General features: G+C 67.8%; 222 protein-coding genes, 2 tRNA genes and 3 pseudogenes (2 of these 227 cut by a window edge). 107 read left to right on the top strand and 120 right to left on the bottom strand.

Annotation, left to right across the window (positions count from 1 at the left end):
* The 9 genes from carB to hrcA form a co-directional block, all read right to left on the bottom strand.
* On the bottom strand, positions 1-3,163 hold the 5' portion of the coding sequence (gene carB / locus BP05_RS02615) for a carbamoyl-phosphate synthase large subunit (protein WP_496360143.1). It extends 89 nt beyond the left edge of the window; the window shows 3,163 of its 3,252 coding nt (coding positions 1-3,163); its start codon is at positions 3,161-3,163; the stop codon falls past the left edge of the window.
* Between the two features lie 7 nt (positions 3,164-3,170).
* Entirely contained in the window at positions 3,171-3,614 is a 444-nt protein-coding gene (locus BP05_RS02610) for a DUF6973 domain-containing protein (RefSeq protein WP_496360141.1), read from the bottom strand.
* On the bottom strand, positions 3,611-4,735 hold the full coding sequence (gene carA, locus BP05_RS02605) for a glutamine-hydrolyzing carbamoyl-phosphate synthase small subunit (protein ID WP_496360139.1): 1,125 nt from the start codon (positions 4,733-4,735) through the stop codon (positions 3,611-3,613). The genes BP05_RS02610 and carA overlap by 4 nt, the downstream gene beginning before the upstream one ends.
* Positions 4,736-4,951: 216 nt before the next feature.
* Positions 4,952-7,165 (bottom strand): DUF1631 family protein, encoded by a 2,214-nt coding sequence (locus BP05_RS02600; RefSeq protein WP_496360137.1) that lies wholly within the window; start codon positions 7,163-7,165, stop codon positions 4,952-4,954.
* 152 nt (positions 7,166-7,317) lie between these two features.
* Positions 7,318-8,028, bottom strand: coding sequence for a 4-hydroxy-tetrahydrodipicolinate reductase (gene dapB / locus BP05_RS02595; RefSeq protein ID WP_496360135.1), 711 nt, complete (start codon positions 8,026-8,028; stop codon positions 7,318-7,320).
* Positions 8,029-8,132: 104 nt separating this feature from the next.
* Positions 8,133-9,266 (bottom strand): molecular chaperone DnaJ, encoded by a 1,134-nt coding sequence (gene dnaJ, locus BP05_RS02590; RefSeq protein ID WP_496360133.1) that lies wholly within the window; start codon positions 9,264-9,266, stop codon positions 8,133-8,135.
* Between the two features lie 90 nt (positions 9,267-9,356).
* Positions 9,357-11,276: a molecular chaperone DnaK gene (gene dnaK, locus BP05_RS02585; RefSeq protein ID WP_496360131.1), complete on the bottom strand. Its 1,920-nt coding sequence runs from the start codon at positions 11,274-11,276 to the stop codon at positions 9,357-9,359.
* A 167-nt stretch (positions 11,277-11,443) separates the two neighbouring features.
* On the bottom strand, positions 11,444-11,950 hold the full coding sequence (gene grpE / locus BP05_RS02580) for a nucleotide exchange factor GrpE (RefSeq protein WP_496360129.1): 507 nt from the start codon (positions 11,948-11,950) through the stop codon (positions 11,444-11,446).
* 112 nt (positions 11,951-12,062) lie between these two features.
* The gene (gene hrcA, locus BP05_RS02575; RefSeq protein WP_496360127.1) at positions 12,063-13,118 is read right to left on the bottom strand and encodes a heat-inducible transcriptional repressor HrcA; all 1,056 of its coding nucleotides are present in this window, start codon (positions 13,116-13,118) and stop codon (positions 12,063-12,065) included.
* Between the two features lie 139 nt (positions 13,119-13,257).
* On the opposite strand from hrcA, the gene recN reads away from it, so the two are divergent.
* Together recN and BP05_RS02565 are read left to right on the top strand one after the other, a co-directional pair.
* A complete protein-coding gene (gene recN, locus BP05_RS02570) occupies positions 13,258-14,934 on the top strand; it encodes a DNA repair protein RecN (RefSeq protein WP_496360125.1) in 1,677 nt (558 codons plus the stop codon).
* Between the two features lie 47 nt (positions 14,935-14,981).
* The gene (locus BP05_RS02565) at positions 14,982-16,187 is read left to right on the top strand and encodes a BaiN/RdsA family NAD(P)/FAD-dependent oxidoreductase (RefSeq protein WP_496360123.1); all 1,206 of its coding nucleotides are present in this window, start codon (positions 14,982-14,984) and stop codon (positions 16,185-16,187) included.
* Here the strand turns inward: BP05_RS02565 and BP05_RS02560 are convergent, their stop codons facing one another.
* From BP05_RS02560 to BP05_RS02550, 3 genes are read right to left on the bottom strand one after another with little or no spacing between them, the layout of a single operon-like run.
* Positions 16,188-16,679 carry a hypothetical protein gene (locus tag BP05_RS02560; RefSeq protein ID WP_496360121.1) on the bottom strand — a complete coding sequence of 164 codons (492 nt, stop codon included), beginning with the start codon at positions 16,677-16,679 and terminating at the stop codon, positions 16,188-16,190. It lies immediately after the preceding gene.
* Complete coding sequence (locus BP05_RS02555; RefSeq protein ID WP_496360120.1) at positions 16,679-17,281, bottom strand: HD domain-containing protein; 603 nt, start codon at positions 17,279-17,281, stop codon at positions 16,679-16,681. The genes BP05_RS02560 and BP05_RS02555 overlap by 1 nt, the downstream gene beginning before the upstream one ends.
* Positions 17,282-17,321: 40 nt before the next feature.
* Entirely contained in the window at positions 17,322-17,894 is a 573-nt protein-coding gene (locus tag BP05_RS02550) for a YbhB/YbcL family Raf kinase inhibitor-like protein (RefSeq protein ID WP_496360118.1), read from the bottom strand.
* Between the two features lie 90 nt (positions 17,895-17,984).
* Here BP05_RS02550 and dbpA point away from each other — a divergent pair, with 90 nt between their 5' ends.
* Positions 17,985-19,361 carry an ATP-dependent RNA helicase DbpA gene (gene dbpA, locus BP05_RS02545; protein ID WP_496360116.1) on the top strand — a complete coding sequence of 459 codons (1,377 nt, stop codon included), beginning with the start codon at positions 17,985-17,987 and terminating at the stop codon, positions 19,359-19,361.
* Here dbpA and BP05_RS02540 read toward each other — a convergent pair.
* From BP05_RS02540 to BP05_RS02530, 3 genes are all read right to left on the bottom strand, one after another.
* Entirely contained in the window at positions 19,358-20,134 is a 777-nt protein-coding gene (locus BP05_RS02540) for a fused MFS/spermidine synthase (protein ID WP_496360114.1), read from the bottom strand. The two genes, dbpA and BP05_RS02540, sit on opposite strands and share 4 nt — an antisense overlap.
* Before the next feature lie 11 nt (positions 20,135-20,145).
* On the bottom strand, positions 20,146-20,409 hold the full coding sequence (locus tag BP05_RS02535) for a DksA/TraR family C4-type zinc finger protein (protein ID WP_496360112.1): 264 nt from the start codon (positions 20,407-20,409) through the stop codon (positions 20,146-20,148).
* Between the two features lie 70 nt (positions 20,410-20,479).
* Complete coding sequence (locus tag BP05_RS02530; protein WP_496360110.1) at positions 20,480-21,091, bottom strand: GIY-YIG nuclease family protein; 612 nt, start codon at positions 21,089-21,091, stop codon at positions 20,480-20,482.
* Positions 21,092-21,361: 270 nt separating this feature from the next.
* Here BP05_RS02530 and BP05_RS02525 point away from each other — a divergent pair, with 270 nt between their 5' ends.
* The 3 genes from BP05_RS02525 to BP05_RS02515 all read left to right on the top strand — a co-directional run bounded on the left by BP05_RS02525 (position 21,362) and on the right by BP05_RS02515 (position 23,979).
* Positions 21,362-22,474, top strand: a complete 1,113-nt coding sequence (locus BP05_RS02525) for a hypothetical protein (RefSeq protein ID WP_496360108.1) — start codon at positions 21,362-21,364, stop codon at positions 22,472-22,474.
* Positions 22,475-22,590: 116 nt separating this feature from the next.
* Positions 22,591-23,664, top strand: a complete 1,074-nt coding sequence (locus BP05_RS02520; protein WP_496360106.1) for a tetratricopeptide repeat protein — start codon at positions 22,591-22,593, stop codon at positions 23,662-23,664.
* A complete protein-coding gene (locus BP05_RS02515; RefSeq protein WP_496360104.1) occupies positions 23,665-23,979 on the top strand; it encodes a hypothetical protein in 315 nt (104 codons plus the stop codon).
* A 59-nt stretch (positions 23,980-24,038) separates the two neighbouring features.
* Here the strand turns inward: BP05_RS02515 and BP05_RS02510 are convergent, their stop codons facing one another.
* The 6 genes from BP05_RS02510 to BP05_RS02485 all read right to left on the bottom strand — a co-directional run bounded on the left by BP05_RS02510 (position 24,039) and on the right by BP05_RS02485 (position 28,371).
* Positions 24,039-24,512 (bottom strand): PaaI family thioesterase, encoded by a 474-nt coding sequence (locus tag BP05_RS02510; protein ID WP_496360102.1) that lies wholly within the window; start codon positions 24,510-24,512, stop codon positions 24,039-24,041.
* 72 nt (positions 24,513-24,584) lie between these two features.
* A complete protein-coding gene (locus tag BP05_RS02505) occupies positions 24,585-24,989 on the bottom strand; it encodes a hypothetical protein (RefSeq protein ID WP_496360101.1) in 405 nt (134 codons plus the stop codon).
* A gap of 24 nt (positions 24,990-25,013) precedes the next feature.
* Positions 25,014-25,391: a YciI family protein gene (locus BP05_RS02500; protein WP_496360099.1), complete on the bottom strand. Its 378-nt coding sequence runs from the start codon at positions 25,389-25,391 to the stop codon at positions 25,014-25,016.
* 143 nt (positions 25,392-25,534) lie between these two features.
* Positions 25,535-26,947, bottom strand: coding sequence for a pyridoxal phosphate-dependent decarboxylase family protein (locus tag BP05_RS02495; RefSeq protein ID WP_496360097.1), 1,413 nt, complete (start codon positions 26,945-26,947; stop codon positions 25,535-25,537).
* Between the two features lie 7 nt (positions 26,948-26,954).
* Complete coding sequence (locus BP05_RS02490) at positions 26,955-27,815, bottom strand: CHAD domain-containing protein (RefSeq protein ID WP_496360095.1); 861 nt, start codon at positions 27,813-27,815, stop codon at positions 26,955-26,957.
* Positions 27,816-27,924: 109 nt separating this feature from the next.
* Positions 27,925-28,371 carry an EF-hand domain-containing protein gene (locus BP05_RS02485; protein WP_496360093.1) on the bottom strand — a complete coding sequence of 149 codons (447 nt, stop codon included), beginning with the start codon at positions 28,369-28,371 and terminating at the stop codon, positions 27,925-27,927.
* 247 nt (positions 28,372-28,618) lie between these two features.
* Between BP05_RS02485 and phaZ7 the strand changes: the two genes are divergently transcribed.
* Entirely contained in the window at positions 28,619-29,776 is a 1,158-nt protein-coding gene (gene phaZ7, locus BP05_RS02480; protein ID WP_496360091.1) for an extracellular native short-chain-length polyhydroxyalkanoate depolymerase PhaZ7, read from the top strand.
* A 435-nt stretch (positions 29,777-30,211) separates the two neighbouring features.
* Here phaZ7 and BP05_RS02475 read toward each other — a convergent pair whose 3' ends face one another.
* The gene (locus BP05_RS02475; protein WP_496360089.1) at positions 30,212-31,351 is read right to left on the bottom strand and encodes an alpha/beta hydrolase; all 1,140 of its coding nucleotides are present in this window, start codon (positions 31,349-31,351) and stop codon (positions 30,212-30,214) included.
* A 205-nt stretch (positions 31,352-31,556) separates the two neighbouring features.
* Between BP05_RS02475 and BP05_RS02470 the strand changes: the two genes are divergently transcribed.
* Positions 31,557-32,099, top strand: coding sequence for a peroxiredoxin (locus BP05_RS02470; protein WP_496360087.1), 543 nt, complete (start codon positions 31,557-31,559; stop codon positions 32,097-32,099).
* Between the two features lie 105 nt (positions 32,100-32,204).
* Positions 32,205-32,867, top strand: a complete 663-nt coding sequence (locus BP05_RS02465; protein ID WP_496360085.1) for a glutathione S-transferase family protein — start codon at positions 32,205-32,207, stop codon at positions 32,865-32,867.
* Between the two features lie 76 nt (positions 32,868-32,943).
* Here BP05_RS02465 and BP05_RS02460 read toward each other — a convergent pair whose 3' ends face one another.
* Positions 32,944-35,001 (bottom strand): M13 family metallopeptidase, encoded by a 2,058-nt coding sequence (locus BP05_RS02460; RefSeq protein ID WP_496360083.1) that lies wholly within the window; start codon positions 34,999-35,001, stop codon positions 32,944-32,946.
* Positions 35,002-35,206: 205 nt separating this feature from the next.
* Between BP05_RS02460 and BP05_RS02455 the strand changes: the two genes are divergently transcribed.
* Positions 35,207-35,419, top strand: coding sequence for a hypothetical protein (locus BP05_RS02455; protein ID WP_496360081.1), 213 nt, complete (start codon positions 35,207-35,209; stop codon positions 35,417-35,419).
* Positions 35,420-35,479: 60 nt separating this feature from the next.
* Here BP05_RS02455 and BP05_RS02450 read toward each other — a convergent pair whose 3' ends face one another.
* Together BP05_RS02450 and BP05_RS02445 are read right to left on the bottom strand one after the other, a co-directional pair.
* Positions 35,480-37,333: a M56 family metallopeptidase gene (locus BP05_RS02450; RefSeq protein WP_496360079.1), complete on the bottom strand. Its 1,854-nt coding sequence runs from the start codon at positions 37,331-37,333 to the stop codon at positions 35,480-35,482.
* The gene (locus tag BP05_RS02445; RefSeq protein ID WP_496360077.1) at positions 37,326-37,724 is read right to left on the bottom strand and encodes a BlaI/MecI/CopY family transcriptional regulator; all 399 of its coding nucleotides are present in this window, start codon (positions 37,722-37,724) and stop codon (positions 37,326-37,328) included. The genes BP05_RS02450 and BP05_RS02445 overlap by 8 nt, the downstream gene beginning before the upstream one ends.
* Before the next feature lie 201 nt (positions 37,725-37,925).
* On the opposite strand from BP05_RS02445, the gene BP05_RS02440 reads away from it, so the two are divergent.
* From BP05_RS02440 to BP05_RS02420, 5 genes are all read left to right on the top strand, one after another.
* On the top strand, positions 37,926-38,396 hold the full coding sequence (locus tag BP05_RS02440; protein WP_496360075.1) for a VOC family protein: 471 nt from the start codon (positions 37,926-37,928) through the stop codon (positions 38,394-38,396).
* 260 nt (positions 38,397-38,656) lie between these two features.
* A complete protein-coding gene (locus BP05_RS02435; protein ID WP_496360073.1) occupies positions 38,657-38,962 on the top strand; it encodes a PilZ domain-containing protein in 306 nt (101 codons plus the stop codon).
* Positions 38,963-39,070: 108 nt separating this feature from the next.
* On the top strand, positions 39,071-39,928 hold the full coding sequence (locus BP05_RS02430; RefSeq protein ID WP_496360071.1) for an NAD-dependent protein deacetylase: 858 nt from the start codon (positions 39,071-39,073) through the stop codon (positions 39,926-39,928).
* Between the two features lie 103 nt (positions 39,929-40,031).
* Complete coding sequence (locus BP05_RS02425; RefSeq protein ID WP_496360070.1) at positions 40,032-41,405, top strand: MBL fold metallo-hydrolase RNA specificity domain-containing protein; 1,374 nt, start codon at positions 40,032-40,034, stop codon at positions 41,403-41,405.
* Between the two features lie 139 nt (positions 41,406-41,544).
* Positions 41,545-41,805, top strand: a complete 261-nt coding sequence (locus tag BP05_RS02420) for a hypothetical protein (protein WP_496360069.1) — start codon at positions 41,545-41,547, stop codon at positions 41,803-41,805.
* Here the strand turns inward: BP05_RS02420 and BP05_RS02415 are convergent.
* Entirely contained in the window at positions 41,762-42,691 is a 930-nt protein-coding gene (locus tag BP05_RS02415; protein ID WP_496360067.1) for an alpha/beta hydrolase, read from the bottom strand. The two genes, BP05_RS02420 and BP05_RS02415, sit on opposite strands and share 44 nt — an antisense overlap.
* 51 nt (positions 42,692-42,742) lie before the next feature.
* Between BP05_RS02415 and BP05_RS02410 the strand changes: the two genes are divergently transcribed.
* The gene (locus BP05_RS02410; protein WP_496360065.1) at positions 42,743-43,348 is read left to right on the top strand and encodes a PspC domain-containing protein; all 606 of its coding nucleotides are present in this window, start codon (positions 42,743-42,745) and stop codon (positions 43,346-43,348) included.
* Positions 43,349-43,360: 12 nt separating this feature from the next.
* Here the strand turns inward: BP05_RS02410 and BP05_RS02405 are convergent, their stop codons facing one another.
* From BP05_RS02405 to BP05_RS02390, 4 genes are all read right to left on the bottom strand, one after another.
* The gene (locus tag BP05_RS02405; protein WP_496360063.1) at positions 43,361-44,263 is read right to left on the bottom strand and encodes a dienelactone hydrolase family protein; all 903 of its coding nucleotides are present in this window, start codon (positions 44,261-44,263) and stop codon (positions 43,361-43,363) included.
* Positions 44,264-44,386: 123 nt separating this feature from the next.
* A complete protein-coding gene (locus tag BP05_RS02400; protein ID WP_496360061.1) occupies positions 44,387-45,061 on the bottom strand; it encodes an aquaporin in 675 nt (224 codons plus the stop codon).
* Positions 45,058-45,441: an arsenate reductase ArsC gene (locus tag BP05_RS02395; protein ID WP_496360059.1), complete on the bottom strand. Its 384-nt coding sequence runs from the start codon at positions 45,439-45,441 to the stop codon at positions 45,058-45,060. The genes BP05_RS02400 and BP05_RS02395 overlap by 4 nt, the downstream gene beginning before the upstream one ends.
* 176 nt (positions 45,442-45,617) lie before the next feature.
* Entirely contained in the window at positions 45,618-45,956 is a 339-nt protein-coding gene (locus BP05_RS02390) for an ArsR/SmtB family transcription factor (RefSeq protein WP_496360057.1), read from the bottom strand.
* A gap of 395 nt (positions 45,957-46,351) precedes the next feature.
* Between BP05_RS02390 and BP05_RS02385 the strand changes: the two genes are divergently transcribed.
* The gene (locus BP05_RS02385; RefSeq protein WP_496360055.1) at positions 46,352-46,561 is read left to right on the top strand and encodes a cold-shock protein; all 210 of its coding nucleotides are present in this window, start codon (positions 46,352-46,354) and stop codon (positions 46,559-46,561) included.
* A gap of 95 nt (positions 46,562-46,656) precedes the next feature.
* Here the strand turns inward: BP05_RS02385 and BP05_RS02380 are convergent, their stop codons facing one another.
* The 5 genes from BP05_RS02380 to BP05_RS02360 form a co-directional block, all read right to left on the bottom strand.
* On the bottom strand, positions 46,657-47,577 hold the full coding sequence (locus BP05_RS02380) for a M14 family metallopeptidase (protein ID WP_496360053.1): 921 nt from the start codon (positions 47,575-47,577) through the stop codon (positions 46,657-46,659).
* A gap of 67 nt (positions 47,578-47,644) precedes the next feature.
* Positions 47,645-48,241 carry a YceI family protein gene (locus BP05_RS02375; RefSeq protein ID WP_496360051.1) on the bottom strand — a complete coding sequence of 199 codons (597 nt, stop codon included), beginning with the start codon at positions 48,239-48,241 and terminating at the stop codon, positions 47,645-47,647.
* Between the two features lie 126 nt (positions 48,242-48,367).
* The gene (locus BP05_RS02370) at positions 48,368-49,720 is read right to left on the bottom strand and encodes an aspartate aminotransferase family protein (RefSeq protein WP_496360049.1); all 1,353 of its coding nucleotides are present in this window, start codon (positions 49,718-49,720) and stop codon (positions 48,368-48,370) included.
* Positions 49,721-49,774: 54 nt separating this feature from the next.
* Complete coding sequence (locus tag BP05_RS02365; protein WP_496360047.1) at positions 49,775-50,194, bottom strand: VOC family protein; 420 nt, start codon at positions 50,192-50,194, stop codon at positions 49,775-49,777.
* Positions 50,191-50,952, bottom strand: a complete 762-nt coding sequence (locus BP05_RS02360; protein WP_496360045.1) for an iron-containing redox enzyme family protein — start codon at positions 50,950-50,952, stop codon at positions 50,191-50,193. Before BP05_RS02360 ends, BP05_RS02365 begins: the two co-directional genes overlap by 4 nt.
* A gap of 319 nt (positions 50,953-51,271) precedes the next feature.
* Here BP05_RS02360 and BP05_RS02355 point away from each other — a divergent pair, with 319 nt between their 5' ends.
* The 8 genes from BP05_RS02355 (at position 51,272) to BP05_RS02320 (ending at position 55,507) form a co-directional block, all read left to right on the top strand.
* Positions 51,272-52,102 carry a hypothetical protein gene (locus tag BP05_RS02355; RefSeq protein WP_496360043.1) on the top strand — a complete coding sequence of 277 codons (831 nt, stop codon included), beginning with the start codon at positions 51,272-51,274 and terminating at the stop codon, positions 52,100-52,102.
* 63 nt (positions 52,103-52,165) lie between these two features.
* The gene (locus BP05_RS02350) at positions 52,166-53,008 is read left to right on the top strand and encodes a class I SAM-dependent methyltransferase (RefSeq protein WP_496360041.1); all 843 of its coding nucleotides are present in this window, start codon (positions 52,166-52,168) and stop codon (positions 53,006-53,008) included.
* A 135-nt stretch (positions 53,009-53,143) separates the two neighbouring features.
* On the top strand, positions 53,144-53,296 hold the full coding sequence (locus BP05_RS02345) for a hypothetical protein (RefSeq protein ID WP_496360040.1): 153 nt from the start codon (positions 53,144-53,146) through the stop codon (positions 53,294-53,296).
* Positions 53,293-53,769 (top strand): YaiI/YqxD family protein, encoded by a 477-nt coding sequence (locus BP05_RS02340; RefSeq protein WP_496360038.1) that lies wholly within the window; start codon positions 53,293-53,295, stop codon positions 53,767-53,769. Before BP05_RS02345 ends, BP05_RS02340 begins: the two co-directional genes overlap by 4 nt.
* Positions 53,770-53,991: 222 nt before the next feature.
* Positions 53,992-54,666, top strand: a complete 675-nt coding sequence (locus BP05_RS02335; RefSeq protein WP_496360036.1) for a class I SAM-dependent methyltransferase — start codon at positions 53,992-53,994, stop codon at positions 54,664-54,666.
* Positions 54,663-54,977 (top strand): YkgJ family cysteine cluster protein, encoded by a 315-nt coding sequence (locus tag BP05_RS02330; RefSeq protein ID WP_496360034.1) that lies wholly within the window; start codon positions 54,663-54,665, stop codon positions 54,975-54,977. Before BP05_RS02335 ends, BP05_RS02330 begins: the two co-directional genes overlap by 4 nt.
* 11 nt (positions 54,978-54,988) lie before the next feature.
* A complete protein-coding gene (locus BP05_RS02325) occupies positions 54,989-55,222 on the top strand; it encodes a hypothetical protein (protein ID WP_496360032.1) in 234 nt (77 codons plus the stop codon).
* 24 nt (positions 55,223-55,246) lie between these two features.
* Positions 55,247-55,507, top strand: coding sequence for a hypothetical protein (locus tag BP05_RS02320; RefSeq protein ID WP_496360030.1), 261 nt, complete (start codon positions 55,247-55,249; stop codon positions 55,505-55,507).
* 41 nt (positions 55,508-55,548) lie between these two features.
* Here BP05_RS02320 and BP05_RS02315 read toward each other — a convergent pair whose 3' ends face one another.
* Entirely contained in the window at positions 55,549-56,079 is a 531-nt protein-coding gene (locus tag BP05_RS02315; RefSeq protein WP_496360028.1) for a hypothetical protein, read from the bottom strand.
* A 141-nt stretch (positions 56,080-56,220) separates the two neighbouring features.
* Here BP05_RS02315 and BP05_RS02310 point away from each other — a divergent pair, with 141 nt between their 5' ends.
* Both BP05_RS02310 and BP05_RS02305 read left to right on the top strand, forming a co-directional pair.
* Positions 56,221-56,880, top strand: coding sequence for a DUF2975 domain-containing protein (locus BP05_RS02310; RefSeq protein ID WP_496360026.1), 660 nt, complete (start codon positions 56,221-56,223; stop codon positions 56,878-56,880).
* A gap of 1 nt (position 56,881) precedes the next feature.
* Positions 56,882-57,103 carry a helix-turn-helix domain-containing protein gene (locus BP05_RS02305; protein ID WP_496360024.1) on the top strand — a complete coding sequence of 74 codons (222 nt, stop codon included), beginning with the start codon at positions 56,882-56,884 and terminating at the stop codon, positions 57,101-57,103.
* A 73-nt stretch (positions 57,104-57,176) separates the two neighbouring features.
* On the opposite strand, the gene BP05_RS02300 is transcribed toward BP05_RS02305, so the two are convergent.
* On the bottom strand, positions 57,177-57,665 hold the full coding sequence (locus tag BP05_RS02300; protein ID WP_496360022.1) for a BON domain-containing protein: 489 nt from the start codon (positions 57,663-57,665) through the stop codon (positions 57,177-57,179).
* A gap of 276 nt (positions 57,666-57,941) precedes the next feature.
* On the opposite strand from BP05_RS02300, the gene BP05_RS02295 reads away from it, so the two are divergent.
* The 4 genes from BP05_RS02295 to BP05_RS02280 all read left to right on the top strand — a co-directional run bounded on the left by BP05_RS02295 (position 57,942) and on the right by BP05_RS02280 (position 60,610).
* The gene (locus tag BP05_RS02295; protein WP_496360020.1) at positions 57,942-58,118 is read left to right on the top strand and encodes a hypothetical protein; all 177 of its coding nucleotides are present in this window, start codon (positions 57,942-57,944) and stop codon (positions 58,116-58,118) included.
* Positions 58,119-58,355: 237 nt separating this feature from the next.
* Positions 58,356-58,769, top strand: a complete 414-nt coding sequence (locus BP05_RS02290) for a DUF2231 domain-containing protein (RefSeq protein ID WP_496360018.1) — start codon at positions 58,356-58,358, stop codon at positions 58,767-58,769.
* The gene (locus BP05_RS02285) at positions 58,766-60,067 is read left to right on the top strand and encodes a PQQ-dependent sugar dehydrogenase (RefSeq protein ID WP_496360016.1); all 1,302 of its coding nucleotides are present in this window, start codon (positions 58,766-58,768) and stop codon (positions 60,065-60,067) included. The genes BP05_RS02290 and BP05_RS02285 overlap by 4 nt, the downstream gene beginning before the upstream one ends.
* A gap of 18 nt (positions 60,068-60,085) precedes the next feature.
* Entirely contained in the window at positions 60,086-60,610 is a 525-nt protein-coding gene (locus tag BP05_RS02280) for a hypothetical protein (protein WP_496360014.1), read from the top strand.
* Between the two features lie 29 nt (positions 60,611-60,639).
* On the opposite strand, the gene BP05_RS02275 is transcribed toward BP05_RS02280, so the two are convergent.
* Positions 60,640-60,993 (bottom strand): hypothetical protein, encoded by a 354-nt coding sequence (locus BP05_RS02275; RefSeq protein ID WP_496360012.1) that lies wholly within the window; start codon positions 60,991-60,993, stop codon positions 60,640-60,642.
* A gap of 329 nt (positions 60,994-61,322) precedes the next feature.
* Positions 61,323-61,808 (bottom strand): VOC family protein, encoded by a 486-nt coding sequence (locus BP05_RS02270; RefSeq protein WP_496360010.1) that lies wholly within the window; start codon positions 61,806-61,808, stop codon positions 61,323-61,325.
* A gap of 349 nt (positions 61,809-62,157) precedes the next feature.
* Here BP05_RS02270 and BP05_RS02265 point away from each other — a divergent pair, with 349 nt between their 5' ends.
* On the top strand, positions 62,158-63,177 hold the full coding sequence (locus tag BP05_RS02265) for a TIGR00266 family protein (protein ID WP_496360009.1): 1,020 nt from the start codon (positions 62,158-62,160) through the stop codon (positions 63,175-63,177).
* 93 nt (positions 63,178-63,270) lie between these two features.
* On the opposite strand, the gene BP05_RS02260 is transcribed toward BP05_RS02265, so the two are convergent.
* Positions 63,271-63,636: a VOC family protein gene (locus BP05_RS02260; protein WP_496360007.1), complete on the bottom strand. Its 366-nt coding sequence runs from the start codon at positions 63,634-63,636 to the stop codon at positions 63,271-63,273.
* A 221-nt stretch (positions 63,637-63,857) separates the two neighbouring features.
* Here BP05_RS02260 and BP05_RS02255 point away from each other — a divergent pair, with 221 nt between their 5' ends.
* The gene (locus BP05_RS02255) at positions 63,858-64,286 is read left to right on the top strand and encodes a GFA family protein (protein WP_496360005.1); all 429 of its coding nucleotides are present in this window, start codon (positions 63,858-63,860) and stop codon (positions 64,284-64,286) included.
* 39 nt (positions 64,287-64,325) lie between these two features.
* On the opposite strand, the gene BP05_RS02250 is transcribed toward BP05_RS02255, so the two are convergent.
* The 4 genes from BP05_RS02250 to BP05_RS02235 form a co-directional block, all read right to left on the bottom strand.
* Positions 64,326-66,347 carry a M13 family metallopeptidase gene (locus tag BP05_RS02250; RefSeq protein WP_496360003.1) on the bottom strand — a complete coding sequence of 674 codons (2,022 nt, stop codon included), beginning with the start codon at positions 66,345-66,347 and terminating at the stop codon, positions 64,326-64,328.
* A gap of 162 nt (positions 66,348-66,509) precedes the next feature.
* Positions 66,510-68,042: a cytochrome c oxidase assembly factor Coa1 family protein gene (locus BP05_RS02245; RefSeq protein ID WP_496360001.1), complete on the bottom strand. Its 1,533-nt coding sequence runs from the start codon at positions 68,040-68,042 to the stop codon at positions 66,510-66,512.
* Positions 68,042-68,431, bottom strand: a complete 390-nt coding sequence (locus BP05_RS02240; protein WP_496359999.1) for a BlaI/MecI/CopY family transcriptional regulator — start codon at positions 68,429-68,431, stop codon at positions 68,042-68,044. The genes BP05_RS02245 and BP05_RS02240 overlap by 1 nt, the downstream gene beginning before the upstream one ends.
* Positions 68,432-68,507: 76 nt before the next feature.
* On the bottom strand, positions 68,508-69,056 hold the full coding sequence (locus BP05_RS02235) for a YdeI/OmpD-associated family protein (protein ID WP_496359997.1): 549 nt from the start codon (positions 69,054-69,056) through the stop codon (positions 68,508-68,510).
* A 141-nt stretch (positions 69,057-69,197) separates the two neighbouring features.
* Between BP05_RS02235 and BP05_RS02230 the strand changes: the two genes are divergently transcribed.
* The 4 genes from BP05_RS02230 to BP05_RS02215 all read left to right on the top strand — a co-directional run bounded on the left by BP05_RS02230 (position 69,198) and on the right by BP05_RS02215 (position 72,270).
* A complete protein-coding gene (locus BP05_RS02230) occupies positions 69,198-70,133 on the top strand; it encodes a hypothetical protein (RefSeq protein ID WP_496359995.1) in 936 nt (311 codons plus the stop codon).
* A gap of 119 nt (positions 70,134-70,252) precedes the next feature.
* Positions 70,253-70,675 (top strand): ester cyclase, encoded by a 423-nt coding sequence (locus tag BP05_RS02225; RefSeq protein WP_496359993.1) that lies wholly within the window; start codon positions 70,253-70,255, stop codon positions 70,673-70,675.
* A gap of 7 nt (positions 70,676-70,682) precedes the next feature.
* Complete coding sequence (locus tag BP05_RS02220) at positions 70,683-71,294, top strand: TetR/AcrR family transcriptional regulator (RefSeq protein WP_496359991.1); 612 nt, start codon at positions 70,683-70,685, stop codon at positions 71,292-71,294.
* 19 nt (positions 71,295-71,313) lie between these two features.
* Positions 71,314-72,270 (top strand): GNAT family N-acetyltransferase, encoded by a 957-nt coding sequence (locus BP05_RS02215; protein ID WP_496359989.1) that lies wholly within the window; start codon positions 71,314-71,316, stop codon positions 72,268-72,270.
* Between the two features lie 21 nt (positions 72,271-72,291).
* Here the strand turns inward: BP05_RS02215 and BP05_RS02210 are convergent, their stop codons facing one another.
* From BP05_RS02210 to BP05_RS02200, 3 genes are all read right to left on the bottom strand, one after another.
* Positions 72,292-72,849 (bottom strand): DUF3228 family protein, encoded by a 558-nt coding sequence (locus BP05_RS02210; RefSeq protein ID WP_496359987.1) that lies wholly within the window; start codon positions 72,847-72,849, stop codon positions 72,292-72,294.
* Between the two features lie 76 nt (positions 72,850-72,925).
* Positions 72,926-73,843, bottom strand: a complete 918-nt coding sequence (locus BP05_RS02205) for an NAD(P)/FAD-dependent oxidoreductase (RefSeq protein WP_496359985.1) — start codon at positions 73,841-73,843, stop codon at positions 72,926-72,928.
* Between the two features lie 215 nt (positions 73,844-74,058).
* A complete protein-coding gene (locus BP05_RS02200; protein ID WP_496360617.1) occupies positions 74,059-74,826 on the bottom strand; it encodes a DUF72 domain-containing protein in 768 nt (255 codons plus the stop codon).
* A gap of 156 nt (positions 74,827-74,982) precedes the next feature.
* On the opposite strand from BP05_RS02200, the pseudogene BP05_RS02195 reads away from it, so the two are divergent.
* The 3 genes and pseudogenes from BP05_RS02195 to BP05_RS02185 form a co-directional block, all read left to right on the top strand.
* Positions 74,983-75,480 (top strand): annotated as a pseudogene (locus BP05_RS02195) (serine hydrolase domain-containing protein); the annotation flags it as partial.
* Positions 75,481-75,527: 47 nt separating this feature from the next.
* Complete coding sequence (locus BP05_RS02190) at positions 75,528-76,178, top strand: serine hydrolase domain-containing protein (RefSeq protein ID WP_496359983.1); 651 nt, start codon at positions 75,528-75,530, stop codon at positions 76,176-76,178.
* A gap of 178 nt (positions 76,179-76,356) precedes the next feature.
* Entirely contained in the window at positions 76,357-76,608 is a 252-nt protein-coding gene (locus BP05_RS02185) for a hypothetical protein (RefSeq protein WP_496359981.1), read from the top strand.
* A 100-nt stretch (positions 76,609-76,708) separates the two neighbouring features.
* Here the strand turns inward: BP05_RS02185 and BP05_RS02180 are convergent, their stop codons facing one another.
* On the bottom strand, positions 76,709-77,932 hold the full coding sequence (locus tag BP05_RS02180; protein WP_496359979.1) for a S1 family peptidase: 1,224 nt from the start codon (positions 77,930-77,932) through the stop codon (positions 76,709-76,711).
* 319 nt (positions 77,933-78,251) lie between these two features.
* On the opposite strand from BP05_RS02180, the gene BP05_RS02175 reads away from it, so the two are divergent.
* Positions 78,252-79,877, top strand: a complete 1,626-nt coding sequence (locus tag BP05_RS02175; protein WP_496359977.1) for a pyrroloquinoline quinone-dependent dehydrogenase — start codon at positions 78,252-78,254, stop codon at positions 79,875-79,877.
* A gap of 379 nt (positions 79,878-80,256) precedes the next feature.
* Positions 80,257-80,991, top strand: a complete 735-nt coding sequence (locus BP05_RS02170; RefSeq protein WP_496359975.1) for a response regulator transcription factor — start codon at positions 80,257-80,259, stop codon at positions 80,989-80,991.
* Between the two features lie 89 nt (positions 80,992-81,080).
* Here the strand turns inward: BP05_RS02170 and BP05_RS02165 are convergent, their stop codons facing one another.
* Entirely contained in the window at positions 81,081-81,494 is a 414-nt protein-coding gene (locus tag BP05_RS02165; protein ID WP_496359973.1) for a hypothetical protein, read from the bottom strand.
* 141 nt (positions 81,495-81,635) lie between these two features.
* Positions 81,636-82,655, bottom strand: a complete 1,020-nt coding sequence (locus BP05_RS02160) for a lysyl oxidase family protein (RefSeq protein WP_496359971.1) — start codon at positions 82,653-82,655, stop codon at positions 81,636-81,638.
* Positions 82,656-83,239: 584 nt separating this feature from the next.
* On the opposite strand from BP05_RS02160, the pseudogene azu reads away from it, so the two are divergent.
* A pseudogene (azu, locus tag BP05_RS02155) lies at positions 83,240-83,641 on the top strand (azurin); the annotation flags it as partial.
* Between the two features lie 188 nt (positions 83,642-83,829).
* Here azu and BP05_RS02150 read toward each other — a convergent pair.
* Complete coding sequence (locus BP05_RS02150; RefSeq protein ID WP_496359969.1) at positions 83,830-85,221, bottom strand: S8 family peptidase; 1,392 nt, start codon at positions 85,219-85,221, stop codon at positions 83,830-83,832.
* 486 nt (positions 85,222-85,707) lie between these two features.
* Entirely contained in the window at positions 85,708-86,721 is a 1,014-nt protein-coding gene (locus BP05_RS02145; protein ID WP_496359967.1) for a YihY/virulence factor BrkB family protein, read from the bottom strand.
* A 208-nt stretch (positions 86,722-86,929) separates the two neighbouring features.
* Between BP05_RS02145 and BP05_RS02140 the strand changes: the two genes are divergently transcribed.
* Positions 86,930-87,328 (top strand): group III truncated hemoglobin, encoded by a 399-nt coding sequence (locus BP05_RS02140; protein WP_496359965.1) that lies wholly within the window; start codon positions 86,930-86,932, stop codon positions 87,326-87,328.
* 63 nt (positions 87,329-87,391) lie between these two features.
* On the opposite strand, the gene BP05_RS02135 is transcribed toward BP05_RS02140, so the two are convergent.
* From BP05_RS02135 to BP05_RS02120, 4 genes are all read right to left on the bottom strand, one after another.
* Positions 87,392-89,590, bottom strand: a complete 2,199-nt coding sequence (locus BP05_RS02135; protein ID WP_496359963.1) for a putative bifunctional diguanylate cyclase/phosphodiesterase — start codon at positions 89,588-89,590, stop codon at positions 87,392-87,394.
* 482 nt (positions 89,591-90,072) lie between these two features.
* The gene (locus tag BP05_RS02130; protein ID WP_496359961.1) at positions 90,073-91,191 is read right to left on the bottom strand and encodes a serine hydrolase domain-containing protein; all 1,119 of its coding nucleotides are present in this window, start codon (positions 91,189-91,191) and stop codon (positions 90,073-90,075) included.
* 221 nt (positions 91,192-91,412) lie between these two features.
* Complete coding sequence (locus tag BP05_RS02125; RefSeq protein WP_496359959.1) at positions 91,413-92,045, bottom strand: glycerol-3-phosphate acyltransferase; 633 nt, start codon at positions 92,043-92,045, stop codon at positions 91,413-91,415.
* Complete coding sequence (locus BP05_RS02120; RefSeq protein ID WP_496359957.1) at positions 92,042-93,886, bottom strand: DegV family protein; 1,845 nt, start codon at positions 93,884-93,886, stop codon at positions 92,042-92,044. Before BP05_RS02120 ends, BP05_RS02125 begins: the two co-directional genes overlap by 4 nt.
* Before the next feature lie 237 nt (positions 93,887-94,123).
* Between BP05_RS02120 and BP05_RS02115 the strand changes: the two genes are divergently transcribed.
* Both BP05_RS02115 and BP05_RS02110 read left to right on the top strand, forming a co-directional pair.
* A complete protein-coding gene (locus BP05_RS02115) occupies positions 94,124-95,029 on the top strand; it encodes a hypothetical protein (protein ID WP_496359955.1) in 906 nt (301 codons plus the stop codon).
* 65 nt (positions 95,030-95,094) lie between these two features.
* Positions 95,095-95,739, top strand: a complete 645-nt coding sequence (locus BP05_RS02110) for a hypothetical protein (protein ID WP_496359953.1) — start codon at positions 95,095-95,097, stop codon at positions 95,737-95,739.
* Positions 95,740-95,835: 96 nt separating this feature from the next.
* Here the strand turns inward: BP05_RS02110 and BP05_RS02105 are convergent, their stop codons facing one another.
* From BP05_RS02105 to BP05_RS02090, 4 genes are all read right to left on the bottom strand, one after another.
* Positions 95,836-96,459 carry a trimeric intracellular cation channel family protein gene (locus tag BP05_RS02105; RefSeq protein ID WP_496359951.1) on the bottom strand — a complete coding sequence of 208 codons (624 nt, stop codon included), beginning with the start codon at positions 96,457-96,459 and terminating at the stop codon, positions 95,836-95,838.
* Between the two features lie 37 nt (positions 96,460-96,496).
* Positions 96,497-97,180 carry an alpha/beta hydrolase gene (locus BP05_RS02100; RefSeq protein ID WP_496359949.1) on the bottom strand — a complete coding sequence of 228 codons (684 nt, stop codon included), beginning with the start codon at positions 97,178-97,180 and terminating at the stop codon, positions 96,497-96,499.
* A complete protein-coding gene (locus BP05_RS02095; RefSeq protein ID WP_496359947.1) occupies positions 97,177-97,980 on the bottom strand; it encodes a dioxygenase family protein in 804 nt (267 codons plus the stop codon). Before BP05_RS02095 ends, BP05_RS02100 begins: the two co-directional genes overlap by 4 nt.
* A 67-nt stretch (positions 97,981-98,047) precedes the next feature.
* A complete protein-coding gene (locus tag BP05_RS02090; protein ID WP_496359945.1) occupies positions 98,048-98,446 on the bottom strand; it encodes a DoxX family protein in 399 nt (132 codons plus the stop codon).
* 113 nt (positions 98,447-98,559) lie between these two features.
* Between BP05_RS02090 and BP05_RS02085 the strand changes: the two genes are divergently transcribed.
* Positions 98,560-99,453 (top strand): LysR family transcriptional regulator, encoded by an 894-nt coding sequence (locus BP05_RS02085; RefSeq protein WP_496359943.1) that lies wholly within the window; start codon positions 98,560-98,562, stop codon positions 99,451-99,453.
* Positions 99,454-99,620: 167 nt separating this feature from the next.
* Here BP05_RS02085 and BP05_RS02080 read toward each other — a convergent pair whose 3' ends face one another.
* The 3 genes from BP05_RS02080 to BP05_RS02070 all read right to left on the bottom strand — a co-directional run bounded on the left by BP05_RS02080 (position 99,621) and on the right by BP05_RS02070 (position 103,449).
* Positions 99,621-100,532, bottom strand: coding sequence for a hypothetical protein (locus tag BP05_RS02080; RefSeq protein WP_496359941.1), 912 nt, complete (start codon positions 100,530-100,532; stop codon positions 99,621-99,623).
* A 2-nt stretch (positions 100,533-100,534) separates the two neighbouring features.
* On the bottom strand, positions 100,535-102,640 hold the full coding sequence (locus BP05_RS02075) for a hypothetical protein (RefSeq protein ID WP_496359939.1): 2,106 nt from the start codon (positions 102,638-102,640) through the stop codon (positions 100,535-100,537).
* A 275-nt stretch (positions 102,641-102,915) separates the two neighbouring features.
* On the bottom strand, positions 102,916-103,449 hold the full coding sequence (locus tag BP05_RS02070) for a hypothetical protein (protein WP_496359937.1): 534 nt from the start codon (positions 103,447-103,449) through the stop codon (positions 102,916-102,918).
* Positions 103,450-103,830: 381 nt separating this feature from the next.
* Here BP05_RS02070 and BP05_RS02065 point away from each other — a divergent pair, with 381 nt between their 5' ends.
* Positions 103,831-104,661 carry an alpha/beta fold hydrolase gene (locus tag BP05_RS02065; RefSeq protein ID WP_496360615.1) on the top strand — a complete coding sequence of 277 codons (831 nt, stop codon included), beginning with the start codon at positions 103,831-103,833 and terminating at the stop codon, positions 104,659-104,661.
* A gap of 22 nt (positions 104,662-104,683) precedes the next feature.
* Here the strand turns inward: BP05_RS02065 and BP05_RS02060 are convergent, their stop codons facing one another.
* Positions 104,684-105,250 (bottom strand): helix-turn-helix transcriptional regulator, encoded by a 567-nt coding sequence (locus BP05_RS02060; protein WP_496359935.1) that lies wholly within the window; start codon positions 105,248-105,250, stop codon positions 104,684-104,686.
* Positions 105,243-106,004 carry a cytochrome b/b6 domain-containing protein gene (locus tag BP05_RS02055; RefSeq protein ID WP_496359933.1) on the bottom strand — a complete coding sequence of 254 codons (762 nt, stop codon included), beginning with the start codon at positions 106,002-106,004 and terminating at the stop codon, positions 105,243-105,245. The genes BP05_RS02060 and BP05_RS02055 overlap by 8 nt, the downstream gene beginning before the upstream one ends.
* Positions 106,005-106,380: 376 nt before the next feature.
* On the opposite strand from BP05_RS02055, the gene BP05_RS02050 reads away from it, so the two are divergent.
* Positions 106,381-107,346 carry an alpha/beta fold hydrolase gene (locus tag BP05_RS02050; protein WP_496359931.1) on the top strand — a complete coding sequence of 322 codons (966 nt, stop codon included), beginning with the start codon at positions 106,381-106,383 and terminating at the stop codon, positions 107,344-107,346.
* Positions 107,343-107,801, top strand: coding sequence for a cupin domain-containing protein (locus BP05_RS02045; RefSeq protein WP_496359929.1), 459 nt, complete (start codon positions 107,343-107,345; stop codon positions 107,799-107,801). The genes BP05_RS02050 and BP05_RS02045 overlap by 4 nt, the downstream gene beginning before the upstream one ends.
* Before the next feature lie 58 nt (positions 107,802-107,859).
* On the opposite strand, the gene BP05_RS02040 is transcribed toward BP05_RS02045, so the two are convergent.
* On the bottom strand, positions 107,860-108,303 hold the full coding sequence (locus tag BP05_RS02040) for a hypothetical protein (protein ID WP_496359927.1): 444 nt from the start codon (positions 108,301-108,303) through the stop codon (positions 107,860-107,862).
* A gap of 219 nt (positions 108,304-108,522) precedes the next feature.
* Positions 108,523-109,410, bottom strand: a complete 888-nt coding sequence (locus BP05_RS02035) for a MerR family transcriptional regulator (protein ID WP_496359925.1) — start codon at positions 109,408-109,410, stop codon at positions 108,523-108,525.
* A 107-nt stretch (positions 109,411-109,517) separates the two neighbouring features.
* Between BP05_RS02035 and BP05_RS02030 the strand changes: the two genes are divergently transcribed.
* Both BP05_RS02030 and BP05_RS02025 read left to right on the top strand, forming a co-directional pair.
* Positions 109,518-110,066, top strand: coding sequence for a fasciclin domain-containing protein (locus BP05_RS02030; RefSeq protein WP_496360613.1), 549 nt, complete (start codon positions 109,518-109,520; stop codon positions 110,064-110,066).
* A gap of 30 nt (positions 110,067-110,096) precedes the next feature.
* A complete protein-coding gene (locus tag BP05_RS02025; protein WP_496359923.1) occupies positions 110,097-110,318 on the top strand; it encodes a DUF378 domain-containing protein in 222 nt (73 codons plus the stop codon).
* 136 nt (positions 110,319-110,454) lie between these two features.
* On the opposite strand, the gene BP05_RS02020 is transcribed toward BP05_RS02025, so the two are convergent.
* From BP05_RS02020 to BP05_RS02010, 3 genes are all read right to left on the bottom strand, one after another.
* Positions 110,455-111,168, bottom strand: coding sequence for a DUF5666 domain-containing protein (locus BP05_RS02020; protein ID WP_496359921.1), 714 nt, complete (start codon positions 111,166-111,168; stop codon positions 110,455-110,457).
* A 285-nt stretch (positions 111,169-111,453) separates the two neighbouring features.
* On the bottom strand, positions 111,454-112,653 hold the full coding sequence (locus tag BP05_RS02015) for a low temperature requirement protein A (RefSeq protein ID WP_496360611.1): 1,200 nt from the start codon (positions 112,651-112,653) through the stop codon (positions 111,454-111,456).
* A 162-nt stretch (positions 112,654-112,815) separates the two neighbouring features.
* A complete protein-coding gene (locus BP05_RS02010; protein ID WP_496359919.1) occupies positions 112,816-113,652 on the bottom strand; it encodes an oxidoreductase in 837 nt (278 codons plus the stop codon).
* Positions 113,653-113,767: 115 nt separating this feature from the next.
* Between BP05_RS02010 and BP05_RS02005 the strand changes: the two genes are divergently transcribed.
* Positions 113,768-114,670, top strand: a complete 903-nt coding sequence (locus BP05_RS02005; RefSeq protein ID WP_496359917.1) for a LysR family transcriptional regulator — start codon at positions 113,768-113,770, stop codon at positions 114,668-114,670.
* A 15-nt stretch (positions 114,671-114,685) separates the two neighbouring features.
* Here BP05_RS02005 and BP05_RS02000 read toward each other — a convergent pair whose 3' ends face one another.
* The 4 genes from BP05_RS02000 to BP05_RS01985 form a co-directional block, all read right to left on the bottom strand.
* Positions 114,686-115,333 carry a hypothetical protein gene (locus BP05_RS02000; protein WP_496359915.1) on the bottom strand — a complete coding sequence of 216 codons (648 nt, stop codon included), beginning with the start codon at positions 115,331-115,333 and terminating at the stop codon, positions 114,686-114,688.
* Positions 115,323-117,503 carry a xanthine dehydrogenase family protein molybdopterin-binding subunit gene (locus tag BP05_RS01995; RefSeq protein ID WP_496359913.1) on the bottom strand — a complete coding sequence of 727 codons (2,181 nt, stop codon included), beginning with the start codon at positions 117,501-117,503 and terminating at the stop codon, positions 115,323-115,325. Before BP05_RS01995 ends, BP05_RS02000 begins: the two co-directional genes overlap by 11 nt.
* Positions 117,500-117,982 carry a (2Fe-2S)-binding protein gene (locus BP05_RS01990; protein ID WP_496359911.1) on the bottom strand — a complete coding sequence of 161 codons (483 nt, stop codon included), beginning with the start codon at positions 117,980-117,982 and terminating at the stop codon, positions 117,500-117,502. Before BP05_RS01990 ends, BP05_RS01995 begins: the two co-directional genes overlap by 4 nt.
* Positions 117,983-118,343: 361 nt before the next feature.
* Positions 118,344-118,778: a helix-turn-helix domain-containing protein gene (locus BP05_RS01985; RefSeq protein ID WP_496359909.1), complete on the bottom strand. Its 435-nt coding sequence runs from the start codon at positions 118,776-118,778 to the stop codon at positions 118,344-118,346.
* A gap of 76 nt (positions 118,779-118,854) precedes the next feature.
* Between BP05_RS01985 and BP05_RS01980 the strand changes: the two genes are divergently transcribed.
* Both BP05_RS01980 and BP05_RS01975 read left to right on the top strand, forming a co-directional pair.
* Positions 118,855-119,346 carry a DUF2938 domain-containing protein gene (locus BP05_RS01980; RefSeq protein ID WP_496359907.1) on the top strand — a complete coding sequence of 164 codons (492 nt, stop codon included), beginning with the start codon at positions 118,855-118,857 and terminating at the stop codon, positions 119,344-119,346.
* A gap of 62 nt (positions 119,347-119,408) precedes the next feature.
* Positions 119,409-119,633 carry a DUF2798 domain-containing protein gene (locus BP05_RS01975; protein ID WP_496359905.1) on the top strand — a complete coding sequence of 75 codons (225 nt, stop codon included), beginning with the start codon at positions 119,409-119,411 and terminating at the stop codon, positions 119,631-119,633.
* Between the two features lie 120 nt (positions 119,634-119,753).
* On the opposite strand, the gene BP05_RS01970 is transcribed toward BP05_RS01975, so the two are convergent.
* Positions 119,754-120,038, bottom strand: coding sequence for a hypothetical protein (locus tag BP05_RS01970; protein WP_496359903.1), 285 nt, complete (start codon positions 120,036-120,038; stop codon positions 119,754-119,756).
* A gap of 292 nt (positions 120,039-120,330) precedes the next feature.
* On the opposite strand from BP05_RS01970, the gene BP05_RS01965 reads away from it, so the two are divergent.
* Complete coding sequence (locus BP05_RS01965; protein ID WP_496359901.1) at positions 120,331-120,717, top strand: nuclear transport factor 2 family protein; 387 nt, start codon at positions 120,331-120,333, stop codon at positions 120,715-120,717.
* Between the two features lie 132 nt (positions 120,718-120,849).
* Here the strand turns inward: BP05_RS01965 and BP05_RS01960 are convergent, their stop codons facing one another.
* Positions 120,850-121,056: a hypothetical protein gene (locus BP05_RS01960; RefSeq protein ID WP_496359899.1), complete on the bottom strand. Its 207-nt coding sequence runs from the start codon at positions 121,054-121,056 to the stop codon at positions 120,850-120,852.
* 143 nt (positions 121,057-121,199) lie between these two features.
* A complete protein-coding gene (locus BP05_RS01955; RefSeq protein WP_496359898.1) occupies positions 121,200-121,664 on the bottom strand; it encodes a hypothetical protein in 465 nt (154 codons plus the stop codon).
* A 169-nt stretch (positions 121,665-121,833) separates the two neighbouring features.
* Between BP05_RS01955 and BP05_RS01950 the strand changes: the two genes are divergently transcribed.
* The 3 genes from BP05_RS01950 (at position 121,834) to BP05_RS01940 (ending at position 125,882) form a co-directional block, all read left to right on the top strand.
* Positions 121,834-122,028 (top strand): hypothetical protein, encoded by a 195-nt coding sequence (locus BP05_RS01950; RefSeq protein WP_496359896.1) that lies wholly within the window; start codon positions 121,834-121,836, stop codon positions 122,026-122,028.
* A gap of 48 nt (positions 122,029-122,076) precedes the next feature.
* Positions 122,077-122,691, top strand: coding sequence for a hypothetical protein (locus BP05_RS01945; RefSeq protein ID WP_496359894.1), 615 nt, complete (start codon positions 122,077-122,079; stop codon positions 122,689-122,691).
* Between the two features lie 443 nt (positions 122,692-123,134).
* Positions 123,135-125,882: a KAP family NTPase gene (locus BP05_RS01940; RefSeq protein WP_496359892.1), complete on the top strand. Its 2,748-nt coding sequence runs from the start codon at positions 123,135-123,137 to the stop codon at positions 125,880-125,882.
* Here the strand turns inward: BP05_RS01940 and BP05_RS01935 are convergent.
* Positions 125,879-126,223, bottom strand: a pseudogene (locus BP05_RS01935) (excinuclease ABC subunit A); the annotation flags it as partial. The gene BP05_RS01940 and the pseudogene BP05_RS01935 overlap by 4 nt on opposite strands.
* A 150-nt stretch (positions 126,224-126,373) precedes the next feature.
* Between BP05_RS01935 and BP05_RS01930 the strand changes: the two are divergent.
* The gene (locus BP05_RS01930) at positions 126,374-127,390 is read left to right on the top strand and encodes a hypothetical protein (protein ID WP_496359890.1); all 1,017 of its coding nucleotides are present in this window, start codon (positions 126,374-126,376) and stop codon (positions 127,388-127,390) included.
* 146 nt (positions 127,391-127,536) lie between these two features.
* On the opposite strand, the gene BP05_RS01925 is transcribed toward BP05_RS01930, so the two are convergent.
* The 3 genes from BP05_RS01925 to BP05_RS01915 form a co-directional block, all read right to left on the bottom strand.
* Positions 127,537-130,194, bottom strand: a complete 2,658-nt coding sequence (locus tag BP05_RS01925) for an excinuclease ABC subunit UvrA (protein ID WP_496359888.1) — start codon at positions 130,192-130,194, stop codon at positions 127,537-127,539.
* Between the two features lie 275 nt (positions 130,195-130,469).
* A complete protein-coding gene (locus BP05_RS01920) occupies positions 130,470-131,063 on the bottom strand; it encodes a DUF6151 family protein (protein WP_496359886.1) in 594 nt (197 codons plus the stop codon).
* A gap of 47 nt (positions 131,064-131,110) precedes the next feature.
* Positions 131,111-131,701 (bottom strand): hypothetical protein, encoded by a 591-nt coding sequence (locus tag BP05_RS01915; RefSeq protein WP_496359884.1) that lies wholly within the window; start codon positions 131,699-131,701, stop codon positions 131,111-131,113.
* A gap of 318 nt (positions 131,702-132,019) precedes the next feature.
* Between BP05_RS01915 and BP05_RS01910 the strand changes: the two genes are divergently transcribed.
* Positions 132,020-137,029, top strand: a complete 5,010-nt coding sequence (locus BP05_RS01910) for a beta strand repeat-containing protein (protein ID WP_496359882.1) — start codon at positions 132,020-132,022, stop codon at positions 137,027-137,029.
* A 160-nt stretch (positions 137,030-137,189) separates the two neighbouring features.
* On the opposite strand, the gene BP05_RS01905 is transcribed toward BP05_RS01910, so the two are convergent.
* Entirely contained in the window at positions 137,190-137,801 is a 612-nt protein-coding gene (locus tag BP05_RS01905) for a hypothetical protein (RefSeq protein ID WP_496359880.1), read from the bottom strand.
* A gap of 134 nt (positions 137,802-137,935) precedes the next feature.
* Between BP05_RS01905 and BP05_RS01900 the strand changes: the two genes are divergently transcribed.
* From BP05_RS01900 to BP05_RS01890, 3 genes are all read left to right on the top strand, one after another.
* Entirely contained in the window at positions 137,936-138,496 is a 561-nt protein-coding gene (locus BP05_RS01900) for a GAF domain-containing protein (protein WP_496359878.1), read from the top strand.
* A gap of 67 nt (positions 138,497-138,563) precedes the next feature.
* Positions 138,564-139,286, top strand: a complete 723-nt coding sequence (locus tag BP05_RS01895; protein WP_496359876.1) for an rRNA pseudouridine synthase — start codon at positions 138,564-138,566, stop codon at positions 139,284-139,286.
* Positions 139,287-139,460: 174 nt separating this feature from the next.
* Positions 139,461-141,398: an outer membrane protein assembly factor BamB family protein gene (locus BP05_RS01890; RefSeq protein ID WP_496359874.1), complete on the top strand. Its 1,938-nt coding sequence runs from the start codon at positions 139,461-139,463 to the stop codon at positions 141,396-141,398.
* 155 nt (positions 141,399-141,553) lie between these two features.
* Here the strand turns inward: BP05_RS01890 and BP05_RS01885 are convergent, their stop codons facing one another.
* Positions 141,554-142,024, bottom strand: coding sequence for a YehS family protein (locus BP05_RS01885; RefSeq protein WP_496359872.1), 471 nt, complete (start codon positions 142,022-142,024; stop codon positions 141,554-141,556).
* Between the two features lie 479 nt (positions 142,025-142,503).
* Between BP05_RS01885 and BP05_RS01880 the strand changes: the two genes are divergently transcribed.
* The gene (locus BP05_RS01880) at positions 142,504-143,877 is read left to right on the top strand and encodes an NRAMP family divalent metal transporter (protein ID WP_496359870.1); all 1,374 of its coding nucleotides are present in this window, start codon (positions 142,504-142,506) and stop codon (positions 143,875-143,877) included.
* Between the two features lie 211 nt (positions 143,878-144,088).
* Here BP05_RS01880 and BP05_RS01875 read toward each other — a convergent pair whose 3' ends face one another.
* Positions 144,089-144,949, bottom strand: a complete 861-nt coding sequence (locus BP05_RS01875) for a PA4780 family RIO1-like protein kinase (protein WP_496359868.1) — start codon at positions 144,947-144,949, stop codon at positions 144,089-144,091.
* 290 nt (positions 144,950-145,239) lie between these two features.
* Between BP05_RS01875 and BP05_RS01870 the strand changes: the two genes are divergently transcribed.
* Both BP05_RS01870 and BP05_RS01865 read left to right on the top strand, forming a co-directional pair.
* Positions 145,240-145,380 (top strand): hypothetical protein, encoded by a 141-nt coding sequence (locus BP05_RS01870; protein WP_496359866.1) that lies wholly within the window; start codon positions 145,240-145,242, stop codon positions 145,378-145,380.
* Complete coding sequence (locus BP05_RS01865) at positions 145,377-145,643, top strand: DUF6522 family protein (protein WP_496359864.1); 267 nt, start codon at positions 145,377-145,379, stop codon at positions 145,641-145,643. Before BP05_RS01870 ends, BP05_RS01865 begins: the two co-directional genes overlap by 4 nt.
* A gap of 419 nt (positions 145,644-146,062) precedes the next feature.
* On the opposite strand, the gene BP05_RS01860 is transcribed toward BP05_RS01865, so the two are convergent.
* Positions 146,063-149,599: a methylmalonyl-CoA mutase family protein gene (locus BP05_RS01860; RefSeq protein WP_496359862.1), complete on the bottom strand. Its 3,537-nt coding sequence runs from the start codon at positions 149,597-149,599 to the stop codon at positions 146,063-146,065.
* A gap of 102 nt (positions 149,600-149,701) precedes the next feature.
* Between BP05_RS01860 and BP05_RS01855 the strand changes: the two genes are divergently transcribed.
* The 10 genes from BP05_RS01855 (at position 149,702) to BP05_RS01810 (ending at position 160,674) form a co-directional block, all read left to right on the top strand.
* Positions 149,702-151,258, top strand: a complete 1,557-nt coding sequence (locus BP05_RS01855) for a phospholipase D family protein (protein ID WP_496359860.1) — start codon at positions 149,702-149,704, stop codon at positions 151,256-151,258.
* 39 nt (positions 151,259-151,297) lie between these two features.
* On the top strand, positions 151,298-152,560 hold the full coding sequence (locus BP05_RS01850) for a 2OG-Fe(II) oxygenase (protein ID WP_496359858.1): 1,263 nt from the start codon (positions 151,298-151,300) through the stop codon (positions 152,558-152,560).
* A gap of 230 nt (positions 152,561-152,790) precedes the next feature.
* Positions 152,791-153,894, top strand: coding sequence for a Glu/Leu/Phe/Val dehydrogenase dimerization domain-containing protein (locus BP05_RS01845; RefSeq protein WP_496359856.1), 1,104 nt, complete (start codon positions 152,791-152,793; stop codon positions 153,892-153,894).
* A gap of 253 nt (positions 153,895-154,147) precedes the next feature.
* The gene (locus BP05_RS01840; protein WP_496359854.1) at positions 154,148-155,305 is read left to right on the top strand and encodes an isovaleryl-CoA dehydrogenase; all 1,158 of its coding nucleotides are present in this window, start codon (positions 154,148-154,150) and stop codon (positions 155,303-155,305) included.
* 258 nt (positions 155,306-155,563) lie between these two features.
* Positions 155,564-156,739, top strand: coding sequence for a thiolase family protein (locus BP05_RS01835; protein WP_496359852.1), 1,176 nt, complete (start codon positions 155,564-155,566; stop codon positions 156,737-156,739).
* A gap of 211 nt (positions 156,740-156,950) precedes the next feature.
* The gene (locus BP05_RS01830) at positions 156,951-157,304 is read left to right on the top strand and encodes a hypothetical protein (protein ID WP_496359850.1); all 354 of its coding nucleotides are present in this window, start codon (positions 156,951-156,953) and stop codon (positions 157,302-157,304) included.
* 180 nt (positions 157,305-157,484) lie between these two features.
* Positions 157,485-157,841 (top strand): hypothetical protein, encoded by a 357-nt coding sequence (locus BP05_RS01825; RefSeq protein ID WP_496359848.1) that lies wholly within the window; start codon positions 157,485-157,487, stop codon positions 157,839-157,841.
* Positions 157,842-158,003: 162 nt separating this feature from the next.
* On the top strand, positions 158,004-159,614 hold the full coding sequence (locus tag BP05_RS01820; RefSeq protein ID WP_496359846.1) for a carboxyl transferase domain-containing protein: 1,611 nt from the start codon (positions 158,004-158,006) through the stop codon (positions 159,612-159,614).
* A gap of 182 nt (positions 159,615-159,796) precedes the next feature.
* Positions 159,797-160,315, top strand: a complete 519-nt coding sequence (locus BP05_RS01815) for a bactofilin family protein (RefSeq protein WP_496359844.1) — start codon at positions 159,797-159,799, stop codon at positions 160,313-160,315.
* Positions 160,312-160,674 carry a hypothetical protein gene (locus BP05_RS01810; RefSeq protein WP_496359842.1) on the top strand — a complete coding sequence of 121 codons (363 nt, stop codon included), beginning with the start codon at positions 160,312-160,314 and terminating at the stop codon, positions 160,672-160,674. The genes BP05_RS01815 and BP05_RS01810 overlap by 4 nt, the downstream gene beginning before the upstream one ends.
* A 28-nt stretch (positions 160,675-160,702) precedes the next feature.
* On the opposite strand, the gene BP05_RS01805 is transcribed toward BP05_RS01810, so the two are convergent.
* Genes BP05_RS01805 through BP05_RS01795 form a run of 3 tightly spaced genes read right to left on the bottom strand, consistent with a single transcriptional unit; the run spans position 160,703 to position 163,070 of the window.
* The gene (locus BP05_RS01805) at positions 160,703-160,948 is read right to left on the bottom strand and encodes a DUF6587 family protein (RefSeq protein ID WP_496359840.1); all 246 of its coding nucleotides are present in this window, start codon (positions 160,946-160,948) and stop codon (positions 160,703-160,705) included.
* Entirely contained in the window at positions 160,948-162,813 is a 1,866-nt protein-coding gene (feoB, locus tag BP05_RS01800; RefSeq protein ID WP_496359838.1) for a ferrous iron transport protein B, read from the bottom strand. Before feoB ends, BP05_RS01805 begins: the two co-directional genes overlap by 1 nt.
* Entirely contained in the window at positions 162,810-163,070 is a 261-nt protein-coding gene (locus tag BP05_RS01795; protein ID WP_496359836.1) for a FeoA family protein, read from the bottom strand. The genes feoB and BP05_RS01795 overlap by 4 nt, the downstream gene beginning before the upstream one ends.
* Positions 163,071-163,213: 143 nt before the next feature.
* On the opposite strand from BP05_RS01795, the gene BP05_RS01790 reads away from it, so the two are divergent.
* The 10 genes from BP05_RS01790 to yeiP all read left to right on the top strand — a co-directional run bounded on the left by BP05_RS01790 (position 163,214) and on the right by yeiP (position 173,436).
* Complete coding sequence (locus BP05_RS01790; protein ID WP_496359834.1) at positions 163,214-163,996, top strand: enoyl-CoA hydratase-related protein; 783 nt, start codon at positions 163,214-163,216, stop codon at positions 163,994-163,996.
* Positions 163,997-164,015: 19 nt separating this feature from the next.
* The gene (locus BP05_RS01785; RefSeq protein WP_496359832.1) at positions 164,016-164,414 is read left to right on the top strand and encodes a VOC family protein; all 399 of its coding nucleotides are present in this window, start codon (positions 164,016-164,018) and stop codon (positions 164,412-164,414) included.
* 7 nt (positions 164,415-164,421) lie between these two features.
* On the top strand, positions 164,422-166,431 hold the full coding sequence (locus tag BP05_RS01780) for an acetyl/propionyl/methylcrotonyl-CoA carboxylase subunit alpha (protein WP_496359830.1): 2,010 nt from the start codon (positions 164,422-164,424) through the stop codon (positions 166,429-166,431).
* A 7-nt stretch (positions 166,432-166,438) separates the two neighbouring features.
* On the top strand, positions 166,439-167,332 hold the full coding sequence (locus tag BP05_RS01775; protein ID WP_496360610.1) for a hydroxymethylglutaryl-CoA lyase: 894 nt from the start codon (positions 166,439-166,441) through the stop codon (positions 167,330-167,332).
* A gap of 10 nt (positions 167,333-167,342) precedes the next feature.
* Entirely contained in the window at positions 167,343-169,913 is a 2,571-nt protein-coding gene (locus BP05_RS01770) for a sensor domain-containing protein (protein WP_496359829.1), read from the top strand.
* A complete protein-coding gene (locus BP05_RS01765) occupies positions 169,913-170,401 on the top strand; it encodes a GNAT family N-acetyltransferase (RefSeq protein WP_496359828.1) in 489 nt (162 codons plus the stop codon). Before BP05_RS01770 ends, BP05_RS01765 begins: the two co-directional genes overlap by 1 nt.
* Positions 170,401-171,702, top strand: coding sequence for an amidohydrolase family protein (locus BP05_RS01760; protein ID WP_496359826.1), 1,302 nt, complete (start codon positions 170,401-170,403; stop codon positions 171,700-171,702). Before BP05_RS01765 ends, BP05_RS01760 begins: the two co-directional genes overlap by 1 nt.
* Before the next feature lie 99 nt (positions 171,703-171,801).
* Positions 171,802-172,572, top strand: a complete 771-nt coding sequence (locus BP05_RS01755) for an SDR family NAD(P)-dependent oxidoreductase (protein WP_496359824.1) — start codon at positions 171,802-171,804, stop codon at positions 172,570-172,572.
* A gap of 2 nt (positions 172,573-172,574) precedes the next feature.
* Positions 172,575-172,865: a hypothetical protein gene (locus BP05_RS01750; RefSeq protein ID WP_496359822.1), complete on the top strand. Its 291-nt coding sequence runs from the start codon at positions 172,575-172,577 to the stop codon at positions 172,863-172,865.
* A 4-nt stretch (positions 172,866-172,869) separates the two neighbouring features.
* Entirely contained in the window at positions 172,870-173,436 is a 567-nt protein-coding gene (yeiP, locus tag BP05_RS01745; RefSeq protein WP_496359820.1) for an elongation factor P-like protein YeiP, read from the top strand.
* Positions 173,437-173,517: 81 nt separating this feature from the next.
* Here the strand turns inward: yeiP and BP05_RS01740 are convergent, their stop codons facing one another.
* Entirely contained in the window at positions 173,518-174,099 is a 582-nt protein-coding gene (locus BP05_RS01740; protein WP_496359818.1) for an NUDIX hydrolase, read from the bottom strand.
* 150 nt (positions 174,100-174,249) lie between these two features.
* Between BP05_RS01740 and BP05_RS01735 the strand changes: the two genes are divergently transcribed.
* The 4 genes from BP05_RS01735 (at position 174,250) to mtnC (ending at position 177,836) form a co-directional block, all read left to right on the top strand.
* On the top strand, positions 174,250-175,767 hold the full coding sequence (locus BP05_RS01735; protein ID WP_496359816.1) for an amino acid permease: 1,518 nt from the start codon (positions 174,250-174,252) through the stop codon (positions 175,765-175,767).
* 100 nt (positions 175,768-175,867) lie between these two features.
* Complete coding sequence (locus BP05_RS01730; protein WP_496359814.1) at positions 175,868-176,506, top strand: methylthioribulose 1-phosphate dehydratase; 639 nt, start codon at positions 175,868-175,870, stop codon at positions 176,504-176,506.
* Between the two features lie 62 nt (positions 176,507-176,568).
* Positions 176,569-177,126, top strand: coding sequence for a 1,2-dihydroxy-3-keto-5-methylthiopentene dioxygenase (locus BP05_RS01725; RefSeq protein WP_496359812.1), 558 nt, complete (start codon positions 176,569-176,571; stop codon positions 177,124-177,126).
* An 8-nt stretch (positions 177,127-177,134) separates the two neighbouring features.
* Positions 177,135-177,836, top strand: coding sequence for an acireductone synthase (mtnC, locus tag BP05_RS01720; RefSeq protein WP_496359810.1), 702 nt, complete (start codon positions 177,135-177,137; stop codon positions 177,834-177,836).
* 8 nt (positions 177,837-177,844) lie between these two features.
* On the opposite strand, the gene BP05_RS01715 is transcribed toward mtnC, so the two are convergent.
* The 11 genes from BP05_RS01715 to BP05_RS01665 are packed head-to-tail and all read right to left on the bottom strand — an operon-like array spanning position 177,845 to position 187,510.
* Positions 177,845-178,432, bottom strand: coding sequence for a YdeI/OmpD-associated family protein (locus BP05_RS01715; protein WP_496359808.1), 588 nt, complete (start codon positions 178,430-178,432; stop codon positions 177,845-177,847).
* On the bottom strand, positions 178,429-180,030 hold the full coding sequence (locus tag BP05_RS01710; RefSeq protein WP_496359806.1) for a calcineurin-like phosphoesterase C-terminal domain-containing protein: 1,602 nt from the start codon (positions 180,028-180,030) through the stop codon (positions 178,429-178,431). The genes BP05_RS01715 and BP05_RS01710 overlap by 4 nt, the downstream gene beginning before the upstream one ends.
* Positions 180,031-180,056: 26 nt before the next feature.
* Positions 180,057-180,722, bottom strand: a complete 666-nt coding sequence (hisIE, locus tag BP05_RS01705) for a bifunctional phosphoribosyl-AMP cyclohydrolase/phosphoribosyl-ATP diphosphatase HisIE (protein ID WP_496359804.1) — start codon at positions 180,720-180,722, stop codon at positions 180,057-180,059.
* Entirely contained in the window at positions 180,712-181,488 is a 777-nt protein-coding gene (gene hisF / locus BP05_RS01700; RefSeq protein ID WP_496359802.1) for an imidazole glycerol phosphate synthase subunit HisF, read from the bottom strand. The genes hisIE and hisF overlap by 11 nt, the downstream gene beginning before the upstream one ends.
* Positions 181,482-182,228 (bottom strand): 1-(5-phosphoribosyl)-5-[(5-phosphoribosylamino)methylideneamino]imidazole-4-carboxamide isomerase, encoded by a 747-nt coding sequence (hisA, locus tag BP05_RS01695; protein WP_496359800.1) that lies wholly within the window; start codon positions 182,226-182,228, stop codon positions 181,482-181,484. Before hisA ends, hisF begins: the two co-directional genes overlap by 7 nt.
* Positions 182,225-182,824, bottom strand: coding sequence for an imidazole glycerol phosphate synthase subunit HisH (gene hisH / locus BP05_RS01690; RefSeq protein WP_496359798.1), 600 nt, complete (start codon positions 182,822-182,824; stop codon positions 182,225-182,227). The genes hisA and hisH overlap by 4 nt, the downstream gene beginning before the upstream one ends.
* Positions 182,824-183,897, bottom strand: coding sequence for a bifunctional histidinol-phosphatase/imidazoleglycerol-phosphate dehydratase HisB (hisB, locus tag BP05_RS01685; protein WP_496359796.1), 1,074 nt, complete (start codon positions 183,895-183,897; stop codon positions 182,824-182,826). The genes hisH and hisB overlap by 1 nt, the downstream gene beginning before the upstream one ends.
* Positions 183,894-184,985, bottom strand: a complete 1,092-nt coding sequence (gene hisC, locus BP05_RS01680; protein WP_496359794.1) for a histidinol-phosphate transaminase — start codon at positions 184,983-184,985, stop codon at positions 183,894-183,896. Before hisC ends, hisB begins: the two co-directional genes overlap by 4 nt.
* A complete protein-coding gene (hisD, locus tag BP05_RS01675; protein WP_496359792.1) occupies positions 184,982-186,283 on the bottom strand; it encodes a histidinol dehydrogenase in 1,302 nt (433 codons plus the stop codon). Before hisD ends, hisC begins: the two co-directional genes overlap by 4 nt.
* Positions 186,280-187,194, bottom strand: coding sequence for an ATP phosphoribosyltransferase (hisG, locus tag BP05_RS01670; protein ID WP_496359790.1), 915 nt, complete (start codon positions 187,192-187,194; stop codon positions 186,280-186,282). Before hisG ends, hisD begins: the two co-directional genes overlap by 4 nt.
* A 10-nt stretch (positions 187,195-187,204) precedes the next feature.
* Positions 187,205-187,510, bottom strand: a complete 306-nt coding sequence (locus BP05_RS01665; protein ID WP_496359788.1) for a YerC/YecD family TrpR-related protein — start codon at positions 187,508-187,510, stop codon at positions 187,205-187,207.
* A gap of 140 nt (positions 187,511-187,650) precedes the next feature.
* On the opposite strand from BP05_RS01665, the gene BP05_RS01660 reads away from it, so the two are divergent.
* Positions 187,651-189,492 carry a sensor domain-containing diguanylate cyclase gene (locus BP05_RS01660; protein ID WP_496359786.1) on the top strand — a complete coding sequence of 614 codons (1,842 nt, stop codon included), beginning with the start codon at positions 187,651-187,653 and terminating at the stop codon, positions 189,490-189,492.
* A 17-nt stretch (positions 189,493-189,509) separates the two neighbouring features.
* Here BP05_RS01660 and BP05_RS01655 read toward each other — a convergent pair whose 3' ends face one another.
* Together BP05_RS01655 and hisS are read right to left on the bottom strand one after the other, a co-directional pair.
* Complete coding sequence (locus tag BP05_RS01655; protein ID WP_496359784.1) at positions 189,510-191,396, bottom strand: HAL/PAL/TAL family ammonia-lyase; 1,887 nt, start codon at positions 191,394-191,396, stop codon at positions 189,510-189,512.
* A complete protein-coding gene (hisS, locus tag BP05_RS01650; RefSeq protein WP_496359782.1) occupies positions 191,393-192,793 on the bottom strand; it encodes a histidine--tRNA ligase in 1,401 nt (466 codons plus the stop codon). The genes BP05_RS01655 and hisS overlap by 4 nt, the downstream gene beginning before the upstream one ends.
* A gap of 173 nt (positions 192,794-192,966) precedes the next feature.
* On the opposite strand from hisS, the gene BP05_RS01645 reads away from it, so the two are divergent.
* Positions 192,967-193,043, top strand: a tRNA-Pro gene (locus BP05_RS01645).
* Between the two features lie 94 nt (positions 193,044-193,137).
* Here the strand turns inward: BP05_RS01645 and argH are convergent.
* The 8 genes from argH to BP05_RS01605 form a co-directional block, all read right to left on the bottom strand.
* Positions 193,138-194,427: an argininosuccinate lyase gene (gene argH / locus BP05_RS01640; RefSeq protein ID WP_496359780.1), complete on the bottom strand. Its 1,290-nt coding sequence runs from the start codon at positions 194,425-194,427 to the stop codon at positions 193,138-193,140.
* 4 nt (positions 194,428-194,431) lie between these two features.
* A complete protein-coding gene (gene argC / locus BP05_RS01635) occupies positions 194,432-195,418 on the bottom strand; it encodes an N-acetyl-gamma-glutamyl-phosphate reductase (RefSeq protein ID WP_496359778.1) in 987 nt (328 codons plus the stop codon).
* Entirely contained in the window at positions 195,411-196,028 is a 618-nt protein-coding gene (locus tag BP05_RS01630; RefSeq protein WP_496359776.1) for a GNAT family N-acetyltransferase, read from the bottom strand. Before BP05_RS01630 ends, argC begins: the two co-directional genes overlap by 8 nt.
* 1 nt (position 196,029) lies before the next feature.
* Positions 196,030-197,337, bottom strand: coding sequence for an acetylglutamate kinase (locus BP05_RS01625; RefSeq protein ID WP_496360608.1), 1,308 nt, complete (start codon positions 197,335-197,337; stop codon positions 196,030-196,032).
* Between the two features lie 62 nt (positions 197,338-197,399).
* Entirely contained in the window at positions 197,400-198,494 is a 1,095-nt protein-coding gene (locus BP05_RS01620) for an acetylornithine deacetylase (protein WP_496359774.1), read from the bottom strand.
* A 31-nt stretch (positions 198,495-198,525) separates the two neighbouring features.
* Positions 198,526-199,722, bottom strand: coding sequence for an argininosuccinate synthase (locus tag BP05_RS01615; RefSeq protein WP_496359772.1), 1,197 nt, complete (start codon positions 199,720-199,722; stop codon positions 198,526-198,528).
* Positions 199,723-199,785: 63 nt separating this feature from the next.
* The gene (locus BP05_RS01610) at positions 199,786-200,817 is read right to left on the bottom strand and encodes an N-acetylornithine carbamoyltransferase (RefSeq protein ID WP_496359770.1); all 1,032 of its coding nucleotides are present in this window, start codon (positions 200,815-200,817) and stop codon (positions 199,786-199,788) included.
* Between the two features lie 293 nt (positions 200,818-201,110).
* Positions 201,111-201,548, bottom strand: a complete 438-nt coding sequence (locus tag BP05_RS01605) for a hypothetical protein (protein WP_496360606.1) — start codon at positions 201,546-201,548, stop codon at positions 201,111-201,113.
* Between the two features lie 113 nt (positions 201,549-201,661).
* Here BP05_RS01605 and cysS point away from each other — a divergent pair, with 113 nt between their 5' ends.
* From cysS to BP05_RS01585, 4 genes are all read left to right on the top strand, one after another.
* On the top strand, positions 201,662-203,029 hold the full coding sequence (gene cysS / locus BP05_RS01600) for a cysteine--tRNA ligase (protein ID WP_496359768.1): 1,368 nt from the start codon (positions 201,662-201,664) through the stop codon (positions 203,027-203,029).
* A 121-nt stretch (positions 203,030-203,150) separates the two neighbouring features.
* Positions 203,151-203,588 carry a SufE family protein gene (locus BP05_RS01595; RefSeq protein WP_496359766.1) on the top strand — a complete coding sequence of 146 codons (438 nt, stop codon included), beginning with the start codon at positions 203,151-203,153 and terminating at the stop codon, positions 203,586-203,588.
* Positions 203,589-203,598: 10 nt separating this feature from the next.
* A complete protein-coding gene (locus tag BP05_RS01590) occupies positions 203,599-204,867 on the top strand; it encodes an MFS transporter (protein ID WP_496359764.1) in 1,269 nt (422 codons plus the stop codon).
* Positions 204,868-204,931: 64 nt separating this feature from the next.
* Positions 204,932-205,573, top strand: coding sequence for a CDGSH iron-sulfur domain-containing protein (locus BP05_RS01585; protein WP_496359762.1), 642 nt, complete (start codon positions 204,932-204,934; stop codon positions 205,571-205,573).
* Positions 205,574-205,635: 62 nt separating this feature from the next.
* On the opposite strand, the gene dksA is transcribed toward BP05_RS01585, so the two are convergent.
* Positions 205,636-206,688 (bottom strand): RNA polymerase-binding protein DksA, encoded by a 1,053-nt coding sequence (dksA, locus tag BP05_RS01580; protein ID WP_496359760.1) that lies wholly within the window; start codon positions 206,686-206,688, stop codon positions 205,636-205,638.
* A gap of 323 nt (positions 206,689-207,011) precedes the next feature.
* Here dksA and yidD point away from each other — a divergent pair, with 323 nt between their 5' ends.
* Genes yidD through BP05_RS01565 form a run of 3 tightly spaced genes read left to right on the top strand, consistent with a single transcriptional unit; the run spans position 207,012 to position 209,406 of the window.
* Complete coding sequence (yidD, locus tag BP05_RS01575; RefSeq protein WP_496360604.1) at positions 207,012-207,233, top strand: membrane protein insertion efficiency factor YidD; 222 nt, start codon at positions 207,012-207,014, stop codon at positions 207,231-207,233.
* Complete coding sequence (locus BP05_RS01570) at positions 207,218-208,549, top strand: dihydroorotase (RefSeq protein ID WP_496359758.1); 1,332 nt, start codon at positions 207,218-207,220, stop codon at positions 208,547-208,549. The genes yidD and BP05_RS01570 overlap by 16 nt, the downstream gene beginning before the upstream one ends.
* Positions 208,546-209,406, top strand: coding sequence for a M23 family metallopeptidase (locus BP05_RS01565; RefSeq protein ID WP_496359756.1), 861 nt, complete (start codon positions 208,546-208,548; stop codon positions 209,404-209,406). Before BP05_RS01570 ends, BP05_RS01565 begins: the two co-directional genes overlap by 4 nt.
* Positions 209,407-209,496: 90 nt before the next feature.
* On the opposite strand, the gene folE2 is transcribed toward BP05_RS01565, so the two are convergent.
* The 6 genes from folE2 to efp form a co-directional block, all read right to left on the bottom strand.
* Positions 209,497-210,420, bottom strand: coding sequence for a GTP cyclohydrolase FolE2 (gene folE2, locus BP05_RS01560; protein WP_496359754.1), 924 nt, complete (start codon positions 210,418-210,420; stop codon positions 209,497-209,499).
* 125 nt (positions 210,421-210,545) lie between these two features.
* The gene (locus BP05_RS01555; protein ID WP_496359752.1) at positions 210,546-211,241 is read right to left on the bottom strand and encodes a phytoene/squalene synthase family protein; all 696 of its coding nucleotides are present in this window, start codon (positions 211,239-211,241) and stop codon (positions 210,546-210,548) included.
* Between the two features lie 9 nt (positions 211,242-211,250).
* On the bottom strand, positions 211,251-211,925 hold the full coding sequence (locus BP05_RS01550) for a phosphoglycolate phosphatase (RefSeq protein ID WP_496359750.1): 675 nt from the start codon (positions 211,923-211,925) through the stop codon (positions 211,251-211,253).
* On the bottom strand, positions 211,922-212,641 hold the full coding sequence (gene ubiG, locus BP05_RS01545; protein ID WP_496359748.1) for a bifunctional 2-polyprenyl-6-hydroxyphenol methylase/3-demethylubiquinol 3-O-methyltransferase UbiG: 720 nt from the start codon (positions 212,639-212,641) through the stop codon (positions 211,922-211,924). Before ubiG ends, BP05_RS01550 begins: the two co-directional genes overlap by 4 nt.
* A gap of 45 nt (positions 212,642-212,686) precedes the next feature.
* Positions 212,687-214,024, bottom strand: coding sequence for a TRZ/ATZ family hydrolase (locus BP05_RS01540; protein WP_496359746.1), 1,338 nt, complete (start codon positions 214,022-214,024; stop codon positions 212,687-212,689).
* 93 nt (positions 214,025-214,117) lie between these two features.
* Positions 214,118-214,684: an elongation factor P gene (gene efp, locus BP05_RS01535; RefSeq protein WP_496359744.1), complete on the bottom strand. Its 567-nt coding sequence runs from the start codon at positions 214,682-214,684 to the stop codon at positions 214,118-214,120.
* A 147-nt stretch (positions 214,685-214,831) separates the two neighbouring features.
* Here efp and epmB point away from each other — a divergent pair, with 147 nt between their 5' ends.
* Both epmB and BP05_RS01525 read left to right on the top strand, forming a co-directional pair.
* Positions 214,832-215,866 carry an EF-P beta-lysylation protein EpmB gene (epmB, locus tag BP05_RS01530; RefSeq protein WP_496359742.1) on the top strand — a complete coding sequence of 345 codons (1,035 nt, stop codon included), beginning with the start codon at positions 214,832-214,834 and terminating at the stop codon, positions 215,864-215,866.
* Between the two features lie 210 nt (positions 215,867-216,076).
* Entirely contained in the window at positions 216,077-218,161 is a 2,085-nt protein-coding gene (locus BP05_RS01525; RefSeq protein ID WP_496359740.1) for an EAL domain-containing response regulator, read from the top strand.
* A gap of 67 nt (positions 218,162-218,228) precedes the next feature.
* Here the strand turns inward: BP05_RS01525 and htpX are convergent, their stop codons facing one another.
* Positions 218,229-219,110, bottom strand: a complete 882-nt coding sequence (htpX, locus tag BP05_RS01520) for a protease HtpX (RefSeq protein ID WP_496359738.1) — start codon at positions 219,108-219,110, stop codon at positions 218,229-218,231.
* Between the two features lie 117 nt (positions 219,111-219,227).
* Between htpX and gluQRS the strand changes: the two genes are divergently transcribed.
* The 3 genes from gluQRS to phaR all read left to right on the top strand — a co-directional run bounded on the left by gluQRS (position 219,228) and on the right by phaR (position 221,552).
* Positions 219,228-220,133 carry a tRNA glutamyl-Q(34) synthetase GluQRS gene (gene gluQRS / locus BP05_RS01515; protein WP_496360602.1) on the top strand — a complete coding sequence of 302 codons (906 nt, stop codon included), beginning with the start codon at positions 219,228-219,230 and terminating at the stop codon, positions 220,131-220,133.
* Positions 220,134-220,172: 39 nt separating this feature from the next.
* On the top strand, positions 220,173-220,913 hold the full coding sequence (phbB, locus tag BP05_RS01510) for an acetoacetyl-CoA reductase (protein WP_496359736.1): 741 nt from the start codon (positions 220,173-220,175) through the stop codon (positions 220,911-220,913).
* A 153-nt stretch (positions 220,914-221,066) separates the two neighbouring features.
* Positions 221,067-221,552: a polyhydroxyalkanoate synthesis repressor PhaR gene (phaR, locus tag BP05_RS01505; RefSeq protein WP_496359735.1), complete on the top strand. Its 486-nt coding sequence runs from the start codon at positions 221,067-221,069 to the stop codon at positions 221,550-221,552.
* A gap of 63 nt (positions 221,553-221,615) precedes the next feature.
* On the opposite strand, the gene BP05_RS01500 is transcribed toward phaR, so the two are convergent.
* The gene (locus BP05_RS01500) at positions 221,616-222,545 is read right to left on the bottom strand and encodes a M48 family metallopeptidase (RefSeq protein WP_496359733.1); all 930 of its coding nucleotides are present in this window, start codon (positions 222,543-222,545) and stop codon (positions 221,616-221,618) included.
* A gap of 54 nt (positions 222,546-222,599) precedes the next feature.
* Positions 222,600-224,417 carry an SUMF1/EgtB/PvdO family nonheme iron enzyme gene (locus tag BP05_RS01495; protein ID WP_496360600.1) on the bottom strand — a complete coding sequence of 606 codons (1,818 nt, stop codon included), beginning with the start codon at positions 224,415-224,417 and terminating at the stop codon, positions 222,600-222,602.
* Between the two features lie 249 nt (positions 224,418-224,666).
* Here BP05_RS01495 and rnd point away from each other — a divergent pair, with 249 nt between their 5' ends.
* Together rnd and BP05_RS01485 are read left to right on the top strand one after the other, a co-directional pair.
* A complete protein-coding gene (gene rnd, locus BP05_RS01490; protein ID WP_496359731.1) occupies positions 224,667-225,767 on the top strand; it encodes a ribonuclease D in 1,101 nt (366 codons plus the stop codon).
* A gap of 39 nt (positions 225,768-225,806) precedes the next feature.
* Positions 225,807-225,829, top strand: a tRNA-Ala gene (locus BP05_RS01485); it runs 53 nt beyond the window's last position.

Raw genomic sequence — 225,829 nt, 5'->3', positions numbered from 1 at the left:
GCGCACCCGACACGGTCGTCGAGTAGGTCACGCGCTGCTGCAGCGCCTCGCGACGGATCGAGAACGAATCGTTGATCGCCTGGCGTCCTTCCGTGGTGTTGATGATGTAGACCACCTCGCCGTTCTTGATCAGGTCGACGATGTGCGGGCGGCCTTCCAGCACCTTGTTGATGCGCTCGCATTCCAGGCCATTGGCAACCAGGAAGGCATGCGTGCCGGACGTGGCCACCAGCGAATAGCCGCGCTTGACCAGGTCCTGCGCCACCTGCAACACGCGCTGCTTGTCCGGATCGCGCACCGAGATGAAGACCTTGCCTCTCGCCGGCAGTGCCCTGATGCCACCCGCCTCCTGCGCGCGCGCCATCGCCGCGCCGAAATTGCGGCCCACGCCCATCACCTCGCCGGTGGAGCGCATCTCCGGCCCGAGAATCGGATCGACGCCCTGGAACTTGGCGAACGGGAAGATCGCTTCCTTGACCGAGTAGTACTCCGGGATGATCTCCTTGACCGCGCCCTGCTCCGCCAGCGTCTGGCCGACCATGCAACGCGCCGCGATCTTGGCCAGCGGCATGCCGGTGGCCTTGGACACGAACGGGACGGTGCGCGAGGCGCGCGGGTTCACCTCGATCAGGTAGACGGTGTCCCGGCCCTGTTCGTCGAAGGTGACAGCGAACTGGGTGTTCATCAGGCCGACGACGTTCAGCGCCTTTGCCAGTGCCACCACTTGAGCTCGCAGCTTGTCCTGCACTTCGGCGGAGAGCGAATACGGCGGCAGCGAGCACGACGAGTCGCCCGAATGCACGCCCGCCTCTTCGATGTGCTCCATGACGCCGCCGACCAGCACGTTGCCGTCCTTGTCGGCGATGACGTCGACGTCGCATTCCACGGCATTGTCCAGGAAGCGGTCGAGCAGCACCGGTGAATCGTTCGAAACCTTCACCGCGTCGCGGATGTAGCGGGTCAGGTCGGCATCGGTGTGCACGATTTCCATCGCGCGGCCGCCGAGCACGTAACTGGGCCGCACCACCAGGGGATAGCCGATCTGCGACGCGAGCAGCAGGGCCTCCTCGGGATTACGCGCGGTGCGGTTGAGCGGCTGGGCCAGTCCCAGGTCCTGCACCAGCTTCTGGAAGCGCTCGCGGTCCTCGGCCAGGTCGATCGAATCCGGCGAGGTGCCGATGACCGGCACGCCGTTGGCTTCGAGCGCGCGCGCCAGCTTCAGAGGGGTCTGCCCGCCGTACTGCACGATCACGCCCTCGGGCTTCTCGAGATCGCAGATCTCCAGCACGTCTTCCAGCGTCAGCGGCTCGAAGTAAAGGCGGTCGGAGGTGTCGTAGTCGGTCGACACGGTCTCCGGGTTGCAATTGACCATGATCGTTTCATAGCCGTCCTCGCGCAGGGCAAGCGCGGCATGCACGCAGCAGTAGTCGAACTCGATGCCCTGGCCGATGCGGTTGGGGCCGCCGCCGAGCACGACGATCTTCCTGCGGTCGGTCGGCTGCGCCTCGCACTCGTCCTCGTAGGTCGAGTACAGATAGGCGGTGCTGGTGGCGAACTCCGCGGCACACGAGTCCACCCGCTTGTACACCGGGCGCACCTTGAGCGCGCGGCGCAGCGTGCGCACGGCGGTCTCGTCGGTTCCGGTCAACTGGGCCAGGCGCGCATCGGAGAAGCCCATGCGCTTGAGGGCGCGCATGCGCTTGGCATCGAGCGAACCCAGGCCGCCGCTGGCAACTTCCTTCTCGGTGGCGATGATCTCCTCGATCTGGTCGAGGAACCACGGATCGACGAAGGACAACGCGTGCACGTCCTCCACGCTCATGCCGGCACGGAAGGCGTCGCCGATATGGAACATGCGTTCCGGACCCGGCTCCTTCAGTTCGCGCCTGAGGATGGTGAGGCCTTCCTCGCTGGCGAGGTTCAAGCCAGTCGGGTCGAGACCCACCTTGCCGGTTTCCAGGCCACGCAGCGCCTTCTGCAGCGATTCCTGGAAGGTGCGGCCCATCGCCATCACCTCGCCCACCGACTTCATCTGGGTGGTCAGTCGGGCATCGGCCTGCGGGAACTTCTCGAACGCGAAGCGCGGGATCTTGGTGACGACGTAGTCGATCGTCGGTTCGAACGACGCCGGGGTCTTGCCGCCGGTGATCTCGTTCTTCAACTCGTCCAGGGTGTAGCCCACGGCGAGCTTGGCGGCGACCTTCGCGATCGGGAAGCCCGTCGCCTTGGAAGCCAGCGCCGAGGAGCGCGACACGCGCGGGTTCATCTCGATGACCACCACGCGGCCATTGGTCGCATTGATGCCGAACTGGACGTTGGAGCCGCCGGTATCGACGCCGATCTTGCGCAACACCGCGATCGAGGCGTCGCGCAGGCGCTGGTACTCCTTGTCGGTCAGGGTCTGCGCCGGGGCGACGGTGATCGAGTCGCCGGTGTGCACGCCCATCGCGTCGAAGTTCTCGATCGAGCAGACGATGATGCAGTTGTCCGCCCGGTCGCGGACCACTTCCATCTCGAACTCCTTCCAGCCCAGCACCGATTCCTCCACCAGGATCTCGTGCACCGGCGAAAGCTCGAGGCCGCGCTTGGCGATCTCCTCGAACTCCTCCTTGTTGTAGGCGATGCCGCCGCCGGTGCCGCCGAGGGTGAAGCTCGGACGGATGATGGTCGGATAGCCGACCTTCGCCTGGATCTCGACGGCCTGCTCGAAGGTCCTGGCGACTTCGGCCTTGGGGCATTCCAGGCCGATGTCCTTCATTGCGATGCGGAACAGTTCGCGATCCTCGGCCATGCGGATGGCTTCACGCGACGCGCCGATCAGCTCGACGTTGTACTTTTCCAGCACCCCGTTGTCGGCGAGGTCCAGCGCGCAGTTCAGCGCGGTCTGGCCGCCCATCGTCGGCAGCAACGCATCGGGCTTTTCCTTGGCGATGATCTTCTCGACCGTCTGCCAGTTGATCGGCTCGATGTACACGGCGTCGGCCATGTTCGGGTCGGTCATGATCGTCGCGGGATTGCTGTTGACCAGCACCACGCGGTAACCCTCGTCGCGCAGGGCCTTGCATGCCTGGGCGCCGGAGTAGTCGAACTCGCAGGCCTGGCCGATCACGATCGGACCGGCGCCGATGATCATTACGGTCTTGATGTCGGTGCGCTTGGGCATGGCTTCCTCAGTAAAGTCGGTCCTGCCATGCGCTTGGCGCACGCCAGGTAATCTGGTCGGGCGATCGGGCATCGATCGCGCCGCTCTTCACCGCAGCAAGCACCGCTCGCTGCATTGCGTCCCAGCTCGGGGCATTCGCGCCGATGCGCGCGCCGAGCCGGTTGTTATGCGCGTCCATCGCTCGGGCCGGGGGGCCTCTCCCGTCGTGCTCCATCACGACCGTCACCCAATCCACGCAACGAGGCGACAGGGTGTAGGCGACGATGGCGCTCGCCAGGGTGTGGCGGTAGGCGTCGGCCGGGCCATTGCGCCCGCCCGGCAGGTCGGCCTTGAACCACTGCGAATACGTGGCGCCCAGAACGAAAGCCGGATACGCGCCCAGCAGAGCCGCAGCAACGAACAAGCGGCGCCACAGGCGCTTGCGGGTCGAACTGGCAGTTCCCTGCCTCACTTCGCCTGTTGCATCGAAGCGACGAAGCGATCGAACAGCGGCCCCACGTCGTGGGGTCCCGGGCTCGCTTCGGGATGTCCCTGGAAGCTGAAGGCCGGCGCATCGGTGAGCTCGATGCCCTGGTTGCTGCCGTCGAACAGCGAACGATGGGTCACCCGCACGTTTGCCGGCAGCGTCGATTCGTCAACTGCGAAACCGTGGTTCTGCGAGGTGATCATCACGCGTCCGCCGTCCAGGTCCTGCACCGGGTGATTCGCGCCGTGGTGGCCGAACTTCATCTTCACCGTCTTCGCGCCGGTGGCCAGTCCGAGCAACTGGTGGCCAAGGCAGATGCCGAAGGTCGGGATCTTGCGGTCGACGAATTCCCGGATCGCCGCGATGGCGTAGTCGCAAGGCTCGGGATCGCCGGGACCGTTGGAGAGGAACACGCCATCGGGGTTCATCGCCAGCACGTCGGCGGCGGGCGTCTGCGCGGGCACGACGCTCACCTGGCAGCCGCGCTCGGCGAGCATGCGCAGGATGTTGTGCTTGACGCCAAAATCGTAGGCGACCACGTGGAACTTCGGATCCGCGTGGACGAACACGTTGTTGTCGAGGTCGAGCTGGCCGTCGCTCCATTCGTAGGCGGTCGGCGTGGTCACGACCTTCGCCAGGTCCATGCCCTTCAGGCCGGGGAACTTGCGCGCTGCATCCAGCGCTTTCTCCACATCGATCTCGCCGGCCATCACCGCGCCGTTCTGCGCACCGGTGTCGCGCAGCAGGCGCGTGAGCTTGCGGGTGTCGATGTCGGAAATCGCGACGATGCCGCGCGTGGCCAGCCACTCCGGCATCGACACCTGGCTGCGCCAGTTGCTCGGGCGACGCGGCACGTTGCGGACGATCAGGCCGGACGCCCACACCTGGCGTGCTTCGTCGTCCTGGTCGGTCATGCCGGTGTTGCCCACGTGCGGATACGTGAGCGTGACGATCTGGCGGGCGTAGGAAGGATCCGTGAGGATTTCCTGGTAGCCGGTGATGGCGGTGTTGAACACCACCTCGCCGACCGAAAGGCCGGGCGCGCCTGCGGAAATGCCCTCGAAGATCGTTCCGTCTTCGAGTGCAAGGATTGCGGGTTGGGTCACGGGGATCGCCTTGGCAGCTTGGGGGACTGATCCCGCGGCTGACAGCCCTGGCTGAGCGGATCGCGTTGGCGAAATCGCAAAACTCAGGTTGCAGCAAACCGCGGACTCGGGTCAGGACCGGTCCGACGGGCAGGGTTCAGGCGAGCGGGAATTGTAGCGGCGCGGACATGATTACGCCAGCGCGAATTTCGCGCTGCGACGCCACGTGAACCGGGTTCAGGCCGTGGCGCTTTCGGACGCCGGTCCGGCCGCTGCGGCGCTGCCGTCCGGCACGACAGTCGCCTTGAGCTTGCCCATCACGTGGTGCATGGCGTCATCGAAGGCGGTATCGGCCTCGCGCAGCTGCACTCGACCAAGCCGTGCCATCGCCGCCAGTTCCTCCGCGGATGCCACCAGTACGCGGATGCCGCGCCGGTTCACGAACAGCAGGCGCGCCGAGATGGGACTGACCCAGGACACCTTGGCCGGTTCGACCCGCCCGCTTTCGCTGGTCAGCTGAACCCAGGTGCCTACCTCGAGCGCCCGCATGCGCTCGGCCTCGGCGGGGTCGAAATCGAGGCCATCTTTCCCGGCAACGAGCTGGATGGCGTCCGCGGCCGGCGGCTCGGGCGCGACCGGAACCGGCGAGGCCGGAAGCTGTTCGGCGATCTCGACCACGCTCTCGCCAGCGGAAACGCGCCGGAGCGTACGCACGAGCGCGGCGAGCACCTCGTCCGCGGCCTGGCCGTGAATGCCGGAGCTTTCAAGTATCGAACCGAGCACCGGGCGCGGCAGTTCCGGCAAGCGGTCGTACGGGACACCCAGTTCGGCGTGGTCGAAGCTGACCAGGAGCGAGGTCACCGCATTGATTGCGTCGTTGTAGCGGGGTGAATCCTTGCCTTCGCGCAGCACCACCTGGGTGAGGTGGTGCGCCGTGTACTGGTTGATGAAGACGTCCAGCGCCGGCGGCAGCTCGCGCGTGTCGCGGCTTATGGCCAAATCCACGGATACGCCTTCGCGCGCCTGTTCGAGCCGCTCCTTGCCGCGCTGGGCTTCCGCGGTGCGTCGCTCCGTCACCTCGACGCGCTTGCGATGCTGCTCCAGGAACGATCGCAGTTCCTGTTCCAGCGTCTCGAAGATCGCGATGTCTTCGTTGAACTCGGCAACTAGGCGGTTGATCGTGCCGTCGACCCGCGCCATGAGCTCGCGCTCCTGCGGGCTCTCGCCGCGGTTGCCCTCGCTGGCTTCCGCCACGACATTGAGCAGGCGACGCGCGGGGTGCGCCTTGTACAGGAACAGGCGGCGATCCTTGACCGCGACCTTGATGTACGGGACCAGCAAACGGTTGATCTTGCCGCGGACGTCCGCTTCGAAATGACGCTCATCGAGCAACACGTCGAACAGCATCCCGACCAGGTCGACCGCATCCTCGTCCACGTTCGAAAGCGTCAGGTTGTCACCGCCCATACCCAGGCGCTTGGCACTGGACAGCACATCGCGGCGCAACTGTTCGGCGAGCGGGATGCGCGAATCGCCCGAACCGCCGTCCTGGAGCCTGGGTGGCTCGCGCTGCAGCAGCGAGAGCACCGTCATCATGTCGTTGGTGCTCATGCTCGGGCCGGCTTCGGTTACCCGTGTCGGATGCATGGCCTGTCGCCAGCTCTGCAGCAGGCCCAGCAGGCTGGAAAACATCGCCTGATCGCCGGGACCGGTCATCCCGAACTGCGTGGCGACGGCGTTCGCGACGGCGACCGTGGCCGGGTCGGCAGCCGGCGCATCGGCGGGCTGGTTCGGATGCGGCAACGGCTCGGCCCGCTTGGTCGGCTTGATGTGCGGCAGGATTCCCGCGGCCACCATTCCCGAATTCAACCGGTCGTACAGCGGCGCCAGCGCCGTGGAAAGTTCGCGTTCGAAGAACTTGTAGAGGACGATCCGCACACTCGTGCTGACGTCCAGCGCGATCAGCGCGTTGCCGAGGGACTCGGCCAGGAACTTGGGACCGATAGGATTCTCGCGCGCCGTGAGCATCGGCCGTTCGGTCAGCGCGGCCAGGCGCTTGTCCAGCAGCTCCAACGCCGGGGCGTGGTAGCGGGTAAGGCCGTCGACCACCTGCTCGGTGGCCAATTGCTCCTCGAGGGCCTCGTCCGTCACGAGGCTCAGGGATGCGGCATCGACCGCGCGCAACGCCATGGGCGCTTCCTGCAGTTTGCGGAAGCCGCCGGCGATGGACTGATCGAAACGCTGCGCGATCTGGGTACGCGCCCGGCGGAGGTCGCGCAGCGCGGTGAGTTCGGCGCCCGCGCCGTTGCTGCTGCTATCGAACAGGTAGTCGTCGGCGCGGCGCAGGATGCGTTCGAGCGCCTGGCCCAATTGTTCTTGGCTGATGCGCTGCATTGCGGCCAACAGCAGCTGTGGATCTCGGCTTCCTGCCGGGAATGAATCTCCCTGCATCGTCATGCATTTTCCCCCGGTTCAGCCGACATCCTATCGACCCAGTTAGACGGCATGGTGACGCAGTTCAAGAAGCTCTCTTCCGCCGCCTGTCGGCGGACAGGCGCAAGATCCGGAATGTGCCATCGGTCACACTCCGCCTGCTGCCACCGTCAGTCCAGCAGGTCTCGCAGCCGGTACTCGCCGGGGGTCCGCCCGGCCAGCCGCGAAGCCGCGTGCAGTGCGCCCCGCGCGAAGATATCGCGGTTGGTGGCGCGATGGACCAACTCGATCCGCTCGCCCAGCGAGGTGAACTGGACCAGGTGCTCGCCGACGATGTCGCCAGCGCGCAGCGAGGCGTAGCGCGGCCGTGCCCCGCCCCGCTCGGCTGACGCGCCCAGCGCGAGCGCGGTCCCGGACGGCGCGTCCTGCTTGTGGACGTGGTGCGATTCGACGATGTCGCAGTCCCAGCCCGCCAATGCCGCCGCGGCCCGCTCGACCAGGTCATTCAACACGGCAACGCCCAGGCTGAAATTCGCGGACCACAGGATCGCAATGCTGGACGCAGCCGAATGCAGGGCTTCCTGTTGCCCCGGCGAGAGGCCGGTCGTTCCCGACACCAGTGCGGCGCCGCGGGAACGGCAGGCATCCAGAATGCCGTCGAAGCCTTCGGGCAGGCTGAAGTCGATGGCGACGTCGAAGGCCGGCACGCCGCCCAGTTCACCCGAGGCGAACCGCGGCACGCCGTCGATCACGCGGGATTCGACCCGGCGGGACACGGCGGCCACGACCTGGAGATCCGGGCGTTCGCCGGCGAGCCGGAGCAGCGCCTGGCCCATTCGACCCGAGGCGCCATGGATGAGGATGCGGAGAGGTCCATTCATGCGCGCAGGCTAGCGCGTCGCGCGTTTCCTGCCCAGCCGACATCGGCAGGCGCCGGCCGAATCCCGCCGCCACTGACGGTCGGTGCTTCAGCGGAAGGCGGCGGTCAGGAAGTCATCCGATCCCAGAAGCCTTTCACGCCATCGATGAAGGTCGACGAGCGCGGCGAGTGCTTGCGCGCGCCGTCACCGACGAAGGTCGCCTCGAACTTCTCCAGCAGCTCGCGCTGCTCGAGGGTCAGGTTTACCGGTGTCTCCACTACCACCCGGCAGTACAGGTCACCGGGCGCGCGACTGCGCACCGATTTCACGCCGCGGTCGCGCAGGCGGAACTGCTTGCCGGTCTGGGTTTCGGCGGGAATGCGCAGCTCCACCTCGCCGTCGAGGGTGGGCACGCGCACGATGTCGCCGAGGGCCGCTTGCGAGATACGGATCGGCACGTCGCAATGCAGGTCGTCGCCATCGCGCTCGAAGATCTCGTGCGGACGGACGCGAACCTCGACGTAGAGATCGCCTGGAGGCGCGCCCGCCGGTCCGGCCTCGCCCTCGCCCGCCAGGCGGATGCGGTCGCCACTGTCCACACCCGCGGGAATCTTGACCTGCAGGCGCTTGGTGCGCTCGATGCGGCCCTGCCCGTGGCAGTCGCCGCAGGGGCTTGTGATGATCTTGCCGCGACCGCCGCAATGCGGGCAGGTCTGCTGCATCGAGAAGATGCCGCGCTGGAACCTCACCTGGCCGCGACCGTGGCACGTACCGCAGTTCTCCAGCTTGCCGTCGGACGAACCCGTGCCCTTGCACGTATCGCATTCGTCCAGCGTGGGAATCTCGATTTCCTTGTCGACGCCGCCGACCGCCTCTTCCAGCGACAGCTCCATCACGTAGCCAATGTCGGCACCGCGGCGCGGACCGCGCGCGCCAGCGCCTCCGCCGAAGATGTTGCCGAAGATGTCACCGAAGATGTCGCCCATGTCGGCGTACGCACCCGCGCCCGCGCCACCGCCACCGCCCATGCCGTGTTCGAATGCGGCATGGCCATGCTGGTCGTACATGCGGCGCTTGGAGGCATCGGACAGCACCTCGTAGGCCTCCTTGCACTCCTTGAACGAAGCCTCGGCGGCGTGGTCGCCCGGATTCCGGTCCGGGTGGTATTTCATCGCGCAGCGCCGATAGGCCTTCTTCAGGTCTTCTTCGCTGGCGTCGCGGGCCACGCCCAGTACTTCGTAGTAGTCGCGCTTGCTCATCGGTGCTGCCGTCGTTCCCCAGTGCTTCCAAACATCGACGGGCAGGCCCCGGCCTGCCCGTCGCTTTGATCATCGCCTACCGCATCGGCCTCAGGACTTCTTGTCGTCCTTGACCTCGGTGAACTCGGCGTCGACAACATCGTCCGACGACGAACCACCCGGGGCGCCGGCGCCCATGTCCGGGCCGGCCTGGCCGGCGGAAGCGGCCGCGAACAGCGACTGCGCGGCTTCTTCCAGCACCTTCGACTTGGCGTCGATCTGGCCCTTGTCGTCGCCGCGCATGGCGGTTTCGAGTTCGGCGATCGCGCCCTCGGCGCGCCCGATCACGTCGCCCGGCACCTTTTCGCCGTGCTCCTTGATCGCGCTGCGCGCGGCGTGGATGAGGCCATCGGCGTGGTTGCGGGCCTGCACCAGCTCGTGGAACTTCTTGTCCTCTTCGCGATGCGCTTCGGCGTCCTGCACCATCTTCGCGATTTCGTCCTCGGACAGGCCCGAGCCGGCCTTGATCTCGACCTTCTGCTCCTTGCCGGTCTTCTTGTCCTTGGCGGTCACGTGCACGATGCCGTTGGCGTCGATGTCGAACGACACCTCGACCTGCGGCATGCCGCGCGGGGCCGGCTCGATGCCGGAGAGGTCGAAGCGGGCCAGCGACTTGTTGTAGCGGGCCTGCTCGCGCTCACCCTGGAGCACGTGCACGGTCACGGCGGACTGGTTGTCCTCGGCAGTGGAGAACACCTGCGAGGCCTTGGTCGGCACCGTGGTGTTCTTCTCGATGATCTTGGTGAACACGCCACCCAGGGTCTCGATGCCCAGCGACAGCGGCGTCACGTCCAGCAGCAGCACGTCCTTGACGTCGCCTTGCAGCACGCCGCCCTGGATCGCCGCGCCGACAGCGACGGCCTCGTCCGGGTTGACGTCCTTGCGCGGTTCCTTGCCGAAGAAATCGGTGACGGCCTGCTGCACCTTCGGCATGCGGGTCTGGCCGCCGACCAGGATCACTTCGCTGATCTCGCTGGCGCGCAGGCCGGCGTCGTTCAGCGCGATGCGGCACGGCTCGATGGTCTTCTTGACCAGGTCGTCGACGAGGGCTTCCAGCTTGGCGCGGGTCAGCTTGATGTTCAGGTGCTTGGGACCGGAGGCATCCGCGGTGACGTAGGGCAGGTTCACTTCCGTCTGCTGGGCCGAGGACAGCTCGATCTTGGCGCGCTCGGCCGCGTCCTTCAGGCGCTGCAGGGCCAGCGGGTCCTTGCGCAGGTCGATGCCCTGGTCCTTGTTGAATTCGTCGACGAGGTAGTCGATGACGCGCTTGTCGAAGTCTTCGCCGCCAAGGAAGGTGTCACCGTTGGTCGAAAGCACTTCGACCTGCATTTCCCCGTCGACCGAGGCGATCTCGATGATCGACACGTCGAAGGTGCCGCCGCCGAGGTCGTACACGGCCACCTTGCGGTCGCCGCCCTTCTTGTCCATGCCGTAGGCTAGCGCGGCCGCGGTCGGTTCGTTGATGATGCGCTTGACGTCGAGGCCCGCGATCTTGCCCGCGTCCTTGGTCGCCTGGCGCTGGCTGTCGTTGAAGTACGCCGGGACGGTGATGACGGCTTCGGTGACGGTTTCGCCCAGGTAGGCTTCGGCCGTCTTCTTCATCTTGGCCAGCACCTCGGCCGAGATCTGCTGCGGCGCCATCTTCTTGCCGTCGGCGGTTTCCACCCACGCGTCGCCGTTTTCATGCTGGGTGATCTTGTACGGGACGAGGCCGATGTCCTTCTGCACCTCGGCGTCGGTGAACTTGCGGCCGATCAGGCGCTTCACCGCGTAGAAGGTGTTCTTCGGATTGGTCACGGCCTGGCGCTTGGCCGAAGCGCCTACCAGGACTTCGCCGTCCTTGGTGAACGCCACGATCGACGGCGTGGTGCGGTCGCCTTCGGCGTTCTCGATGACGCGGGCCTTGCCGCCTTCCATGACCGCAACGCACGAGTTAGTCGTGCCCAGGTCGATGCCGATGATCTTTGCCATTGGTGTTTCCTCGCGGATCTGACTTTTGTGGTGTTGGCGGCATGGGCCGCCCGATGTGCGCTATCTGGGGCTGCAGGGCTACCAGTTCAAGCGCTGGAAACAGCTCGTGTCTCGATGCCATGGCGGGCTGCGGCCCTGTCGCAGACTGGCCGTCCCCGCGGCGCCGCTCAGTCGTGCTTGCTGACGGTCACCAGCGCCGGACGCAGCAGGCGCTCGTTCAGCAGCCATCCCTTCTGGTAGACCTGCACCACGTGGCCGGGCGCGTGGCCGTCACCCTCGACCATGCTCATGGCCTGGTGGTGTTCCGGATTGAAGGGCTGACCGGCCGGGTCCACCGCGACCAGGCCGTTGTCCGTGGCGACCTTGAGCAGCTGCCGCAGCGTGAGCTCCATGCCGTCGCGCAGGTGCTGCGCCGTATCGGCCTTCACCGCCAGGCCCGCCTCGAGGCTGTCGATCACCGGCAGCAGGTCGCCGAGCAGGCGCTCGTTGGCGAACTTGCGCGCCATCTCGATGTCCCGCGCCAGCCGCTTGCGCTGGTTGTCGAGTTCGGCGCGTTCGCGCAGCGCGTCCTCGCGCAGCCGCGCCACCTCGGTCCTCAACGCCTCCAGTTCCGCCGCCTGGGGGTTGGGGTCGTTGAGGTTCTTGTCGGTGCTGTCGTTGGCGGTCTCTTGCATTGGTTCGGTCGTCATCGTGGCCGTGGCTCTGCCTTGCGCGAAGTGCGCACTGGGCTGCAATGGGGCCACGGCCGCGCCGATTCAAGCGCGCCTTCACGCGGGAGGGACGGGATCAGGCGTGGCGGTCGGGCTGGATTGCCGCACCCAGCGCCTCGGCGGCGGCCTGGACGACGGGGATCACGCGGTCGTAGGCCATGCGGCTGGGGCCGATCACGCCGAGCACGCCCAGGACCTGGCCCCCGGCCGCGTACGGGGCGGTGACGAGCGACATGCCCTCCAGGGGGGCCAGGCCGGTTTCCTCGCCGATGAAGATGCGCACTCCCGGTGCGCGCACGGTGCGCTCGAGCAACTGCAGGATCTCGCGCTTGCGGGCAAAGGCTTCGAACAGCTCGCGCAGGCGGTCCAGGTCGGAGAGTTCCTGCACGCCCATCAAGCGGGTCTGCCCCGCAAGCACCATGTCGTCATTGCTGGGCGCGAGGGCCTGCTCGGCCAACTCCACCGACTGCGCCAGCAGCATCTCCATCTCGTCGCGCGCGTTGTGCAGTTCGCGCAGCAGGTGGGCGCGGATGTCCGTGAGGGTGCGTCCGGCGAAATGCGCGTTGAGGTAGTTGGCAACCCGTTCGAGCTCGCCAGAGTCGTAGGGGCGCCGGGTCTGGATGATCCGGTTCTGCACCTCGTTGTCGGCAAATATCAGGATCGCAAGCACGCGCTGCGCATCCAACGGGACGAACTCGATGCGGCGGAAGGCGAACTGCTCGCGCCGCGGCACGCTCACGACGCCGACGAAGTGGGTCATCGCCGACAGCAGCTCCGATGCGCTGCCCAGCAATGCCTGGGTGCCGGAGCCGGCCGGCAGTTCGCTGCGCAGCCGGGCCATCTCGCCTTCCGGCAAGGGCCGGACCTGCAGCAGCGAATCCACGAACAGGCGATAGCCCTGCGCGGTCGGAATGCGTCCGGCCGAGGTATGCGGCGCGCTCAGCAGGCCGATCTCTTCCAGGTCGGCAAGGATGTTGCGGATCGTCGCGGCGCTGACGTCGAGGCCGGCATGCCGGGCCAGGGTCTGCGAGCCCACCGGTTCCCCGCTCTGGATGTAGCGCCCGATCAGCGTTCGCAGCAGGTGCCGCGCGCGCGGGTCGAGGCTGGCGAGGTCGGCGGGGTGTCGGCTCATGCCCGGGATATAAAGCCGCACCGGGGCCGGCGCAAGCCGCCGGAGCCACCAGTTTCGGTTTGTGAGACGCAGCGCGGCTAGAAGGAGCGACCGGCCGCCCCCTGCGAATTCCGCAATCACCCCCGCTTACAATCCGCCCATGCTCTCCCAACTCGTCATCAAGGATTTCGCCGTCGTCCGCAGCGCCGAGCTGGATTTCGGCCGCGGGCTCACCGTCATTTCAGGCGAGACCGGCGCGGGCAAGTCGCTGCTGGTCGACGCGCTCGGACTCTTGTCCGGCCTGCGCGCCGACAGCGGCGTGGTCCGGCACGGCGCCGAACGGGCGGAGCTCACCGCCGTGTTCGCCCTCGACGACGCATCGCCGGCCCTCGCCTGGCTGCACGAGAACGACCTCGACGAGGGCAGTGGCGACCGCAGTTGCCAGATCCGCCGCGTGATCCGCGCCGATGGCGGGTCGCGCGCCTGGATCAATGGGCGACCGGCGACCGTCACCCAGCTCACCGAGCTGGCCGGATTGCTGGTTGAGATCCATGGGCAGCACGAGCACCAGGCGCTGCTCGCCCGCTCCAGCCAGCTGGCCCTGCTCGACGCGTACGGGCGCAACGATCGCGAGCTGTCCGAGGTCGCGGCTGCCGCCAGGCGCTGGAGCGAGCTGCTGCGCGAGCGCGACATCCTGCTTGCCCAGGGCGACGTCTCCGATCGCATCGGCTGGCTGGAGCACCAGTTCGCCGAACTCGACCGCGAGACTCTCGACGCCGATTCGTTGGCGAAACTGCAGGTCGACCACCGTCGCCATGCCCACGCCGCGGGCCTGATCGCCGCCTGCGACGGCGCGGTCGCGCAGCTGGGCGGGGACGAGGGACCGTCGCTGACCCGGGCCCTGCACCATGTGCGCGGCGAGCTGCAGCGGGTAGCCGAGCACGAGCCGCGCCTCAACGACGTCGACGCCATGCTCGACAACGCCGCGATCCAGGTCGACGAGGCGCTGGCCCTGCTGGACCGGGTGCGCAGCGACCTCGACGTCGATCCCGATGCGTTCGCCCAGCTGGAACGCCGGCTCGGCCGCATCCACGAACTTTCGCGCAAGCATCGCGTCCCGGCCGAGCAGCTCGCCGCCCAGCGCGATGCGATCGCCGAGGAACTTGATCGCCTGCGCGGCGCCGACGAACGCCTGCAGCGCCTCGACGACGAGATCGCCCAAGCACGAGCCCTGTGGCGCAAGGCAGCCGATGCCCTGGGCGCCAGGCGCCGCGATGCCGCCGGTGCGCTGTCGCGGGACACGACCGCGCTGATCGACGAACTGGGCATGGGCGGCGGCCGCTTCGAAGTCGCGCTCGAGCCGCTCGAGGCCGAACGTCCGGACCCGCAGGGCAACGAGCGGGCCGAATTCCTGGTCGCCGCGAACCTCGGCCAGCCGGCCAGGCCCCTGCGCAAGGTCGCGTCCGGCGGCGAACTGTCGCGCATCTCGTTGGCGATCGAGGTCGCGGCGCTGGGCCTGGACGCCGTGCCGACGATGGTGTTCGACGAAGTCGATTCGGGCATCGGCGGCGGCGTGGCCGAGATCGTCGGCCAGAAGCTGCGGGCGCTGGGCGCGTCCCGGCAGGTCCTCTGCGTCACCCACCTGCCCCAGGTGGCGGCCCAAGGCCACGCGCATTACCGGGTCAGCAAGGCGGCGAGCGAAGGCGTCACCCAGAGCGCCGTGCAGTCGCTGGACGCGAAGCAGCGCGAGGAAGAACTCGCACGCATGCTGGGTGGCGTGGAGATGACGCGCGAAGCCCGCGCGGCGGCGAAGCGCCTGTTGGCCGACGTCGAATAGATCCAAGGGACGACGGGCGCCGAAGCTGCCCCGTCCGCACTGACTCCATGCCCACGCACCCACCTGCTTCCGCCGCTGCCGTCGACGTCCTCATCATCGGCGGCGGTGCGGCAGGCCTCATGTGCGCGCTCACCGCCGGCCGACTCGGCAAGCGGGTGCTCCTGGTCGAGCACGCCAAGCGCGTGGGCAAGAAGATCCTGATGTCCGGCGGCGGGCGCTGCAATTTCACCAATACCGGCGCCTCGCCCGCGAACTACCTGTCGGCGAATCCGCACTTCTGCAAGTCGGCCCTCGCCCGCTACACACCCGCGCACTTCGTCGAGATGGTCGAGCGCCACGGCATCGCCTACCACGAGAAGGAACTCGGGCAGCTGTTCTGCGACGAATCGTCCAAGCTGATCGTGAAGATGCTGCTGGACGAATGCGCGGACGCCGGCGTGCGCATCGAAATCTCCTGCAGCATCGAGCGCGTGGTCCATGGTGACAGCGGCAGTTTCCACCTGCACAGCACGCGCGGCGTGTTCACCGCCCCGGCGCTGGTGGTGGCCAGTGGCGGGCTGTCGATCCCGAGCATGGGCGCGACCGGTTTCGGCTACGAGCTGGCACGCCAGTTCGGACACGACGTGATGCCCACGCGCGCCGGCCTGGTGCCGCTCACCCTCAGCGGCAAGCACCAGGAACGGCTGCAGGACCTGAGCGGCGTGGCGTTCCCGGTGGAGGCGCGTTGCAACCGCAAGTCGTTCTCCAATTACCTGCTCGTCACCCATCGCGGCGTGAGCGGGCCCGCGATCCTGCAGATCTCCTCGTTCTGGCAACCGGGCGACGACCTGCGCCTGGACCTGCTGCCGGGCATGGATGCGTTCGACACGCTGCAGCGCCTGCGCCACGAACGCGCATCGGCCGAACTCAAGACCGTGCTGGGCGACCTGCTGCCCAAGCGCTTCGCCCAGCGCCTGTGCGAACACTGGTTGCCGAACCGGCCGATGAAGCAGTTCAACGAACCGCAGCTGCGGGAAATGGCCAGCGTGCTCGCATCGTTCCCGCTGGTCGCCAGCGGCACCGAGGGCTACCGCACCGCGGAGGTCACGCTCGGCGGCGTCGACACCGACGGATTGTCCTCGTCCACGATGCAGTCCAAGCACGTACCGGGCCTGTACTTCATCGGCGAGGTGGTCGACGTGACCGGCTGGCTGGGCGGCTACAACTTCCAGTGGGCGTGGGCCTCGGCGCATGCGGCGGCAGAGGCGGCGTGACTACCGGGCCGGCGACCGCGCGGGCACCCGCGTAACCAGGGACCTGCACGCCGGCGCATCGCAATCGAGGTATTTCACTTGATTGCCGCGCTTCAACACCACCTGGCCGGCGGCGTTGATGGTGAACTGCCACGTTCGCCCCTCCCTGCGCACAAGTCCACCGACCCTGCAGGGCGAGGTGCCGCGCTGGCGCTGCCGATAGGCCCGTGCATCGACCTCGCGACTCAGGGCGATCAAGGCTTCCGCCTGCGGACCTGTCCATGTCCACTGCCGGCAGGTGGCGGCGTCACCCTCTTGGGCGGAGGCCGCTGGATCGACTTCCGCACTGGACAGGGCGGTCACGATGACGCCCTCTACCATCGGCGCGCGCGGGGCCTCGGCCGTGGGCGGCGAGGACTCGGCGGCGGGGCGGCACGACGGGAGGAGGATCAGGAACGCGAGGGAAACCCATGCCCCCACGCGCAGCCTTCCAACCAGGATCGAGGCGCCCATCAGCGCTTCTCCGTCACTGCTCGCCGCAAGTTGATCCGCGCCTGCGCATCCAGGCGCTGGTGGAACCAGTCGCTGAGGAAGATCCGCTCCTTGCCCAGCAGGGCCTTGAGGAAGCGGCGCCGGTTGAGCTTGAACAACCAGCCCGGTACCTGCCCGCGGTATTCGGCGGCGATGCCGCGGTCGTAGGCGGCGAAGGCCGCGGGATCGGCGGCGAGGATCGCCATGTCGCAATCCAGGAACAGCGATGCGTCGCGATCCACGTCCTGCGGCGCGAGCGCACCGTGGCGTGCCGTGAGGTTGATCAGCTCGGCCACGCGTGCGGCATCGATGCCGCGATCGGGCAGCCAGCGCGCGATGTGCTCGATCGCGAGCTGCGCCGAACGCGCCTCGTTGTCCTTGCGCCCCGCCTCGTAGATCGCGTCGTGGTAGAGCACGGCCAGGCGCACTTCCTCGGGCTGGTTCCAGCCCGGGCCGTGCGCGACTTCCTGGTAATGGCGCAGCACTTCCTGCACGTGCGCATAGTTGTGGTACGCGCGCGGCGGCTCGGCGTACGCCGCCTGCACGGCATCCAACAGGTCCTGGGGAAGCGGCAGCGGCGTCATCCGGTTCGAGGGTAGCGACGATGCCGCGAGGATACGGGAGCTAGCGCTTCTGGTAGGTGCCAACCAGCTCCGCCTGCGCGACCACGTGGCCTTCCATCGCCTTGAGCAGCGCGGCCTTGTCGGGCTGGTGCAGGTCCGGCAGCGCGATGTCCAGGGCGTAGAGCTTGTGGAAGTAGCGATGGCGCCCCTTCGGCGGACAGGGACCGCCGTAGCCTGTGCGCTGCCAGTCGTTCCTGCCTTCGCGCGTGCCCGCCGGCAACTGCGCGGTGTTCGTGCCTTCCGGCAAGCCGGTGGCCGTCGCCGGCAGGTTGTAGAGCACCCAATGCACCCAGGTACGCTGCGGCGCGGCCGGATCCGGCGCGTCCGGATCGTCGACGATCAGCGCCAGGCTGCGTGCCTGTTCCGGGACGCCGGTCCATTGCAGGGCCGGTGACACATCGCCGCCCTGGCAGGTGTGGCGCGCGGGCATGGCCGCGTTGGCGGCAAACGCCGGTGAGCTCAGCTGCATCGACATGGCATGCGTCCTCGTCTGGCTGCAGGCCGAACTGGCGCCCGCAAGCGCCAGGCCCAGGATCAGGGCGCGGCCGACGGTGGCAGGGAATACCGCGTTCATTGCGATGTCCCGGATGCGACGCGCGCAGTCTAGGACCGCGCAAAGAAAGGCCGCGCGAAGCCCGGGCGGCGCGGGTGCGTATCATGGCGCATGACTGAATTTACCGACTTGCCGCTCAATCCCGCCCTGTTCCAGGGCCTGGACGCGCTCGGCCACGTGCAGATGACCCCGGTGCAGGCGCAGAGCCTGCCGGCACTGATCGAAGGCCGCGACCTCATCGCCCAGGCCCCTACGGGCAGCGGCAAGACCGCCGCGTTCGGCCTCGCCCTGCTCCATCGCATCGACGTCGCCCAGGTGCGGTTGCAGGCGCTGGTGCTCTGCCCGACGCGTGAGCTCGCCGACCAGGTGAGCAAGCACATCCGCAAGCTGGCCACCGGCATTCCCAACGTCAAGCTCCTGACGCTGACCGGTGGCGTCGCCCTGGGGCCGCAACTGGCGTCGCTCGCCCAGCATGCGCCGCACGTCGTGGTCGGCACGCCGGGGCGGGTGCAGGAACTGCTGCGCAAGCGCGCACTGGACCTGCGCGATGTCAGCGTGCTCGTGCTCGACGAGGCCGACCGCATGCTCGACATGGGCTTCGAGGAGCCGATCCGCGAAATCGTCGGCAAGACGCCCTCGTCCCGGCAGACGTTGTTGTTCTCGGCGACCTACCCGGACGCGATCCGCGCGATCGCCGGGAACATCATGCGCGACCCCCTCGAGGTCACCGTCGAGGGCGCGCAGCAGCAGGCGGCGATCGACCAGCGCTTCTTCGACGTCGACCCCGCGCAGAAGCCCGCGGCCCTGGCCGGCCTGCTGATGCAGTACGGCTCGGAATCGGCCGTGGTGTTCTGCAACATGAAACGGGACATCGATGAAGTGGCGGCGTCTCTTGCCCACCTGGGGTATTCCGCGCTGGCCCTGCACGGCGACATGGAACAGCGCGACCGCGACGAAGTGCTGGTGCGCTTCGCCAACCGCAGCTGCAACGTGCTGGTGGCCAGCGATGTCGCCGCGCGCGGCCTGGACATCCACGACCTAGGCGCGGTGATCAACTACGACGTACCCAACGATGCCGATACCTACGTGCACCGTATCGGCCGCACGGGCCGCGCGGGCCGCACGGGCATTGCCCTGACGCTGTGCACGCCGCGCGAGTTGCCGCGTTCGACCGCGCTGGCGCAGCAACTGGGCATCACCATCCGCTGGGAGCGCCCGACGCTGGCGACCCTGCGCCCGCGTTCGGCCCCGGCGGCCTCGAGCGTGACCCTGCGCATCGATGCCGGCCGCACCGACAAGCTGCGCCCGGGCGACATCGTCGGCGCGATCACCGGCGACGCCGGGCTGCCGGTCGACGCAATCGGCAAGATCGATGTCTTCGCCACCCGCAGTTACGTCGCGATCAAGCGCAACCAGGCCGACAAGGCGCTGGCGCGCTTGCAGGCGGGAAAGATCAAGGGACGCAAGTTCCGCGTCAGCCGGATCTAACGCGTGGCGAGCGCAGCGCGCACGGTGGCGAACACCGGCGCCAGGTCGCGCTGCGCCAGCGCCGAGAGCGCGGCATCCCCATTGCCCCAGCCCCGGCCGGTCCATGCGAACGCCACGCGATTGCTCTGCCGTGGCTCCTCGATCACCAACACGTTCGATGCGCCGAATGCGCGCTGCAGGCGCTGCACGTGCGCCACGGCATCGTGGGAGTAGAGGTTGGCGGCCATGGCGCCGCCCTCGCCCAAGGCCGCCCGGCAATCGTCGTAGAAGCCCTGGGTCGACAAGGCTGCGGGGATGCCGGTCTCGTCGTAGCCGTCGACCAGCAGCAGGTCATAGCGGCCGCGGCGCTCGTGCAGGAACCGGGCTCCGTCGTCGAGGAACACCTGGAAGCGCGCATCGTCGTCGGGCACGTGGAAGCGGCGGCGCAGGGCCAGAACGTGCGGGTTGTTCTCGACCACCTCGATCCGCGCCTCGGGCAGATGGCGATAGCAATACTTGGCCTGCGATCCGCCGCCGAGACCGACCATGCCGATGCGGCGCGGCCGCGGCGTGAACACCAGCGCGCCAAGCATGGTGCGGGTGTAGTCGATCAGCAGCCGGTCGGGGTCGCGCGTGACCATCTGGCTCTGCGAAACGCCGCGCACGAACTGCAGTTCCGTGGTCTTGCCGCGTTTGCGGACCAGCGGCTTGCGCAGGTGCGGCGGGACATCGGTACGCCGCGCACCGAGCAAGGCCGCCAGCCATGCACGCCAGCCGGTCGGGCCCGATTCCATCGATGGCATCCCTAGCGCAGCTGGCTGTCCTTGCTGCCGCGGCGGTTGTAGCCGCTGAATCCGGCCTCCTCGTCGCGTGCCTGCTGGCACGGGACGCACAGGCGCACGCCGGGCACGGCCTTGCGGCGCGCCTCGGGGATTTCGGTGTCGCATTCCTCGCAATGCGTCAGGCCAGGCCCGCTGGGCAACTGGCTGCGCGCGCGCTTGATCGCGTCCTTGATGGTCGCGTCGATCTGGTCCTGCACGGCGCCATCGCCTGCCCAGCCGGTTGCCATGGAAATTTCTCCACGAGTCGCTCGCCGGCAAGGATAAGCGCTGGGGCGTGAATCATCGCGAAAAAGCCCGTCAGAGCAGGCCGCCGCCGGCCTCGTACCAGCGCCACGCGGAAGGCGGCAAGTGCTCTTCCAGTGGGATGCCCAGCGCGGGGTATGCGTCGAGCACATCGCGCACGATCCGTTGGGCCGGCGTCGTACCCGCACGCAGTTCCAGTTCGTCCACCGACAGTGCGGACTCCGTCCACGCGTACAGCAGGTCGCTCCGCGCCTGCAGGGCGTCGCGCAACCAAGCCAGCGCCGGCACGTGGACCCGATGGCCCTGCCGCTCCAGGTCGCTGACGGCGCGCTCCAGCTGCGCGCTGGCACCGCGATACCACTCGCCGTGGCCACCGGCCTCCCTGGCCACCGTCAGCGGCACCGGCGCATTCCAGTCCGCCAGCTGGTGCTTGAGCGCCAGTTCGATCGCGCGCGCCTCGCGCACCGTGTCCGCCTCCACCAGCGCAATCCGCTCGGGTGCGAAGAACTCGAACCAGCGTCGATGCAGCGACTGGAAACGCCGCAGCGGGTCGCGCGAATGGCCGAGCTTGAGCAGATCCTCATGCGCGCATGGCGCGACGTACACGAAGCAGCGGGCGCGGCTGAGCGTGCGAACGGAAGCGGGATCGCGCGGATCGACGGGCACGCCCCAGCGTACGCGATGCGAACTGGCCCGATTGACCCGGCCATAACATGGATAGAGGTACCTTCGCCCCGCTGGAACGGCGTTACGGACCGAGGACCGTCGCATCGATCCGGCACGGAAGGCTCAGCCGCGGGAATTCATCTCTCGTCGCCGCTGGGCCTTCTTGTTTGCGCGGGGCCGGGTTTGCTGTTGCGCGAGGGTGAAAGGCGCGTCAACGCATTCCTCACGGCGGCCGGTTTCCACTGGGCCATCGCGATCGCGGAGCCCCGCATGCCAGCCGCCCTGCACGTCCGCGCCGGCGCCCTGGTCGCGCACCGCCTGCTGGACGTCGCCAACGAGATCGACCTTGCCCGCGCGGAGGCGCTGTGGCTCGCCCATCAGGGGCGCGAAAGCCGCCGCACGCGCCTGGCGACCGTGGCCGCGAACGAGCTCACCTTCGGCGTTCCGCCGAGCCTGCTGACGATGCCACCGGTCGAAGTGGAACTGGATGGCGCCATGGTCGAGGCGCAGCTGAGCGTACGCGTCTACGACTTCGGCGCGATCGTGATCGCCCTGCAGATCCCGGTCGCCGACATGACCTGGTCGGAATTCTCGTTGCGCTTCAACGCGCTCGACCGTGCCACCGGCGACGGCGCCGGGGTCTGGCGCGACGCACTGCGCACGGTGCTGGGCATCATCGGCCCGGCGCTGCATCGACCCGCCACCCAGCATCTTGAGGAGGATTACCTCTTCGCGATCGTGCATGACTTCGCCGCGCCGATGAGCGGCACCGAGATCCGCGCGCAGGCCAACCTCGCCGCCCTGCTGTCGGGCGAGACCCGGGCGTTGTCCACGCAGGAGGCCGCGGCGATCACCGAGCAGGCGTATTCGTATTTCGAGGACGACCTGGTGGTGCTCACCTGGGACCGCGCTTTCCTGTACGAGCCGCGCCGCGGCTCGGACGTCGTGGACATCATCGAGATCGCCAATGCGCAGCTGCTGGAGATGCGCTACTACGACGAACTGCTCGACGCCGAGCTGGTCACCATGTACGACCTGGTCGCCAATGCCCGCGGCGGCCTCTCGCTGCTGGCGTCGCGGCGCGCTGCCCGCCTCGCGCGCAGCCTGTACGGGCTGGTCGCGGAGGTTACCGAGCTCACCGAGCGTGTGGAGAATTCGCTGCAGGTGACCGAGGACGTCTACCTCGCCCGGATCTACGGCGCCGCTCTGGACCTGTTCCGCGTGCCCCGGCTGAGCGATGCGGTCGACCGCAAGCTTTCGATCATCCGCGACACCTACACCGCGCTGTACGACGAGGCGTCCAGCCGGCGCGCGGAGCTGCTGGAACTGGCGATCGTGGTGCTGATCGTGTTCGAGATCGTGCTGGCCCTGGCCCGTCCCTGAGGGCGCGCGCAGCCGCCAACAAAAGGAAAAGCGCCCGCGCACACCGGCGTGCAACCCCGGGTTTACACTGCCTGCGAGCCGACTTGCCCGCCCTTTGCGCAGGAGGAAGGTCCGCCATGTACGCCCTGTTTCTCGCGGCAACGCTTGCGTTCGCGAATCCGGGCAGCGGGACGGGCGCCGTGGTCCCCGAAACGGCTCCATCGGAAATCATGGCCATGCCGCCGGAGATGCGGCAGCGCCTGCATGCGGACGTTCTCTCCAGGCCCGCGACCCAGCAGCAGCGGCTGGAGCAGCTGTTGCATTTCATGCTCGACGAGGACGCGCTCGGCATCGTGTACGAGGAGTCGGCGACTTATTCGGTCGCGCAGACGTACGCGAAACGCCGCGCCAATTGCCTGTCCCTGACCCTCCTGTTCCTCGCGATCGCGCGCGAAGCCGGGCTGGAGGCGCAGCCCCAGGAGATCCAGGACACCCTCGCCTGGCGTCGGGACGAGACCACGATCTACCGCAACAGCCACGTCAACGCCCGCGTGCACGTGAACAACCGGCACCTTACGGTCGACGCTTCGGGCGACACGCTGATCAGCATGGATCAACCGACCGTCATCAGCGAACGACGGTTGCTCGCGCACTACTTCAACAACCTGTCCATGGACCGGCTCGCGCACGGCGATCCGGTCGCGGGGCTCGAGCTGATGGATGCCGCGCTGGCGCAGGATTCCACTTACGCGCCGCTATGGAGCAACGCCGGGGTGCTGCACGTGCACCTTGGCGACACCGAGGGCGCCAGACACGCTTACCAGAAGGCACTGGAGATCGACCCAGACGAGGACAGCGCACTGTTCAACATGATCAGCCTGAGCCATCGGGTCGGCGACGCGAGGAGCGAAAGTGCTTACCGGGCGCGGCTGTACAAGGTGCAGAACCGCGATCCACTGCACCAGTTCATGCTGGCGATCGATGCGGAAGCACGTGGCGATTACGCGCAGGCGATAGCGCGTTACCAACGGGCGATACGACTGCATCCGGGCGAGCACCGGATGTATTCGGCGCTGGCCGGCGCTTATCTCAAGGCCGGCGACACCAGGCGCGCCACGCGCGCGCTGATGCGTGCGCAGGCGCTCAGCGACGGCGCGGTGCGCGCCGCGTATCGCGCCCAGTTGAAGGAACTGAAGCGCACCTCGAATTGAGTGGGTACAGCGGGATCAGCCGCGCTGGCGCGCGACGCGCAGGCTGCGCACGACCCCGGCAACAATGACGCCGGCAAACAGGGGCAGCGGTTCGAAGTGTCCGGTCGCAGCCGCGGTAACAGCACCGCACACGCCGGCAAGAACAAGGACGAGAAGGAGATCAAGGCGCAACACAGGAATTTCCGTAGCGAACTGGCGGGGCAAAAACCGGTCGCAGGAGGCCATGCGCGGGAGGCGATTTCGATCGCCCGGGCGCATTCGATGTCCGTTGCGGACCCCTGCTTGCCGGCGAGTCTAGGGATGATCGCCGCGTGAAGCATGAACGCACGGCCCGGTTTGCTACGTTCGTCTCGGCAAGGCGTCAATTCCCGTATTCAGGGGACGATGCCGGGCGCGTCCGGGAGGAATTTCGGCACGCCCAGCCGCAGGCCTTTTCCCGGCAGCGCCATCAGGGTCGACGTCCCGTGCGCGACCAGTTCGCCGGCGGCATCGAGCACGCTGGCCTCGGTGTAGCTCAGCTGCTTGCCCGCGCGCAGGCAGCGGCCCTCGGCGCGCAGGCGGCCACTCGTCACCGCCTTGAGGTAGTTGAGCTTGAGGTCGACGTTCACCAGCCCCGCGTCTTCGGGCAGGCGCAGGAACCCCGCCCAGAACGTGGCCGTGTCGATCAGCGTCGCCAACACGCCGCCGTGCACGATCCCGAAGGGCTGCAGGTGGCGTTCGCCGAGCTCAAGTCCGATGCGGCAGCTGTCGAATTCCAGCGCGTCGATGGTCATGCCGATCAGGTGCGGATATGGCGCGGTGCGCACGCTGTCGCGGATGGCCTGCAGGTAGGCGGGATTGGGTGTCATGGCCAGCAACGGAACCGGGAGGTGGGCAGCCTAGCAGCCCACCCCGGCCGGTCCCGGTAGCGCCGCTGCGGCTCACGCCGCGGGCTTGAGGCAGTTGACCATCCAGCCCTTGCCGTAGCGGTCGGTCAGCAGGCCGAAGCGTTGCGCCCAGAACGCTCTTGCAGCGGCATCTGCACGCTGCCGCCCTCGCCCGGTGCGGCGTAAATGCGCTCGGCCTCGGCCGGCCTTATCCAGCGCGATGTTCACGAGCCGCGGTTGGACGCACTGCGCGGCGGCCCATCGGCGCCCATCAGCACCGCGCCCTGGCTCTCCAGCTGCGAATGCATGATCCGCCCGTGGGTCTCGGGCGGCATGCCCGCGGCCATGGGCGATTCGCCGTGTCATGCGCCTGGTGACCTGGCCGTCGAAGACGCGGGCGTAGAAGTCGAATGCATCGCGGCAGTCGCCGTCGAAATCGAGGTAGGGAAAGAACTGCATGGCGGCTCCTGGATCGGTGGAGCATCACGCGGTGGCGCAGCGCAGGTTCTCGAAATCGGGTTCCTCGAGCTGGCGGACCTCGCATTCCAGGTCCCACTCGGTTCCGTGCACGTGCAGGAAACGCCGGGTCAGCTCGATCGCCTCTTCCAGCGAATCGGCCTTGAGGATGGCGTAGCCGCCGACCACTTCCTTGCTTTCGGCGAACGGGCCGTCGACGACGCTGGTCTTGCCGTTGCGCAGCTTGACCCGGACGCTTTCGGACGTCGGACGCAGCCCGGCGGTATCGAGCAGCACGCCGGCCCTGGTCATTTCCTCGATCAGGCGGCCCATGTCCGCCATCAGTTGCTCGCTGGGCTGCCGGCCGCTGTTCTCGTTGACGCGGACCATGGAAAGAAAGCGCATGAGGGTGCTCCTTGTGGTGGATTGGGACGGGCCGGTTGGCCCGCTCTCACCCATGGCGACGAACGGGGGCGTCGCCAATCGACAGCGCGACGAAAGAAATCTGCCCGCGCCCGGACGACCGGGCCTGCGGCCGTGCCGTGCTGCTAGCGGCGCCCGCGCAACGTGCGATAGACGCGCAGGATGGCGTCCGCGCTGCGCGCGGCATCCGCCTCGGTGGTAGCCCAGTTCGACACCGAGATGCGCATCGCCCCCAGGCCGTGCCAGGTCGTGCCGCTGAGCCAGCACGTGCCCTCGTCCTGCACGCCAGCCACGACGGCCCGGGTCAGGTCGTCGTTGTCGCCAAAGCGCACCAGGACCTGATTCAGCACCACGTCGTTGAGGACTCGTACGCCCTCCTCCAGGGCCAGCACCGCGGCCATCTGCCGCGCATGCGAGCAGCAGCGCTGCACCAGCGCGGCGACGCCTTCGCGACCGAGCGTGCGCAGGGTCGCGTACACGGGTACGCCGCGGGCACGGCGCGAGAACTCGGGCACCCAGTCGACGGCATCGCGTTCGAGTCCGCCGGTCTGGATCAGGTACGCCGCCACGGACGTCATCGCGGTGCGGTGGTCCTCGGCGCTGCGCACGATGGCGACGCCGCAGTCGTAGGGCACGTTGAGCCACTTGTGCGCGTCGGTGGCCCACGAATCGGCCAGGTCGATGCCATCGGCGACCGCGCGTAGCGACTCGCTGGCACGTGCCCACAGGCCGAAGGCGCCGTCGACGTGCAACCAGCCGCCGCGTGCGTGCACGATCCCGGCGATCTCGCGCATGGGATCGAATGCGCCGGTATTGACGTTGCCGGCCTGCGCGCAAACGATCACCGGGCCTTCCAGCCGCGCCAAGGTCTCGCGCAGCCGCCCGGGCAGCATGCGCCCCTGCGCATCGGACTCGACGCGCAGCAGCGAACGCGTGCCGAAGCCCAGGTAGCGCATCGCCACGTCGATGGTGATGTGCGATTCGGCCGACGTGACCACGTGGACGCGCGGCGCGCCATACAGGCCGTCCGCTTCGACGTCCCAGCCCGCCCGGCGCAACACGCCATGGCGCGCGGCGGCGAGGCAGGTGAAGTTCGCCATCTGGCAGCCGGTGACGAAACCGACGCCGGATTCGCGCGGCAGGTCGAACAGCTCCAGCAGCCACTGCGCGGCCACCTCTTCGGTCGCCGCCGCCAGCGGCGAGATCACATGGATGCCCGCGTTCTGGTCCCATGCCGACACCATCCAGTCCGCGGCCAGCGCCACCGGATACGAGCCGCCGATCACGAAGCCGAAATAGCGGGGCGACGCGCAGGCCGAGGTCCCCTGCGCCGCCTGCGCCGCCAGCAGGTCGAGCACGGCGCAGCCGTCCTCGCCACGTACGGGAAGTGGCACGCCCAGGCGCGCCATCAGGGCATCGCGTCCGAGCCGCGCGCCGACATGGCGCTCCGGCAATTCGCCCAGGTAGGCGGTGGCGTGCGCGCGCGCGCGTTCGAGGCAACGCGCGAATTCGTCGGTATCGAAGCGGTCCTGGCTCATGTCGTTCTCAGTGCGGGAGTGGATCGGAACGGCGTGCCCCGCGCCCGCGGCGCAGCGCCACCACCGAGACTATGCGCCGCCGTTGCCGTGCCAGCACCTTCCTGGCGAACCTGCGCAGCAACGGCCGGTCGGGCATGCTGAAGCAGGAGTCGCGGCCGCAGCACCGTCGCAACAGGTCCAGTTCTCCGGCAATGCCCAGTTGTACGGCCAGGCAGTGCTCGAAGCGGAGGTCGTGCGGCATGGCCAGTCCGGACATGCTGCAGGCGCGACCTTCGTGCACCAGGCGGCGGACGCGGCGGCGCCAGCGATGCCAGCACGCGTCGCTGTCGGACTTGCATGCGCGCTGCCCGGCCGCGTCCGCACGCGATCGGGCGCGCGCCAGCGCGCGTTCGCAATCCGGGCGCGTGACCGCTTCCCACGGCAGGCTGCGCAACGCGGCGCGGAGTACGGCGAGCGTCTCTCCCGCGGCTGCCAGGTCACCCGCGCAACGTCCCCTCACCTTGCCCGCCTCGACGCGCGCAGCGCGCCGGGCGCGCCGCAGCATTCGCCGGTCTGCCTCGCCGTGCGAGCGCATCGCAAGCCGCTCCAGCACTTCCACCAGCGCATGCGCATCACGCAGTGCGGACAGGCCACGGTTGAGCCGGCGCAACTCGCGATCCACCAGGCGCGCGCCGGCGCCCAGCGCTCCCCGGCCCAACGCCACGGCCGCGCGTGCGCGACGGATGGATTTGCGCGCCTCGTGGACTCCTGCGTGCGCGCGGCCGCCTTGCGCTTCCAGCCACGCCGCGGCGATGCCGAGCTCATGATCGGCGTAGGCACGCAGCGCAGCACCGGGCGACGCGATTGGCAGGAAGGCAGGCGGGATCACGCCGTAGTTAACGCGGCCGCCGGCAGGCAGCAGGCCATCGCTTCGTCAGTGCGCTCCAGGCAAAAGGCCCGCCATCGCTGGCGGGCCTTTGCGGTAGTGCTCGCGGAGATCAACCGCCCGGCGGCATGGTGCCGCGCTGCTGGTCGATCTCGGATTGCGACAGCATGCCGTTGCCATCCTTGTCGGCCGTGGAGAAGTCCTGCAGGAGCGGACTGGTGGCAGGCAACTCGTCGCGGGACAGGCCGCCGTCCTTGTTCTTGTCCAGGTCGTCGAACGGTGTCGTGGCGTCGGCCGTGGTCATCGGCGCAGGCGGCGCGGTCGTGGTGGGCGCCGGCGGCGTGGTCGCCGGTTGCGCGCCGGTGGTGTCGGTCGCCGCGGTGTTGGTGCCCGCGGCATTGCCGGCGGGTGCTGGCGCCGTCGCAGGCTCGCTGGGCGTCGGCTGGGCCGGTTCGGTGCCATAAGCGGTATCGGCGGTGCGCTCCGTCCGGCTGCATCCGCCAGTGAATGCCGCGGCGGCCAGCGCCACGGCGAGCAGGGAAAGTTTGCGCGTATCCATGGGTGTTCCTATTCGTGTGCGGCGTCGTTTGCCACGCGCGCAAGCTCGCAACCGTCGCGTAAACGAGCAGTGAGCCTTCCGGACCAAATCCGTGAGCCGGCGCTTTCACGTTCGTGACCCCGCGCGACCGCTCGTCGGCGACGTGCCTGTATTGGCCTTTGGTGCAATACCCAGGTGCGACAGGCGCACCCAGCATCCGCCGCGATCGGCTTTTCGTCGTCGTCGAACTGCACCCTGGGGAGGGCTTATGTTCCGCAACACGCTGAAGTGCGCTGCCGTTCCACTGTCTGCCGGCCTTTCGGGCCTGCTCCTGGCCATCCTGCTTCCCGCCCTGGGGACCGTGGCGCTGCTGGTGCCGGCGAGCGCGCAGGCGCTCGATTGCGGCGGCAACAACGGTTACACCTGCCAAGGCGCGGCCGCGCAATACGCGGGCGGGTTCGCTCCCGGCGTGGGCAACGGCGGCTTTGGCGGCGGCAACTGCACCGCCACGCGCACGCCGGTAGTGTTCATTCCCGGCAATGGCGACAGCGCCATCAGCTTCGACATGCCGCCCGGCGTGGTGAGTGGTTACACGACGCCGGCGAACTCGATGTACGACGAACTCAAGGCACGCGGGTACAACGACTGCGAACTGTTCGGCATCACCTACCTCGACGCCGACGAGCGCGCCACCCCGCAGTTCAACTACCACGAGCCCGCGAAGTACCAGATTCTCAAGACCTTCATCGACAGGGTGAAGGCCTACACCGGCCGCAGCCAGGTGGACATCGTCGCGCACTCGCTGGGTTCGTCGATGGCGCTGGCGACGCTGAAGTACTACGGCTACCAGGGCAGCGTGCGCCGCTTCGTCAACATCGGCGGCGGCCTGCGCGGGTTGCAGACCTGCCTGTACACGGGCTACCAGTCGCCGTATGCGCCGACGTGCAACGCGGAAGCCTACGTCTACCCGTACGACTACTACACCTTCGGCCTGTATCCCAGCAGCGGCGTGGTGTATTACGGCTACAACCGCTGGACCGGTAGCGGCTCCAACAGCCTGCGCGCGATGCCCGCGCTCTTCAGCACCATCTCCTTCTACACCGTCACCGCCGGCCTGTACGACCAGGTGCACTGCTTCACCACCAGCTACTCGACCGGTTGCAGCAGCGGCGCGCTGTTCAACGCGGCGGCCAACGTCAAGGCGCAGGTGGACATCGGCTTCGGCAGCAGCGCGTACGGCTACGACTGGGACTGGGCGGACGGCAGCCCGTACAACGCCGGCGGCGGCGACACCAGCAGCGGCGTCGGCCATTTCCGCTCCAAGAGCAATGCCGGCCGCATCGTCTACAACATGCTGGCCACTACCTGCTCCACCGGCTGCGCAAACGGATATGCGGGCGTGAACGGACCGGCGGTAAACCGATAAGAGAGTCGGGGCGACGCGGAGGCCTGACGGGGTCGTTCCCGTCAAGCCGGCCTTGCGGCGGGCCCGTTTCCAGTTCGGGAAACGGACCATCGAGCCGGGCCTCAAGCCACCCGCACGAGCCTTCGCAGCTGCTGCACATACTCGCGACGACGCGGGCTGTACCACCTTCCTGCTCCAATCCGGAACTCGCCTGCCAGCAAGGAAATCCACGATGAAGAAGTTCGTAGCCGTCTATACCGGCTCGGAATCCTCCCTCGCCGAGTGGAAGGACCTGGACCCCGCGCAGCGCGCCGCGAAGGAGCAGGCCGGCGTGGACGCCTGGCAACGATGGGCGACCACTCACGCGGATGCCATCGTCGACAACGGCACGCCACTGGGCAGGACCAAGCGGGTCACCGCCAAGGGCATCGCCGACGTGCGGAACAACATGGCGGCCTACACGATCGTGCAGGCCGAATCCCACGAAGAGGCCGCGTCGCTGTTCGTCGACCACCCGCACTTCTCGATTTTTCCGGGCGACGGCGTGGAAGTGATGGAGTGCCTGCCGCTGCCGGGGCAGTAAGAGCGTGGCACGCTGGCCAGGAAGGCGCGCGTACGCGCGAGCGCGGTGCGCGACTCCGGCAGGGACAGGTCGAACTGGTATTCGTGTCCCAGGGCCGGCGCGTGCGATGGCGGGTAGAACAGCGCGTCAACCCGCACGCCCTCGCGTCGCAGGGCGTCCGCCAGCGCGAGCGACTGCGGCGCCAGTGGATCGCCATTGCCAGCGCTGATGAAGGCCGGCGGAAAATCCGGCGTGACGTTCGGCACGACCGCGAAGGATTGCAGCGTGGCCCGTGGTAGCTGCGGTGAACCCAGGTAGGACCACATCACGGTCTTCAGGAACCACGACGACGATGCGCGCGCCGCCATCAGCCGGCCATCGTGCGGCCCGCAGAACAGCACGACGCCACGCAGCTGCGCCCGCGTGATGCCCGGATGCAGGCCACTCCTTGCGGCGTAGTCCGGCGAGGAGATCAGCGCTGCCGTCTGCGCGGCCAGCTGCGCGCCGGCGGAGTCGCCACCGAGAATGAAGCGGCTGCCATCCAGGCCGAGCGTCTGCGCGTTGGCGGACAGGAACGCCAGCGCCCGGTTCACTTCCCGCACCGGTTCGGGGTAACGCGCACCCGGCGCCAGCGAATAGTCGATCGCCGCGACCGCGTATCCGTCCCCCGCCAGGATGCGCGCGTAGTTGGCGACCTCCCCGCGATGACCAGCGACGAAGCCGCCGCCGTGGATCCACACGATCACCGGCAACGGGCGACCATCGCGGCCAGCGGGACGATGGATGTCCATCAGCGCGTCCGGTCGCGCCGGGTCGTAGCGGATTGCCGTATCGGTGCGGATGCCAGGCGGCACGTGCGCGGCCAGCGCAGCATTGGTGGCGGCCCCGCCACGTTCGAAGACCCAGCGGATCGCCAGCGCCGATGGCCAGGGGCTGGCCTTGAACGCGACGACCGCCACGATCGCCAGGATCGCGACGATTCCAAGGGTGGCCTTCAGCATGCGCCGCCCGCGACGCGGTTGCGAAGTGGTCATGGCCTGCACCAGTGGGATGCTTGCGCGATGCTACCGCGCACCCCGAACTCGCGCCCGCGGCGCGCCTGGTCCTCCAGCCGCGTCCATTCGACCGCGGGCGCATGGATGAACTTGAATGCGGTTCATCGCCCTGGCGGCCCGAGCATCCGACGTCGTGCGCTGCACGCTTTTGGCGTATAAGGCACCCGTCACCCCGGAGCCGCCCATGAAATCGATCAAGTTTGCCGTTCTCGGCGCCATCGTCGCCGCCGCATTCGCCGCACCGTCGCTCGCCGCGCTGAAGACCGGGGCCAAGGCGCCCGATTTCAGCGCGCCGGCCTACCTCGCCGGCAAGCCATTCACCTTCAAGCTCGCCGATGCCCTTAAGAAGGGTCCCGTCGTCGTCTACTTCTTCCCGGCCGCGCACACGCCCGGCTGCAACATCGAGGCCCGCCAGTTCTCCCAGGCCATCGACCGGTTCAAGGCCAGCGGCGCGACGGTGATCGGTGTCACCGCCGGCAACGTCGCCGAGCTTGCCGACTTCTCGAAGGAAACCGAACACTGCGGCGGCAAGTTCCCGGTCGCCGCCGATCCGGGCGCGAAGATCGCCAGGCAGTACGACGCGATCCTCGACAAGAAGCCGGAGTGGTCCAGTCGCACGTCCTACGTCATCGCGCGCAACGGAACGATCGCGCACGTGTACTCCGACCTGAACCCGAACAGGCACGTGCAGGAGACCCTGGACGCGGTCAAGGCGTTGAAGAAGTAACCGGGACCACGCGTCTTCATCGCTGCGATCGCCAGGGCGGCCGATCGGTGTCGATCGGCCGCCTTTTCGTTCGTCGTCCCAGCAAGCCCATCGCCTGACCTCCCCATGCCCTCGACCCGTCCCCGCCTGTACGCCCACCCGTTCTCGTCCTACAGCCAGAAGGTTCTGGTCGCGCTGTACGAGAACGCCATTGAATTCGAGTACCGCAATCTCGACGACGGGGCGGCCATGGCCGAGCTGGCCGCGCTGTGGCCGATGCGCCGGTTCCCGGTGCTCGTCGACGGCGACCGCACCGTGATCGAGGCGAGCTGCGTGATCGAGTACCTCCAGGTGCACCATCCCGGCCCAGTCAGGCTGATCCCCGACGATGCGGATGCGGCACTGGAAGCGCGCATGCTCGACCGCTTCTTCGACAACTATGTCTCCACGCCACAGCAGAAGTTCGTGGCGGACCGGCTGCGCCCGGAGGCGAGGCGCGATCCCCATGGCGTCGAGGAAGCCCGGGCGATGCTCGAAACCGCCTACGCCTGGCTGGAGCCACGCATGGCGACGCGCGAATGGGCCGCGGGAGCGGCATTCACCCTCGCCGACTGCGCGGCCGCGCCGTTCCTGTTCTATGCCGACTGGACGCACCCGATCGATCCGCGGTACGTGCACGTGCGCGGCTATCGCGAACGCCTGCTCGCACGCCCCTCGTTCAAGCGCGCCGTGGATGAGGCGCGGCCGTACCGGCACTATTTCCCGCTGGGCGCGCCGGACCGCGATTGAGCCGTCCCAAGTTGCGCAGCGCCTGAAAACAACAAGGCCCGCGTGATGCGGGCCTTGTCGTGTAGCGGGTTGCGGCTTACCAGATCCGCACGCGCTGCTCCGGCGGCAGGTACATCGCGTCGCCGGGCTTGACGTCGAACGCCGTGTACCAGGGATCGAAGTTGCGCAGCGGCCCATTGGCGCGGTACTGCGACGGCGAGTGCGGGTTGGTCTTGATCAGGTTGACCAGCGCCTCGTCGCGGTACTTGCCCTTCCAGATCTGGCCCCAGGACAGGAAGAAGCGCTGGTCGCCCGTCAGGCCGTCGATCACCGGCGCCGGCTTGCCGCCCAGGCTCAGCTGGTAGGCGGTGTACGCCATCGAGATGCCGCCCAGGTCGCCGATGTTCTCGCCCATCGTCAGCGAACCGTTGACGCAGGTGCCTTCCAGCGGGCAGAAGCCGTCGTATTGGGCGCCCAGCGCCTTGGTCTTCGCCTCGAAGCCGCTGCGATCCGCATCCGTCCACCAGTTGCGCTGGATGCCGGCGAAGTCCGACTTGCTGCCCTGGTCGTCGAAGCCGTGGCCCATTTCGTGCCCGATCACCGCGCCGATGCCGCCGTAGTTCACCGCCGGATCCGCGTTGAGGTCGAAGAACGGCGCCTGCAGGATGGCCGCCGGGAACACGATCTCGTTGAAGGTCGAGTTGTAGTACGCATTGACCGTCTGCGGCGTCATGCCCCACTCGTCGCGGTCGGTCCTGGTGCCGATGCGGCGGTTCTCGTCGTTGCGGCCGTAGCGGCGCATCTGCATCACGTTGGCCATCAGGTCGCCGGGGACGATGACGACGCTGGAGTAGTCGCGCCACTTGTCCGGATAGCCGACCTTGGGACGGAACGACGCGAGCTTGCGGTAGGCCTCGGCCTTGGTCGCATCACCCATCCACTGGATCTTCTCGATGTTGGCGCGCAGCGCCTTGCGCAGGTTCTCGACCAGCTGCTGCATCGCGGCCTTGGCTTCGGGCGAGAAGTGGCGTTCGACGTAGAGCTTGCCGAGCGCATCGCCGAGCCCATCCATGCCGCCGACCATGGCGACGCCGCGCTTCCAGTCGTCGCGTTGCGCCTTCTGTCCGTTCAGCACGGTGCCGTTGAACGCGAACGCCGCTTCGTCGATTTCGCGGCTCAGGAGCGGCGCGTTGTTGCGGACGGCGTGGAACGCCAGGTAATCGCGCCACACCGACAGCGGCGTCTTGGCGATCACGTCGAGCACCGGCTGCACCGCGCTCGGGGTGACGACGTTGACGCGGTCCAGGGCGGGCATGCCCTGCGCCTTCACCAGCGCCGCCCAGTCGAAGCCGGGGTATTGCTTCTGCAGTTCGGCGAACGTCACCACGTTGTAGGTCTTGTCGCGGTTGCGCAGCTGGGCGCGCTCCCACATGGGCTTGGCCAGCTCGGTTTCGAGCGCGAGGATGGCTTCGGCGCGCGGCTTGGCGTCCTTCACCCCGGCGAAGCCGAGCATGCGTGCGATGTGTTCGACGTACTGGGCGCGGATGCCGGCGAAGCGGGCCTCCTGGTTGAGGTAGTAGTCGCGGTCCGGCAGGCCGAGGCCGCCGACGCCAAGGCCGACGAGGTAGTGGTCGGGATCCTTGCGATCGAGGCTGACGCCCAACCCCACCGGGGCGCTGGTGCCGTCCAGGTCGGTGTTGCCGAAGGCGGCGATCAGCGCGTCCTTCGACTTGATCTTCGCGATGCGGTCGAGCACCGGCTTCAGCGGCTTGATGCCGGCGGCATCGCGCGCGGCGCGGTCCATGTAGCTGGCGTAGTAGTCGCGCACCTTCTGCGCTTCGCTGCCGGCGGCGAGGTCCTTGCGCTGCTGCAGTTCCTCGATGATCGCGTGCACCTGCTCCTCGGAGCGGTCGCGCAGCTCGTTGAAGGAGCCGTAGGAGGTCTCATAGTCCTTCAGCTGGTAGGTATCGAGCCAATGGCCGTTGACGTACCGGTTGAAATCGTTGCCCGGCTTCACCGACGTATCGCGTGAAGTCAGGTCCACGCCGAAGGCGCCCAGCTGGGGCTTGGTATCCAGATCGGCGGCCCGGACCAGCGGGACGGCGGTTAGCGCGACGGCAAGCGCCACGCCGAGGGTGAGCGGTGAGCGTTTCATGCAGGTTCCCCGTGAAAAGTCCGGGCAGCCTATCCAATCGCAAGCCCGCGGTCGTAGGCCGATGGTTGGGGCTGGCGTGGTGTGCCGGCCGTGGATCCTTGCCCGATCGGGCCGATCCTGACGCATTCAGCCACGACGCCCGCCGCGTCGTTGCACCCGCCGGGTGAAAGGCGTAGTGATGTGATCCCAGTCGAGGGGACACGCCATGAACGCGTATCAGATCCCGCACGTGGACCATATCCTGCTGAACGCCGTGCTGAGGGTCGCGCACGAGGAATGCGCGCACGGCGATTGGGACGAGATCGAACCGGCGCTGGCGGCCACGTGGGAGAGGATGCGCAGTCCGGCCGCGCCGGCCTGGGAAGACGTCGCCGATCGTGTGCGTAGCTGCTGCCAGAAGGACGGCATGCTGCAATAGGCGCCCGCGCGCGCCAAAAGAGAACGACGGGTTGCCCCGCCGTTCCTGTCCCGGGATCCCTCAGCGGCGCGAAGGCGCGGGCTCGGCCAATCCCCTGGCTACGGCGTCGTCGATCAGTTGCAGTGTTTCGCGCTCGGCCCGCTCGCTGAGCCGGTCCATCTGCTCGCCCAATGCCTCCATCTGCTTGCCCAGCGCTTCCATCGGCTTGCTGGCTTCCTCCATCTGCCGACCGAGTTCCTCCATCGGCTTCATCTGCTGTTCCATGCGCTCGCTTTGAGCCTCCAGCACGGCCGATTGCGCATCCATCTGCCTGGAGAGCGCGTCCTGCTGGTCGGAGAGCGCGTCCATCTCCTGCGACAGCCGTTGCTGCTCTTGCTCGCCGGCATGGACCATCGCCGCGGCCAGCTTGGCCTGTTTGGCACCCAGCGCGGCCTGCTGCTGGGCGAGCGCTTCCATGCGCTTGCTCGCCGCCTCCATGGCGGGGTCGGTCCCGCGGTCCGACACCTGATCCATCCTCGCGTCGAGCGCTTCCATCTTGCGGTCGTGCACTTCCATCTGCGCATCCAGCGCTTCCATGCGCTCGTCGAGCTTGTCCGTGTCCGCCCATGCCTGCGCGGCGCGGTCCACGATGGCCGGATCCACCACTACGTAGGCCTGGTTGCCCTTGCGGAACCAGACGAAATCGCGGTCCAGGCCTTGTCGCACAGCCTTGATGTCGTCGATCTCATCGGTGGATCCGGACATGATGAAGCCCTCGCGCCCCTTGCGAACGATGGCGAAAGGCCTGTCGCTGCCGTGCCCGACCTTCGCGCGGTTGCCGTGCTTGGTGCTGGTGGCCGGGGCGGCGTTCGTCGCGACCGTCGCCGCTTCCGGACGGATCTGCGCCTGGGCATAAAACGCCAGGCAAGCAGCGGCCAGGCCGACGAGCGGAAACGCGATGCGCCCGCCGCTCCGGCGGAGCCCCGGACGGACGAGTTGTTCGATGCGGATCATGAGGTGACCTCCAAGGGCGGAAAGGGCCGGCGCCGGCAGGTCGTCGTGCGCGGAGTCCTGCGTGGAGCCGGCGGAAGCGAGGCATTCGGAAAGTTCGGAGAGCGCGACCGCCAGGCGGCGCGGCGCCTTGATGGCTTGTGCAGCGAGCTGGTCGGCGATAAGTTCGCGCTCGTGGCGGATCCGGCCCGACAGCCACCATGTCACCGGGTGGTAGAACAACATTGCTTCGACCGCGCCCTGCAACAGGTTGACCAGGTAGTCGTGGCGGCGGACGTGCGCGAGCTCGTGGGCAAGCAGGGCTTCCACCAGTTCGACCGGCATCCGCATGAGCAACGCGGTGGGCAAGAGGACGACCGGGCGCCACCACCCCACCGACGCCGGTGAGACGCCAGAGTCGACCAGGCGCAGGACTACCGGTTGACGCAGGCCGAAGTTCGCGGCGATTGCATCGAGTCGCACTTGCCACAAGGGCTGCCGTAGGTCCTGCGGCAAGGCGCACGAACGCCGGATCCACCAGACGCCCATGGCCATGCGCAGCGACAAGGCGCACGCGCCGGCTGCCCAGACCGACACGATCCACGGCAGGGCTTGATCGATGCGCAATGCCGCCAATCCGGCGTACGCCGAAGGCACCAGCGGAGCTAGGGAAAGCGTGCCGGCCAAGGCGTTCCGCTTGAACCCGCCGGGCATTGCCGGCGTGGCGACGGACTGCACGGAAAGTTGCCAGGCGATGTCGGCGAACGGCGCAAGCGCGCAGGCCAGCAACGCCAGGCAGCCCACGGCGTAGCGCACCTGCGGGCGCGCGTCGCGCAGCAGTTGCAGCAACAGGGCCGCCACCAGTGCGATCACGACGCCCTGCCACAGGAAATGCAACAGGGCGCGGCCGATCAACGGAACGAGCGAAGCCACGAACTCATTCATCGCCGGTCTCCTTGAGGAAGCGTCGGATTTCCTCGCGCTCCTTGGCCGTTACGTGCTCGCTCAGCGCGGCCAGCACCAGGTCCTTGCCCGAACCGGAGAACGCCTTCTGGATGAGGTCGCGCAGCAGGTTGGTCTGCAACGCGTCCTGCGCGTGCGCGGCTGTGTAGACGTGCGAGCGCTGGCTCTCATCGCGGACCAGCAACCCCTTGCCGTGCATCACCTGCATCAGGCGCAGCACGGTCGCGTACGCCAGGTCGGGTTTCTCGCGCAGGCGGGCCTGGTGCACGTCGCGCACCGTGGACGGTCCCAGGCGCCATATCACGCGCAGCAGGTCGAGTTCTGTGGCCGTGGGCTTGGGTGGCCTGCGGGTCTTGGCGGCTGAGGGGGCCATGGCGCGATCCTTAGCGGGACGGCGCCACCCTAGCCCATGTAGACCGTCCTGTCTAGACCGTCTTGTCTATGACGAAAGTCATGGCGGCTTGCGCTGCGCAACGGCAATGCGAAGCCGGACAGTCGGGCTGCAACACTCCGCTCATTCCTGCGTAACGGCAGGGCTTCCAGCATGTGCGCGGTCCACAGCAGGAGCACGGCGATGAGCGTCAAACCGATTCCTTCCGGCTATCACAGCATCACGCCGTCCGCGGTGGTCGACGACGCGAAGAAGGCCCTTGAGTTCTACGCGAAGGCTTTCGACGCCAAGGAGACCTACCGCCTGCCGATGGGCGACAAGATCGGCCACGCCGAAATCCAGATCGGGGATTCCCGGCTGATGCTCTCGGATGAATTCAAGGAATGGGGCGCGCTCGGACCGAAGTCGCGAGGCGGCGCCACTGGCAGCTTCCTGATCTACGTGCCGGACGTCGACGCGGCCATCGACAAGGCGGTCCAGGCCGGGGCAAAGGTCGTGCAGCCCGCGGAAGACCAGTTCTGGGGCGACCGCATGGGCACCGTGGAAGACCCGTTTGGCCACAAGTGGATGCTCGGCACCCACATCGAGGACGTCAGCGAGGAAGAAATGCGGCGGCGCGGCGAGGAATGGGCCAAGAGGCAAACCAGGCAATAACGCGCCGACCAGAACGCACGCACCCGGCCCCGCTCGAGGCGAATGCGAGTGGAGTGGCCATCCGCCCACTCGCAGCACCCTGCCCAGTTCGCGACCAAGACGCGAAGGTCGTCTGGGCGCCATCGCTCCACGTCGCGGCATCGGTCACCCGATGCCACTGCTTGCCCACCGAAGGGTGATGTCCACCTGCCCGAGCGTCGTGGCCCGTTTTAGCGGTAGCTGCCGTTGCTCCCCTATACCCCACGCAAGGTCACCGCCTGATGGACACCGAGCGACGCCGCCATCCGCGCCAGAACACGCTGATGGCCATCATGTTCACTCCCAATGGCGACCGCCACAGCGCGTCGGTCCTCGACGTGTCGGAGGGAGGCGCGCGCATCCGGCTGCCGGAAGATGACTGGACGCCACATGACGGGGCCAACCTGCGCCTGTTCTTCGAAATCGACCCCATCCAGACGGTGGCGGTGGACGGACGGGTGGTGCGGGTTTGCATCGATCACCTCGGCGTGCAGTTCGCCCCGCGACAGGAGCGGCAGATCCACGAACTGCTCACGAGCATCAGGTAATTCCTTAGGGCGCAGCCCTCGGCGCCCGACCGGACCACGTCCACGCAGTTCACGCGCCACGCCTGCCCGCATGCCATCCTCCGCGCGAACCATCCGCGCAACCGACGCATGCTGGCTACTTCCCCATCGATTGCAGACGCGGCGGCCGCCTTGCGCCGATGGCTCGATGCGCACCGTTCGATCTTCGTCCTCACCGGCGCCGGCATCAGCACCAACTCGGGCATCCCCGACTACCGCGGCGCCGATGGCGAGTGGAAGCGGCGCGCACCGGTCACGTACCAGGCGTTCCTGCATGAGCCGGCGATGCGCGCGCGTTACTGGGCGCGCAGCTTCGTCGGCTGGCCGATCGTTGCCCGCGCCCGCCCCAACCTGGCCCACGCCGCACTCACCGCGCTCGAGGCGCTGGGACGGATGCCCCTGCTGGTCACCCAGAATGTTGACGGACTCCACGACCGCGCCGGCCACCGCGCGGTCATCGACCTGCATGGGCGCATCGACCGGGTCTTGTGCCTGGAATGCGGCCTGCGCATTCCACGCGGCGACGTGCAGGCGATGCTGGCGGACGCCCATCCGCAATGGACCGCAATTACCGCCGCGACCGCCGTCGCCACGGCGCCCGATGGCGACGCGGACCTCGAGCCGGCGGACCTCGGCGAATTCCGTCCGCCGCAGTGCCCGCGATGCAGCGGCCTGCTCAAGCCGGACGTGGTGTTTTTCGGCGAGAACGTGCCGCGGGAGCGCGTGGCAACCGCCGCGGAGGCACTGCGGAACGCCGATGCGATGCTCGTGGTCGGTTCCTCGCTGATGGTCTATTCCGGCTTCCGCTTCGCACGCATGGCGCGCGAGGCCGGGCTGCCGCTCGCGATCCTGACGCGCGGCGTGACCCGCGCGGACGACCTGGCCACGCTCAAGCTGCATGCGGATTGCGAGGACACGCTGGCGCTGGCGCTCGAACGGCTGTCCTGACCGGCGACCGCAGCGTGCCGGAGCGCCGCCTGCGAGGTCGCGGCGCCGCAGGGACTGGTGTAGCTTCCAATGCCGCACAGGCAACGGAATGAAGGAGCGATCCATGCGCGTCCATTTCCACGGCGCCGCCGGCGAGGTCACGGGCTCGCTGCACGAAGTCGAAGCCGCCGGCCACCGCCTGCTGCTCGATTGCGGAATGATCCAGGGCAGTTCCGAGGCGGAACGGCGCAATACGGACGCCTTCCCTTTCGAGCCTTCGCGCCTGGACGCGCTGGTGGTCAGCCACGCGCATATCGATCACATCGGCCGCATCCCCTTGCTGGTCAAGCGCGGCTTCCAGGGCCCGATCTTCGCGCAGGCGGCCACGGCCGAACTGATGCCGATCATGCTGCTCGACGCGGCGTCGATCGCCGAGAACGAGGCCGAACGCGCCAACCGGCGCCGCCATCGCGGCGAAGCGCCTGCGCAGCCCCTGTACACGCGCGCGGATGCCGAAGCGGCGATGCGCCAGGTCCGCGCCCTGCCCTACGACGAGCGCAGCAGCGTCCTTCCGGGAATCGACATCGTCCTCCGCGACGCCGGCCACATCCTCGGTTCGTGCATCGTCGAGGTCCACGCAGACGGCCGGAAGCTGGTGTTTTCCGGCGACCTCGGCCCCAAGGGCACGCCGGTGCTGCGCGACCTGACCAGCATCGACCGTGCCGACCTGGTGATCATGGAATCCACCTACGGCGACCGCCAGCACCGCGACCGCGCCGCGACGATCGCGGAGCTCGGGGAGATCCTCGACCATGCCTGGCGCGAAGGCGGCAGCGTGCTCATTCCCGCATTTGCCGTGGGGCGCACCCAGGAGCTGCTGTACTGGTTCGCGCGCCACTGGGACGACTGGAACCTGTCGCGCTGGCAGATATTCCTGGACAGTCCGATGGCGAACAAAGTGGTCAAGGTCTACGACCGCAACCAGGCGCTGTTCGACGAAGATGCGCGACGCGTCTGGGCCGCCCGCCCCAGTCCGTTCAACCTGCCCAACCTGCGCTTCTCCCAGACGCCGCAGGAATCGATGGCGATCAACGACATCGGCCGCGGTGCGATCGTCATCGCCGGCAGCGGCATGGCCAACGCCGGCCGGATCCTGCATCACCTGCGGCACCGGCTCTCCAAGCCGCACACGCACGTGGTGTTCGTCGGCTACCAGGCGGAGGGCACGCTCGGCCGCCGGCTGGTGGATGGCGCCCGGTGGGTGCGCATCCACGGCCGCGACGTGCGGGTCAACGCGCAACGGCACACCGTCGGCGGCCTGTCGGCGCATACCGACCAGCACGGCCTGATCGAGTGGTATGGCGAAATTGCCGACCATCCGCCGCTCGTGCTGGTGCATGGCGAAGACAAGGCACGCGAGGCGCTGGCGGGGGAGATCGGCGAGCGTTTCGGCATCACCGCGACGCTCGCGACGCCGGGCATGGTGGTCGACGTCTGAGTTTCTCGCGCGGACCGGCGCCGGCCTGACTTGGCCGTGCGAACCATGCGTGCATTCCCTGCCCCGGCCGGCGAGCCATTTCACGCGCAGGCGAAGCAACGCGAGGCAAACTGCGCGCGGCTGCACGGGAGCCGCGCATATGCATCCAAAGGAACGGCGCAGCAACAAACCAGTCCCGCTGGATCCGGAGGTCCTCAGCGAAGGCCTCACCCCGGCACAGCTCAAGACGCTTTCGACGCTGGGGCATTTCCACTGGACGCTGAAGTTCGTCCGTCGCCCGATGTTCCGGGATCCGGTGCCGATCGTGTTCGACCGCGATAACAACCGCTATCTGGTCATCGAACCGGACGGTTCGATCAACGAAAGCCCAGGCATCGCCCTGCGCGACCAGGACGACTAGTTGCGTCCGCGGCGCCGCCATTGTGCGCGCCCTCTGCCGGCAGTTGGAATAACCAGCGCACGGCGCGGGGGAATTCGGCCCGCCATGCCGCCTCGTTGTGCTCCGCCTCGGGCACGACGTGCGTCGCCACGCTGGCGCCGCGCTGCTGGCCACGCAGGATGTTCGCCATTCTCTCCAGTGACGGCACCGACTCATCGCCCTCGCGTCCGCCGGTGTACAGGTACACGCGGGAATCGGCCGGCAACGGGGTTTGCTGCGCGTTGACGAATGGCTGCTCGGAGACCCAGTACGAAGGCGAGAACACCGCGGCCCTGCCGAATACCTCCGGAAACCGATGGATGGTGTAGTCGGCCGACAGGCCGCCCAGCGAGCTGCCGGCAATCGCCGTGTGGACGCGGTCCGGCAAGGTCCGGTAGTTGGCGTCGACGAAAGGCTTCACCACGTTGACGACATCGTCGATGAAGGCCACGCCCGCATTGGGCAGGAAGCGCACGTTCCAGTAGGGAATCAGCTCGTTGAAGCGCTGCTCGCCACCGTGGTCGATGCCCACCACGATGGCCGAAAACCCGGCATCGCGCGCCAGGCCATCCATCGTTTCGTCCACGCCCCACTCGCCCGCGTAGCTGGTGGCGTCGTCGAACAGGTTCTGGCCGTCGAACATGTACAGCACGGGATACCGCTTCGTCCCCTGCGCGTAGTCCGGCGGCAGGTAGACGCGAAGGCGTCGCGCAAAACCCAGCTGCGGCATCCGGAGCGGCGGGATGAAGTCGCGGACCGTGGCGCCCGCCGTGTGCGGGCGCTCGCTGGAATCCGCGAAACAAGCCACGGGCAGGCACGACAACAGCAATGCGGCGACACGCGGCAACATGGGCAGGCTCGCTTGCATGAATGGGCCATCCTCGCAGGCCTCCCATGCCGCCAGCCCGTCCCATCCGTCATGGCGCGGCGAAGCGCGGCAGATCCAGTGCGCAGGCGCGATTCCTGCGGCGCGGCCGCATGCCGCGGCGCCGGTGATCTTTCGACACTGTCCATGGTGTCGGCCGGCGCCTACGCTGCAGACGTCGCCAGCCGGGCGGCCACCTCGCGGAGATCGGACATGGATTGGAGATTCCAGCAACTTCGCAAATCAACCAGCGACCGCATGCTTGATGGCATCTGCGGCGGCCTTGGCGAATACACACCGGTGCCGGCGCTGGCATGGCGGGTCTTGTTCATTCTCGCGACCTTGGCGAGTGGCGCGGGATTGCTGGTGTACGTGCTGATGTGGTGGCTGATGCCGGCCGCAGGCAGCACGGGCGCGCCTGCGGGCAGCGACTGGAACCTGCAGGCACTACGTCGTTCGGTTGCGGACTGCCAGGTCGCGGGCGTCTGCGGGGGCCTTGGCGCGTACACACCGATTCCCGCCTGGCTGTGGCGGGTGGCTTTTGTCGCGCTGATCTTCGCTGGCGGCGTCGGCCTGCTGGCCTACGTGCTCCTGTGGCTGTGCGTGCCGGGCGCGAACGCTGCGATCGCCGATTCCGGGAACCGGCACCCCACCCCGTGACGGCGCGGACGGCTAGGCCTTGCGCAACGTCCGCGCGAACAGCGCCAGCGTGCGCTTCCATGCTTCCCGCGCGGCGTCCTCGTCATACCGCGGCGTGGTGTCGTTGTTGAAGCCGTGCTGCGTGCCTGGCGGCTGGTAGAGGGCATAACGCACACCCGCCTGCTTCAGCGCCGCCTCGTACGCAGGCCAACCCGCATTGATGCGCTCATCGTTGGCGGCGAGCACCACCAGCAGTTCCGCCTTGATCCTGGGCACCTCCTCCAGCGGCGGAGCACCGCCGTAGAACGGTGCGGCGGCCTCCAGGTCGGGCAAGCGGGTCGCCAGGAAATTGGCCATGCCGCCGCCGTAGCAGAAACCGACCACGCCCATTCGGCCGTTGCCGCCATCGATGCCGCGCAGCATCCGCGCCGCCGCGAGGAAGTCCTGACGCGTCTTCGCCTGGTCGAGCTTGGCAAACTCGGCGCGCGCCCTGTCCTCGTCGCCCGGATATCCCCCGAGCGGAAACAGCGCATCCGGCGCAAAGGCGATGTAGTCCTGCAGCGCCAAGCGCCGGGTGATGTCCTCGATGTGCGGATTGAGCCCGCGGTTCTCGTGCACCACCAGCACGACCGGCAGCGGCCCGCGCGCCTTGGCCGGACGCACCAGGTAGCCGCGGCCCTTGCCGTAGCCATCGGCAGAATCGAATTCGAGGTAGCGCGCCGACAGTCGTTTGTCGTCCGGCTTCACCTGTTGCGCGGCGGCGAACTGCGGACTCAGCGCCGCCAGCAGACCCGCCGCCGAGGTGGCCCCGACCGCGAACCGCGCCGCGCCCGCAAGAAAGCCGCGGCGGTCGATGATGCCGTGCACGTACTGGTCGAACAGGCGCAGCACTTCCGGGTCGAAGTCGCTGGCCTTCCTGCGCGGGGGAGTCGCCATGCAATGCCTCGGAGCTCTACGGGACGCCGCGCGGACCTTACTCCAACCGCGTCGGGCCTTGGGGGCACGGCGATAACATAGGGGTACTCGACGCCGGGCATGCGGCTGAAAAACCCGGCCTCGTCACCCCGCGTCCGGCGCCGGCGCCTCCAGGAGTCGCGGCAGCACCGCCAGCGCGGCGGCCATACCCACGAGTTGGGCCGCCACGAAACCACCAACATCCAACGGGCGAATCCCGGCGAAGGTCTGGGTCAGGCAGCGCGCCAGCGTCACCGCGGGATTGGCGAACGACGTGCTGGCCGTGAACCAGTAGGCCGCGAAGATGTAACAGGCGACCAGGGCCGGAACCGCCGCGGGTCGATGGCGAACGCCCAGCAGGATGGTGAGCAGCAATCCGAACGTCGCCACCGCTTCGCTCAGCCACTGCGGCATGCCGGCGCGCTCGTGCGTACCCGGTTGCAGCAGCGGCAGGTCGAACATCGCATGCGCGAGCAGGACGCCCGCGATCGCGGCCACGGTCTGCACGGCGATGTACGCGACGGCATCGCTTGTGGCGAGTTGCCCGCGCCACCGCATCGCGACGGTGACGACCGGATTGAAGTGGGCTCCCGAGATCGGGCCCAGCACGACGATCAGGACATGCAGCATGCCCGCGGTGGCCGCGGCATTGGCCAGCAAGGCAAGGCCATCGTTGCCGGCGGACAACGCGACGCCCATGATCCCCGACCCCACCACGGTGGCCAGCAGCGCGCATGTGCCAATGAACTCGGCCAGGAGCCGGCGCGGCAGCGTCGTCACAGCGTGGCCAGCAACTGTTTGACGCGCGTGGAAATCTCGTCGCGCACCGCGCGGTAGCCCGCGTCGTCCATGTCCCGCGGATCGGCCAGCCCCCAGTCCTCGCGCCGCTTTGCCGGAACCCAGGGACAGTTGTCGCCGCAGCCCATGGTGATGACGGCATCGAACTCGCCGGTGACCTCATCCAGAGACTTCGATGCATGGCGGCTGAGGTCGTAGCCGAGCTCAGCCATGAAGCGGACGGCCTTGGGGTTGATCCGGCCCGAGGGGGCGGAGCCCGCACTCAGGGCCTCGACCTGCTCCGCGCCATGGATACGCGCGAAAGCCTCGGCCATCTGGCTCCGGTTGGAATTCTCGACGCAGACGAACAGAACGCGTTTCATGGGATGGTGGAGTTCCGTCATTTGAGCCTCAGCAGCAACCAAAGTGCACAGACAGCCAGCGCGGCCATTTCCCGCAGTCCGGGGTGCGCACGCTGGGCTCGGCAGCGAGTAGCTGGGTGGATGTAGTCGCGGATGCCGAAGGTCGGCAACCGCGGGATGCACGCGGAAGCGGCTCATCACTTTTCTTCGGACTGACTTGGGGTACATGAGGCGACTGGGCCGCACGGCGCCAATCCGCCGCAGCAGTTTTGGGTGAGGTAGGCCAGCAAGGCGTTCATTCGCTCGTAGTTGGCGCGCACGCGGATCACCCGGCCTTCGCGCTGGTCTTCCACCAGCGCGGCCGCCCTGAGCACGTTGAGGTGGGCGCTGAGCGTCGCTGGGGGCAGCGCGAGTCGCTCGCGCAATTCGCCCACGGCGAGGCCGTCGCTACCGGCCTGCACCAGATGGCGGAACGCGGCCAAGCGGGATTCATGGCCGAGCGCGCTGAGCGCCGAGAGGGCTGACCGGGTGTCCATAGTTCCATTTTTCTGGAAGCATGGAATCCGGTCAACTCCGGATCGCGCAGGATCCGCGAGCACGCGCTGTTTCCCGGCGCCCTCCCCGGCCGCTGGCCCGATCGCGTGCACGCCCTGCCGGGCCAAGCGGCACGCCCGGTGCCACGAGGAGGTCCCCGCCTGCTCCAGTGGCCCCCACCGCAATTCAGCGCCCAATCTGAACCGCGGAGCCTCCGGCATTTGCTTTATCTGCGCCGTACCACTACCGTGCACGCGCTGAGTTCGCCAAGGGTCACCGTGAACCGTGGCCCGATGCTGTAGATCCTTGTTTCACTACATCGTTGTCCCCCGCTTCCTCCTTGCAACCAGCTTCCTGCCGCAGCAGCGGCTTTCATCCGTTCCAAGGAGTAACAACGATGTCCAACCGTGAAACCGGTACCGTCAAGTGGTTCAACGACGCCAAGGGCTTTGGCTTCATCAGCCGTGAAAACGGCGAAGACGTGTTCGTGCATTTCCGTTCGATCCAGTCCTCGGGCTTCAAGAGCCTGCAGGAAGGCCAGAAGGTCACGTTCACCGTCGTCCAGGGCCAGAAGGGCCTGCAGGCCGACATGGTCCAGCCGGTCTAAAGACCGCGGCGCCCTCGGGCGTTGACCATAAAAAAACTGAAAGCCCGGCTCACGCCGGGCTTTCTTTTTGCCTGCAGCCAACGGCGCGAAGCCCGTCAACGATGCGCCAGGGCGTAATCGATCGCCGCGCACACGGCCGCCACCTGCGCCGCGTTGCATTGCTCGGGCGTCGCCCGGGGGCTGTCGGGATAGACCTCGGTGGTGGTCTTGTAAGGCGCGTCGGTGACGCCGGCGCAGAGCCCGAGTTGCCTGAGCGGATAGTTGATGACGCCCGGCGCGACCACCGGTGAGCCGATGATCTCGCCCTTGTCGTCGGCCGGAGCGATGTGCGTGACCTTTGCCACCGCGGCAATCACCGCCTGCTGGAACGCGGGCTGCGGGTGCTCGCTGTCGTCGACGACGTAGAAGCCATCAGGTATGCCCCCGGGTTCGAACGGCTTGCCGTCGCGCGCAGCCAGCGCCGGGCGGAATTCGGATTCGTCGCTGTCCGTGGTTTCGTGGAGGTCCACATGCACGAGTACGCGGTCGCGCAGCGGTGCGACCAGGCGCATGAGCGCCGCGGACTCCTCCGCGGGGCTTTCGTCGCGGAAGGAGCGATTGGGGTCGATCGCATGCATGTTCCAGCGGTGGATGCGCTCGTACCCCCAGGGACTGATGCATGGCACCACCAGCAGGTTGATCCTGCCCGCATAGTCCGCCGCACGTTGCGCTAGGAACTGCAGCGCACCATGCACGCCACTGGTCTCGTAGCCATGGACCCCACCGGTCACCAGCGCGATCGGCAGTTCCTCGCGCCACCCCCGGCTCCTGACCGCGAGCAGTGGATAGCTGTCCGCGCCATAGTGCAGGTGACCGTATTCCTCGACGTCGAAACGCACCCGCAGGCCCTCGATCGCCTTCAGTACGTCGGCCTCGTAGCTGCGCCGGCGGACCTGGCGCGAGAGCCACGACGCCTTTTCGGCATCACCCCAGGGCTGGCCAGCAATGCCGATGGGATAGGAGGTCTGTGCAGTCATCGCATGCTCGTTGCTGCATTGAGGATGGCTGACTCTAGCATCGGGCGGATCGCTGCCAACTGCCGATTCATGGCCTCGTCGCCCCCTGCTTCATCGCCACGGCTTCCACCTGGATCCGCAGGTCCACATCCATGGCGAAGCCCCACTCCTTGCCTTCGTCGATGCCGAACTCCTCGCGATTGATCCTTGCGTAAACATCCGCACCGCACCAGTCGCGCTTGAAGATCGGGTGCGGCATGCACTTGAAGGACTTGAGGTCGAGCGTTACCGGCCGGGTCACGCCGCGGAGCGTGAGCTCGCCAATCGCCCGCGTCGGGCTGCCGTCGACGAACCGGACAAGCCGGCCCTTGTAGTTCGCCTTCGGGTGACGCGCGGTATCGAAATACTCCGTCCCCGACATCAGCTCGTTTAGCTGCTCCTGGCCGAAATCGATGCTCGCCAGGTCGATGTCGATCGCAAGCGTGCCGGTGCCGCCCTGCCTGTCCAAAGTCACCATGCCGGCAGTGCGGTTGAACTTGCCTCGCCACACCGACATGCCCATGTGGTCGGCCTCGAAGCTCGGATAGGTGTGGTCTGGATCGATTTCGTAGCTGACCGGGGCAGCGACGGCGGGCATTGCGGTGCAGACGGCAAGCGCGGCAAGCAGGAAGCGGATCAGGGACATGGCGATTCTCCATCGGATGGCGGGAAGCCGGGTTTCCTCGGCTCTGTACCGGCGACGTGCGACGGGGGCTGAAATCGACAAGCGATCCATGGACTCTCGCAAACTGCTGCGCCGGGGGGACGCCAGCTAGCCGACGCAGTGGCGATCCGCGTGGGCCAGCGCCTCGTCGATGATGGCCAGGCCATCGCCCAGAGCCTGTTCCTCGATGTTCAATGGCGGGGCGATGTGCAGGCGATTGGATGCCACGAACGGCCACAGCCCGCGGCGCTTGCAGGCTGCGGCGACCTCGACCATCGGGGCATCGGCGTCGCCGGATGCGTTGAACGGCACCAGAGGTTCGCGGGTCGCGCGATCGCGGACCAGTTCGATCGCCCAGAACGCGCCCAGGCCGCGGACCTCGCCGACACTGGGATGCCGTTCGCGCATTGCCTGCAGGCTTGGTCCGATCACGGTTTCGCCCAGCCGGCGCGCGCGCGCGATCAGATCTTCTTCCTTGTAGATGCCGATGCAAGCGACGGCGGCGGCGCAGGCCAGCGGATGGCCGGAATAGGTCAGCCCGCCGGGATAGGCGCGAGTGGCAAAGCTCGCGGCAATCGCATCGCTCATGATCACGCCGCCCAGCGGGACGTACCCGGAGTTGACCCCCTTTGCGAAGGTGATCAGGTCCGGGACCACGCCCCAGCGATCCACCGCGAACCATTCCCCGCACCGGCCGAAGCCAACCATGACCTCATCGGCGATCATCACGATGCCATGCGCATCGCAGAGGTCGCGCACGCCCTGCAGATACCCATCCGGTGGAACCAGGATGCCGTTGGCGCCGACCACGCTTTCGAGCAGGATCGCCGCGATCCCCTGCGCGCCTTCAACCATGATCGTGTCCGCCAGGTGCGCAAGCGCCCGCGCGCATTCCTCCGCGGCATCGGTGGCGTGGAACGCGGAGCGATAGGGGTACGGACCCCAGAACCTGGCGATCCCGGGCGCCCCCGGTTCGGACGGCCAGCGCCGCGGGTCGCCGGAAGCGGCGATCGCGCCCGCGGTCGCACCGTGGTAGCTGCGGTATGCGCTCAGGACCTTGTGCCGCCCCGTATGCAGGCGCGCCATGCGGATCGCGTTCTCCACCGCCTCGGCGCCACCATTGGTGAAGAACACCCGGTTCAAATCGCCTGGCGCGACTTCGGCGATGAGGCGAGCTGCTTCGCTCGTTGCCTCGTTGGCGTGGTAGGGCGCCACGGTGCACAGCTTCCGCGCCTGGGCAGTAATCGCGGCGATCAGTCCGGGGTGCTGGTGGCCGACATTCACGTTGACCAGCTGGCTCGAGAAATCCAGCCAGCGTCTTCCTTCCTCGTCCCGGAAATACGCACCACCGGCGTCGACCACGACGATGGGCTGGAACGATGCATGCGCCGACCACGCGTGCTGTACATGCCGGCGGTCGTTCTGGCGCACCGGCGAAGGCGGCGCGGGGTCGGTGCACATGGCGGCATGTCCGCGGCGGTCGTCAATGCCAACAGTGCGCATCGGCGATGCCCCTCAGGGAATGAACGTCTGCTCGGGGTCGTCAAACGACTTGAATTCCAGTGCATTCCCCGACGGATCGAACAGGAACATGGTGACGTGCTGGCCGGGCTTGCCCTTCAGTCGCAGGTGCGGCTCCTCATGGAAGGCGACGCCGGCCGATCTCAAGCGCCGGGCCAGACCCTCCCACGCATCGCGGTCAAGATTCATCCCGAAATGCGGCACCGGTACGGCTTCGCCATCGAACCGTCCGCCCTGCAGAGGTGAACCATCGGCCCCGATGTGGGCGACCAGGTGATGCCCGAAGAAGTCGAAGTCCTGGTAGGACACGTCACTCCTGCCCTGCGGACAACCGATCACTTCACCGTAGAAGTGGCGCGCTTCGTCGAGATCGCGCACCGGGAATGCGAGATGGAACTGCGTGATCCGGCTCACGAAACGGTCCTCGGGCGCGGCACGGTCGCATCGAAGATGTTCTGCCAGAACAGGTTCCAGGCCGTGATGCTGCGTTGGTAGCCTTGGGCTAGCTCGGGCAGCGCTTCGGGCTGCTGCCGGATGTAGTCGTCGATGGCCTGGCGCGTCAACTCGCCGTGCACGATGTCCTGCTCGCCGGTGTGGATCGTCCAGAATTCCCAATCGATGCGATCGTCGTTCTCGCGCATGTATGGATGTTCGCGCAGGTGCTCGAACATCACCGACAGGTAGGTCTGGCACAGGCACTCGCCGCCCATGCCGCGCAATCCGACCCCGAAAGCGGGACTGCGCCGGAACAGGTCTCCCGTCAACTCCCCCAGGATCTCCCGATTGGCGGGCAAGTGACGCTCGAGCTGCGCCGGCTCCACGCCGATACTCCCTAGGAAACGATCGTAGATTGCGGGATGGGCCTTGCCCGCATCGCCTTCGCCAAGTTCCTCTGCGAGGATCTGGCTCAGCAGGCTGCGCAAACCGCCGAAGGGCAACTTGGCCAGCAGCAATGCAAGGTCGCTGATGTAGTCGATGGTGAAGAAGCGGTATTGCGTGCAGACCTGCCGCAACGCCTCCACGGGAAGGTGGGTCAGTGCCTTCATCCGGTGCTCCGCCAGCGCCTCGGTCGCTTCCTTGGCCTGATCGGCGTATTGCCAGAAGGTGTGCCGATCCCACGCGCCGAAGCGCAGTTCCATCGCCGTAGCATTCAGGTTTTTCTGCAATTGCATGCTTCCAATCCAAGGAAAAGATCACAGCGCTTTTGTCATGCGCCGCGATTAGTGGAGACAAGAACGGATCCCTGCCTGGAGCATACCTGCCGAAATTCCATACGCAGTTCACTCTGCGTTGACTCTGTCGATTTAATGTCGCTCGACAGTTGGATGGCGCACGGCGTCAATCGCATGTTTGTGTGGCTTCATGTCCGTTGCTCGCGTTCATCTTCGCGATGGATCACGTTTAGCATTTGTTAGACAAGCCCCGCACGGCCAGAATTCCATCGAAGATCGACAGGCCCATTCGCGACACGCAACGAGGATCTGAGAACCGGTGGATGCTCATGGCCCGGCACGCATTGCCAGCGTAAACCTGCTCTGGACGGGAGGCTGGGATTCCACTTTCCGGCTGCTGCAACTGCTGTTGCTGCATCGGATTCCAGTTGCGCCGTACTACCTGGAGGACCCGACGCGCGCGTCCACCCCGATCGAACTGCAGACGATGGCGCGCATCACCGATCACCTGCACGAGCATTACCCGCACACGCGTGCACTGCTGCAGCCGCTGCAGCTGGCTTCGGTTGGCGATGTCGCCGGCGACCAGGAAATCGACGCAGCGCTGAAGCAGATCCGCGAACGCGTCTTCATCGGAAGTCAGTACGCGTGGCTGCCGGCGTTCTGCAAGCAGCGCGGGATTGTCGACATGGAACTCGGAGTGCACGTGGACGACAAGGTGCAGGCCCTGTTGCGGGCGTTCGCCCTGGAATACGACCACCCCCTGGGATTCCGCACTGTCCGCGTCGATCCGCGGCATGCCGGCTCGGCCGAATTCCGTTTGTTCCGCTATTTCAGTTTTCCCCTCTTCCATATCGACAAAGTGGGGATCGACCGGCGCGCCGATGCCGAGGGCTGGGGCGCGCTCATGGACATGACCTGGTTCTGCCACAAGCCGGCACGCGGGCGCCCGTGCGGCGTGTGCGCGCCATGCGTCTACACCATCGAGGAAGGATTGGCGCGACGCGTACCGCCATCGCGGCGTGCGCTGTCGTTCCTCTATCGCAATCTCGCGCTACCGCTCAAACCGGGGTTGCGGCGCGTACGCGCAACCTTGCGCGGAGGCCGTGCAGGCAGTGATCCCATCGCGCGGGGCCTTGGCGGTTCGTGACAAGGCCCATGCCTGGCGATCGCTGCAAATATACTGGGCACCCGTTTTCAGGAATCGCCACCGGTGCCGCACTACTCCGGCCCCCTGCTCACCCGCGCAAGCGCCCAGGCACTGGAGGGCGCGCGCGATGCCGGTGAAGCGACATGGACTGGTTCGCTCGACCTGGGACGTGCGAGCGGTGAGGCCACGCTGTCAGCGGATGATTGGGAGTGGCGTGGCCAACGCTATCCCTATCCGCAAAATCTGAAGGACCGCACGATCTACTACTGGGACGGCGACGAGTTCGCGCCGGTGTCGCGCTTTTCCAGCTCGCTGATCAAGCTGGTGCCGACCGAATGGGGCGCGCCGACGTTCGAGATCGATGGCATCAAGATGTTGCCCACCAGCAAGGAGTCCCCCGTCGACGACGCGCGGCGCAAGGTCGCGCTGATCGAGCCGCGGGGCAAGGAAGTGCTGGATACCTGCGGCGGACTGGGCTACTTCGCCGCGTGCTGCATCGAAGCGGGCGTGGGTCGGATCCTTTCTTTCGAGAAGAACCCAGACGTGCTGTGGCTGCGCTCGCTCAATCCCTGGTCGCCCGACCCCGACGCGCCCGCGGCGGCGGGCCGCCTGCAACTCGTGCACGCCGACGTGTCGCAGGCGATCACGCAGCTCCCCGCAAACTCGTTCGACGCCCTGCTGCATGACCCGCCACGCTTCGGCATCGCCGGCGAACTGTATTCGCAGGTGTTCTATGACCATCTGGCGCGTGTCCTGCGCAAGGGCGGGCGCCTGTTCCATTACACCGGCAGCCCCAACAAGCTCACCAGCGGCCGCGACGTACCGCGCGAGGTGGCGAAACGGCTCGAAAAGGCCGGCTTCCGGGCGCAACTCGCGCTGGACGGAGTGCTGGCCACTCGGCGCTGACCTTCGTTCCAGCCGCTCCAGGGGCTGCGTCGAGCCGTGTTGCCGCCCGCGGCTCCGGGGGGCCGGCACTGAAAAATGTCGCCATCGCCATGCCGCATCGCCTAGACTGCCCTTCCCCATCGAGATATTCCCGCCTTGGCCAAGCCCAACTACTCGTTCGAAAAGCGTCAGCGCGAACTCGCCAAAAAGAAGCAGCAGGACGAGAAGCAGGCGAAGAAGAAGGAAGCGCGCGAGGCCGCGAAGGCCGCGACCGATACCGGCCGCGACCCGTCCAACCCCGGACGATGACCGAATCGGCCGCACCGCCAGGCGGCGCGCCGCAGATCTGGGTGGACGGCGACGCCTGTCCGGGCGTCATCAAGGAAATCCTCTTCCGTGCCGCGGAGCGGGCGAAGGTGCATGTCACCCTCGTCGCCAACCACTGGGTGCGGGTTCCGCCCTCGCGGTATGTCCGCTCGCTGCAGGTGCAGGGCGGATTCGACGTGGCAGACAGCGAGATCGTGGAACGCGTGCAACGCGGCGACCTGGTCGTCACCCAGGACATTCCACTGGCGGCACGCGTACTCGCCAAGGACGCACTCGCGCTCAACCCGCGCGGCGAACGCTACACCGCCGACAACATCGCCGAGCGGCTCTCGATGCGCAATTTCATGGAGGAATTGCGCGGTTCGGGCATCCAGACCGGCGGTCCGGCCACGTTGCACGCGCGCGACCGGCAGGCATTCGCGAGCGAGCTCGATCGCTGGCTGGCGCGCCGCTGAGACCACCGCGTCCAGCGGCATGCGTCGGCAACACCGCCTTGCAGGCCCCTCGGCCCCGCCACAAAGGTGAACAGGCCTTTCCATCCCCGCGAAGCCCCCGCCTGGTGTAGGCTGGGAGGGCAGTAGCGTTCCATTCGCGCGTTCCGTCCGGCACTCCGTCGCCCGTTTCGCTCCCTTCACGCGCCACCACCCTCATGCAGGGTGTCGCCTTCGGGAGCGTCGTTGCCAGGCTATTCCACTCGTAAGCTCGCACTGACCATCGGCGGCCATCCCTGGCGCCTGCGTGTGCTCAGCGACCTGCAGCAATTTTCCGACCCGGACGGCCATGGCGAGCGCCTGGGCATTTCGGCGGCGCAATGGAGCCTTTTCGGGCAGCTATGGCCGGCGGGCCGCCTGCTGGCGCAGGCGATGCATCGCGTCGAGCTCAATGGCGAACGCATCCTCGAACTGGGATGCGGCATCGGCTTGGCCAGCCTGGTGCTGAAGGAGCGCGGCGCCGACATCGTGGCCAGCGACATCCATCCCCTCGCTGAACCCTTCCTGGCCTACAACGCCGCGCTCAATGCGCTGCCCGCGGTGCACTACCGGCAGCTGCGCTGGGACATCCCGCTGCCCACGCTGGGAAGGTTCGACGTGATCATCGCCAGCGACGTGCTGTACGAGCGCGGGCAGGCGGAGTTGATCAACCGCGTGATCGCGAACCACGCCAACGACGACGCGCAGGTCTGGATCACCGACCCGGGGCGCGGCAACAGTGGGCGCTTTACCGGATTGATGCAGGCGCAGGGCTACAACGTCGAACAGACCCGGTTCCCTGCCGAGGACGATGACCCGTCGTCCTGCGGTGGTCGCGTGCTGCGTTACAGCCGTGGCACCAGCGGGGCCACGCCGGCATGACCGCGTCCACCGCCAAACAGGTCCACTGCGATTCCTGCGATGCGGTCTGTTGCCGACTCACGGTGGTGCTGATGCCCGAGGATGACGTGCCCGCGCATCTCACCACGCACACCTCGTCGGGCCTGCACGTGATGGCGCGCGATGAGGAAGGCTGGTGCGTGGCCATCGACGGCGCCCGCATGTGCTGCTCGATCTACGCGACCCGTCCCTCGATCTGCCGCAAGTTCGTGATGGCCGGCCCGTACTGCCTCGATGTGCGTGCCGATTACACCAACCGCCGCTCACGCGGCATTCCCCTCGTTCTTTACTGAGGAACACGTCCATGACCCGCGCCCGTTCCACGACGACCGATCAGCCGTTCCGCCGCAAGGAGCCCGACTCCCGGGCGCTGACCAGCGAGCGGATCGCCCATGACCTGGAAACCTTCGAATCGTCCGGCGGACGCATCGAAGTGCTGGGCGTCACCCAGGTCCTGAAGAAGCTGGACCCGGCCCTGGCGGCATCCGAAGAACCGCCGCAACCCGTGCGTCCGCGTGGCGGCACGTCACGTGGTTGATTGCTCCGCCTACCCAAGGATTCCATGAAGCACCACATCGCGATCTTCCGGCTCACGCTGGGCCAGCACCAGAGCATCGGTCCCACGCAATTGCAGGCGCTTTGGGCGCGCGCGTGCCAGACGCCGCATGTCAGCGTAGGACGCACCACGGCGGGCGACCGGCCGACCTATTCCCTCTACGCGTCGCAGCGACTGGAAAACCTTCCCATGGTGGAACGGCGCCTGCGCGAGGCGCTGGACGAGTGCAAGCTGCGGGCGTCGCTGATCCCGCTACACGTCAGCTAGGGGATGCAAGCGTTCTTCGGTGGCATCGCGATCCGCGATGGTCAGATGCCTGCCCCGCCCGACTCTTGCACCGCCTTCCGGAACAATTGGGCGGAAGCAAGCCACGGCAAGGCGAAACCGGCCGCGAGCAACGCTTCCTCGTGGAACCCCATGGTGACCGCGATGCCGGCAAGCATGAGCTGAGCGATCGCGGTCGCATCCATCGCGCGCGCCATCCCACGGGCGCCGAAACCCGCGATCACCGCGCCGCACGAAGCCACCAGCAGCACGCCACCGAACATCAGGTTTGCGCGGTTGTGCTCGCTGCCGAGCATGCCCACGGCCAGGTTCACCCAGACCAGCAGGAACCCCGTCACGACGGCGATGCCGAAAGCAGCCCGGTACGCGGTGTTGCTGCTCAACCAGGCGGCAAGCTCATAGGTGGCGCAGGCCGCGGCCAGCAGCGCCCCCATGACCAGGAAATCCGACCTGGTCCAATCCACCTCGTGCGTGAACTGCATCGCCACGGCAGGTAACAGCAGAAGGAAAACGGCAGTGCCCCAGATCGCTGGCCGCAGGATTCCGTCTCGCACCGCCGCTCCCGGTTCCGCTCTTGTCCACCATTCCCGGCCTCCGTTCTTGAGTGTGCTCTGTGGTCCAGGAGGCACCGCTCAACACGGTGCCCCGGACTTGTGGGCCGAGACTCCGCTGCCGCGGTGAATAGGCGACGGGACTTGGGTGAAGCCAAGGCGAAGTCGCGCCACGCCCGGGAAGACCGGCCGCCTCCCCTGCACTCGGCGCTGCGGCGGGGTGCCTTCTGGCCTATTTTTATCGTTGCGCAATATGCATATTATCGTTTTACGATAACCCAGCCGGTGAACGCCATGAACCGCACATCCGCCCAAGCCCTGACCGCCGCCCGTCCGGTCATCCAGTTCCTGACCGTCCTCAATCTCTGTTACGCGGCCGGGATCGCCCTGCTGCTCATCGCGAGCTTCTTCATCACCGGCTGGCCGCAGAACCCGCTGGGCGACTTTGCATCGGCCCACCCGCAACTGCCGAACGGGCTACGCGCGATCGTCGTGCTGGGCATCGTCGCCGCGGTGCTCGTGCACACGATCCTGCGGCGCCTCCTCGCCATTGTCGACACGGTCCGCGATGGCGATCCGTTCAACCTGGATAATTCGCGTCGCCTGGAAGCGATCGCGTGGAGCGTGCTGGCCCTGGAGGTGCTGCGGCTGGTCATCGCCGGCATCGCATCGACCGTCTGGGAACCGGGACACGTGGACGGCTTTTCGATCGCGTCGTGGTTCGCGGTACTGCTGCTGTTCGTGCTCTCCGGCGTATTCGCCCAGGGCGCGCGCATGCGGGCCGATCTCGAAGGGACGGTGTGACGTGGCCGTCGTGGTCCGCCTCGATGAACTGTTGCACGCGCGACGCATGACGCTCACCGAACTCGCCGCGCGTGTCGACATCACGCTCGCCAACCTGTCGATCCTCAAGACCGGCAAGGCGAAGGCAATCCGCTTCTCAACCCTCGAGGCGATCTGCGCGGCGCTGGAGTGCCAGCCCGGTGACCTACTCGCATTCGATCCGGTGCAACCTGCCGTGGAGTGAGGCATCCCTGCCATGCCTGGCGGTCAGCGCATCGCGGCAATCTCCACTTCACGGACGAGGGAAGCGCTCGCGCCTACTGCAGGGGCGCGCCTTCGACCGGTGCGTTCCCGTTCGCGCCGACGGTCTGCTGGTCCGGCCGGCCGTTCGCACCGATCTGGTTTTCCACCCAGCCAACGCCCTGCATCGCCGCGACGTGCTCGACGAGGCGGTTGATCTCGTCGGAACGCGCGTGCCCGCGCAGCACGACATCGCCATCCTGGACCGCCACCGTGACGGCGCTTGCGCGCCGCACCAGGTGGCCGAGGTCGGACCGGATCCGCGCCTCCAGCACCTCATCGCTGACCGGTGCATTGCGCCGCCGCGCGCGTGCCTTGGCGACGGCGCCGTGCAGCCGGTCATTCGTGTGCCTGGCCTTGGCTTTGACGTAACTCTGCAAGCCATGGCCCGCCGATATTCCCTGGTCGCGCACCAACGCCCGCCTGCGACGGCCGGCAATCGGGTCGAGCAAGTACATCGCCGCGGCCCCGACCGCGAAAGCCACCGCCAATCGGATCGCGTTCATGGATTGCTCCTGCCTTGATCCGTCTGAGCATGCCTGGCAAAGGCTAAAGCTGGTGCGAAAGCCCTGGAGGATCCGCACCCCGGCCGGGGACCATCCGGAGGATCGCGTGTCGAGCTCCGCGACACGATGGACTTCGCATGAATCGCGCCGCTTGAGGCGCGACACGCGGTTTGCGGCGAGTCGGCATGCTGAATCCTTGCCCTCGCCGCTCATCACGCGGTAACGCAGGTCCCGCGAGAGTGCATGCGTCGTCACTGCCATAGCACAGGAGATCCCATGCACCAGCGCACCGAATCGACGCCACAGGAAATCAAGCCGCAACGCGCCGCCGGCATCGAAAGGATCCCGACCGAGCGCGCCCGCCCGGGCGAGCACGCCTCGTCGGCCGGCAAGGCGGAAGACATGGTCGCCCTGCTCGCAGACCGCATGCGTCGCAACGAGACGCGTCGCTAGGAACCAGCGCCACAGGAGCGGGCCCACCAGGCCGGAGAACAGCCGAGGGCTGCCTCGGCCTGGTGGCGGGGACGCCGAACATGCGCGAGTAAGCGGTGGATCGCCGCCCCGCCCGTCCTTCCTCACCGGTGCTGCTGCCGAGCAAGCGCCACGTCCACCAGGCAGGCCGCACTCAACACGGGCTTTGGACACTGCATGGGCTAGAACGGCCGCAGGCATCGCGCAGGAGACGCCGTCGTGTCCGTAACCATTCGTTCACAACCGCATCCGGCGCACGCCTTTCTGGCGGGGGCGACCGTGCCGTCATTTCTCGGCGCAGCCTTGGCCGACTACGCCTACTACTCGAGCAGCCAGGTCCAGTGGATCAACTTTGCTTCCTGGCTGATCGTCGGGGGCCTCACCTTCGGCGCGGTGGCACTCGTTTGTGGGGCGCTGGGCCTGCGCCGCCGGGGCAGCGCCACTCCGGCGCTCGCTGGCTTCCTGGTTCTGCTGGCGATGTGGATCCTGGGGGTGTTCAACGCACTCATCCACGCGCGGGATGCGTGGGCGAGCATGCCTACGGGCCTGGTGCTGTCGACGCTCGTCGCCCTGCTTTCCGCGGTCGCGGCATGGCTGTGCTTTGCCAGCCTCCGCCCGGGAGGCACGCCATGAAGCGTTCGCACCTGCTCGCCTTGGCGGCCGCCGCCGTTCCCCTGATCGCCTGCGGCGGCCACGATCCGGATCCGTCGCAATACGGGGCGACGCCTGCATTGCCCGAACAGGGCACCACGCTTCTGCCCAGCATGGAGATCGCCAACCCCGCGCAATGGGGCAAGCACCGGCCAACGGTGCCACCGGGCTACACCATCACGGCAATCGCCACCGGCCTGAAAATTCCGCGCCAGACGCTCCTGCTTCCCAACGGCGACATCCTGGTCGCCGAAGGCCGCGGCGGCGGCGCGCCCAAGTTGCGGCCGAAGGACGTGATCGCGACCTACATCAAGGCCAAGGGCACCAGCCCCGTCAAGGGCGGCAACCGGCTGACGCTGCTGCGCGACGCGGATGGCAACGGCAGCTACGAGACGTCCAGCGTCTTCGCGAGTGATCTCAATGCGCCATACGGTCTCGCGCTGGCCAACGGCAAGCTGTATGTGGCCAACCAGGATGCGCTGGTGCGGTTCGACTATCGCGACGGGCAGACCCGCGCGAGCGGACCGCCCACGAAGGTTACCGACCTGCCCTCCGCCATCAACCACCACTGGACCAAGTCGCTGGCCGCGAGTGCGGACGGACACTTCCTGTACGTGGGGATCGGCTCCAACAGCAACATCACCGAACGCGGCATGGCGGCCGAAGTCGACCGGGCGATGGTCTGGCAGATCGACGCCTCGACGGGTGCGCACCGCGCGTACGCCACCGGTTTGCGCAATCCCACGGCGCTCGCCGTCCAGCCCGGCACGCAGCAACTGTGGACCGTGGTGAACGAACGCGACGAACTCGGGCCCAACCTGGTGCCCGACTACCTGACATCCGTGCGCGAAGGCAGCTTCTACGGCTGGCCCTACAGCTATTGGGGACAGAATGTCGATCCGCGCGTGCATCCGCAGGATCCGAAGAAGGTCGCCGCCGCCACTCGCCCCGACTACAGCCTGGGGTCGCATGTCGCCGCGCTGGGCCTGGCTTTCTCGACGCCGGCGATGGGCCCACGATTTGGCGAGGGCGTCTTCATCGGCGAACACGGCAGTTGGAATCGCAGCGATCCTGTCGGCTACGAGGTGGTCTTCGTGCCGTTCCATGACGGCCGACCGGCCGGACCGCCGGTGGATTTCGTCACGGGCTTCCGCGGCACGGACGGGATGACCCGGGGACGCCCGGTGGGCGTGACCGTGGATCCGCGCGGCGCGTTGATCGTCGCCGACGATCTGTCGAACACCGTCTGGCGCGTCGTCCCAAAGATCAAGGTGAACTGACGCGACGAGGACCCGAGCATGTCGACGGAACTCTGGCTCGCGTACTGCGGCTACCTGCTGTGGCTGGGGGTGGGTCTGGGCGATTTCATCTGCCACCGCCGGACGGACCTTCCGTACACATCCGGCGTCGCCGAATCGGCCACGCACCTGATCCAGCTCGCGCTGCTGGCCATGGCGGTCGTCATCGCACTTGCCTACCAGCTGGGGCGAACCTCCGCGCTGTTGTTGTCTGCGCTGGTGCTGGCCCATGCGGCAGTGGGGTACATCGACACGCGGATCGCATTCGCCCGGCACCGCGTGCTGTTGCCGGCCGAGCAGCACATCCATAGCGTCCTGGACATGGCGCCGGTCATCGGCCTGGCGTGGATATTGATCTCGACGTGGCCGGCGGCCGTCGACGCCGGCTGGCAACTCGACGCACGACGACCGGCGTTACCCCGCGCAGCCTGGGTCGCGGCGTTGATTCCGCCGGTGCTGCTATGCGTCCTGCCCGCCTTGCTCGAATTCCGGGCGGCATGGCGGGCGCGCAAAGTCCGCCCCTGAGCCGTTTGCGCGACCCGCGAGCGCTGTGCTCACATCAAACCGAACGCGGCGACCAGCAGCAACAGGAACGCGGTGACTGCCGCACCGGCATGGGCAACAACCAGCCACGCCGGCAGCAGCCGTTGCCGCCATTTGTACGCCAGGCTCATCACCGCGCCGCCGCCGGCCGCGGCAAGGAAGAGAAGCAACGCGAATGTGGCCAATGGCGGGACCGACTGGGTGCAGATCGCATACACCAGCAGGGTCAAGCCGGATGCGGCCAACAGCCCATGCAGCATCGCCAGCCAGGCCGGCGGATTGCGCTTGGTGCTGAAGCGGATGATCGCCATGAGCAGGCCGCCCAAAGCGGTAATCGCCAACAGGATCGTCGCGGTCTGGAGCATGGTGGCTGACCCTGAATCAGGTGGATTCAGATTAGGCGTGCCCGGGTGATTGCCACGTCTGGGCCGGGTGCAGTTGGCGTGACGGCTGGACCGGAGCCTGCCGGCGCGGTCCTCTCAGGACGCATCAGGCCCGACGGCCGCTCGCATCACGATCGCGTGCGTAGTGATGCGCAAGCGGGAACCGCGGCGGCAGACCGACCATCCACGGCTCGTAGGTTGCCCGGACCCGATCGGGCGCATCAAGGGATCCAGGGCTCGCTTCGATTTGGTCCGCGCTTCGGCCGAACACAGACGACCCGCAGCGCGGGCGTCGTGCGGCGCGTCGAAGCTCAGTCTTTGCTGCCTGCGACGGCCCGGTCGAGCGCGGCGATATCGATCTTCTGCATTTCCATCATCGCCTTGAACGCGCGCGCCGCCGTGTCGCCGCCTTGGGCGATAAGCGAGGTCAGGCGCTTGGGAGTGATCTGCCACGACAGCCCGAAGCGATCCTTGCACCAGCCGCACATGCTCTCCTGCCCGCCGTTGCTGGTGATCGCATTCCAATAGCGATCGGTCTCCTCCTGGTCCTCCGTCGCGACCTGGAAGCTCACCGCTTCGTCGAAGGTGAATTCCGGACCGCCATTCAGAAGCAGGAATGGCATGCCGAGAATTGTCATCTCCACGGTCAACACGTCGCCTTCCTTGCCGGATGGATAGTCGCCCGGCGCGCGCATGACCGTGCCGATCCGGGTGTCCGGAAAGGTGTCGGCGTAAAAGCGCGCTGCTTCCTCGGCATTGCCGTCAAACCAGAGGCATGGCTGGATCTTGGCAACCATCGTTGCTCTCCTCGCATCGGTCCGTTGTCAGCGTGCCTCAGTTCAAGCCGCTTGCGCATCCGTAGCCTGCTCTCCGCGCCATGCGCGATCCGCGTCCGGCGACACCCGGGCTTTCGGCCGATGCCTGCATCCAGGACGGTGCTGCGAACCGTGCGAAGCCGTGACGGTTGGAGGCAAGGCGTTAGCATGGTGTCAATCGCGCCAGCGCCCATGCTCGCCGGGCCGCAGTCCATTGGCCGGTGAGCACGTTTTCCGCGAAGCGCGGCCTGTCATGACCGGCGGCACAGGTCGGTGCGTCAAGGCGCCTGTTACCTTGCGCGCTGAAAACCTGGCGCAAGGAGCCCCCCACATGACGAGTTGGTACTTCCATTCCGGCAGCGGCGATCGCATCGGACCGTTCGACGAAGGCGCCGCGCGCCAGTATGCGCAACAGAATCCGGGCCACTTCTGCTGGCGCGAAGGCTTCACCGGCTGGCGGCCCATCGCGGAGGTCGCGGAACTGCGGCCGGCCGGAGCGCCCGAACACCTGCCGCCGCCGATGCCCGGCAAGGGCGCGCGCACGACGGCGCGCAACGACGACATCGACTACCGCATCGTCGGCAACGACATGCAGTTCGTTGAAGTGGAGCTCGACCCGGGCGAGAGCGCGATCGCCGAAGCCGGCGCGCTCATGTACAAGGACGCGGCCGTGGAGATGACCACCGTCTTCGGCAGCGGCGCACAGTCCGGCCAGGGCGGTGGCTTCCTCGACAAGCTCGTGACCGCGGGCAAGCGCGTGGTCACCGGCGAGAGCCTGTTCACCACGGTCTACACCCACAACGGCAACGGCAAGGCGCGGGTTGCGTTCGCCGCGCCCTACCCCGGCACGGTGCTGGCGATGAAGCTGGACGAACACAACGGCCGCCTGATCTGCCAGAAGGACAGCTTCCTGGCGGGCGCACGCGGCGTGCAGGTCGGCATCCATTTCCAGCGCAAGATCCTCACCGGGCTGTTCGGCGGCGAAGGTTTCATCATGCAGAAGCTGGAAGGCGATGGCTGGGTGTTCGTGCATGCCGGCGGTACCGTGGTGGAACGCGAGCTGCGCGCAGGCGAGCGCCTCGACGTCGATACCGGTTGCGTCATGGCCTTCCACGACACGATCAACATGGACGTGCGCGCGGTTGGCGGCATCAAGAGCATGCTGTTCGGCGGCGAAGGCGTGTTCCTCGCCACGCTCACCGGCCCGGGCAAGGTGTGGCTGCAGTCGCTGCCGTTCTCGCGCATGGCGGGTCGCATGCTCGCCGCGGCGCCACAGCGCGGCGGCGGACGCGACGAGGGGTCGGTGCTGGGTGGCCTGGGCCGACTGCTGGATGGCGACAACAACTTCTGAGCCTTCATTCGCCCGGACGGTCCCAGCGAACAACAAGCCCCGTCATTCGACGGGGCCTTTTTTTACGCGCGATGGACGTGTTACCCGGCCGACCTAATGCTTCTTGTACTCGAACAATTCGACCGCATTGCCCGAGGGATCCTGCAGCAGGATTTGCCGTCCCGCACCTGCCTCGGCAATGTCACCGCGAAACGTCGCCCCCGCACGCTTCAACTCATCAATCATGCCGTCGAGATCGTCGGTGACGATCATGAACCTGCTCCACCCGCCCGGCTCGGGATTGCCTCCGGCGACGCCCGCGCTGCCTGCTCCAGGCGCATTGAGGAACAGGTGCAGGTCCTCGCGGATGAGTTCGGCAAACTTGCCAGGGTTGTGCTTGCCCACCTCGAACCCGAGGAGGTCCCGGTAGAAGTCGACGGACTTGTCGATGTCGCTCGCGATGTATCTGACGGACGCCATCTTGCTGCCTCCTGTGCGCGAGCGGCCGCGCGGGCCGCTGTTTTGGCGATCCGGATACTAGCCGTGGTCCGGCGCAGGCCCCGTGAGTTCAGCGCCCACGCCGCTGGACTTGCCGTGAGCCCGCCCTAGGACCCGTGCAACGGGACCACGGCCCTGCCGCGGCCTGCGCAGGCGGTGACTTGCGTTCGTCATTAAGGGCACGTGCCGCAACGAGAATCCCCATGACCGATCTGCATACGGGCACCTGCTTCTGCGGTGCCGTCGAAGTCCAAGTCGCCGGCGCGCCCGAAGCGATGGGCTACTGTCATTGCGCGTCCTGCCGCTCCTGGTCGGCGGGCCCGGTCAACGCCTTCACCTTGTGGAAGCCGGAAAACGTGAAGGTCACCCGCGGCGCCGAAAGCCTCGGCCATTTCAAGAAGACCGGAATGAGCGACCGCCAGTTCTGCACGAAATGCGGCGGCCACCTGATGGCCGACCACCCGCCCCTGGGCCTGGTGGACGTGTATGCAGCGACGATTCCGAGCCTGAAATTCGAGCCCGGCGTACACGTGAACTACGCCGAGACCGTGCTGCGGATGAAGGACGGCCTGCCCAAACTCAGGGACTTCCCGAGCGCCTTCGGCGGTTCCGGGGAAACCCTGCCCGAATGATGCAAGGCGGGGCCGTGCCCGCCCTGCATCGCGTTTGCGTTACCAGACCTCGCAACGGTCGGCCTGCGGCCGCACCATCGGTGCGTCCGCCTTGCACTGGAAGGCCTCGCGGAACGCCGGCAGGTTCGACAGCGGTCCGTTGACGCGGTACTTCGCGACCGGATGCGGGTCGCCCTGGATCATGGTGCGCTGGGTTTCCATCCGCGTTTCGTCGCCGCGCCACTGGCCCCAGGCGATGAAGAACTGCTGCTCGGGAGTGAAGCCGTCGATGGTCGGTTCCGGGCCCTTGCCTTCGCGCGACTTCAGGTACGCGCGGTAGGCGATCTTTGCCCCGGCGAGGTCGCCGATCGATTCGCCCAGCACCAGCTTGCCGTTGTGGTGGATGCCGGGCTCGATGAAGTAGCTCTCGAACTGGTTGACCACGCACTGGCCCTTGGCCGCGAACTGCGCGTTGTCCTTCGGCGTCCACCAGTTGGCCAAGCGGCCCTGCGCGTCGAACTGCGCGCCCTGGTCATCGAAGCCGTGGCTGATCTCGTGGCCGATGACCACGCCGATCGCGCCGTAGTTGACCGCGTCGGTGGCGTTAACGTCGAACGCGGGCGGCTGCAGGATGCCGGCCGGGAACACGATCTCGTTCTGCGACGGGTTGTAGTACGCATTGGAGGTCGGCGGCGTCATGCCCCAGCGGCTGCGGTCGGTTGGCTTGCCGACCTGGCTGCGGTTGTCGGCGACGTTCCAGCGCGATGCCGCGACGACGTTGTCCCAGGCCGAAGCGCGCGAGACGACCACGCCCGCGTAGTCCTTGAACCTGTCGGGATAGCCGAGCTTGGGGAAGAAGGTCGCGCGCTTTTCCAGCGCCTTCTTCTTGGTCGCCTCGTCCATCCAGTCGAGTTCGTGGATGGTGTCGTCCATCGCCAGCAGGATGTTCTTCACCATCTCCTGCATCTTGGCCTTGGCTTCCGGCGGGAAGTACTTCTCGACGTACTTCGCGCCGAGCGCTTCGCCGAGCTGGTTGTCGGTGAGTTCGGCGCAGCGCTTCCAGCGCGGCTTGATCTCGGTGGCGCCGGTGAGGAACTTGCCGTTGAAGGCGAAGTTCTCCTCGACGAACGGCGTGGACAGCGTGTCCGCGGCGTTGTTGAGCACGTGCCACTGCAGGTAGGTCTTCCACTGCGGCAGCGGCGTGGTGGCCAGCTCCTTCTCGACCTGCTGCATGAACTTCGGCTGGGTCACGTTGACGGCGTCGCGCGGCATGTGGGCCGCGTCGAAGTACCTGGTCCAATCGAAGTCGGGCGTGAGCTTGCCCAGGTCGGCGAATGCGGTCGGATGGTCGAGCTGCTTCGGATCGCGCAGCTGCACGTTGTCCAGCGAGGCTTCGGCCAGGCGCTTCTCGAAGGCGAACACGGTCTGGGCGTTCTGCTTCGCTGCCTCGGGCTTGGTGCCGGCGAGTTCGAACATCTTCGCCACGTGCTCGAGGTACTTCGCGCGGGCCTCGACGAAGCGCGGCTCGGGCTTGAGGTAGTAGTCGCGGTCGGGCATGCCCAGGCCGCCGGCATAGATGTGCGCGACCGTTTTCGACGGCTCGTGCAGGTCTTCGCCGCCATAGACGATGAAGGGTACGAACACGCCCACGTCGTGCAGCTTGCCGATCATGCGCTGCAGGCCCGCCTTGTCCTTGATCGCGTTGACCTCGGACAGCCAGGGCTGGACCGGCTTGCTGCCGAGCGCGTCGACGCGGGATTCGTCCATGCATGCGGCGTAGAAGTCGCCGGCGAGCTGGCCCGCGCTGCCCTTGGGCCAATCGGTTTTCGCCGACAGCTCGGTGAGGATGTCGCGGACGTGTTCCTTGTTGACCTCGCCGGATTGCCAGCGGCGGCTCCAGCGATCCATGTAGCTGGGAATCGGGTTCTGCTGCCGCCACGCGCCGTTGGCGAAGTCGAAGAAATCGGTGCAGGCGTCGGCGCTGCGGTTGAGGTCTTCGGGATGGATGCCGTGCACCGCACCCGCGGAAGCGGTGGTGGCGGCGGCTAGCAGAGCGACGAGCGGAAGGCTGGACCGGATCACGGGCGACGCACTCCTTGCTGGAAGTCCGGCCACTATAGCCACCGGCCGTGCATCGGCCTGTCCCGGAAGTCCTGCCTCGCGCGGCGATGCGGACGCAGCCGCGTCGCCGCGCAGGCCAGTGCTACTAAATCCTTAGGACTTCAAGGCGATAAAAAACCGCCCTCACTCCAGATCAACGGATTCCAGCGACCAGACGCCATCCTCGCGATCCGCCTCGACGCGAACCCGGGCGCTGCCCTTGGGACCACTGAGCGTGAAGCGCAGGTCGGCATCCCCTTCTCCATCGTCAAGGCGGATGTTGCCGTTGATCGGCCCGGCGGCCGCAACGACGGGCGAGCCCAGTTTCGCAGTGACGCGCGGCTCGACGGCGATGAGCTGCATCAGCGACCGGAACGTGGCCGAATCGCGGATGTCCGGCGGCGTCGGAGGCGCAGGCGGGGCCGGCGGCGCAGGCGGTGCGGGAGGGGGCGGCGGCGGCGGCGCGACGCTCATGCGATCCACTTCGGCGAGCCAGCGGCGCACACCAGCATCGATGGGGCGAGCCTGACCGTCCTTCTCGTAGGTTTCGCTGAGACGTCCCTGGGCATCGACGCTGGCGCGGTAATAGCGCCGGCCGTCGACGCCATTGGCCTCGATGTCGCGCCAGTCCCCGGGGCCAAGTTTGCCCTCCGTGTTCGAGCGAACCTGCAGGTCGGGACGCCAGTTCCCGGCCAGGCCAGCCTGGGCCACGAGCAGGACGCCCGCGGTGAGGACGGCGCCAAGCCCGATGCGGGCGGCCCACCCGGCGCGCGAGGGTGGCGCGGAGAGAAGGCGTTTGATGCGTTGCATGAGTGAACCTCCGTTGGCAGCAAGAGCAAGACGGGGAATGGGCTGGCGCTGACGTTCCAATGCCGTCAGTGCCTCGGCCAGCGCAATGGCGTCCCCGCACGCCGCCACCGCCAGATCGTCGCAGGCGTGTTCGCGCTCCTGCCGGATGCGCCGGCCGAGCCACCATGTCGCGGGATGGAAGAACAGCATTGCCTCGAGCACGCACTGCAGCCCGTTCCACAGCCAGTCCTTGCGCGCGATGTGCGCGAGCTCGTGTGCCAGCAGCGCTTCGAGCTGTTCGCCAGGCAGGCGCGCGAGCAGCGACACCGGCAGCCATATCACCGGACGCAACATGCGCGCGGCGCAGGGCACGACGACGTCATGGGTCAAGCGCACGGCGACGTCGCGTGCGATGCCCATCGCTCGCCGGAGCCGCTGCGTGCGCGCCAGCCATTCTGGCGGCAGCGATTCGTAGGGTGCGCGTTCCATCCGTCGGATCGCGCGCATGCTGCCGGCATGGCGCAGCAGCACCACGCCGACGCCGAGCAGCCACAGCAGCACCACTGCCGCGGCGAGCGGCGAACTCTCGCGCACGAACACACCCGACGCATCCGCGAGTTGCACAGGCTCCAGCGCCGGCAGCCAGCCGGCATTGACCTGCTCTGCCGGCTGCCGCCAGAAATGCAGGAACTGCAGCGCCGGCACCAGCACCATCGCCGCCAGGAACCCCATCCCCAGCGCGTGCCGCGTCGCCGCGTTCGCGCGCGTCATGGCCGCCAGCGCGCACGCCGCGGCGAGCGCCAGCAGTGTGTCCTGCCACAGCGAGTGCAGCAGTGCCGACGCCAGCGCCGGGGCGAATCCGTACTGCAGGGCGGACAATGCGTCCATCAGCCCTTCTTCCGCCTGGCCTTGGCCTGCGCAATGAGCCTGGAGATCGCGTCGAGGTCCTCGGCGCTGGCGATCTCGTCATCGAGCGCACGCTGCACCAAGGTCAGCGCCGATCCCGAAAAAGCCCGCCGCATCAGGTCCTTCAACAGCGAGGACTGCACTACCGGTTGGGCATGCACTGCACGGTAGGTGTGGCTGCGTTCGGAGTCGTCGCGATGCACGAGGCCCTTGTCGCTCATGATCGTGAGCATCTTGAGCACGGTCGTGTAAGCCGTGTCCTTGCTGCGCGAAAGCACCTCATGCACCTCGCGCACGGTCATCGGCTCGTTGCGCGACCACAGCACGGACAGGATGGCGAGTTCGCCTTCGGTGGGATTGGGAGTTGCCATGGCATGCCGGGTGGTGGACTCGGCACCATTAGTACTAATCGATTAGTACTAAGTCAAGTGGATGTAGCCAGGCCGCTTACTCCGCGGCCTCCGGCGCACAGATCCCCTTGCCGTAGATCCCCGAACGATCGAAGCAGCACGCGCGGCGCTTGCCGGAGGCGAGCATGTCGCAGGCACCGGCAATGCGGCGCTCCTGCGTCTGGGCCTTCTTTGCCGAGGTCACCCAGTGGATCCAGTCGCGGCGCGCCACCGGGGTCAGGCCCGACCATTGCGCCTTCGCCGGGCGGCTGGCATCCAATGCCTTGCGCAGGTCGGCGGGAACGCGGGGCTCGGGCTCTTTCGCTGCGGGCGCGATCTCCAGCGCGACGGTGTCGCCCACCGCGGCACCCGCGCGCACGCACAGCGCCTCGCCCACTTTCAGCCAGTGGCTGCCCTGACCGTCGGGTTCGAGCGTGGCGCGGAACGGCTGGCCCGCGAGCGTGCCCTCGATGCTGGTCATGCTTCGCGTCGGCAGCTTCGCGCTCGCCCTGGCAGGCAGGACGAGGAAGCTCCAGGTCGCGCCCTTCGGGCTTGCCGGGCGCAGCAGCCGTGCCTTGAAGGTGATCTTCGCGGTCGAAGCGTCCATGGGGCGACGCTAGCACGCCAGGACCTTGGCGCCTTTGGCCCCATTCCGGCCGCCTGGGCCGGCGGTTCGCGCTCGCGCGACGCGCACGCATCCTTCAACCGACGTCGCTATGCTGGGTTCGGGAACCCTCGGAGCCTGACCATGACAGGCAATGGCAAGCGCGTGCTGATCCTCGGCCACGGCGCCATGGGTCGCGCATTCGAACTGCTGCTGCAGCCGAACCACGACGTGGTGGTCTGGGACCGCGACCTGCAGACCGGGGTCGAGACCGAGCCCCTGGAGACCGCGGCCACTGGCCGCGATGTGGTCCTCTTCGCTCTGCCTACCCAGCCGCACGACGAATTGGCCGGGCGCCTGGCCCCCGTGCTCGATGCCGGCACGATCTGCCTCTCCATCGCCAAGGGACTCGACGAGCAGGGCCGCACCGCCGCGCAGTTGTTCGCACGGCATTTCGGTGCGCGCCTGGGCTGGGCGTTGCTGTACGGCCCGATGCTCGCGCGCGAGCTGCAGGCGGGCAGGATGGGATTTGCGGTCGCGTCCAGCACGCAGGCCAGCGTCGGCCGCGAACTCGATGCACTGTTCGCAGGTACGCCGTTGCGGTTCGACCACGCCGACGACGTCCAGGGCGCGGCCTGGGCTGCCGTCCTCAAGAACGTCTACGTCCCGCTGATCGGCGCCGCCGAAGCGCTGGGACTGGGCGACAACGTGCGAGGTTTCCTGGTTGCCGAAGCCACGCGAGAACTGGCGGCCATCATCCGCCAGATGGGAGGCCGGATCGAAACGGCCTACAGCTGCGCCGGCCTCGGCGACCTGGTGACCTCCGCCACCGGCGCGTCGTCGCACCACCGGCGCATCGGGGCGGAGCTGACGGCCGGGCGCAGCGATGAACTGGCCGCCTCCGGCGTGAACATCCGCAGCGAAGGCGTGCACACCCTGGCGATGGTGCGCACGCACCGGGTGTTCGAGTGGGAACGCTTTGCGCTGTTTGCGCTCATCTGCCGCTTCTTCGACCAGCCGTCGGGCTTGGAACCGGACCTGCGCGCTTACCTCGATCAGCGCTTCGCTCGGGGCGGCTGAGGCTCGCGCCGGGTCCAGGCCAGGCCCGCTGCCGCTCGTCGGAAAACTGAGACGACATCTTGCTAATGAGATATTTGTCTCATTAGTATTGCGTGCACCGCTCCCCCCGAGATGCCGCCATGCCCCTCTCCCGCGCCGAGATGGATCGAAAGATCGACCAACACTTCGGATTCGAAGCCAGCGACAACGTCGAGGGCGTGCTGTCCACGCTCGCCGCGGATGTCGAGCACGACATCGTCGGCACACCCACCGGTCCGACCCGCGGCCGCGACAGCGCCCGCGGCTTCTACGAACACCTGTTCGCCGACCTCGCGGATGGCAAGGTGGAAACACTGCGCCGGCTCTACGGCGAGGATTTCCTGGTCGACGAATCGCTCTGGCGGGGCCGCGCGCCGGGCCGGCCATTCGGAATCGAAGGCCGCGACCGCCCGCTCGAGTTCCGGCTGTTGCACGTCATGGAATTCGCCGGCAACGGCGACATCCGGCGCGAAAACGTGTGGCTGGACCTCGCGGCCATCCTCCAGCAGCTGCCCCAGGACTGAGGCCACGATGGATACCGCATCTCCCGGCCGTCCCAACCAGCGGCGGCGCACGCGCAAGGACCTGCTCCAGGCCGCGACGCGCCTGGTGCGCCAGGGGCGCAAGCCCAGCCTGGAGGAGATCGCCGAGGAAGCGATGGTCTCGCGCGCGACCGCCTACCGGTATTTCCCCAAGGTCGACACCCTGCTGCTCGAGGCGGCGCTGGATGTCGCCGTCCCCGAGGCCGAGGCGCTGTTCGAACGCGCGCCCAGGGAAGATGCCGTCGCCCGCGTGCAGCGCGTGGACGACGCGCTGCACGACATGATCCTGGCCAACGAAGCGCAACTGCGGACCATGCTGGTGCATTCGCTGCAGCGCGGCGCCGATGGCGAGGGCGATGCACTGCCCGCGCGCCAGAACCGCCGCTCGCCATTGATCGAAGCCGCGCTGTCGCCGGTGCGCAGCCAATTCAAGCCGGCCGCGCTCAAGCTCCTGGCACCTGCCCTCGCCCTGCTCATCGGCACCGAGGCCATGGTGGTGTGCAAGGACGTGCTGCAACTCGACGACGCCGAAGCACGCAAGGTGAAGCGCTGGGCCATCCGCGCACTGATCGAGGCGGCGCGCAAGCAGCCCGCCACCTGAGCCCCCACGAGGCATTCCCATGGACACCACACGCTCCACCGTCGAGATCAAGCCACTGCGCGAGGTCGACCTGCCGGAGGCCGATCGCATCTTCCGTCTCGCCTTCGGCACCTTCCTGGGCTTGCCCGACCCGCTTGCGTTCGCGGGCGACAGCGACTTCGTCGGCACGCGCTGGCGCGCCTCGCCCGACGCGGCGCTCGGTGCGCATGTCGAGGGGCGGCTGGTCGGCTCCAACTTCGCGGCGCGCTGGGGCAGCTTCGGATTCTTCGGCCCGCTGACGGTGCATCCGGACTACTGGGACCGCGGCATGGCCCGCCGCCTGCTCGCGGCGACGATGTCGCAGTTCGAGCAGTGGGGCATACGCGAGGTCGGGCTGTTCACCTTTCCGCACAGCGCCAAGCACGTCGGGCTCTACCAGTCGTACGGCTTCTGGCCGCAACAACTGACGCCGCTGTTGGCCAAACCGGTGCAGGCGATGGCCGATCCCGGTGCGTGGCAGCGCTATTCCGGCCTGGACGCCGCCGCGCGCGCGGCGGCGCTGGAGGACTGCCGCGTGCTCGCCGATGCGGTGCATCCTGGCCTCGACCTCACCCGCGAGATCGAATCCGCGACCGCGCAGGGCATCGGCGACACGGTGCTCGTCCGTGACGGCGCGGAACTGCTCGCGTTCGCGGTGTGCCACCTCGGCAAGGGCAGCGAAGCCGGCAGCGGTACCGCCTACATCAAGTTCGGAGCTGCGCGACCGGGCGCGCGTGCGGCCGGGTCGTTCGAACGGCTGCTCTCCGCCTGCGAAGCCCTCGCCCAAACGGAAGGCCTGGGCCAGCTGGTGGCCGGCGTGAACACCTCGCGCCACGACGCCTACCGGCTCATGCTCGGCCGCGGCTTCAGGGCGATGCTGCAGGGCGTGGCCATGCAGTTGGGCAACGCGTCCGGCTACAACCGCGCCGAGTGCTTCGTGATCGACGATTGGCGCTAGCGCAGCGCCCGCGCGGAGGACTCAGCCGCGCCAGTTGGCGTGGGTACGCCAGAACTCGACGCTGCGCAGGTACGCCCGGCGATCCAGCGCTACGCCCGAGCCACCCTCCTCCACGCCCAGCGCATTGCGCATCATCGTGATCGGCGCCATCGGCGTCTCCACCGGCTCGGCGGTGTACATGCACCCCACCACGCCCCAGTCCGCCGCGATCACCGTCCCCTCTCGCTCGAGTTGTTCGCGGCTGTAGAGGATGGGGATGAGGTACCCGGCCACGGGCGGCTCGAGTCCCTCGAACCAGCGCACCAGCACCGGAAGTTCGTCCTTCGTCCGTGCCTCGTATTCGCAACGCAACAGGTGCCGGTTGCCGTCGGTGATCGGCACGGCCAGGCATCGCGTCGACGTCCAGTTGCGATGCACGTGCAGCTTGCAGAACGGGGCGTAGCCGTCGAGCACCTGCAACGGCGGCATGTCGTTGAGGTGCCGCTCGAACCGCCCCGGCGTGCAGTCCTGGATGGTGTTGCGGCGCGGCTCGCGCGGAAACAGTCGCGATCGGGCGAATTCGGTGAGGACGATGGACATGCGCCAGGGCTGGATTCGAGTCCCGCGCATTATCCGACACGCACCGGCGGCCCGCCGGAATGGTCGCGTTGGCGGCCTACTTCCCGGCCTCCAGCGCCCGCAGGTAGTTGTGCGCGCGCGTGGCCGCGATGGCGCCGTGGCCCATCGCGACGCTGATCTGGTCGAGCCCGTCGACGATGTCCCCGGCGCAGTAGAGCCCGGCCACCGTGGTGCCGTAGGGCGCGTGCGCATCGACGGCGCCCTTGTCGTCCAGGGGCAGGCCGAGCTGGCGCGCGAGCTCGTTGCGGTGGTGGCAGCCCAGTGCCGGATACACCACGTCGAACTCGAGTGGCTCGGCCTGGCCGCGCAGGTGCACGCGCATGGCGGTGCTTCCGGGCTCGAAGCGTTCGACCGCCTGCTCGTACACGCGGATGCCCGCGGCCGCCAACGCCGCGGTCTCTTCCGCATCCAGCTCCGCATGGGCGCGCGGCACCAGGGTGATGTCGGCGGAATAGCCGCGCAGGAACAGCGCCTCGGCCGCACCCTGCCCATCGCAACCCACTACGCCAATGCGCGCGTCGATGTGCTCGTAGCCGTCGCAGATCGGGCAATAGCGCAGGATCCCCGCATCGATCGCCGCCTGGTGCGCGTCGGGCGCGAGTGCGATCTGGTGCGGCTCGACGCCGGTGGCGAGGATCAGCGCGCGGCCTTCCAGGCGCTCGCCTTCGCGCGTGCGCAACGCGAAGCCGGCATCGGTGCGCTCGGCAGCCTCGATCGTGGCCTCGCGCACGGCGGCGCCGTACTCCACCGCGTGCGCGGTCATCCGCTCGACCAGGTCGGGCCCGGCCACGCCATCGGGAAAGCCCGGCGCGTTGCGCGTGCGCGGAATGCGCAGCGCGCGCGAGCTGCCGTCGTGCAGCACCAGCACGCGCCGGCGAAAGCGCGCCAGGTACAGCGCCGCCGACAAGCCGGCCGGCCCGGCGCCGACGACCAGGCAATCCCACGATGCGGACATCGCCACGATTCCGTTGCCGATTCCAGGCGAACGCTTGCAGGTCCGTCGTTTGCTGGGTGTGAGAACGCTCCGCGCCGCGACGGCTGGGCCACTCCAGCGCGTCGACGAACACGATGTGCTGTTCGACATGCGGAATGCAGCCGCGACGGTTCCTCGTCGACCTGGCCCTGCATGGCGCGGTTCCTGCCCATGCGTAGATCTGCGGGATCGGGCGCCTAGCGACCAACGCGGGCCAGCATCGCCGCGAACCGCAACGCATCGTCGATGGCATGCCCATGCGTGGTGTTGTCGAACACGACCCAGGTCTGCGCAGCGGCCGAGGCAGCGACGGCCTGCGCGTGGCGGCGCAGGAAGGCGTCGTCGTAGGCGCTGTAGTACATGCGCGGGCTGCCGTGCCAGCGCCAGTACGCCAGCGCTGGGTCGCCTCCGGGCACAGCGGCAGCCGGATGTGGCGCGGGGTCGGCTGCTACCCGCGCGATGCGATGACGCTGAAAAAGTGCGTCGGCGGCTTGCGTGAACCAGCTCGCGTGGCGCGGCTCGCAGGCGACCGGCCCATCCCAGCGCCGTCGCAGCATCGCCAGGAAGGGCGCGGCCACCCGTCCGTCCAGCGCCAGGCTCGGCGGCAGTTGCAGCAGCAGGCAGCCGAGCTTGTCGCCGAGGCCACTGCATTCGGACAGGAACCCATCGAGCAGCCCGCCGCATTGCCGCAGGCGCGCATCGTGGCTGATGGCCCGCGGCATCTTCACCGAAAAGCGGAAATGCGCGGGCACGGCGTCGGCCCAGCGCGCATAGGTGTCGCGCCGGTGCGGCCGGTAGAAGGAGGAATTGATCTCCACGCAGTCCAGGCGCGTGGCGTAGCGTGCCAGCACGCTGCTCCCGGGACCGAAGCGATCGCGGTGCGCCGCCGGAATCGCCCAGCCCGCGCAACCGATGCGTGCTGGCGGCGTGGCGCGCACTTGGCGGCGGCGGGCGGCGGGAGGCATGGCTCGTTCGTAGCATTCGGAATCGCCATGGCCCGTGAATCCGTCGCGCGCCCAGCCGCGCAGGCGCTGCTTCGATCGGAGACTCCACGAGCCCGGCCTGGCCGCCGCTTCCGGTACCGCGCGTTCGCTCAGGTATCTGCATAACGGCCGGGCTGCATGCGCGATTTCTCTCCGCTTCGCCTGGAACGCTTGCGCGCGGCCCTGCGACGCCACATCGCCAACGGCTACACGCCCGGGATCGTCGCGCTCGTGCACCACGGCGGCCGCGAGCACGTCGAGGCCTTGGGCACGATGGGCTTCGACGAAGCCAAGCCGATGGCATGCGACACCATCTTCCGGCTCGCCTCGATGACCAAGCCGGTCACGGCGGTGGCCGCACTGATCCTGGTGGAGGAATGCCGCCTGCGTCTCGATGATCCGGTCGAGCACTGGCTGCCGGAACTGGCCAACCGTCGCGTCCTGCGCGCGATCGATGGCCCGCTCGACGACACCGTGCCGGCGCAACGTGCGATCACGCTGCGCGACCTGCTCACCTTCCGGGCGGGCTACGGCGAGGTCGGGCTGTTTGCGCCCGGCTGTCCCTTGCACCAGGCGCAGATCGCCGCGCGGCTGCCGCTGGTGGACTGGATCTTCGACGGCACGCCCGACGAATTCATGCGCCGTGTCGGCGCCCTGCCCCTGGCGCACCAGCCCGGCGCGCGGTGGCTGTACCACTGGCCTGCGAGATCACCGGTGTGCTCGTCGCCCGCGTCGCCGGGCAACCGCTCTCGCGCTTCCTGCAGGAGCGGATCTTCGCGCCGTTGGGCATGCACGACACTGGCTTCTGCGTGCCCGAGGCCAAGCTCGACCGGCTGCCGCCCTGCTACGCCACCGACTTCACCACCGGCGCCCGCCTCGTGCTGGATCCTGCGCGCGGCGGCCAGATGTCGCGGCCTCCGGCATTCGAGTCCGGTGCCGGCGGCCTGGTGTCGACGGTCGACGACATGGCCGCGTTCGGCCGCGCGCTGCTGCCCGCAGGCATGCGCGATGGCGTGCGCCTGCTTTCGCGGCCCACGCTCGACCTGATGACGAGCGACCAGCTCACCGAGGCGCAGAAGACGGCATCGCCGTTCTTCCCGGATTTCTGGGCCGATACGAGCTGGGGACTGGGCGTGGGCGTGGTTACCGCGCGCCGCGACATCGCAGGCGCGCCCGGCCGCTTCGGGTGGGACGGCGCTTTCGGCACGTCATGGTGGGTCGACCCGATCGAGGAGCTGGTCTGCGTGCTGATGACGCAGCGTCGTCCCGACGCGCTGGCGATCCCGGCTCTGACCCGCGACTTCATCACGTCCACTTACCAGCTGATCGAGTGAAGGCCGGAGCGGCCGGCACCTGCAGCACGCAGCCTGCACGGATGCGAGCTCTCCGCGCGGCCAATGCCGGCGCATCCGGACTGAGATCCGTTGCCCAAATCCGTTTTTTACGGGATCGCCTCACGTGCCATCGACGACTACGTGCTATAGGCTCCGCGCGAGAACGGGGCTTTCACGAATGGCAAGACTGACTTTTGAAGAAAAGGGACTGCTGCGGATACTCGAAGGGATTGTCGAAGGACGTGCCCAGATCGGCCCCGCAGTGCGCTTCGCACTGCTGCAGCGCGGCCTGGTCGAAGGGGGCACGCAGCTCCGCCTGACCGACAAGGGCGAGAAGGTACTGGAGGAGTTCCGGCTCAGGCCTGTCCGCGCAACGGGCGAATTCCCGGCCTTTGACCTGAGCCTGATCGAAAGCGGCCAAGAGGCCTGATCCGGCGGATTCCGCGGCGCTGCTAGCAAAGGCTCGCGCCATGCGTCCAAAAGCAAACGCCCCGGCCAGCGGGGCGTTTACGTTTCCCAGTGCCAGTGGATCAGGGACCGGTGCGCAGGGTCAGGTTGTACGCGGCGAGGATCGGCAACAACGGCTGGTAATAGCTACGGGTGCGGTTGTTCGGAAGCTTGCCCTTGCAGCTGCCGCTGCCGCCGGACAGCACGCCCTGCGCCTGGCCAGGGCCGGTGATGAACGAACCGCCCGAGTCGCCGCCTTCCGAACACGCGGTGGTGCGCGTCAGGTTGAGGATGGTTTCGCCACTGCTGTAGCTGACCGTCTGGTTCTTGGCCTCGATCGTGCCGCAGCGCCAGCCCGAGGTGCGGCCGGAGCGGCAGATCGCCGCGCCAACGGCGGCTTCGGTGCCGCCGGTGACGGTGACGTCGCCCTTGCCCCAGCCATAGACGGTCGGCAGCAGGTTGTTGCCCGCGTCGACCCTGACCCACGAGTAGTCGTTGCCGGTCTGGCCCGGCTGCGGGAACTTCGATGCGGCGAACGTGCCGATCCTCGGGCCGAGCGTCCACTGCGGCGAGAGTTCCAGGTAGACCGGTTCGTTGGCCGTGCCGCAATGACCGGCGCTGACGAAGCCAGGCGTGCTGCCCTGGGTAACGGTGAACCCGATCGAGCAGGCGTAGAGGTAGCCGTCGCCGGGATTGCGCAGGTAACCCAGGCCACCCTTGAGGTCGCTGCGCAGGCTCGGCTGTTCTTCTTCCGTCACCAGGCGCACGTTCTGCGCATCGATGCCGCTGGCGGCGAGGAAGTCGATGCCGGCCTGCTCGGCTCCGCGGCCGACGGTCACGACGACGCTGTTGCTGGGCAGGTCCACGTACCAGCCGTACACGCCGTTGGGCGCCTTACCGCCCCGCGCGAGCATCGCGTCGAGCTGCGCCTTGGACGCATCGAGTTCGGCCAGGCTGTGGCGCGCGCTACGGATGCCGATGCCGGCGGCGACCTTCGGCGGACGGATCGCGGTGGTCGCGACGACGAGCTGGAAGCTGCCGTCGGCCTGGCGCTCGATCCAGCTCCCGGCGAAGTTGCGGCCCTGCGCCTTCGCCAGCTGCTTCTCCTGCTGCGCCGCGAGGCGCTCGACCTTCAGGTACTGGGACAACTGGGCCGAGGTCAGGCCCAGGTCGCGCTGCATGGCTGCGCGCAGCGCCGGCGATACCGTATCGGAGGCCCCCGCCGCGGACGCGGTCATGGCGATGGCGAGCGAGAGGGGCGAGAGCACGATCAGGCCACGCTGGGCCCAGGAAACGAACTTGCGCATCTGCAAATCTCCAGTCGGATTGAGTGGGTTTGCAGGACCCGTCGCGTCCATGCGGTGGGGACGCAGCTCGCGAAATAAGGCCCGGCTGGCGGATGCTGGGCATGGGAGTATTCAACGGGCGTGAAGCGCGGGGCCATCCAGTCCGGTTAACGCTCGAGCGCGTGAATAGTTCAGTTGCACCGGGCCAGGCGAGCAACTGGCCATGCGACCGCGCCGACGCGGCCAACGACGGACATCTGCCCGCCGGCGATGCCTTTCGCGCGCGCTTAATCCGCCCGAGCGCCTGCTTGCGATCCGCACCGCGCTACGAGGCAGCACCATGTCCAGCTTCCGGCCCGCGCTCCTGGCCACCGCGCTCACGACCGGGCTTGCCGGTGGCTGCGCCACGGCACCGTCGACCGCCCCCGCCGGCATTGCCGACTGGCCGTCCTACAACCGCACCGTGACCTCGGAGCGGTACGCGACGCTCGATGCGATCACCGCGGACAACGTGTCGCGGCTGCGCGTGGCCTGCACCTACGACCTCGGCATCGACACCAGTTTCCAGACCGGCCCCATCGTGGTCGGGCGCACGCTCTACGCCACCAGCGAGAAGGAAACCTTCGCGATCGATGCGGCCACCTGCATGCAGAAGTGGCGCGTCAAGGAGGACGTGGCCGACTCCTATCTCAAGGTCAATCGCGGCATCGCCTACCTCGATGGCCGCCTGTTCCGCGGGCTGCAGGACGGGCGCGTGGTGGCCTACGCCGCGGACGATGGCCACAAGCTGTGGGAAGCGCGAATCGCCGATGCGACCAGGGGTGACAGCGTGCCGGCCGCGCCGATCGCCTGGAACGGCCTGGTCTTCATCGGCCAGGCCGGCGGCGACAACCACGGGGTCAAGGGCCGCATGTACGCGCTCGACGCCGGCAGCGGACACCAGTTGTGGGAGACCTGGCTGGTGCCGCGCGAAGAGGAACGCAACGCGCCGACCACCTCGACGGCCAAGGTCGCCGCGCCCACCTGGGGCAACCAGCCCGGCGTCGTCATCACCGGCGGCGCGACCTGGACGTCGTACACCCTGGATCCGGCGACCGGGCTGCTTTACGTGCCCGGTGGCAATCCCGCGCCGGATTTCGTCAAGGGCATGCGCCCGGGACACAACCTGTTCGCGAATTCGGTCGTCGTGCTCGACGCGCACACCGGCGCATACCGGCGTCATTTCGAAGTGGTGCCCGAGGACTTCCATGACTGGGACGTATCGGCCGCGCCCACGCTCGTTCGCACGCGTGCCGGCCACTCGCTGCTCGCGGCCACGCCCAAGGACGGCTTCCTGTACGGGTTCGACCTGGCCAGTGGCCAGCGCCTGTACCAGACCGCCGTGACGCGACGCGAGAACACCGAGGCCCCGCTGACGGAGAAGCCCACGCGCTTCTGCCCGGGCACGCAGGGCGGATCGGAATGGAACGGTCCGGCGTACAGCCCGGCCACCAACCTCATCTACACCGGCAGTGTCGACTGGTGCGCGACCGTGCGCATCGCCGATCCGTCCAAGGTTGCCAGCGTGGCACTCGGCCAACCGTGGAGCGGCTCGGCTGACGAGAAGAACGCCTTCGGCGCGTTCGATCCCAAGTCGCAATGGGGCGGATGGATCACCGCGACCGATGCTGACACCGGCAGCGTGCGCTGGAAATACCGCACTCCCGCCCCCGTGCTCGCCGCCGTCACGCCCACCGCCGGCGGCGTGGTGTTCGCCGCCGACATGGATGCCAACGCCTACGCCTTCGACGCCGACGACGGCAGCCTGCTGTGGCGGACCACCCTCGACGGCGCTGCCGGTGGCGGCGTGATCAGCTATGCCATCGACGGCACGCAGCGCGTAGCCTTCGTTGCCGGCACCAATTCGCCGATCTGGCCGGTGGAGAAGAAGACGGCGAAGATCGTGGTGTTCGAGTTGGGCAATTAACCGGTAATTGGTCCACGAGTCGGGCAGTCGCGTACCGGCGGCCATCGACTCTTGCGGCAAGCGGTGCGGTCGCTCAGGCAGGTCGCGCAATCTCGCGCGGTTTCCCCGCTCAGTTTGAAACGGACCGGTTCGAAATCCCCCCGGATGGGTGAAGCGATCCATTTGACTGTCCCACCGGCAACAAAAAGGTCGTTGGACCCACTGAAACCCAAGCACGCATTCCCATCATCGGCAGCGGGAATGGAAACCCGCGGGGCAAATGTGATTCGGTTCAGAACGCGCGCGCTTGCTGTGCGCGGTCGGGATGCGTCCGCGGAAACTTCTGGTTGCTGTTCAGCGGGACAGGTTGCCTACGATGAACATTGAACAAGAGCGCGTCGTGCGTTCGGGCACGGCTTTTTACCCGGCAGCACTGGGCCTCGACGACTTCGAGGCGGCCGATGCCGCCGCGATCGCGGTCATGATTGCCTCCGAACGCCGCGACCTGCGCGCGGCATGGCTCTCCAAGCTCGCGCGTGTGTCGGGGATCGAGATCAGGGGCGAGCCCCTGGACGCAACCTGCCTGGCCGCCCGGGTGGAGCGCTACCAGCCTGATGTCATGCTGCTCGACAAGGCATTGCTCGACAGGCTCGATCCGCAGTCGCTGCAGATGATCCATGCGCAGACCCGGCGCGTGCGCGTGCTCCTGCTGTGCGACGAACCGTGTCCCGGGCTGGTGGCCGACGTGTTGCGCAATCGGTTCCACGGTCTCCTGCTGGGCGCATGCCTGCCCGAGGTCTGCCTGAAGGCCATCCGCGCCGTGAGCCAGGGCGAGTTGTGGCTGTCACGCCAGTTGATGGCGGAGGTGATCACCGACGCCGCGTGGCCATTGGCCACTGCGGAATCCGGGGCATCCAGCGATCCGGACCGCGTCCTCGCAATGGACACCCTGACGCAACGGGAGTTGCAAGTCGTCGCGCGGCTGCACCTTGGCTCCAGCAACAAGGAAATCGCGCGCGACCTCGGCATCATGGAAGACACCGTAAAGAAGCATCTCAGGAGCGTCTTCGCCAAACTCGGCGTGCGCCGCCGCGCGCTGGTGGTCCTGCTGGCGTCGGCACCTTCGTTGAATTGAATTCCGACTCCTGGTGCCCCGGCTGCAGACACGCAGGGTGACCGGGCTTCCGCTCGCCACTCCTGCGTCCCTTGCAGCTGTCTGCCCGCTCAGTTGCCGGGTTCCGGCGGCTGCGTGGTCGTAGCCCGCGTTGCGAGGCATTCCACGTTGGATGCCTGGTGCGGGCCGATCACCGATGCCATGTGCAGCGGCGGCTCGAACAGGGCGTCGACGTAGCCATCCCCATGCTTGAGGTGGGCGTCCGCGGCATTGTCGCTCGCCCCGATCACGATCCCCAGGTATTGATTGGGACCGAGGGTAAGAAGCTGTCCACCGTCCTCGGTCACGTAAGTGCAGTTGCCGGTGGCTTCACAGTTGGCGCCCAGGTCCCGCGGCCCGCCGATGTTGTGGCAGATGTCCCGCGGCGGCGGCGGAGTGCCACCGGCAAGGGCGGAGCCGGCGATCAAGGTCGCGCCGACACTCAGCGCAGCCGCAATCAATGACTTGTTCGTAAGCCTGATCATTTTGCTCTCCTGTATGGACCTGAGTCCGTTGCTTGATTCGTGCGCATACCGCTGTCGCAACCGCACGGTGTCAGAGTCGAAATCGCGCGGCCATTCCACAAAAGGGGTATCCCGTTACCTGGCGATCCCAAGATCGCGCCGCTAGCGCGTGACCGTGAATCCGTTGAGCAGCACCCCGCCACTGCCCACGCGTACGTTCCAGACGGGATCCCTGCCGGGATTCTTCTTGTACGGCACCGTTACGGTCGCCCTGATCTGATCGACCGATTCGGTGTCCGATATCAGCTGCACGTTGCTTGCGACCGGCCGCGGCCCGTTGCCGCTATCGAAGCTGACGCCCATGCCCTGGGTGAATCCGTAACCGTTGATGGTGACCTGCACGCTGGTACCGACGCGCGCCGAGTTCGGGGTAATCGACGCCACCGCGGAGCATTGGCCGCTGCTGTCCAGCACGGTGACGGTGCCCGGCTTCCTGATGCTGAGCAGCAGGCACGAGACGTTGTCGTTCTCGTTGCTCTCCAGAAGCAGCTTCTTGGGATCGACCTCGATCTTGAGCTGGTAGATGCCATCGGCGTTACCGGTGAAATCGATCTCCTGCCCGGCGAGCTCGGCGCCGTAGGTATCGGCCCAGCCGACCGACATTCCCTGGAGGTCCCGGCCGCAGCGACTGTAGAACGGCGTGCCGGGCGCGCCCGGCAGTGCGAGGTTGATCGGGCTGCTGTCCATGATGCAGAACGTGGTCTTGGCGCCGGTGCGCGCCGATCCGCCCGCTGCGTTGACCGGCTGCAGCAGGTAGAGCGCGTAGTCGTTGAAGTGCATGTGGTCGTGCGCGGGGTGGTACTCGAACGCGCCCGCGAAGTAGAGGACCGGACTGCCGCTGCTCTGGTAGACGACCTGGTACACGCGCAGCTTGCCCGATCCGGTTTCGACTTCGCCGGCCGCCAGTTCCAGCGGCCCGGCCCCGCTGTTCCAGGTAGTAGTGCCGAAGCGCAGCGTGGAACGCCCGCCGGCATCCGTGACCAGCGACGCGTTGAACGCAGGCCGCGCAATCAGGTTCGGACGCAGGGCGGTCTGCGCGGTGGCGGTGCCGGCCAGCGTCAGGCCGCCGACAATCGCGGAGGCGAACCAAAGCCGGTGCGTGCAAAGCGGGTCTCGAGTCATGGTGGAACACCTCTCTGGTATGGCCGTCCACGCGGACAGCGCGATGGCGGGCGGCGCGGAGCCTCATGACCGATGGTTGCGGCAGTCCACGCCCGCCCGGCGGCCAGATCGCGGAGCCGGCGACTGGCCTGCCCAAGCTGTCAGCGGCCTCCGGGGCTGGCAATTCCACTAAAGAGGAGGTCTGCGTGGAGCGGGACTCATCCGGGGGGAAGCATCCAAACCCGCGATTAGCCCTGCTCAGCTTCGATGCCCGCCCACTCCCCCTGCACTCGCTCGCGTTCGCCCGGAAACGCGAACGGCCCCTTCACGCAGCGCAAGGGCGCCAGCGCAAATCATGAGCCGGCTTTTTCCTGGAGGCTTAGCCGATGAAGATCCATGCCACTTTGCTGACCGCAGCTTGCATGCTTGTCCTGTCCGCGTGCGGCGACCGCACGCCGCCGCCGGAAACCACCACTCCGCCGCCGGCCGCCGAAACACCCGCGCCCGCCGAGACTCCGCCGCCGGCCACCGAACCCACGCCAGCGCCTACCGAGGCAACGCCACCCGCCACCGCTCCTGCCGCCACGCCTGCGGCGGGCGAGAAGCCAGCTGCCACGGTCACCGGGTGCGCCACCGAGATCGAGGGCACCGACTCGATGCAGTTCAATGTCGGTTCGATCGCGGTGCCGGCCTCGTGCAGCGAATTCAAGATCACCCTCAAGCACAGCGGAAAGATGCCCGTCGCGGCGATGGGCCATAACGTGGTGATCGCCAAGGCCGCTGACGCACAGGCTGTCGCCGCCGACGGCATGTCGGCCGGCGCCGCGTCCGCCTACGTCAAGGCCGGCGACGCGCGCGTGGTTGCCCACACCAAGCTGGTGGGCGGAGGCGAGAGCACGTCGGTCAGCTTCCCGGTCAGCAAGATCAAGGACGGTGGGCCGTACGAGTTCTTCTGCACCTTCCCGGGCCACATGGCCATGATGAAGGGAACGATCAGCGTCCAGTAGCGGGATGGAGGTGTTCGCAGCCGGGATCGATTCCCGGCTGCGGCCCTTGCCGGTCGCGCGCGACGCGCTGCGCCGCCGCATCGCGGCGGAGCACCCGCAGCGATCCGCCGCAGTCCGGAGCCTGAGGGCCAAAAAAGAACCCCGGCCGAAGCCGGGGTTCGTGTTGCACTTCAGTTTTTTGCAGCGAATCAGTACGTCGCGGCGGCGTTCACGGCCGCGTTGGCGTCGATGATGCCGGCGCCGATCGGCTTGTCGTTGGTGCCCGGGAAGGCGCGCAACGTGCTCTTGAGGATCGACTCCACCTGCGCCGGGGTCAGCGGCGTGGTGCGCACGGACTGCATCAGCGCGACCGTACCCGCCACGTGCGGCGACGCCATCGAGGTGCCCGCCATGCACTTGTAGTTCTCGGTGGTCGGACCTTGGGTGCCGGCGTTACCAGTCGACACGATCAGCGTGGTGCAGTCCGGGCTGTCGCCACCCGGGGCGGCCACGTCGATGTTGCTGCCGTAGTTGGAGTAGCTGGCGCGGGTGCCGGACTTGTTGGTCGCGGCCACGGTGATCACGTTGGCGCAGCTGGCCGGGGTGAAGCCCGAGGCGTCGGCGTTGTCGTTGCCGGCGGCCACCACCACGGTGGTGCCACGGGCGACGGCGGCGTTGATCGCGTTCTGGTAGGTGCTCGAGCACGTACCGGCGCCGCCCAGCGACATGTTGATGACTTCGGCCGGGTTGGCATTGGCCGGAACGCCCGCAACCGTGCCGCCCGACGCCCAGGTGATGCCGTCGACGATGTCGGAGGTGTAGCCGCCGCCACGACCCAGCGCGCGCACCGGGACGACCTTGGCGCCGTAGGCCACGCCGATCACGCCCACGCCGTTGTTACCGATCGCGGCAACCGTGCCGGCCACGTGGGTGCCGTGCCAGCTGGAGGGCTTGCCCTGGTAGTAGTCGCCCACGTCGTGCGCGTCCGAATCGCGGCCGCCGCCGTCGCCGGAGACGGTCTTGCTCGAGATGAAGTCGTAACCGGGCAGGATGTTGCCGAGCAGGTCGCTATGGTTGGTGTAGCCGGTGTCGATCACCGCCACGACCACGCCGGCGCCGTTGGTGGTGTTCCACGCCTGGTCGGCGCGGATGCCCGGGGTACCGCTCTGCAGGCCGTACAGGTAGGTGGCGTAGTGGGTGTCGTTCGGGGTCATCAGCGGCTGCATCATCCGGTCGACCTCGACGTACTCGACGTTCGGGTCGGCGGCGATGTTGCGCATCAGGCGTTCCGCGTCGGCACGGCCCAGCCCATGGCTGGCCTCGACAACTTCGCCGCCGACGGACAGCGTACGCAGGTGGCCGACCGCCAGCCCCTGGCCACTGCTCCTGGCCGCGATGTCCAGGTTGTGCTTCTGGGCGGCGGCGCTGGTGCCGGCGCGGTACTTGACGATGAAGCGATCAAAGCTGGTCTGGTCCGCGGAATGCAGGCCGGCCGTGTCCACGCGACCGGCGGCAGCGGCGGAGCCGGCGAATCCGGCGGTCAGCGCGATTGCCATGGCCGTGGCGAGCGCGTGCTGGTGCAACTTTTGCGACTTCGACATCAGGATCTTTCCCCTGTGGATTGAAGACATGATTGACCCGGCCGCGCACTCCAGTGGCCCATTCCTCGAGCGGGCGTCTCTCTCTGCCGGGATGACCGGCAGAACGCCGATCTGTTTCGAACGTAACGACAAAACTCCCGCGCAAGCAATGAAGGTTTGTTCTTACGCCTTGGGCATGCCGGCCCAGGCCGCGAGCATTTCGCGTTCCGCAGCTGAAAAGCCGAAGAAACCTGCAATCCCGATGCGGAATGAACGGTTCAGAGCGATGCCCGAGAACAGCGACCGCGGTCACACGTACTGTTGCGTCGCGACATGACGAGTGCGTGTGCAGAAGGCGGAAAACGGCACGGCAGATCGCCGAGCAGGCGGATGCTCGGCATGTTGGACTCGGCGGCCCCGGATCAGCCCAGCAAGTGGTCATGGCCCGCCCGGCGATGCCGCGCGGTTCCAGCTCACCGTTGCCGCGTCGGCCACCGCATGCGCGCATCACCCCTTGCCCGCACCCGCCCTCGCCTTTGCCCGCTCGTCCACCACTGCCGTCAACAGCGCGCCGACGAAGACGATCAGCGCCGCGTAGTAGACCCACACCAGCGCCAGCACGAGCGTTCCCATCGAGCCGTAGGCGGAGCCGGGATCGGCGCGGCCCAGGTACCAGCCGATGGCGGCGCGGCCCAGCAGGAACAGCAGCGCGGTCGCTGCGCCGCCGCCCAGTGCACGGCGCCAGCCGACCCTGCGGTCCGGCAGGTAGTGGTACATCAGGGCGAACGCCAGCGCGTACACCAGCCATGCCGCGGCCGTGCCCATCAACGGCAGCACCCAGTCCACCCGCGCGAACATCAGCTGCAGCACGGTGTGCAAGGTCATCGACACCACCAGCAGGAAACCCAGCGCGAACACCAGCCCGAGCGAGAACACGCGCTTGCGCAGCCACGCCATCGCCCCGGGCAACGCGGCGGCGTCGGTGCGGAAGATCTTGTTGAGCACGTCCTGCAACTGCGCGAACACCGCCGTCGCGCCGACGAACAGCAGCGCCAGGCTCCACCAGCCGGCGATGGAGCCGGTATCCGGTCGTTGCCGGGCGTTGCTGACGATGGTGCGCGCGACCCGCTCGGCGTCGCCGCCGACCAGCAACGCGATCTGCTGCATCACCGCCTCCTGCGCACCTGGCCAGATCGCGCTGGCCAGCCACACCAGGATCAGCAGCAATGGCGCCAGCGAAAGGATTGCGTACAGCGCGAGCGCCGCCGACTGCGACAGCAGGTCCGCATCGATGAATCGGCGCAGCAGGGCGACCGGCAGGCTGCCGCGCGCCCGCCGGATCAGCGCCTCGACCGCAGGACGCCGCGTCGACTTGCCGCTTTGCGCGCGCGAGGCGGTGGGCTTGGTCGGGTCCAGCTTTTCCGCGACCCTGGTCGCGGCCTGCTTCGCCTTCGCGGTTTCGCGCTTCGCCCCCGGCCTGGCGACGCGTCGTGCGGTCCTGCGGGTCGGTCGTTTCGGCATCGGCGGGTCGGCGTCGGAAGACGCTGCACCCATACCGCTGGCGGCGTGAAGCCCGGATCGGCATCCGCCATGCGTCCAACGCCCTGCGCGTCCTGCAGTCTGCGGCGGCTGCCCCGATGGCCCCGACGCGTGGCTACGGCCGCTCGGATCCGGAACAACAGCGATGGCATCACGACCGCCCGCCGACGCGGCTGCGATAATGCGCGTCATGGCCGCACCTCTCGACACCGCCGACATCGTCCGCCTGGTCGATCGCTTCTACGATCGCGTGCAGGCCGACCCGATCCTCGGCCCGGTATTCAATCCCGCGGTCGACGACTGGGAAGAGCACAAGCGCACGCTGGTGTCGTTCTGGAGCTCCGTCGCGCTGGGGACCCGCAGCTATCGCGGCAACCCGATGGCCGCACACCGCCCGCACCCCATCGACGAAAGCCACTTCGCGCACTGGCTCGCGTTGTGGCGCGAGGTTGCCGAAGCCGAACTGCCGCCGGAACACGCGGCCCAGATGATCGAGCATGCCACGCGCATCGGACGCAGCCTTCGCTATGGCCTTGGCCTGGACGGGCGAAGCGGCGTCGTGCGGACGCTGCCAGTCATCGACCGCTGAAACCTCGCGCGTCGTCGACGCGCGCAGCCGCAGGCAGGCTGCAACGCGCCATGGCCGCGCGCCTCAGGGCTCGACCCGATCCGCCGCCTCGCGCAGCACGCGCTCCAGGAAGGCGGCGGCCTCCATCGGCCGGCCGACGTGGTGGCCCTGCGCTGCGTCGCAGCCGGCGGCAATGAGCCAGGCCATGGTTTCGCGGTCCTCCACGCCCTCGGCCGTGACCATCGCCTGCACCGAATGCGCGAGCGCGATCGTCGAGCGCACGATCGACCGGTCCGCTTCCGAATGCATCAGCCCGGTGATGAAGGAACGATCGACCTTGACCTCTTCCGGCGCGAGGCGCCGCAGGTAGGTCAGTGATGCGTTGCCGGTGCCGAAATCGTCCAGCGACATCCGCAGCCCGCCCGCACGCAGGCGTTCCACCGCCGCGAACGCCTTGTCGGGGTCGCGCATCACCGCGGTTTCGGTGACCTCCAGCATCAGCATCCCGCGCACCGGCGCCGCGACGGCCACGATTCGGTCCACCACCGCCGTGTCCGACAGGTCGTTGACCGACACGTTGACGGACAGCGTCAGTTCGAGGTCGCGCGCGCGCCATTCACGGCACAGCGCCACCGCGCGCTCGACGAGGTAGAACGTCATCTCGCCGATCACGCCTGTGCGCTCGGCGAGCGGCACGAACTCCGCCGGCACCAGCTTGCCGTGGGTCGGATGCCGCCAGCGCACCAGCATCTCGGCGCCGCACACGCGCTGCGACGCCAGTTGCAGCTTCGGCTGCAGCGCGTAACCCAGGGTGCCTTCGCGAATCGCCGCGCGCAGGTCGGTCAGCAAGGTCAGGCGCCGTGCATCCGGCGCGAACGCGGGTTGGTACAGCACCTCGCTGCCCGGGCGCAGGCATGCCTCCTCGCAGGCGAGGCCTGCGGCGCGCATCAGTTCTTCGGGCCCGCTGCCGTGTTCGGGGAACAAGGCCGCGCCCGCGCAGCCGATCTGTTCGATCGGCAGGCCGGCGATCTCGATGCGCTGGTTGAGCGTGCCCAAGACGCAGCGCATGGTGGCGTGCGCACTCTCGCCATCGGCCACGCCCGGCGCCGCAAGGATGAAGCCGCGATCGTTGATCTTGGCCACCAGGGCGTGGTGCTGCAGCAACCGCTGCGCGAGCGCCAGCAGCAACTCGTCCACGAAGGCGTGGCCGGCCATCGCCTCCACCGCGCCGATGTCGATCAGGTCGACGCGGATCACCGCAAAGGGCTGGCCCGCCGCCACCAGCGGCGCGAGCGCGCGGCGGAAGCCGGCGCGGTTGGCCAGCTGCGTCACCGGATCGTGGCTTTCCAGGTGCAATGCTTGCGCTTCGGCGCGCATGCGCGCGCGGCGCCACCCCACCAGCAGCACGGTGGCCAGGAGCAGGAGCGGCAGCGCAATCCAAGCGGCGAACAGCAGGCCGGAGCGATAGGAGTCCTTGGGCGGCACCAGGTTGGCCAGCCAGCGCACGTAGAGGCGGCTGAGCTCGCCGCTGCGCGTGGTTTCGCGCAGGCCCACGTTGAGGCGCTCGAGCAGTGCTTCGTTGCCCGGGCGCACGGCGAAGGCGTAGTCGGTCTCGAGGAAGGCGGGACTGAGCGCGACCACCTCGTCAAGCTTGAGGCGGCGTTGTGCTTCATAGCCGACGTACATCGGCACGAGGGCGTAGTCGGCGCGACCATGCTGCACGGCCAGCAGCGCGTCGCCCTCGTTGTCGACGCCGACCATGCGCACGCCCGGGATGCGCGCGAGTTCCTCCCAGGCCATGCCGGCACGCTGGGCGACCACGCGCCGCCCCGCGAGTTCGGCAAGGCTGCCGACATAGGCGCCGCCACTGCGGCCGAAGGCCAGGTGGTAGCGGTGCAGGAACGAATGACTGAAGCGGACGCGCTGCTTCCGCGCGGGAGTGACCAGCATCGGCGCGACGTCGACCTTGCCGGCCTGCAGGTCGGCAACCACGCGTTCCCAGGTATCCAGGCGGATATCGACCTTCAGGCCGGCGTGCCTGGCGACGGCACGGATCAGGTCGACGTCGAAACCGGCGGGACGCGATTGCTCATCGAGGTAGTCGAACGGCGGGTAATGCGAATCGCCGGCGAAGACGATGGGACGGGTGCGGGCGCTGTGTGCATGCGCGGCTTGCGCGGTGGCGGCGCGCGGTGCGGGCAGGACGAAAGCGACGACGGCCGCGGCCAGCACCAGGGCTGCGAGGAACAGAAAATTGCGATCTCTGCTGGTTGTCGCTGGCATGCGCTTCACGCTCCCCCTGCCCTGCGGCTATGGAAACATGTTGCCCTCGAGTCTCAAAGCGGCAGCGCGCTTGGAACGTGAAGGTTGCGGTGCGATTTTGTTGGGCCCATGGGGGAAAACCCCCACTCCACGCAGGCGGAGCCGCGTAATCCGCGGGTGAGCGCCGTGGAGCCACCGCAACCATTAAGAAAATTTCTCGGATTCCAACCGGATCCGACGACCGCGCTGCGAATCAGCGCGCTCCGCAAGCCAATCGCGTTCAGCAGCTGCTGCAGATCGCAGCGGCGTGCGAGCCGCGCGCGCCGGGTTGCGTGGCCGCGCAATCGGCGCCGCAGATCAGCATCATCGGATGCTTGCCGTAGGCAGGTAAGACCAGGTCCCAAGCATTCCGCGAACCGGGTCGGATGCTGCAAGCCAGCATTCTTCCTGGATGACGTGCCGGGCTGGCAAGGCCACCCCCGCCTCCCGGCCTCAGGCGCGTCTCACTGCGTTTGCGTCGCCGCACACGCCTGCGTGCCGCTGGCGTCTGCATGCGCGCGCGCGACGTAGTCGCTCACCAACTGTTTGAGTTGCGGATAGTCGTTGCGATCCGTGACCGCGCCGGAGATCGTGCGGCCGGACCGCGGCTCGCGCGCCACGAGCGTGCCCCAGAAGCCGGAATGGCCCGCCGCCGCGGTGCCGTCGAGGTTGTACGCGAAGATTCCGAGCCGGTATTCGCTCGCGGAGGGCAGGCCCTCGGCCGACTGCATCAAGGCGAGCGTCTCCGGCTTCTTGAAGACGTGTCCGCTGAGCAGCGCGTCGAAGAAGACGGCAACGTCGACGGGCGGCGCGACCAGGCCGCCGCCACCGTACAGGTCCATCGACGGATCCCAGTCGTGCGTGTCCAGCCCCTCGAAGCGCTGGTGCGCGCGCGCACCGCCGACGGGCGATTCATAGCGTTCCCAGTAGGTGCCCGGCACGCCGCGCGCATCGAGCCGCAGCTGCGTGCGCACCGCCTGCGGCAGCGTCTGCCCGGTGATGCGTTCGATGATGGCCCCCAGCAGGACGTAGCCGGTGTCGGAGTACGCGAACTTCTCGCCCGGCGCGCCGACGGGATCGGTCCACTCGACCAGATAGTGCAGGTCGCCTTCGCGCGTCCAGCGCGTCTGCGGATTCGCCTTGATCGTGGCGATGAACTGCGGTGCCTGCGCCGCGTCGGCGAGGCCGCTGGTATGGCTCAGCAGATGGCGCACGGTGATGTCGCGGGGCTTGTAGCCATCGCTGGCAAGCAGCTGCATCCAGGCCTTCGGCAGGTAGCGCCCGATCGGCGCCTGCAGGTCCAGGCGGCCATCCTCATGCAGGCGCAGCGCCGTGGCGGCAACGTAGGTCTTGGTGATGCTCGCGAGCCGGAAGCCTTCGTCACCATGCAGCGCCGTGTCGGGCGCGGCCGCGCCCAGCACGCGGGTATCACGGCTGCCGTCGCGCGCCAGCGTGGCGATCGAGATCTGCCCCGCTCCGCCGGTAAATGCGTGCGCCTGCAGGGCCTGGTCGAGGCAGGAATCGGCGGCGCTCGCCGTGGACGCGGCCAGCGCCAGGAAGACGACCATCAGGCGATGCGGCATGTCGGGATCCCAGTGCGGAAAGCGCGCATTCTCGCGGCCCGCGCAGCGGTCATGAACTGACATTGGTCATGCTGACTCGTTGCAGGGCAGCGGGCTTGGCCAGCTTTTTCCATTGCTGCCGCGTGGCCCAAGCCGTAGGCGATCCAGCCGGCGCCCAGGGCCTCAGGCGGCCTGCGCGGGTTCGCCCTCGCGCACCCATGCAGCACGCAGGGTGCGCCTGCTCACTCCTTCCGCTCCCCGCGTACACGCTGCCACGCGCGCCGCAACACGCGCGCGCGTTCGAAGGCCGGTTCGGTTCCGGTGCGCAGGCGGCGCAGGTTGCCGCGATGGGTGAACACCAGCAACGCGGCGGCGATTGCCGCGAATACCCATAGCCCGCTCGTCGCACCGAGCCATGCCGCACTCACCAGCAGGCTGCACGCCGCCAGCACGGTTGCCAGGCCCACGTAGCCCGTCCACCCGAGCGTGCCGAACCACACGGCCAGCACCAATGGCAGGCTCTGCGGCCAGGCCATGGCGAGGCCACCCACCAGCGTTGCGGCGCCCTTGCCGCCGCGGAAGCCATGAAACAACGGCCACACATGGCCGACCACCGCCGCGAGCACGCAGGCGCAACTCCATTCGATCGTGTGTCCAGCGTACTGTCCGAGCCACGCAGCCAGCGCGCCCTTGCCGATGTCGATGACCACCGTGCCCAGCGCAAACCACGCGCCCTGCGTGCGCAGCGCATTGGTGCCGCCGGCATTGCCGCTGCCCAGCGTGCGGATGTCGACGCCGCGCAACTTGCCCAGCAGCAGGCTGCCCGATACCGAGCCCAGCAGGTACGAGGCGAGCAATGCCCACCACGCGCTCATGGCGACACCTCCGCCGAAGCGGCCGCTGGCATCACGGGTTGCAGGCTGACCAGCAGCGTCTCCGGTCCGGCGTGCGCGCCGATGGCCGGACCGGTCTCGACCAGCCACGCTTCGTCGCAATCCAGTTGCGTGCGGATCGCATCGAGCAGGCGCTGGCCGTCGGCAGCGGCATCGCAATGGCCCACGATCACGCGCCAGCGCTGCCCCGGCGGCACGCGCCGCGCGACATGCGCCGCAAACCGCGCGGGCAGCGATCCACGTCCCCACAACGCACCGGCGACGCGCAAGCGCCCCTCCGGCGACATGCGTGCGAGCGGCACCAACCGCAGCAAATCCACCAGCACCTTGGCCCAGCGCGGCAAGCGGCCGCCGCGCACCGCCATGCTCACGTCGCGCGCCATGCCCCAGGTCACCGTGCGTTCGCGCAGCGCCTGCAACTGATCCACCATCGCTTCGGCCGTCATGCCGGTGCGCGCCATGCGCGCCGCGGCCAGCGCGAGCAGGGCCTGCCCGCCCGCCGCGTTGGCGGTGTCGAAGACGAAGATGCGCCCGGCGTCGCCGCGGTGCGCGGCGGTCTCCGCCGCCTGCAGCGTGCCCGACACCGCGCGCGCCACGCCCAGGTACAGCACCTGCGGGTGATGCGAGAGCAGGAATTCGAACTGGCGACGGAAGTCGCCCGGCGGCGGCTGGCTCGTGCGCGGCAACTCGCCGCCCTGGCGCAGGCGCCGGTAGAACGCGGAGGGCGACAGGCCGACCTTGTCGAGGAAATCCTCGCCGCCGAAGTTGAGCCGCAGCGGCACCACGTGCAGGTCGAGCGCGTCGGCCAGGCCCTCGGGCAAATCTGCAGAACTGTCCGTCACCACCGCCACGCCGCCGGCGCCCGCCGCCGCGCGCGCCTGCGCCTGCATGTCGTCCGCCTTGCTCGCCTCCACGCGGCCGAAGCGCGCCATGGCGTCGAACAGCGCCTGCGGTGACGCCACGTGCGCATGCACGCGCATGCGCGAGCGCGAACCGGCGGCGACCACGCACGAGGCATCCAGCGCCGCCACCGCCGCGCGCACGGCCGCGGTATCGATGTCCTCGCCCAGCACCAGGCACTCGCTGCACCAGCGATGCGCGGGATCGGCGTCGAACTCGCTGTCGTGGGCGTGTGCGGCCAGCCAGTCGGCGTGGCGTTCCTCTTCCGGCACGGAGCCGACCGCGGGCTCGCCGTGCAGGTAGGCGCCGATGCCTTCGAGCAGGTCGACGAAGCCCTTGGCCCCGGCATCGACCACGCCGGCGCGTTGCAGCACCGGCAATTGCCGCGGCGTGTCGGCGAGCGCGTCGCGCGCGCGCTGCAGCGCGGTCGCGAACCAGTCGCGCACGCTGGCGGCCGGCGCCTCTGCATCCAAGCCGTCGGCGAAGGCCGCGATCACGCTCAGCATCGTCCCCTCGCGCGGCTCCATCACCGCCTGCCGCGCCGATGCCGCACCATGGCGCACCGCCAGGGCCAGCTCGCGCTGCGTCAGCGTGGCGCGCGTCGCCACCGACTCGGCCACGCCGGCGAAGAACTGCGCCAGGATCGCGCCGGAATTGCCGCGTCCGCCATCGACGGCGTCCTCCGCCACGCGCTGCAACAAGGTCCCGACGCCGTTCGCACGGCGGCCCAGCGCGCCACTGAGCACGCTGCCCAGGGTGAAGGCGAGATTGCTGCCGGTGTCGCCATCGGCGACGGGAAACACGTTGATGCGGTTGAGCAGATCGCGATCCGCCATCACCCGGCGGGCGCCCGCAATCAGAGCATGGCGCAGCGCGGCCGCGCGGATGCGCGGATAGGTCAGCGAAAGGGCGTGGGCTTGCATGCGTCCTGAGGGCCTCCGGTGGCAGGAAGCCTGCCGCGAACGCCCCTGCCGCACGCGGCACGAGCGGACCGGCACCTCGGACTCCCCCGCCCCGATTCTAAGCAGGCCCCGCCGTCCCGGTGTGCGATGGACGGCGAGAAACCCCGCGAACGAGCTGGCGGCTGACCTCCGCGCGGGGACGACGCCGTTGTTTCGTGCAGAGGGAGCGAGCAACTGCCATTCACAAGGAGCGGCACCATGGCAAGAACACCTCTCAACCTGCAGATCCAGCTCTACAACCTGGACTGCCACGACGAAGCCGATGGCTGGGGCGACGCGGAACCCTACCTGTGGCCGGTATTTTTCAAGATCGACGGCGACGGCTATGCCGTGGGCTCGGCGGGACTGGTCGGCTTCCCGCCCATCGGGGTCACGAACGGAGCGCACGGCAACCTCGGCGATGAGGACGTCGATGAAGGCGACCGTGTCCTCATTCCCACCTCGCTGGGTGCGTGGACGACGCAGCTCAAGCCGATTCCCGTGTACGACCCGACCTTCCGGCAAGTACTTGGAGACGACCTTCCCGGCATCGCCGGCGTGGTCGTCGTACTGATGGAAGAAGACGGCTGGCCCGACGACATCGCCACCACCGCCTACGCCGCCCTGTGCGATGCCGTGCAATTCGCGGTGGCCAAGGCCGCCGCCAGCTTCCAGCACGCCACCTCGCCGCCGACGCCACAGGAGATCGCCGAGCAGATCGCCGCCGTGAAGGAGGCGGCCGCCACCGCCGTCCGGGCCGCCGTCGTCGACTACATGAGCGGCGCCCAGATCGCGTGGTACGGCACGTTCGGCAACAACGACGACAAGATCGGCGCCGAGGCGTTCACCGTGACCCAGGACGACTTCGCGCAAACCGCGGTGATCGAGTTCCAGCGCCGCTGGGACGACGACGAAAGCGACGGCAACGGCGACTGGGAGATCCACGGCGGCTTCATCAGCCGCGATGCAGGCGGATCGAGCCCCGCCTCGTGCGACGACATCCAGGCGGCGATCGACTCGCTGAAGGAAGACCTGCAGGGCGAGGTCGACGCGCTCGAGCGCGAGCGGATCCAGCGCGCCATCGCCGAGCTCCTGCGCAAGTCGAAGCTGATGGGCTGCACCTGATCCGAGGAACCGACGCGCCTGGGCCACCGGCCGCGTTTTCCGATCCACTCACATGGAGTGATGCCATGAACCTCACCCGATCCGCGCTCCACGCCGCGGCATTCGTGCTGCTCGCGCTACTCGCAGCGTGCAAGGCCAGCGCGCCCGATCCCCGGGCGGACCTCGCCCGTTCCCTGAAGGGCGCCAATGTCGAGGGTTACCAGTTCACCATGAAGGAGGACGACGCCTTCGTGGTCACTTCGCTCAGCAACCCGCAGGCGCGCGCCGTGATGAAACTGGGCGACGCCCAGCGCACACCCTTGCAGTACACACGCGTGTTCGATCGCAAGGCGAATTCGCAGATGCTCTACCGGACCGACCTGGTTCGCGACAAATCCAGGCTCGCGCTGGTGGTGACCGACTTGGCCAAGGGAACCGTCGTCAGCCGCCGGGACTTTCCCGCACCCGAGGACGACGGCACGCCGCCGCCCACGCCGGGCACCACCGGCTACGACTCGATCGGCCAGTGCATCGCCGACTTCAACTGCGAACACGGCGGGCAGCTGCAATGCCAGGCGAACCGCACCTGCCAGGAGCAGCTGGCTGCGCTTACGTGCTGCCTCAAGAGCGGCGATTGCTACAGCGTGCACCTGGTGATCAAACCCACCGCGCCGCGCTGCCTGCTCAAGGACCTGGTGCCGCCGATCGAAGGAGTGATGCTCGAACGCTAGCGGCCCAGCGGCCGCCGGTGGCGAGTCGCGGCCGCGCGATCTCCGTGCGCTGGGTTGGTGCAGCCAACCCGGCCTACGGTCGCTGTCGGACGCAGGTCATCGGTCCCGCTGCGGGCGCGCCACCGGCAGCGACCAACCGCGACGTATGGCGAGGTAGCGCAATGCAAAGCAGGCCACTGCACCGCCGATCGCCAGTGGCGTCGGCGGCAGCTTCCACGCGCTGCCGATGACGACGATCCCCGCGCCCAGCGCCGCGGCCACGGCATAGAGCTCGCGTCGCAGCACGGCGGGGATCTCGGCGACGAGCACGTCGCGCGCGATGCCGCCGCCGACGCCCGACAGCACGCCCAGCAGCAACGCTCCCGTCGGACCGACGCCGTGCGTGATGGCCTTGGCCGCGCCGCTCACCGCGAACAGCCCAAGCCCGATCGCATCGAATATCTGCACGGGATTGCTGAGCCGCTCGACGAGGGCATGCCGATAGAACGTCAGCAGCGCCGCGAGCGCTGCCGTCGCAAGATAGCGCCAGTCGACCAGCGCCGCTGGCGGCGTAGCGCCGATCAGCGCATCGCGCATGATGCCGCCGGCGGTGGCGGCGGCGAACGACAGCACCAGGACGCCGAACAGGTCGAGTCGCCGGCGCACCCCGACGGTCGCGCCGCTGATCGCGAAGGCGAAGCTGCCGACGAGGTCGACGGCGAGGACAAATCCGGAGGCCATGTCGTGCTCGCGTGGTTTGGAGAGTGTCCGCGCCCAACTATAGATGCAGCGCGTCGTGCGATGCGATCGCGTCGAACCATGCGAAGAAATCCGCCTGCATCTGCGGCGCGATGCCATGGTCGCCGGGATACAGCCGTGTCTCATGGCCGATACCCAGGCGCGTGAGCCACGCGTCGGCGCGGTGCGCCCAGTCGACCGGCAGCTTGGTGTCATTGCGACCGTGCCCGATGAAGGCGCGCAAGCGCGCCAGCGCTTCCGGTCCGGCGAGTTGCGATTCCAGCTCCGGCAGGATCCGGCCGGCCAGCACGCCGAAGCCGCCGACGAGGTCCGGTCGCGTCAGCGCGACGCTTGCGCTGAGGATCCCGCCCTGGCTGAAACCGGCGACGACGGTATCGGCGGGGTCGACGTCGTAGCGCGCCTGCATGCCGGCGATGAACGCGGCGAGCATCTGGCGGCTCTGTTCCGCCGCCGCGAGATCGGGTCGCGGGCCCTGCGGGCCGAACGCGACCTGGAACCAGGCGTACTGACCCGCTCCCAGCGTCAGCGGTCCGCGCGCGAGCACCACGACGGTGTCCGCAGGCGCGCATGCCGCCAGCGCCAGCAGGTTGCTCTCGTTACCGCCGACGCCATGGCACAACACCAGCAGCCGGCGCGGCCGTGCCGGCGCCACCGGGGCCAGGTAGGCGAGCGCGCCGTCGGTGTGCAGGTGCATCGCGCTCATGCGGCTTGCTCCATCGCTTCCGCGGGCAGCCCGAAGCCGAAGGAATCCATCGACAGCACGCCGTAGGTCATGCCGCCGGCGACGAGTCCACGCCGCTCATCGGCGTGGCTCGCACCCAACGCCACCAGCAACGGCAGGTAGTGCTCCTGCGTCGGATGCGCGCGCGCGGCGTGCGGCGCGCGACTGCGGTAGTGCACGAGTGCGTCGACGTCGCCGCGCTCCACCGCCTGCCCCACCCAGTCCGCGAACGCCTGCGCGTACTCGGGATCGCTGATGTGCTGGCGGAACTCGTACAGGTTGTGGGTCAGGCTGCCCGAGCCGATCACGAGCACGCCGCGTTCGCGCAGCGGCGCCAGCGCCTGGCCCAGCCGCAGTGCGCCGGCAGCGTCGATGTCGTGCGGCAGCGACACCTGCAGCACCGGCACGTCGGCCTCGGGTCTGAGGTAGCGCAGCGGCACCCAGGCGCCGTGGTCGAGGCCGCGGTGCGCGTCGATCGCGGCCTCGAAGCCCGCGACCTGCAGCAGCCCGACGATGTGCGTTGCCAGCTGCGGTTCGCCGCGCGCGGGGTACTGCAGCGCGTACAACGGCGCGGGGAATCCGCCGAAATCGTGGATGGTCTGGGGCGTCGCGGCCGCGCTGACACGCACGCCGCGCGTCTGCCAGTGCGGGGACACGATGACGATGGCCGTGAGCGACGTCAGCTGCGCGCCGATGCGCTCGAGGTTCGGGCCCAGCTGGCCCGGCTCGAGCGCGAACATCGGCGAACCGTGGGAGACGAACAAGGCGGGGGCACGTGACATGGAAGGACTCCTGGCCGCGGGCATGCTGCCCGCGGCGCGGTTGGAACAACGAATCAGTTATCAGGGATCAGGCAGCCGGCGCGACGCGACGGCGCGGCAGGCGGGCTTCCAGGCTCAGCGCGCCGGGACCATTCGCGGCGAGCAGCAGGAAGCCGCCGGCCATCGCGAAGTTCTTCCAGAACAGGATCGCCTGCATCTGTTCGCCGAGATTCGAATGGAAGATCAGCGCCGAGACGACCGAGAACAGCGCCAGCGCGATCGCGATCCAGCGGGTGTACACGCCGGCCAGGATCGCCAGGCCACCACCGAGTTCGAGTGCGATTACCAGCGGCAGCAGCATGCCGGGCACGCCCATGGATTCCATGTAGCCCTGGGTGGCCGCGTAGCCGGCGATCTTGCCCCAGCCCGAGATGATGAAGATCAGCGACAGGCCGAGGCGGCCGAGCAGCGAGAGAGTTGCGTTCATGAGTGGACTCCTGTGTTGGGACCCGTTCCGGGTTGAACGACACTCTATTGGCGCGCCCGGAGGCGATAAACAGCGATTCGAGTGATAGATTGTCTGCCAAAGGGAGACAATCAATGCTCGACCTCCAGCAGCTGAGCAGCTTCCTGGCCGTGGTCCGCGCTGGCAGCTTCGTCGCCGCGGCCGATGCCACGGGCCTGTCCAAGGCCGCCGTCTCCCGCCACGTCGCCGAGCTCGAAGCGCACTTGGGCGTGCGCCTGCTGCACCGGACCACGCGCCGCCTCTCGCTCACCGACGACGGCCAGCGCTTCCACGCCCGCGCCGTCGAACTCGCGGCGGCGCTGGAGGAACTCGAATCCGAAACCGCCTCGAGCGGTGGCGAGGCGACCGGCCAGTTGCGGATCAACGCGCCGCTGACCTTCGGCAACCTGCACCTCGCGCCGCTGTGGCCGCGCTTCACCGCCGCGCACCCGAAGGTGTCGCTGGACATCACCCTCAACGACCGCGTCGTCGATCTCGTCGACGAGGGCTACGACGTCGCGGTGCGCATCACCAACCGCCTGGACCCGCAACTGGTCAGCCGCCGGTTGGCCTCGACCCGCATCGTGCTGTGCGCATCACCCGGCTATCTCGCCGCGCACGGCACGCCGACGCATCCGCGCGAACTCGCGGCGCACCAGGTCCTCGCCTACAGCTACTGGGCCGGCGGCGACGAATGGCCGTTCAAGGGACCCGAAGGCGACGTCGCCGTGCGCGTCGCCCCACGCATCCACACCAACAGCGGCGACACCTGCCGCGTGGCCGCGCTGCAGGACCAGGGCATCATCCTGCAACCCGACTTCCTCGTCGGCCCCGACCTCAAGCGCGGCACGCTGGTCGAACTGATGCCGGAATACCGCTCGCTCGAACTGGGCGTGCACGTGGTCTACGCCACGCGCAAGCACCTGCCGATGAAGACCCGGCGCCTGATCGATTTCCTGGTCGAGGCGTTCCGCACGCCGGCGTGGTGACGCGCGGGCCGGGTTGGCCGCCCCAACCCGGCGCCGTGCTGGCGCGCGCTCGGGCGAGGCGTGTCCGCTGGCGGCCCGCCTCGTTCCCCATTGTCTTTAGGCGCTGCAGCGCGAGCGCGCATGCAGATAGCGCTTCGCCGACACAATCGCGGTCCTTGTTTGCAGGCCTATCCGCGCACGCCAATTGCGCTGGGGCGGGACTTGGGACGATCCGGGCACGTCTCCACGGTGGGATCGCAGACCACTTGGCCACGTACCCATTGCTTGATCGTGTCGATGATCGCATCACCGACCGATTGCGGAGCCTCGATGCCGGGCCCGGCCTGCCACGGACTGCCACACAGTTCGATCGCAGCGTGATCGACCGCGTTCTGCAACGCGTAATCGCGTGCCATCTGCACGGCCTCCTGCAGCGAGTCCTGTGCATGGGCGACGAAGAAGCGCGTTTCCCCTGCTTCGCGGGCGCACACGGCGGCGCCGAATCCAGGCTCACTGGTCAACAGCAACGTCTTCCACCCCGTCGCGGCGGGAAAGCGTGCCGCCGTCGCCTCTGCCGCCTCGCGGGTTGGCCGGTTGCCCAGCGCGAGCAGCTTGCCCGTGCGGCTGTTGCCCATCACCAGCAGGTAGCGCTCCGGCGGCGGGCTGGTTGCGTCGGTCGTCGCGGTGGCGACCGGACGCCCCTTGCGGTTGGCGACCGCAGTGGCGCGCGGCGCGGGTGCGTCCACACCGTTGCGTTGCCATGCCACGCCCTCGAAGCGGGTCGCGCCGGCGCATTCCACGCACGACTCCTGCGGCAGCGCAGCCTGTGCGCGCGCGATCGCCTCCAGCGAAGGCCGCATCGCACAGTAGCCCTGGCGCCGCTCGTGGACCTTGCCGGTCCGCTGCAGGTGCGCGGCGAACTCGACGCCATAACCGCTGCGCTCGGCCAACGGACCGACCGGCATCGCCGGCGACATGAAGACCGTCCCGCTGGCCGGGTCGGGCACGTAGCAGTAGAAGTAACGCAGCTCCTGCGCGCCGGCGGCGAAGGCGGCGGTCGTCCCCAGCAGCAGCACCGCCCTGCGAAGCAAGGTGCGCACGCTCAGTCCGCCCCGTGGCTGGACAGGAAGCTGTTGGCCACCTGCGCCGACTGCTCGTGCGCCGCATACGTGCGGTTTGCATCCGCCTCGCTGTAGCCCTGGGCAATCGCGCGCTTGTACATCGCGTAGTACTCCAGGGCCTGGCCGCACATGGTCTTGAGCTGCACATCGTTACCGCCGGACAGCGCCACCTGCCGGTAGTTGCCCTCGTCCATGCCGACGCGGGCGCATGTGTCCGCCGCCAGGTTGGGTCGGGTCGGATAACTGCCGGCGCCGCCGCCCGCGCCCGAGAGCGCGGTTGCACCGGTGCTGCCGCCGGTGATCATCGCCTCGCCCTGGGCTCCCAGTGCCGCGGCGACCTGGCTGTTCGGATTGGCGATCTGCGCGCCCTTCAGCGCGCCACCAAGGACCTGCTCGGGACTGCCGCCGTAATTGGCCACGGCGGCGGCGCCCGCGGCGGCACCAATCAAACCGCCGATCCAGTTCCCGCGCTCGCTGCGCTCCTGTTCCTCTCGCGCCTGCTGCTCGGCCAACAGCCGGCGCTCCTCCGCCACGGCCGCGCGCTTGGCGACTTCGTTCTGCTGCACGGTCGGCGCCAGTGCGGCGAGCTTGGCCGGGGTGGTCGGGGTGAACTGGGGCGTGCCGTCGAACGCCTGGCCGCCATCGGGCAACAACGACATCACGACCGACGAGGTACGCGCGCGCCGGCCCGCGCCGTCGCGGCCGTAAACCACCACCCGCAACGCATTGCCGTCCACGGGCAGGTGCTCGACGTAGGCCTTGTCATCCCCGGCACGGAACACGCCGGCAACCGGCTCGACACGAAATGCGGTGACCGCGGGATCTGGCTGCACGCCGGTGCCGAGTACCTGGCCGCCCTGGATCTGCAGTTCGCCGCCCTTGCCGCGCCACTGGTACTGCTTGTAGGGAATCGACAACTGCTCGCGATCGGCCTGCCAGGTTTCCTGGCCGCGGTAGGTGCGCCCGGCCAGGCGTGCATACACGGCTTCCACGCCCGCAACGCGTTGCTTGCGGCGCGCGGCGTCTTCCAGCACGGGCGTCACCGGGCCACGATCGATCGCCACCAGCGGCGCCGGCAATTGGGCGACGCCTGACGCCGCCATTCCGGCATCCACCTTGCCTTCCTTGCGCTTGAACCGCAGCGTGTACGAACGCTCGGGCAAGCCCGCCGCCACGAACCAGTAGTAGCCGCCACCGGCGGTCATCGAATAGGTCTGCTTGTGGCTGAGCCACGCTTCCTTGCGCTTGGTCGCGGCCAGCTCGCGGCTGGCGCCGCAATCCGCGGCATCGACCGAACGGAACTGGCCGACGACGAGGTTGGGGACCGAGGAATCATCGGCCTCGACCTGCACTTCCCAACGATCGCCGGGCCGTGTGTCGATCAGGTAGCAGTCGTAGCGGGCGCCGTTGTCATCGATGCCGGACACGCCGTCCTTGAAGGTGGCCGCGAGGACTTCGGTGCCACCGACCACGCGCACCGGATGCGGACCGGCCGGTGCGCTCGCGGGCGCGATCGGGTTCGCGCCCATCTTCCCGCCCTTCTTGCCGCTTTTGGCGACGGCAGGAACGCGCGCGCTCGTTTCCCCCGGCGCCGGCGTGGCCTTCGGCAGGTCGGTGGTCGTGTAGTGGTCGCTCGCCGTGACCGCAACCACCGCGCCGCCCTCGAGCTTGACGCGCTGGTGGTCGAAGCCTCCCGGGCCGAAGCTGATCCGGTACGCCAGGCGCGGCGGAAACGCGCGCTCGAACACGACCGTATCGGCATCGACGATGCGCCCCGTCCACTTCATCGGCACCGGCGACGACTTGGAAACCAGCTCACCCGCCTGCGCGCCGCGGGTCACGGTCACGGTGCCCTGCACGGTCTTGGTCGTTGGCGATATCCAGGTCTCGGTCATCACCTCGCCCGGCACGGCCCAGTTGACGGTGACCGTGTACTTGCCCGGCGCTTCCCAGGTGTGCCCAAGCAGTTTGGCGTATACGCCCCACACCGCCGGATCGGCCTCGGTGGGCGAGGCCGCGCGCACGGGCAGCAGCGAAGCGACGAGCAGCAGCAGGCTGCCCGCCAGGCAGGTAATTGTCGTACGCATGGTTTTCCCCTGTTCTTGCCGGCAATCCCCATTGCCGGACCGGCATGCTCCACCACGGGCAACACACGGGTCAAACCTGTGGAGGAAACTGCCCTCTGCAAGGCTGAACGCTTCACGTCGAGGCCGCGGGTGCCCGCTTCCGGCTCGATCACGACGGAACCGCGGCGCGCGGTACGGGCGCCAGGTCACGCAGCGCGCAGGCACGGTTGTCCTCACGAACGAGCGCGCAATGTCGCAACCCGCTGCTTGATCAAGCCAGCCAGCCCACGGCCGCGTCACAACGTGGACGTCACCTCGCCGCCATGCGTGCGCAGCAGTTCCGCCGCCTCGTCGCGCTGGGCGACGGAGAACGCATGCACGACGACCGTCGTCCTGCCCTCGGCCATCGCATCGCGGGTCGCCTCGACGTAGCGGTCGTGGTCGGGGCGCAGCGACACCAGCCCGCCCAGCATCAGACCCGCAACGGCACCGAAGAACAGCAGGACCAGCGCCGACGCGACCGGCGAGTTGACGATGAAGGGGATGCCGGCTGCGCGCAGCGCGACGAATGCCAGCACACCCACGACCGCGCCGGCGATGCCCAGGCGCACGTGCGCGACCACGATCGTGCGCCAGATGCCACGGCTCTCCGGTTCCAGCTTGCGCCCCGGGTGCGGCTCGGTGGGCGTGATCAGCTGCACCTGCGCGGCGTCGAGCGACAGCGACGAGGCGACCTGGCGCGCGGCCTCGCGCGCGGCGGAGGCACTGGGGAAGACGGCGGCGACCTTGCTGTTCGACAGTTCGCCGGTGATCGCAGAGGCTTCTGGCATGGCCGCGCTCCAGGATGTCGATGACGGCAACAGCATCCCAGATGCCGGGTCCTCTACGCGTGAGCAGGTCGGACGCGGCCAGCACGCTCGGCGTGGACTTGCCAGTCCCCCACCCTGGCAACTACGCGCATGGCGACGACGCCCCGGCACGCCACCTCGTCGGGTGATTGATCCGGTGACGCGCGGCCGTAGCCTGTCGGATCCCAACGGGTTCCCGATGTCGCGACGAAGCGGCGCAGGTGGACAGCCATGAACGAAGACGCCGACAGGCCGCCGGATCCCATGCGTCGAACAGTGCTTGCCGGCGCACTGGCCACGGCAGGCGTTGCCGTGCTGCCCGGCCCGGTGCTGGCCGCCGTGCCCAACAAAGAGGCTCATGCGATGACGATGTTCACGACGAAAGACGGGGTCGATCTCTATTACAAGGATTGGGGTCCGCGCGATGCCACGCCGGTCATGTTCCATCACGGCTGGCCGCTGAGCGCCGATGACTGGGACAACCAGATGCTCTGGTTCCTGTCGAAGGGTTTCCGCGTGATCGCGCATGACCGTCGTGGGCACGGACGGTCGACGCAGACCGATACCGGCAACGAAATGGACACCTACGCCGCCGACCTGCTGCAGTTGACCGACAAGCTCGACCTGAAAGGTGCGATCCATGTCGGCCACTCGACCGGCGGCGGCGAGGTCGCGCATTACGTGGCCCGCGCCAAGCCGGCGCGGGTCGCCAAGGCGGTCCTGATCGGAGCCGTTCCGCCAATCATGTTGAAGACCGCGGCCAATCCCGGCGGGCTGCCGCTGGAAGTGTTCGACGGGTTCCGCAAAGCACTCGCGGACAATCGCGCGCAGTTCTACCTGGACGTGCCGACCGGGCCGTTCTATGGCTTCAACCGGCCCGGCGCCAAGGCGTCGCAGGGCGTGATCTGGAACTGGTGGCGGCAGGGAATGATGGGCGGGGCCAAGGCGCAGTACGACTGCATCAAGGCCTTCAGCGAGACCGATTTCACCGAGGACCTGAAGAAGATCGGTGTGCCGACGCTGGTCATGCACGGCGAGGACGACCAGATCGTCCCGATCGCGGATTCGGCGCTGTTGTCCGTCAAGTTCCTCAAGCAGGGCACCCTCAAGACCTACAAGGGCTTGCCGCACGGCATGTGCACGACGCATGCCGACATCGTCAATCCGGACCTGCTTGCCTTCATCCGCGGGTGACCGCACGCACTGGCCGCACGCGTTACTGCGTGTTCGCCATGGCACCGGGCGGCACCAGCAGGTCTTCGAGGAAGAACGCGGACAACTCCGAACGACCCGCCAGCCCCGCCTTGGCGTAGATCGACGCCGACTGCGCGCGCACGGTCTTCTCGCCGGTGCCGCGCAGTTGCGCGATGTCCTTCAGGCTCAGGCCTTTCAGCAGCAGGAAGGCGATTTCCTTTTCCGCCGCCGACAGCTGCCATTGCTCCAATTGCTGGTCGATCGAGCGCGCGAGTCCTTCCACGTGCATGCGCGCCTGGGCCTGCCACGCCTCGGCCTGCGCGCGGTAGGCGGACAGGTCGCGGCCCTGCTGCGCCAGCCGGCCGCGCAGGCGCACGGTGTCGCGCAGCAAATAGGACGCGCCCGCGGCGGCGGCGATGCCGGCGACGACCTCCACCGCGACGTGCCACGCCGATGCGCCCTGGCGCAGGTCGGTGACGACGTCGATCGCGACCAGCACCGCGATCAGCAACAGGATGCCGACCACCACCGCGCGTTCGCGCGCGTCCATGCCCGGGGCGCGCGATGCGGCAGCAGCGGTGTCAGTCATCGGAGCGTTCGTGGTCATCCTCGCGTCCACCCGCCGCGTCGCGCGGCCCGTCCCCGGCAGGGGACTCCGCCGCATTCTCGCCCAACGCGAGGGTGTTGCCGAACAGCGCGAGCGTGCCGATGGCCGGGTCGTACGACCGCAGCAGCAACACGCCGGTGCCCGCCAGCAGCGCCAGCGCGAGCACGGCGACGACACCGCGCGCCGGCACGTCGCGCGTGCCGACCGGCAGATCGCGCTTGCGGCCACTCAGCATGCTCAGCGGCAACGCATCGCGATGGCGCAGCACATGCACCACCAGACCGGCCACGTGCAGCAGCACGATCGCGAGGAACACATTGGCCATCAGCTCGTGGGCCTCTTCCACCCACTCTTGCGCCACGCCGTTAGCCATGGCCAGGCCGCTGGCGCCCAGCGCCAGGGCCAGCACCATCATCGACAGAGCGGCCCAGCTCGAGGCCGGGTTGTGCCCCACCCAGCGGCGCCCGCCGCCCGCGACCACGCCTTTCAGGTAACCGGCCAGCTGGCGGGGATCGAGGCTCAGGTCGGACCAGCGCGCGTGGCGCGTGCCGACCACGCCCCACAGCACCCGCAGCAGCACCGCCACGCCCAGCGCCATGCCCGCCAGCATGTGCCACGCGAACCGTGCGGATTCGTCGTCCACCAGGTTGGCGATGGCGTACGCGGTGACGAACAGCGCCGCGAAGCACCAATGGAATACCCGGGTGGGCAGGTCGTACACGCGAACCTTGTTCATGGCGGTCTCCGCACGTGGGGGAGCTCCAGACTGGGCGCAGGCGCGTTGCCGGGCATGGGGCGGATGCCGCATGGGGCTGGGGCATATGCGTTGCCAGCGATGGAGCGGCGGCGTCCGGGCAGCTTTCAGCACCCCGCGGCAACCCATTCACGCAGGCGGGCTCACTCCGATAGGTGGTTGACGGCGCCTGGCTGCAACGTCCGAATTGGGGGCCGTCGCGGCACGCGTCGCAGGGGCGGAAATCGCGCCACCCCATCCGCGGCGAATCCACCTGGCAGATCCAGCGCACCCCGTCGCTCGGACGCAGCGGCAGTGCGCCGCCGCCGTCCGCGCCCTCCGGCATCCGGTCATTCGAATGCCTCCCCCGGAGAACGTCATGACTCTTACCAACATCCTCCCCCTCCGTCGCATCCTGGTCGGCCTGGTCGCCGTGCTGCTGGGCATCGGGTTGCCGCAGCGGACGAAGGCGGAGGTGCATCCCTTCTCCAGTGCGTTCCACGCCAGCGACATGGCCGTGACCGACGGCACCCAGTACGTGCGCGTCGGCGGGCGGGGGCCGGCGGTGCTGCTGCTGCACGGCTTCGGCGACACCGGCGACATGTGGCAGCCGCTCGCCGAAAAGCTGGTCAAGGACCACACCGTGATCATTCCGGACCTGCGCGGCATGGGGCTGTCGTCGCACCCGGAAAGCGGATACGAGAAGGCCGCGCAGGCGCGCGACATCGCGAAGATCCTCGACGCGCTGAAGGTCGACAGCGTGCAGCTAGTGACGCACGACATCGGCAACATGGTGGGATACGCGCTGATCGCGCAGTTCCCGGACCGCGTCTCGACCTGGGTGGTGATGGATGCCCCGCTCCCGGGCCTGGCGAGCTGGGACAAGCAGCTGCTCAATCCGAAGGTGTGGCATTTCAACTTCCGCGGACCGGACGTGGAACGCCTGGTGCAGGGGCGCGAGCGCATCCTGCTCGACCGCTTCTACAACGAGCTGTCGGCCGACCCCAAGGGCATCGACGAACAGTCGCGCGCGCACTATGCGGCGCTCTATGCGCGGCCCGGGGCCATCCACAATGCATTGGGCGGCCAGTTCGCGGCGTTCGCGCAGGATGCGAAGGACAACCAGGCGCTGTTCGCGAAGGCCGGCAAGCTGAAGCTGCCCGCGCTGGCCATCGGTGGCGACCATTCCTACGGCGCATCGATGCAGACCGAGATAGCAGCCGTCGCCGACAAAGTGCAGGGCGCGGTGATCACCGACTCCGGCCACTGGATCATGGAAGAGCAACCCGGGCAGGCAATCCAGGTCATCGAGGCATACCTGCGCAAGCCGGGAGCACCGCGATGACGCCGACCGGTTGCGCACTGCTCCTGCTTGTCGTCGCCACCGGCTCGCTGGCGGCGGCGACGCCCCAACAACAGCGCCGCCTGACTCCGGATGAGATCGATCGCATCGCCAGCGCAACCGGCGGCCCCGGCACTTCCGGGCTGCCCTGCGTGGCGACGACGGTGCTGTACGGCGATCCCACCAAGGCAGGCCTCTACACCATCCGCCTCAAGGTCGCTCCCGACACCGTGATCGAAGCGCACTCGCACAAGGACACCCGCACCGCGACGGTGGTGAGCGGCACCTGGTACTTCGGCTACGGCGGGAAGAACACGCCAGACGCGGTGCGCGAACTTCCCGCCGGCAGCTTCTACACGGAACCGGCCGGCGACGCGCACTTCGCGCGCACGCACGCTGATGGCGCCGTGGTGCTGATTACCGGCTACGGGCCGACGGACACGCGGTACCTGAAGTGATGCGCGACAGCCCCGCCGTGGCGGGGACTTCGCTCTTTCGGTCAACCAGCCGCGCAACCTACTCGCGCGACGATTCCCACTGCGCCAGCTGGGCCTTGCGGACGAACGACATCGCGTGGACGTACAGGTTCCAGTGCGGCGCCGCGCCGCGCTTCTCGTAGAACGCCGTGGCGGCTTCGGGACAGCTGTCGTGCTTGAGGTTGGTCCAGCACTCGCCACTCCACACGATGCGCGAGCCCTGGCGCTGCACCGGCCCGAGTTCGGCCAGTACCAGGCCGGGCTCAAGCTGCTGCTGGTTGGGCCACTCCTTCGCGCTGGTGTTCTCCACCACCACGATCGCGTTGCCCTTGACCTCGATCGTCACCTTCTCGCGGGTCGCATACCACTTGCCTTGCAGCTCCGGAAGCGGATCGCTCGAGCCATCATCCGCGGCCCGCGCGTCTTGGCCACCGAGCGATGCGACCAGCAGCACCGCCAGCATCGCCTTGGATGCCAACTTCATTTTCATTTCGTTCCCCTGTAGTCGTGTGTGCGGACAGCCGCCCGGATCGCACCCACCGCTTCGCCGCTGCGTAGACGCAACAAGCAACACGGACCGATTCCCCTGGGCGCCGGGCCTCATTCTAGAACTGCCGGCCAGCCCCACGTTCCATATCGCATCGCCGCGACCAGGCTGGTTTGGCTGGACCTGCCCAACCGCTCCAGAGCTTGGACGCCGATGTCAGCCGCGCATCCGGTGCGCCGGCACGCCCCGCGTCAGCGCCTGCACATCGCCCACCGCCTGGATCCGTGGCGACGCCAGTTCCTCCGCGAGGTAGCGGGCATTGGCGCCGCCCAGCCACACCGGCACGCCGGGCGCCAGCGCGGCATCCAGCTGGCGCAGCTCCTCCAGCGCCAGCTGGGACTGCTCGAAATCCACCGAAGCCAGCGCGATGCCCGCGACGCCGAGCTTCTCGGCAATGCGTGCGATCTCCACCGCGGGCAGCTCGGTGCCGAGGTAGAGCACCGGCATGCCCGCCTCATATGCCTGCAGGGCCGCGCCGATCAGGCCGAGTTCGTGGCGTTCGCCGGGAAGGGTCGCGAACAGCAGCCGCGGCCGGCGTTCGCGCGCCGGCACATTGAGCACCGCGAGCAGGCGCATGCGCAGCAGGCTGCTGACCAGTCGCTCCTGCGCGATCGCGAGCCGACCGTCGGCCCAGCGCACGCCTACTTCGTGCAGCAGCGGCATGACCACGCGGCCGAGCAGCACCGGCATCGGCAGCGTGGCGATCGCCACCGACAGGTCGCGGTCGAACTCGTCGACGCGGTAGTCGGCAATCGCATCGAGCATGCGCGTCGGCAAGGCCTCGACGCCGCCGTAGGCAGCCTGCCGGCCGTCATCGAGGAGGCGGTCGAGGGCTTCGTCATCGAGCGCGGCCAGATCGCGGATCGGGTGGCCGCGATCGGTCAGCCGGTGCAGGCGCGAGAGCCGCTCGATCGTCGCCGGATCGTACAGCCGCCGCCCCTGCGCATCGCGGACCGGCTGGATCGCGGCATGCCGGCGCTCCCAGGCGCGCAGGGTCTCGGTGCTCAGCCCGGCGAGTTCGGCGGCGGCTTTGATGGGGTACATGTCGGGGTCTTGTACATGTTTCGTACAATCTTACCTTGAACACGCCTATAACAGCGTGAGGGCGAAACTTCGCGGCGTTCCCACCCGTCTGGAGTAATCCCATGTCCATCCGCCGTCCGTTCCCCCGCCTCCCCGTGCTGGCCGCCGCCCTCGTCCTCGCCTTCGGCCCGCCGGCCCTGTCCGCCGCGCCCGCCGGCGGCGCCGGCGCCGCCCATAGCAGCAGCAGCGCTCCGGCCCAGGCCCGGGCCGACATCGTCGACACCGCCGTCCGCGCCGGCCAGTTCAAGACCCTCGCCGCCGCGCTGCAGGCCGCGGGCCTGGTCGACACGCTCAAGGGCGCGGGTCCGTTCACCGTGTTCGCGCCGACCGATGCCGCCTTCGCCGCCCTGCCCGCCGGCACCGTCGAGAACCTGCTCAAGCCGGAGAACCGCGACAAGCTCATCGCCATCCTGACCTACCACGTCGTCCCCGGCCGCGTGACCGCGTCCCAGGTCGCGAAGATGGCCAACGCCAAGACCGTCGAGGGCAGCGCGGTCGCGATCCGCGCGTCGGGCGGCGCCGTCACTGTCGATGGCGCTCGCGTGGTCAGCGCCGACGTGGCCGCCAGCAATGGCGTGATCCACGTGATCGACAAGGTGCTGATGCCGAAGGACTGATCGCCCACACCCAACATGCGGAGAAATGCAATGAAGACCCTCAATGTCGTAACGCTGGTGCTGCTGATCGTCGGTGGCCTCAACTGGGGCCTGGTCGGCGCTTTCGGGTTCGATCTGGTCGCCTCGCTGTTCGGCAGCCAGGACGCGCTGCTGGCGCGCGTGGTGTATGTGCTGGTCGGCCTGTCGGCCGTGTGGCAGATCGTGGCGCTGATGCGTCCCGCCTCGCACGCGACCCTGGCGCGCAGCGCGTAAGCGCTGCGGAACCGCCGACGCCGGCCGCGGCTCGCGGCCGGCGTCGGATGATTGCCGTAGAACGCTTGACAAAAAAAAGCCCCGCACCAGCGGGGCTTTTTTCGTTTCCGGCGGCGAGCGCCACCACCTGCGCGACTCAATAGCCGACCGAGCGCTCCACGATGATGCGTTCGGCGAGCCACTGGTTGCTGCCGACCGAGCGCGCCTGGATGCGCACGAGGTCGCCGCGCTGCAGGTTCTCCGGCCGGTAGCTGCGGCCCTGGTAATCCACCGTGGTGCGGTCGTCGTAGAAGATCTGCACGTTGCTGCCGTAACCGGCGCCGTCGAGGCGGATCGTGCGCGTGCGGGTGTCGACGAAATCCACCGAGCCGCTCAGGTCGTTGCCGTAGGCACCGCCATAGGCGCCGCCGTAGCCGGACCCGCCGTCACGGACGTCGCGCACGACCTCGATCTGGCGCGTCCACCATTCCCGTCCCGACTGCACGGCGTCGAAGCGGATCACGTCGCCGCGCTCCAGCCCGGCGACCTCCAGCTCACGCCCCTGGTAGAACAGCCGCGTGTTCTGGTCGTAGCGCACGTCCATCTGCGTGCGGCCCATGCGCGGATCGTCGACATCCACCACGATGCGGCGATAGCTGGTGTCGATGCCCTGCACGGTGCCCTGCACCTGGTTGCCATAGGCGGGGGGATAACCCGGGGACGGATAACCGGACGGCGGATAGCCAGGCGCGGGTTGCCCGTAACCATTGTCGGGGTAACCGCCATAGCCGCCCGGCGTGGCGCAGCCGGCGAGCAGCAGGAAGGCGCTGGTGGCCAGCATCAGCGCAAGGGCGCGGATCACGCGTTTCACGGCCAGACTCCCGTGGGGATGGGCCTTCCGTATGCACCCGCGGGCGTGAGCGGGAGGTGGCGGCGGGGCGGCGCGGACGACCAGGTAGGAACGGGAGGCTGCCAGTGCCCTTCCGGCTCGCCGCTACTTGGAGGCTTCGTCGCGCGCTGAGGGGGGGGCGGCCCAGCAAGGCCAGGAGCGGGCGGGCCAGCCGCCGCCTTGCGCGTGATGCGCCACGCATTGGTGAAGGTGCAGCGCACGGAACGAGCGCTCTGCTTGAGCCCCACGTCGCAAAGGCACTGCTTCTCAGATTCCGAGCGACTCCAGCTGATGGCGATGACCCTTCCATTCGTAACCGACGACGGTCACGACGGGCGCCAGCATGAGAACGAACAGGCACAGCGCCATGCTCATGCCGGAAATACCAGCCAGGACAGCGATCACCATCACCGCCACGGTCAGCAGAAGAAGCCAGGTATGCAATGGGTCGAACCGCCGAACCAGGTAGTAATAGAGCGCGTAGATCATTCCGACGAAGACAGCCACCGGGATCGCCGTCGTCAACAATGCCGCGACCGGGCCGATCCGAGCCTTGTGTTCCAGCACATAGGCAGCAACGTGCAGTCCGGCGCCTGTGGCGACGATGCTCGTGATAATGATCATCTGGGCATAGGACCATACGAACGCGCGTCTCCGGTTCTCGTGCAGGACGCGCGCCGAGGGAAGGATCAGATAGATCCACCACATGCCGAAGGTCAGTCCGACACCCGCGATGCATACGAGCGCCGTGTCGACGGTCCAGCCCTGGGCTTCCAATACGGCGGAGAGCGAGGCGACCGTACCTACGACACCTTCGCCGAGCGCGATGATCGCGAACAGGACGTGACGCTCGACGATGTGGTGCGGGTGCCAGGGCGTACCTCCGTCCCTCCTTTCCCCCAGCACCGGCACGGCCAATTCCGCCAGCACCAGAATGCAGACGATGGCGACGATCGCTACGGGAGGCACCGCGAGCAACAGCTGGGCCAGCCAGCCTGCCTGCACCACGGTGATGCCGGCAGCGTACGTAAGGCACGCGCGCCGCCTAGGCGGATCCTGCTTCGCGGCGCGCAACCACTGCAGCACGAGAGCAATGCGCATGATCACGTAGCCGAGCACCATGACCGAGTTGTCGATCTTCCCGTTGCCGTCTTCGAGCGAGGCAAACATGCGCGGCAAGCCAATGGCGAGCACCAGCACGCCGACCATCTGCACCATGGTCATGACGCGGAAGATCCAGTCGTCGGTGTCGTAGGCCGATGAGAACCAGGAATAATTGGTCCAGGCCCAGTAGATCGCGAGGCTGGCGAAACCGAAGCCCAGCAATGCCGCCTGGTAATGCGACTCGGCCAGGGCATGAGCGAATTCGGATGCAGCCAGACCGAAACTTATTACAAAGGTCAGGTCGAACAACAGTTCCAGTGGAGTTGCAGTTCGGTGCGGCTCCCGGGGGTCGCGCCCGCCCATGGTGCGGACGTGATGGTGGACAACTTGGGCACTGCTTGCCGTGCTCATCGCCGAAACCCATTCCGAAGCATTGCGGAATGAGGTTAGCACTTGAGAAATCGCGCCGCAGGCAGCCCAGGTGCATGAATTAGCACCTGGGCTTGATGTGGAGCGCGGTAGGTACTAATGCGCCGCGGGAAAGTCGGTGGACAGCGCGAGCGCGCGCCACTGCTCCAGCTCTGTCGCTACGGCGGCGTTCTTGCGCTCGATCACGGCGACCGTGTCGCTGCCCAGCGGCAGCCGCAGCGGCGGTTCGGGCGTGTGCGCCAGCTGCACCAGCGCAGTCGCGAGCCGCGCCGGGTCGCCCGGTTGGGCATGGTTCTTCTCGGCGGCGTACTCGCGCATGGCACCCACGGTCGCAGCGTAATCGTCCATGCGCTGCTGCGTGCTGGACAGCGATTGGCCATCGAGGAAGTCGGTGCGGAAGAAGCCGGGTTCCACCACGGTGGCGTGGATGCCCAGCGGTGCAAGCTCGAGCGCAAGCGCTTCGGTAAGGCCCTCGACCGCAAACTTGGTGGCACCGTAGACGCCCCACCCCGGATACGCGGCGTAGCCGCCAACCGAGGAAATGTTGATGACGTGGCCGCTGCGCTGACGGCGCATGTGCGGCAGCACGGCGCGAGTGACGGCAAGCAGGCCGAAGACATTGGTCGCGAACAGCCGTTCAACTTCCCCCGCGCTGGCTTCCTCGACCGCGCCCAGCAAGCCGTAGCCGGCGTTGTTGAGCAGCACGTCGATCCGGCCGAAGCGCTTGACCGCCGCCGCAACGGCTTCGTGCGCCTGGCGCTCGTCGGTGACGTCCAGGCGGACGGCCAGCAGGTTGGGATGGTCGCCCAGGCGGGCCTTCACGTCCGCAGGGTTACGGGCCGTCGCGACGACGGCGTCGCCGGCGGCAAGGGCCTGCTCTGCGGTCAGCGCGCCGAAGCCGCGCGAAGCGCCAGTGATGAACCAGGTACGCATGTCAGTTCTCCAGTGAGGCGGCCGGTGCTGCGCCGCGGTGGAGAGAACTGTAGGCACGGAGTATTGTTGTGATAATCCCAATAATTTGAGATGACTCTGTGAGTCAGGCTCACTAATGAAGCGGATCACCCCTTCCGAACTGACGACCTTCCTGGCCATCGCCAACCACCGCAGCTTCAGCCGCGCTGCGGCAGAGCTGGGCGTGTCCGCGTCCGCATTGAGTCACGCGATGCGTGGGATCGAGGAGCGCCTTGACCTGCGCCTGTTCAATCGCACTACCCGAAGCGTCGCCCTTACCGAAGCCGGACAACGCCTGTATGCGCGGATCGGACCGGCGTTCCGCGACATAGAGGAGGCGATCGACGAACTCGACGTGCTGCGCGGGAAACCTTCCGGGACCTTGCGCATCAATGCGGGGCGACCCGCGGTGCAACTGGTGCTCTTGCCGGTGGTCACGCGCTTCCTGCGCGCCTATCCCGAGGTGCGGGTGGAGTTGGCCATCAACGACGGCCTCATCGACATGGTGTCCGAGGGCTTCGATGCCGGTGTGCGTTTCGGCGAAACGATTGCCGCGGACATGATCGCCACCGCGCTTGGCCCCCGATTGCGTTCGGCGATCGTGGCGTCGCCGGCCTTCTTCGAACTCCACGCGAAGCCCTTGCACCCGCAGGAACTGCGCAGATTGCCCTGCGTGCGCCTGCGCTTTCCGAGCGGCGTGTACTACACGTGGGAATTCGAGCGCGGCGGCATGGAACTCAAGATCGCGGTAGAGGGCCCGTTGGCGATCGGCGACATGCAGCTGACGCTGGAAGCCGCGCTGGATGGCGTCGGCCTGGCATACGTATTCGAAGGCATGGCGCAGACCTACCTCGACCAGGGTCGTCTGGTACGCGTGCTCGAGGACTGGTGCCCGTACTACCCGGGGCTGTTCCTGTACTACCCCAGCCACCGGCAGGTGCCGGCGGCGTTGAAGGCTTTCGTCGAATTCGCCAGAGGCGAGACCAGCCTCGTCGGCTAGGGCCGTCGGCGACGGCTAGCGCTTCCTGGCTTCGGCAGGACACATGGCGCCGCTGTCGATCCAGGCGCGGACCAGCTCACCGAATTCCGCCTGTGTGCCAGGCGCGGGCTCGCGACCTTCGCCCGGATGCCAAGCCCAACCGACCAGCGTGTCGCGGCCCATGTGCTCCTGGATCTTCTCCAGTGAACGCCCGCCATTGCGCCGCGTGTCCTTCAGCTGCGCACAGATCTCGGCCAGGCTCTTGCCTTGCCAGCCCATCGACGCCGGAGCCAGCGACCAGTGCTCGTGTCCCGGGACGCTTTGGATCTTGTCGCCAAGGGTGACGGCATTGGCCGCGCCGTGGCAGGAGCTGCATGGCATGCCGGCCACCCCGTGTTCGGAATCACCGCCCTGTACCGGCGGCATGTGCGGATGCATGTCCATGCCTTGGGTGGGAATGCGCTCGACGGGGTGACAGTTCAGGCAGCGCGGACTCTGCAGTACTTTGCCTGCCTCGGTAAACAATGCGATCGAGCGCTCGCGCCGATCGGTAATGGCGGCGAATTCGGATACAGGCCGAAGCGACGATTCCGTGCCCTTGAACGACTGCGACCTGGTAGCCGCAGCAGCGATCAGCGTAAAGACTGCTGTCGTGACAGCGGCAAGGAGAACGCTACGACGCATGGCGAGCCTCCTTCAGCAATGCCAGATCTATTGGCAGGTCGTAGATTCGTACGCCGGCCGCCTGGAAAATCGCGTTCGTCAACGCCGGGAAGATGATCGACGTGCCCGGCTCGCCGACGCCACCGGGATCGGCTTTGCTCTCGACGATGTGCACCTCGATCGGCGGAGTTTCGTGCATGCGAAGCACCGGATAGGTATCGAAGTTGCCCTGCTCGACGCGGCCGTTCGCGACGGTGATCCGGCCATACAAGGCGGCCGACAGGCCGTACACCACGCCGCTCATGATTTGCGCCTTTACGACATCGGGATTGACTGCGATGCCGCAATCGATGGCGCACACCACGCGCTCGATCTTCAGCCGCCCCCCTTTGTCGACCCGGACTTGCGCCACCGAGGCCAGGAAGCTGCCAAACCCGTCGAGAACCGCGATGCCGCGCCCTTGCCCCGTCGCGAGCTTGCCCCCCCATCCTGCCTTCTCGGCCGCAAGTTCCAGCACTCCGAGCGAGCGTGGACTCTTGCCGAGCAGCCGGCGCCGATACTCGAGCGGATCGACGCCTGCGCGATGGGCAAGATCGTCCATCACCGATTCGACGACGAAGACATTGCGCGTGTGGCCCACTCCCCGCCAGTTACCGACGTGCAAACCCTCCGGTGGATCCTGCCGCACATAGTCGACCAGCACATTGGCCAGGTCGTAGGGACCGGCGGCGCCGTTGACGGCATCAAAGTCCACGCCGTCCTTGTAGAACGCTGGCAGGAACTTTTCCATGACAGCAGGCCCCACCACCCGGTGATGCCAGGACACCGGCATCCCCTTTTCATCCAATCCCACTTCGACACGACTGTGGTTGTGATACCGGTAGTAGTCCTGCTGCAGGTCTTCCTCCCGGCTCCAGGTAACTTTCACCGGTCCCTTGACGTGCTTCGCTATCCGGACTGCCTGCTCGACGTAATCGGCTTCCAGGCGGCGGCCGAAGCCGCCACCCAGCAGGTGGTTGTGCACGATGACCTTTTCGAGAGGCAAGCCCGCGGCGGCGGCGGCCAGCTTCTGGGCGCGCCCCAGCACCTGGCAACCGACCCACACCTCGCAGCGCTCGCGCGTGACATGCGCCGTGCAGTTGACCGGTTCCATCGTTGCGTGGGCAAGCATGGGCTGCCGGAACTTCGCCGTGTACTTCGCTGCCGGGCGGGCGCTCTTGATATCGCCCACTTTCGCCGCGACCTTGCCTTCACGCTCCAGTGCCGCGTCACATTGCGCAATCAGTTGTGCAGTGTCGACACTCGCATTGGCGCCCTCGTTCCAGCGAATCTGCAACGCAGCCAGGCCCTTCTTCGCTGCCCAGGTGTGATCGCCGACGACCGCGACCAGATCGTCCAGCTTCACGACTTGGCGGACGCCGCGGATCGCGAGCGCGGGCGCTTCGTCCACGCTTTCGAGCTTTCCGTTGAAGACGGGCGACGCCGCGACAGCCGCGAAGGCTACTCCGGGTGGCAGCGCATCGATGCCGAACCGCGCAGTGCCGTCGACCTTGGCCGCGGTGTCCACGCGCTTCACCGGGCGACCGATCAGCTTGTAGTTGTCCGGCTGCTTGAGCGGCGACTTCGAGGGGAGAGGCAGATCTGCAGCGGTTGCGATGAGTTCGCCATAACCGATACGCCTGTCACTGCCCGTATGGATGACATGGCCTTGCTCCGTGCGGCAATCGCCAGGGTCCGCCTTCCATTGCCGGCACGCAGCGGCAACGAGCAGGGCGCGCGTGTCGGCGCCCGCCTGCCGCAACGGCAGCCAACTGCCCATGAGCGAGCCCGAGCCGCCTGTGATCTGGCCGCCAAAGAGCGGGTTGCTGTACAGGGCTTCATTCGGCGGAGCGGGCTCGACGGTGACCTGGTCAAGCCGGAGATCGAGTTCTTCCGCCAACAACTGGGCTTGCGACGTGTAGGCGCCCTGCCCCATTTCGACGTAAGGCACGATCAGGGTGACCGCGCCGGTCGGTGCGATGCGAATGAACGCATTTGGCGCCAACTCCGATGGGGTGGAGCGGGCCTGCGTCGATTCGCTGAGGCTGAAGCCTACGATGAGGCTGCCGCTTACGGCAGCTACGGTCTGAATGAATGCACGGCGGGATTGGCGGATTTCGCCCAGGGCGGCGATGAGCGATTCGTCGTTCATGTCGCTCTCCTGTCCGTCGCCGCCAGCTGCGTGGCGGCGCGCTTGATCGCGCTGCGGATACGCTCGTAGGTACCGCAGCGGCAGATGTTGCCGCTCATCACTGCGTCGATGTCGGCGTCGGTCGGAGTCGCATTCGCTGCCAGCAATGCCGTGGCCGACATCAACTGGCCGGACTGGCAGTAACCGCACTGCACGACTTCCTCGGCGAGCCATGCCTGTTGCAGGGCACGGCCGACTGGATTGTCGTGCAGCGATTCAATCGTGCGGATGTCGGCATTTCCGACCAGTGCGATTGGCGTGGAACAGGAGCGACGTGGGACGCCATCGATATGGACGGTGCACGCGCCGCATAGGGCAACGCCACATCCAAACTTCGTGCCCGTCAGCTGCAGTACGTCGCGCAACACCCACAACAACGGCGTGTCGGGATCGACGTCAACGGTGTGCCTGGCGCCATTAATCGAGAGAGTGGTAGGCATAGCGACCTTCCAGCTGGCTCGCGAATGCATCCGGCCATTGGGGCGAGCGTCCCGGTCGAGACTGTGAAGCTCCCTGCCGTCTGATTACTCCTGGCTCATGGCGGCGTCAAGGAAGCTTTCCATTCGGCGGCCCCGGCGATTCCAGGTCAAATATTGAAGCCAAACGATTCTGCCTGGCCCAACCGGCCAAGTCTGTCCAGCTTTGGCGACGGCGGTCCGCACGAATTGTTCGGCCGATAGGCTGATGTGCCCCGACGATGGACAAAATTGGAACCCAAGACCGCGGCCTCCGGCTGCGGCAGCCACGTTGCCCGGGTTGCGCGCAGCGTCCGATGCGGGCGGAAACGCACGCGCGCGCGGTTCACAACGGCGCCTTGCCTCCGGCTTTCCGGCCCTTGTCCCGGCGTGCCATCGTGGAAGCGCGCGCGAGCAGCTTGCGGAACGTCGGACACTCCAGATGGCTGGGGGCGCGACAGGCCGCCGCGTGCCGCAATCCGTCGCGCAGGACGCCGAGCCGGTGGATCATGCGATCAAGATCGTCCGCCTTCGCCTGCAACAGGCGCCGGTCGATGTGCGGCCCGCCTTCGGCGGAGAACATCCGCGCGATCTCGTCGAGCGAGAAGCCCGCGGTGCGCCCGAGCGCGATCAACGCCAGCCGCTCCAGCACCGCGGCATCGAACACGCGACGCAGTCCCTGCCGGCCGATGGATGCGATCAGCCCCTTCTCCTCGTAGTACCGCAGCGTCGATGCCGGTACCCCGGAGCGCTTGGCGACGGCGGCGATGTCCAGCTCCATGAACCCCTTGACCTCAAGTCGGCTTCAAGTGGCACTGTGCGCGGCATCGATCCACGCGGCAAGCGACGGAGGCGGCATGAACCTGATCGCATTCACCATCCTCACCGGCGTCGGCGCCACCGCGCTGACGGACCTGTGGGGGCTGCTGCGGCGGCGCCTGCTCGGCATGCCCGTGCCCAACTACGCGCACGTGGGTCGCTGGATCGGCCACATGCGCCACGGACGCTTCCGCCACGAGGCCATCGCCCAGGCCGCACCCGTCAGGCACGAGGCCGCGCTGGGCTGGACGGCGCACTACGTCATCGGCGTCGCCTACGCCGCGTTGCTGCCGGCCGTCTGGGGCAGCGGCTGGTTCTGCGCACCCACGCCCGCACCCGCATTGACGGTCGGGATCGCCACCGTACTCGCCCCGTTCCTGCTGATGCAGCCCGGCATGGGCGCGGGCCTGTTCGCGCGCCGCACGCCCCGCCCTGCCGTCGCGCGCGTGCACAGCCTGGCCATGCACGCGGTCTTCGGCGCAGGCCTGTACCTGTCCGCGCTGGCCCTGCAGGCCGGTTGCACGACGTAAGCGCGGGCCGACCGGCCCGTTCCCCCACGGCAAACCCGCCGACACCCCCGAGGTCCCCCAGCATGCGTATTCCTGTCCGCTACTCCCCCATCGTCTTCGGCGCCCTGCTCTCGATGATCATGGTCGCCATCGTGTCCGCCTTCGTACTGGCCATGAACCAGGGCCTGCACCCCGACTTCCTGGCGCACTGGGCCAGGAGCTGCGCGACCACCTGGCCGCTGGCGTTCGTCACCGTCACCCTGGTCGCCCCGATGGTGCGGCGGGTGGTGGCGAAGGTGACCGGCTGAGGGCGCCGGCGGATCTCGCCGCCGCCGGCGCGGGGATGCCTCCCAGCGCGACACGAAAAAAGCCCCGCCATGGCGGGGCTTCGTTCTGCGGCAGCCGTCGATCAGGCCGCCGGCGGGTGGTCAATCGCGGTCGGCGATATTGCGCGAGGCCGCCGTCGCCGCGGCACGCAGCACGCTGGCGTAACGCTGGCGGGAGGGCCCGGCCTCCTGGGCCGCGTTCTCCAGCCATTGGACGTAGGCCGAGAGCAGGTCCCGGGCGTTGTACTGGGATCCGAGGTCGTCGATGGTCTTTGCAACGGCATCCCGCACATGCCAGTCGACCTTGGCGCCCACCTCGGCCTGCTTGGCGAGGTCAGCGACCCTTAGAACATGCGGCGTGATCAAACCGACGATGGTGGCCTTCATTGGTGCGACCTGAATTCTTCGAGCGGGAGAAGATAGCGCAACGCGCCCTAATGGTGCTTCAAAAGCGATCAACTGGGGCTGGGGCGAACGTCGCACCTTGCCGCAGGAGTGCAAGGAAGTCCCGGAACTGAGGCTTTCGTGTGAGTGAGGGCAGACCAAGCCCGCCGCTTCGCGCGCGCGGAAGCAGCTCGACATCGGCGCCGCCCTGTTTGGCCTGGTGAGTGTTCCGTTATTCACCCTTGTGCCACCAACTGCGCCGGATCATGCGGACTCCGAACCGAAGGAGTGGCACATGCACACGCCCAAGCACCGGATCGAACAGCTCGAGCGCGCCTTCTGGCAATCGATGGTCGACAACCAGCCGAACGTGGCGACCGACATGCTGGCCGACAAGGCGCTGATGGTCAGCGGCCACGGCGCGATGGCCTTCGACCACGCCGGCTACACCCGGATGGCCAACGACCCCTCGCACAAGCTGCTCGCGTTCGACCTCAGCGACCTGGAGGTGTTGTTCCCGAACGACGACGTGGCGATCGCCACGTACAAGGTCGATCAGCGCGTCGAGCATGACGGCAAGCCCATGCAGATGCAGGCGGTGGATTCGTCCACCTGGGTGAAGACCGGTGAGGACTGGAAGTGCGTCGCCCACACCGAAAGCCTGGCGCCGACGCAGCAGTAAGTCCTCGCCCCGCGCGGTGTCGGGGCGCATCGCCGCGACCGGCTGCCGCGATGGCGACACCTGCGGCGTCCGCGAAGAAGAGCGCCGCCGTGCCGAAAGCATTTGGCGCAATTTCAGTGCGCCCTGCGGAACTCAGGCGCCCGACGCGGGATTTCCAATGACGTCGGCGACCCCTCGGATGACGTCGCCGACCTCATCGATGACCTCGCCGACCTGATGCGAGGCGACGCCGACCTCATGGTTGGATTGGCCGACCTGACGCCTGCCGTCGCCGACTTCAACCTTGGCGTCCGTGAGCTCAACGATGGCATCGCCGATTCCACGCGTGGCGTCGTCCACCTCCTGCAAGCGGTCGACAACCCAACGAATGGCACGACCGACGCCTCGCTTCCGCTCCCCGACCGCAGCGCCATCACGCGGCAGGCCACAAACAAAAAGGCCGCCCGGAGGGCGGCCTGTCTGCTACTGCGGTGGCAACCGGCTCAGGCCGGCTCGGCCACCTTGCGCCGGCTCTTGGCGAAGCGGCCGCCTAGTTCGCGGCGCAGCTCGTCCAGCCCGTGCGCGCCGCCGGACAACTTGATCTGGCCATAGCCCTCCAGCGCCACGTCCATCACGTCGCTGCCGAGCGCGGCGACGGTGTCGTCCAGGCGCGCGACCAGCTTCTGCACCCGCTCCAGCATCGGCGTCAGCTTGTCCAGCGCGGCCAGGTCGGCGCGTGCGCCGGCGAGGTCGAGGCTGGGCGGCACGATACCCGGGTTCTGCTCCAGCACCCGCAGCGTCTGCCGCGCGAAGGGTTCCGAGCGCGGGCCCATCAGCATCAGCCCGCGACGCTCGCCGCTCTCCAGCGAGATCAGCCCGGCCAGCGCGGATTCGATCTGCTGCAGGCCCGCCTGCACGGCGGCGACCTGCTCGTCGGTGACATTCAGGGAAACAAGGTTTTGCGACACAGCATTCTCCTTTGCGTATCCATGTGTAAGGCCGGCGGCGCCGGCTCCTGCTCCGCCGCGTTCCGTGTGGCGTGTGGGTGATCGCTACGGGGCGATCGGAGCGGGTGAGAATTTGTCAGATTCTTCGGCGGATTGCCAAGGGGTATCCTCGGCCGCAGGGGGATCCACCGTGCTGATCAAACTCGCCGACGACCAGTCGGCCGTCCGTAATCTTGAGCGCACTGCGGCCGGCAATGGCCCGGATGCCAAGCGTGCCGCAGAGGAACTGCGCATCCACCTTGCCGGCATGAAGGGCGAGTCGCAATCCGCGTACCTGATCGCCTTCCTCGCCGCCTCCCGGAACTGGGCCGTGATCCATGCCTGAGACTGCAGCACATCGGGCGCCCTGCCCTTCGACGAATCGAGCCTTCCAATGAATCGCATTTCATCAATGTTGCACTTCCGCCCATGGTTAGCACCTGCGTTCCTGCTAGGCGTGCTTACTGGAGTGACCCTGGTGTGGGCACTGAAGGTTCTTGCCTTCACTCAAGACGGGATGGCGAATATCGTCGGCTCCGGTTTGGGCGCCGCAATCGCAGTCGTCGGATCGGCATGGGTAGCCAATCGCGCCGATCGCAGGAAGGAGCGCGCGTCGCTAAGGGCAATTTCGGACGCAGTACGAACTACTGAACCGAAGGTTGACGCACTCCTTCGCGCAATATCAAACCTCGGCGAGCAGTCGAACGACGCGGAACGCGAAGCGGTAATAAGCCATGCTTCGGCAATGATTGACGCTTCAAATCTCATGCTTAATCGCGTAACGGGTCTTGAACCTGTATTTCTGTCACTAGGAGCATGGGGCGTCACCAATTGGCTGGAGCTACTTCGTCGCATCCCTCACCTGACTGATCTGGCAGGACAAGCCAAATACATAGGCACTTATCCAGCCACTGCAGACGAGTCCAAGCGGCGCCGCCTTGCTGCTCAGCTTCGCAACGAAGCCTCAGCAATCCTCGGCGTAGTCGGCCTGAGCCTCGACAAGGCCTGACCAATGTCAAACAAGCGAACCCTCCTCAATCAACGCTCGGCGTTGGGGCGGCAACTGCGCGATGCCATCGCCTTCCCTGGGGCGATCCGCAATCGCCGACCAAATGGCATCCGCAAACACCTGTCGCACCCAAATTAATGACATTGATCCAGCTCATGACCGAAAGCCGGCCGCTTACCACGTGCCATTTGGACCGCAAGGGGGGAAGAACATGACTGATACAAAGCCAGCGACGAAGATGCCTGAATTGCCAATCTTCGCCCGGTTCTTCGCCACTGGCTTCCTCGGTGCTGAGATTGGGAGGGCCGCGTTCTATCGGTGCAACCTTCGCCACTACGCTACCCAGCGTGCCTCTCTGGACGAGGGCCACGGGAGTAGTCGCAGGCCTGCTTTTGTGTCTCATCTACTCGGTGAGCCGGGGCGCACATTCGGCCGCCGAGCGGATGACTCGCAGCCTTCGAGCCGATCTATTGATAGCGGTAGGCATGGGTGTCTGGGCGAACATACTGGCATCCCCTTGGCTCGCCAAAGCTCACTCAACCCTCAAGAACACGGATCCCAATTGGGCGCTTGTAATCCTCACTGTACTTTGTGCCGTTCTTATCTCGCCACTGATTCAGAAGTACCGCCCGCGACCCAAGAGAACGGCGCCTCAGCTGTACTTCATTGGGGACGAGGAAATTCAGGATAAGAAGGACGATCTGCTGGCAAGTGAGCTCCACGCCAAGTCCTTCGCAGAAGCGGTACTTGAAAGCGGGGCGCACCCAGGTCTTGTATTTGGGGTTGACGGCCCTTGGGGTGTTGGCAAGACCAGCTTCATCAACCTAGCTAGCTGCTACTGGGAGGCAGCAGACGACAGGGTCATTGTTTGTCGATTTGAACCCCTCCGGTACGCATCGGAGTCTGATCTCGCAGACCGTCTAATTCGCGAGTTGTCGACCGCAATACAGCGCAAGGTCTTTGCTCCCGAGTTTCGGCCAACAGCGTCTCGGTACTCTCGGCTAATAAAGGGGAAGGCCGATGTTTCGTTCCTCGGCCTGAAGCTTTCCCTGGAGCCAGGCCAAGAAACTGTCGACGAGCTTCTCGAGGACATCGACGAGGCGCTCAAGCGAATCGGCCGTCGCGTGATCATCATCATTGATGACCTGGATCGACTTGACGCCAAAGCCGCCAACAACGTGTTATTCGCCACACGACGCACGTTCAAACTCTCTCAAGCGACCTACGTCCTCTGCTACGACACTGAAATTCTTGCGGCAACCAAAGAGGAGGACTCTCGAGCGCGTGAGTTTCTCGAAAAGTTTGTCACCGTCAAACTGAGCCTATTCGTAGACAGCTCCAGCATTCGCGACTTCCTCCGTCGGGATTGGCAACGATCTGAGAACCGGCTTGGGTCGATTCCCTCGGACACAATGCTGAAGCTCGGCTCTGTGCTCAATGAATTGGCCGACATTCTGGACGGCGACCTGGCAGCCAAATACCTACCCCTAGTAGGCGACCTGCGGAAGGTAAAACGCTTCGTCAACGCGATGTTGCTGATGCAACTCGAAAAAAGCGACCTTGGCCGGACGGACTTCAACAAGCGCGACCTCATCAACCTCATACTCCTCCATCTCAGCTACCCGGGTCTTTTTAGGCGCATTTACGCTGAAGAGACGGAAGGACGTTCCGGCAGTTTTTCTGTGCGCCGTGAACTGGGCGAGCGAAAGTTCACGAACACTACGGAATTCGCATATCTAATTGAAAAGAATCAAGGGCCTGCTGCTTTTCTCTTGACACAACTTTTCGACGTAAAGGCGCTCAGAATCGGAAACCTCAGCGACCCTGAAGAGTCAGTGCTGGCTTCGAGGGCCTGCTTCAACCATGAAGCCTTCCGAAATCTGGAAAGTTATCTAAAGTTGATTGTGCGTTTTGCGACTCCTGAACCACGAGGAACATTCGCCCTGTACCAGGACGCCGTGAATCGTGTTCGAAAGGGAACAAGTGTTGCCTCGATTCTGACCTCCACGGACTTTCTGCTGGAATCTGGAGAACAGGCGCACGATCAGTTCTGGCGGGTTCTTGTCAATCAATCTCACGACTTCACCCGCACCGCGTCGGACGATGCCATAGACACGCTCATTGCGTTTATCCCGCGCTATTCGTCAATCGAGCATGGCGATCGAAGCTTGCGGACGCGGTCGATCTACAACCTTCTGCGCCTCCTAGATCGCGCCGGCTGGGGAAGGACAACCGGCCGCCCTCTTCCCAACCATCCAGAGAATATCGCAGAGATTGCGTGGCGCATTTTTGGGGAGAAGTCGTATCAGGACAAGGGCCTTCTTCAGAGTCTTGCCGATAGGAGTCGAGGCGTCATCGGCTGGCACGACCTAATGTTGTTTAGGCTTAATTGCTCTGCAGATCGGCAGGGGCAACTTCATAACTTGCACTCGGCGCTCATCCTCCATGAAGACTCCGGCGCACCTACATCAGGCCCTGTCAACGATCTCGCCTTGGTGGGAATGAGGAAAATCTCTCAGGAGGTCTTCGCGATGTTCAAGCGCACTTACATTGACTGCGCGCAAAATTTCTTGTCGGAAGTTGAAGACACGCCTGACGAAGTGTTTCTCGGTGATGCCTGGAAGGCCGATACCACAAATCACTCTGAGCAAGATCACTCCTTGCTCTCTCAACGAATCTCCTCCACACGCTCCTCCATTAAATCGTTTGTCCTTTACCAACTCAGCAACCCGCTACCCCCAAGAGGGTCCGGCGTAGGCTGCGGACATTACGATGAGTTTGGAACTGGTGATGGTGGCGGTATAGCTAGACTGATGAACAAGTATGCCTTTGAGTGTTGTTTCAATCCGTCCGTTGAGGAGGACAATATCTTTCATTTTCTGGATCACTGCTTATCGCATCTAAGTAATGCGATCTTCGCCGAACGCGATGAGGATCGGTACTTTGCATCCAAGGCTGAAATTACGGGCGGCCTCGATCAAACGGATATGGGCCTGTATTGGAATCAGCATCACGCCCTCATTCGCGAAAAAGCAAAAAGCGCGGATGACCGGCAGGTCGTAACCGTCAACTACACGTTGACGTATGCAAATGGCCTTCCGATGATCTTCGAAGTCCTCGATGAACTGGCGGCAGAGGCGACTGCAGCTCAAATGAATACCGAGCCGTCCCCGCCAGAAACGCCAGACTAATAACCACTCCTCTCTGGCGATGCTGTGCGCAGAAATGTTGCCGTGCGGCTTCCCCGAGCCCGCGTCACCGCCTCGGGATGACCCTCCACGACCACCCTCCCCCCACTCTCCCCCGCCCCCGGCCCCATATCGATCACCCAATCCGCCTGGGCTACCACGCGCATCTCGTGTTCGATCACCACCACGGAGTTGCCGGCGTCGACCAGGCGGTGCAGTTGCAGCATCAGGCGATCGACGTCGGCGGCGTGCAGGCCGGTGGTGGGTTCATCCAGCACGTACAGGCTGCGGCCGCGCTGGCTGCGCTGCAGTTCGGTGGCGAGCTTGATGCGTTGCGCCTCGCCGGATCGCTCGGCAATGGCGCAACGACTGAACGATTCACCGAAGCCCCTGTTGCGCAGGCGGTCGTCAGGCCCTGTCTGCGGTTGACGATCCACCAACAGCCCCTAAAACTGCCCCGACGGGCACCGCGCCCGCACACAGGGGAAACACGCATGACTCCACGCGTTGCCGCGCTCGCGGCCGTGCTCTTCGCTTTTGCTTCGGCCGCGTCGGCCGATCCGGCCCAGGACGAGCTCAAGACCTTGTACAAGAAGGCGCGCGACATGACGGGCTGCAGCGAGCGCTGGGCAGTGGGGGACGTCGTCGCGCAATGCCGGGAAGTGATCGCTGCCTACCGGGCGGCGGAAGCGGTGAGCGACTCCACTCCCGGCGCACGGGACTTCCTGGCCGTGGAGCGCCTGCAGAAGCAGGCGACCCTGGTGGCCGCGTTGCGCGACCGCAGGGGCGACAAGGCCGCCGCGCGCAAGGAACTGGATGCGGCCCTCGGTGAGCTGGAGAAGCTCGCCCCGGGCGACAGCAACGCTTTCGTCCGCGTCCAGACCCTCGGCCTGCAGCGTCAGGCCGCGCTGCTGGAGCTGAAGGACGGCAACGCCGCCCGCGCGGACGCTGCCATCACGGAATTCCGCCGGCATTCGCAGGGCTTCCTCGGCGCCCTCGACCAGATGCGCGGGAACACCCAGGCGATGGAGCAGCAGCGATCGAATTCCATTGACGCCGGCAACTTCGAGATGGAGCTGGGCGGCCGCTACGCCAAGTTGCTCGAAAAGGGCGAGGCGGCGGACAAGGACGCCGTTCGCGCCAAGGCGATCGAGGCCTTCGAATTCGCCCGCAACTGGGCCGTCGCCCGCGGGCACAACAGCTGGAATGGATTCGCGGAAACGACGCCCTCCGTCCTGTATGCGGACGCGTCCCTGGCGCTGTCGAAACTGGCGCACGAGGCCAACGACACCAACGCTCTGGCCCGGTACGTGGCCGAGTCCAAGGCCATCGCCTGCGACGATTCCCGCGAGGACGATGCCTACGCCAAGACCGAGCTCGGCGAGCGCTGCGTGCAGAGCATTGTCATGGAGGGCTGGTTGACCGGCGCGAACCAGGCCTTGCTGAAGAAGATTTCCGAGCAGCAGGCGGAGCAGTCGCGCGCCCTCCGGGAGATGCTGCTCAAGAAGTAACGACGCGGAAGGCCGAGGGACTGCGGGAGCGTCCCTCATCCGGCCTGCGCTGCGCGGTCTGTCGGCCAGGGACCTTCTCACCGCGTTGCGGGGAGAAGGAAACGCATCGGGTCCGCGTAGTTGCCCGCAAAGCGTCCTGGCGCCGCTCAGGGCTGTCCCTGCAGCGCACTGGCCAGGAACTCCGCGGTGCGACCCGCACGCGCCCGCGCGACGACCGGCGGTTTGCCTTCCGCCACGATCCGTCCCCCGCTCTCCCCCGCCCCCGGCCCCATATCGATCACCCAGTCCGCCTGGGCGACCACGCGCATCTCGTGTTCGATCACCACCACGGAGTTGCCGGCGTCGACCAGGCGGTGCAGCTGCAGCATCAGGCGATCCACGTCGGCGGCGTGCAGGCCGGTGGTGGGTTCGTCGAGGACGTACAGGCTGCGGCCGCGCTGGCTGCGCTGAAGTTCGGTGGCGAGCTTGATGCGTTGCGCCTCGCCGCCGGACAGCTCGGTGGCGGGCTGGCCCAGGCGCAGGTAGCCCAGGCCGATCTCGCGCAGCAGGGCTAGCGGGCGGGCGATGGCGTCTTCGCCCGAGAAAAATTCGCATGCCTCCTCCACCGTCATGCGCAGGACCTCGGCGATGTTCCTGCCATGCCACTGCACCTGCAGCGTGGCCTCGTTGTAGCGCGCGCCGTGGCAGGTCGGGCACGGGGCGTAGACGCTGGGCATGAAGAGCAGTTCAACGCTGACGAAGCCCTCGCCTTCGCAGGTTTCGCAGCGGCCCTTGGCGACGTTGAAGGAGAAGCGGCCGGCGTCGAAGCGTTTGCGCCTGGCCTCGGGCGTGGCCGCGAACAGCTTGCGCACGTGGTCGAACAGGCCGGTGTAGGTGGCGAGGTTGGAGCGCGGGGTACGGCCGATCGGTTTCTGGTCGACCTGCACCAGGCGCTGCACGGCGTCGACGTCGCCGGCGAGGTGGCCGCGGGTGCGTTCGATCACGCTGGGGGCGTCGGGCGTGCCTTCGTCCTCGTCCTCGGGCTCGTGGCCCAGGTGCAGCAGCACCAGTTCGGTCAGCGCCTGCGCGATCAGGCTGGACTTGCCAGAGCCGGAGATGCCGGTGACGGCGGTGAGCGCGCCCAGCGGGATGCGCGCGTCGAGGCCGTGCAGGTTGTGGCGGTGGATGCCCTGCAGTTGCAGCCAGCCCGTGGGTGTGCGCGCGTGGCTGGTGGGCGCGGGCGTGGTGCCGAACAGGTAGCGGGCGGTGCGCGATTCGGCGATGTCCTGCAGCCCCGCGGGCGGGCCGCTGTAGAGCACGCGGCCGCCGCGTTCGCCGGCGTCGGGGCCGACGTCGACCAGCCACTGCGCGCGGTGCATCAGCTCCAGGTCGTGCTCGACCACGAACACCGAGTTGCCGGCGTCGCGCAGTTGTTCCAGTGCGTCGTACAGGGCCTGGCTGTCGGCCGGGTGCAGGCCGGCGGAGGGTTCGTCGAGCACGTACACGACGCCGAACAGGTTGGAGCGCAGCTGCGTGGCCAGGCGCAGGCGCTGCAGCTCGCCGGGCGAGAGCGTGGGCGTGGTGCGGTCCAGCGAGAGGTAGCCCAGCCCCAGCGCCTGCAGGGTCTGCAAGCGCGCGATCACGCCTTCGGCCAGGCGTTGCGCGGCGAGGCGTTTTTCCTCCGACAGCGCGGGGGTGCGGCGCACGTCGGGGGCGGCGGCGTGGGTGGCCTGTTTGGAGGCGGCGCGTTTGGCGCGGTCGCGCTTGGTGGCGGTGGCATTGGTGGTTTCGCCGCCTTCGTGGGTGTGGAAATCGCCGCGGGCGATCGGTTCCAGCAGCGCGGCGACGCGGTCGAGCGGCATCTGCGACAGGGTGCCGATGTCGACGCCGGCGAAGGTCACCGACAGCGCTTCCTTCTTCAGGCGCTTGCCGTCGCACAGCGGGCACAGGCGCCCTTCCATGTAGCGCGAGACGCGCTTCTTCATCAGCGCGCTCTGGGTGGTGGCGAAGGTGTGCAGCACATAGCGGCGCGCGCCGGTGTAGGTGCCCATATAGCTGGGCTCCATCTTGCGCTTCAGCGCGGCGCGGGTTTCCCTGGCGGTGAAGCCGGCGTAGACCGGGACGGTCGGGGTTTCCTCGGTGAAGAGGATCCAGTCGCGGTCCTTCTTCGGCAGCTCCTTCCACGGGATGTCGATGTCGTAGCCGAGCGTGACCAGGATGTCGCGCAGGTTCTGGCCGTGCCATGCGGGCGGCCAGCTGGCGATGGCTTTGTCGCGGATGCTGAGCGTCGGGTCGGGGACCATCAGCTTCTCGGTCACCTCGAACACGTGGCCAAGGCCGTGGCACCTGGGGCACGCGCCCTGCGGCGTGTTGGGCGAGAAGTCCTCGGCGTAGAGCATCGCCTGCCTGGGCGGATAGGCGCCGGCGCGCGAGTACATCATGCGGACGAGGCTCGAGAGCGTGGTCACGCTGCCGACGCTGGAGCGCGCATTGCTGGCGCCGCGTTGCTGCTGCAGGGCGATGGCGGGCGGCAGGCCTTCGATGGCGTCGACGTCGGGGATGCCGGCCTGGTCGATCAGGCGGCGTGCGTACGGGGCGACGGATTCGAAGTAGCGGCGCTGGGCTTCGGCGTAGATGGTGCCGAACGCGAGCGAGGACTTGCCCGAGCCGCTGACGCCGGAGAACACCACCAGCTGGTCGCGCGGGATGTCGAGGTCGACGTCCTTGAGGTTGTGCTCGCGCGCGCCGCGGACGCGGACATGGCCGTCGTCCTTTGCGATCAGCGGTTGCGGCGTGGCGCGGGGGCTCAGGCCGTTGCGCGGCATGGCGGCTTCCTCATCCAGTGCAGGCGCGCAGCAGCAGGTTGGCCGCCACGGTCAGGACGATCGAGGCGACGAGGCTGAGCAGGCAGCCGGAGGTGCGGAACTTCACGGGCATGCCTGAGGATGGCCGGTGCTGCGTCAGCGAGGTGTTAGCGGGCATGCACCCAGGCCGGCAGGCGGCCTAACCGGCGCCGGCAGGCGGTGGGAATGTCGCTTTTGGTGGAAACGCGGGATCCGCAGCCAGGCGGGCTCGGCCGCCACCCCTGCCCCGTGCCGGCTCAGGCGGTGCCGCGCTCCAGCGCGGCGCGTTGCTCGCGGCTGATCACGTCCGGCTGGCGCAGCGGATGGCCGCTGGCGTCGAAGAACGGCGAGGCGCGCACCCGCCGCAGCTTGGCGCCGAGGATCCCCGCGAGGATGCGCAAGCCGCCGGTGACAAAACCCAGCGGCGTGGCGCGCACCGGTGCGGTGGCGGACGGGCTGTTGATCACGACGCGGTTGCGCGGCCCGAACGCCGCGTCCACCGCCTGCGGGGTGGCGTCGAAGCAGGCGCTGACCATGCCGACGTAGGGCAACTTCGGTTCGCGCGGGGTGTTGGCCAGCGGCGTACGGCAGCAGGCGGCGTACCAGCGCAACAGGCCCTTGGGGCTGAGCGACATGCAGGCCACGTGCTCGGTGCCGGCGGTGAACCGCACCGCATCCGGCGCGACCGGAACGATGTCGGTGCCGCCAGCGTCGTCCAGCACGCCGGGCACGGCGAGGTAACGCGCAAAGGCGCGGCAGTCCTTGCAGTAGCAGGTCGCGCGCGTGTAGGCGTGGGCGGTGTCCATCTCGCCGCGTACGGCGCCGCAGCGGCATCGCAATGGCATCTGCATGTTCGAAGCACTCCGTGCGTGGCCGGACGATCTTGCGCGCAGGCCCGCTAGTTGAGCGTGACCGCCGGCGCCACCGCCGCCGCCGCGCTTTGCGCCGCGTCACTGGCGTCCACAACCGCCAGGCGCTGCGCCAGTTCGGCGTCCGACAGCGCGCCCTCGCGGTGCAGCCACTGGAACCGGTGGCGGTGCTGCTCGGCGGTCTCGTCCTGCGGCATGCAGTCGTACTCGCGGCGGAAGTAATCGGCGCGGCGCGATGCGAGTTCATCGAGGACGCGCTGGCCGTCGTCGCCGTCGATCACGAGCAGGTTGCCCTTTTCGGACGGGACGATGGTGAAGCGGGTGGTGCGCCAGAGGTAAGCGGCGTAACAGCCGGCGCCGACGAACAACCAAGGCGACGGCGCGAACTGGCCCTTGATCGCGGCCATGCCGGTGAGCACGGCGCCCAGCGCCAGCCACAGCAGGCCGATATTGCGCAGCCAGGCGTTGCGCTCGACGAAGACCTGGCGGTCGCGGCTGATGTCCGCATAGGCGACGGACATCGAGCGGCTGCCCGAACTGTCCTCGATGAAGTAATGGATTTCATCCGTGTCGAACTTGTAACGGATGTAATTGGAATGACGGCTCTGCAGGACTTCCACGGACGCCTCCCCCTGACGGTCGTGTTCGCGCATGGCGCGGGCGGAATATAGCCCACAAAGCCGGGGCCGCGCCGGACCTGGCCAGGCTTTTCCAAGGCCGTGCCGGCCTTGCGCAGCGCTGTCGCCAACGGCGCGTGCTGCGCCGCAATGGGGCGGTGTTGCGCCGTCGCTTGCACGATGCTGACTGTGCGCCGGTTGCGCGGCGGGCGCCTGACTGGCGTGTTCCCCCCGATGGGGAATTGCCCCCTCGCCCCCCGTGCCTAGCATGGCCGGCAATCGTGGGTGGTCGGAGGGAGTCCACGCCAAGGGAGGAGCCGCATGCGCCCTCGCCCGCTCCCGTCGTCGATCCCGCGCGGTGACAGCGAAGCGAAGCCATCCCTGCTCCCCTGCGTGCTGCTGTTGTTCGCCCTGCTCCTGCCCGCTGCCCGCCCGGCGCATGCCGACACCTACTACGTGCGCGTCGATGGCGGTGACACCACCCAGTGCACCGGACGCGCCGACGCGCCCTACCCGGGCAGCGGTACCGGCCAGGCATGCGCCTGGCAGCATCCGTTCCATGCGCTCGCGCCCGACGGCACGCGCCGCATCGCCGGCGGTGACACGCTGCGCATCGGCAGCGGCAGTTACATGATGGGACTGGGTGCACCGGGCGCGGGCAACTGCCTGCCCGGCAACTGCTACATGCCACCGGTGCCCAGCGGCAGCGCGGGTGCGCGCACGCGCATCCTCGGCGACGCCGGCAATCGTCCGCGCCTGTGGGGCACGCTCGGCGCGGCGCGCATCCTCAACCTGGATGGCAGCTCCAACGTCGAAGTCGGCCATCTCGAGATCACCGACCAGGACGATTGCGTCTACAGCCATAGCGACCCCGCCGTGAAGTGCCCGGCCGTGGGCATCGGCACCTGGGGCAAGTACGGCCTGTACGCGCGCGGCTCGCAGAACGTGTGGCTGCACGACCTCGACATCCACGGGCTGGGCCACTCGGGCATGTGGGCGGGCGGCCTCACCGACTGGACCCTGGAGCGGGTGAAGCTCAACCGCAACGGCCGCGCCGGTTGGGACGCGAACACTCCGGCGCCCAATTCCAATTCGGGCGCGATCGTCCTGCGCGACATGGAGATCGGCTGGAACGGTTGCGGCGAACGCTGGCAGACCGGCCAGGCGTGGGCGTGCTGGGGACAGCAGGCCGGTGGCTACGGCGATGGCTTCGGCACGGTCAACACCGGCGGCCAATGGCTGATCGAGGATGTGTTCGTGCACCACAACACGCAGGACGGCCTCGACCTGCGCTTCCTGGACGGCGCCGACAGCACCCACGCCACCCTGCGCCGGATCTACGCGGTGGCCAACGCCGGCAATCAGCTCAAGGTCAAGGGCAACTCGCTGATCGAGAACTCGGTGCTGATCGGGACGTGCGGCTACTTCAACGGCCAGTACTTCATGCTCGCCGCCGACCAGTGCCGCGCCGATGGCACGAGCGTGCTGCTGGTGTTCACCGCCAACGACCGGATGGTGGTGCGCCACAACACCATCAGCGGCGAGGGAGCGTCGCTGATCGGCACCACCGAGGGCGATGCGAGCGGACAGGTGTTGATCCAGAACAACGCCCTGCTCGGTTATCCCACCTTCCTCAACCCGGCGGCGCTGAGCAAGGTCCAGGCGGGCAACGCGACGGCGACCATCACCTATGCCGGCAACCTGGTCTGGAACGTCTTCGCCGATGCCTGCCCGGGCGACAGCATGTGTGGCCAGAATCCGATGCTGAGCTCGATGCCGCTGGCCTCGTTCGACGCGGAGCCGCTCGCCACCTCGCCTCTCATCGACAAGGTCGCGCCGCTTGCCGATGTCACGAGCGACTTCGTGCTCAACCCGCGCCCGCGCGGCGCGGCCAGCGACATCGGTGCGTACGAAGTGGCCGCGGCGCCGACCAACAGCTGCAACCGGCAGGCGCCGGGCATCGCGTTGACCGGCGCCAGCGGCGCGGCATCCGCCGGCAGCACCGTGGTCTACACGCTGGCCGTCACCAACCACGACAGCGCGGGCTGCGCCGCGACGGCTTTTGCCTTGGCCGCGTCGGTTCCGACGGGTTGGAGCGGCGTGCTTGCCGACACCGGCTTGAGCCTCGCTCCCGGGGCCAGCGGCAGCACCACGCTCAGCGTGACGTCCGCGGCCAATGCCGCCGCCGGCGACTACGCGATCGGCGCCGGCGTGAGCAGCAACGCCGGTGCGGTGCATACCGCCAGCGACTCGATCACCTACACCGTGACCGCGCCGGCGCCGGTGTGCACGCGCGCGGCGCCCACGGTCGGTGTGACTGGCTCGACGGCGCCGGTGCCTGCGGGCAGCACGATTGCCTACACGATCGCGATCACCAACAACGACAGCAGCGAATGCGCGGGCACGAGCTTCAGCCTGGCCGAGTCGGTGCCGGCTGGCTGGAGCGGAACGCTGGGTGCGAGAAGCCTCACCCTGGCGCCGGGGGCGAATGGCAGCACCACGCTGGGCGTGACGTCCGCCGCGAACGCCGCCGCCAGCGACTACGCGATCGGCGTCGGCGTAAGCAGCAACGTCGGCGCGGTGCATACCGCCAGCGACTCGATCACCTACACCGTGGCGGCGCCGGTGTGCACGCGCGCGGCGCCGACCCTGGACGTCACTGGCCCGGCCGCGCCGGTGCCTGCGGGCAGCGCGGTCACCTACACGCTCGCGCTCACCAACAACGACAGCAGCGAATGCGCGACGACCAGCTTCAACCTCGCCGCCTCGGTGCCGACCGGCTGGAGCAGCACGCTCGGCGCGGCCAACCTCGATTTGGCCCCGGGCAGCAGTGGCAGCACGACGCTGAACGTGTCCTCCGCCGCGACTGCAGCCGCCGGCGATTACGCGATCGGCGCCGGCGTGAGCAGCAGCGCGGGTGCGGTGCACACCGCCAACGACTCGATCACCTACAGCGTGGCCGCGCCGGAACCGGTCTGCACCCGCGCCGCACCGACCGTCGACGTGACTGGCGCGACCGCACCGGTGCCCGCGGGCAGCGCCGTGACCTACACCATCGCGCTGACCAACAACGACAGCAGCGAGTGCACGGCAACCAACTTCAACCTGGCCGAGTCGGTGCCGGCCGGCTGGAGCGCCACGCTCGGTGCTTCGAGCCTGAACCTGGCGGCGGGTGCGAACGGCAGCACCACGCTCAGCGTGACCTCCGCCGCGAACGCCGCCGCCAACGACTACCCGATCGGCATCGGCGTGAGCAGCAGCGTCGGCGCGATGCACACCGCCAGCGACTCGATCACTTACACCGTGGCGGCGCCGGAGCCGGTGTGCACGCGCGCCGCACCGACGTTGGGCCTGAGCGGCTCGACGGCGGCGGTGCCCGCGGGCAGCACGATCACTTACACGCTCGCGCTCACCAACAACGACAGCGGCGAATGCGCGACGACCAGCTTCAACCTGGCCGAGTCGCTGCCGAGCGGCTGGAGCGGCACGCTCGGGGCCGCGAGCGTCAGCCTCGCGCCTGGCGCCAGTGGCAGCACCACGTTGAGCGTGACGTCCGCGGCCAGCGCCACGGCCGGCGCTTACACGATCGGCGCCAATGCCAGCAGCAGCGTTGGCGCGACCCACGCCGCCAGCGCCACCATCGCCTACACCGTGGCGCCGCCGGCGTGCACGCGTGCGGCGCCGACCATCGGCTTGAGCGGCTCCACCGCGGCGGTTCCGGCCGGTAGCGCGATCACCTACACCCTGGCGCTGACCAACAACGACAGCGCCGCGTGTGCCGCGACCAGTTTCAGCCTCGCCAATTCGGTGCCTGCCGGCTGGACCGGATCCCTCGGTGCCGCGAGTCTCAACCTCGCGCCGGGCGCGAGTGGCAGCACCACGTTGAGCGTGCAATCTGCGGCCAGCGCGACCGCCGGCGCATACACCATCGGCGCGAATGCCAGCAGCAGCGCCGGCGCCGTCCACGCCGCCAACGCCACCATCGCCTACACCGTGGCGCCACCGGTGTGCACGCGCGCGGCACCGACCATCGGTTTGAGCGGATCCACCGCGGCGGTTCCGGCCGGCAGCGCGATCAGCTACACGCTCGCTCTGACCAACAACGACAGCGCCGCGTGTGCCGCGACCAGTTTCAGCCTCGCCAATTCGGTGCCTGCCGGCTGGACCGGATCCCTCGCTGCCACGAGCCTCAACCTCGCCCCGGGCGCGAGTGGCAGCACCACGCTGAGCGTGACGTCGACGACCAGCGCGACCGCCGGCGCGTACACCATCGGCGCCAATGCCAGCAGCAGCGCTGGCGCGACCCACGCCGCCAGCGCCACCATCGCCTATACCGTGTCGCCACCGGTGTGCACGCGCGCGGCGCCGACTATCGGCTTGAGCGGTTCGACCGCGGCGGTTCCGGCGGGCGGCACGATCACTTACACGCTCGCGCTGACCAACAACGACAGCGCCGCGTGTGCCGCGACCAGCTTCAGCCTGGCCCGCACGGTGCCGGCGGGATGGACCGGCACCCTCGGAGCCGCGAGCCTCAACCTCGCGCCGGGCGCGAGTGGCAGCACCACGTTGAGCGTGACGTCCACGGCCGGCGCAACCGCCGGCGCGTACACCATCGGCGCGAATGCCAACAGCAGCGTCGGCGCCGTCCACGCCGCCAGCGCCACGATCGCCTACACCGTGTCTGCGCCGGTGTGCACGCGCGCGGCGCCGACCATCGGCTTGAGCGGATCCACCGCGGCGGTGCCGGCGGGCGGCACGATCACCTACACCCTCGCGCTGACCAACAAGGACAGCGCCGCGTGTGCCGCGACCACTTTCAATCTCGCCCGCACGGTCCCGGCGGGATGGACCGGGACTCTCGGCGCCACCACCCTCAGCCTGGCACCGGGCGCCAGCGGCAGCACCACGCTGGCGGTGGCATCGGCGACCAATGCAACCGCCGCCAGCTACACGATCGGCGCCAGCACGAGCAGCAGCGCAGGGGCCATCCACTCGGCCAGCACCACGACCACCTACACCGTGGCGGGCCCCAGCCTGCAGACCGACGTAACCACGGACAAGGCGACCTACCCGCGCGGTGACCTGGTGCGGATGAACGCGCTGGTGCGCAACAACGGCACGCCGGTGGTCGGCGCCATCGTGACCTTCACCATCATCCGGCCGAGCGGCGGCAACATCGTGCAGACCGCCACCAGCGGCAGCGACGGCTACGCCCGCACGACGTATCGAACGGCCAAGGCCAAGACCTCGGCGGGCCAATACCGGGTGCAGGCCAGCTGGAGCCTGGGTGGTGTCACCAGCACGGGGACGGTGACGTTCGTGGTCCAGTGAGGGCCGCGCGTGCTCCTGGCAGCGCCATCGACCGGACCGCGACTCGCATCAGCCAACCGTCGCGCGCTCGATGAGCGGGCGACCGGGTGCCCAGGCGATTACTTGCCGACCTTCGCCGGGAACTGCCTGGCGATCCCGTCGGTCAAGGCGTCGGCGAACATCACGCGTGGCCCTCGTCGTACGCACGGATGTCGGCCGCCCAGTCCTTGTTGAGGCGGGCCACGACTTCGCCGGAAGTGAGGTCCAGGTGCTTCTGCAGCATGGCTTCCAGGTCTGCCTTCGGCCAGTTCGGGTTGGCGCCGCCGAGGAAGGCCGCGATCTGCTTGCCGTTGCCGGACCACTTGGCCTGGGCGGCTTCCAACTTCGCCTTGTCGCCAGCCTTGGCGGCGGCGACGACTTCGGTGGCGATGCTGATGTGGTCGCGCAGGAGCATTGCCAGCTTGTTGCCCGCGGCGTCGCCGTAATACGGCTTGATCGCGGCGCCGATCTCATCCTGGTTGGCGAGCAGGCGCTTGGCGACCTCGTCCTTGTCGGGCAGGTCCGCCAGCGCGCTGATGATGTAGTTGCGGGTGTAGGTGATGTGGTCTTCCCACAGCTTGCGCATGGCCACACGCAGTTCGCCGACGCGTGGCGCCGCAGGCATGGCATGGGCCTTGGCCGCAGGCGCCGCATCGTGCGGGACGCCGGGCTGTGCGGGCGCGGCAGCGGCTGTTCCCATGGCCCCGGCTATGGCCAGGACCAGGGTCAGGATCGGGAGGGATGTGGTCTTCATGTGAAAGACCTCCACGGTGAACGAGCAGGAATTACGCGCCCCGCGCGGTGAAACGGCTGTTATTGGCGGCAACGACGCTGCCCTCGCTAGCCCGGTCTACACTCGGGCCTGACACGCACGCGCAGGAGACCGACATGAACGCCCAGACGATCGAGATCCCGCGCAGCCTGCTCGCGCGCCAGCGCCTCGCCCTGGACATGATCGATAGCGGCGCGCCGCTGGCCGAAACCCTCACCCTGCTGTGCCACATCGTCGAAGCGGAAGCCAAGAGCCTGGTGCGCGCGGCCATCCTGCTGGTCGACCAAGACGAAGCATGCCTGCGCACCGGCGCCGCGCCCGGCCTGCCCGACCGCTATAACCGCGCGGTGGACGGGATCGGCATCGCGCCGGACGTGGGCACGTGTGCGGCGGCCGCCGCGCTCAACCGGCCGGTGGTCACGACCGACATCGCCAACGATCCCGCCTGGGACGGGCTCTCGCACCTGCCGCTGGGGCTCGGACTGCGCTCGGCGTGGTCGATGCCCATCGTCGCCGCCGATGGCGTGGTGCTCGGCACCTTCGGCACCTACTTCACCGACTGCCGCCCGCCGACCGAGAAGGAGTGCAACCTCGTCGCCGTGCTCGCCCACACCGCGGCGCGCGCGATCGAGCGCGACCGTACCCGCGGCCGCGACGTTCGACCGAAAGCGGGCTGACGCCCGTCGCGGATGGTGGCCGGCGGGCGTCGCCGTGCCACAGTAGCGCCCCCCACCGAGACGCCCCATGCCCGATCCCGTCCGACTTTCCAAACGCGTGGCCGAACTGGCTGCCTGCTCGCGCGCCGATGCCGAGCGCTACATCGAGAACGGCTGGGTGTCCGTCGACGGCGCAATCGTCGAAGCGCCGCAACACCTGGTGACGGACGAACGCGTCGAGCTCGATCCGGCGGCGGTGCTGGAGCCCCCGGAACCCGCCACGGTGTTGTTGCACAAGCCTGTCGGTTTCGATGCGATCGACGGCCGCAATCCCGCCGCGGCGCTGGTGACGCCGGACACGCGCTGGAGCGAGGATCCCACCGGCATGCGCGTGTTGCAGCGCCACTTCATCCGGCTCACGCCGTTGATGCCGCTCGATCCCGAGGCCAGCGGCCTGCTGGTGCTGACCCAGGATGGTCGCGTGTGGCGCCGGCTCACCGAGGACGCGGCGCAGATCGAGCAGGAATTCGTCGTCGAAACGAGCGGCGACATCGCGCCGTACGGCCTGCGCCGCCTCAACCATGGCCTGCGCTATCGCGGCCGCGAGTTGGCGCCGTGCAAGGTGAGCTGGCAGAACGAGTTCCGCCTGCGCTTCGCGCTCAAGGACGTGCAGCCCGGGCAGATCCGCGACATGTGCGCGCAGGTGGGCCTGCAGGTGGTGGCGATGCGGCGCCTGCGCATCGGCAAGGTCTCGCTGGCGAAGATGCCGGTGGGCGCATGGCGGTACCTGCCGGTGGGCGAGCGCTTCTGAGCGCAGGGTCCGCCGGATCGGCGTGATCAATCCAGGCCCGACGCTTCGCGAAGGACGCGATCTGGTCACCGCCACGCCTTCAGCCGGTCTCATGCGACCGCACGACCGGATAGAATCCCCGCGCTTCTCCGGGAGGGAGAACGCGCAAATCATGGAAGCTACCAGGGGGCTAAGGTGAAGGCATTGCGAGTGTTGGTCTGTGCGTGTGTGGTCGTGGCGGTGGCAGGTTGTGGGGGCGGCGGGGGTTCGTCGAAGAAGAAGCCGCAACCTGCGGCCAGCGTCTCGGTGGCGATCACGACACCGGCGATCTCGGCGGAGGCCATCCTGGGCGACGATTTCCGGGCGGCCGTCGGAGGCACCTGGACCGGGACCAATCTCGGCACGAGTCAGGTGTACCTGCAGGTCAGCGACAGTGCCGGCACGTTCGCGATGCCCGCAGCGCAGCTCGCGAGCGGCGGCGCCTTCAACTATTCCCTGCCGCTGGTCGCCAATGTCGCGCCCGGCCCGCATACCGGCACGGTCACGGTCAGGGCGTGCAAGGATTCGCAGTGCGCGCAGCCGTACGCCGGCGCGTCCGCGTCGATCAATTACCAGTTGCAGGTGTTCGAACCTTCCCTGGCGGTCGCGATCACGTCACCGGCCATCGCCGAAACGGTCGACCTCGGCGACAACTTCATCGGGACGGTCGCGGGTACCTGGAGCGCCACGCACCTGGGTACGAACAAGGTCTACCTGCAGGTCAGCGACAACACCGGCACGTTCACCACGCCAGCCCCGCAACTGCAGGCGGCCGGCGGCAGTACCTTCAGCTTCTCCCTGCCCCTCGCAGGCGGACTTTCCGCGCCGCGCAGTGGCCTGCTCACGGTCCGCGCCTGCAAGGACGCGCTGTGCACGCAGCCCTATGCCAACACCGTGACCTCGGTGGCTTACCAACTGCAGTTCATGCGGATCGACGAGTGGGAGACGCACCAGCGCAACGCTTCCCATGACGGCTACGTGCCGATCACGCTCGATCCTTCCAAGTTCGCCAAGGTCTGGGAATGGCAACGCCCTCCGGCCAGCGAACCGGTCGGCGGCATCAATGCAGTGGCCACCAGCAATGGCTCGGTGTACGTCAGCACCAGTGTCTATTTCGGTGAGGGCAAGCTGTATTCGCTCGACGAAAACAACGGCCAGCTGCGCTGGAACGTCTCGTTCGGAACCGTCCCGGGCCTGAACCCGCCCGCCTACCACGATGGTCGTGTTTACGTCACGACTACCGGCCACTCGGACACCTTCCTCTGGTCGTTCGATGCCGCGGATGGAACGTTCAAGTTCAAGTCTCCGTTCGCGGCCCAATGGTCGAGCATCCTGGCACCCACCGCCTATGGCGGACAGGTCTACGTCGCCGACGGCTACTTCGGCGGCACTGTGTATGCCTACGACCGGATGGACGGAACCTCGTTGTGGTCGGGGAACAATGGCGGTGACGACGACATGTCGACCCCCGCCGTCGACGCGAACAACGCCTACTACCACACCGGCGCCGCCCTCGTGATTTGGAACCGTATGACGGGCCAGCTGGTCGCCAATATTCCCGACCCGTTCGCGACGGCCAGTGGCTACTCCTACCACGGCGCGCCCATGCTCGGTGGCCGCAACAATGTCATTGCCTTCGCAGGCTCGGCGTTCAGCGGACGGGCGAACGCCAACTCCGAGCAATACGACCAGCGCGTGCTGTCCAGCTTCAACATCGGCACCAAGGCTTGGGAGTGGGCGACCCAGAATGCGTACCTGACGCAGCCGGCAGTCGCCAAGGGCGTCATCTACGCTGGCCGCAACCGCCCGATGTCGCTGGACGCCATCGATGAAACCTCGGGCAAGATCCTGTGGAGCTGGGCTCCCACGCCGGAACTGGGCGACACCGAGTTCCACCGCAACATCATCGTTACCCGCAACCTGCTGTTCGTCGGCACCAATACCGGCGTCTATGCCGTCGATCTGGCAACGCACAAGCCTGTCTGGCGTTACGCAGCCACGGGAATGATGGCGATCTCCGCAAACCGGACGCTGTACATCGCCACCGGCGCGACCACGAGCGACGGCAAGCTGGTGGCGATCAAGCTGAAGTAAGGCGGCCCGTTCCGTCTCTCCTGATGGGGCCCGATGGTTCGACCCCCGGGCCCCATTTGTTCGCGGGGGACACGCCGGCAACCGTGGGTTCCGGGAGTGACGCCTCCGGCCGACTCCAGTCGCAAGGCGCAGGCCGGGCCGCTCCGGCCAAACCGCTACGTACCGCGTACGCGCAGGGTCAGCCCCTTGAGGAAATAGCGCAGCAGCTGGTCCCCGCACGGGCGGTAGTTGGCATGACCCGGCTGGCGGAACAGCGCGCTCAGCTCGGGCTTGGAGACCGGGAAGCCGGCGGAGGCGAACACTTCGTGCATGTCGACGTCCTTGAGCTCGAATGCAACCCGCAGCTTCTTCAGCACCACGTTGTTGGTGATGCGCTTCTCCACCGGCCGCGGCGGCAGGCTATCGTTGCGGCCGCGGCAGTGGATCACCAGCCCGTCGAGGAAATGGGCGAGCACGCCGTCGCTGCACGCGACGAAATCCGGGTCCTCGTCCTTGCGCAGGAATGCCTGCACGTCCGCTTTCTCGAGCGGGAATGCCGGGTCGGCCAGCCTGGTGATCTCGACGACCTTGATGTCGCTGAGATCGAGCATGTAGCGGATGCTACGCAGTACGTCGTTGTTGATCATGGGGATTCCCGGACTGGTCCGGCTACTGCATGGAGGCGGCTAGCTTAGGCCACCGCGTGGGCGAAGGCTTCCTCGCGCCTCCGGCGGGCGCATACTGCGCTGGCCGGACTGCGACCGCAGTCCATCGCCGAGAGCGAGGAGAGAAGCACATGAGCAAGGGTCTGAACCAGAAGAAGGAACAGAAGAAGAAGCCGGCCAAGACGATGAAGGAAAAGAAGGCCGAGAAGCGGGACAAGAAGGCGACGAAGGGGTTTGCGCCGGTGTAGTTCGTCGGCGGGTCGACGCGACTGGAGGCGGGCCTGGAGCGCACTTTTCGGACCCGCCGCACGGGGTTGGATCCGGGATCCTCGCGCCGGGAGCAGTTCCCGCCACGTGCGGCGAAGGACGACGGCCACCACCGCCATCGGCGCTCGTTGATCTGCATCAGGGGCTGAGTTGCGCGCCATGGCCGAACCCGGTTCCAAAGCTGGCAGCGCCCAATGAGTCCTCGCACGAAGCACCGCAAGGCCAGGCCACACGGGTTCCATCCGCGCCCGGGTGCACCGCCGCATGGCGTGGCGCACCATCGGCGCGGCATCGCACTGCGGTTCGCGCAGCTACGCAGCGCAGGCGCAGGCGCCTTCGCCGCGTTTCTCGCCGTGCTCGGACCGGGTTTGCTCGCCGGGCTGTCGGACGACGATCCGGCCGGCATCACCACGTATTCCGTGCTGGGCACCGAGCACGGATACCGGCTGCTCTGGATCATCCCTGCCTCGACAATACTGCTGGTCCAGTTCCACCTGATGGCGATGCGGATCGGCGCGGCCAGCGGCAAGGGGTTCGTCGGCGCGATCCGGGCACGATGGGGCAACCGCTGGGGCTACGTTGCGGTGGCCTCCCTGGTGCTGGCCAATTTCGGCACGATTTGCGCGGAGTACGCGGGCATTTCCGCGGCCTGCTCGCTCGTGGGCATACCGTCATGGATCAGCACTCCGATCGCGGCGACGCTGATCTCGGTCGTGGTCGTGCTCGGATCGTTCCATCGCGTGGAGCGCGTGCTGCTGGTCGTGTCGGCGGCGCTGGCGCTCTACATCGTCGATGGCTTCCTCGCCCAGCCGGACTGGTCGCAGGTGTGGCGCTATGCATTCGTGCCCCACCTGCCCCGCGACGCGGTCGGCTGGATCGCCATCGCCGCGACGCTGGGCACCACGCTGGCACCGTGGGGGCTGGCCTTCATCCAGTCGTACGCCGTCGACAAGAAGATCACCATCGCCAACCTGCGCTGGGAGCGGGTGGACGTGGTCATCGGTTCGCTGCTTACCGGCGTGATCGGGCTCGCCATTGCCGTCGCCTGCGCCGCGACCCTCCATCGCGCCGGCGTGCACATCGTCGATGCGGGCGATGCAGCAGCCGCGCTGCGCCCGCTGGCGGGGTCTTTTGCAACGGTGCTGTTCGGCGCGGGATTGCTGGGCGCCTCGCTGCTTGCGGCGGCGATCGTTCCGCTGGCGACGGCATACTCCATTGCCGAAGGCGCTGGCTCACCGGCCTCGTTGGACCTGGATGCGCGGCATTTCCGCCTTTTCTATGTCGCGTTCGTGGTCCTGACCCTGGCGGCGGCGAGCGTCGTGTCGTTGCCGGCGTTGCCGCTCATCCCCCTCATCTACAGCAGCCAGGTGGTGAATGCGGTGATGCTGCCGCTGCACGTCGTGGCGCTGCAGCTACTGGCGCGCGATTCCGCGGTAATGGGCGATGCACGCTCGGGCACCGCCTCGACCATCGCGGGCTGGGCAAGCATTGGCCTGATCGTGATGTGCGTCGGCGCGCTGGCGTGGAGCTGGCTTGGGGAAACCGCAGTCGCAAGCCCGCCCGGGTAGGCGGACCATCGCGCGAACCAACCGGCGCCCCAACGCTGGTGCGGCCACCTTTTCGCGAACTTGGCTGCCCGGGACGGCGGGTCCGACTCGGTCCGGCGCAGTCGGCCTTATTGCCATGTGCCGGTCTCGATCGGGGCCTGATCCAGGGACGGTGGCACCGCCTGGGGAGCCGCAAGGGCTCGCCAAGGCGAGCAATTCCGCATGAAGCGAACTATGCCTCGGCCTGCGCGGCCGCCTCGCGGCCCTGCTGCCGGATCAGTGCTTCCTCGCGTGCATCGTTGATGGCGTCGCGCACACTGTCGAGGTCGACAGCAGCCTCATCGGGTTCGAATTCCCCTGTCAGCTCGGTGTCGGGCTGCAGCGCGCCGGCCTGGAACAGCGCCCACATCTCCTCGCCGTACCACGTGTCGAGCAGTTCCGGCGCCCAGCGGCCCAGGCTCGCGGTGAGGTTGTTGACGTCGCGCAGCAACATCGCGCGCGCCGCATTGTTGCCGCCGGCGCTGACCACCTGCGGGAAATCGATCACCACCGGGCCGTCCGGCCCGACCAGCACGTTGTATGCGGACAGGTCGCCGTGGATCAGTCCGCAGCACAGCATCCGCACGACCTGGCGCACCAGGACGCGGTGATAGTCGCGCGCCTGTTCCGCGGTCAGTTCGACCTCACCCAGCCGCGGCGCCGAGAAGCCATCGGCATCGGTCACCAGTTCCATGACCAGCACGCCGTGGTGATAGCCATGCGGTTCGGGCACGCGCACGCCGGCGTCGCGCAGCTGGTACAGCGCGTCGACCTCGGTGTTCTTCCAGGCGGTTTCCTGCTGCTTGCGACCGTATTTGGTCGCCTTGCCGATGGCGCGCGCCTCGCGGCTGCCGCGCACCTTGCGGCCTTCCTGGTACTGCACGCGCTGCTGGAAGCTGCGCTGCGCCATGTCCTTGTAGACCTTCGCGCAGCGTACGTCCGCACCGCTGCGCACCACGTACACCGCCGCTTCCTTGCCGCTCTTGAGCGGCCGCAACACCTCGTCGATGACGCCGTCGTCGATCAGCGCCTGCAGCGCGGTGGGGGTCTTCATGGAATCCAGGAGAATGGTCGAGGCGCGCAGGGGCGCGGACCGGGGCGGCATTCTCGCATTACCGGGCGGCGCGGGGGCTGGATTGAACGGAGCGGTTCAGGCGGGGGGCACATAAACGCGCCGCCGGTGCGGGGAAGCCCGGGGGCGTGGGTTGGGCCGGGTCAGTGCGGGATGGATGAATCCGCCTTTTTTGTTCGCCACGCGGCTGGCACCTCCTCCTGGGCCTGACCCAGGTCATGGCCGACCGGCTTCACGCGATGGACCATGGCGCCCCGGTGGAGCCCAGGACCATGAGCGACGTGAACGAGCAGATCGACGAGGCGTCTGCACTGCAGCTGCCCAAGGACGCCAGCTGGAGCGACCGGCTCAGCAACGCGGTCAGCGACTATGAAGTCATCGGTGCGGAGGACGCCGCGGGGCTCGGGTTGTGAAGGCGATCCCGCTGCAGCTGACTCACGAGGGCTCGGAGACGGCCTTCAGCGTCGACATCGACGGCGCCCTGGTGGCGCGAGAGCTAGGGCTCGAGACCGAGGCTTTCCGCCAGCTGATGGAAGACCGCAAGGTGTCGGTGCTTTGCGAACGCGGCATTGGCGCGGACGCCGGCCTGTATCGAGCAACGTTCTATTTCCAGGATCGGCGCTTCCGTGCGGTCGTGGAGAGCAGCGGGCGCATCGTGCAGATCGAGCCGACCTAGCCATCCGCCGCCCGCGGATTTCCGGGGCCTCTGCGGGATACTTCCCACCGTGCGCGCTATGGCGAAGTATGACGCGGCCATCGTGTCGGGCTGCAGTCGGTTTCCGAGCGCTGGCGAAGTGGATCGAGGACCGCCGCGACGAAGAAGGCCTCCTACGTGAACCCTGCGCTGCTGGAGGCCCACGCGGGGCGCTTCGAAGTGCCCGATCGCGGCATATGGACCCTGACGCGGAAGACCGCCACTTGTGACGCTGCGCGCGCCGCGCGTGAAGTAGCCCCGCATCGGTGCGGTACGGCGGACGTCGCGCCGCGACCTGCCTGCCGCTCCACGCCGAACGAAAAAAGCCGGCCAAGGCCCAAAAAAAGAAGCGCCCACCTTGCGGCGGGCGCTTTCAGGGCTTGATGCGCCAGAGCGCCTTGTTACATGTTCCGCCGGTACTCGCCACCCACGTCGTACAACGCGTGGCTGATCTGCCCGAGCGAATGCGTCTTCACCGCCTCCATCAGGCTGGCAAACACGTTGCGGCGCTCACGCGCCGTGGCCTGTAGACCCTTGAGCCCATCGCCCGCGTACCCGTTGCGGTTGCGCTGGTAGCCGGCGACGTTGTCGATCTGCTGGCCCTTCTCGCCTTCGGTCGACCGGATCAGTTCGATCTCGGTGACGATGTCGCCGCCGTGGTCCTTGGGCAGGAAGGTGTTGACGCCGATCAGGGGCAGCGAACCGTCGTGCTTCTTGTGCTCGTAGTACAGGCTCTCTTCCTGGATCTTGCCGCGCTGGTACATGGTGTCCATGGCGCCGAGCACGCCGCCGCGCTCGCTGATGGCCTCGAACTCCTTGTAGACCGCTTCCTCGACGATGTCGGTGAGCTTGTCGACGATGAAGCTGCCCTGCCAGGGGTTCTCGTTGAAGTTGAGGCCCAGTTCCTTGTTGATGATCATCTGGATCGCCACGGCGCGGCGCACGCTCTCCTCGGTCGGCGTGGTGATCGCCTCGTCGTAGGCGTTGGTGTGCAGGCTGTTGCAGTTGTCGAACAGCGCGTACAGGGCCTGCAGCGTGGTGCGGATGTCGTTGAACTGGATCTCCTGCGCGTGCAGGGAGCGGCCCGACGTCTGGATGTGGTACTTCATCATCTGGCTGCGCGCGGATGCGCCGTAGCGCTCGCGCATGGCGCGGGCCCAGATGCGGCGGGCGACGCGGCCGATGACGGTGTACTCGGGGTCCATGCCGTTGCTGAAGAAGAACGACAGGTTGGGCGCGAAGTCGTCGATCTTCATCCCGCGCGCGAGGTAGTACTCGACGATGGTGAAGCCGTTGCTCAGGGTGAAGGCGAGCTGGCTGATCGGGTTCGCGCCGGCTTCGGCGATGTGGTAGCCCGAGATCGACACCGAGTAGAAATTGCGGACGTTCCTGTCGACGAAGTACTGCTGGATGTCGCCCATCATGCGCAGGGCGAACTCGGTGCTGAAGATGCAGGTGTTCTGGGCCTGGTCTTCCTTGAGGATGTCGGCCTGCACGGTGCCGCGCACCGTGGCCAGCGTATGCGCCTTGATCTTCTCGTAGGTCTCGGCGTCGACGACCTGGTCTCCGGTGACGCCCAGCAGGCCCAGGCCGAGGCCGTCGTTGGTCTCGGGCAGCATGCCGCTGTACTGCGGGCGCTGGCGGCCTTCGAACATCTGCTCGATCTTGTCGTGCGCCGCGTCCCAGCGCGCGTTGTCCTCGCGCAGGTACTTCTCGACCTGCTGGTCGATGGCGGTGTTCATGAACATCGCCAGGATGATCGGCGCCGGCCCGTTGATGGTCATCGACACCGAGGTGCTGGGCGCGCACAGGTCGAAGCCGGAGTACAGCTTCTTCATGTCGTCCAGGGTGGCGATGTTGACGCCGGAGTTGCCGATCTTGCCGTAGATGTCCGGGCGCACGGCGGGGTCTTCGCCGTACAAGGTGACGCTGTCGAAAGCGGTGGACAGGCGCGCGGCCGGCTGGCCGACGGACAGGTAATGGAAGCGGCGGTTGGTGCGCTCGGGGGTGCCCTCGCCCGCGAACATGCGGATCGGGTCCTCGCCGGTGCGGCGGTACGGATACACGCCGCCGGTGTACGGGTAGTAGCCCGGCAGGTTCTCCTTCTGCAGGAAGGTCAGCAGCTCGCCCCACGACTTGTAGGTCGGCGCGGCGATCTTCGGGATCTTCTGGTGCGACAGCGACTCGCGGTAGTTCTCCACGCGGATGGTCTTGTCGCGGACCTGGTATTCGTTCACCTCGTCGGTGATCGACTTGAGCCGGGCCGGCCACTCGCGCAGCAGCTTCAGCGCTTCAGAGGTCAGCGACTGCACCGCGTCGTTGTAGCGCTGGCGCAGGGTCAGCAGTGAACGGTCGACGGCGGCTTCGGCGTGCACCGGCACGGCGGGCGACGGGCTGTCAGGCAGGTCGGAGGCGACGGTTGCGACCGCGGCGCCGGCGCCGGGTGTGACGTCGGCACTGTCGTAGAGGTCCAGCGCCTTGGGCAGCTTCGCGTCACCGAGTTCCTTCAGCGCCTGCCATAGCGACTGGGCGCGGTCGGCGACGTCGGACTGGCTCTCGATCCTGGCGTTGATGCCGCGGCCCTGTTCGGCGATCTCCGCGAGGTAACGCACGCGGGCGCCGGGAATCAGCACGGTGGCGCGCGGTTCCTTCAGGCTGGTGTCGATCGCCGGGGTCCACTTCTCGTCCGGCAGCGCCAGCTTGGTGCGGAGCAGGCGGCACAGGTTGGCGAACATCCAACTGATGCCGGGGTCGTTGAACTGGCTGGCAATGGTCGGGTAGACCGGGACGTCCTCGTCCTTGGTGGTGAACGCCACGCGGTTGCGCTTCCACTGCTTGCGCACGTCGCGCAGCGCGTCCTCGGCGCCGCGCTTGTCGAACTTGTTGAGCACGACCAGCTCGGCGTAATCGAGCATGTCGATCTTCTCGAGCTGGCTGGGTGCGCCGAAGTCGGAAGTCATCACGTACATCGGGAAGTCGACCAGGTCGACGATCTCCGAGTCCGACTGGCCGATGCCGGCGGTCTCGACGATGACCAGGTCGTAGCCCAGCGACTTGAGGAACGCGATGCAGTCCTTCAGCACCACATTGGTGGCCATGTGCTGGCGGCGCGTGGCCATCGAGCGCATGAACACCCGCTTGGAGCGCAGCGAGTTCATGCGGATGCGGTCGCCCAGCAGCGCGCCGCCGGTGCGGCGCCGGGTCGGGTCGACCGAGATCACCGCGATGTGCATGTCGGGGAAGTTGCTGAGGAAGCGGTTGAGCAGCTCGTCGGTCACCGACGACTTGCCGGCGCCGCCGGTGCCGGTGATGCCCACGACCGGGGTCTTGCCGCCGGCGAGCTGCCACTCCTTGCGCAGGTGGGCGAGCTCGGCTTCGTCCAGCGCGGATTCCTCGATGGCCGAGAGCATGCGGCCGATCTCGATCTCGTTGTCGAAGGCCACCTTGTGCGGCGTGTCGACCGGCAGGCGCGCCGCTTCGGCACGGCGCACCACGTCCTCGATCATCGAGACCAGGCCCATGTGCATGCCGTCGTTGGGATGGTAGATGCGCTCGACGCCGTAGGCCTGCAACTCGCGGATCTCCTCCGGGGTGATGGTGCCGCCGCCGCCGCCGAACACGCGGATGTGCGCGGCGTTGCGTTCCTTGAGCATGTCGACCATGTACTTGAAGTACTCGACGTGGCCGCCCTGGTAGGACGAGAGCGCGATGGCGTCGGCGTCTTCCTGCAGCGCGGCGCGGACCACGTCCTCGACCGAGCGGTTGTGGCCGAGGTGGATCACTTCCGCGCCCTGCCCCTGGATCAGCCTGCGCATGATGTTGATGGCGGCGTCATGGCCATCGAACAGGCTGGCGGCGGTGACGAACCGCAGCGGGCTGCGATTCTCGTCAAGCGCGGGGGTCTGGGACTCGGGAAGATTGCTGGCGGGGGTGCTCATGCGACGCGCTCAATACGGAAACAGGCGAAAGGGAATTGTACCGCGTCGCCCGGAAGCGACTTCTCCCTGATACTGGGCAGCGGGGAATCCGGGGGTGAAGGCATGCGGCGATTGGCGCGTCTGCTGGCGTGGGGATTGGTGACAGTGGTGCTGCTGACGCTCAGCGGCTGGCTGCTGGCGGACCACCTGACACCGCCCGCCACCGGCATCCCGAGCCATGCCCTGCCCGTGCAACCGGGCCAGAGCGACCTGGACCGCGAACTGGCGCCGTTGCTGGCGACGCAACCCGGCAGGACCGGCGCGATCCTGGTTCCCGATGGACTGGATGCATTCGCAGCGCGGGCGATCTCGGCGCGCCGCGCCGGACGCAGTCTGGACCTGCAGTACTACATCTGGCACGACGACCTGACCGGACGGCTGCTGGGCCGCGAGGCTTGGCTGGCGGCCGAGCGCGGCGTCCGCGTGCGCATGCTGCTGGACGACATGAACGCCGAGGGCATGGACCCCGGTCTGCTGGCGCTGGATGCGCACCCGAACATCGAGATCCGCCTGTACAACCCCTTCCGCAACCGCGGTGGGGTGATGCGCATGTACGAACTGGTGCAGCGCGTGGTCAGCGTCAACCACCGCATGCACAACAAGGCCTGGATCGCCGATGGGCGCATGGCCGTGGTCGGCGGGCGCAATGTCGGGCAGGAGTACTTCGGCGCGGGCAGGGAAACCAATTTCCGCGACCTCGACCTGGTGTTGTTCGGGCCAGCGGTGGCGCAGGCGAGCGCGGTCTTCGACGCGTACTGGAACAGCGCCGCCGCCGTGCCCATCGCCGCGCTCAGCCGCAAGGGCCCCAACCAGTTGCGGGTGCTGATGGAGGCGGTGGACAAGGAAGCGACCGGCCCCGAGGCGCAGCGCTACCTGCAGCGCGTGGAGGCCTCGCCGCAGGTGCGCGCCTACTTCGCCGGCAGACTGCAGCCGCACTGGAGTACCGGCGTCCGCGTGGTCGCCGATCCACCGCTGAAGTGGAAGCATGACGACCGCACCGGCTGGATGATCGAACGCCTGTCCGCGCAGCTGCGCACGGCCCGGCACAAGGCCCTGTTGATCTCGCCCTATTTCGTCCCGGGCGACTACGGGACGCAGGGGCTGGAGGAACTGACCGGAAAAGGCACCTTCGTCGGCGTGATCACGAATTCGCTGGCCGCCAACGACGTGCCGGCCGTGCACAGCGGCTATGCCGGCTACCGCGAGCGGCTGTTGCAGGCCGGCGTGCAGTTGTACGAGATCCGCGCGCAGGGCCGCCCCGAAACAGCGGGCATCTTCGGCAGCAGCGGCGCCAGCCTGCATACCAAGGCGTTCGTGGTGGACGATGCGCGCGGCTTCGTGGGCTCGTTCAACCTCGATCCGCGTTCGGCGGACCTCAACACCGAGATGGGCGTGCTGTTCGACGATCCGGCCATCGCCCGCGCGCTGCGCGACGAATACCTGCGGCTCGCCGGTCCGGCACTGAGCTACTGGGTCCAGCGCCGCAGCGACGGCGAACTGCGCTGGCTCGACCGCGCCGCGCGACCTCCCGCGCTGCTCGAACGCGAGCCCGATACCACGCGCTGGCAACGCGTGACCGCGCGGGTCGTGGGCTGGCTGCCGATCGAATCGCAGTTGTAGCGTCACGCGCAATCGCGGCTTCGGCTACGCTCCCGCGCCATGGGCAACGACACTGCATTGGAAGAGCTCCGCGCCGCCGCCGCGGACGGATCGCCGCGGGCCTGTTTCCAGCTCGCACAGGGCCTGGTGGCGCGCGACGCGATGGGAGAGGCGTACCAGTGGCATCTGCGCGCCGCGGAAGCGGGATTCGCCCCCGCGCAGATCGAGGTTGCGCGCATGCACCTGCACGGCGTGGGCACCGAACTCGATCCCAGGCAGGCGGTCGCCTGGCTGCTGCGTGCGGAGGCCAGCGGCCATCCCGTCGCTGCCTACATGCTGGCGATGGTGGCCGTGGGCGGTTTGGCCGCGCCTCACGATGCGCGCATCAACCAACGCCTGATGCACGCGCTCAATGCCGGCCTGGCGCCCGCGCTGCGCGCCGCGGCGATCCATTTCGGGCGCAAGCAGGACCCGCAGGACCAGCAACGTTGCCTGCAATTGCTCGATCACGCGGCATCGCGCGGCGACTGGGTCGCGGCCCTGCTGCTGTCGGAACGGCTGGCCCGCGGCGAAGGTTGCGCGGTCGATCGGGACGCCGCAGGACGGCTGCGCGCCCGGTTGGAAGCGGGCGGCATCGCACCGCTGCCCTCACTGGCGGTCGAGGAGGTCGCCATCCGGTCCGCCTCCGGCACGCTCGCACTGGAGGATGCACTCCAGCCCCCGCTCCCGCGGCTCGTCAGCGAGCGACCGCGCGTGTCCGTGATCGACGGCCTGCTTTCGGCGGACGAATGCCGACTGCTCATCGCGGCAGCGCGGCCGATGCTGCGCAGGTCGCGCGCGATAGACCAGGCGTCGGGGCAGGCTTCGGCCATGCAGATCCGCACCAGCAGCGATGCCAGCTTCGACCCGCTGGTCGAAGACCTGTCCTTGCGCCTGGTGCAGCAACGCATGGCCAGCGCCGCGGGAATGGAGCTGGTGCAGGCCGAACACCTGGTGGTGCTGTCCTACGAACCAGGCCAGGAGTACCACCCGCACCGCGACTACCGGCCGCCCGAGTCGCTGCGCGGCGACGTACCGGAAGCTGGCAACCGTGCGCGCACGGTCTGCGTGTATCTCAACGAACCCGAGGCCGGTGGCGAAACCGAATTCCCGGTGCCTGGCATCCGGGTGGCGCCGCAGGCCGGACGCGCGGTGGTGTTCGACAACCTGCTCGCCGATGGCAGCCCGGACGTGGATTCGCTGCACGCCGGCCTCCCGGTGGAACGCGGCCAGAAGTGGCTGGCGACGCTCTGGTTGCGGCAGGGGCGCTACCGCGCCTATTGAGGGCGCCGCCCACCGTCTTCACATCGCGGCATACGCCGCCGTATCTATTTTCCCCGGGGCGTCCGCCATTTCCGGCATGGGCCGGTTGGAATCGATTGCATTAGACTACGCCGCCTGCGGAGTGGGCCCTGACCCGCATTTCGACCGCAGTTCTCCTGTCATTCAACGACTTACATCACCTTGTTGGCGCCCTTTGCCATGCGCAATCCGGCGGCCAACCGGAGCATCCGATGATTTTTGAAACCCTCGACACCTTCGGCCACGAGCAGGTCGTGTTCTGCCACAACAAGGATGCGGGCCTTAAGGCCATCATCGCCATCCACAACACCGTGCTCGGCCCGGCCCTGGGCGGCACCCGCATGTGGCCGTACAAGACCGAGGCCGACGCGCTCAACGACGTGCTGCGCCTGTCGCGCGGCATGACCTACAAGAACGCAGTCGCGGGGCTGAACATCGGTGGCGGCAAGGCGGTGATCATCGGCGACCCGGCCACGGACAAGTCCGAGGCGCTGTTCCGCGCGTTCGGCCAGTTCGTCGAGGCCCTCGGCGGCCGCTACATCACCGCCGAAGACGTCGGCATCGACGTCAACGACATGGAATACGTGTACCGCGAGACCGAATTCGTCACCGGCGTGCACCAGGTGCATGGCGGCTCCGGCGATCCCTCGCCGTTCACCGCCTACGGCACCCTGCAGGGCCTGATGGCAACGCTCAACAAGCGCTTCGGCGACGAGGAAGTCGGCAAGTACTCCTACTCCGTGCAGGGCCTCGGCCACGTCGGCATGGAATACGTGAAGCTGCTGAAGGAACGCGGCGCGAAGATCTTCGTCACCGACATCAACAAGGGCCTGGTCGACAAGGCCGTGTCGGAATACGGCGCCGAAGCCGTGGGCCTGGACGAGATCTACGACGTCCCCGCCGACGTGTACTCGCCGTGCGCTCTGGGCGGCACCGTCAACGAAAGCACCCTGCCCCGCCTGAAGGCCAAGATCATCTGCGGCGCCGCCAACAACCAGCTGGCCAACAACGCCATCGGCGACGAAGTGGCCAAGCGCGGCATCCTGTACGCCCCGGATTACGCGGTGAACGCGGGCGGCGTGATGAACGTGGCGCTGGAACTCGACGGCTACAACCGCGAACGCGCCATGCGCATGATGCGCACGATCTACCACAACCTCGCGCGCATCTATGAAATCGCCGAGCGCGACGCGATCCCGACCTACAAGGCCGCCGACCGCCTCGCCGAGGAGCGCATCAGCGCGATCGGCAAGCTCAAGCTGCCGCTGGGCCGCTCGCAGCCGCGCTTCCAGGGCCGTATCCGCGGCGGGCATTGATCCCGTCTGCGGCGGGATCAACCCAAAGTTTGCCCGGCAAACTTTGGGCCCCGGCCCACGCTGCCAAATCCCCGCGGCTTCGCCGCGCCCCCTTTACTAAAGGGGGCTTTGGTCCAGCGGGAACTCGGCATCGGAACGCAAGCAAGAAACGCCCGGCTAGTCCGGGCGTCTTTGTGTGCGGGTGTCGCAGGCGAAGCGATAGAATTCATGCCTGGGCCAACATTCACTTTCGTCTTCAAGCACAAGGATTCCCATGCGCCCTTTCCCCCTCGGTGAAGAGATCGACGCCCTGCGCGATGCCGTGCGCCGCTTCGCCGACGCCGAGATCGCGCCGCGTGCGGCGCAGATCGACCACGACAACTGGTTCCCCCAGGACCTGTGGCCGAAGCTGGGTGAAATGGGCCTGCTCGGCATGACCGTGCCGGGCGAATACGGCGGCAGCGAGATGGGCTACCTCGCCCACCTGGTGGCGATGGAAGAAATCTCGCGTGCTTCGGGCTCGGTCGGCCTGTCGTATGGCGCGCATTCCAACCTGTGCGTCAGCAACCTCTACGCCAACGGCAACGCGGCGCAGCACGGCAGGTACCTGCCCAAGCTGTGCAGCGGCGAGTGGAAGGGCGCGCTGGCGATGAGCGAACCCGGTGCCGGTTCGGACGTTGTGGGCTCGATGTCGTGCCGCGCCGAACTGCGCGACGGGGTCTGGGTCGCCAACGGCAACAAGATGTGGATCACCAACGGTCCCGAGGCCGACGTGCTGATCGTCTACATGCGCACCGCCGGCAAGGACGCGGGCAGCAAGTGCATGACCGCCTTCATCGTTGAGAAGGGCATGAAGGGTTTCTCGACCGCGCAGAAGCTGGACAAGCTGGGCATGCGCGGTTCCAACACCTGCGAACTGGTGTTCGAGAACTGCGAAATCCCGCAGGAAAACGTCCTTGGCGAGGTCCACAACGGCGTCAAGGTGCTGATGTCCGGCCTCAATACCGAACGACTCGTGCTGACGGGTGGCCCGCTTGGACTGATGCAGGCGGCGCTCGACCTCGCCCTCCCCTACGTGCGCGAGCGCAAGCAGTTCGACCACGCCATCGGCACCTTTGGCCTGATGCAGGGCAAGATCGCCGACATGTACACCGCGCTGCAATCCTCGCGCGCGTTCGCCTACCAGGTGGCGCGCGACTATGACGCCGGGCACAAGAGCCGCATCGACGCGGCCTCCTGCCTGCTGCACGCGTCGGAAGCCGCGGTGCAGGTCGCCCTCGAGGGCATCCAGGCCTTGGGCGGCAACGGCTACATCAACGAGTTCGCGACCGGCCGCATCCTGCGCGACGCCAAGCTCTACGCGATCGGCGCCGGCACCAACGAGATCCGGCGGATGCTGATCGGGCGAGAGCTGTTCGACGGCCGGAGCTGAGCCGATCTCCCTAGGGAGGAGCCGCCCACGAGGCGGCTTTTTCTTTTACTGGCGGCTTCTGGACCCAGGTTCGGGTTGCGCTGCCGCCGGCTTGGCGCGCACCGATGGCCCGCTCGGCAAATTTCAAGCCCTTGGCGGTCTCCTTTGCGCTTCGAAGCCGCCGCAAGAGGCTGCGAGGCAATTTGCGGCACTGCAGCAAGGCGCTCCATAATCGGGGGGTTCCGGCCGCGCGCCGGTCTTGCCTAAACGGAGTCCGCCATGAGCGACGTGGTCATCGTCGGTGCCAAGCGCACCGCCATTGGTTCCTTCCTTGGACAGTTCACCGGGGTACCGACCCCCACGCTCGGCGCTGCCGCCATCGCCGGCGCTCTCGAGCAGGCCGGCGTCGCGCCCGACCAGGTGGACGAGGTGATCATGGGCTGCGTGCTCCCGGCCGGCCTCGGCCAGGCTCCCGCCCGGCAGGCGTCGCTGGCCGCCGGCCTGCCGACCTCTTCGGGCTGCACCACCATCAACAAGGTCTGCGGTTCGGGCATGAAGGCGATCATGCAGGCGCACGACGCCATCAAGGCCGGCTCCTCGAACGTGGTCGTTGCCGGCGGCATGGAATCGATGACCAACGCGCCGCACCTGCTCAACAGCTCGCGCACCGGCACGCGCTACGGCAGCGCGGAGATGCTCGACCACATGGCGTGGGACGGCCTGACGAATCCCTACGACAAGCAGGCGATGGGCGTGTTCGGCGACATGGCCTGCAACAAGTACGGCTTCGACCGCGCGTCGCTGGACGCCTATTCCGAGGAGAGCGTGAAGCGCGCGCAGGCCGCCACCACCAACGGCTCCTTCAAGGACGAGATCGTTCCCGTCACGGTCAAGGGCCGCAAGGGTGACGTCGTTGTGGACACCGACGAGGAGCCGGGAAAGATCGATCCCAGCAAGATCCCGACCTTGCGCGCTGCCTTCGGCAAGGACGGTGTACTGACCGCCGCTTCCTCTTCCAAGATTTCGGATGGCGCCGCGGCGACCGTGCTCATGTCCGCGGAAGAAGCCGCCAAGCGCGGGTTGCAGCCGCTCGCTCGAATCGTCGCCCATGCCACCCATTCCCAGGCGCCGGAGTGGTTCACCACCGCGCCGGTCACCGCGATCCAGAATGTCCTTGGTAAGGCCGGCTGGACGGTGGCCGATGTCGATCTGTTCGAGGTCAACGAGGCCTTTGCCTGCGTGGCAATGGCCCCGATGAAGGATTTGGGCATCGCCCACGACAAGCTCAACGTCAATGGCGGGGCGTGCGCCCTGGGCCATCCGATCGGCGCAAGCGGCGCCCGCTTGGTCGTCACCTTGATCAACGCGCTGCGCCGGCGCGGCGGCAAGCGTGGGGTAGCGTCGCTGTGCATCGGCGGCGGCGAAGCCACCGCAGTGGCGATAGAAATTGCCTGATCCAAGGGCGGAACGCTTCGCAGGCGTGCACGCCAAGTGAAAGATGTGCCCGCATTTCATGTGCGGGTAACCTTGTCCTTAACCTGCGAAAAGCCTAACAACGGGATAACGAAATAAAGACGGCCACCCGCTTGACACGCGTAATGGCCTTGTCATCATTGTTAGCGACGCGCTCCCTGCGCGTTGACCCATCCACGACGAGGAAACGAACATGACTTTCAATAAGGCGCTGATCGCCCTGGCTCTGGGCTTCGCTCTGGCCGCGTGCTCGAACCAGAAGCAGGCCGAAGACGCCGCCGCCGACGCTTCCGCTGCGGCGACCGAGGCTCAGGCTGCTGCTGATACCGCAACCGCTTCCACCGACCAGGCTGCTGGCGATGCCGCCCAGCAGGCCGCTGACGCTGCCGCCCAGGCCGCCGACGCTGCTGCCACCTCGGCCGACGCTGCTGCCACCGCCCCGACCAACGAGGCTGCGGACACTGCTGCCGACACCGCCAAGCAGGCTGCTGACGCCGCCGAGCAGGCGAAGGACGCTGCCCAGGAAGCGACCGAAGAAAAGAAGTAACAGTACTTCCTTAACAGGCTGAATCTGTTACAGTGAACAGGGAAGGGCCGTCGGCTTGCCGGCGGCTCTTTCCATGTGGGTCAGTGAACGATAGGAAGCCGGCTCCCTGCCGGATCGCTGCGCGCACTGGCGTTGCCTGACGGTAAAACTAGTTTTTCAGACAACTCCTCGGAGACATCAATGAACACCAAGCTCTACGTCCTCCTCGCCGCTGCGGTCCTCGCCCTGTCGGCCTGCAACAAGTCCGAAGAAGCCGCTGCCTCGGCCGACCAGGCCCAGGCTGCTGCTACCGACGCCGCCACCGCTGCTGGTGACGCCGCCGCCGCCGCTGGCGACGCCGCTGCTGCCGCTACCGACGCCGCTGCCACCGCCACCACCGACGCTGCTGCCCAGGCCGGTGACGCTGCTGCCGCTGCCACCACCGACGCTGCTGCCGCCACCGCCGGCGCCGCTGCTGACGCTGCCCAGGCTACCGCCGACGCCGCTCAGAACGTCGCTGACAAGGCCGAAGAAGCGAAGGAAGAAGTCAAGAAGTAATCCACTTCTTGCCTTGCGATACGAAGAAGGCCCGCGCAAGCGGGCCTTCTTTTTTGCGTCACTTTCCGCGCATTGCCCCGGCGACCCTGGATGCGCCCGGCCCTCCATGGCGCAGCAAGTCGGGGTGTGTTTTCATTCCGCGTCTTTTCAGCGCCCGCCAAGATGCCCGCGATCACCTCTCAGCTCGATCCACGCTCGCAGGACTTCCAGGAGAACGTCGCCTATCACCGGGCCCTGGTCGAGGAACTGGATGCCCGACTGGCCCGCGCAGCCGGCGGTGGCGGCGAGAGGGCTCGAATCAAGCACACCGAGCGCGGCAAGCTTCTCGCGCGCGACCGCATCGCCGCCTTGCTCGATCCCGGCTCCCCATTCCTCGAGATCGCCCCGCTGGCGGCGGAAGGCATGTACGACGACGCGGCCCCCGCCGCTGGAATGGTCTGCGGCATCGGCCGGGTCATGGACCAGGAGGTGGTGATCGTCGCCAACGACGCGACGGTCAAGGGTGGCACCTACTTCCCGATGACGGTCAAGAAGCATCTTCGCGCCCAGGAGATTGCCCGCGAGAACAACCTCCCCTGCGTTTACCTGGTCGACTCGGGCGGCGCCTTCCTGCCCTTGCAGGACCAGGTGTTCCCGGACAAGGAACATTTCGGCCGGATCTTCTACAACCAAGCGCGCATGAGCGCGGAGAATATCCCGCAGGTCGCCGTCGTCATGGGATCGTGCACCGCCGGTGGCGCCTACGTACCGGCCATGTGCGACGAGTCGATCATCGTCAAGGAACAAGGCACGATCTTTCTCGGCGGCCCTCCCCTGGTGAAGGCCGCCACCGGCGAAGTGGTCGACGCGGAGGCCCTGGGCGGCGCGGATGTACACACTTCGGTATCCGGTGTCGCCGATCATTTCGCGGAAGACGATCGACATGCCCTGCAGATCGCACGGGACATCGTAGGCACGTTCAACCGCGCCAAGCGCTTGCCGCTCGCCGTACGCGCCGCGAGCGAGCCGCTCTACCCCGCCGAGGATTTGTACGGGATCGTGCCGAAAGACACCCGCCGGCCCTTCGACATCCGCGAGGTCATCGCCCGCGTCGTCGACGGCAGCGAATTGCAGGAATTCAAGGCCCGCTATGGCAAGACCCTGGTGACGGGCTTCGCGCACCTGCACGGCTATCCGGTTGGCGTCGTCGCCAATAACGGCATCCTGTTCGCCGAGTCCGCGCTCAAGGGCGCGCATTTCATCGAGCTGTGCAACCAGCGCGGCATCCCGCTGGTGTTCCTCCAGAACATCACCGGCTTCATGGTCGGCCGCAAGTACGAGAATGCCGGCATCGCGAAGGATGGCGCGAAGATGGTCACGGCGGTGGCATGCTCGCACGTGCCCAAGTTCACCGTCGTCATTGGTGGAAGTTTCGGCGCCGGCAACTATGCGATGTGCGGCCGCGCCTATGGCGCACGGTTCCTCTGGATGTGGCCCAATGCGCGCATCAGCGTGATGGGCGGGGAGCAAGCTGCATCGGTACTGGCGACGGTCAAGCGCGACGGCATCGAGGGCGCGGGGAAGGTCTGGACGCCGGAAGAGGAAGAAGCCTTCAAGGCCCCCATCCGCGAGCAATACGAGTCGCAAGGAAATCCCTACTACGCGACCGCACGTTTGTGGGATGACGGCATCATCGATCCCGCGGACACCCGACGCGTACTGAGCCTCGCGATCTCCGCCAGCCTCAATGCGCCGATCGAAGATCGCACGCGCTTTGGCGTATTCCGCATGTAATCGGCTGCGCAAGCCGCAACGGCGTCGCGCATCTAGCTGAACGCAGGAACATCGGACGCACCCATTCCGGCGCGGCGAGCCTGCTTTACTGCACCGTGTCACAACGCGACTCCCCGGGGCGCGTGCTAGGCTCGAAAGCCTGATTCGACCATTCCTGTCCCCCCAACAGAGGAGTCCGCGTCATGGCGATTTTCAACCAGCCATCCGCCCCAAAACGCGATGTTCCTGCTCCGCCGGAACCGCCCAAGCCCGTCGAAACCGCACTCAAGCGCGAGCCGGATCCGAACGAATTCAACCTCGGCACCGCCGCACAATCGCGAACCGCTCCGGTAGAGCGCGGCGAAGGCAAGGAGTCGCTCATCGCTTCCGACCTGACCATCGAAGGCAAGATCGAAGGTGCCGGCCACATCCGCATTGCCGGCCGCTTCAAGGGCGACGTGCATGTGCAGGGCGATCTCACGATCGAAGTCGGTGCCAAGGTCAACGGCGGCGTGCGCGCGCGCAAGGTCGTGATCGCGGGCGAACTCGAAGGCAACATTGAAGCGGCGCAACGCGTCGAACTGCTCGCCAACGGCGCGATGATCGGCGACGTCAAGGCTGAGACGATGACCGTCGCGGCGGGCTCGCGCATGAAAGGCCAGGTCGAGTTCGGTGGCGACAAGTCCAAGAACGGCAACGCGGAGTCCGGCGCGACGTCATGAGCACCCCGCGCCCGGGCATGCCAGGCGCCACCCGCACCTGCCCGCACTGCAAGACGGTGATCCTGGAAAGCGCCAGCGTCTGCCCGGCGTGCAAGCACCATCTGCGTTTCGATGAAGCGGCGATCGCCGGGACGAAGACCAAGATTTCGCCCCTGCATGTCGAAGGCACGATCTCACCGCCGCCCGGTGAGGTCGCCTGGGAGTATTCGATGGTGCTGTCGATCAAGAACGAGCGCGGCGAGGAAGTCGCGCGTCAGGTGATCGGCGTCGGGGCGTTGTATCCGGATGAGCAGCGCACTTTCACGCTGGCGGTCGAGATGACCGAGGCCACCGGCGCCAAGGCGCGGCGCAAGCACTGATCGGACAATCGCTCGTGCGACAGCGGATCTAGGAATGGCCGGTATCGCAGCTGTGGCATTCGCCGCAGCTGCCTTCTCCCAGCCGCGGTGCGGGCGCCAGCCAGTGTCCAAGCCGCTGCACCCAGGTCGCACGACCATTGCGCACGAGCGGAACCGCAAGCGCTATGCGCAGTCGGCGCACGCCGGCAGGGAACTGCTTTTGCGCAACGAAGGCTGCGCTGGCCACCACCGCCACCGCGATCACGACGTATTGCACCACGAGCCCGGTATCCATCATCCCGCTCCTAGGGCCGCTGCCACCTGGTAGGTGATCAGCGAGGCCAGGTACGCCATGCCGAAAAGGTATCCGGCACTCATCCCCACCTGCTTCCAGGAATGGGTCTCGCGACGGATCGTGGCCAGTGTCGAAATGCACTGCGGCGCGTAGATGTACCAGACCAGCAGCGACAGCGCCGTTGCCACTGACCAGTCTTGCGCGATGAGGGGTGACAACGCCTGGGCCGCCGCCGCATCGTCGGTGGCGGACAGCGCATAGACGGTGGCGAGCGACGAGACCGCGACTTCGCGCGCCGCAAGTCCTGGAATCAACGCGATGCAGATCTGCCAGTTGAAGCCGATCGGCGCGAACAGGGTGGTCATCGCATGGCCGATGCGGCCGGCGAAGCTGTAGTCGATCGCGGCCCCTGCATATCCCACGGGCGGGGTCGGAAACGTCAGCAGCACCCACAACAGGATGGTCAACGCCAGGATGATGCCGCCCACGCGCTTGAGGAAGATCGCCGCACGCTCCCACAGGCCCAGCGCAAGATCGCGTGGATGCGGCATGCGGTACGACGGGAGTTCCAGCAGCAAGGCGTGCTCGCTCTTGTCCCGGCGCCACCTCTTCATCACCCAAGCCACCAGTAGGGCACTGAGGATGCCGGCCGCATACAAGGCGAACAGGACCAGGCCCTGCAGGTTGAGGATCCCAATCTTCTGTTGCGGGATGAAGGCCCCGATCAGAAGGGCGTAAACCGGCAAGCGCGCCGAACAAGTCATGAGCGGCGCGACGATGATCGTGGCCAGACGGTCGCGCGGATCCTGGATCGAGCGCGTGGCCATGATCCCGGGGATCGCGCAGGCGAAACTCGACAGCAACGGAATGAACGAACGGCCTGACAGGCCGGCCGACGCCATCAGGCGGTCGAGCAGGAACGCGGCGCGAGGCAGGTAGCCCGACTCCTCCAGTGCGAGGATGAAGGCGAACAGGATCAGGATCTGCGGCAGGAACACGATCACGCCGCCGACGCCGGCAATGATGCCGTCGACGATCAGGCTCCTGAGTGGGCCGGCCGGCAGGGCCGCCCCTGTCCAGGTGCCCAGCGCGGCGGTCCCCGCGTCGATCAGATCCATCAATGGCGTGGCCCAGGCATAGACGGCCTGGAAGATCAGGAACATCACCACCGCCAGGGAAAGCAGGCCGATTACCGGATGCAGCAACCAGCGGTCGAGGGCGTCGTCGATTTCTGCCGTGCGACGCGGCATGGTTACCGCGAGCGCTAGCAGCCTCCGCGTCTCCTCGTGCAGAACATCGGGATCGACGACGCCGCTACCCAGGTGAGTGCGTGGCTCATGCACCGTCTCGGCAATCGCGTCGAGTTTGGCGACCAGTTCGCGTGCGCCGTCGCGGCGAACCGCGACCGTCGGCACCACCGGGACGCCCAACTCGCGCTCCAGCGCGACAAGATCGACGTCGATCCCGCGCCGCCGTGCCGCATCCATCATGTTTACCGCCAGCACCATCGGCCTGCCTAGTTGGCGCACCTCGAGCGCGAAGCGCAGGTGCAGGCGCAGATTGGTCGCGTCCACCACGCACACGATCACGTCCGGGGCGGGCTCGCCGGGATAGAAGCCGCGGCATAGGTCGCGGGTGATCGCTTCGTCCAGGCTGGCCGCCTGCAGGCTGTACGCGCCCGGCAGGTCCAACAGTGCGTAATGCCGCCCGGACGGCGCGTGGAAGCGGCCCTCCTTGCGTTCCACCGTGACGCCCGCGTAGTTCGCAACCTTCTGCCGGCTGCCGGTCAGCAGGTTGAACAGCGCGGTCTTGCCGCAGTTGGGATTGCCGACAAGCGCGAGGCGGATGGCTGCCGAGTTGCTCATGCGCCCTCCCCGATCGCCTGCGCGGCGGGGAGGATGCGCACGCGCGCGGCCTCGCTACGGCGCAACGCAAAACGGGTGAAGCCGACCTGCACCAGCAATGGTTCGGCGGATACCGGGCCTGCCGCCACCACCTCCACGCGCTCGCCCTGCACGAAGCCCAGTTCGCGCAATCGCCGCGCGATTGCGTCGTTGGGCATCTGGTCTTCGACCCGCTCCACGGTAGCGGCGGTGCGGCGCGGCAATTCGGACAGCTTCAAGGTGGTTCGCCCGGCGGCCGATGGCCACAAATGGGAATTGTTCTCATTCTAGCAGGGAGCGGAGCCGCTGCGTTTGGTGGGTTGCTGGCCAGCGGCCGGGCACCGCTCGCTATCATTCATTTTTCCCGACATGGAATTCGCCCATGAGCCACCCGCTCCTGAGTCTGCGCGAAGGGCCCGTTGCCCGGCTGCGCCTGAACCGCCCGGAGTTGCACAACGCTTTCGACGCGATGCTGATCGCTGCGCTGACCGGAGCGCTCGAGGCGGCCGGAAATGACGACGGCGTCCGCGTGGTGGTGCTGGAGGGCGAAGGCAGTTCGTTTTCGGCCGGGGCCGACCTGAACTGGATGCGCGGAATGGCGGGAGCCAGCGAGGCAGCCAACCGCGAGGATGCCCTCGCCCTTGCCCGCCTGATGCGAACCCTCGACGAGCTGCCGAAGCCCACCGTCGCCCGCGTGCACGGGGCCGCGTTCGGCGGCGGCGTGGGCCTGGTGGCGTGCTGCGACATCGCCTTGGGCGCGCCGGAAGCCAGGTTCGGCCTCACCGAGAGCAAGCTCGGCCTGCTGCCCGCCGTGATTTCGCCGTACGTCATCGAGGCGATCGGGGCGCGCCAGGCACGCCGCTGGTTCGCCACTGCGGAAATCTTCGACGCCGCCGAAGCCAAGCGCATCGGCCTGCTGCACGACGTCGTCGAGGCCGCGACCCTGGACGGGGCGATCCAGCGCCAGCTTGATCTCCTGCTCAAGGCCGGGCCGGTCGCGGCTGCCTCGGCCAAGCGGCTGGTCCGGCGAGTAGCCGACGAAACCAGCCGCGATCGCCTCGACGCCGACAATGCCGCGCTCATCGCCCAACTGCGCGTGTCGCCCGAGGGCCAGGAAGGCCTGGGGGCCTTTCTCGACAAGCGCAAGCCGGCCTGGTGCATCTAGGCCCCCGAAGGAGAACGTCATGTTGGACCACATCGGAATCACCGTCGCCGACTTCGACGCCAGCAAGGTGTTCTATGCACGGGTACTGGCCCCACTGGGGTACGGTGCGGTCATGGAGGTAACCCCGGAAATGACCGGCACCGACGCGCGCCACCTGGGCTTCGGCGCGGACGGCAGTCCGGATTTCTGGATCGGTGCCGGCACTGGCGCCGCGGTGACGCGCGACGGCCTGCACATCGCCTTCAGCGCCCGCTCGCGCGCCGCCGTGGATGCCTTCCATCAGGCGGCATTGGCCGCCGGGGCCCGCGACAACGGCGCGCCGGGCATCCGCGCGCACTACCATCCCAACTACCACGGCGCGTTCGTGATCGACCTCAACGGTCACAACATCGAAGCCGTCTGCCACGCGCCGGAATAAGCTGCCGATGTTCTCGAAGATACTGATCGCCAATCGCGGCGAAATCGCCTGCCGCGTCATCCGCACCGCACGCAAGCTCGGCATTCGCACCGTCGCGGTGTATTCGGAAGCCGACGCCGATGCGCAGCACGTCCGCCAGGCGGACGAGGCGTACTGCATCGGCGGCCCGCGTCCGCAGGATTCCTACCTGCGCGGGGACGCGATCATCGAGGTCGCCCGGCGCAGCGGCGCCCAGGGCGTCCATCCCGGCTACGGCTTCCTCAGCGAAAACGCGGATTTCGCCGACGCGGTTGCCGCGGCCGGCATCGCCTTCATCGGACCGTCGGGCGCATCGATGCGCCGGATGGGCAGCAAGGCCGGAGCCAAGGAGCTCATGCACGCGGCCGGCGTTCCGGTCGTGCCGGGATACACCGGTGAAGACCAGTCGGCTGCGGTGCTCCAGCACGAAGCCGACGCCATCGGCTACCCGCTGATGATCAAGGCCGCGCACGGCGGTGGCGGCAAGGGCATGCGCATCGTCCACTCGAGTGGCGAGTTCGCGGCCAACCTCGAAAGCTGCCAGCGCGAAGCGCGCAACGCCTTCGGCCGCGACCGCGTGCTGCTGGAACGCTACGTCGAAAGGCCCCGCCACATCGAGATCCAGGTCTTCGCCGATGCCCACGGCCACACGCTGCACCTCAACGAACGCGAATGCTCCGCCCAGCGCCGCTACCAGAAGGTGCTGGAGGAATCGCCGTCCCCGTTCCTGACGCCGGAATTGCGCGAAGCCATGGGCCAGGCGGCGGTGATGGCCGCGCGCGCGATCGACTACGTCAACGCCGGCACCGTGGAATTCATCGTCGGCCAGGACGGTGGCTTCTACTTCATGGAGATCAACACGCGCCTGCAGGTCGAGCATCCCGTCACGGAGTTGGTCACCGGCCTGGACCTGGTCGAGTGGCAGTTGCGGGTCGCCGCCGGCGAGCCGCTGCCGCTGGCGCAGCCGGACATCCGCCAGGTCGGGCATGCCATCGAAGTCCGCCTGTACGCCGAAGACCCGGAAGCCGGATTCCTGCCGGGTTCGGGCCGGCTGGAGCGCTTGCGCTTGCCGGTTCCCGATGCGCACGTGCGCATCGATTCCGGCGTGGTCGAAGGCGATACGGTGACGATCTTCTACGACCCGATGATCGCCAAGCTGATCGTCCACGATGGCGATCGTCCGCGTGCCCTCGCCCGCCTGCGCGAAGCCCTGGCGCGGTGCGACATCGCCGGACCCAAGTCGAACATCGAGTTCCTCGAGCGGTTGGTGCGCCACCCGGCGATCGTCGAAGCCACCATCGATACCGGCTACCTCGATCGCCACCTGGATGAATTCGTTCCGCCCGCCGAGACGGGAACGATGGACTCCGACCTGCTCCTCGCCGCCGCGACGGCGCAACTGCTGCTGCAGGAAAGCGAAACGCGCGAGCGCGCCCGGGTCTCGTCCGACCCGGCGTCGCCGTGGGCCATCGCCGACGGCTGGCGATTGGGTCATGGTGGCCACCGCAATCTCGCCTTCCTGCATCGGGGCCAGCGCGTCGAACTTCGCACGCACGGCAGCAACGGTGCGTACCGGATCGAGGGCCTTGCGCACGGCACCGTCGCGCACATCTCCGGCGCAAGGTTGGAGAACGGTGACCTGAGCCTGCGCCTGGACGGCCGGGCGCGCCGGTTCACGCTGCTGGAGCAGGGCCGGCAGCTGGTCGTGCACGACGGTGTCCAGCGGCTGGGGCTGGAGCCGGTGGCGATGTATCGTCACGAACAGGCTTCCGCCGGCGGCGGCGTGGACCGCGTCACGGCGCCGATGCCGGGACGCGTGGTGGTCGTTAGGGCGGCACCGGGCGACAAGGTCGAGGCGGGCCAGGAGGTCATGGTGATCGAAGCGATGAAGATGGAGCTGAGCCTGAAGGCGCCGCGCGCCGGCACGGTCGCGGATGTGCGCGCGGCCACCGGCGACTTCGTCGAGGCGGACGCGGTGCTGGTGGCGCTGGAGTCCTGACGTGACCATGCCATCGCAGGTACGCATCGTCGAAGTCGGGCCGCGCGACGGCCTGCAGAACGAGAAGTCCATCATCGCCACCGCGGACAAGATCGCGCTGATCGACCGCCTGTCCGCAACCGGCCTGCGCAGCATCGAAGCCACCAGCTTCGTCAGTCCGAAGTGGGTACCGCAACTGGCTGATGCGGCCGAGGTTTACGCGGGCATCGCCAGGCAACCCGGGATCAGCTACCCGGTGCTGGTGCCGAACGAACAGGGTTACGAGCGCGCCCGCGCCGTCGGCGTGAACGAGATCGCCGTGTTCACCGCGGCCTCCGAGGCCTTCAACCGCAAGAACATCAATGCGGGCATCGACGAATCCCTGGCCCGTTTCGCACCGGTGATGGAGCGGGCGAAGGCCGATGCAGTCAAGGTGCGCGGCTACGTCTCCACCGTGCTGGGTTGCCCCTACCAGGGCGAGGTCCCGCTAGCCGACGTCGTGCGCGTCGCCAGGGCGCTGCACGAAATGGGCTGCTACGAAATCTCGCTCGGCGACACCATCGGCGTGGGCACGCCGGGCAAGGCGCGCGCCATGCTTCGGGCGGTGGCCGCGGAGGTGCCGATGCCGGCGCTGGCCGTCCATTTCCATGACACCTATGGCCAGGCGCTGTCCAACATCCTGGGCTGCCTCGAGGAAGGCGTTGCGGTCGTCGATGCCGCGGTTTCCGGGGCCGGCGGCTGTCCCTACGCGAAGGGCGCGAGCGGGAATGTCGCCAGCGAGGACGTTGTGTATATGCTGCATGGACTGGGCATCGGGACCGGCGTGGATCTCGAGCGGCTCGCAGAAACCGGGCGCTGGCTCGCCAACCTCCTGGGGCGCGAAACCGGCAGCAAGGCAGGCAAGGCACTGCTGGCGAAATGATGGGATCGAAATGACCAAGACCGGGCCGCTGCGAGCCGTCGAACCGACATCGGAGACCGATGCCGCCACGACGCTCGCGGCGCTCGAGCTGGCCTGCAACGACCCCTCCCTGCCCGCGCACCTGCGCCCGCTCCTGCAGCAGGCGCGCGACGCGCTTCGCGGCGCCGACCAGGCCGCGGATATCGAGCGCAGCCGCTACCGCGCGGTGTTCGATGCGGTACCCGATCCGGTCAGCATCATCGACTGGGACGGCACGGTGCTGGACGTCAACAAGGCCGGGATGTCGGCCTACCAGCGCACGCGCGAGGAAATCGTCGGCAAGCCGATCGAATTCCTCAATCCCGACCTTCCGCGCGACCACCTGCGCCCGGTATGGGAATCGCTGAGCCGCGGCGAAACCTACGTCATCGAAGTGACCAACATGCGCGCGGACGGCACGCGCTTCCCGGTCGAGGTGCACTCGGCCGGCTTCAGCGACGACGGGAAAGTCCGGATCGTGGCGGTCGCACGCGACCTCAGCGGTCGCCACGAAGCGGAACTTCGCTATCGCGAACTGATGGAATCGATCGACAAGGGCATCATCGTCCGCGATTCCGACGGCCAGATCATCCATGCCAATCCGGCGGCGATGCGCATCCTGGGCATCGAGGACGAGCGCGCACTGCAGGACGACCTGCGCGAGGAGGTCTGGCAGACCTTCGACGAACACGGCCGCGCGGTACCCCAGGCGGACCAGCCGGCGCTCTATTCGCTGCGCACCGGCAAGATCGTGGAAAGCACGGTGCTCGGCTTCTACAGCCGCCGGACGCGCCAGCTGAAATGGCTTTCCGTCACCTGCGTGCCGCAATTCGAGGCAGGTGGCAGCAAGCCGGCGCGCGTGTTGTCGTTGTTCTCCGACGTGACGGCGCTCAAGCGCGACAGCACCCTGTTCGACCGTGCCCAGGCGCTGGCGCATATCGGCGGCTGGGAATGGGATACCGGCCGCAACACGCTCTACCTCACCGAGGAGGCCAAGCGCATCCTCGGCCAGCACCCCGCGCCTTCAACGATGGACGAACTGCTGGCGTGCCTGCGCGAGCCCGACCGGCGCCGCTTCCGGGCCGCACTCGACCACGGCATCGCGCACGGGCGCGGCCTCAACCTGGACCTGCAGGGCTGGCACGCCAACGGCCACATGTTCTGGATCCGCGTGATCGGCGAAGTCGAAACCGGCAACCCGCTAAGCGCGCACATCACCGGCACCCTGCAGGACATCACCGAGCGCAAGCAGGCCGAGGAAACCCTGCGCGTGCAAGCGCGCACCGACCCGCTGACCGGCCTGCTCAACCGCGATGCCGTGCTGGAGGAACTGGAGACCCGGCTGTCCGACCCCGCGCTCCAGCGCGCGGCCGTCCTTTACATCGACCTCGACCGCTTCAAGATCGTCAACGACGTGCTCGGCCACGCCGCCGGCGACCGTCTGCTGTCGGCGGCCTCGCGCCGCATCCAGCGCGCCATCGGCAGCGAAGGGTTGATCGCCCGCTTCGGCGGCGACGAGTTCCTCGTCATCTGCTCCACCGGCGACGAGCCCACCCGCCCCGAGCGCCTTGCCGACGCCATCCTCGAAGCCTTCTCGGAAAGCTTCCGCATGGATGGCGAGGAATTCAGCATCACCGCAAGCATCGGCATCGCCCAGGCGCCGATCGACGGTCGCCGTGCGCAGCAGCTGATCCAGAACGCGGACGTCGCCATGTACGACAGCAAGCGTCGGGGCCGCAACGACTGGCAGTCGTTCACCGCCGAACTGGCCGAGCGGCAATTGCAGCGCCTGCAGCTGGAAACGCACCTGCGCCGCGCGGTGATCAACGACGAATTCAACCTGGTGTACCAGCCGCTGGTGGAGATCGATACCGGCAAGGTGGTTGGTGCCGAGGCCCTGATCCGCTGGAACAATCGCCTGCTCGGCGAGATGCGTCCCGACCACTTCATCAGCCATGCCGAGACCACCGGCGACATCGTCGGCATCGGCGGCTGGGTCCTGCGCGAAGCCTGCAGGCAGATGCGGCGATGGCGCGATCGCGGACTGGGGCTGGAGCGTGTCGCGGTCAATGTTTCCTATCGCCAGTTCCTCGGCGAGGACCTGGCCGAACACGTGCGCGCCGCGCTCGCCGAATCCGGACTGCCCGGCGCTGCGCTGGAGCTGGAGTTCACCGAGCGCGTGCTGATCGAGGACGCCCCGGACACCGTGCGCACCTTTGCCGCCCTGCGCGACATGGGCGTGATCCTGACGATCGACGACTTCGGCGAAGGCTACAGCGCGCTCAACTACCTGCGCCGGCTTCCCATCCACGGCCTCAAGCTCAGCCAGCTGTTCGTCCAGGGCGTCCCCGACCGCAAGTCGGACGTCGCCGTGTGCCATGCCGTAACCGGCATCGCCCGCAGCCTTGGCCTGAGCCTGGTGGCTGAAGGCATCGAGACCGAACGCCAGCGCCGGTTCCTGCTCGACATCGGCGTGGCGACGGGCCAGGGATTCCTGTTTTCGCCCGGCCTCGCGCCGGACGAGTTGCAAGCCATGTATCCGCCACCCCGGGAGGCCAGTTGATGACGCTCGCATGGAAGATCCGGCCGATAGAACCGCGTGATGAGGCAGCCGTCGCGCGGATCATCCGCACGGTGATGCCCGAATACGGCGCGGTAGGCGATGGATTCGCCATCAACGATCCGGAAGTCGACTGGATGCAACGCGCGTATTCCCTGCCGCGCAGCGCGTACTTCGTGGTCGAGCTGGACGGCAAGGTCGTCGGAGGCGGTGGCGTCGCGCCGCTGGTCGGCGGTGACGACGACACCTGCGAGCTGCGCAAGATGTACTTCCTCAAATCCATTCGCGGCCGGGGCATCGGCAGCGAAATGCTGCGGCGCTGCCTGGATGCGGCGCGGTCGTTCGGTTTCCGCAACTGCTACCTGGAGACGCTCGGTGGCATGAACGACGCGATCCGCCTGTACGAGCGGCACGGCTTCAAGCGCATTGGCGCCCCGCGCGGACGCACCGGACACGGCGGCTGCAACACTTTCTACCTGCTGGAGCTGTGATGGCGCGGCTGGTTTCCGTCCTATGCGCGACGCTGCTGGCGTTCGGGCTCTTCCCTGACGCCGCGCCGGCGCAGACCAAGGCGGCGTCCGTTTACCTGTTGCGACCCGATAAGGTCTGGACCGGGGATGACGCGCCCTCGCATTCCGGCTGGGCCGTGCTGGTGCGCGATGGGGCGATCGTGGCGGTGGGCGACGCCGCGCACCTGACCATCCCCGCGGATGCGCAGCGCATCGATCTGCCCGGCGCCACGTTGACGCCCGGCCTCATCGACCTGCATTCGCACCTGTTCCTGCATCCGTACAACGAAACGGCCTGGAACGACCAGGTCCTCAAGGAGCCCACGCCCTACCGCACCCTCGCCGCCGCCCAGCATGCACGCGACACACTGATGGCGGGTTTTACCGCGTTGCGCGATCTGGGTACGGAAGGCGCGGGCTATGCGGACGTATCGGTCAAGCGCGCGATCGACGAAGGCCGGATCCCCGGCCCGCGCCTGTTCGTCGCCACACGGGCGATCGTGGCCAGCAGCAGCTACGGTCCGGGGCCGCGCGGCTTCGACCCTGACGCCGAGCTGCCGCAGGGTGCGCAAGCCGTCAGCGGCACCGACGAGGTTATCCGTGCGGTGCGCGAACAGGCCGGGCGCGGCGCCGACTGGATCAAGGTGTATGCCGACTACCGCATCGGTGCCGATGGCAGCGCACAGCCCACCTTCAGCGCGGACGAATTGCGTGCACTGGTCGAGACCGCGCACCTGTCCGGGCGGCCGGTGGCGGCGCACGCGGCCAGCGACAAGGGCATGCGCATGGCGATCGAAGCCGGAGTCGACAGCATCGAGCACGGCACCGCGGGCAGCGCCGCCACATTCCGCCTGATGCGCGATCGCCATGTCGCCTACCTGCCGACACTGACCGCCGTGGAGGCGTACGCGGAGTACTTCGAAGCCTATGAACCCGGCGCAGCGGAGACTCCCGGGATGCAGCAAGCCGCGCAGGCCTTTCGTGCCGCACTGGGCGCGGGCACGACCATCGGGTGCGGCAGCGACGTCGGTGTCTTCCGTCATGGCGACAACTGGCGCGAGCCGGCGTGGATGGTGAAGCTGGGCATGTCGCCCGCGCAGACCCTGCGTGCCTGCACCAGCGTCGCGGCCCGGATCCTGCGCCAGCAGGATCGGATCGGGCGCATCGCACCGGGTCTGAGCGCCGACCTGGCCGGGTTCGCGGGCGATCCGAGCGAACGCATCGAGAGCCTGCGCAAGCCCGTCTTCGTAATGAAGGACGGCGTGATCTACCGCAGCCCGTGAAGCGCTGCCTGCACGGCCGCGGCCGCCCTGGAAATCCTGGTGGGCCCAGCGGCTCGCGGGCGGGCTAAAATCGCCGGTTTCCGCCTCAGGAACTTCCCCATGCAGCTCAACAACGTCCGCGCCATCGTCACCGGCGGCGTCTCCGGCCTCGGCCTGGCCGTGGCCAGGCATCTGGTCGCGCACGGCGGCAAGGCCGCGCTGTTCGATGTGAACGACGAGAAAGGCGCCGCCGCCGTCAGCGAACTGGGCGAAGCCAACGCGCGCTACTTCAAGACCGACGTGACCAGCGAAGCCGGTGTCACCGCCAATGTGGACGCGGCGAAGGAATTCCTGGGCGGCCTCAATGCCGCGATCAACTGCGCGGGCATCCTCGGCGCCGGCCGCATGCTCGGCAAGGACGGCCCCATGCCGCTGTCGCAGTTCCAGACCACCGTGATGGTGAACCTGGTCGGCAGCTTCAATGTCGCCAAGGCCGCCGCCGCGATCATGCAGAACAACGAGGCCGGCGAAGACGGCGAGCGCGGCGTGATCGTCAACACCGCCTCGGTCGCCGCCTACGAAGGCCAGATCGGCCAGGCGGCCTACTCGGCGAGCAAGGGCGGCGTCGTCGGCATGACCCTGCCGATGGCCCGCGAGCTGTCGCGCTTCGGCATCCGCGTCATGACCGTCGCGCCGGGCGTGTTCTGGACGCCGATGGTCGACGGCATGCCTGAATCGGTGCAGCAGTCGCTGGCCGCGACCATTCCGTATCCCTCGCGCCTGGGTCGGCCGGAGGAGTTCGCCGACCTCGTCGCGTACATCCTGGGCAACCGCTACCTCAACGGCGAAACGATCCGCCTGGATGGCGCGACGCGCCTGGCGCCGAAGTAAACATGGGCCTTGGGACCCGCCAGCGCTGGTTGCTCGAACGCTGGCCGGCGATCCGGGCCCGCGGTGCCGTGCGCTTCGTGCTCGTACGCGGCGCCCTGACGTGGGGCGGCCTCATGGCCGCTTTCCTGGCCGTCATGGTCAGCCTGCAGCTCGGCTTGCAGAACCCCCGCCTGCCGCTGCTGCTCGCCATCGCCGTGCCGCTGTGCGCGATCGGCGGCGCCGCGTGGGGCGCGCTGGCGTGGTGGATCAACGAGCGACTCTTCCGATCACTTACTTCCGATACCACCGACTGAACCCATGAAGGCTTACGACGTAAAGAAAGGCAACGTTGTCGAACACAACAACGGCGTCTACCAGATCCGCGACATCGAGCGCAGCTCGCCGCAGGGTCGCGGCGGCAACGTGAAGTACCGTTTCACCATGTACAGCGTGCCGGGCGGCGTGAAGCTCGACGTCAGCATGGGCGCGGAGGACGAGCTCAAGGAGGTCGAACTGAGCCGCCGCCAGGCAACGTTCTCCTACAAGGACGGCGACGCGTTCGTGTTCCTGGACGACGAGGACTACACGCCGTATACGCTCGACGCCGATGTCGTCGGCGACGCCGCGGGCTACATCGTCGAGGACCTCTCCGGCTGCTACGTGCAGATCATCGACGACCAGCCGGTCGCGGTGCAGTTGCCGCAGAACGTCGCGATCGAGGTCGTGGAAACGCCGCCGGAACTGAAGGGCGGCACCGCGACGAAGCGCCCCAAGCCGGCGAAGCTGTCGACCGGGATCGAGATCATGGTGCCCGAGTACATCGGCAACGGCGAAAAGGTGCTGGTGAATACCGCTACCGGCGAATTCGCCGGGCGCGCTGACTAATCCGATCCCGATGCGGGTCGGCATGAAGGCCAGGCATCTGCCTGGCCTTCGCCCTTCCGGGACCGACTTCGATTGCGCGTGTCAGCCGCGCGCCAGCCACTTGCCGGCCATGCGGCACATCGACTCGTCCGCCCCGGCGTCATCTGCGATCGCCGCGATCTCGCGCCAGGCCAGGTCGTGTGACTCGTCGCTCACGACGAAGGCCTCGCTTCCGCCGGCGTGCACGACGTAGCGGACGTCGTAATGCCAATGGCCGGGGACATCGCCTCGTTCCGGGATCCAGTGCCGGTCGAGGTCGAAGATCGTGGGCTCGACCGAGAGCCCGCTTAGTCCAGACTCCTCTTCGGCCTCCCTCAGGGCGACGCGTGCCAGATCGCGGTCGCCGTCGGCGTGGCCGCCCAGTTGCAGCCAGCGCTCGAGCTTGCGGTGGTGGGTCAGCAGCACGCGCTGGCCCGGGCGATCAACCAGCCAGGACGATGCGGTGAAATGCCCCGCGAGCCGCTCACGCGTGAACGGATCGTCGGCTCCCGATTCTTCGAGCAAGCCGCCAAACAAATCCACCACAGCCGCCTCCGCGGGCCATCGCCGCGCATAGTCCCGAAGCTCATGATGCAGTGCGTCAATTTCGGGAGGGCGGACTGCGGGAGCTGTGGTCTCGTTCATGGGTGCGGCACTCGTGCGGCCCACGATTATCGCCCCTGACTGTCCGACCTTGTGCCTTTGCGCCGCCGCAGGGTATGGTGCCGCCGGCTCAGGTTCCGCCCCATGCGGCAAACCGTGCGTCTGGTCATCCGCTCTTGGGGAGAGAACGTAATGCTGTTTCAACGCAGGAAACCGCTGGACCTGATTCTGGAAACCGCCGGCAAGCGCGCGCTGACGCGCCAGCTCGGCGCATTCGACCTCACCATGCTCGGCATCGGTGCGGTCATCGGCACCGGTATCTTCGTGCTGACCGCCGTGGCGGCCAACAAGGCCGGCCCGGGCATGATGTATTCGTTCGTCATCGCGGGCATCGTCTGCGCGCTGACCGCGCTGATCTACTCCGAAATCGCCGCGATGGTGCCGGTCTCCGGCTCCGCCTATACCTACTCCTATGCGGTGCTGGGCGAACTGATCGCCTGGATGGTCGGCTGGGCGCTGATCCTGGAATACGCAGTGGCTGCGGGCGCGGTGTCGGTGGGGTGGTCCGGCTACGCCAACGGCTTCCTGCATGCGCACAACATGGGCTTGCCCGCGGCGCTGACCGCTGGCCCGTTCGACTCGGTCACCCTGCCGGACGGCACGACCGTCAAGGGCAGCTTCAACCTGATCGCCTTCCTGCTGGCGCTCCTGGTGACCTGGCTGCTGGTGATCGGCACCTCGAAGTCAGCCAAGGTCACGGCCGTGCTGGTGATGATCAAGATCGCCGCGCTCAGCGCCTTCGTCATGCTCGCCTTCCCCGCGGTCAATGGCGCGAACTTCGTGCCGATGCTGCCCAACGGCTGGGGCACGCCGCTGTCGGGCGTGGGCGTCCTGGGCGCCGCCGCCTCGATCTTCTTCGCTTACGTCGGCTTCGACGCGGTTTCCACCGCAGCCGAAGAAACCAAGAACCCCAACCGCAACATTCCCATCGGCCTGATCGGCTCGCTGGCGATCTGCACCGTGTTCTACCTGCTGGTCGCCTACACCGCGGTCGGCTCGATGGGCGCGCAGCCGGGTGGCCCGCTGTCGATGAGCAAAGAGCCGCTGGCCTTCGTGCTGCGCACGATCGGCTGGCCGCGGATCGGCGACCTGGTTGCGGGCGCGGCGATCATCGCCCTGCCCTCGGTCGTGCTGATGATGATGTTCGGCCAGACCCGCATCCTGTTCACGATGTCGCGCGACGGCCTGATGCCGGAATCACTCTCGCGGGTGCATCCCAAGTTCCACACCCCGCACGTGGTCACATGGATCACCGGTGTCTTCGTGGCGTTCTTCGCCGCGCTGTTCCCGGTCGGTGAACTGGCCGACATCTCCAACGCCGGCACGCTGTTCGCGTTCTTCATGGTCGCCGCGGGCGTGATGGTGCTGCGCAAGACCGAACCGAACCGTCCGCGTCCGTTCAGGACGCCGCTCATCTGGATCGTCGGTCCGCTGGCCATGGCCGGCTGCGTGCTGCTGTTCTTCAGCCTCGGCTGGAATCCGACCATCAAGTTCTTCTGCGCGTGGGCCGTGATCGGCCTGGCGGTGTACTTCCTGTTCGCGCGCCGCCGCAGCCACCTGGCGCCCGGCAACGAGCACCTGCTGCACGGCATGGGCGACAAGCTGCCGCCGGATCCGCTGGTGCACGAAGGTCCCAGCACCGGCCCGTAATCCGGTCGTTGCCTGCGTTTCGAAAGCCCGGCTTCGGCCGGGCTTTTTCGTTACGGGATCGTCGGCATGGCCGCGGACGCGGGTTGCTACACTTTCCGGCATGAATTCCCCCCTCCCTTACGACCCCGACCGCCTGGCGCAATGCGCCATGGAAATCATCGTCAACGTGCGCGAACTCGCCGCACGCGGCTGGACGCCCGCGACCAGCAGCAACTTCTCGCGCCGGATGGACACGCAGAACGTGGCGATCACCGTTTCCGGACGGGACAAGGGCAAGCTGCATGAAGCCGACATCATGGTGGTCGACCTGGAAGGGCGCCCGGTAGCGACGGAACTCAAGTCCTCCGCCGAAACGCTGCTGCATACCCAGCTCTACAAGCGATTCCCGGACATCGGCTGCGTGCTGCACACCCATTCGCACATCCAGACCGTGGCCTCGCGGCTCTATGCCGGCATGGGCCACGTGCACCTGGAAGGCTACGAGCTGCTCAAGGCGTTCAGCGGCACCAGCACCCACGAAGTCGAGATGGACGTGCCGGTGTTCGCCAACACCCAGGACATGCACACCCTTGCCGCCCAGGTCGATGCCCTGCTCGACAAGCAGACGCTTTGGGGCTACCTGATCGACGGCCACGGCCTCTATGCCTGGGGTCGCGACATGCCCGAGGCGCGCCGGCACCTGGAAGCCTTCGAATTCCTGCTGGGCTGCGAACTGGACCTGCGCCGCCTGCGTTCGTGAGGTTTTCCGGCGGCGTTGCCGCCCCCATCTAACGGCGGCCCCACCCGCCACGGAACCGCACCATGAGCCGCTTGCGAATTTTCGCCGAAGACAATCCCCGCGAACCGGAGCTGACCACCCAGGACCAGGCCGAGATGGCCCGCGAACTGGCGAAGATCAGCGTCGGCTTCGAGCAGTGGACCGCGGGCAAGCCCGTGGTTCCCGGCGATGCGCCCGACATCATCCTCGACGCCTATCGCAGCGACATCGACCGGCTGATCGCCGAACGCGGCTTCAAGACCGTGGACGTGGTCAGCATCGGCCCGGACAACCCGCAGAAGGACACCATGCGGGCGAAGTTCCTCGACGAGCATTTCCACAAGGAAGACGAGGTCCGCTTCTTCGTCGCCGGCTCAGGCCTGTTCACGCTGCACGTCGAGGGCAAGGTCTACGAGATCCGCTGCGAACAGGGCGACCTGATCTCCGTCCCCGACAGCGCCTTGCACTGGTTCGACATGGGCCCGGAGCCGAGCTTCGTGGCGATCCGCTTCTTCACCGAGCCGGATGGCTGGGTCGGCCATTTCACCGGGACCGACATCGCGCAGCGCTTCCCGCGCTACGAGAACACCGACCGCAATTGAGGACAGCCATGCCCATCCGCGCCATCCTCACCGACATCGAAGGCACCACCAGCAGCATCTCCTTCGTCAAGGACGTGCTGTTCCCGTACGCACGCCGTGCCCTGCCCGCCTTCGTCGCCGCTCGCGGCAAGGAGCCGGGCGTGCGCCGCTGGCTCGATGCCGTCGCGGCCGAGAACGGCGGCATGTGCGACGACCGCATGATCGTGGAGGTGCTGCAGGGCTGGATCGACGAGGACCGCAAGCACACCGCCCTGAAGGCGCTGCAGGGCATGGTCTGGTCCGACGGTTACCGCAATGCCGACTTCAGCGCGCACATCTATCCGGACGCAGCGCCGGCGCTGCAGGCCTGGAAGGAATCCGGACTGCCGCTGTACGTGTACTCGTCGGGCAGCGTGCCGGCGCAGCGCCTGTTCTTCGGTCACAGCGACGCGGGCGACCTGACCCCGCTTTTCTCGGGCTGGTTCGACACCGAGATCGGCGGCAAGCGCGAGGCCGACAGTTACCGCCGCATCGCCGAATCGATCGGCATCGCCCCCGCCGACATCCTGTTCCTCTCCGACGTGGTCGAGGAACTCGACGCGGCGCGCGAAGCCGGCCTGGCGACGGTGCTGGTCGACCGGCGCGAAGACTATGCGCAGCCCCGCACCGGCGAGGCCGCGCACGGCCATGACCGGGTCGAATCCTTCGCGGATATTGCACTGGCCGGCTGAAGCTCCGCTCAGGCGTGGATCTTCTCGCCACGCTCCATCATCGCCACGAATTTCTCCGCCCGCGCCTTGCGGGTTTCCGGCTTTTTCGCGTTCTGCACGCGCCAGCAGAACGCGTAGCGATTGGCGCGATCGAGCTGGTCGAAGAAGCTGCGCGCCTTGCGGCTCCTCGCCATGGCATCGGCAAGCTCCTGCGGAACCTCCATGCGCGCGGACCCCTCGTAGGCGCCATCCCAGCGTCCATCGGCCCGGGCGGCCTCGACTTCGCGCAAGCCGGCCGGCCGCATGCGTCCGGAAGCGATCAACTGCTCGACCTTGCCGATGTTGATCTTCGACCAGACGCTGCGCGGCCGCCGCGGCGTGAAGCGCAGCAAGAAGAAGCGATCGTCCAAGGCCCGCTTCTGGCCGTCGATCCAGCCATGGCAGAGCGCACCCTCGATGGCTTCGTTCTGGCTGACGCTGGTCTCGCCGCTGTCCTTCTTGGCAATCTGCACCCAGACGCCCGGGGCATCGCCGTTGGACGCCAGCCACTTCTCCCACGCGGCGAGCGTACGGAACAGCTTCACCGGCAGTTCCTGCGCAGGCGATGCGCTGCTCACGGTGCTCCCTCTTCCAATCGATACGTCGTCCGCGCTTCCTCGAATTCGCGCCCCGGCACCACATCGTGGGCGCGCACCGTCACGCGATGCTCGCCTGCATCAAGATAGGTCGGCAAAACGCCGCGCCAGAGGTGCGCGGACGGCGTGGCTTCGGGAAGTCGGTCGTAACCACGCAGGGCCGCGGCTTCGTCATCGCGCAGATTTTCCTCGAGCACGCGCGGATCGGCCTGGTCGACGCGCTGCATGGGGATCCATTCGCCGTCGTCGACGCGGAATTCGACGCGGGTGTCGTCGCGCGCCATGAACACATTGGCGTAGACGCCGGTGCCCGGCCACGCACCGCGGCGCAGGACCCTGGGCGCATGCAAGCCGATCTGCGCATCGACATCGCGCGCGGGATGCCAGGCCAGCCGGTAGCTGCGGTCGGCGGCGATGTGCAGCGTCGCGAAGCCGTTGGGAGTGCCGTCGGCCATCGTCGTATCGGGGATGCCGTCTGCATCCTTCACGCCCGACCAGAACGACCCGCAGGCCGCGCCGACGTTGTATTCGTGCAGCGGTTTCGCCCCATGCCAGTCCGTCGCGGCATCGTGGAATACATGCCGCTGGGCGTGGCTGTGGCCACTGAGCAGCAGCACGTGGGGGAAGTCCTTGAGCAGCGCGAACAACCGTGCGCGATCGGCGTGGCGGAAGGTTTCCTTGCCCGGCGCGGCATCGAAGAACGGGATGTGCACGCCGATCACCACCAGGCGGTCGCGCGGAACGGTGGCCAGATACTGCGCGAGGAAGGCGAACTGCGATTCGCGCAGTCCACCGATGTAGTTGCCGGCCGGCCTGGGGCGATAGACGACGTCGTCGAGCCCGATGAACACCGCCTGCGGCTCCTCCCAGGCAAACGTGTCCGGCCCATAGGTGTTGCGGAAGGTCAGCAGCGAGTCCTCGTCGCGCGGTGCGTCGAAGTCGAGGTCGTGGTTGCCCGCCACGTGCAGCCACGGCACGCCCATGGTCGCGGTGACCCGGTTCAGCGCCGGATACAGCGACAGGTCGTCGTGGACGATGTCGCCCAGGCTGATGCCGAGGTCGGCCGATGGGCGCGGGCGCATCGCAATGGCCGAGGCCACCACATCACGCTGGTAGTAGCCGACGTCGACCAACGACTTCGTCTGCGGGTCGGAAAAAACCAGCACGTCGAGCGCATCCGTCCTGCGCGCCTTCTGCGGCGCCAGGGCGAAATCGCGGCATCCCGCGGGCTGCGGCGGAATGCCGCCGTACTTGAGCGCGGGGGCGTCCTGGGTGCGCAGGTTGCGCCAGAAATCGGGCATGCCGTCCGCCCGCGACGGGAAGCTATAACCCGCCGGCTTGATCACGAACACGGTGCGCCCGTCTTCGACCGGCAGCGAATAGCGCCCGTCGCGCCCCGTCACCACGATGCGCTCGCCGTCGGAGACCTTGATGCCGGCCAGGCCGCGTTCGCCGCGATCGCGCTGCCCGTTGCCGTTGCCGTCGCGATAGACGATTCCGGCATTGCACGCGGGCGCCTGCGCCCAGGCCGGCGCGGCGAGCACGCAGGGCAACAGGAACAGGAACAGTAGGGATCGCATGCGGCTACTCCATGGCATCGCAGCGATTATCCGAGGCCGGGGTCGCCTTGCAACTTCGAGCCGGCCACGGCGGCTGCCTGGTGGCGCGAACGCAGCACCGACACCACGTCGGCAAGCGACAGGCCCCGGGCACGCAGCAGCACGAGCGCATGGAAGAGCAGGTCGGCGGCCTCTCCCGCCAGCTCCGCGTTGCCCTGCGCCACCGCCGCCAAGGCGGTTTCGACGCCCTCTTCGCCGACTTTCTGCGCGATCGTGCGCACGCCGCCTTCGAACAGGCGCGTGGTGTAGCTCCCCGCCGGCCGCTCGCGTTCGCGCTGCGCTACCAGGACATCCAACTCGGCGAGGAAATCGCCCGGCGCCCGCGGGAAGCAACTCGCGCGTTGCAGGTGGCAGGTCGGGCCCTGCGGACGTGCGAGCACCAGCAGCGTGTCGTCGTCGCAGTCGGCTTCGATCGACACCAGTTGCAGGAAGTGTCCGGACTGCTCGCCCTTCGTCCACTGCCGCTGCCGGCTGCGGCTGTAGAACGTGACCTTCCCTTCCGCCAGCGTGGTTTCCAGCGCCGCACGGTCCATGTAGCCGAGCATGAGCACGCGCAGCGTGGCGGCGTCCTGCACGATCACGGGCAGCAACCCATCCTGTTTCGCCCAGGCCAGCGCGTCGACCTGCAGCGGACTGACGACCTCACGCGGCATCGCGCACCTCGACACCCTGCCCGCGCAGGACCCGCTTGAGTTCCGGAATGCGCACCGCGCCGGAGTGGAACACCGAGGCGGCCAGCGCGCCGTCCACGTCCGCCGTCTGGAATGCCTCGACGAAATGGGCCGCGCTGCCCGCTCCCCCCGATGCCACCAGCGGCACCTGGCAGATCGCGCGAACTCGGCACAGCTGGTCGAGGTCGTACCCTTGGCGGACGCCGTCGCTACCCATGCAATTGAGCACGATTTCGCCGGCGCCGCGTTGCTGCGCCTCGACGACCCAGTCCAGGGTCCGCCTCGCCAGCGCCTGCGTGCGCGAGGGATCGCCGGTGTACCGGCGCACGCGCCATTCGCCATCCGCATCGCGCAGGCTATCGATGCCGAGGACGACGCATTGCACGCCGAAAGCCGCGGCCAGTTCGTCGATCAGCTGCGGTCGCTCGAGCGCGGGCGTGTTGACCGAGATCTTGTCGGCACCGGCATGCAGCAGCGTGCGCGCATCCTCCACGTCACGGATGCCGCCGGCGACGCAGAACGGGATGTCGATCGCGCGCGCCACGCGCTCGACCCAGCCGCGGTCGGCGCTGCGGCCTTCGGGGCTGGCGGTGATGTCGTAGAACACCAGTTCGTCCGCGCCCTCGTCGCGATAGCGCAGGGCCAGGTCGAGGATGTCACCCATGTCGACGTGGTCACGGAAGCGCACGCCCTTGACGACGCGCCCGTCGCGCACGTCCAGGCAGGGAATGATGCGCCGGCTCAGCATGCCTTCTCTTCCCGCAGGGCCTGCCCCAGGTCGAAGCGCGCTTCCAGCAGCGCCTTGCCGAGCACCGCGCCAGCGCAACCGGCCTCGCGCGCGGCTTCGATGTCGGCGATATCGCGAACGCCACCCGACGCCTGCAGGGACAGGCCCGGCGCCTGCGCCGCGATGTCGCGGTAGAGCTCGAGGTTGGGGCCGGACAGCATGCCGTCGCGTTCGATGTCGGTGCACAGCACGTGGCGCAGTCCTGCGTCCGCGTAGCGCGCCAGCAGGTCGTCGAGGCGCGCTCCGCCCTGGCGCGTCCAGCCTTCGGTCGGCAGCAGCCAGTGGCCGTCCACGCGGCGCGCATCCAGGGCGACGGTGAGGCGTTCGGGCCCGAACAGATCGAGCCATGCCATCACCGTCTGCGGCTCGCGCACGGCCAGCGATCCCACGACGACGCGATCGGCGCCGGCCGCTAGAATGCGGCGGACATCGTCGACGCCGCGCACGCCGCCGCCGGTCTGCACGCGCAACGAGGTGTGCGCCTTCAACTGCGCCAGCAGCCCTGCCAGCGTGTAGCCACCTTCGCGCGCCGCATCGAGGTCGACCAGGTGCAGCCACGCCGCGCCGGCGTCCGCGTAGCGTTGTGCCAGGTGCAGCGGCGCGTCGGCATATCGCGTTTCCTGGTCGTAGTCGCCCTGCTGCAGGCGCACGACCCGGCCCGCGCGCACGTCGATGGCGGGATACAGGGTGAAGCCGCTCACGCCAGTCGCTCCGACAGGAAATTCTCCAGCACGCGGGCGCCGACGGCCGCGGAGCGCTCGGGATGGAATTGCGCGCCCCAGCACCGGCCGCGACGCACCACGGCGGCGAACTGTTCACCGTGCGTTGCCGTGGCCAGCGTGTCGTCGCCAACCGGAGCGGCGTAGCTGTGGACGAAGTAGGCCTGCGCGCCGTCCGGAACGCCCGCCAGCAATGCATCGTCGCTACGCAGCTGCAGCGCATTCCAACCCATGTGCGGCACGCGGATGCCCTCGCCGTCCGCCAGCTTGCGGATGCGCCCCGGAATCAACCCGAGGCAGCGCGTTTCGTTCTCCTCGGACGACTCGAACAGCAACTGCATGCCCAGGCAGATGCCCAGCAAGGGTTGCGACAGCGTGCGCACGAGGTCGACCAGCCCCAGTTCGCGCAGGCGCGCCATGCCCGCGCCGGCGGCGCCCACGCCCGGCAGGATCACCCGGTCGGCGCCGGCAATCGCTTCGGCGTCCGCGCTCAGCCGCGCGTTCGCACCCAGCCGCTCCAGGGCGTACTGCACCGAACCGATGTTCGCCCCGCCCGCGTCGATCAGGACCACGTCCATCACAGCAGGCCCTTGGTGGTGGGCAGCGCGTTGCCCTCGCGGCGTACCGCCTGGCGCAACGCACGCGCCACGACCTTGAAGCACGCTTCGACCTGGTGGTGGTCGTTGTCGCCATCGACCTTGAGGTGCAGGTTCAGGCCGGCCGTCTCGCATAGCGAACGGAAGAAGTGCGGAACCAGTTCCGTCGGCAACTCGCCGACGCGTTCACGGCGGAAGCTGCCGTCGAACACGAAGTACGGGCGCCCGGAAAAATCCAGCGCAGCACTGGCCAGCGATTCGTCCATCGGCAGGGTGAAGCCATAGCGGCCGATGCCGCGCTTGTCGCCCAGCGCCTGCCTGAGCGCCTGCCCGAGCGCGAGCCCGCAGTCCTCCACGGTGTGGTGTTCGTCGATGTGCAGGTCGCCATCGCAACGCAGCACCAGGCTGAAGCCGCCATGCTTGCCGAGCTGCTCGAGCATGTGGTCGAAGAATCCCAGGCCCGTCGCGACCTCCGGATCGGCCGGCCGATCCAGGTCGACGCGAACCTCGACCTGCGTTTCCTTCGTGCGGCGATCGACCTGCGCGACGCGCGGCGATGCGAGCAACGCGTGGGCGATTCCGGCCCAGTCCCAATCGCCGCCGAACTGCGCGGTCTTCAGCTGGAACGCGCGCACGCCGAGGTTGCGCGCGAACTGCACGTCGGTCTCGCGGTCGCCGATCATGGCCGAGCGCGCCCAGTCGATGCCGCGATCGCGCAGATAGCCCTGCACCAGGCCGAGCCCTGGCTTGCGCGTGGGCGCGTTGTCCGCGGGAAAACTGGTGTCGATCAGGACATCGCGGAAGACGATGCCCTGGCTCGCGAACACCTGCAGCATCAGGTCGTGCGGACCGTCGAACGTCGATCTCGGAAACGACTCGGTGCCCAGGCCATCCTGGTTGGTGACCATCACGAATTCGTAGCCGGCGTCGCGCAACTGCAGCATCGCCGGGATGACGCCCGGCACGAAGCGCAGCTTGTCGAAGCGGTCGATCTGGAAGTCGGCGGGTTCCTCGATCAGGGTGCCGTCGCGATCGACGAAGAGGATCGCGCTCATGCGGCGACTCCGGCTGCTGCCGGCAGCGATGCCAGTGTCTCCAGCACGCGGTCGTTCTGCTCCGGGGTGCCGACGGTGATGCGCAATGCATCGGCCAGGCCCGGCGTGGCCCGCAGGTCGCGGACCACGATGCCCTGCCCGAGCAGCGCGGTGAAAGCCGCTTGCGCGTCGGCGCAGCGCACCAGGACGAAGTTCGCCGATGAATCCATCGCACGGCGCACTGTCGGCAATGCAGCGAGCCCGGCATGCAGGCGCGCGCGCTCGGCGATGGTCTCGACGACGCGCGCCTGGGTGCGTGCGCGCATCTCCGGCGCCAGTGCGGACAACGCGGCTTCGACGCAGGGAACCGGCAACGGATACGGCGCCTGGCAGCGTTGCAGCACGGCGATCAGTTCGGCGCTGGCGATCACGCTGCCGACGCGCGCCGCGGCCAGCGCGTGCGCCTTGGACAGCGTGCGCAGGACGGCGAGGTTCGGCAACGCTTCGAGCAGGCCGGCCGCCGACGGCGCTGCGGAGAACTCGATGTAGGCCTCGTCGACCACCACCACCGCGCGGTCGCGCAGGCGCGCCGCCAGGGCGGCAATCGCGTCCAGCGGCAGCAGGTTGCCGCCGGGATTGCCCGGCGAGCACAGGAACACGATCCTGGCCGAAGCCCGTTCGGTTGCTTCGGCAACTGCGCCGAAGTCGACGGCGTAACCATTGCCGTCGTCGAGCAGCGGAACGTCGACGACGCGCGTTCCGTGCAGCCGCGCGCACACCGCATACATGCCGAAGGTGGGAGTGGTCACGACCACGGCGTCGGCGCCCGGGCGGCACAACGCCCGCAGCAGCAGGTCGATGCCCTCGTCGCTGCCGCGCCCGGCCAGCAACTGCTCCGGCTCGCAGCCGTACAGCCCGGCGAGGCATTGGCGCAGCCGCTGCGGTTGCGGATCGGGATAGCGGCGCAGCAATGCGTCGCGGTCGGCCGGATTCGGCCACGACGACTCGTTGGCATTCAGCCACACGCTGCCTTCGAGCCTGTCGCTGCGCGCCGACTTGTAACCGGCGAAATCGCGCAGGTCGCTGCGTACCAGATCGAGGACGCTCATGCCACCAGCGCCTCCAGCCGCAACTGCACGGCGAGGCGGTGCGCATCGAGGCCCTCGGCCGCCGCGAGTTCGACCGCGCAGGGACCGATCGCCGCCAGTCCCTCGCGCGCGACCTCCTGCACGGTGATCGCGGTCTGGAAACTGGCGACGCTCAAACCGCTGCACCAGCGCGCCGCGCCACTCGTGGGCAGCACGTGGTTGGTGCCGCTGCAGTAGTCGCCCAGGGCTTCAGGTGCCCAGTCGCCGAGGAACACCGAACCCGCACTGCGCACCCGCGGCAGCCATGCTCGCGCGTCGCGCAGCGCCAGGATCAGGTGCTCGGGCGCGTACTCGTTGCTCACCGCAAACGCCTGCTCCAGCGAGTCCACGCGGATCGCCAGCGAGGCCGCAAGCGCGGCCCTGGCGACACGGCCGCGTGGCAGCGTTTCGACCTGGCGCGAGACCTCGCGCACTACCGCATCGAGCATCGCGTCGTCGTCGCTGAGCAGCACGACCTGGGAGTCTGGGCCGTGCTCGGCCTGCGAGAGCAGGTCCGCGGCGACGAACACCGGGTCGGCGCCTGCGTCGGCGATCACCAGCACTTCGGACGGACCGGCCGGCATGTCGATGCCTGCGCCGCCCTCGGTCATCGCGACCTGCCGCTTGGCTTCGGTGACGAAGGCGTTGCCGGGCCCGAACAGCTTGTCGCAACGCGGTATCGACGCAGTGCCGAACGCCATGGCGGCGATCGCCTGGGCGCCGCCGAGCTTGAACACGCGCTCGATGCCGCAGCAACGCGCGGCGAACAACACGGCCGGATCGGCGCTGCCGTCCGTCCGCGGCGGCGTGCACAACACGACGTCGTCGCAACCTGCCAGCGATGCGGGAATGCCCAGCATCAGCGCGGTCGACGGCAATGGTGCGGAACCCGCAGGCACGTACAGGCCCACGCGCGGGATGGGGCGCAGGATGCGTCCGCAGCGCACGCCGCTGGCCGTATCCACGGTGAATTCGTTGCCCATGCCGGCTTGGTGGAACGCGCGGATGCGAAGGGCGGCTTCCGCGATCGCGTCGCGCAACGCCGGGGTCAGCGCAGCCTCGGCAAGGGCAAATTCCGCGGTGGAGACGGCGAAGTCGGCGAGTTCGGCTTGGTCGAATCGCGCCGTGTACTCGCGCAAAGCGTCGTCGCCGCCGCAGCGCACAGCCGCCAGGATCGCCGCGACCGCGGCGGTCGTTTCCGGCGCGGTGACCTGTGCGGGACGCCGCAGCAATTCGCCCCGTTCGTCGGCGGCGAGCGCGTTCCAGTTCACCTGCCTCATGCCAGCAGTCCCTCCACCGGCAGCACCATCAGGCCGCGCGCGCCGGCGCGCTTGAGATCTTCCAGCCGCTGCCAGGTCAGTGCGCCGTGGCAGAGCGCCTGCAACGCAAGGTGCTCGGCGCCGTCGATGCGCATCACCGTCGGCGCCTCCGCATCGGGCAGCAGGGGCAGCAGCGTTGGCAACAGCTCACGCGGCGCCTGGAACATCAGCAGCTTGCTGCGGCGGATGCGCAGCGCACCGTCGAGCCGGCGCAGCAGCAACTCCATCAGTTCGGCGCGGACATCGTCGAATTCGAGCGCCGGCCCGGCCAGCACCGCCTCGCTCTCGAACAGGGTCAGTACCGGCTTGAGCTGGTTCGCCGCCAGCGTCGCGCCGCTGGAAACCAGGTCGCAGATGGCATCGGCCTGGCCCAACCGCGGCGCGATCTCCACCGAGCCGGACAACAGCACGACCTGCGCATCGATCCCCTGCTCCACCAACCAGGCCGAGACCAACTGCGGATAGCTGGTCGCAATGCGCTTGCCGGCCAGTTGGGTCGGACCGGTCCAGCTCCACGCGTCCGGCACGGCGATGGCAAGGCGGCAGCCACCGAAGCCCAGCGGCTGCAGCTCGCGGAAGCGCGCGTCCGCGCCATCGATGCGGTTGGCCAGGTCCTGCTCGACCAGGACATTGCGGCCGACGATGCCCAGGTCGCACACGCCATCGGCGATCAGGCCGGGGATGTCGTCGTCGCGCACCAGCAGCAGGTCGATGGGCAGGCTCTCGCCGTAACAGAACAGGCGGTCGCGGCTTTCGCGCCAGCTCAGGCCGCAAGAGGCCAGCAGCGCGCGCGCAGGCTCGGCCAGGCGCCCGGATTTCTGGATGGCGATGCGCAGGCGGTCGCGCCCCTGCGAGGGCGTCACGGGACTCACGCGGCCCACCTCAACGCGATCCGCGGCGCTTGAGCGCCGCCGCGTAGCCACCGGCGCCGCGCTCGAAGGTGCGCGCGACGCGACCGATCGTGGTGACGCTCACCAGGGTGCGGTCGTGGATCTCGCGGTATGGCACCCCTTCGGCGACGAGCGGCACGACCTTCCAGCGGTCGCTCATGGCCTCGAGCTCGGCCGGCGTGCACAGGTCTTCAAGAAAGGCGCGCACCTGCGCGGCGGATGTCAGCCGCTGCAGGGCGCCGGCGAGGTCGTCGAGGGCGTCCTCGGCCTGTTCAGTATCGGAGGGGCGGCGTTTCATGGTCCATATAATGTATTAACGCGCTATCACATTAACAGGCCGGCTTTGCCGGCGTCAACCCACGGGCAGCGCACGAAGGGGCTGACCAGCTGAAGTACACTTTCGAAAGCCAGCTGCCACGCGGCTGCCAAGGGGTTGCGATGGGGACTTCACGATCACTGCTGGCCCGCGCACTGCCGGGAATCTGCCTCGCCTGGCTGCTGTTGCTCGCGGCGATCCCGGCGCGCGCCAGCCACATGGTCGTACTCACGGATGCAACACCCCGCGTGCCCCTGTCCCCGTACGTCGTCTACTACCACGACGCCGCCGCGCGCGATTCGCTCCAGGATGCGGCCCACAAATTGGCCGGCGGACGCTTCAACCGACTGCCCGATGAGAGCGCCGCCTTCGGTTTCCAGCCGGGCGCCTACTGGTTCCACACGCGCCTGCTCAACCGGTCCGCACGGGAACAGCGCTGGCTGCTCGTGCAGCAATACGCCCTGAGCGACCACATCGACGTCTACGCCAATTACGCCGACGGGCGCACCCAGCGTTGGAGCGGCGGCGATACCCGCCCCTTCGCCGACGGGCGCAGCGTGCGCTACCGCCATCCGAATTTCCTCATCGACCTGCCGCGCGAGCAGCCGGTCGATATCTTCGTGCGGGTGCAGAGCCAGAGTTCGATGCAGGTGCCGCTGACCCTCTACACGCAGTCGGCCTTCACCGAGATATCGCGCGATGCCCAGCTCGGCATGGGCGTCTACTACGGCATCCTGCTGGCCCTGTTCTTCTACAACATGGTGCTGTGGCTGTCGCTGCGCGACGCCAGCTATTTCTGGTACCTGCTGCACATCAGCGCGTTCGGGCTGGTGCTGTTCACCCTCAATGGCCTGGGCTTCGAATACTTCTGGCCGAATTCGACGTGGCTCGCGGACAAGTCCGTGCCACTGTCGATCTGCCTGTCGCAAATCGGCATGCAGCAGTTCACCCGCACGTTCCTCGGATTGAACCAGCGCTGGCGCCTCGGGGACCGCATCACCCTGGGCATCATCGCGTTCTATTTGGTCCTGGGCGTCGCCGCGACCCAGCTCCCCTACCATGTTTCCACGCCGATCGCGTCCGCTTCGGTTTTCCTCAGCATCACCTGGGTGGCGACGCTTGGCTTGATGATCACCCGCCGCGGTTACAAGCCGGCGGTCATCTTCCTGCTGGCGTGGGCGATGTTCCTGCTCGGCACCGGCATGTTCGCCGCGGTCGCCTTCGGCCTGATGCCCAAGGTGTTCTTCACCGAATACGGCAAGGAGATCGGCTCGGCGATGGAAATGCTGCTGCTGTCGATCGGCCTGGGCTACCGCTACTCGGCGCTGCGCAGCGAGAACGAACGCATCATCCGCGAGTCGCGCGACCAGCTCGAGCAGAAGGTCGCGCAGCGCACGTCCGAATTGAGCAACGCGCTGAACCAGCTGGCCGATGCGCACGGTCGCCTGCGCGAATCCAGCCAGCGCGACGGCCTGACCGGGCTGCACAACCGCACCTACTTCCATGAAGGATTCGAAAGCTTGCTCTCGCAGGCGCGCAGCGGCCGCCGCCTGTCGCTGCTGATGATCGACCTGGATCACTTCAAGCAGATCAACGACCGCCACGGCCATCTGGTCGGCGACGAATGCCTGCGCTGGGCCGCGGGCGTGATCGGACAGACCCTGCGCCAGCACAACGCCCTGCTGGCGCGCTTCGGCGGCGAGGAATTCGTGGTCGCGCTGCCGGGAATGGACCTGGAATCCGCGGCCCACGTCGCCGAGGAACTGCGCGTGCGCCTGCGCGCCGAACCATTCCGTTGCCAGGGCGTGACCATCCCGGTGACGGCCAGCTTCGGCGTGCACTCGGTGGACACCAACATGAAGGGCGGCTCGGAAGCCGCCCTGCAGATCGCCGACGAGGCGCTTTATCGCGCCAAGGCAGACGGCCGCGACTGCGTGCGCACGTCCGCGATGATGGCGGCCTGAGGCCGCCCGCGGCCCCCTCAGCCGCGCGCCGCGGCGAGCACGACGCCTTCGCTCACCAGGCGCACCGCGGTTGCGACTTCGCCGTCGAGCGCGCGGTCGCGCGCCAGGAACGGCAGCCGCTCGCGGATCGCCGCGTGCGCGCGCGCAACCGCATCGCCGGGATGGAAGGCCTCGGCGTTCGCCAATTCGACGCGCAAGGCCTCGACTTCGGCGAGGAAGGCTTCGCGGTCGCCGCTGCCCACGACAGGACCGCCCTGCACCTTCGCCGCCAGGCCTGCCGCGTCGGTGCGCGCCGCCAGTGCACGGGCCGCATTGATCATGTCGCGGCGCAGGTCCAGCGCCTGCGCGGCCGTGTACAGCTCCAGTCCGAGCACCTTGCCCAGGTCCTCGGCCATGGCGAGTACGTGGCGCGCCTCGTTGGCGCCCATCGACACGTGATCCTCGGCGTTCGCGCTGGTCGGGATCGAATACACCGACGCGGGCATGGCACGGCTGGCCAGGTCGTTGACGATCGCCGCGGCCGTGTACTGCACGATCATGAAGCCGGACTCGGTGCCGTCCTCGTTGCCGATCAAAAAGCCCGGCAACCCGTCGTTGGTGGCGCTGTCGACAAGCTTGTTGAGGCGGCGCTCGGAAATGCTCGCGAGCACCGGGATCGAAGCTTTCACGTAGCTCATCGCCAGTGCCAGCGGCATGCCGTGGAAATGGCCCGCGGAGATCACCTGCTGCTCGACGTGCTCGGCCTTCGCGTCGGGGAACACGATCGGATTGTCGGTCAGCGCGTTGAGCTCGATGTCGAGCACGCGCGCGGCCTGCGCCAGCGCGTCGCGCACGGCGCCATGCACCTGCGGGATGCAACGCAGCGAATAGCTGTCCTGGGGCTGGTGCTTCTTGCCACCGCGGAACGGGCGGAAGCGCTGGTAGAACTTCTCGCGGCCGTGGCGCTGGCTGAGAGGCACCCAATCCCAGCCGATGTCGAAGCGCAGCTGCTGCGCTTCGGCGGTATCCCAGCTCTCCGGCTGCCAGGCGCGGAAGCGCGGCACCAGGTGGTAGGCGATGTCGCTGAGCGTCGAGCCCTCGAGCAGGCGGCGCAGGTTGGCCGCGGTTTCGACCTGCCCCGGATGCGGACGCAGTGCATGCACCTCTTGCGCAAATGCTCCCAGGCGACCGGCGAACGCATCGACCGTCATGGCGGCGGCGAGATCCGCTGTCTCGACCAGTGCTTCGAGCTTGGCGAGGGCGAGCACGCCCGTGGCCAGCATCTGCGCAGTTCCATTGTTGAGGGCGAGGCCTTCCTTGTAGGAAAGCGTCACCGGCGCCAGGCCGGCGCGCTTCAGCGCTTCGCCACCGGACAGGCGCTCGCCGGCATGGAACGCTTCGCCCCCGCCTAGCAGCACGATCGCAAGGTGCGACAGCGGCGCGAGATCGCCGCTTGCACCGACGGAGCCCAGCTGCGGCACCACCGGCACCACGCCCGCATTGAGCATCGCGGTCAGTGCCTGCAGTATCTCGACGCGGATGCCGGAATGGCCGCGCATCAGGGTGTTGATGCGGATGCACAGCATTGCGCGGACCACTTCTGGCGCGAACGGCTCGCCCACGCACACGGCGTGGGTGACGATCAGGTTGCGCTGCAGCTCCTCGTGCAGGGTCTCCGCGCTGGTTTCCGCACCGGGTAAGCGCTCGCGCAGCCGGTGCGCGCCCAGCAGCTTGTCGGCGTTGCTGCCGAAGCCGGTGTTGACGCCGTAGATCGGCTCTTCCCGGCGCGCCTGTTCGGCGAGGAAGTCGGCCGCGCGCTGCACGGCCGGCAGTTGCGCCGGGTCCAGTTCGACCGTCGCGCCGTGGGCGACCGCAACCAGTTGCGCCCGCGTCAGCGAGCGCCCGTCGAGGCGAATGGATTTCATGCGAGGGTGCCCTGCAATGCTTCGGCCTGCGCGAGTTCGACGCGCAGCGCGCTCACGAGCTCGTTGCGGTTGATGGTGAACTGGTCCTCGCGCCGCAGGTCCTTCACGGTCACCGTGCCGTTGGCGATTTCGTCCTCGCCCAGCACGATCACGAAGCGGATGCCCGCGCGGTCCGCGTACTTGAATTGCCGGGCCAGCTTGCCGGCCTCCATCACCACTTCGGTGTTGAACCCGGCCCGGCGCAGGTCGCCGGCGACCGTCAGGCAATGCGGCAGGTGCGCGGCATCCATCTGGGTGACCAGCGCCTGCACCGTGCTGCCGGTCGCGCCGGCGAGCAGGCCGGCTTCGCGCAGCTGCCAGAACAGGCGCGTCAGCCCGATCGAGATGCCGACGCCTGGCAATTTGGACTTCGTGTAGTGGCTGGCGAGGTTCTCGTAGCGGCCACCGGAGCAGATCGAGCCGATCTGCGGGTAGTCGTTGAGCGTGGTTTCGTAGACCGTCCCGGTGTAGTAATCGAGACCGCGCGCGATCGAGAAGTTCAGCGCGTAATGCGACTCGGGGACGCCCATGGCGCGGACCAGCTCCAGCACCTCGCGCAGCTCGGCCACGCCTTCGCGCAACGCCTCGTTACCCTCGCCCAATGCCGCCAGCTGTGCCAAGGCGTCGGCGTGCGAGGTCGAGCGCACCTTCACGAAGGCCATGATGCGATCCACGGCGTCGGCGGGCAGGTTGAAACCTTCGCCGGTCAGCGTGTCGCGCACGTAGTCCTCGCCGCGCTTGTCGAGCTTGTCGACCTCGCGCAGCACCAGCGCCTGCAGCTCGCCATCGGCGACGCCCTGCGCCTCGAAGAAGCCGCGCATCAGCTTGCGGTTGTTCATCTGGATGGTGAACGCGCCGATGTCCAGTTCGGAGAACACCGCGTGGATGACCGCCGGGATCTCGGCATCGAAACGCACGCTCAGCGAGTCCTTGCCGATCACGTCGATGTCGCACTGGTAGAACTCGCGGAAACGGCCGCGCTGCGCGCGCTCGCCGCGGTATACGCGCTGCATCTGGTAGCGGCGGAACGGGAAGGCCAGGTCGTGTTCGTGCTCGGCGACGTATCGCGCCAGCGGCACGGTCAGGTCGAAGCGCAGTGCGAGTTCGGGCATGCCTTCCGCCCCGGCTTCGGCGGACTTGGCGAGCGCACCGGTGGACTGCACGAAATACACCTGCCGCTCGGTCTCGCCGCCGGACTTGGTCAGCAGCACGTCGGAGAGCTCCATCACCGGCGTTTCCACCGGGAGGAAGCCGAAGCGTTCGTAGTTGCGGCGGATCACGTCCAGCATGCGCTGGAAGGCGATCTGGTCAGGAGGCAGCAGCTCCATGACCCCGGGCGGGGTACGCGGCTTGATCAAGCGGTGCTCCAGTATCTGGTGTGTCTGGGATGTCCCGGGAGCCGGGAATCCGGCGCTGTCGCGCGGCGTCACAGTTTAACTGGCGGCGGACCGGCGAGGCCGGATCGCGCGGTCATGGCAACTGACCACTTGCCCGGATTGGGACGCACCTTTAGAATGCCGGGCTCTGCCGTCGGGGTGTAGCTCAGCCTGGTAGAGCGCTACGTTCGGGACGTAGAAGTCGCAGGTTCAAATCCTGTCTCCCCGACCAATCGATCCAACGAAAACGCCGGCCTCGCGCCGGCGTTTTCGTTTGTGCATTCAGCCAGGCAGGTCCGGACCGCGCAGCCGCGACGTGTGCGCCATCAGCCCAGCGCCTGCCAGCGCGCGCGCAGGACCTCCAGGCGCAGGTCGGCCGCAGCGCCGGGCGAAACGCGCGCGGCCAGGCTGGCCTGCGGATCACCCACCGCCCAGCGCGCCGGATCGGCGGCCTGCTTGTAGGCATCGCGGAATGGCATGCCCTGCCGGGCGAGGTCGACGGCGAGATCGGTCGCGTACATCGACGGGTCGAGCGCGGCGCGCATGGCCTCCGGCTTCCATTCCAGGTTGCGCAGCAGGTCCGGCAGCAGTTCGAGCGCCGCGAGCCCGCGCGCGAAGGCATGGAAGATCGCGCCCTTGGAGAACTGCAGGTCGCGGTGATAACCGGATGGCAGCGACAGCAGCTGCTCGATCTCGGTCCGCGCCGCCGCGGCAGCCGAGTACGAGGCGCGCATCAGTTCGATCACATCGGGATTGCGCTTGTTCGGCATGATCGAGCTGCCCGTGGTGTATTCGGACGGCAGGGCCACGAAGCCGAACTCGGCGCTGGTGAACAGGCTCATATCCCACGCGAGCCGGCGCAGGTCGAGCAGCGCCGAACCCAACGCCTCGATCGCCGCCATCTCGAACTTGCCGCGCGACAACTGCGCATAAGCCGCCGATACCTGCATGCGGCCGAAGCCGAGCGCCTCGGTGGTGTGCTCGCGCGCCAGCGGCAGGTTGACGCCGTAGCCTGCGGCGCTGCCGAGCGGATTCGCATCGATCCAGGCCAGGGTCTGCTGCGCACGCTGGGCATCGTCGATGAAGCCTTCCGCCCACGCGGCCCACCACATGCCCGCCGACGACACCACGGCGCGCTGCAGGTGCGTGTAGCCCGGAATCGGCAGGTGCTGTTCGGCATCGGCGCGGGCCAGCGCGACTTCCGCAGACTCACGGCACAGCGCAGCCAAGCGGGCGAGCCGGTCCTTCAGCCACAGCCGCGTGGCGACCAGGATCTGGTCGTTGCGGCTGCGGCCGGTATGGATGCGGCGCCCGGCGTCGCCAAGGCGTTCGATCAGGCGCGATTCGATCGCCGAATGCCCGTCCTCAAAGCGCTCGTCGAGCACGAAGCGGCCCTCGCGGTAGTCGTCGGCGAGCGCGGCGAGTTCACGCGCGATGCCGGCGAGCTCGTCGGCGCCCAGGATGCCGATCTGTTGCAGCCCTTCCGCATGCGCGCGGCTGGCCTCGATGTCGAACAGGAAGAACTCGCGATCGAGGATCACGTCCTCGCCCGCCAGGAACGTCTGGATGCGCGCGTCGACCTTGACGCCGGGTTTTTGCCAGAGCAGATCGGACATCGCTTTACTCCTCGCCGTCCGGTCGCTTTCCGGAACGGGTGAATGCCTGGACGGGAATTCCCGCCGTCTCGTCGAGGCCGAAGGCCAGGTTGAGGTTCTGCAGCGCCTGCGTCGCCGCGCCCTTCAGCAGGTTGTCCTCGGTCGACACCACGACCAGGCGGCGACCGTCCTCGGACAGCGTGAAGCCGCCGATGTCGACGTGGTGCGCGTTGGCGATCGCGCTGACCCACGGGGCGTCCTCGGCCACGCGCACCAGCGGTTCGTTGGCATAGCGCTGGCGATAGCGCACCACGGCTTCGTCGCGGGTGACCGGACGCTGCAGGTGCAGGTTGGCGGTAATGGTCAGGCCGCGGAAATGCGGCGCGACGTGCGGCATGAACTCGACCGGATGGCCGAGCTGGCGCGTCACCTCGCGCTCGTGCACGTGACCCGTCAGCGCATACGGCATGAGGTTGTCGCGCAGCTTGTCCGGATCGTTCTTGTCGGACGGCGTCGTGCCCGCACCGGAATAACCGGACACGCCGAAGCACTGCACCGGGCCTTCGAGCAGATCCCGCATCGGCGCGATCGCCAGCTGCATCGCCGTGGCGTAGCAGCCGGGATTGCTGATGCGGCGCTGGCCGTCGTAGCCGGCGCGGGTCAGTTCCGGCAGGCCGTAGTACCAGCCGTCGTCGAAGCGGTAATCGGCGGACAGGTCGATCACCAGCGTCTGCGGTGCGATGGCATCGATGGCCGCGACGAAGGGCGCGGCCTTGCCGTTTGGCAGGGCCAGCACCAGTGCATCGACACCCTGCCCTGCGGCCTGTTCCGGGCCGTACGCGACATAGGCGAGGTCGCCGTCGTAGCCGGCTTCGTGATCGCGCAGCCGCTGACCTTCGCGCTCGCGCGAGGAGACGAACGCCAGCTCGAAGCCGGGATGCGCCGCGATCAGCCGGATCAGCTCCGAGCCGACGTAGCCGCGCGCACCGACGATGCCAATGCGCCTAGTCATGGCGACGCTGCTCCAGCTTGTGCTGCAAGTTTCGCTTCACCGCGGGCCATTCGCCATCGATGATCGAGAACACGACGGTATCGCGCGGGCTGCCATCGCCGTGGCGGCGATGGTTGCGCAGCACGCCGTCCTGCTTGGCCCCGAGTCGTGCGATGGCGGTGCGCGAAGCAAGGTTGAACCAGCTGGTCTCGAACACGGCGGCAATGCACCCTAGCGTCTCGAAGGCATGGGTGAGCAGCAGCAGCTTGGCCTCGGTATTCAGGCCGGTGCGCTGCACGTTCTTCGCATACCAGGTGTAGCCGATGCTGAGCCTCGGGACCGTCGGATCGAGTTCGTAGAAGCGCGTGGAGCCCACGACGTCCCCGCTGGCAGAACGCACGGCGAAAGGCAGCGCGCGTCCCGCGGCCTGCATGTTTAGCGCCTCCTGGACGTAGCCTGCCACGCCTTCCGGCGCCGGCACGTTGGTGTACCAGCAGCGCGACAGCTCGCCGTCGCCCAACGCGGCGCGCAGGCCGTCGGCATGCGCGGGCTGCAACGGCTCCAGGGCAACATGCTCGCCACGCAGGGTCGGCACCTGCTGCCAGCCGGTCGGGAGTTGGGTTGCGCTCATGTCAGTCCTTCAACGTCGCCGGGCGCGCGCGACAATGCTCGACGCAGCGCGCGATCGCGTCGAAGCCGTCGAGGCCGTACCAGAACACCTTCCACTTGTGTTCCTTGAGGCAGCCGTCGCTCTCCGCGTAGTAGAACGGGTTGACCGGGTTGCCGTGGCGCGAGCGCCAAAACAGGCTCGGGTTCTGCTCGCGCATCACTTGCCACACGGCACGGCCGAGGCCTTCGCCCTGCGCTTCGTCGAGCACGGCGAACTTGTCGAGGTAGGTGCCCGCGTCCTCGGCGGTCAGAATCACCGCGGCGCGGTAGTTCTCGCTGACGTAGGCGCGGTGCAGGCGCGTGCGTTCGAAGTAGTCCGGCAGCAGGGTGCGGCCGAAGGCGGATTCGATCAGGCCGCGCAGGCGCTCCAGGTCCAGGTCTTCCCAGCGCGACGCCTCCAGCACGCGCTCGCCGCGGCGCACCAGCGTGCCCGAGCCCTTGTGCGTGAACAGCTCCTTGGCCAGGTGCGACGGCTTGGTGATCGACACCGACGAGGACAGCGGCAATGCGTACAGCAGGTCGCGGATCTGCTCGATCTTCACCTTCATGCCGCCGTTGATCCACGGCTGCGCGATCAGGTGCTCGTACTCGGTCGACAGGTTGATCGAATCGATCACCTTGCCGTGCTCGTCGAGCAGGCCGCCGGTTCCGGTCAGGAACACGATCTTGTACGGCTGCAGGGTCTTGATCAGCTCGTTCGCGGCCCAGTCGGCATTGACGTTGACGATCTGGCCGTCGGCGGTCTCGGCGAGCGAGGCGATCACCGGGATCGAACCGACCTTGATCGCCGCCTGGATGCCATCGGTATCGACGCGGGTGACCTTGCCGACCAGCTCGTAGACGTTGCGGTCGAGGAATTCGGCCTCGAACACGCCCGACTGGATTGAAGTGGCACGCACGCCCTGCTCCTGCAGGGCCTCGACCAGGCGCAGGTTCTCCTCGCGCATCACCCGGCGCACGACCGCCAGCACCGGGCCGTCGGTCACGCGCAGGTTGTTGACGGTGCGCTTCTCGATGCCCGCCTTCCTCATTTCCTCGTCGAGCTGCGGACCGGCGCCGTGCACCACGATCGGCGTCAACCCGACCTGCTGCAGGAACGCCAGCGACGACACCAGGTCATCCATGTCGTCGCGCAGCACCGCGCCGCCGACCTTGACCACGGCGAATCTCGAGGCATCGACCTGCGAGAACCGCTTCAGGTACTGCTGGATCTCCTTCGCGCTGCCCATGTTGGACAGCAGGCGGACGATCGTGTTGCGCGTGTCGGTCATGGTCGGTCGGAGCTCGGCGTTCTGTACTTTTCGTGGTTCGGAGGCGAAGCGCAGCTGGGCGCTCATGCGGGCGGCCCCAGCAGGCGTTCATAGGTGGAAGCGGCGGTCGCTAGCTGGTCGAGGGCGACCCATTCGTCGGCGGTATGGGCCTGGGCGATGTCGCCCGGACCATAGACCAGCGCGGTGAGCCCAGCAGCCGAGAACAGCGAGGCTTCGGTCCAGAAGTCGACCGCGTTGCCGATCGGCAGGTCCATCGCGTCGGCGAGGTCGCGGGCCTGCAGGCGGCGCTGCTCGGCGCCGGCAATGCTGTCCCCGCTGGGCAGCGAGGGGCCGTGGAAGGTTTCCTGGTACGTCTCGATCGCGGCCGAACCCCGCAGCGAGCGGAAGTGCTCGTGCAATGCGTCGATCGGCATCGAGGGCAGTGGGCGGAAACCGAAGCGCACCTCGGCGCTCGGCGCGATCATGTTCGCCTTGATCCCGCCTTCGACCCGGCCGATGTTGAAGCGCAATCCGGTTAGGCCGCCGAAGCACTGGTGCGCCTGCGACTCGACGAACTCGAGCGCCGCATTGCCCCAACGCATCGCGTCGTGCAGCGCGCTGGCATGCAGCGCATCCGCACCGGAGGCATGGCCCGCGTGGCCACGGAACTTCACCAGCACCGAGGCGATGCCGCGATGCGCCAGCACCGCCTCGCACATGGTCGGCTCGGCCACGATGGCTTCGCGAAAGCCGTGCTCCCTCGCCAGGAAGGCGGCGATGCAGCGCGCGTCATTGGCCTCCTCGTCGGTAGTGAAGAGGAAGGCGGCATCGCCGCGGGTCCGCCCGGCGGCAGCCAGCAGGCCCGCCGCCGCGCCCTTGATGTCGCAGGCGCCCAGCCCGATCGCGCGATCGCTGGTCAGGCGCAGCTTGTGCGGATTCGACGACCACGCTTCCGACGACGGCACGGTATCCAGGTGCACGTTGAACAGGCGCATCGGATTGCCGCGCACGGCGAGCAGCGACACCGCGCCGGCGCCGTGGTCGGTGACCTCCACGCGGAAGCCTTCGAGCTGCGCGCGCAGGTAGTCGAAGATGCCGCCGGTGCCGATGTCGCGCGGCGGGTTGCGGGTGTCGAAGGACACCAGCGCTTCCAAGTGCTTCAGGACTTGATCGAGCATGCGGCTTCCGTGTTCTTCGTCTGTCCGTGCATCACTTGCGATTGACTTCGGCCCACAGCGTGCTGCTCATGCCGAACAGCTTGATGAAGCCCTCGGCCTCCGCCACGCCCCAGTCCGCCGCCTGCGCGTAGGTCGCGCCCTTGGCATTGAGGATGTGCTTCGACTCGATCGCCACCGCATTGACCACGCCGCCCTGCGTCTCCAGCACGACGTCGCCGGTGACGGTGGACTGGCTCGACGCCAGGAAGGCTTCGAGGTCGGTCTTGAGCGGATCGTGGAAGAAGCCCTCGTACACCAGCTCCACCCACTTGCGCGCCACTTCCGGCTTGAAGCGGTTCTGCTGCTTGCTCAGCACGGCTTCTTCCAGCGCGCGATGCGCGGTGAGCAGCGAGACCAGGCCCGGCGCTTCGAAGATGATGCGGCCTTTCAGGCCGATGGTGGTGTCGCCGGTGTAGAGGCCGCGGCCGACGCCGTACGCCGCGAACAGCGAGTTGAGCCGCGCCAGCAACGTATGGCCTTCCATCTTCTCGCCGTTGAGCGCCACGGCCTCGCCGTTGACGAAACCGACCTTCACCCGCAGCGGCTCGGTCGGCCACTCGGCACGCGGCTTGCACCAGCCGCGGGCGCCCTCGCCCGGCGCCTGCCAGCGGTCGATCTCGCCGCCGGACATGGTCAGGCCAAGCAGGTTCTCGTTGATCGTGTAGGCCTGCTGCTTGGCGCGCACGCCGAAGCCACGATCTTCCAGGTACTTCTGTTCGTAGGCGCGGACCGCGGTGTGCTCCTTCTGGATTTCCCGGATCGGCGCGACGATCTCGTAATCGCCCAGCGCCTTCACGGCGAGGTCGAAGCGGACCTGGTCGTTGCCCATGCCGGTGCAGCCGTGCGCGATCGCCTTGGTGCCGAGCTCGGCACAGCGCCTGAGCGCGGCGTCGACGATCAGGTAGCGGTCCGACACCAGCAACGGGTACTGGCCCTGGTAGCCCTCGCCCGCCCACACGAACGGCTTGACGAAGCCTTCCCAGATCGCGGGGCCGCCGTCGACGGTCACGTGCGAGGTCACGCCGAGTTCGGCGGCGCGCTGCTCGATGAAGGCGCGTTCCTCGGCGTCGACGCCGCCGGTATCGGCGAACACCGTATGCACGTTCCAGCCGCGTTCCTGCAGGTAGGGCACGCAGAAGCTGGTGTCGAGGCCGCCCGAAAAGGCGAGGACGATGTCGCGATTGCTCATTGGGAATTCCGTGGGGCGATGTGTTGTATGGAGAATGTGTTGCGGTCGGGTGTCTGGCGGAAATCAGCGGGCCAATGCGGCCATGATCGCCTTCTGCACGTGCAGGCGGTTCTCGGCTTCGTTGATGGCGATGCACTGCGGCGAATCCATCACCGCATCGGTGGCCTTGACGTTGCGGCGCAGCGGCAGGCAGTGGCTGAAGACGCCGTTGTTGGTCAGCGCCATCTTCTGCTCGTCGACGATGAAATGCTTGTACTGGTCGCGGATCGGCTTTTCCGGGCCCCAGTTGCCGAAGAACGGCAGCGCGCCCCAGCTCTTGGCGTAGACGACGTCGGCGCCGCGGTAGGCGCTCTCGATGTCGTGGCTCACCGTGAGCGAGCCCCCGCTCTCGGCGACGTTCTGGTCGGCCCAGCCCATGTAGCGCTCGTCCAGGATGTAATCGGGCGTCGGGCACAGCAGGGTCACGTCCATGCCCATGCGCGTGGCGATGGTCAGCGCCGAGTTCGCTACCGCCGTGTTGAGCGGCTTGGGGTGGTAGGTCCAGGTCAGCACGTACTTCTTGCCGCGCAGGTCGGTGGAACCGAAGTGCTCCTGCAGGGCGAGGATGTGCGCCAGTTCCTGGCAGGGATGGGTGATCGTCTCCATGTTGATCACCGGCACGGGCGAGTACCTGGCGAAGCTCTTGAGGACGATGTCCTCGCGGTCATAGCCCCAGTCGACGAACTTCGGGAACGCGCGAACGCCGATCAGATCGACGTAGCGGCCCAGCACCTGCGCCACTTCCTTGATGTGTTCCTCGGTGTCGCCGTCCATCACGGTGCCGAGGTCGAATTCGATCGGCCAGGCGTCCTTGCCCGGCTGAAGCACGATGGCGTGCCCGCCGAGCTGGAACGCGCCCAGCTCGAAGCTGGTACGGGTGCGCATGGAGGGGTTGAAGAAGACCAGGGCGATCGACTTGCCCTTGAGCTCGTCGCCGAACTTGGTGCGCTTGAACATCGCGGCTTGGGTCAGCAGGGCGTCGAGGTCCGGGCGGGACCAGTCCTGGGTGTTGAGGAAATGCCTATTCAGGGCGGGTTTTCTGGAAGCGGGCTTCATCGCGGTCTCCAAGTACGAATTCGGGAATCGCCGGGCCGGAAAGCAAAAAAGCCCAGCGCGAAGGCTGGGCTTTTCGTGTGTCATGCCATCGTGAACCAATGGCGCGGACGCGCTACCCAGCCAGCATTGGCGGGAACGGTCGGCGCGCGCGCGAGGTCATGCCCGCCGCCATCCAGGCGGAGGTCATCACGTCAGCGTCGGCGCGAAGGGTCTTCATGAGGGCGCGAATGCTCGCACGGGACGCCCCCCGGCGCAACCCGCGGGCCATCGCCATCGGCAATGAGCCAGCGCGGTCAGGGCGTGGTTGCGCCGGGAACGGCCGGCGTGATCGCGATCCGGATGCGCAGGCGGTTGCCGGGATCCTCGGGCAGGCGCGATCGGAACTTCGCGCCCTTGTAGACGTAATCGACGTCGTACGCGATCGGTCGGCGGAACTCGCGTTCGACCGGCACGGACTGGCAATTCACGCCCTTGGTGTCCTCGCGACGCAGCACGTCCTTGATGGCTCCGACCGCTCGCGACAGGCGCGATTTGTCCTGCGCGGCCGGCTCGCAACGCTGCTCGGTGCGCGTGGCGGTCAGCGTCTGGTAGACCGGAGTCACCCGCAGCACCTGGGCATAGTCGTAGCGGACGTTCTCCTGCTGGATGACGGTGTGCTGCGCCACAGCGGGGCCGGCCGCCAGGACCAGGCAAGTCAGCAGGAGGGACAGCAACAGGCCAGGTCGGATCATCGCGCTCGGGTGGACGGGCATCGGCAGATTGTAGGCGACCACCGCCCCGAGGCCCTGAATCCCGGCTTTAGGCCGGACCCCGCTAGAATTGCCGCACTCCCTGCGGTATCCCCATGAGCCTGCAACTCTTCAACAGCCTGACGCGCCGCGTCGAACCCTTCGCGCCCCTCGATCCTGCCCGCGTGACGATGTACGTGTGTGGCCCGACGGTCTACAACTACGTGCACATCGGCAATGCGCGCGGGCCCGTGGTCTTCGGCGTGCTGGCCGACGTGCTGCGCCGCCGCTACGGCGGGCTGGCCTACGCCCGCAACATCACCGACATCGACGACAAGATCAACAACGCCGCGAGCGAACAGGGCGTGCCGATCTCGACCATCACGGACAGGTTCGCGGCCGCGTACCGCGAGGACATGGGCGCGCTCGGCGTGCGTCCGCCGGACCTGGAGCCCACCGCCACCGGGCACGTGGCGCAGATCGTCGACATGATCCAGCGCCTGATCGACGCCGGCCACGCGTATGCGGCCGAAGGCCACGTGCTGTTCTCCGTGGACAGCTTCGAGGGTTACGGCAAGCTTTCGCGCAGGGATACCGAGGAAATGCTCGCGGGCGCGCGGGTCGAAGTCGCCCCGTACAAGCGTGACCCGGGCGATTTCGTGCTGTGGAAGCCATCCACGGGCGACCTGCCCGGCTGGGACTCGCCCTGGAGCTACGGCCGTCCCGGCTGGCACATCGAATGCTCGGCGATGGCCGAAGCCCACCTGGGCGAAACCATCGACATCCATGCTGGCGGCGTCGACCTGCAGTTCCCGCACCACGAGAACGAGATCGCTCAGAGCGAGTGCGCCCACGGTGGCAAGCCCTTCGCCCGCTGGTGGCTGCATAACGGCATGCTCAATTTCGGCGGCGCCAAGATGGCCAAGTCGGTCGGCAACATCCAGCGCGTGCACGACCTGGTGCGCCAGCAGCCGCCCGAAGCGCTGCGCTATTCGCTGCTTTCTGCGCACTACCGGCAGCCGCTGGAGTGGTCGGATGCGCTGATCGAGCAGAGCATCCGCACGCTGGATCGTCTCTACGGGACTTTGCGCGACCTCACCGATACCGCCGCCACGGCCGAAATTCCAGCGAGCGTGGAAGGCGCCTTGGATGACGACCTCAATACGCCGTCGGCACTGGCCGAAATCGCCCGCATCGCGGGCGAGGCCCGCAAGGCCGAGAGCGTTGCCGACAAGCAGCGACTGAAGGCCGAACTGCTCGGCGCTGGGCTTGCCCTGGGCCTGCTGCAGCAGGATCCGGCCGCGTGGTTCGCACGTGGCGCGACGGACGAGGACGATGCGCGCATCCAGGCGCTGATCGATGAACGCGCGACCGCCAAGAAGTCGCGCGACTTCGCGCGCGCCGATGCGATCCGCCAGCAGCTCTCGGACGAAGGCATCCTGCTCGAGGACACGCCCCAGGGCGTGCGGTGGAAGCGCGGGTGACCCCATGCCGGCGCCGGAACCGCCCGGCGCCGTGAAGCACGACAGGCGACAAGCCAACCTGCGCAAAGATTCGTCACGGGCCCGCGACGAACGCACGCCCGGCGCGCGCTAAAATTGGCCAATGGACGCTTCCACCTTCCCCCTCGAAGCCAGCGCCGGCGACGCCCAGGGCGCGATCCGCGACGAATTCGCCTTCTTCGGCGACTGGGCCGAGCGCTATCAGTACCTGATCGACCTCGGCCGCAAGCTGCCCGCCTTCCCGGAAGATTGGAAGTCGGAGGAGCATCGCCTGCATGGCTGCCAGTCGATGGTGTGGATCGTCGCTTCGGGTGACGCGTCCCGGCTGGATTTCCAGGCGATCAGCGATTCGGCGATCGTGTCCGGCCTTATCTACCTCGCCCTGCGCGTTTATTCCGGGCGCAGTGCGCAGGAGATTCTCGCCACCGAGCCGGATTACATCGCCGACATCGGGCTCGCAAAGCACCTTTCCCCCACCCGCAGCAACGGATTGGCTGCGCTGCTGGGGTTCATCCGCGACCGCGCCCAAAAGGCGCTGTGAGCGCAAGCGCGTGAGCGACGCGGCACGGATCGACCCCGACGCCGCGGGGATCCGCATCCTGCTGCGCAATCGCGGTTTCACCGGCCTGCTGACGTATCGCCTGCTGGCGATGCTGTCCTACCAGATCGTCGCGGTGACTGTGGGCTGGCATGTCTACGAGATCACCCACGATGCATTCGCGCTGGGCCTGATCGGCCTGGCCGAGGTAATTCCCTACTTCTGCTTCGCGCTCTTCGCCGGCTACGCGGTCGACCATCTCCGTCGGCGATTGCTTGGCATGTTCGCCTGCCTCGGGCTCCTGTTGACCACGCTGACGCTCGCCGGCATCGCCGGCGGCGTGCTTCCGGCCGGGGCCTTCGGCTACGGCACGCTGATGATCTACGCGGCGATTGCCGTGAACGGCATCGTCCGCGCGTTCCTCGCGCCCGTGTACATGTCGCTGTTCGCCCGGGTGCTCAAGCGCGAGCAGTTTGCGCGCGGCGCCGGTGTCAGCAGCGTGGTGATGCAGACCGGGCTGGTTCTGGGCCCCGCCCTGGGCGGGGTGCTGGTCGGCTGGGGCGGCAAAACCGCGGCGTACCTCGTCGCCGCGGCGTTCGCCGGCGCCGCGGCGGTCGCGGTGATCACCTTGCGCGTGACCGAGCCTCCGCGTCCGGCCGAGCGGGCGCCGGTGTTCCAGAGCATCGGCGAAGGCCTGCGCTTCGTCTTCCGCACGCAGGTGGTGCTGGGCGCCCAGGCGCTGGACATGTTCTCGGTGCTGTTCGGTGGCGCCGTCGCGCTGTTGCCCGCCTTCATCAACGAAATCCTGCACTACGGCCCGGAAGCACTCGGATTGCTGCGGGCAGCGCCCGCCGTCGGCGCGGTGCTGATGGGCGTATACCTGGCCCGGCGCCCGCTGCAGCGGCATGCAGGCCGGGTGCTGCTGGTCGCGGTGGCCGGCTTCGGCCTGTGCATCATCGGCTTCGCGCTGTCGCGCTACCTGTGGCTGTCGGCCCTGATGCTGGTGCTCTCGGGCATGTGCGATGGCGTGTCGGTCGTGCTGCGCTCGACCATCCTGCAGCTGGCCACGCCGGACCACATGCGCGGGCGCGTGTCGTCGATCAACGGCATCTTCATCGGCTCGTCGAACGAACTGGGCGCATTCGAATCCGGCGTCGCCGCGCGCCTGCTCGGGCTGGTCCCGTCGGTGGTCTTCGGCGGCTGCATGACCCTGCTGGTGGTCGCGACCACGGCGCGCCTGGCGCCCAGGCTCCGGCGCCTGGACCTGCGCGAACTGCACTGAGGGGCGGCGCGGTCCCTGCGCAGGCGTAGACTGCGCAGGGACCAGCAAATCCGCCGAGGCAGCCATGGGCACCGAGACCGTGCGTGGCCAGAAGGTCGCCATCCATTTCGACGGGGCGCGCTGCATCCATTCGCGCAACTGCGTCCTGAACCACCCGGACGTGTTCGTCCCGAACGTGGAGGGCGACTGGATCCATCCGGACGCGGTGGCGCCGGACGAAGTCGCGATGATCGCGCGGATGTGCCCGTCCGGGGCCATCCAGTACGAGCGTCTCGACGGCGGAGCACCGGAACCGCCTCCGGTGGTGAACCTGGTGCACCTGCGCGAGAACGGCCCGCTCGCCTTCCATGCCCCGCTGCGCATCGCGGGCACGGACGAAGGTTTTCGCGCCACGCTGTGCCGTTGCGGCCTGTCGAAGCACAAGCCCTTCTGCGACAACAGCCACGCCGAAGGCGGCTTCGTGGCCAGCGGCGAGCGCGCGCCGAAGGAATCGCAGGCCCTGGCGGCGCGCGACGGTCCGCTGCAGGTCGAGCCGCAGAAGAACGGGCCGCTCAAGGTGACAGGCAACATGGAGATCGTCACCGGCACCGGACATACGATCGACCGGGTCGCCGAAACCTGGCTGTGCCGTTGCGGCCAATCGAACAACAAGCCGTATTGCGATGGCTCACATCGCAAGGCCGGCTTCGAGGCGGACGGCGCCTGAGCGCGGCCGGCAAACAAAAAGCCCCGCGATGCGGGGCTTTTTGACGTCTGCGGCTGGGCTGGTCAGTCGCCCATCTGCTTCTGCATGTGCTCCCAGCGCTCCTGCGCGTCGATCGTGCGCTCGGCGGTAAGGCGGGCCTCCAGCCGTTCCAGGCCGATTTCCTCGCCCGTATCGACGCAGAAGCCGTAGTCGCCCGAATCCACGCGCTTGAGCGTGCTGTCGATCTTGCTGATCAGCTTGCGGTAGCGGTCACGCGTGCGCAGTTCCAGTGAGTTCTCGGTCTCGCGAGTGGCGCGCTCGGCCTCGTCGCCGACGTCGCGCACTTCGTCCTTGAGGTTCTCGATGGTCTGCTTGGACTCCTCGACCAGGTCCGCGCGCCACTTCAGCAGGCGCTGACGGAAGTATTCGAGTTGCAGCGGGCTCATGTATTCCTCGTCCGACGAGGGGACGTAACCCTTCGGGACGATCGGACGGCCAGTGGCCTCATCGGTCTTGTATTCCACGACCTTGACCTTGCCGCGCGGAGCCGGTGCCTTGTCCTTGCTGGCGGCGACGGCAACGGCGACCTTGCCTGCCGGGCGCTGCGGCGATGCGGGGCGCGCCGGGGCGTTAGCCACGTTCGGCGTGCCGGTGGGGGCGGATTTCGCGGTCTCCGACGCCTTGCTCGCGGCGGGCTTGGCCGGGGTAGCGGCCTTGACCGGAGCGGCGGCAGGAACCGGAGCCGACTTGGTTGCCGGACGCGGCGCCGGCTTCTTGACCACCGTCGAAGGCTTGGCGACCGGTGCCGGCGCGGCCTTGGCGGGGGCGCTCTTGACGGGAGCGGTCTTGACGGGTGCCGCCTTGGCCGGAGCCTTCGCAGGCGCCGCCTTGGCGGGCGCGGCCTTCTTAGCAACCGGTGCCGCCTTCTTCGGGGCGGCCTTGGACGGCGCCGGCTTCCTGGCTACCGGCTTCTTTGCGGGGACAACCTTCTTCGCAACAGGCTTCTTCGCGACGGGCTTCTTGGCAGGCGCCGCCTTCTTCGCTGCCGGCTTCTTGGCCGCGGACTTGGGGGCGGCCTTGGCAGCCGGCTTCTTGGTGGCCTTGGCGGCCTTCTTCGCGGGTTTCTTTGCTGCCACGAGCGGCGTGTCCTCTGTTCTTCGATTGAGCAGTCCGAACATTGCGAGGTTGCCGAAACAGCCGTTGCAAATCGGTTCGGTCGACCAGAGTTGGGGTCCTGGCTGGAAAAAGCAATGCGCCTTTCGTCAGCCCTGCAGCATGACCCTGTATCTGGAAAGCGCGCTGTTATACCCTGCCCCGGCTACCGCGGCAACCGCATTTAGCCCGCGGTTTTCCGCTCTTGAAGTCGCGACGAACAGGAGCAATTCAGGCCCCGATTGCATTGTCGCCAGTAACTGCCTGTAGACATGAAGGAATCGTGATAGATCGCCTGCTCATCCTGATGTTGCGTGGCTACAAGCGCTGGGTCAGCCCCCTGGTCGGGCCGGCCTGCCGTTTCCATCCCACCTGCTCGGTCTATGCGATGGAAGCCATTTCGCGTTTCGGCGCACGCAAGGGCAGCTGGCTGGCCGCACGCCGGCTGCTGCGCTGCCATCCCCTGCACCCGGGCGGTTTCGACCCGGTCCCTCCCCTCAATGGAAAGACCCAATGTCATCGACACTGATCGTCAACGCCCGTCTGGTCAACGAGGGAAGCGAATTCGACGGCGACCTGCGCATCGAGCACGGCCGGATCGCGGAAATCGGCACGGGCCTGCACGCGCGGGCCCACGAAACCGTGGTCGATGCCAACGGGCGCCGTCTGCTGCCCGGGATGATCGACGACCAGGTGCATTTCCGCGAACCCGGCATGGAATACAAGGCGGACATCGCCACGGAGTCGGCCGCGGCCGTCGCCGGTGGCCTGACCAGCTTCATGGACATGCCCAATACCTCCCCGCCGACGCTGGACGCGGATGCGTTGGAGGACAAGTACCGCCGCGCGCACGGGCGGGCATGGGGCAACTACGGGTTCTACCTCGGCGCCAGCAATGACAACCTCGGCGCGATCCAACGCCTGAACCCACGCAGCGCGCCGGGCATCAAGGTGTTCATGGGCGCGTCCACCGGCAACATGCTGGTCGACAATCCGGAGACCCTCGACGCCATTTTCCGCGACGCGCCGACTCCGATCATCACGCACTGCGAAGACACGCCGATGATCGACGCCGAACTCGCCCGCTACAAGGCGAAGTACGGCGACGACATCCCGCCGTCCTGCCATCCGGACATCCGTTCGCGCGAGGCCTGCCTGAAGTCGACCCAACTGGCCGTCTCGCTGGCGCGCCGCCACGACACGCGCCTGCACGTCCTGCACATCAGCACCGCGGACGAGCTGGCGCTGTTCGATGCCGGCCCGGTCGAAAGCAAGCGCATTACCGCGGAGACCTGCGTCCATTTCCTGCGCTTCGACCGCGCCGACTACGAACGCCTGGGCAACAAGATCAAGTGCAACCCCGCGATCAAGGAAGCCTCGGACCGCGAGGCGCTGATCGCCGCGCTGGCCAATGACGTGATCGACGTGCTGGCGACGGATCACGCGCCGCATACGATCGAGGAGAAGGCCAAGCCCTACCTGTCCGCGCCGTCCGGTCTGCCCCTGGTGCAGTACGCACTGCTGGCCGCGCTGGAACTGGTCCACGAGGGCAAGCTCACCACCGCGCAGGTCGTGCAGAAGTTCGCCCACGCCCCAGCCAGGTTGTTCGACGTGCGCAACCGCGGCTTCCTGCGCGAAGGCTATGCCGCCGACCTCGTGCTCATCGACGACACGCCCCTCACGGTGCATGCCGACGACGTGCTGTCCAAGTGCGGCTGGTCGCCCTTCGAAGGCATGACCTTCCATTCGCGCATCGCCTCGACCTGGGTCAACGGCGTGCTGGCCTGGGACGGCCGCCAGTTGATCGGCGACGCGATGGGCCAGCGGCTGGAGTTCGATCGTTGAGGCGCGCGGCCGCGCTCCTGGTGGCGGCTTCGCTCACCGCGTGCGCGGCGAATACGGAAACGGTCACGCCGGAGCGCGGTACGCCCGTCGCGGTGGCCACGAGCGATGGCGTGGTGTTCCCCGCGAGCGCATCGCAGGGCGCGCTGGTCCTGGGCAAGGTCCCTGCCGGCAGCTTGGTGCGATACGGCGGACGCATCCTGCAACCGACGCCGTACGGCACGGTGGTGTTCGGGATTGGCCGCGACGAGGCCGGGCCGGTCCGAGTCGACGTCCAGCGTCCGGACGGCAGCACCGAAAAGGCGAGCATCGCCGTGACCCCGCGTGACTGGCCGATCGAGCGCATCGACGGCGTTCCGCCCGATACCGTCAATCCTCCGCCGGAAATCGCTGCCCGGATCGAACGCGAGCAGGCGGCGGTCGCCGCGGCACGGCTGCGCGACGACGACCGCGCGGATTTCGTGCCGCCCTTCATCTGGCCCGTGCAGGGCCGGGTCAGCGGCCGCTTCGGCAACCAGCGCGTCTACAACGGCACGCCGAAATCACCCCATTCGGGCATGGACATCGCCGCTGCCGAAGGCACGCCGGTGCTCGCCCCCGCGCCCGGGATGGTCACGTTCGCGAACCCGGATCTCTATCTCACCGGCGGCACCGTCGTGCTCGACCACGGGCACGGGGTGAGCTCGAATTTCCTGCACCTTTCGCGCATCGACGTGCAGGTGGGCGAACGCATCGCGCAGGGCCAGGCGATCGGCGCGGTTGGCGCGACCGGCCGGGCGACGGGACCGCATCTGCATTGGGGGATGAACTGGTTCGAGGTGCGCATCGATCCGCTGCTGGTGCTCGAACGCAAGAAGTAGCGCGATCGCGCGCGGCGGCGCGTCCGTCGTTGCGGCTGCAGTAGTCCAGCGCGTGCCGGAATCACTTGTTCCGGTTGCTCGCTGCGAACGTCAGGCGCGGCCTTCGCCGGTGACCCGCGCCACCGCATCGTGCGCATGCAGGCTTTCGAAATGCGAAACCTGGGCATCGAAGCGCTCGACGCGCGGGTCGGCCGATAGCGCGGCGGCGACCCGGCGCGCCGCGTCCTCGCAGAACATCAGGTTTTCGGCGTTGAGGCGGGCGAAGGCCTGCTCGTCCTCGCGCTTGACCGCGGTCTGCACCGGTGTGCCCAGCGCCTCCTCGACGGCGTCGACCAGGGCCGCCAGCGGCAGCTCCTCGAAGGCATGGCGCAACTCCACGTGCACCTCCGCACGGCTGCGCTGCGCATGCGGCGTGGCCGCCAGGCCGCGTTCGGAAGCCAGCCATTCATGGATGGCCGACGACAACGGCCGCGCGTCGGCGAAGTCCTGCACGAAGCGCTCAGCGTTGAGCTGGCGCGACAACGCGGCCGACGCCGGACAGGTACTGGAGTACTCGACGGAAAAACGTAGGCCCAGGCGCAGGTGGCCATCGACCAGCGACGCGTCGATCTCGACCGGATAGCGCTTCCAGCCCGCATGCTCGCTGGCGAGCGCCGAACGCAGCATCAGCTGTTCGTAGCGCAGGACCAGGCGGGCGCGGCTCGACAGCCCGGCCTGGGTGTCGACCAGCGACTGCAGCACGCGGCGCAGGCCCGCCGGGGTGACGGTTTCGCTGGCGAAGGCATGCTGCAGTTCCAGGTACAGGCGCGACATGTGGATGCCGCGGGCCTGGGCGTCGCGCAGGTCGACGGAGACATCGACCGAAGCGGGCACCGTGATCGTGTCCTGGCCCGAGGCGATGCGCAGCGGCAGCGCGATGTTCGACATCCCCACCCAGTCGAGCGGACGCGCCAGCGCCGCCGCATCGAAGGCGACGTCGGGCAGGCGGCGGGACTGGTCGGGACGATGGTTCACGGACACGGATGTGGGGCCTGGGGCGGGGATCGCAATGCGCGGCATTCTACCGGGCCGGCATTGGGCGGCCCCTGCCGCGGGCGGAACGGATCGGTGCAGCGCGCGGGCATTGAAGGCGGAAGCGCTCAGGCGCGGGCGGCGCGCCACGCGACCCACAATGCCGATGCAGCAGGCAGCGGCTGCACGGCGTCACCGCGCCGCAGCCGCGCCTGCGCCAATCCGGCCAGGACCCGGCGCGGCCTGGTGGCCCCACCGACCGAATGCCCGGCCAGTTGATGGCTCCAGGCCGCGATCATCCCGTCTTCCCCGGCCTGGGCCAGCACCTGCAGCGGCGCGGCATCGCCTGGATGGTGCGCCAGGCGCAGGTGCAGGAGATTGGTCGCGATCACGGCGTGCGCCTCGCTCCGGCTGCCGCCGAACATGCCCTCTTCGATCGCCGCCAAGGCGCCGGCGAAAACGCGCACCTGCGCGCGGGCATCGTCGATGTCGACCGGACGTTCGCGGCTGTCGCGCAGCGATGGCAGCGCTGCGGCCAGTTGGGTCCAGGCGACCGGGAATTTCTGTAGCACCGCCCCGAGCGGATGCCGCCGTGCGCCACGGGCCCACCCCTGCAGTTCCTCGAGCCACCAGCCCAGCTTCGCTTCGCCCGGACGCGGGTCGCCTCCGCCCCAGGCGGCGTCGGTGAGTTCCTGCACCAGGGCCATCCAGGCCAGGGCCGGTTCGCGCAGTTCGCGCCTCACGAAGACTTCCGCAACCGACCATTCCGGCCAGCGCGCGCGCCACTTGTCGATGAAACTGCCGATGGCTTCCTGGTCGCTCATGCCGATGGCCTACCGACGCTCGCCGGGCCAAGCCTTCGTTTCGCACAACTCGGCCGGCTGGTGGATCAGCACGTCCCCCTGCCATGCGAACGGATCGTCCTCGTGCAGGCGATAGCCCCACAACGCCACCACCGACGGCATGCCCGCGGCCCGCGCCGCGACGATGTCGCGCTCGTCGTCGCCGACGTAGATGCATTCGTCCGCGGCAATGCCGATCTCCCGCGCCGCGTGCAGCAACGGCAGCGGATCGGGCTTGCGCACCGGCAGGGTGTCGCCGCCGACCAGCACCGCGCAGCGTGAGTCCCAGCCCAGCAGCGGCATCAGCTTGCGGGCGAGGTATTCCGGCTTGTTGGTGACAATTCCCCAGGTAGTGCCATCCGCCTCCAGCGCGGTGAGCATGGCATCGACGCCCTCGAACGGCTTGCCATGCAGCCCCAGTTCCGCCTCGTAAAGATCGAGGAATTCCTGGACCCAGGATTCGCGTTCGGCTACTGCGATCTCCGGAAATCCCGCACCCAGCATCGCCCTCGCGCCCTTTGACACCACCGGCCGCAGATCGGCGAGCGGCATGGCGCCGCGGCCGCGATCGGCGCGCATGCGATTGATCACCGCGATGAAGTCCGGAGCGCTGTCGACCAGCGTGCCGTCGAGATCGAACAACACCGCCTTGGGAAACTTCTTCATTCGGTCTTGTACGCGCAGGCCAGGTAATTCACGTCGGTTCGCGCGACCACGCGCGCGGAGTTCCGCCACGGCTCGTACATCAGGCCGCTGATGTCTTCCAACTGCAGGCCGGCGCTGCGCAGCCATGCCGCGAGTTCGGAGGGCTTGATGAAGTCGCGGTACTGATGGGTGCCCTTGGGCAGGATGCGCGCGATGTACTCGGCGCCCACGATCGCCAGCGCGAACGCCGCCGGTGTGCGGTTGAGCGTGGACAGGAACAGGCGCCCGCCGGGCTTCAGCATCGTCGCGCAGGCCTCGATGATCGCGGCGGGATCGGGGACGTGCTCCAGCATCTCCATGCAGGTGATGGCGTCGAACCGGCCCGGCATTTCCTCCGCCAGCGATTCGGCCGACTGCAGGCGGTAGTCGACATCGATGCCGCTCTCCAGGCGATGCAGCTTGGCGACCTTGATCAGTTCGGGCGCCAGGTCGAGCGCCACGACCTGCGCGCCGTTTCGCGCCAGCGCTTCGCTCAACAGGCCCGCGCCGCAGCCGACATCGAGCACCGCCGCGCCCTGCAGCTTCACGCGATCGGCCACGTAGCCCAGGCGTGCCGGATTCAGCGCATGCAGCGCCTTCTGCGGGCCTTCCGGATCCCACCAGCGCTGGGCCAGCGCGCCGAACTTGTCGAGTTCGGCCTGGCTGAAGTTGTCGTTGCTCGAGGGTGTTGCGCTCATGATCGAAGTCACCATGGCCGCGCGCCGCGCGCAGCCGACAATTCGTTACGAAATGCGGATCGTGGCGATCCGGTCGCGCCACTGCCGCGCGTTGGCGACCAGCGCGTCCGCATCGATGTCGACGAGGACACGTCCGCGCAGCTTCGGCTTGCCGGCAATCCAGACGTCGCTTACCTGGTGCCGTCCCGCGGCGTAGACCAGTTGCGAGATCACATGGTGCAGCGGCTGGGTTTCCAACTGGCCCAGGTCCACGCACGCAAGGTCCGCCTGCTTTCCGGCCACGATCGAACCCACCTGCGCATCGAAGCCGAGCGCGCGCGCGCCACCCAGGGTCGCCGCCTGCAATGCACTGGCGGCATCGAATGCCGAGGCATCCTCGGCCACCGCCTTCGCCAGCAGCGCCGCGGTGCGGGTCTCGCCGAACATGTCGAGGTCGTTGTTGCTGGCGCAGCCGTCCGTGCCGATCGCCACGTTCACACCAGCCTGCTGCAGCTTGCCGACGGGGCAGAAGCCGGAGGCGAGCTTTAGGTTCGACTCGGGACAGTGCACCACGCTGACGCCGCGCTCCGCGCACAACGCGATCTCGGCATCGGTCAGCTGGGTCATGTGCACGGCGATCAGGCGATCGTTGATCAGGCCCAGGCGGTCCAGGCGCGCGATCGGGCGCTGGCCGTGCTTGTCGCGCGATTCGGCGACTTCCTGCGCTGTTTCGTGCGTGTGCAGGTGCACGGGCACGTCGAGCTGGTCGGCAAGCATGCGGATGCGCTCGAAGTTCTCGTCGCTCACCGTGTACGGCGCATGCGGCGCGAAGGTCGTGGCTACCAGCGGATCGTGGCGCCACTGGTCGTGCACTTCGGTGGCGCGGTCGAAGTATTCGTCCGACGACTTCGCCCACGCCGTGGGGAAGTCGATGATCGGCAGGCCCACGCGCGCGCGGAAGCCGTGGTGCTTGTAGACGGCCGCCTGCACGTCGGGAAAGAAGTAGTTCTCGTTGGCGCAGGTGGTGCCGCCGCGCAGCATCTCCGCGATGGCCAGCGCGATGCCGTCGGCGACGAACTCGGGGCCGATGACCGCGCCCTCGATCGGCCAGATGTGGCCCTGCAGCCATTCCATCAACGGCAGGTCGTCGGCGACGCCGCGCAGCAGCGTCATCGGGTTGTGGGTATGCGCGTTGACCAGGCCCGGGATCAGCGCGCCGTCGGGACGCGAGACCGTTTCCTTCGGCGCGTAGCGCACGCGCGCCTCGTGCAGGGACAGCAGGTCGATGATGACGCCATCGCGAATGGCAACGGCGTGGTTTTCGAGGACCACGCCGTGCGGTTCGACCGGTACCACGAAGCCGGCTTCGATCAGGAGGTCGCAGGCTTCGGGGTGGCTCGTCATTCGATTTCCCTTAGTCGTGCCATCAAGGCCACAAGCACGGCCGGCGCTTCCGACCGGATCGAAGGCCCGCGCCGGTGCGCGGGCCGTGTTGCCTTACTTCACGCGCGAGACGTATTCGCCCGAGCGGGTATCGACCTTGATCACTTCGTCCTGGCCGACGAACAGCGGGACGCGGACCACCGCGCCGGTTTCCAGCGTCGCCGGCTTGCCGCCGCCGCCCGAGGTGTCGCCGCGCACGCCCGGATCGGTCTCGACGATCTTCAGTTCCACGAAGTTCGGCGGCTGCACCGAGATCGGCGTGCCGTTCCACAGCGTCACCACGCACTCTTCCTCGCCCTTGAGCCACTTGTCGGCGCCGGCCATGCCGGCCTTGTCGGCCTGGACCTGCTCGAAGGACTCCTGGTTCATGAAGTGCCAGTACTCGCCGTCCGAGTACAGGTACTGCATGTCGGTGTCGACGACGTCCGCCTGCTCCACGTTGTCGGTCGCCTTCATCGTCATTTCCACCACGCGGCCCGACTTGATGCTGCGGTACTTCACGCGGGTGAAGGCCTGGCCCTTGCCGGGCTTGACGTACTCGGTCTCGGTGATGATGCACGGGTCGTTATTGACCAGGATCTTCTGTCCGGTCTTGACGTCGTTCATGCCCAGGCTGGCCATGGGTGGGACTCCTGAAAAATTTGATCTGAATGGGGTGGACGGGTCCGAAGCGGACTCGCTGCCATGCCGCCGCGGGGGCGGCAAAAGGCTAAAATGGCGGGCTGCGCCGCGCGAATTGTCGGCAGCGCCGGAAAATCGCGATCCGACATGATACCCGCTGCCCCCGCCCTCAAGCACCCAGCCCCCTCGCCCGACCTGGTCGCCGCCGCACCGCAGTGGCAACGCCTGTGGCGCGAGGCCGTCCGCGACCCGCGCGAGCTGCTCGCCCTGCTCGGGCTGGAGGCGGCCGCGCTGCAGGTCTCCGACGCGGCGGCCGCGCAGTTCCCCCTGCGTGTGCCGCGCGGCTTCGTGGCGAAGATGCGCCAGCGGGATCCACACGACCCACTGCTGCGGCAGGTCCTGCCGCTGGACGAAGAAATGCGGCCGATGCCGGGCTTCGGCCTGGATGCCGTGGGCGACGCCGCGGCCAAGGCCGGCACCGGGGTCATCCGCAAGTACCGCGGGCGCGCCCTGCTGGTGACGACGGGAAGCTGCGCGGTCCATTGCCGCTACTGCTTCCGTCGCCACTTCGACTACGCGGGCGACACCGCCGCTGCCGGCCAATGGCACGAGGCGGTCGAACTGATCCGTGCGGATGCCGACATCGACGAAGTGATCCTTTCGGGGGGCGACCCGTGGTCGCTCGCGACCCCGAAGCTGGCCGAACTGACGGACGCCCTCTCCGGCATTCCCCACCTTCGGCGCCTGCGGATCCATACGCGCCTGCCGGTGGTCCTGCCCGAACGCGTCGATCCCGCGCTGCTCGACTGGCTGCGCCGCCTGCCGTGGCCGGTGACGGTAGTGCTGCACGCCAACCACGCCAATGAAATCGGCCCCGATGTCGCCCTGGCCTGCGCGGCCCTGCGCGGCGTCGGCGCGACACTGCTCAACCAGGCGGTGCTGCTTCGCGGCGTGAACGACAGCGTCGACGCCCTCGCGGCATTGAGCGAACGGGCCTTCGAAGCCGGCGTGCTGCCCTACTACCTGCACCAGCTCGACCGCGTCCAGGGCTCGGCGCATTTCGAGGTGGCCGATGAGGAAGCCCGCGCCCTGCACGCGGCGCTCGCGGCGCGCCTGTCAGGCTACCTGGTGCCGCGCCTGGTGCGCGAAGTGGCCGGCGATCCGGGCAAGCGTCCGCTCTGAGCAGCCTGAGGACGTTCTTGCCCATGGACACCGCAGATCGGCGTCCACCAGGCAGTTCGAGCACTGCAGTCGACGCCGGACGAAATTGTCGACCAGGCCACACCGGACGGCCCCGGACATGGACGCCAACCGCGGCTTCATGTCATAAACCGCGACTACGGTGACTCTGGGCAGAAGGCGGGGGAACCGACGCGTACGGAGGGATGGGGAATGCAATTCGGCAAAGACACGGCACTGCGGCTGCTGATCGTCGACGACAGCGTCGAAGCGGCCGAGGCCATTGTCAGCGGTCTGCGTAATGCCGGCATTGCGGTGCGACCCTCGCGCCCTGAAAACGAGGGCGAGTTCCAGTCCCTGATCGAGTCCCAGCCGCAGGACGTGGTGCTGGCGGCGCAGGACGCCACAAGCGTTCCCCTCGCCAAGGTGATGGAAAAGGTCGACGCCAGCGGCAAGGACCTGCCGGTCCTGGTGCTGGTGAACGCCATCGACGAAGGCGAACTGCTGAAACTGATGGCCAAGGGAGCGCGGGGCGTGGCGCTGCGCGAGCACATGGACCACGTCCAGAAGGTGGTGCGCTCCGAATGGGTGGACCTGGAGGCACGCCGTTCGTTTCGCCGCCTCGAAGCGCAGATGCGCGAGATCGAGCGCCGCTGCGACGCCCTGATCGATTCTTCCCGCGACCCCATCGCCTACATCCATGAGGGCATGCACATCCGTGCGAATACCGCCTACCTGGAGATGTTCGGGTTCGAGTCCTTCGAGGACATCGAGGGCATGTCGCTGCTGGACCTGGTCGCCCCCAAGAAGGTCGATGAATTCAAGAAGCTGTTGAAGCAGCTGTCCAAGGGCGAGGCGCCCCCGCCCCGCTACGAAACCGAGGCCGTCACCATGGACGGCGACCACTTCCCGGCGGTCATGGAGTTCACTCCGGCCACGTACGAGGGCGAAAGCTGCCTGCAGGTGGTACTGCGCAAGCAGGAGGAAGTTTTCGACCCGAAGGCGGCCGAGGAACTGGAACGCCTGCGCCAGATCGACCAGGTTACCGGCCTGCTCAATCGCCAGACCTTCCTGCGCGCCCTGGAGGATGCGGTCGGCGAAACGGCGGCCAAGGCCACCGCGCAGGGCCTGCTGCTGATCGAACCGGACCACTACACACGCCTGCTGCAGGACATCGGCCTGGACGCGGCAGACGACCTGGCCGCGGCAATCGGCGAGCGCCTGCGTTCGGCCGTGGGCACGGACGATGTCATCGCCCGATTCGGCGAACACCAGTTCGCCGTACTCACCCGCAACAGCGACTACGCCCAGACCCTGAAGCTGGCAGAGACGCTGCGTACCGCGTTCGCCGATACCGTACTCGAGGCGCGCAGCCACTCACTCAACGTGACGCTGAGCATCGGTGGCGTGCAGATCGGTGAGAAGATCGCAAACGTACCCGCCATCCTGGGCAAGGCCGCCCAGGGCCTGCAGTCGACCATCGGCGTTGGCGGCAACCGAACCGAACTCCATGACCCCAGCGCGACCGACCGCGCCGAACTGGAGCGCGTGGCGGCCTGGGTCGCACGCATCCGCGAGGCGATTGCCGGCGACCAGTTCGTCATCCACTTCCAGCCGCTGGTGCCGCTGCATGGCGCGCCCGACGAAATGTACGAGACCCTGCTGCGCCTCCGTGGCGATGACGGCGGGCTGGTGCAGCCCCTCACCTTCCTGCCGATCGCCGAAGAACATGGCCTGCTGGGCGACATCGACCGCTGGGTCGTGGCCCGGGCGATCCGCCTGATCGCGGACCGCCAGCGTGCCAACCGCCGCACCCGCCTGCTGGTGAAGATCACCCAGGCATCGCTGCAGGACGACAGTCTCGTCCAGCACATCGGTGATCAGCTCGCCTTGCACGGCGTCGATGGCCGGCTGCTGGTGTTGCAGATCCCCGAGTCCAAGGTCTTCACCAACCTGCGCGCCGCCCAGCAGTTCCAGGCGGGCGTGGCGCAGTTCGGCGTGCGCGTGGGCCTGGAACAGTTCGGCATCGGCCTGAATCCGTTCCAGTTGCTGACCCATTTCGACGCCAGCTTCATCAAGATCGACCGGTCCTTCATGAAGGACCTGAGCTCCAGCCCGGAACACCAGCAACGCGTGCGCGAATTCGCCACCAAGGCGCAGGAGCTGGGCAAGCAGACCATCGCCGAACACGTGCAGGACGCCGGCAGCATGAGCACGTTGTTCAGCGCCGGCATCGACTACGCCCAGGGCCACTTCCTCGCCCCGGCCGGACCGGAAATGGATTACGAGTTCGGCTGACCGGCCCGCCCGGAAACAGGAAAGCCCGCCTCACGGCGGGCTTTACACATGGGAGGAACCGAACCGGTCAGGCCGTGCGCTGCAGGGCGGCGATGCGCTCTTCCAGCGGCGGATGGCTCATCATCAGCCGACGCAGGCCGTGGCCGACCGCGCCGCTGATGCCGAAGGCCTGGATCTGGCCCGGCAGCGTGCTGTGGCCGTAGGTCTGCGACAGGCGACGCAGCGCGGCGATCATCTTCTCGCGCCCGGCCAGATTGGCACCGCCGGCATCCGCGCGGAATTCGCGGTAACGCGAGAACCCCATGGCGATCATGCTCGCGAACAGGCCGAACACCACATCCAGCACCATGACGGTCACGAAGTAGCCGATGCCGCCGCCGCTTCCCTCGCGGTTGCCGCTCAGGAAGCCGTCGATCACGCGTCCGACCACGCGCGACAACACGATCACGAAGGTGTTCAGCACGCCCTGGATCAAGGCCATCGTCACCATGTCGCCATTCGCCACGTGGCTGACCTCGTGGCCAAGCACGGCCTCGGCCTCGTCGCGGCTCATCGCACGCAGCAGCCCCGTGGACACGGCTACCAACGCGTTGTTGCGGTTTGCGCCGGTGGCGAAGGCGTTGATCTCCGGCGCGTCGTAGATAGCCACTTCCGGCTTGCCGATGCCGGCCCGCTCGGCCTGGCGGTGGACGGTGGAAACCAGCCACTGCTCCAGCTCGTTGCGAGGCTGCTCGATGACGTGGGCGCCGGTGCTGCGCTTGGCGATCCATTTGGACATCAGCAGCGAAATGATCGAGCCGCCGAAACCGAAGATCGCCGCCATCACCAGCAGGCCACCCTGGTTGCCGAGGCGTATACCGAAGACATTCTGCAACACCGACAGGACGATGCCGAGCAGGACCAGCACGGCCAGGTTGGTGGCGAGGAACAGGGCGACGCGCTTGAACATGGGAAAGGAACCTCTCGCGCGATGGCGCGGATCAGTGGTTTAGGGGCGAAGATGTGGCAGGCTCGGCCGGAATTCAAGCTGAAAGCTTTACGCAACGTGTCGTATCAGCCCGAGACCATGACCCAGCCTTATCGCGGGCGTTTTGCCCCCTCGCCCACGGGTGACCTCCACTTCGGTTCGCTGCTGGCGGCCTTCGGCAGCTGGCTGCTGGCGCGGCACGCGGGCGGACGCTGGCTGGTTCGCATCGAAGATGTCGACCCGCCGCGCGAAGTCCCGGGCGCCACGCAGCGGCAGCTCGATGCATTGGCCGCCTTCGGGCTCCTGTCCGACGAGCCCATCGTTCGCCAGAGCCAGCGCCACGAACTCTATGCGGCGGCGCTTGGCCGCCTGCTGCGCGACGGCCGCGCGTTCGAATGCCATTGCAGCCGTGGCGACGTGGTGGCCAGCGGCGGGGTGCATCGCGGTTGCATCGCCCGGCGCAAGCGACCCGACCCGGCCATCCGCCTGCGAGTGCCCGACGGCACGGTCGTCACGTTCGAGGACGCCCTGCAGGGTCCCCAGCAGCAGGACGTTTCGCGCGAGGTCGGCGACTTCGTTCTGCGGCGCACGGAAGGATTCTGGGCTTACCAGCTCGCGGTGGTGGTGGACGATGCCGCCCAGGCCATCAGCGATGTGGTGCGCGGAGCCGACCTGCTCGACTCCACGCCACGCCAGATCGTGCTGCAGCAAGCGCTGGGCCTGCCTACGCCGCGTTATGCGCACCTGCCGCTGGTGGTGGACGCGAGCGGCCGCAAGCTGTCCAAGTCCGACGCAGCGGTGCCCGTGGACCCGAGGACGCCGGATGCGGCGTTGCGGGCAGCCTGGCGTGCACTTGGCCAGGACGCCTCAAGGCTGGACGCGACGGCTGACATCGATGCGCTGCTCGAGCGCGCGCGCAAGGGGTTCGACCCGGATCGCATTCCGCGTGCCGGTCGCATCGCGCTCGCCGCAGCGCACAACACAGGTTTCATAATTGCTCCATAGAATGCCTGCGGCTTCCTTCGCAGCTTCATGGAGAAACACATGCAATCACGCGTCGCACTCGTGACTGGCGGTACCGGCGGCATCGGCACCTCGATCGTCAAGCGCCTGGCCAGCATGGGCCACCGGGTCGCCACCAACTACCGCAACGAGGAGAAGGCGAAGGCCTGGCAGGCGCAGATGCGTGCGGAAGGCGTGGAAGTCGCGCTCGCCCAGGGCGACGTGTCCTCGCCCGAGGAAGCCGAAGCAATGGTCCGCGAAGTGGAGCGGCTGATCGGCCCGGTCGAAATCCTGGTCAACAACGCCGGCATCACCCGCGATACCACGTTCCATCGCATGACCGCGCAACAGTGGAACGAGGTGATCTGCACCAACCTCAACTCGTGCTTCAACGTCACCCGGCCGGTGATCGAGGGCATGCGCGACCGCAAGTGGGGGCGCGTGATCCAGATCAGCTCGATCAACGGCCAGAAGGGCCAGTACGGGCAGGCCAACTACGCCGCGGCGAAGGCCGGCATGCACGGGTTCACGATTTCGCTGGCGCAGGAAAACGCGAGGTTCGGCATTACCGTCAACACGGTGTGCCCCGGCTACATCGCCACCGACATGGTCATGGCCGTGCCGGAAGACGTACGCAACAAGATCATCACGCAGATCCCTACCGGACGGCTCGGTACGCCGGAAGAGATCGCGTACGCCGTCGCGTTCTTCGTCCCCGACGAAGCCGGATGGATCACCGGCGCCAACCTGTCCGCGAACGGCGGACAGTACATGGGCTGGTAGGCCACGGCCCGGCGGCTTGCTGCGCACCATTCGGGCGCCTTCCGCCAAAATCAGCCATCCCGGCCGTGACCGACGGCACATGCCCGGGGCGAGTTGCAAGCCAACCGCCCCTGGGCCATGCTGCGCAGCATCACGCGTTAGAGCCGGTGCTCGATGAGTTCGATCCGCATCATCAAGAAGTATCCCAACCGTCGTCTCTACGACACCGAGATCTCCAGCTACATCACGATCGAGGATGTGCGCCAGCTCATCGTCGACGGGGAGGATTTCGAAGTCCGCGACGCGAAGTCCGGCGAAGACCTCACCCGCCAGGTGCTGCTGCAGATCATCGCCGAGCACGAATCCGACGGCGAACCGGTGCTTTCCACGCAGCTGCTCAGCCAGATCATCCGGTTCTACGGCGATTCGCTGCAGGGCTTCATGGGCAACTACCTGGAGCGGTCGATGCAGTTGTTCCTCGACCAGCAGCAGCAGTTCCGCACCCAGATCGGCGGCCTGCTCGGGCAGACGCCCTGGACGATGATGAACCAGCTCACCGAGCGCAACCTGCAGATGTGGAAGGAATTCCAGCAGAACATGGCCGGCAGCATCGGCACGACCACGAACCCGCCCAAGCCCAAGGCCGAAACCAAGCGCTGAGTGCGGCGTCGCAAAAAAGCCGGGAGATCCCGGCTTTTTTTGTGGACGCGGTAAGGCGCCTGGTCACTTCAGCGGCGGCTGTCCGGCACAGTACTTCGCGTAGAACGCCTGCGCCGTCGGCATCAGCGATTGCAGGGTCTGGATGCGGTTGGCCGGATCCGGGTGGGTGGATGCGAATTCCGGCGGCCGCTCCCCGCCTCCCAGTTGCGACATGCGCTCCCACAGCGGAATCGCCTCGCGCGGGTCGTAGCACGCGGCCGCGGCCAGCATCAGGCCGACCTTGTCCGCCTGCGTCTCGTGGTTGCGGCCATAGGGCAGGATGAATCCGTACTGCGCACCCGCGCCCAGCGCCGCCATTACCGCCTGCTGCTGCTGCGGGTCCATGCCGCCGATCGCCATGCCCGCCGCGACCTGCCCGATCTGGACCAGCTTCTGCTGCGCCATGCGCTGCGAACCATGGCGCAGCAATGCGTGGGCGATTTCATGGCCCATGACCACGGCCATCGCATTCTCGTTCTCAGCCAAGGGAAGCAGTCCGGTGTAGACCGCCATCTTGCCGCCGGGCAGACAGAACGCATTGGCCTCTTCCGACTGGATCACGCTCACATCCCATTGGAAGTTCTGGTAACCCGTCGGCGCCTCCTGATGGTTCATCGCCGCCAGGTCGCTGGTCACCTGCGGCACGCGGCTGACCAGCCGTCGCGCAATCTCCCGGATCTGCTGGCTGACCTGCGAGTCCGCCGGCAGCAGGGCGCCCTGCGCGGAGGCGTCGCTCTGCACCTGCTGGTACGCCTGCGCGCCCAGTTGGACCTCCTCTTCCGGGCTGGCGCCGTAGTGCGCGGTCTCGCCGGTATACGGGTCGGTTTCGGCGCTGCCGAACCACGACCACGCCGCATAGCCGGCGAACAGGATCAGGATCCACCAACGGATTCCGCCGAATCCGAAGCCGCGACGTGGTGCTGCCTGCTGGTTGCCCATCGGATCAACTCTCATCGTGGTCTCCGTCTCGCCGCGTTGTGGGCCGGGACGCGCCGGGCTTGCGCCCGTTCAGATGTCCCGCACTACGCGGAACCCTACCCGGGCGCTTGTGTTGTTGATGTCGGTGCCCTGCCGCCAGGCCGCGCGGGTGTGCGCTGGCGAACTCGCCCACGAACCGCCGCGGATCACCTGGTTGCGGCAGCCGGGGTTGACCCAGGGCCGCCCGTCCCGAGGGGCTCGCCGGAAACTGCCATGCCAGCAGTCGTCAACCCATTCGCTGACGTTGCCGGCCATGTCGTGGACGCCCCAACGGTTCGCCTGGTAGCTGCCGACGGGCATGGGCCCCCAGGCGCCATCGCCGTACCCCGTGAAGGCGTTGCTCCAGCGGCGTCCGCTCGGCGACACGTCGGTTGCCCCGGTGAAATTGCCGGCCTTCCGGGGCGGCGCACCCGCGCCCCAGGGGTAGCGGGCCTGGCTGCCGGCACGCAGCACGTACTCGAACTCCGCTTCGCTCGGGAGGCGATAGCGCTGCCCCGTCTGCGCCGACAGCCACTGCGCGTAGCGCGCGGCATCGCCCGCGCTGACGTGCAGTACCGGCATGTTGTCTGCCGCCGGCTTGCCGACGTAATCGGCCTGCCAGTCGACATTGCCGGCGCGCACGAAGTTGCCGCTGCGCTCGTCGTAGATGGTCGAATAACCGCGCCGGGTGGAACGGGCGCGATGGCGGGTGGCGTTCACGAAGCGCCTGAACTCACCCACGGTGATTTCGGTACGCGAGATCGCGATGCCGCGATCGAAACGGATGTTGTGGGCCGGACGCTCTTCGTCGCTTGAGTCGGCTTCCTCCTCGGGCGCCCCCATGCGGAAAGCGCCGTGCGGCACCACGACCATCCGCGGACCTCGACCACCGTCCGACAACGCGTCCGTGAAGACCTGGCCGGGCCGGAACAGGCCGTAATGCGCCGCCATCTCGATCCGGGTGCGCAGTTCCGCCACCGCGGGATCCGCGGGCATGGCAATGCGCAGCAACTGCGCCAAGCGCTGGCGGGCGCGGCGCAGGCCCGCCGGCGTCGGTTCACCGAGTTCGGCGATGCCGGCATCGCGCAGGGCGTTCACGCGCAGGGCGCGTTGCATCGCGACGCGTTCGCGCGCGTCGGCGACGGTGGTGAAGCCGGGACGGATCTTCGCGGCTTCGTCGAGCCAATGCGCGGCGGTCGCGTAGTCATCGCCGGTGGCGGATGCCTCGGCACGGCGGATCAAGGCGCTTTCGGCGGCCGCCAAGCCCTGTTGCGCGCGGCTATCGCCCGGCCGCTCCTTCAGTGCCTCCCGGAAATAGGCGATCGCGCCGGTCGCTTCGCCTTTTTCGCCGACGCGGTCCCCGTTGAGCGCCAACTCGCCCAGACGGTTGGCCTGTGCCGCCTCGTCGGCGCGGTCCAGGCGATCGAGGAACGCCTCCACGCGCGCGTCCGCCGGCGCCACCACCCGGGCCACCGCGGCGACCTCATGGGCATGGCGCAGTTCCTGCGGATCGTCGTCGATGCCGGCAAGCGCGTCGCGTCCCTGGTCGACCAGTGCGAGCACCGCTTGCGCCAGGGCACGGATGATTCGCGCGTCGTTCGGCGCATGCTTCTGCAGGGCGAGATAAAGCGGAATCGCGGCGTCGGCCTCGTCATCCCCGCCGTACAGATGGCCCGCCTTCAACGCCGCGTCCGCACGCCGGCGCAACGCAACGGCGTTGTCCTTGGTCACTTCGATCGGCGGCGCACGCCATGCCGGCACCGGAGAGACCGACTGATCGGCGCCGATGGTGACCAGTGGGGTCCGCACCGTCGCCTTGTCCGCTTCGGCCTGTCGGCGTCCGCAGGCGCCCAGGCCCGCCAGCGCCATGGCGAAGAGGCACGCGCCAGCTAACGACAGCAGGGTTCGCCAGCGCGGACTGGAAGCAGTCGGATTCAAGGCAGGCAACCTCAAGGCAGGCGACTCCAAGCCACGCGACTCCCTGGCATCGGCGCGTTTCCGCGACCGGTTCATGCGATCGAAGCAGTCAACCGTCAACGGCATGTGGCCATGCCCGTTGCAGGGCACGAAAGTAGGCTATTGTCGCCCGCCGCGGCAACCTGCCCTATCCTGCGCTTCATGCACGTCTGGATTTCCGACCCCGCCGCACTGCAGGCGCACTTCGCTCATTCGCCCGCCCGGATCGGGATCGACACCGAGTTCATCCGCGAACGCACTTACTGGCCGCAGCTGGCCTTGGTGCAGATCGCGCTCGACGATGCACGCGGGGAGCCGACCGTGCTCCTGATCGATCCGCTGGTGCACGGCATGACCGCGGCGCTGGCACCGATCCTGGCCAACGAGGCCATCCTCAAGGTGATGCACAGTCCGAGCGAGGACCTGGTCGCCTTCCGCCATGCGTGCAATGCCGTGCCCAAGCCGCTGTTCGACACGCAGCAGGCAGCTGCCCTGGCCGGCATCGGCGCCGGCGTCGGTTACCAGCGCCTGGTCGAGCAGCTCACCGGCATCACCTTGGCCAAGGGCGAAACGCGCTCCGACTGGCTGCGCCGTCCGCTGTCGCCCGCGCAGCTGGAGTACGCCGCGGACGACGTGCGCCACCTCGCGGCGATGCACGACATACTCGAGGGCATGCTCACGCAGTTGGGACGGCGCGAATGGCTGGTCGAAGACGCCGTGCGCACCGTCGCCAATGCCGAAAGCGAAGCACCAGAGCGCTGGCCGCACCTGTCGCTGCGCAGTGCGCAGTTCCTCGACATCGACTCGCAACGCCGGCTCGTGCGCCTGTTGCGCTGGCGCGATGCGTATGCACGCGACAACGACCGCCCGCGCGGCTGGATCCTGGACAACGACCTGGCCGTGGCCATCGCGCGCACGCCGCCCGCCAATCGCGACCTGCTGCAGGCCCAGTTGGACGCGCATCCAAAGGCGCCGCGCAAGCTCGGCGATGCGATCTGGCAGGCGCTGGCGACGCCATTGCCCGACGAAGTCGATGCGCCCGATGCCAGCGTCGGCGAAACCCGCGACAAGCAGCGCCTGAAGAAGCTGCAGGATGCCGTGAGCAAGCGCAGCGCCGAACTCGGGTTGCCCGACGGCGTGCTCGCGTCGCGCCGCTGGCTGCAGGCGCTGCTCGACGATGGCCGCTGGCCCAATGCCCTCGACGGCTGGCGCCGGCAGGCCCTGGAACCGGCCCTCGCGCCGCTGCTGGCGGCACAGGACTAGCGCCGCTCCCGTCCGGCCGGTAGACTTTGCGGCCTTCGTGGGGCGGTAGCTCAGCTGGGAGA

This window comes from Lysobacter oryzae DSM 21044, assembly GCF_059568595.1.
The sequence above is the reverse complement of the archived record's forward strand: the minus strand, read 5'-3'. Positions and strand labels throughout refer to the sequence as shown.

Coding starts and splice junctions, on each gene's coding strand:
- BP05_RS01570 (WP_496359758.1), top strand. CDS start 207,218: ATGTCATCGACACTGATCGTCAACGCCCGTCTGGTCAACGAGGGAAGC.
- BP05_RS02225 (WP_496359993.1), top strand. CDS start 70,253: ATGCCCCTCTCCCGCGCCGAGATGGATCGAAAGATCGACCAACACTTC.
- BP05_RS02430 (WP_496360071.1), top strand. CDS start 39,071: ATGCTGGCTACTTCCCCATCGATTGCAGACGCGGCGGCCGCCTTGCGC.
- BP05_RS02025 (WP_496359923.1), top strand. CDS start 110,097: ATGAAGACCCTCAATGTCGTAACGCTGGTGCTGCTGATCGTCGGTGGC.
- hisC (WP_496359794.1), bottom strand. CDS start 184,985: ATGAGCGTCCTCGATCTGGTACGCAGCGACCTGCGCGATTTCGCCGGT.
- BP05_RS01740 (WP_496359818.1), bottom strand. CDS start 174,099: ATGAACGAGACCACAGCTCCCGCAGTCCGCCCTCCCGAAATTGACGCA.
- hisF (WP_496359802.1), bottom strand. CDS start 181,488: ATGCTGAGCCGGCGCATCATTCCCTGCCTGGACGTGCGCGACGGGCGC.
- BP05_RS01730 (WP_496359814.1), top strand. CDS start 175,868: ATGAATTCCCCCCTCCCTTACGACCCCGACCGCCTGGCGCAATGCGCC.
- BP05_RS01940 (WP_496359892.1), top strand. CDS start 123,135: ATGACTCGCAGCCTTCGAGCCGATCTATTGATAGCGGTAGGCATGGGT.
- hisH (WP_496359798.1), bottom strand. CDS start 182,824: ATGGACGTGGTCCTGATCGACGCGGGCGGGGCGAACATCGGTTCGGTG.
- yidD (WP_496360604.1), top strand. CDS start 207,012: ATGTTGCGTGGCTACAAGCGCTGGGTCAGCCCCCTGGTCGGGCCGGCC.
- BP05_RS01995 (WP_496359913.1), bottom strand. CDS start 117,503: ATGAACGACGAATCGCTCATCGCCGCCCTGGGCGAAATCCGCCAATCC.
- BP05_RS02560 (WP_496360121.1), bottom strand. CDS start 16,679: ATGGGCGCCTCGATCCTGGTTGGAAGGCTGCGCGTGGGGGCATGGGTT.
- BP05_RS02130 (WP_496359961.1), bottom strand. CDS start 91,191: ATGCCGCATCGCCTGATGGTCGTCTTCCTGGCGCTGGCCGCGTCCACG.
- BP05_RS02000 (WP_496359915.1), bottom strand. CDS start 115,333: ATGCGTCGTAGCGTTCTCCTTGCCGCTGTCACGACAGCAGTCTTTACG.
- BP05_RS01775 (WP_496360610.1), top strand. CDS start 166,439: ATGCCATCGCAGGTACGCATCGTCGAAGTCGGGCCGCGCGACGGCCTG.
- BP05_RS01905 (WP_496359880.1), bottom strand. CDS start 137,801: ATGAAGACCACATCCCTCCCGATCCTGACCCTGGTCCTGGCCATAGCC.
- BP05_RS01605 (WP_496360606.1), bottom strand. CDS start 201,548: ATGATCCGACCTGGCCTGTTGCTGTCCCTCCTGCTGACTTGCCTGGTC.
- BP05_RS02010 (WP_496359919.1), bottom strand. CDS start 113,652: ATGCGTACCTGGTTCATCACTGGCGCTTCGCGCGGCTTCGGCGCGCTG.
- BP05_RS01965 (WP_496359901.1), top strand. CDS start 120,331: ATGCACACGCCCAAGCACCGGATCGAACAGCTCGAGCGCGCCTTCTGG.
- BP05_RS02055 (WP_496359933.1), bottom strand. CDS start 106,004: ATGAACAAGGTTCGCGTGTACGACCTGCCCACCCGGGTATTCCATTGG.
- BP05_RS01760 (WP_496359826.1), top strand. CDS start 170,401: ATGGCGCGGCTGGTTTCCGTCCTATGCGCGACGCTGCTGGCGTTCGGG.
- BP05_RS01555 (WP_496359752.1), bottom strand. CDS start 211,241: ATGAGCGACCAGGAAGCCATCGGCAGTTTCATCGACAAGTGGCGCGCG.
- BP05_RS02405 (WP_496360063.1), bottom strand. CDS start 44,263: ATGGCGACTCCCCCGCGCAGGAAGGCCAGCGACTTCGACCCGGAAGTG.
- BP05_RS02205 (WP_496359985.1), bottom strand. CDS start 73,843: ATGTCCGCATCGTGGGATTGCCTGGTCGTCGGCGCCGGGCCGGCCGGC.
- BP05_RS02385 (WP_496360055.1), top strand. CDS start 46,352: ATGTCCAACCGTGAAACCGGTACCGTCAAGTGGTTCAACGACGCCAAG.
- BP05_RS02210 (WP_496359987.1), bottom strand. CDS start 72,849: ATGTCCATCGTCCTCACCGAATTCGCCCGATCGCGACTGTTTCCGCGC.
- BP05_RS02410 (WP_496360065.1), top strand. CDS start 42,743: ATGGCGCGGCGAAGCGCGGCAGATCCAGTGCGCAGGCGCGATTCCTGC.
- BP05_RS01735 (WP_496359816.1), top strand. CDS start 174,250: ATGCTGTTTCAACGCAGGAAACCGCTGGACCTGATTCTGGAAACCGCC.
- BP05_RS01665 (WP_496359788.1), bottom strand. CDS start 187,510: ATGAAACGCCGCCCCTCCGATACTGAACAGGCCGAGGACGCCCTCGAC.
- BP05_RS02460 (WP_496360083.1), bottom strand. CDS start 35,001: ATGAAACGCTCACCGCTCACCCTCGGCGTGGCGCTTGCCGTCGCGCTA.
- BP05_RS02125 (WP_496359959.1), bottom strand. CDS start 92,045: ATGAGCGCGTGGTGGGCATTGCTCGCCTCGTACCTGCTGGGCTCGGTA.
- BP05_RS02550 (WP_496360118.1), bottom strand. CDS start 17,894: ATGAACGCGGTATTCCCTGCCACCGTCGGCCGCGCCCTGATCCTGGGC.
- BP05_RS01620 (WP_496359774.1), bottom strand. CDS start 198,494: ATGCTCGATCAAGTCCTGAAGCACTTGGAAGCGCTGGTGTCCTTCGAC.
- efp (WP_496359744.1), bottom strand. CDS start 214,684: ATGGCCAGCCTGGGCATGAACGACGTCAAGACCGGACAGAAGATCCTG.
- htpX (WP_496359738.1), bottom strand. CDS start 219,110: ATGTTCAAGCGCGTCGCCCTGTTCCTCGCCACCAACCTGGCCGTGCTG.
- gluQRS (WP_496360602.1), top strand. CDS start 219,228: ATGACCCAGCCTTATCGCGGGCGTTTTGCCCCCTCGCCCACGGGTGAC.
- BP05_RS02145 (WP_496359967.1), bottom strand. CDS start 86,721: ATGCCGAAACGACCGACCCGCAGGACCGCACGACGCGTCGCCAGGCCG.
- BP05_RS02150 (WP_496359969.1), bottom strand. CDS start 85,221: ATGTCGAAGTCGCAAAAGTTGCACCAGCACGCGCTCGCCACGGCCATG.
- BP05_RS01755 (WP_496359824.1), top strand. CDS start 171,802: ATGCAGCTCAACAACGTCCGCGCCATCGTCACCGGCGGCGTCTCCGGC.
- BP05_RS02370 (WP_496360049.1), bottom strand. CDS start 49,720: ATGTGCACCGACCCCGCGCCGCCTTCGCCGGTGCGCCAGAACGACCGC.
- BP05_RS01990 (WP_496359911.1), bottom strand. CDS start 117,982: ATGCCTACCACTCTCTCGATTAATGGCGCCAGGCACACCGTTGACGTC.
- BP05_RS01790 (WP_496359834.1), top strand. CDS start 163,214: ATGAGCCACCCGCTCCTGAGTCTGCGCGAAGGGCCCGTTGCCCGGCTG.
- BP05_RS02535 (WP_496360112.1), bottom strand. CDS start 20,409: ATGGCAACCGGCTGGGCAGGCGATGGCGCCGTGCAGGACCAGATCGAC.
- BP05_RS02235 (WP_496359997.1), bottom strand. CDS start 69,056: ATGGACGCTTCGACCGCGAAGATCACCTTCAAGGCACGGCTGCTGCGC.
- BP05_RS02325 (WP_496360032.1), top strand. CDS start 54,989: ATGACCCGCGCCCGTTCCACGACGACCGATCAGCCGTTCCGCCGCAAG.
- BP05_RS02240 (WP_496359999.1), bottom strand. CDS start 68,431: ATGGCAACTCCCAATCCCACCGAAGGCGAACTCGCCATCCTGTCCGTG.
- BP05_RS02015 (WP_496360611.1), bottom strand. CDS start 112,653: ATGGGCGGGCGCGACCCCCGGGAGCCGCACCGAACTGCAACTCCACTG.
- BP05_RS02215 (WP_496359989.1), top strand. CDS start 71,314: ATGGACACCACACGCTCCACCGTCGAGATCAAGCCACTGCGCGAGGTC.
- BP05_RS01805 (WP_496359840.1), bottom strand. CDS start 160,948: ATGGATACCGGGCTCGTGGTGCAATACGTCGTGATCGCGGTGGCGGTG.
- BP05_RS02340 (WP_496360038.1), top strand. CDS start 53,293: ATGACCGAATCGGCCGCACCGCCAGGCGGCGCGCCGCAGATCTGGGTG.
- BP05_RS02175 (WP_496359977.1), top strand. CDS start 78,252: ATGTCCAGCTTCCGGCCCGCGCTCCTGGCCACCGCGCTCACGACCGGG.
- BP05_RS02375 (WP_496360051.1), bottom strand. CDS start 48,241: ATGTCCCTGATCCGCTTCCTGCTTGCCGCGCTTGCCGTCTGCACCGCA.
- BP05_RS02455 (WP_496360081.1), top strand. CDS start 35,207: ATGAACGCGTATCAGATCCCGCACGTGGACCATATCCTGCTGAACGCC.
- BP05_RS01845 (WP_496359856.1), top strand. CDS start 152,791: ATGATTTTTGAAACCCTCGACACCTTCGGCCACGAGCAGGTCGTGTTC.
- argH (WP_496359780.1), bottom strand. CDS start 194,427: ATGTCCGATCTGCTCTGGCAAAAACCCGGCGTCAAGGTCGACGCGCGC.
- BP05_RS01785 (WP_496359832.1), top strand. CDS start 164,016: ATGTTGGACCACATCGGAATCACCGTCGCCGACTTCGACGCCAGCAAG.
- BP05_RS02270 (WP_496360010.1), bottom strand. CDS start 61,808: ATGGTTGCCAAGATCCAGCCATGCCTCTGGTTTGACGGCAATGCCGAG.
- BP05_RS01980 (WP_496359907.1), top strand. CDS start 118,855: ATGAACCTGATCGCATTCACCATCCTCACCGGCGTCGGCGCCACCGCG.
- BP05_RS02165 (WP_496359973.1), bottom strand. CDS start 81,494: ATGATCAGGCTTACGAACAAGTCATTGATTGCGGCTGCGCTGAGTGTC.
- BP05_RS01710 (WP_496359806.1), bottom strand. CDS start 180,030: ATGCGATCCCTACTGTTCCTGTTCCTGTTGCCCTGCGTGCTCGCCGCG.
- phbB (WP_496359736.1), top strand. CDS start 220,173: ATGCAATCACGCGTCGCACTCGTGACTGGCGGTACCGGCGGCATCGGC.
- BP05_RS02135 (WP_496359963.1), bottom strand. CDS start 89,590: ATGCCAGCGACAACCAGCAGAGATCGCAATTTTCTGTTCCTCGCAGCC.
- BP05_RS02445 (WP_496360077.1), bottom strand. CDS start 37,724: ATGGCCCCCTCAGCCGCCAAGACCCGCAGGCCACCCAAGCCCACGGCC.
- BP05_RS02390 (WP_496360057.1), bottom strand. CDS start 45,956: ATGGACACCCGGTCAGCCCTCTCGGCGCTCAGCGCGCTCGGCCATGAA.
- BP05_RS01925 (WP_496359888.1), bottom strand. CDS start 130,194: ATGCCGCGCAACGGCCTGAGCCCCCGCGCCACGCCGCAACCGCTGATC.
- BP05_RS01770 (WP_496359829.1), top strand. CDS start 167,343: ATGACCAAGACCGGGCCGCTGCGAGCCGTCGAACCGACATCGGAGACC.
- dnaJ (WP_496360133.1), bottom strand. CDS start 9,266: ATGAGCAAGCGCGACTACTACGAAGTACTGGGCGTGGCCCGCGACGCC.
- BP05_RS01750 (WP_496359822.1), top strand. CDS start 172,575: ATGGGCCTTGGGACCCGCCAGCGCTGGTTGCTCGAACGCTGGCCGGCG.
- BP05_RS01970 (WP_496359903.1), bottom strand. CDS start 120,038: ATGAAGGCCACCATCGTCGGTTTGATCACGCCGCATGTTCTAAGGGTC.
- rnd (WP_496359731.1), top strand. CDS start 224,667: ATGCACGTCTGGATTTCCGACCCCGCCGCACTGCAGGCGCACTTCGCT.
- BP05_RS02330 (WP_496360034.1), top strand. CDS start 54,663: ATGACCGCGTCCACCGCCAAACAGGTCCACTGCGATTCCTGCGATGCG.
- BP05_RS02415 (WP_496360067.1), bottom strand. CDS start 42,691: ATGCAAGCGAGCCTGCCCATGTTGCCGCGTGTCGCCGCATTGCTGTTG.
- BP05_RS02465 (WP_496360085.1), top strand. CDS start 32,205: ATGCCCTCGACCCGTCCCCGCCTGTACGCCCACCCGTTCTCGTCCTAC.
- BP05_RS02395 (WP_496360059.1), bottom strand. CDS start 45,441: ATGAAACGCGTTCTGTTCGTCTGCGTCGAGAATTCCAACCGGAGCCAG.
- BP05_RS01495 (WP_496360600.1), bottom strand. CDS start 224,417: ATGGCGCTGGCGGGCCTGGGCGCCTGCGGACGCCGACAGGCCGAAGCG.
- BP05_RS01985 (WP_496359909.1), bottom strand. CDS start 118,778: ATGGAGCTGGACATCGCCGCCGTCGCCAAGCGCTCCGGGGTACCGGCA.
- BP05_RS02450 (WP_496360079.1), bottom strand. CDS start 37,333: ATGAATGAGTTCGTGGCTTCGCTCGTTCCGTTGATCGGCCGCGCCCTG.
- BP05_RS01975 (WP_496359905.1), top strand. CDS start 119,409: ATGCGTATTCCTGTCCGCTACTCCCCCATCGTCTTCGGCGCCCTGCTC.
- BP05_RS01500 (WP_496359733.1), bottom strand. CDS start 222,545: ATGAGAGTTGATCCGATGGGCAACCAGCAGGCAGCACCACGTCGCGGC.
- BP05_RS02540 (WP_496360114.1), bottom strand. CDS start 20,134: ATGGAATCGGGCCCGACCGGCTGGCGTGCATGGCTGGCGGCCTTGCTC.
- BP05_RS01900 (WP_496359878.1), top strand. CDS start 137,936: ATGAACGCCCAGACGATCGAGATCCCGCGCAGCCTGCTCGCGCGCCAG.
- BP05_RS02260 (WP_496360007.1), bottom strand. CDS start 63,636: ATGGCGTCCGTCAGATACATCGCGAGCGACATCGACAAGTCCGTCGAC.
- BP05_RS01550 (WP_496359750.1), bottom strand. CDS start 211,925: ATGAAGAAGTTTCCCAAGGCGGTGTTGTTCGATCTCGACGGCACGCTG.
- BP05_RS02285 (WP_496360016.1), top strand. CDS start 58,766: ATGAAGCGTTCGCACCTGCTCGCCTTGGCGGCCGCCGCCGTTCCCCTG.
- BP05_RS01860 (WP_496359862.1), bottom strand. CDS start 149,599: ATGAGCACCCCCGCCAGCAATCTTCCCGAGTCCCAGACCCCCGCGCTT.
- BP05_RS01945 (WP_496359894.1), top strand. CDS start 122,077: ATGAATCGCATTTCATCAATGTTGCACTTCCGCCCATGGTTAGCACCT.
- BP05_RS02295 (WP_496360020.1), top strand. CDS start 57,942: ATGCACCAGCGCACCGAATCGACGCCACAGGAAATCAAGCCGCAACGC.
- BP05_RS02520 (WP_496360106.1), top strand. CDS start 22,591: ATGTACGCCCTGTTTCTCGCGGCAACGCTTGCGTTCGCGAATCCGGGC.
- BP05_RS02485 (WP_496360093.1), bottom strand. CDS start 28,371: ATGGATACGCGCAAACTTTCCCTGCTCGCCGTGGCGCTGGCCGCCGCG.
- BP05_RS02525 (WP_496360108.1), top strand. CDS start 21,362: ATGCCAGCCGCCCTGCACGTCCGCGCCGGCGCCCTGGTCGCGCACCGC.
- BP05_RS01540 (WP_496359746.1), bottom strand. CDS start 214,024: ATGACGAGCCACCCCGAAGCCTGCGACCTCCTGATCGAAGCCGGCTTC.
- ubiG (WP_496359748.1), bottom strand. CDS start 212,641: ATGAGCGCAACACCCTCGAGCAACGACAACTTCAGCCAGGCCGAACTC.
- BP05_RS01840 (WP_496359854.1), top strand. CDS start 154,148: ATGCGCCCTTTCCCCCTCGGTGAAGAGATCGACGCCCTGCGCGATGCC.
- BP05_RS01820 (WP_496359846.1), top strand. CDS start 158,004: ATGCCCGCGATCACCTCTCAGCTCGATCCACGCTCGCAGGACTTCCAG.
- BP05_RS02320 (WP_496360030.1), top strand. CDS start 55,247: ATGAAGCACCACATCGCGATCTTCCGGCTCACGCTGGGCCAGCACCAG.
- recN (WP_496360125.1), top strand. CDS start 13,258: ATGCTCTCCCAACTCGTCATCAAGGATTTCGCCGTCGTCCGCAGCGCC.
- BP05_RS02245 (WP_496360001.1), bottom strand. CDS start 68,042: ATGGACGCATTGTCCGCCCTGCAGTACGGATTCGCCCCGGCGCTGGCG.
- BP05_RS01910 (WP_496359882.1), top strand. CDS start 132,020: ATGCGCCCTCGCCCGCTCCCGTCGTCGATCCCGCGCGGTGACAGCGAA.
- epmB (WP_496359742.1), top strand. CDS start 214,832: ATGATACCCGCTGCCCCCGCCCTCAAGCACCCAGCCCCCTCGCCCGAC.
- phaZ7 (WP_496360091.1), top strand. CDS start 28,619: ATGTTCCGCAACACGCTGAAGTGCGCTGCCGTTCCACTGTCTGCCGGC.
- BP05_RS01615 (WP_496359772.1), bottom strand. CDS start 199,722: ATGAGCAATCGCGACATCGTCCTCGCCTTTTCGGGCGGCCTCGACACC.
- BP05_RS02280 (WP_496360014.1), top strand. CDS start 60,086: ATGTCGACGGAACTCTGGCTCGCGTACTGCGGCTACCTGCTGTGGCTG.
- BP05_RS01880 (WP_496359870.1), top strand. CDS start 142,504: ATGAGTCCTCGCACGAAGCACCGCAAGGCCAGGCCACACGGGTTCCAT.
- BP05_RS01765 (WP_496359828.1), top strand. CDS start 169,913: ATGACGCTCGCATGGAAGATCCGGCCGATAGAACCGCGTGATGAGGCA.
- BP05_RS02090 (WP_496359945.1), bottom strand. CDS start 98,446: ATGAACGCAACTCTCTCGCTGCTCGGCCGCCTCGGCCTGTCGCTGATC.
- BP05_RS02185 (WP_496359981.1), top strand. CDS start 76,357: ATGGCAAGACTGACTTTTGAAGAAAAGGGACTGCTGCGGATACTCGAA.
- BP05_RS02110 (WP_496359953.1), top strand. CDS start 95,095: ATGAACCTCACCCGATCCGCGCTCCACGCCGCGGCATTCGTGCTGCTC.
- BP05_RS02075 (WP_496359939.1), bottom strand. CDS start 102,640: ATGCGTACGACAATTACCTGCCTGGCGGGCAGCCTGCTGCTGCTCGTC.
- dnaK (WP_496360131.1), bottom strand. CDS start 11,276: ATGGCAAAGATCATCGGCATCGACCTGGGCACGACTAACTCGTGCGTT.
- BP05_RS02065 (WP_496360615.1), top strand. CDS start 103,831: ATGACGATGTTCACGACGAAAGACGGGGTCGATCTCTATTACAAGGAT.
- BP05_RS02360 (WP_496360045.1), bottom strand. CDS start 50,952: ATGCAATTGCAGAAAAACCTGAATGCTACGGCGATGGAACTGCGCTTC.
- BP05_RS02230 (WP_496359995.1), top strand. CDS start 69,198: ATGACAGGCAATGGCAAGCGCGTGCTGATCCTCGGCCACGGCGCCATG.
- BP05_RS01660 (WP_496359786.1), top strand. CDS start 187,651: ATGGGGACTTCACGATCACTGCTGGCCCGCGCACTGCCGGGAATCTGC.
- BP05_RS01835 (WP_496359852.1), top strand. CDS start 155,564: ATGAGCGACGTGGTCATCGTCGGTGCCAAGCGCACCGCCATTGGTTCC.
- BP05_RS01610 (WP_496359770.1), bottom strand. CDS start 200,817: ATGAAGCCCGCTTCCAGAAAACCCGCCCTGAATAGGCATTTCCTCAAC.
- BP05_RS02105 (WP_496359951.1), bottom strand. CDS start 96,459: ATGGCCTCCGGATTTGTCCTCGCCGTCGACCTCGTCGGCAGCTTCGCC.
- BP05_RS02220 (WP_496359991.1), top strand. CDS start 70,683: ATGGATACCGCATCTCCCGGCCGTCCCAACCAGCGGCGGCGCACGCGC.
- BP05_RS02120 (WP_496359957.1), bottom strand. CDS start 93,886: ATGCAAGCCCACGCCCTTTCGCTGACCTATCCGCGCATCCGCGCGGCC.
- BP05_RS01875 (WP_496359868.1), bottom strand. CDS start 144,949: ATGAAGACCCCCACCGCGCTGCAGGCGCTGATCGACGACGGCGTCATC.
- BP05_RS02005 (WP_496359917.1), top strand. CDS start 113,768: ATGAAGCGGATCACCCCTTCCGAACTGACGACCTTCCTGGCCATCGCC.
- cysS (WP_496359768.1), top strand. CDS start 201,662: ATGAGCCTGCAACTCTTCAACAGCCTGACGCGCCGCGTCGAACCCTTC.
- BP05_RS02255 (WP_496360005.1), top strand. CDS start 63,858: ATGACCGATCTGCATACGGGCACCTGCTTCTGCGGTGCCGTCGAAGTC.
- hisD (WP_496359792.1), bottom strand. CDS start 186,283: ATGAGGCAGGTGAACTGGAACGCGCTCGCCGCCGACGAACGGGGCGAA.
- hisIE (WP_496359804.1), bottom strand. CDS start 180,722: ATGCCGCGTGAGGTCGTCAGTCCGCTGCAGGTCGACGCGCTGGCCTGG.
- BP05_RS02275 (WP_496360012.1), bottom strand. CDS start 60,993: ATGCTCCAGACCGCGACGATCCTGTTGGCGATTACCGCTTTGGGCGGC.
- grpE (WP_496360129.1), bottom strand. CDS start 11,950: ATGCAAGAGACCGCCAACGACAGCACCGACAAGAACCTCAACGACCCC.
- BP05_RS01810 (WP_496359842.1), top strand. CDS start 160,312: ATGAGCACCCCGCGCCCGGGCATGCCAGGCGCCACCCGCACCTGCCCG.
- BP05_RS02035 (WP_496359925.1), bottom strand. CDS start 109,410: ATGTACCCCATCAAAGCCGCCGCCGAACTCGCCGGGCTGAGCACCGAG.
- BP05_RS01855 (WP_496359860.1), top strand. CDS start 149,702: ATGCGGCGATTGGCGCGTCTGCTGGCGTGGGGATTGGTGACAGTGGTG.
- BP05_RS01585 (WP_496359762.1), top strand. CDS start 204,932: ATGGGCACCGAGACCGTGCGTGGCCAGAAGGTCGCCATCCATTTCGAC.
- BP05_RS02050 (WP_496359931.1), top strand. CDS start 106,381: ATGACTCTTACCAACATCCTCCCCCTCCGTCGCATCCTGGTCGGCCTG.
- BP05_RS01815 (WP_496359844.1), top strand. CDS start 159,797: ATGGCGATTTTCAACCAGCCATCCGCCCCAAAACGCGATGTTCCTGCT.
- hisB (WP_496359796.1), bottom strand. CDS start 183,897: ATGAGCGCGATCCTCTTCGTCGATCGCGACGGCACCCTGATCGAGGAA.
- dapB (WP_496360135.1), bottom strand. CDS start 8,028: ATGAATGGACCTCTCCGCATCCTCATCCATGGCGCCTCGGGTCGAATG.
- BP05_RS02070 (WP_496359937.1), bottom strand. CDS start 103,449: ATGCCAGAAGCCTCTGCGATCACCGGCGAACTGTCGAACAGCAAGGTC.
- BP05_RS02435 (WP_496360073.1), top strand. CDS start 38,657: ATGGACACCGAGCGACGCCGCCATCCGCGCCAGAACACGCTGATGGCC.
- BP05_RS02380 (WP_496360053.1), bottom strand. CDS start 47,577: ATGACTGCACAGACCTCCTATCCCATCGGCATTGCTGGCCAGCCCTGG.
- BP05_RS01655 (WP_496359784.1), bottom strand. CDS start 191,396: ATGAAATCCATTCGCCTCGACGGGCGCTCGCTGACGCGGGCGCAACTG.
- yeiP (WP_496359820.1), top strand. CDS start 172,870: ATGAAGGCTTACGACGTAAAGAAAGGCAACGTTGTCGAACACAACAAC.
- BP05_RS02265 (WP_496360009.1), top strand. CDS start 62,158: ATGACGAGTTGGTACTTCCATTCCGGCAGCGGCGATCGCATCGGACCG.
- hrcA (WP_496360127.1), bottom strand. CDS start 13,118: ATGAGCCGACACCCCGCCGACCTCGCCAGCCTCGACCCGCGCGCGCGG.
- BP05_RS02440 (WP_496360075.1), top strand. CDS start 37,926: ATGAGCGTCAAACCGATTCCTTCCGGCTATCACAGCATCACGCCGTCC.
- BP05_RS02500 (WP_496360099.1), bottom strand. CDS start 25,391: ATGCGCTTTCTTTCCATGGTCCGCGTCAACGAGAACAGCGGCCGGCAG.
- BP05_RS02470 (WP_496360087.1), top strand. CDS start 31,557: ATGAAATCGATCAAGTTTGCCGTTCTCGGCGCCATCGTCGCCGCCGCA.
- BP05_RS01725 (WP_496359812.1), top strand. CDS start 176,569: ATGAGCCGCTTGCGAATTTTCGCCGAAGACAATCCCCGCGAACCGGAG.
- mtnC (WP_496359810.1), top strand. CDS start 177,135: ATGCCCATCCGCGCCATCCTCACCGACATCGAAGGCACCACCAGCAGC.
- BP05_RS01885 (WP_496359872.1), bottom strand. CDS start 142,024: ATGATCAACAACGACGTACTGCGTAGCATCCGCTACATGCTCGATCTC.
- BP05_RS02505 (WP_496360101.1), bottom strand. CDS start 24,989: ATGCAGTTCTTTCCCTACCTCGATTTCGACGGCGACTGCCGCGATGCA.
- BP05_RS01830 (WP_496359850.1), top strand. CDS start 156,951: ATGACTTTCAATAAGGCGCTGATCGCCCTGGCTCTGGGCTTCGCTCTG.
- BP05_RS02555 (WP_496360120.1), bottom strand. CDS start 17,281: ATGACGCCGCTGCCGCTTCCCCAGGACCTGTTGGATGCCGTGCAGGCG.
- BP05_RS02420 (WP_496360069.1), top strand. CDS start 41,545: ATGCATCCAAAGGAACGGCGCAGCAACAAACCAGTCCCGCTGGATCCG.
- BP05_RS02060 (WP_496359935.1), bottom strand. CDS start 105,250: ATGACTGACACCGCTGCTGCCGCATCGCGCGCCCCGGGCATGGACGCG.
- BP05_RS02565 (WP_496360123.1), top strand. CDS start 14,982: ATGCCCACGCACCCACCTGCTTCCGCCGCTGCCGTCGACGTCCTCATC.
- BP05_RS02115 (WP_496359955.1), top strand. CDS start 94,124: ATGGCAAGAACACCTCTCAACCTGCAGATCCAGCTCTACAACCTGGAC.
- BP05_RS01525 (WP_496359740.1), top strand. CDS start 216,077: ATGCAATTCGGCAAAGACACGGCACTGCGGCTGCTGATCGTCGACGAC.
- BP05_RS02200 (WP_496360617.1), bottom strand. CDS start 74,826: ATGCCTCCCGCCGCCCGCCGCCGCCAAGTGCGCGCCACGCCGCCAGCA.
- BP05_RS02425 (WP_496360070.1), top strand. CDS start 40,032: ATGCGCGTCCATTTCCACGGCGCCGCCGGCGAGGTCACGGGCTCGCTG.
- BP05_RS02085 (WP_496359943.1), top strand. CDS start 98,560: ATGCTCGACCTCCAGCAGCTGAGCAGCTTCCTGGCCGTGGTCCGCGCT.
- BP05_RS01920 (WP_496359886.1), bottom strand. CDS start 131,063: ATGCAGATGCCATTGCGATGCCGCTGCGGCGCCGTACGCGGCGAGATG.
- BP05_RS01780 (WP_496359830.1), top strand. CDS start 164,422: ATGTTCTCGAAGATACTGATCGCCAATCGCGGCGAAATCGCCTGCCGC.
- BP05_RS01870 (WP_496359866.1), top strand. CDS start 145,240: ATGAGCGACGTGAACGAGCAGATCGACGAGGCGTCTGCACTGCAGCTG.
- phaR (WP_496359735.1), top strand. CDS start 221,067: ATGAGTTCGATCCGCATCATCAAGAAGTATCCCAACCGTCGTCTCTAC.
- BP05_RS02495 (WP_496360097.1), bottom strand. CDS start 26,947: ATGAGCCAGGACCGCTTCGATACCGACGAATTCGCGCGTTGCCTCGAA.
- BP05_RS02100 (WP_496359949.1), bottom strand. CDS start 97,180: ATGAGCGCGATGCACCTGCACACCGACGGCGCGCTCGCCTACCTGGCC.
- BP05_RS02140 (WP_496359965.1), top strand. CDS start 86,930: ATGGCCGCACCTCTCGACACCGCCGACATCGTCCGCCTGGTCGATCGC.
- BP05_RS01895 (WP_496359876.1), top strand. CDS start 138,564: ATGCCCGATCCCGTCCGACTTTCCAAACGCGTGGCCGAACTGGCTGCC.
- BP05_RS01850 (WP_496359858.1), top strand. CDS start 151,298: ATGGGCAACGACACTGCATTGGAAGAGCTCCGCGCCGCCGCCGCGGAC.
- BP05_RS01930 (WP_496359890.1), top strand. CDS start 126,374: ATGACTCCACGCGTTGCCGCGCTCGCGGCCGTGCTCTTCGCTTTTGCT.
- BP05_RS02040 (WP_496359927.1), bottom strand. CDS start 108,303: ATGAAGTTGGCATCCAAGGCGATGCTGGCGGTGCTGCTGGTCGCATCG.
- BP05_RS02160 (WP_496359971.1), bottom strand. CDS start 82,655: ATGACTCGAGACCCGCTTTGCACGCACCGGCTTTGGTTCGCCTCCGCG.
- BP05_RS01825 (WP_496359848.1), top strand. CDS start 157,485: ATGAACACCAAGCTCTACGTCCTCCTCGCCGCTGCGGTCCTCGCCCTG.
- BP05_RS02045 (WP_496359929.1), top strand. CDS start 107,343: ATGACGCCGACCGGTTGCGCACTGCTCCTGCTTGTCGTCGCCACCGGC.
- BP05_RS02475 (WP_496360089.1), bottom strand. CDS start 31,351: ATGACCACTTCGCAACCGCGTCGCGGGCGGCGCATGCTGAAGGCCACC.
- BP05_RS01630 (WP_496359776.1), bottom strand. CDS start 196,028: ATGAGCGCAACCCAACTCCCGACCGGCTGGCAGCAGGTGCCGACCCTG.
- BP05_RS02600 (WP_496360137.1), bottom strand. CDS start 7,165: ATGCAGGGAGATTCATTCCCGGCAGGAAGCCGAGATCCACAGCTGCTG.
- BP05_RS02300 (WP_496360022.1), bottom strand. CDS start 57,665: ATGAACGCGATCCGATTGGCGGTGGCTTTCGCGGTCGGGGCCGCGGCG.
- BP05_RS01595 (WP_496359766.1), top strand. CDS start 203,151: ATGGACGCTTCCACCTTCCCCCTCGAAGCCAGCGCCGGCGACGCCCAG.
- BP05_RS02180 (WP_496359979.1), bottom strand. CDS start 77,932: ATGCGCAAGTTCGTTTCCTGGGCCCAGCGTGGCCTGATCGTGCTCTCG.
- BP05_RS02095 (WP_496359947.1), bottom strand. CDS start 97,980: ATGTCACGTGCCCCCGCCTTGTTCGTCTCCCACGGTTCGCCGATGTTC.
- BP05_RS01625 (WP_496360608.1), bottom strand. CDS start 197,337: ATGACCGACACGCGCAACACGATCGTCCGCCTGCTGTCCAACATGGGC.
- argC (WP_496359778.1), bottom strand. CDS start 195,418: ATGACTAGGCGCATTGGCATCGTCGGTGCGCGCGGCTACGTCGGCTCG.
- feoB (WP_496359838.1), bottom strand. CDS start 162,813: ATGAGCAACTCGGCAGCCATCCGCCTCGCGCTTGTCGGCAATCCCAAC.
- dbpA (WP_496360116.1), top strand. CDS start 17,985: ATGACTGAATTTACCGACTTGCCGCTCAATCCCGCCCTGTTCCAGGGC.
- BP05_RS02510 (WP_496360102.1), bottom strand. CDS start 24,512: ATGACACCCAATCCCGCCTACCTGCAGGCCATCCGCGACAGCGTGCGC.